Here is a 230,686-nt window from a genome sequence, read left to right on the forward strand (position 1 = left end):
TCCGCTAGTGGTTGTGGCTACGCAAGTAGTAGAGGTTAGCCTTAATCTTGACCTGGATATCCTGTTCTCCGATCCGGCCCCACTGGAAGCCTTGCTTCAGCGTATCGGGCGCATTAATCGCCTTGGGCAACGCGAACCAGCACCAGTAGTGGTGTTCCAAGGACTGGAAGACGTATTTGCCCGGGTTTACTCACCTATAGAGCAGGTTACTCGAACCCTAGAGGTGCTCAAAGGAGTTCTTGCGGCATCTTCGGAAAAGGCAGTTTTGTTAGATGAACGCTTTTTGCCGAATTGGCTGGATGACGTGTATACCGACAGCGTGTTAGAAGCCTGGGAAAAGGCTTTTGAGTCTACCCGTGTGGATTTTGAGCGCGATTTTATTAATACGCTTCAACCTTTCCGTTCCAACCCAGCGTTAACAGCCCAATTTGAACGTCTCTTCAATGGCACTGAGGTCTTGCCGAAAAGCCTTTATGATGAATATTTACAATTACGCGAAAGCGAGCGAGCGCTTGAGGCAGATAGCCTGTTGGTTCCACTCTCATGGGGAGTGCGCGCCATGCTGGCTCAGCGTGGGCAACTCCTGGCGGGTGATCGCGATTTCCCTGAAGTTGTTGATGTCCCTTATGACTCTGAGTGGGGTTTAGATCTAGAGACTCAATCCATCTCTCAAACTACAGAGGATGAGGCATAATGGTAGCATTTCCTTTAACTTTTATGCGTTTGCGCTTTGAATGCCAGGCTGAAACTCCTCTGCGCCTGGGAGGATGGCGGGCCGGCAACAATTTACGCGGCGCTCTGGTGGATGTGATGCGTCGCGCCACTTGCCCCTACAGCGTTCCGGCGCTTGCAGGGATGTCTGTGCCCCCCGATCCCGAGCATGTTGCCACCTGCCCGGTGTGCTGGCTGGTCGCGGCCAACGAAAAACCTGGCATGGAACGCCGTGGTTATGTCCTCACCCCACCCTTGGAGATTCCCGAATTATTAAAACCCGGGGAGCGTTTTGTCTTTCACCTGACTCTATTAGGGGAAGCTCAACGCTTTTTGCCCTACTTTGTACTGGCGGTACCAGAGATGGGACGAGACGGAGTGGGAGTGGGTCGAGGACACTTTACCTTGCGACGCATCACAGCCGATTTATTGAATGGAAAGGAGGAAGAGGTACTCCGTGAAGGCGAAACAATCCTGCGTCCTCCCAAAGTTTCTTTGAGCCATACTGAGATACAGAATTATGCTGAGAGGATGATGCAGGGATGGCAGGCAACCGATATTATGGAGATGCGCATAACTTTCCATACCCCTCTTCGCCTTATATGGAATCAGCGGCTTATCAAAACTCCTGATTTTGCCATTTTCTTTGCCCGGCTACTAGAGCGAGTGGATGATCTGGCCAAGCAATTTTCTGGTGCCAACCAGCGTCCCTATGAGGAGCGCACTTATTTGCGAGACCTTTCTTTGCAAGTGCGCTTGATAGAGAATGATACCCGTTGGATAGAAGTTTCCAGTGGCTCCAGCCGTACGGGCAGGCCGACCTGGATCAGCGGGTTGGTGGGGTTTGCCCGGTACGCCGCCCCCACGAAGATATGGCGTGAACTCTTGCCCTGGCTCATCTGGGGAGAAATCGTTCAGGTAGGTAAGGATACAGTCAAGGGGAATGGCGTGTTTCGCCTCTCTTTACCGGGGGTCAAGAAAGGAGGCGGAGGTGGCTATTATTCAACATCTCATCGTTGATGAATATGGCAGTTTCATTGGCAAGCACAGCGAACGCTTGATTGTCTATAAAGGGGAGGAGAAATTTATTCAGGCCCCCCTACTTCATCTCGAATCGGTGGTAATCGCCAACCAGGGTATCAGCATTAGTGCTGATGCTGTGCAGGTGTGTACGGAGCGCGGCATCCCGATTTTCTTTGTTAACTCAATTGGGGAGCCATATGCCAGTTTGTACAGCGCTGGATTAACAGGCACCATTGCGACTCGCCGCGCTCAGTTAGAAGCCTACCGCAATCGTCGTGGTTTAGAACTGGCGCTGGCTCTTGCTATTGGTAAAATCCAGAACCAGGCCAATCTTCTCAAATACATGAGTAAATACCGAAAGGAGAGCGACCCCACGCTCTATGAGGAGTTACGCCGCCTTGCTGCCGAAGTCCTTGATGAACGAATAAAATTGGAGCACCTCTCTCGCTCGCCGGAGGTTAGGGAGGGCAAATTATCTATTGAGGATCTACGCCAATCTATTATGGGAATCGAGGGCCGGGCTGCCCAACGTTACTGGGATGCCATCCGTCTGACCGTGCCTGAGAAATACGGATTCCCAGGGCGAGTAGGACGTGGAGCGGCAGATCCAATTAATGCTGCTCTTAATTATAGCTATGGTATCCTCTATGGGCAGGTCGAGCGCGCCATTGTCCTTGCGGGCTTGGATCCTTATGCCGGCTTTTTACATATGGACCGTCCTGGCAAACCCAGCCTTACACTCGATTTAATTGAGGAGTTTCGTCCCACTGTCGTGGATCGCACCGTTATTGGGTTGGCCAACAAAGGTGTGGCCTTTGATCAGGATAAGGAGAAGCGGCTCACACCGGAGGTACGGCGCATGATTGCTGAAAAGATTCTGGAGCGCCTGGACACCCCAATTCCCTTTGAGAATAAACGTTATGCGATTCGTGCCATTATTCAAATACAAGCACGTCATATTGCTACTTTCTTGCGAGGTGAACGTGAGGCTTATCAGCCTTCTCAGTTAACGTGGTAAGGGGGTAATGACCATGGGTGTTGAAAAAACGCCTAATTTAATTCTGGTCTACGATATAGTAGATGATCGTAAGCGTGCGAAAATTGCCGATATCTGCCTGGATTATGGATTGGATCGCATTCAATTTAGTGCCTTTGTGGGGTGGCTGATCCCCTCAAAACAAAAAGAATTAATGATTAAGATCAAACGCACCCTGGGTAAGAGTCCAGGGAATGTGCAATTAGTGCCCATTTGCGCTGAAGACTGGCAAAAGCGCAAGATCATTGACCAGCGAGAGCAGAGATAAAGCATGTTTGATCCCTATGAAGAGATTTACACGTATCCTTTCAGGGTCACCGATCTGAAGCAATGGGCTTACTGTCATCGTTTGCTTTACTTTCTGGTGTGTCTGCCGGACATTCGTCCACGTACTTACTTGATGGAAGCGGGGAAAGAGGCTGGCGAGGAAGAAGTCGGGCGTATTATGCGCCGCTCGTTACAGATATTTGGTGCTGTGCAAGGGCGGCGGGAGTTCAATGTTAGAGTCCGTTCGGCCCAATGGAATATGCGGGGCGTTGTAGATATGGTGATATGGGTGGATGAACCCGCACCTGGGGAGGTCATACCAGTGGATTTCAAGTTATCGCAACGCAGCGGCGAGCATGTCAAGCTTCAATTAATGGCCTATGGCCTCTTACTTGAGGAAATGAGTGGAAAGGTGACTTCCCGGGGTTATTTGTATGAAATTCCTCTGCGGCGGGTGGTGGAGGTTCCATTCGCTCCGTCATTACGGCGAAGTGTGCGGGAGGCACTGGAAGACATGAAGGCCATGCTGGAGAAAGAACAAATGCCCCAGCCAACCACCCAGCGTACTCGGTGTGTGGGGTGCGAATTTCGGCGTTTCTGCAATGATGTGTTTTGAGACACGCATCGGCGGCGACCTCTAATACTGGGGAAGGATATAAACTGAGCCTACGGAGTACGAGGAGGAAAGGTCCGACCTGCTTGGAATTTACTTCTTATCGCTGGAGGTGGTAAGGCACGTCAATGATGATCCGTTGAAAGCCCATACGGCGGCGCCGGTAGAGCAAAGCAATAAGGTATACGGGAATGGCCATTGCTGTTCCAGATTCTTTCAGGCCACGTAGGTTGATGATCATGATGATACCCAACGTGAGCAGTGCCAATGTTACCTTAATAGGGTCAAAGCACTGGAAAAGCCGAAGCAATGGCGACTATTCCGGCGGTCAGGCTTACAGCCGCGGTTAGGCTGTAATCTATGATGAGCGCAGTAGCGGCGACCAGACCAGGTAATGTGCCCAGATTCTCCCGCGCGACGACGTAGGATCCCCCTCCTGAGGGATAACCATGGATAGTTGGAAAGTAGGAAAGCGCCACAATGATTAGTAAACCCGTAATGGTCAACCCAATTGGCCAGGAATATTTCAGGCCAAGACTCCCGGCTACGGCCAACCCTAGATAGATCTCCTGATCGGCGTAAGCAATTGAGGAAAATGCGTCCGGGGAAAAGCGGCCAGTGCCCGAATCTTGTTCAGACGCTCGCCGGTTAAGTTCTGAGTGGGAAGAAGGGAACCCACTAACAAATGCCAGAGATGATCTAACGCACCAGATCTCCCGAAAGTGTGGGGTTTTTCTAATTACAAGTATATGCCGCCAGGGTCTTGTCGTTTCCTAATCTTGACCAAATGCGAAAATTTGGGGGGTCCAAAACGATTGGCCTATCGTTTGATTTCGGTTAAAATCGAATTACCCTGAAACCCCGGTTCGTGACCTTTGTTAAGGTCATTTAAGTCATGAATGATTCTTGCAGGCTCTTGATCCTGGAGCCCGACCAGGCACTTCGTCTCTGGTTGGTTGCGTTGATAGCACCGGCCGGGCATACCATCCATGCGGTTCCCTCCCTGGAAGTTATGGGTGCATCGCTGGCAATGGAAGACTTCGGTTTTCTGATTGCTGATTTGCAGGATGATACCGCATGGGTAACTTTGGGCAAGGAGTTGGACCGTCTTGGCTTTCCGCCGAAAACCATCTTCCTTGCCCCTGCCGGTAGCCAGGGACCAACGACGAAATGGCCTTTTCCGTATATGACGCTGCATAAGCCCTTGATGCCACGAGATTTGATGATAGCCATTGCAACACTACATAAAGGAGGTATGCGGCTTCCAGAAGCACCATTGGCTGTTCATGAGGTAGGGGCGCTTTATACGGCGCCCCTGGCACTGCCCTTTGAACGCCTGTGTGTGCACCTGGAGGAAGGGAGGGTCATAGATTGCCAGACACGCACACTCCGCGCTGGCAGCCAGAGGATACGGCTTTCGCTAACCGAATCTCACCTCTTGGAAAGTCTGTTATCCAACCATGGCCTGGTTGTGCCTTATGAAGACCTGGTAGGATTGATTTATGGTTTTTCAATCAGCCGGTCTGAAGCGGCCCAGTTGCTACGCTCGGTCGTGACTCGTTTGCGGCATAAACTGGCTCAAGTGGGTGGCGCGACATGGATTTATAATCAGCGCCATTTGGGGTATCGTCTTCAAATAGCCCCGACTCCTGGGCCGTTGATCGAGTAATCTGCTAAGCGCTCATCGCTGCCAGGGAAGATCAATCTCTGGAAGATGGGGTGGATTAAGCCAGCGTAGCCACCCGCTACTGGTTCGCTGTTCGGGGGATGATTGATCTAGTGCCATCAGGAGCATACTTCCCCCGATCAGGAATGCTCCTGCCCATTGGGCTGGGCTAAGGCGCTCGCCCAGCCACACCTGTGCCAGAAATACAGTGACCAGCAACTCGCTCAAACCCAGGAGGGCCGTTTGCAGTCCTCCCAGGTTTTTGACGCCGAGGAAAAGAGTCAGACGTGAGAGGAACGTGACTCCTGCCATCCCTAGCACAGGCCACCATGAAAGCGAAAAGGCCGGAAGCACCGGGTGGGCAATGGCAAATGCTGCGCCCACGGTTAATGCCATAGCCAGCAAAGTGTAAAGCGTAACTGTAGGAGCAGGGGCTTCGTATAAAATGCGTTGATTGATAATGAGATGAAGGGCATAAAAAAGGGCTGCGAGCAACATCATGAATGCCCCGCTCAGATTGACGGGATCGTGCCCGGTGCGAATCAGCAGATAAATGCCAGGCAGGGCAAGGGTCAGGCGTAGCAGCGTGATGCGGCTGATTTGTTGACGGTCCAGCCAGAGCCAGAGGGCAACAAATAGGGGATAGAACGAGTAGATCAGGTGGCCCACACTGGCATCTAGGTGGCTTAGAGCAGTGTAATAAAAAATGGAGCCAATTCCATTGAGCACCCCTGCGATAAGGCATCCAAGTAAACCCACAGGATAAATATAGAAGAACTGACGTTGAAAGTTCATCACCCCCAGCATTAGAAGGGCTGCAATGGCACTCCGTAGGGCTACGACGGCCAGGGGCGAGAACCCCAGCGCGAAGGCTTGTTTGCCAAAAACGGGCATGGTGCCCATGAAGAGCGCCGAAGCAAGCGCCGCGACGACCCCCTGAGACCGCCGATTCACGTGCATGTTCCCCTTACCCCGGTTGAGGGCTCATTTCAGTAGCGCGCGGACCTCATCCAGCAAATCATCGCTCATGAAATCTCCTTTCTGCATCAGGGATTGGATGTGGCCGCGCAAACGCTCCTTCTCGGCTGGGGTTAATTCCTTGGCCGTGACCACGATGATGGGAATCTCGGCGGTTTCGGGCTGAGCCTGAAGGGCTTCGATGACTCCAAAGCCGTCAACCTCGGGCATCATCAAATCCAGGATGATAAGGTCGGGGTGTTCACGTTGAGCCAATTCAATGGCTTCGCGGCCGCTGGCTGCTTCAAAGAGGGTGTAGTCTCCCTGAGATTGCAGAATGCGGCGAATCAGACGGCGAGCCTCGGGATGATCATCTACAATGGCAATGCGTGGGAAACGGTCAATGGTGATCTTACTGAGCGCGGCTAGCAGGCCTTCCTCGGCACCGGCTTGCATGGCCTCTGACACCACCACGCTGCGTGACCACCCCTCTCCCAAGATTGTGCGTTCAACTGGCAGGGTGTGCCCGGAGATGTTCATGACCACGACTTCATGAGGCTTGATCTGACCACTGCGCACCAATTTGATCAATCCGGCGCAGGCTACGGCAGCAGCCGGCTCGACCGACATGCCTTCCATTTTGGCGAGGAAGTGAATGGCGCGAAAGGCCTCTTCATCGCTGACACTTTCGAAGGCTCCTCCAGATCCTTCTAGCATCCAGTTGCGCAGGAGGGTATAGGTTCGTCCAGGATCGCCAGTGGCCAGGGTGGCAATATGGGTATGCGGTGATTGAATTGGGATGGCAATCTCGCGACCCTGTTTCCAGGCATTGACCATGGGAGCGCAACCCTCAACCTGGATCACCCCGATCTTGGGTATCCGGTCAATCCATCCCATCTGGTACATCTCGCGGAAGCCCTTGAGCACTCCCAATGGCCCCATGCCACCACTTACCGCCTGAATGTACCAGTCCGGGGCTCGCCAGCGGGGTCGGGCGGCTCCCAAACCATTGGCCGGGGGCTCTAATAAAACCTCGCCCAGTTGTTCAGCGATCTCATAGGCGATGGTCTTCATGGATTCAATATTGGTAATGCTTCTGGCTCCAGCATCGAGGAAGATGCCTCGCTGACGCGCAAATTCCGCGGCGACCTGCTTGGCCTGGTCATAAGAGCCGGTGACTTTGATGACTTGGGTGCCGTAAAGCGCAACCTCTCGCATCTTAGCTGCCGGCACCAGGCTGGTCAGGAAGGCCCAGAGTTTTATCCCGGCGCGGGCTGCATAGGCAGAATAAGCAATGGCCACATTCCCTGTTGAAGCCAGCACCACTTCACGCACCCCGGCGGCCTTCAGAGCAGAGATACTCAGAGCGGCCTGACGGTCCTTGAATGATGACGTGGGTCCCTGGCGTTCATCCTTCATGAAAAGGTTGGAACATCCCAGCATCATGCCCAGGTTTAGGGCACGGATTAACGGCGTTCCTCCCTCTGACAGGCGCAACTCCGGTGCGGGTTGGGTGACCGGCAGCAGTTCGCGATAGCGCCAGAGGTCGAAGGGTCGTTCTTTTAGTTGAGGCGGGAGAGCAGAGGCAAGATGTGCGTAATCATAAATGGCTTGTCGCCACGCGCCTCCACATACCGGGCATACGGTTTCCAGGGGTTGATAGGGTGCCCGAAAACCACAATCTAGGCACTCAATTTGACAGCGGTCATTGAGCATTCATTCACCTCAATGCAATGATGGATAGCCTTTATGCCACTTTTGAAGGGCCGACTCCAGCAGAGCAAAGAGCTCTTTTTCCTGTAACTGGCTCTTGTTGAGCATGCGCTTGCTGAATTCGGCCAGTTGTTCGCGTTGCTCGGGGGTCAAATCTCCTCCGGTGATAATGATGACCGGGATGCGATTCCAGGTAGGGTGGGTGCGCAGGGCTTCAAGAACCTGGAAGCCATCCATGCCGGGCATAAACAGGTCCAGCAAAATAACATCCGGAGTGTGTTGTGCTAGGTGCTTCAGAGCCGCCTGTCCGTTCTGAGCCACCTGAGTGTGGAAGCGTCCATCTGCCTCGAGGATTTTCTGAAGCAGACGCACGTCCTCTTCCGAATCATCTACGATCAAGATTTTTGGGTCGTTGCCGCCATTCTTGAGGCGATAAAGTGCGTGGATCAGGTCCTCAGGCAGGAATGGCTTAACCAGGTAATCTGCGGCTCCCAGGCTGAAGCCCTTTTCTTCTTCTTCCAGGATACTGCAAATGATCACCGGAATATCTCGTGTCTCGGGATCGTTCTTCAGATCGAGGAGCACCTGCCAACCATCTTTGTCGGGCATCATCAGATCCAGGGTAATGGCAAAGGGTTTGAGGCGTTTTGCGGCAGGAACGGCCTGATGAGGATCGTGGAGGGGTACAATGCGGTAACCGTTGGTTTCCAGGTAACGCTGGTAAAGTTGGGTCACTTGATGGTCATCATCAATGGCCAGGATCACCGGGGTGCCTTCCGGCAGAGGTACGGGCTGGGAAGCGCTCTCCTCGGCTGAGGGTTTTGGGACCGGCAGGGTGAAGAAGAAAGTGCTCCCCTTGCCCACCTCACTCCATAACAAACCGATGCGCCCTCCATGCATTTCCACAAAAGAGCGGCAGATGGAGAGCCCCAACCCCGTCCCCCCTGTGCGACGGGTAGGGGAATCATCCACTTGTGAGAAAGGCTGGAAGAGTTTGGCGCGATCTTCTTCTGCTATTCCAATGCCCGTGTCGGTAACGGTGACCATGATCTCAGGAGTGCCCTTGGGCCCCTCGATCACTTTGGCTTCTACCGTGATGGATCCTTCCTCGGTGAATTTGGCGGCATTGGAAAGGAAATTGAGCAGCACCTGGCGGATGCGAGTCGCATCTGCAATCACGGTTGGCAGGTCGGCAGGAACGTGATGATGGAGGGTGATGGGTTTATCCTTAACTAACCCTATGGCAGTGGACATCACACTATTGATCAGATCCCCCAGGTTTACCTCGCTAAATTGGAGTTCCATCTTCCCGGCCTCAATCTTTGAAAGATCGAGGATGTCATTGATCAACCCCAGCAGATGTTGGCCAGAGTTGTAGATGGAGGTCAGGTCTTGGCGTTGCAATTCGGTGATAGGCCCGTCAATGCCTTTGAGGATCACCTTGGAGAAACCAATGATTGAATTCAAGGGTGTGCGCAACTCGTGGCTCATATTGGCCAGGAACTGGCTCTTGAGGCGGTCGGCGCGACGCATTTCCTCAACGGCTTGTTGGGACAATTCATAGGCGCGGGCGTTTTCAATGGCCACGGCGATCTGGTCAGCCAAAATCTGGAGGACGTGGAGATCCTCAGAGGTGAAGGCATTTTCGCTGCGGGCATGGATATCCAGAACCCCCATGACATTGTCGCCTGTCTTGAGCGGAAGCACCACTTCGGATCGCGTGTAGGGAAGGTTTGGATTGGGTTGATAGAGGGGATCTTCCAGGACACGGTTCAGCACCAGGGGCTCTCCTGTGGTTGCAACTCGCCCGATGGGGGTACGCGAACCTCTCGCATAACGAACCGGATTGTTCAGCAGGTCCTCACGCCCTGCACCAGCCGCCTCGCGTAAAATCAAATAGGCCCCTTCTTCGTTAAACAGGTAAATGCCTGCATGGTAGTAGTTGAAGCGCTGGGTTACCAGGTGTACCATGCGTCCGAGCAGGGTGTTGAGGTCCAGTGTGCTCAGTGTGTCGCGAGCAATCTGAGCCGCCGTTTCGAGTTGGAGGGCACGGCGCTGGGCTTCACGCAGGAGGTTGAAACGTTCAACGGCAACGGTGATTCCGTTGCCAGCGGCTTGTAGAATCTGGAGGTCATCCGCAGAGAGTGTCATCGGATGAGAAGAGGAGACGGTCAGCAAACCCAGGAGACGTTCGCCACTGCGCAGGGGAATGAAGCATCCGGAATGAATCCCCAGCGTTTGCAGGGTATTGCGTGAGGTCGAGTCCAGAGCGCTTTGCTCAAGGTTGGCGAGCACCAGAATATCCTGGCTCAGTTGGCTAAGGAGCGGGAAAGCCTGAGCCGGAAGTATCATCCCCTGGCGCTGCAGGGAGGGATTTGTGGAGCAAAAGCCTGCGATCTCGAGTGAGGTGACCTCACCTTCGGGGGTTTGATTGACCAGAATAATGGCCAGGTTTTCGGCGCTCGCGGGCATAGCGTGCCGGAAAAGCAAATCGGCCAACTCCTGAACCTCGCGGGCCTGGGCAATGCCATTACTGATAGTGTAGAGCAATTCGGTGCGGGCCAGAGCCTTTTGGGTCTGCTCGAAGAGGCGCAGGTTTTCGACTTCGGTGGCCATCTGCCCGGCCAGTGGGGGATAGGTGCGCAACTCCCGTCCACTGAAGTGATGCGGCTCATCGCATAGCAGCAATAGGGCTCCTAATTGTTCGCGTGATGCCCACAAAGGCAATGCTGCAAGGGCCCGAACGGAGAGATCCAGCAAACGCTGGCGCATGTCTGGGTCGGTGATCTGCTCTAAAACATCCTCATAAAACTGTGGGGTGCGGGTGCGCGTCAGACGGAAATAGGGGTGATCGGGGCCGTATAGGGTGTCCACTGGGGGCGGTGGCGTGCCACGACCACTATGCCAGTTAGCAGCGACGCGCAGGTAATCCTTCCCTAGTGTGGAGTCGCTCTCGCTGAGAAGCAAAACTGCCCGATTGATAGCCGGGATGCGCATCCCTTGGGGGATGACGGCTACCATCTCTTGCAGAGTGGCGGCGGTGGACATGCGCGTGCTGAGATGGTACAGGTTTTCAGTTTCGTCCAGCGAGGCTTGTAATTGCTCTAGCAGATCCTGACGCACCAGAGTGTTGGCGACGGCATCTGCGGCTAAGCGCAAGATATTGATCTCATCGGTTTGCCAGAGACGTGGAGTGGTTTGTTCAAACGCCAGGAAACCGGGCACAGAGGCTTTGCCAGGAACAGCCAGGAGCAGAATTGAAGCAGTGTTCAGATTGCGTAGAAAGTTCTGTTCAAAGGCTTCCAAATCATCCAGGGTAGCAGCAACCCATCCCTGATCGCGTAGTGGCCGGCTCCACGATGGGAAGAGTGCTATCGGCATGTGTTGGAGTTTGTTGCGCTCGAGTTGAAATTCGCTCTCCTGTTTAGACCAATCGGCGATGGCTGACCAGTAAAGCCCCTGCTCGTCCTCTTTGACAGTAGCGTAGAAAACATGATCGCATTGAGCGGCTTCACCCAGCAGACTTAGCACCTCACGCAATGCCTTAAGCCCCGATTCGCTCAATAACGTCACTGCCCGCGCGACGCCTGCCTGGTACCGCTCGCGGGTTTCAATTGCACGCAAACCGGCAACGACTTCCTGGAACAGGTTAGCGTTCTGGAGTGAGATGCTCAACTGGGTAACCAGGGTGGAGAGTAGCTCGTACTGAACCCGTGAGTAAGCATCGGGCGAAGTGAAAGATTGAACCAACAAAGCCCCGATGATGCGTTCGCCGGTGCTCATTGGGAACGCCATCAAAGCCCGGGGGGTAGGTTTGGGAAGGCGAATGCCCCGGCGTTGAAGTTCTTCTTCCAGGTTTTGGCCCAACCAGAGCGACTTGCGTTCCTGAATGACATAACCGAGAAGATCATCTTTGAAAAGAGGGGAAGCGGGCCAATCCCGCAACTCGCCATTCTGAATCACCAACGGGAAGCGGAGCAAGCGGGGCTTTTCGTCGTAAAGCGCCAGTACCAGATTGGTATTATCGGCGATTTGCCCCACAGCCTGAGGCACCAGATCCAGAATTTCCTCTGCCTCTGTCAGCCGCGAGATTTGTTGACCGATCTCGTTGAGGAGCGCCAGTTGTTGATTGCGGCGGAGCAGTTCTTGCTCGGCACGTGTGCGTTCGGCCAGTTCTTGCTGTACGGCGGCGTAAAGTTGAGCATTCTCAATGGCCAGACTGAGTTGCCGCAGTACTTCCTCTACCAGCAAAATCTCATCTTCTGTCCAGATTCGATCCGGGGTCTCATCCAATACTTCCAGCAATCCCTCGCCGAAACCGGGTAAGGTCAGGGGTGCGGTAAGGCGAGCCGGTTGAGCCAGCGAACGCTGATGCACGGCGGCTTTTGATCCGGAATCTCCGCGAGTGTTTATAGAAGAAGTGGAATGAGTCGGTCGAGAGGTAACCTTAACTGTGGGTGTGACCGGGCGGGTTTTTACATCGGCATTGGCAGGTCGGCGCGAAGGTGGAGCTGGAGGGGGAGATGGGGGGGCATCTATAGCCGATGTGGGAGCGGGTTGAGGTGTAGGGGTCTCTAATACCTGGATATAGCCGCGCCAGTGGCGATTGGGCTCAGAAGCGCTTCCCAGCGGGTACGCTGTTAGGCGTAGGGCGAGCGTTTGGCCGTATGAATTCTGCCAAGTGAATTCTTCCTCAAAGGGGGTTTCGGGGGCTTCTAGCCAGCGCTGGAGATGGGAAACTATATTGGCCGGCAGGAAGATCTCAAATAAGTTGCTCCCAATCCATTGTTCGGGAGAAAGATCCAACCAGCGGGAAACTTCCGGGCTACAGGCCACGCAAATACCATTGACCAGGCAGGTGAACCCCCATCCCTGCGGAGTGGGTTCCGCTGAGGCCTGATGGCGAGAGGGTGTTTTTCCCTCTTGGAAGGAATTGAGTTGTTCGAAGAGAGCATCAAGCCGGCTGTGCAAGGGTTTCTTCGACATGGTGGATTATCTCCTGGGCCAATACACGGTATTGCAGCGCAGCCCGACTCTTGGGGGCATGCTGGATAATGGGGGTGCCAGCGATGGCGCTTTCGCGTAGCCGTGTGTCAATGGGGATCACGGTTTCCGTGAGCCCCTCGGCGAAGTGGTCGTGCAAGTATTGGTAAAGTGTGCGGTGGATACGATTGCGCTGGTCGAACATGGTAAGGAGCAAGCGGTAGGAGAGGGTAGGATTATACTGCTCGCGAATACGACGAATTAGTGCCAGTACATTTCTTAAGGCATAAATTGAGAAAAACTCAGCCTGGGTAGGAATCAGGGCTGTGTCAGCAGCAGCCAGTGCGTTGCTCATTAGAGCACCTAGAAACGGGGGACTATCGAGAATCACATAGTCAAACCTGGCACCTATAAAGGGAAGTTTCTTTTGGAGCAGGGTTTCATAACCTGGTTGGTGAGGGAGCAGGCGCTCGGCTAAATTTAGCGATGGGTTGCCGCCCAAGAGGTGAAGCCGTTCGATTTTGGTGGGTTTCCAGAGTGCTTCTGCCGAGGGGTAATTTTCCAAAAGGATGTCCAGGATGGTAACCCTAATCTCCTGAGGATCTGCACCAACGGCCAGTGTGAGGTTGGCCTGGGCGTCCATATCCACGAGCAGAACGGAATACCCCATCTCAGCCAATGCAGCCCCAAGATTGACCGTGGTTGTTGTTTTAGCCACACCGCCTTTCTCATTCGTTACCGCTATACATTTCATCATGCCCTCCTGCGCGGTTGACACTCACGGTTGACTATTGGTTTTTGCCGTTGCCGGGCACCTCATCATTCGATGAGGGAGCAGGTGGACGGTTGAAGACGATTTGAACGTGCGAAGCACCCAGCGCGCGTTGGAGTTCTTCCATGGTGATATCCAGCATGGTCTGCGGATCTGTGGCAGCGCGGATCCGCCCGGTGATTTCCAGGGCCTTACGTTCGCGTTCAGCGCGGCGTAGGGTGGTTTCGAGCAAACGGGCGTTCTCCAGGGCTAGGGCCACCTGTGCCGCTATGGCTTTCAGGGCTTCGATCTCTTCCTCGGTCCAGTCTCGTTCGGGTGCCCCCACATCCTGGACCCGAATGACACCCAGAATTTCATCACGTAACTGAATGGGTACCGCCAAGACGGCTGCCTGCCCCTCCTCGGCTGGGGCAACTGTCACCTCACCCCGGCGGATAGCGGCTTCAATTTCCGGCTGCGAAAGCGGGGGTTGAGTGAACAACCCCTGTGCGGTGTAGATATAGGCGCGGTGACGGCGAGAACGGACTTCTTTTTCCCATTCCTGCTGGAGGTAGCGCCGGTTCACGCGACGTGCCTCGTCCAGAGCACGCATGGTTTCTTCAAGCAACTGGTTGTTGACGATAGCAATAGCAATCTGATCAGCCAGCGTACTGAAGAGTTCAATATCTTCTGGGGTGAAGGCGTTGGGTTGAGTGCTCTGAACATCCAGAGCGCCAATGACACGATTATTGGCGATAAGAGGAAGCGCCATTTCAGAGCGCGTTTCGGGCAGGTCGGGGTTCTTAAAGTGCACTGCGTCTTCGCCCACGTCCGTGGCAATACGGGGTTGTCCGGTGGCTGTCACATAGCCTACAATACCCACCTTACCAACTGGCAGTTTATGCTGGCGCGCCAGCATGCGCTTGCCCCCTTCGCTATTAGCGGCACGCAACACCGCGTATTCGCCTTTCTCATCAAGGAGAAAAACGCCAACATGGTAGAAACCAAAGCGCTCGCTAATCAGGGTGGTCACTTGATTGAGCAGACTTTCAAGTGCCTGGGCAGACACAATGCTCCGCGCGACATCGGCTACCGTCTGGAGCTGACGTGTGCGGTAGCGCAGGGCTTCATTTTGCTGAGCCAGTTCGCGGGTGCGTTCACGAACGCGGTCTTCCAGTTCGTTAATAAGGCTGCGCAGTTGCGCTGTCATCGTATTGAAGGCATTACCCAGTGTCCCAATCTCATCCCGGCTTTCTACGCTGGCCTCGGCTTCCAGATCCCCAGCCGTGATTCGCTCGGCAGTCTTTGTTAACTGAATCACCGGCGCGCTCAAGGCCCCTGAGACCCAGGAGGCTGCCAGACCCACAGCCGCAGCAAACAATGCGGCAATGATGACGGCTAGACGACCCTGGGCTTGAAGCAAAGCCAGGAGGGTACTCTGTTCGCGTACGAAGAGGACGTACCAGGGTTTGGTCTGTAAACGCACAGCCACACCACTTTCCAGGTGGCCGGGTCTATCCGGATGCACTTCCAAAGTAAAGTAGGTTACACTGGAACCGCGTTTTAGAACATTGGCCAGGTCTGTCTGGTTGGTATAGTTTACGTAGGGATGGTAAGGTAGACGATTGAGTTGTGCTAATTCCAGAGTTTGTGAGTAAGTGGGGGGAGTGAGAAATTTATAGAGGTGGGTTGGCGTCATGACATCGGCGATGCGCATAAAGTTTTCATCCAGCAAAATGGGGTAGGAATGTAAGCCCAGGAGATTGAGTTTGGGCTCCAGCAGACGCTGGAATATCTGGGCGTCGTATTCAAGGCGCAAAACCCCAATAATCTGCTGGCGCTCGTCACGGATAGGCACGGCGAAGTAGATATAAGCAACTTTGTTCTCCGGGTTAAATTCAATAGGGGAGATATACACCTGCCCGGTACGTGTCACCTGCATGAAATAGTCGCGTTTGCTCTCATTCTGACCAATTGCGGCTGGGTTACTATCGTAGATGTTCTGCCCACGTAAATTGAGTAGCCCGTAGGAAACCAGGTGGGTTTCGTGCTTTAATAACAGAGAGTTCAGGGTCACCCGCAGTTGTTCTTCTTGAGGGCTACCCTGCCGTTTGGTGGGATCCATAACCAGATAATCGTAGAAAACTCTTAGATTGGCCTCGGTGATGAGGGAGTCACGGTTGGAGGCGAGAAAGGTGTCAATTTCTTGAGCCACCTGCTGGGCAGCCAGGCGTAAAGCCTGATTACTCTGATTTTGCAGGCTGGTGAAGATGAAGCGCGTATCAACCAGCGAGAGCAGAATCAGAGGAGCGATGGCCATCCCCAATGCGCTGGTGACCAGTCGGACACGCAGGGTGACGGTCACGTAGTCCAGACTGAGCAGCACCAGGTAAACCATCGCCAACGTGCCTAAGAGGATGGGCAACGAATCAGCAATGACAGGAATTGAGACCTGGAGCTGGGGAAATAGTGATCCTACTAGGGCGGTGGTTACGGCTATGAAGAAGGCGCGGGTGATTGCCGGTTCACGACTTTGCTCTTCCAAAACCCCGGTGGCAACCAGAATGCCGTAAAGGAAGGATAGAAGCGCGAGATAAACGGCGGTGGATTGGCTCAACGCTGCCAGGATCAAAAGAGAGAATTGGAAGGCAGGCGCGAGCCGGGGCATTGCCTGGCGGTAGTCGGCTTGCTCGGGTGAGTTGGCAATGATGGAGAGGACAATCAATGAGGTCAGCCCGAACGTGATTGCCAGGACGTAAAGCTGCCAGAACTGCGGCTGGTAAAACATTCCGATCAGGAAGAGAGCGGCCAAAAGCCCCAGGATCAATGCCGTACTGAAGGTTATGGCGGTTGCCAATTGGCGCTGTTTGGTTTCAATCGGGATCTGTGTGGGATCAAACACAGGTAATGCCGCGGATGAAATCATGCCTCACCTCCCGGCTGGTCCTCGCTACCTTCCTGGTGCTCGTCGCGCAATTGTACCAGCACCTCAGAAACTCCCAGAGCACGACCGATTTCAAGCGCCGCGGCCCGCAGGATCCCATCCACATCCGTAGCGGCTTGCACACGGCTGCCCAACGCACTCACCAGATGCTCCCGCTCGGCGCGTGTGCGCATCATCTCCAGCAGGCGCGCATTTTCAAGTGCAAGGCCAACACGTTCGGCGGCGCTGTTAAGCAAACGCAGGGTGTCTTCGGAAACGCCTCCTCCCCTGAACTTAACCGAGATGACCCCCACAGCCTCACCGCGTGCCCGGATGGGAAGATAAAGCACGTGCTGTGTTCCTTGTTCATCTCCAGAGGTTTTTAGGAGCGGCTGCGATTGGTGGATGATCTGTCCAATTTCTGAAGGGGGTGCAGTTACCGGTTCAAGCCGGTTAGCGCGCCAGCGGTAGCCGCGTGGCTTGCGAGAAGCGCGTAAATATTCCCGCCACTGCTGGCGAACAACCTGACGGTAGCGCGTTTCCAATTCAGTAGCATACTCCTGCAGCCGATTGATCAATTGGCGGCGTTCCAGAGCTACGCCTAGCTGATCAGCAATGGTCTGGAGCACCTGAATATCTTCTTCGCTGAAAGCGCTCACTTCTGTGCTTTGAATGTCCAGAGCCCCAATGACTTCCTGCCCTACTCGAATGGGTAAGGCAATCTCGGAGCGTGTTTCTGGTAGGTAGGGGTTTTTGAAATGCACGGCGTCTTTCCCCACATCCAGGGCGATACGGGCTTCACCCTTTTCTACGACGTAACCCACAATGCCCTCGGCTCCTTTCTTAAGGCGGTGGCCTGCCTCAATCATGCGCTGGCCGGCTTCGCTACTGGCTGCCCGCAGGATTGCATATTCTTTGGCTTCGTCCAGGGTGAAGATACCGGCATGATAGAAACCCAGGTAGCGCTGAATTAACGCCAGTGCAGAGCGGAAGAGCGTCTCTTCGTCTGCCTCGAGCGAGATCTCACGGGCGATCAGGCTGGCAACTTCAAGATAGGTACGATGCCGCCGCAACTCGCGGGTACGCTGTTCAATGCGCACTTCCAGGGCAGCCCGTTCGGCTTCAAGGGTATATGTCAGCGCTTTTTCTTCCTGCAAGGCACGGTAGAGTTCCTTTTGGGCAACGCCGTATGAGGCCATAAGGAGGCCAACAACCAGGAGCCAGGCCACGGTAGCCGTGATCCAGGTGAGCAATGGGGCGTCCACTGGAGGAATGCCTAGTCGTGCAACCCATCCGGTTAGATGGATGGCAGCCAGGCTGCTTATTCCTAACAGCACGAGACTGAAAAGGACATAAGCACTTCGTTGCCCCAGGAAAGCATATGCCATCAGAATAAGTGCCAATAGCCATACCCAGGCAGTGCCTAGTGGTCCCCGGTAGAGGAGTTCAAGACCCCCCAGGACTCCCAGCGTTATCAGCAGGGCCGCAATGCGTAGTGCCTGGGGCTGGCGTTGAATCAAGACACTTGCGCTGAGCCAGAGTAGCACCAGGGTCAGGACAAGAATGGGCAAGTACTGGCGCGCCTGAAAGAGGCTCAACGCCACCCATGCGTAGCCCAATGCCGCGCTAACCCATGCAATATAGAGTGCTCGTTGCAGAATGGTTTCACGGAGAGCAGTTATGTCTCCGGGAGCCGTAGAAGAGGTGAGAGACGAAGGGGGTAATTGGCTCATCGCCCGTTATCCTTTGTGGCGGGGGTTTCGGGGGGTATGAGGTGAATACTGGCCTCGGCAATGTTGGGGAGTTGAGCCAGGGCTTGTACGGCTGTTCGCAAAATCTCATCCACACTTTCCACCCGCGAGAGCGTTGTACTGATTTCATTCAGGCGCTGTTCCAAAAAAGCCTGGCGTTGAGTTTCCTGAAAGAGGCGGGCATTCTCAAGGGCTGTGGCCGTTTGCATGGCCACTGCATCCAACCATGCGATCTCTTCATTGGTGAGGTTGGGTTGTTCCATCTCCAGGGTAATGGTGCCAATTATTTGATCGCGCAGTACCAAGGGGAAATGAGCCACATGGGCTGATGAATTGTTCTCCTGAGGTGCGGATGGGCTTTGGTAGGTCACTTCAATGGCACCGTGTTCTTTCAAAAAATCTCCCCATTCTTCGGCAACGTGCGTTCTGGACAAAACTCGCACCTCTTCACGTAATTGCTGGATGCGCTGGTAGAATTCGAGATTTTCCAAAGCCAAACCCAGGCTGTCAGCAATACCTTGAAGAACCAGGATATCGTCTTCCTCAAAGGCGCGCACCTGGGTGGATTGAACGCTTATGGCACCCAGGCACTGGCCCCGGCGTAGAATAGGGAGGGCCAGTTCAGAGCGCGTCAGCGGCAAATGTGGGTTGCTAAAGCGCACTAGTTCGACGCTGACATCCTGAGAAATGCGGGGTTCTTTACGCGCTGTGGCCCAGCCGATCATGGAGTTTCCACCTACGGCCAGCCGGTGCCCCTCCGCAAGCATGCGCCGCCCGGCTTCGCCCGTTCCGGCACGCAGCACAGCAAGTTTGCCGCTCTCATCAATGAGAAAGATACCCACATAGTAAAGATCAAATTCCTGTTGAATCAGGTCAGCAACCTGTTGCAGCATTGTGGGTTGATCGGTGGCCGTATTAACCGTGCGCGCAATGGTTGAGGCCGTGTAGAGCTCGTGGATACGTCGTTGTAGGGCGTTGGTACGTTCTGCGAGTTCACGTTCAAATTCGATTCGAGTTGACCGCAGTTGACGCTCTAATGTGTTTTTATCAATGGAGATCTGATTGAGGCGCTCTTGCATGAAAGGCAGGGAGAGCACTCCCAAAACTGCTGTGTAGGCCAACAAAATCAAGGCACTTAACCAGTTAGCGAATGTGTTGAAAGCGAGGATGGTTTCGGGGAGAGGAGTGGGTAAGATGCTAAGGCGCATGGCCCCGAGGATCCCCAGGGGGGTCAGAAAGGTTACCCCAACCCAGGGAAGCATCGCGGGCGGATCAAGTAGCAGGACCCCAATCAAGATGGTAGCGGCAAATGCGAGCATGCCGATGGGTTGTGGGCCATAAGTCAGGGTAATTTGAGTTCCCACGAGATACGGGAATGCCCCGAGAAAGGCCGCTCGAAGCCCAAAGGGCCAGTGGCGCAGGAAAGGCAGAAGGAGCCCCAGTGCAAATAAAATTGCCCAGATCCCTACGCCGGGCTCATTGGCTCCCTGAAGGGCTCCAATCAGATGAGGCAGGGCAAACCACCCGATCATGGGGACTTGGATCAGGAGGGATTGTTGGAGCAGATACTCTCGGAGCGTAGGAAGTTCGCCTCGCTCCAGCACCTCAGGGGGAATATTACGGGGTAAAACACGTTGCCACAGGCTCATAAGCTAGAGTTCCTCCCTGCGCTCATGGCCGTCATTGTCTGTTGGGGATTCGTTGAGGAGGGAACGACTTCTAAAAGGGTCAGAGGGCGGCGAAGGGGGCGTAATTCGGATGTTGACCCGCTGGGCTCCCAGCGCCCGCCCAATTTCAATGGCCGAGGTCTGGAGGATGTTTCCCACGTCAGTCAATGTGCGGATCTTGCTGGTGATCTCGTATAGGTGGCGCTGGCGTTCTGCCTGAACCTGGATTTGGCGAACCAGGCGCGCGTTGGTCAGGACAGCAGCCAGGTTGGTAGCAAAAGTGGCGAACATTTCCTGATCCCTTTCGTCGAAAGCCGCAGGCCGCTCCGATTCGATGCAGAGCACCCCCAGAATCTCGTTTTGATAGCCAATGGGCAGTGCTAGCGCTGAACGTGCACCTGATGCCAGAGGCTGGAATTTCCCTTCGGGGGTGAACTCGCTAATTCGCAAAGGCTGCCGGTTTGCGGCTACCCAACCGGGGATCTCTTCGCCTAATTGCCAGAACACTCGGGAGAGCACATCGGTCTCATAACCGGCATGGGCTTTCAGTTCCAGTACTTGTTCGCGATTGAGCAGGAAGATCGCAAGGCGTTCCGCGGGCAAGGCCTCATGCAGGCCACGGAGAGATTTTTCGATAATCTCTTCAACCACCAGACTGCCAGACGCCTCAGAAATGATCTGGTAGAAAAGGCGCTGCTGGTTAAGGTTCTGCTGAGTACGGGTGTAGAGTAGGGCATTATCCAGCGCGATTGCTAGCAGGCTGGCGAGGGTTTCCAGGATTTGTACATCTTCAGGCTGGAAAGCATCATAGGAGCGACTTTGCACATCCAACGCTCCCAGCAGGCGGTCTCCTACTCGGAGGGGTACCACAATTTCGGAGCGGGTTTCAGGTAACAATGGGTTGGGATAATAATCCGGGTTTCCCTGAACGTTGTTGGCAACAATGGTGCGTCCCAATGCAGTGGCCTGACCCACCAGTGAGCGCGAACCAACGGCCAACTGATGCCCAGATTGTTTCATGATTTGCCCAATTTCGCCCGAGGCCTCTTGCAAAATGGCATATCGCCCAAGTGAGTCCAAAAGGAAAATCGAGGCGTGGTAATATCCCAGGCGTTCACGTATCTGGTTAGTGGCATTTCGGAGCATGAGGTCTATGTCGCGGGCGCTGATGGCTTCACGCGCGATCTCAGCCGAGGCCAGGAGCTGTTCGGCGCGGCGCTGGGCCAGTTGCTCGGTGCGGATGTATTCGCTGATGTCCTGGGCAATGCGAATCAGACGGGCGCTTTTCCCATCAGGCGTGGGAATGGGAATGCGTGACACCAGTTCCCACACATTCTCGCCTTGTAGGCTGAAGTAGTAGTTAGGGGTGTTAACTCGAGCCTCACCTGATTGAATCACTTCAAGGTCCTGGGCCAAATCCAGGCTGCCCATCTCTCCCCCCAGGTCTATATCCGTTTTGCCCGTAATTTGGGCGAGCGAATCCACCCCGTAGTGGCGTAGAAGAGCCTGGTTGGCGTATAAAAAGCGCCCTTCTGCATCTTTAATGGCAATACGCTCTGGCAGGCTTTCTAACAGCGTAGTTAGGAGAATGTGTTCCTGTTCGGCGTGACGTTGACCTTCCTCAACCTCCAATTGCAGGCGGTGGGTTTGAATCGCCCAGGCCACCAGAGGGGCTACGCCCTCTAGTGTGTGCTTGGTGTTTTCATCGAATCGGGCTTCGTGGTGCAGGTCCTGGAGGATGAGTGCACCGAGCGCTTCGTCTCCCCAGAGCACCGGAACACCTAGCCAGGACTTGGCCGGAGTGCCGATCAGGCGAACCCCCAGCGTGCGAGCAGTTTCTTCCACGTCATGCGTGATCAACAAGGGGTGTTTGTGGGTGATAATGTAAGAAGTAAGCCCCTCGCCGAGGGGGAGCGGATCCACCCTTAAGGGTTGGCCGTTTTCAAAGAGAGCAGGGAAGGTAATAACCTGCTGGTCGGAGTCCAGGAGCGCAAGAGCGAACGACAGGTCCGAACCGAAATGGTCATGGATAAAATTGGTGAGAGCAGCATAGAAATTGGAGGGGGATGTTAGCGTTGGAAAGCAAGTTTTAAGGAAGGCTTCCGCCAAGGTGTAGAGCGACTCGGTGACCTCAATTTTTTGCGGCTTGGGGGTGCGAGGTTGTCTGGGTTGTTCAGGGGGATGGATCAAAAAACTTAAGGCCAGTTGGTCGGCCAGAGTGCAGAGCACATTATAAAGGGCAGGAGGAAAGGCGTTTTTCTGCCCCGATTGTACATCCAGCACGCCATAAACCTGTGCGCCCGCTATCAAGGGGATGACCAGGATGGATTGGGCATCGTTCCAGATATGATCCATTTGACGGTGCGGATTGTCGGCTTCCAAATGGGGGATGTAATAAGGGCGCTGGTTGGCGATAGCCCATCCGAACAAAGTGTCGGAATGGATAGGGACGTGCACCTGGTGAAGGGGAAATGTGTTCGGTGCAGGGGTTTGAATTGCTCTTAAGGCAACCGAGGTTTCGTTTGTTTCCAAGACGTATACAGCCACATGGGGGATATTTAACCCCTGGGCAATTTTGTGTACGGCGCTGGACAGGAGTTCTTCACAATGGTTGACCACCGCAATGATGCGGGCAACTTCTGAGATCACCTGGGTGTAGGGTAGAGGGGTATGGAGGGTTTCTTCTAGCGTTGATTCTCCGCTCATAGACGGCCGCTTTCTAAGAAATTCAACTTAATTCCCAGACAGATTCGCCGTTAAGGATGCGCTTAATCTGGTCGGGGAAGCGATCAGGATCCAGGGGCTTGCCCAAGAAGCCGTCAAAGCCGGCCTGGCGGGCTTTGTTCATTTGCTCCAGGCTGGCTTCTGCGGTAACGGCTACTACGGGAACGTTACGAAACCGGGGTGATTGACGAATCTTGCGCAGGGCGCCGTACCCATCCTCGTAGGGCAGGCGAATATCCATCAAAATAAGGTCCACCTTGGGCAATGAATCGGCGAACTCAGCCACCTCATAGCCTGAGGTTTTCCATTCACAATGAACCCCTAAATATCCCAGGAGACGTGCAATCAAAACAAAGTTGGAAACATTGTCCTCAACAACCAGCACCACCGTATCTTTGGTCAAAGGGCGGGTGCCGTGAGTTTGGCGAATGGAAAGCGGCGTTTGAGCCGGGTTTTCAGGTGAGGCGGTGGATGAAGCATTGGCATTCATGTTGCTACTCCCTGTGGCCGTTTAGAAGAAATTCGGCGATCTGGTCGAGGAAGCGGTCTACATCAATAGGTTTTTCGATATAACCATCACAACCCGCTTGAAGGGTACGCTCTTTATCCCCGCGCATTACATTGGCGGTTAGTGCTACGACCGGCACCCCATGCAAGTGCTCCTGGGATTTGATGGTGCGGGTGAGGGTGTAACCGTCAATATCCGGCATGTTGATGTCCATAAGAATCAGGTCCGGACGGTGGGCTTCAAGGATCCTGAGCGCCTCGGTAGCATTGGCGGCCTCAAGTACGTTATAACCGCTGGCTTGCAGCAGCCGCCGCACAAGGGTGCGATTATCCAGGTTATCTTCGACATAGAGGATGGTTTTCGGTGTTCCCATGACTTGCGCCTGATTTATGGAATAGAAAAGGGGAATGCCTTAAAAGCCACGGATGCCCTTAAAGGGGATGGTTTTCATAAAATTATAGTGAGTTTTGCCTGGAGAAGTACCACTCCTTGCGAAACTGTAATGTAGTCGCAAGGTGTTTCTAACCGCTCACGGAAATTGCAAGGATTGTGCCGAAAGATTAGTGACCAAGGGAGAAAGTTGAACACAGGTTAGAGCATGCTGTGGTTGAGCCTAATGGCTTGGGTAGACTAAAAAACGTGCAGTTTGAGGTTGCGATTCGCGTGAGCGTATGCAAAGACATGAATACCGCCATCTGCGTGGCGGTATTTGAAATTATTAGAGTGGGCGACGGGATTCGAACCCGCGAATCTCAGCGGTAGGTTGATATTCATGGCTTCGGCTAATTTAACCTTCTAAGGTTGATGGTACGAATATTTCTTTTGCACTCTCTATTTATCCTCTGCAAACGTATAAATGGGTTGTTGACAACATGAGCTTCTGCTATTTTCGCATTTTCCACCTCAGTTAACTGTAAATAGAAATTATGTTCTATTATCTATTAACACGCTTTGAGCCGGTTTCTCTTTCCGGCTCGGCGATTTGGTCTTGAAGGAGGACTTTTGACGCTCCACTTCGAAACGCAACAATTCAAGATACCGCCTTTGTTCGTCGGGTGGCAACTGCGAGAGCAGGTACAAGACTTCCCTCTTGATACTCAGTATCGGGGGGACGGGTGGCAGCAGCCCGGCGGCGCTGGAGTGGGCGCGTCAGAACGCAGGGAAGCTGGTTGCAGGGATCCTGCCCGATATACAAACCGGTATCTCACAGATCATCACTGCTGGATTGAGCGAGGGCAAAACGATCTACCAAATCCGTGATGAGATTGCTCATCTGCACGAAGAGCCGGATCAAACTATTTTCCCGGAATGGCGGGCAACCCGAATCGCGCGCACAGAGGTGATCCGTGCACATGCGCAGGGTGCAAAGTTAGGTTACCAGGAAAGCGGGGTGGTGCGAGGAATGCGCTGGCTGGATGGGCAAACCGGTGCCTGTCCGAAATGCCGTGAGTTGCACAATAAAGTTGTGCGTTTGGGTGAAACGTTTTATGTGGATCCCAAATTCGGTGACGGGTTACCGCCGCGTCATCCGCATTGTCGTTGTGCAGTTGCGCCGGTGACGTTGGATGATGTGAAGTATCTGCCGGCGGATCATCCGTTGCGAGATAACCGGAGGAACAGCATTCAGGAACTGACTGATTGGCAAACTGTGACACAAATCAACGGTTTTATGATATCCGGTGAACGGCGCTGGCATTATATTCGACGGCACTTTACGGGTTATGAAGGGAAGCCACCGCAGATAAAAGATCTGAAGCGGGCAGAAACCATGCTTGAGCAAATCCTTCAAGGCAATTATGAGGGGATGAAATTGAGACGGGGCGCGATCGTTTATTATCGGGAATGGTCTCCGAAGTCATATCTTGTTGTCCCGGTGGTTGACGGGAAGGTTCGATCACTTTATGTTAGAGAAAAAAGACAGGTTGATAAATGGTAATAAAAAACCCCTTTCGGGGTTGGCGCCTGGGGGCCGGAAACTCCCCAGTCTTCCGCTTTCGCGGTATGCTCGTCCGGACTACATCCTCGCCATATCTATAATAACAATTTTTAGGTGGATTGTCAATGAAAGTTTTACGCATTGAAGGATTGGATGAGATTTTGAAATTCGTTGGGAAGACATCTAATCTCAATGACCAAATCTACGTTCCAATTTGGAACGCGATGGGACAAGCGGGCAAATTGCTGGAAGGCCAGATCAAGCAAAACCTGACCGACAACGACAGCGTAGCCACCGGCGATTTGCGTGCCAGCGTGTCCTCGAGTGAAGTGCAAGTTACAAAAGATGCCATCTTTGTCGAAGTCGGCGCCGGGCGCGGTTTGCCGTACGCCAGAGCCGTTGAATACGGCTCGAAACCGCACACGCCGCCCTTGTCGATCACCGAACCCGGACAGCCTCTTTATGAGTGGGTGAGAATCAAACAGTTAGCCGCCACATACTCAGTACGAACGGGGAAACGATTGGGGAGCAAGGCCAAACAGATTGACGAGAATCGCCAAGCGGCGCGGGCCGTATGGGCAAAGATTCGCAGATCGGGAACGAAACCCCATCCGTATTTCGAGCCGGCGCTGGATCGGACACGGGACAGGATTGCTAAGTTGTTCGAGGAAGCAGTGGATAAAATCATCGATCAAATTAAAAAGGCTTGACTTTCGTAGTGAATCTGTTCTATAATACAAACAACAAACGAGCGCGGAAGCGCAGGCTGTGAGCCGATTCTGTGGTAGAGCCCGGATAGGCAAGCAGTAACACTCTCAACGAGTCCGGTAGAGCCGGCGAGAGTAAGTGATACCCAAGTCATGGGATTACTTAGTCTCGCCGGTTTTTGTTTTGGAGGTTTGAGTATGCCATATCCAAACGAACATGCTGCTAGGCTGGTTGATCCAAGCCGCTTTGAAGAGGATTCATTCCGGCGGGTCAACGATAAATTTGGAGAAGGTATTCATGCTATTTTCGGTAGGTTAAAGGGCGAGGACTCATTAACTTTGCAGGCGATCCGCTTTGATGCGGATAAGTTTAGCGCCGAAGAGGCACGGCAGTGGTTGAGGGATCATGACTACCAACCGCTTGAGTTCGAGGAAGCCACGAACGAAAACGAAGCGGAAAAAAGCCTATCCTATTTCATCCCGCTGCAAAAGGTCATCGAGGCGCGCCGTGAAGTCTGGGGAGTGGCTGCAATCGAACAGCCTGATATGAGCGGGGAGATCATGGACTACGCCAAATCGAAGCCACACTTTTGGGCGTGGTCGAAACGGGTGCAGAAAGCCAGCCGCGGCAGGTCCTACGGCAACGTCCGCGACAGCCATACCACCAGGGCGGTTGGCAAAGTCATCAAGATGATTTTCGATGATGCGGCGAAGGCCATCCGGGTCGGGGTAAAAGTCGTGGACAGCGAAGCCTGGCAAAAGGTAGTAGAGGGCGTATTTACCGGTTTTTCCATCGGCGGCCGATATGGCGAACGTTGGGAAGACCCGATAAACAAAGGTTATGTGCGCTATGAAGCCATCCCGAATGAGATATCACTGGTAGATCTGCCCTGCATACCCGGGGCAACTTTCGAAGTCATCAAAGCGGATGGCAGTCGAATTGTTACACCAATACTCAGTATGAAGGGAGTTGCGATGAAAGAACGGATTTTGAAACTACTCAAACAAGATGAGGGCAAGGAACTGGATGAAGAAAAAATCCAGGAAATTGCCGAAGAGATTGTCGCGATGCTGGAAGAACGATCCACGGCGAGTGAGGACGACAGCGGGAACGCAGAGGATGCAGTCGAAAGCGAAGAAACCCCGGAGGACGGGGAAGAGCAGGTGGCTGAAGAGCAGCCCAAAACGCTGACGGCTGATGATGTGCGTGAGATCGTCTTATCCATCCTCGCCGAATTCGGATTGATCGAGCGGGTTGGATCCGATATGCAGCTGAGCGCTCGCATTCGCGGGATGGCGAAGTCCAAGAGTCAAATCGAGCAGCTTGTGCGAGATGTGGCGAAACTGGCTCTTGAAGTGGAAGCCCTCAGCAAACGCGGCGCAAGCGGGCCGGTTTTGCGTGAAATCGGATCATTGACGCCGCAGGCCAGCGCGGCACTGCAGAAAGCCGAGGTTTTGAAAGCGGCTTTGCAATCGGTAACCGATCCGCTGGCACAGCAGGCGTTGCGTAATGAAATTGCGCGCCTGGAAATTCAAGCCATTCAAACCAAGTCGTAAGGAGTTTGTTATGATCGAAAATCTGTCTCAATTGACCCAACAAGCAATTGCCGAATTCAAGAAGGCACTTGCTCAACCAATGGACCCAAACGCGCTGAAAAAGGCGGGGGTCACCCAAGCAACCGGGCTGGTTGCCTATGACCTGCAAGCGCCGGCCAAGAATCTGTTCCCGGTTCTGACTCCCATTCGCAACCGCACCCCGCGGGTTTCCGGCGGTGGCGGTACGTCAACCAACTGGAAAGCGGTTATTGGGATCAATACGGCCGGCTTGCGAGGGTTTGTGCCGGAAGGCGAGCGGAACGGCGTGATTACCACGCAAGTGGTGGATAAAAGCGCTCCTTATCGTACCCTCGGCCTTGAGGATAGCATTACTTTCGAAGCCGAACGTGCAGCGGTGGGGTTTGAAGACATTCGCGCTACTCAGGCACAGCGGTTGCTTTGGGCAACGATGATCGAAGAGGAACTTGCCGATTTGGGAGGCAACTATTCGGTTGCTTTGGGAACGCCGGACGCCCCCACGGTAACCACCGATAGCACGGGAGGCTCTATTCCTGCCGGTACGTACAATGTGATCGTGGTGGCTTTGACTCTGTACGGTTACCTGGCGTCCTCCGTAACCGGTGGTGTAGTCGGACAAGTCAGCGTTACCCCGGCCGGTGGCGGTTCGGCGTTTACCTACGGCGGTGGTTCATCCAATAAATCCAGCCCAACCAGCACCGGCGTGCTGACCGGTTCAACCAATGTCATCAAAGCCAGCGTCCCGGTTGTGCCCGGCGCGGTGGCATACGCCTGGTATGTCGGGACCAGTGGCAACGAGCTTTTACAGGCGATTACCACGATTAACAGTGTGGTCCTGACCAGTTTGCAGACCTCTGGCCGTCAGAATGCCAGCGAGATTACTGCCGACAACTCCAGGAATTTGCTCAGTTACGATGGCATTTTGTATCAGGCCTGGGCAAGCGGTTCGGGCGCCTACATCAAAAATATGCCCACCGGCACGCCCGGCAGCGGTACGCCCCTCACAGCGTCCGGCGATGGCGGTATCGAGGAGATCAACGAAATGTTCCGCTGGATGTGGGACAATTACCGGATATCTCCGACGCGCATTTACGTCAACGCTCAGGAAGCGGATAACATCACCAAGAAAGTTCTGACTGCGTCTGCTGCGCAGATTCCCTATGTAACCGGTTCGGAGTTCACTGCCGGCATGCGGGTGAAGAGCTTACTCAACCGCTTTGCAATGGGTGTTGCGCCGGAAGTGCCGCTGGAGATCCACCCGAATATGCCGCCCGGCACGCTACTGGCGGTAACGGAGCAGCTGCCGTATCCTTTGAACGGTGTACCCAATGTGATGGAGATGCGTTTGCGTCAGGATTACTATCAGATCGAATGGCCGCAGCGCACGCGGAAGTACGAATCGGGCGTCTACTTCGACGGCGTGTTTGCCCACTACTTCCCACCCTCCATCGGGATCATCACCAATATCGGCAACGGCTAATTTGGTAATGGGGAGGGGCTCGGAAGGGTCTCTCCCCCTGGTTGAGGTTTTATGAAGTACCGGGTATTGGGGAACCTGTACAGCGTCGGCCGAGGCGATTTCGTTGCCTATGTCGAAAACGGGCAGATTGAATTGCCCGAAGATCTTGCAGAAAGCATGATCGACACCGGGGTAATCGCACCCCTCGATACTGAGTATGTTGTGGTGGAGCAGGTAACGAATGGATTACACAACGATCGCGGCAGTCAAGCGCGCACTCGGCAGCGGCGAAAACGCGGATGATGTCCTGCTTACCGAGTTGATCACCCAGGCAAGTCGGGCTATTGACCGGTATTGCGGAGGGGGTGATAACTATTTTGTGCGGGAGACGCTTTCCGATGTACTCCTACAAGGATTGATCTCCTCTGATGGGGTTTTGTGGTGCTGGCCGCCCAAACCGGTTATCGAGAACGTCTCTTATCTGGCTTATCGGATTTCGGCCCGAGAGGACTGGCGCGAGCTCAATCCTGCTCATGCTGAAGTATTCAAGAATTCGGTACTGTACCACGGTGTAGATGGAAAAGGAAAGGTGTGGGTAAAGATTGCCTTCACCGGGGGTTTCTCGCCTCTTCCGGATGACCTGGTGAATGCTGCCACATTGCTGAGTGTGCGCTTTTACAAAGAGATCAAATCCGGTTTGACGGACAGCATTGGGGTAGCCGAACTGGGCATGTTGCAGTACACCAAGGCCTTGCCGGAGCGTGTGCAGCTAATGTTGAAACCATACAAACGGGTTGTGTTATGAGTGATATCCAACAGCGGCTAGTAGATATCCAAAAGACAATAAGCGGCATCAAACGGGCTTATCTATGGGCGCCTCAATCGCTGGCCGATTCGGATTTGCCGATCTTTTGCACGTTTGCCGGTTCGGCAACGGTTGCCCCGATCGGTGAGATCTTGGCCGAAGAGACCCGTACCTGGCTCATGCGGTTGTACGTCAAACCGATCTTTCAGGGTATTGATGGCGAAGCGGAAAAGTCGGCCGAGCCGTTTTTGACAAGTGTACGCGATGTATTTTTGTCGCATCCCTTGCTCGGGCGGGGGACGAAGGATTCTACCTTGCCCTGGGTAAAGAAGGTTGTCTGGTTGGGCGATAATGGCATCCAGGTCTTGAACTATGCAGGTCAAAGCTATGTAGGGATCGAATTCAGGATTGCCATTACGACAATCGTCCCGATCTCGATTGCATTTTACGAATGAAGTGAGGTGAAGTATGGAGATCATCAGCGAAGCAATGATAAACGGAATACCATTGGTGTTAGTGGTTCTGGGCCTTGTGGAGTGGTCCAAGCGTTTAGGTTTGTCCGGCAAGGCGCTCCAGCTACTCAGTATGCTGGTGGGGATTGTACTGGGTGTGTTGTATCAGTACAGCGTTTTCCCGCTTGTTACATTTGCTGAATGGTTCGGAGCCGTGGTATACGGCCTGGCACTTGGCCTGATTGCCAGTGGTGTATATGATGCCGTCCGCAGTGCCGTTACTCGAGGGTAGCATGACCGCTGAAGAACGGGTTAGCAACATCAGTCTCCAGCGTCAGATATCTGCTTTATCTGCACGTCTTGACCAAGTTGCAGCCGACGTTGTGGAGATCAAAACAATGCTCAAAGACATTGAAGCCCGTGTGCGCAGGTTAGAGAACCATGAAGCCGGCAGCCATCCGTTGCTTGAAAACCGTCTGGATGCTGCCTGGCGCAAACTCGAGGAGCATGACAGGCGCATTGACGACCTTACACGCATCGTGACCAGGCTCGACCAGGCAAACCGGTTGATGGCGTGGCTGGGTGGTATTCTGGGATCAACCGTTTTGATTTGGTTGATCACTCAGATCTTGCAGGTTGTGAGATGAACGCTTTAGGCTGTGATGTGAGCCACTGGCAAGGCGAGATCGATTTTGCCCGGATGAAAGAGGCCGGTGCTAACTTCGTGTTTCTCAAAGCCAGCCAGGCGGAGTGGACGGATAGGCGCTTTGTCGTCAACTATCAGGCTGCTAAACAAGCCGGCTTGCTGGTGGGTATGTATCACTATTTGGATTGGACGACGCCGGCAGACAAACAGGCTCGCTACTTCGCCAAGCTTATTCAGGATTACCCACCGGATATCGAACCGGTGCTGGACTACGAGGAGCGAAGAAAAGCACCGCTACAGCGAATAGCGATTGTGGCCGCAAGGGAATTCGTCGATATCGTCGAGGAAAATACCGGCAGGGTTTGCATGGTTTACACTTCACCGGGCTATTGGCACGAATACGGCAGCGATGCCGCGTCCTGGGCAGAGTGTCCACTGTGGATTGCGCATTATCGGGTATCGAAGCCCATCGTTCCGGCCCCGTGGAAAGATTGGCTGTTCTGGCAATATACGGACCGCGGTGATGGGAAACAATACGGCGTATCGAGCGCGCAAATTGATTTGAATTGGTACAACGGAACGGTGGATGAATTGTTGGCCCGCTACGGAAGGCCCTCCCCGGAGGAGCAAAACGGCGAACCTGCCCGGCGCGCACCGGTAATGTTGCGTGCTGTATCCCGGGTTAATATCAGAAGCGGACCGTCTACAAGCCATGCGCCCCTCGGCATACTGAGTAGTGGAGAACGCATTGAGGTAATCGGCATCAAAGTCGAGAGTGCCCAGCGAGTCTGGATACGCCACGAGCGTGGTTGGAGTGCAATGGTCTATGATGGATTAATTTTGATGCAGGAAGTCTCATGAAACCGAAATTCAACGAATCTAGATCCTGTCCGTTGTGTGGTAAGCCACTGGACCCTCACTACGAAGAAAAAGGGGTAATTCGGTACTTTTGTGACTGTGCGGGTTTCTCCCGCCCGGTAATCGAAATTCTACAAGAAGGAGTGAAGGAAGATGACAGCGCCGATTGAGAGAACTCTGAATTACGGATTGCGTTATGCATGCGTCTACGAGCTGGATAGCAACGGGTACCCCAAAGCCAGCGGTACTACTGCTTATGAGGGGATACAGTTCAAGGGAGCAACGGCATTCGACCTGACGATTCCGGATGCGCGTAAGCTGACCGGTCTTGGAGAGGACGGCATCACCCAGGTTGTTTATCTCCCACCGCAGGAAGGTGTAGACGCCAGGTTAAACGTCGAGGCGGCCGACCCGGTACTGGCGGCGTTGCTGGACGGAACGAAAGTAGCCACCGTTGGAGAGGCCACTGTGGTGGGTGTTGCGACCGATAAACAAGGGTTCGAACCCCGCGTAGCACTGCTGCTCTATCAAGCCGCGAAGGGCCTGGATACCGGCAAGACCTACTGGCATAGTTTCATCATCCCCTCAGCACAAGTGGTTCGCAAGACTCCGGGTATGGGCGCAGACAAAGCGGTTACTCAGTATCAGGTGGCACCCAATCGGGTACGCAGACACCTATGGGGTGTGGAGTTCTCGAACAGTACCGAAGGCTTTTTGGAGGCCCAAATCTTGGAAGTTTGGAGCAATTACCCCTTGCGAATTGCTTCGTATCTGGGAGACGGTACTACGACATCCTTCAACTTCCCGGCGAACTTCCCGGCAGTGTCGACCGATGGGATCAAGGTCTGGAAGAACGGTGTAGAAGTTACTGCGGGTCTGACCAAGACGGTTACCGGGATCACCTTCACGACTGCACCGGCCAACAACGATGTGATTGTTGTTCTACGCGAGGTTGCCGGATGATCGTACAAATGACGGTTGACCGGGTAACAGTAGATTTGATCGTACGCCACGCAACGGTAGCCGATGCGATGGATCAAGCGCTGTTGGCCAATAAGGCTGCAGAGCATACCTATCGGAGCGATGCAGAACGAGCCGTAGCCGTGATGATCTATCCACGTTGCGTGGCGTGCACCCAGGGTACGGTGGAGATCGACGGCCAAACAAAATCCGTGAAGGAACTTACCCCCCAAGAATTTTGCAGCTTGCCGTATGAAATCGGCGAAGCTTGGTTGCAAGCGGTTATCGAGGAAAATCCCGGCTGGGCATTACAGGTTGAGGAACAGACCTCGGAAAAAAAATTCTAGAAGTCGTCAGGCAATTAGAGCGATTTTATTGTTCTACATCTGCGGGGGATTTTCCGGATGAATGGTTTGGCTTAAAGGAAATCCCCGATTGTGTTCTCGGTCAGGCGCTGGATATTTTGCTGGTACTAGAGGCTATTGAATGGAAATGGGACATCCAAACCATCCTCAATCAACCGGATGATTTGTTAAGGGCTGTGTTACGGCTAAAGGCAATTGGTGAGAAATTGCGCCGGCAGCAGTTACAAGAGATGGAGTAACTTAAGTGCCCAGAGGGTGTGAATGATGGCAGACGGAGGTAAGCAGCATAAAGCAATGAGAATACCCGGATTTGGGAAATATACGGCAAGTCCCACAAGAAGGAACGACGTAATCAACAAGGAACCAAACCAAATCGTTCCGGCGTTTGTACTGTGGACTCCAACTTGATCATCATCCTGTGGTTCGTTCTTAAACCAACTGCTGTACATACTTCTAGTATAGGTGAAATATGGATGAAAAGCAATTAAGACTCTTGTTGATCTTCGGTTCTGATGCTGCGAAGGTCAATGATGATATGAAAAAAGTGCAGAGCCGCGTTGAAGAGCTACAACGGCGGGTTAAGGCACTTCAAGAGACGATGAAACTTAACAAAGCGGTTGGGAAAGATATTAACGAACTGGAAAGGGAATTGGAAGATGTAACACGGGAATTGGTAGAACTTGATCAACAGGCAAGAAAAGCTGAAGTAGCCATGCGCGGTATGGCGAACAGCTCACGTGATATTCGGGACAACCTATTTAACCTACGGGACATTGGCGAAAAATTAAACCAAGTTGGCGGGGCATTTCAACGGTTTGGCAGATCAATATTATCGCCGATATTTGGTTCTGCTCAAGCGTATATTTCCACCAGTCCATTCAGTACTGCTGCCATGGCGTGGCAAAAGGCGCAAAATGATATACAGCAGTCGTTTTTGCGAATTGGCGCAGTAGCTACTGAGCAATTATTGCCGGCATTGCGTATAGCAGCGGAATTGGTAAATAAGATTGCTGATGTGATCGAACGAAATCCCGAGCTGGTCAAGGCAGCCGTTTTGATCGGAGGTGGTTTTGCAGCGATCGGCGGATTAACCCAGATCGTCGGGCAGATCACGATGTTAGTGGGGGTTGTCAAGGCATTAAATCTGCCGGCGATTTTGGGAGGGGTTGGAGGAGCTGTTAGTCGTCTTGGTCTACTTAATCCATATGTGGCAGTTACTGCAGCAGTTGGGGCAACTGCGGCTGCGGGTTACAGTGCGTTAGCGCGGACAGAGTTTGGCGCGCAGCGCAATCTGCAAGCGGCACCGGCACAATTGGCTACGATTCTCGGCTATTATGCGGGACGATTATTTAGTGAGGATCGCGCCAGGGAGTGGGCATTGGCCGTTGGGAGGCTGACCGGCGCGATCAATGATCACATTACGGCTGTTCAGCGTGATACCGTGGTTACGCAACAACAACTCGAGGCGTACGAGGCTTATGAACAAGCTCAACGCCAGCGGGTCATGGTTGAACAACAATATCAAGTTGAACGCAGTAGGATCATTGCAGAATTTGCCAACCAGCGGCTTGAAGTTGAACGCCGTTATGAAGCTTCGCGAAATGCATTGATTGCTCAGTATGCGGAACAGCGGCGGAAGATCATGCAAGCATACGCACAAGCCGAAAGACAGGCTGAGCAAGATTATTATCAAAATCGCTTGAAGGTTGCTCGGTCCTATCAGGTCGAAGTACAACGGGCGGAAGAAGATCATCAGCGCCGCTTGCGGCAGCTACAGACCGAACATGAAGACCGGTTGCAAGAGTTGATCGATGCGCGAGACGCTCTTGGGATCATCCGTGAACAACGGTCCTATGAACGCCGCCGACAGGAAGAGGAAGAACAATATCGTATTCAGGCCGCCAGGCGTTCCGAGGATTTTGCCAGGCAGATTAGTGAAATGGAGGCCCAATTTGCTGTACAGCGTCAGCGGCGCCGGGAAGAATTCCAAATCCAAATGCAAGAACTGAGTAAACAACATCAGTTGAGAATGGCGCAACTTGCCGCAGAGCGTGCGGAAGAATTAAAGCGCTTAAACGAGAGTCAAAAAGCACGACTGAGACAACTCGATCAACAATATCAAAACGAACTGCAACAACTTCGCGCTGCTGAGCAAAACCGACTCAATATCCTAAGAGCATTGGCGCTGAACGATCAAGCGGCCCTTCAGCAAGCGGGCATGCAGTTGACTCTTCGTTATAAGGAATGGTTGAACCAACAGGTGCAATCTTTTTTGGGAACAAAATCTCCCCCTCGAGGAAGAGCTCTGGGAGGGCCTGTTATGGCAGGTATCCCGTACGTTGTTGGAGAACAGGGGCCAGAGCTGTTTATTCCGGAATCAAATGGATCGATCGTTCCTAATTCCTTAACGAAGAATTTGCTCACCTCTTCTTTCACTTCTACGGGAAAAGTTATCCAGATGCACATCGAGACCTCAACCCTGACGCTGAAGCAAGTCATGCATGAAGTAGAAAAATTGCTCAGTCGTCGGGATCGAGCATTGATTGATGCCTTTGGAGGTTAAGGTGGCGGATTTCAAAATCGGTACCACTCTAAATGACATGGTCAACATTGAGTCCTTGAGTACGCCACTACCCGTACCGCGAGCTATCTTTATCGATTACCCTGAACTCATCGTTGCGGCGAGTGGTCGATCGTACGGTCGAGGTTATCCCAGTTGTAAATGGATATTTTCATTGTTGACTTCTGAACAACGACAACAGCTGAAATCATTCTGCCCAGGGTCGTCATCGGTAGTCTATATTCGTACACTGACCAATGACGATACCTATGCTAACTATCAAGCCATTATACATTGGCCAGAAAATGAAGAGCGCGATCCGTCCAAAAGACGGGATCGATTAGAACTCACCGTCACGTTTACCCACTTGGTGAAACAAACATGACAAGGTCGGCAACCCCACAAGAAATTGCAATCTTGCGCTCAGACGGCTTGGCAACGCGACTATACGCGATCATCGATCAACCGGTTGTGGTGTATCAGTGCCGGGTGAATCAGAGTTTTAGCACTCATGATAAGGTTGTGCAGGTAACTTACAATAATGCTTCTGGAAATTTGGCGAATGTGCTACCCGGAATGACCGTTCTGGTTGGGACAACCCCCGGTGGAAGAGATCGTGGACGGGTACGTGTTCGTAAGACATGGACCTCCTCGATAGCATATATCGGCGAAACTTCCGAAATTGCGTGGGAGAACGGCTTATATCTAACAGTGATCGATGAATTTTCCTTCTGGGCTCGCCACCCGCGAGTGGTAGGAACAACCACTTACATGGACTATGATATCGCTTACTCAGACCAACATAGTGCTTTCACACCGGTAGTCTGTTTGGGTCCGGATCGCGTCCTCAAACTCACCGGAAGCAGTGTGTCAACCCAACTGGACGCATCCGCATCATGGGTAATCGGTTCAACGATTAGCAGTTACTCATGGAGTGTCATCCGTGGTCCTGCGACACTCAGTAACGCTAATACGGCTACACCGACTTTGACGGCCACTGCACCGGGTCGAATACTGATTGGATGCACCGTTACTGCCAGCAATGGCAAGAGTTCAACCGGATATCGAAATGTCTATGTGTACAGTGATACTTCTCCGGCGGTTGAGGTTGTGCTTGAATCTTTTCATGGCAGTTTCGATCGGGGAGGGTTTGAATTCAGCATTCGTTTACCATCTGCAGTAGATTTGTACGAAAATAACAAGGTCATTTTGTTTTCGGAGGATCAACCTCAATCCATCGGTCCAATTGTAGGAGCAGAAAATATCGTAGCCGTTGGATGGGTAGATCTGTCCGAATGTGAGGTGGATGATAAAACCGGTACAGCAATACTCAGTGTCAAGGGGACACACCACTGGCTTTCAAACCTTATGGGATTCCCGGTCGGCCTTGAGAACGTCAGCAATACACCAACGCGATGGACGGAAATGCAATCATTGACTGTGGATAAAGCACTATGGCATTTATTTGTCTGGCGGTCAACGGTTACAAATTGTGTGGATGTTTTCTTGAGTGGAGATACTCGTCAAGCGTCTGTGCTACAAGATGCCAGTGGGGATTTATGGAAGCAAATCAAAACGATGGCAGAGGAAAGTATTCTAGCTTCTCCCATGTGTGATCCATACGGGAGAGTTTTTGTTCAGATTGATACGAATTACATTTTGGAATCGAATAGGGGCTCAATCCCGATCGTCATGACACTGAGTAAAGACGACTGTACCCATGTACAGGTTGACTTTTATGAGACTCCAAAGGTGAGTAGGGTTGATTTGTCCGGTGTAGCGGGGTCAAAACCGATCGTTTCATCTGCGCCGGGCTCGGTGTTCGGAAGGACGGGGAAAGTACTTACAAAGGAGCGTTTGCTTTTCAGCGATCAGGAACAGGCAAACCATCTTGCTTCACTGATTTACAACCGCGAAAACCGAAAGTACGACTTTACTATTGAATTGGTAAGTGCTAATCGCTTGATCACACTGGTTCCCAATCAGTATCTGTCGGTTTCAATTGCGGATGAAACACCGCGGAAGATAACTTACTCGGGGAAGATCGTCCCGCGTGGGTTGTCCATAGAACACGATCCTAATAAGGGCGTGTTGCGCATGAGTGTTGTGGGAGAGCCTGAGGTATTTAAAAACCTCAGTCAGACCATTCAGACTCCGCTTGAGCCCCCAAAATCGAACATTCCTCTCCAACCCGACCTATTCCCGGTCTTTCCGCTCTTGCCGGTATTACCGGGTGGTGGGAGTTATTTCCCTTTTCCCATTCCATCTACAATTCCTTCTGAGCCTCCGATGACGGCCGTACCCGGCACGCCTTGCCGTGATGGCACAGATGCGTCCGCTAATGGGCCGTATCAGGCACTAAGTAAGGTGGTTTTGCAAATTCCGGGATGGGATCGAGTCCGGTCGTATTATAAGTTTTTTGCTCGACCGAGTAACGCTGATAATCCTACAATGTATATGATTAACGGCCGGTGGTTAACGCGTTCGTCACCCGCAGCAGCTTGGGTGGAAACTCAAGACGACGATTTTTATACCGTATATTTACTCAACGCTACAGGGCAACGTATCGCAACCGGGATAAAAAATCCGGTAACAAATCCTTACCAGCGAACCGGATACTTCAACAACTCCAGCGGAGTAGATTGTTGGGGAATTGAAATCGAACTGAACGACCCGGTGCTCTCTTTTGACGCTATATATTTTGAATATCTCGGGCACCCGTGGTCTAATTACAACCCGGCAACTTTCAATTATGGGTCGTCACCTAATTATGGGTATTATTGGGCTTCTGTTGAAGGCACTTGGAACACGGGGTTTTATTCCTGGCATGGGTTCAGGGTTAATATGTACAAAGGGGGTGCCAATTTTTACAATTGGCCGGTCAACGTGAGAGTTGTTGTCGAAACACAACTCAATGGGCAGTTAGAACCTAATCCCGTCAGCCCGCGCGGGATTCAGGCTCTAGTTGGGAATACTATAATAGCGCACAAAGATGGGAACACAACCGGTGATAAGCTCTCGGCAACAGCTTCAGTAGCATATCCTAACATAAGCAATACAATGCAGTTTACCGGGCAAACCTGGATTGGTTATTTTGGGCTGGAGCCCGTTACAAATTTCAGAATCAAGACAACTTGGCAGGTCTGGTTGGAAGGGACTAAAAGGATCGAGATCGACTCGGTATTTCTTTGGAACATCTGCCAACATATTGATTACATTACTTAGATCAGGAGCGACGATGGATCTTAAGCGTGCAATTCGGAAGATGTTTAATAAAAAACAAGATATACCGTTTGCCGTGCCTGCGATTTTGGGAGATAAATCCGGGGTTGTCGACGCCGGTAATGGGTACGCATATGTACAAGTCGATAATACGGTGCTGAAAGTACTCAATAACCGTGTGGCTGCGCAGCCGTTTCTGCCGGTATGGGTAGGATACGATCCGGCTCAACCCGGGCTGCTGCAGGTCTTATCACCGCGAACCGTGGCCGGCGAGAATCCGAGATATAACGTCCCATCTCACGCCAAAAACCACGAATACCCGTTCGGAACCGATATTTTGTACATGCAGCTCAGACAGTTTTTGCCTCTAAGAATCACTCCATTAGGTGGGTTAAGAATCACAATTTATCCGGGGTTAGTCTGGGCGGATGGATATAAGCCGGTCTCGGGGACATTTGACTTAACTGAGTATTGCCCGCTCGAGGTGGGAAAATCATGCTACGTGCTAATCACAGTTGACAATAGCGGCGATGTAGTTATAACCAAAGGAAGTGAAGTAAATCTCGATACATTAAGTTTGACTCACCTTCCATCGATCCCTACCGGGACTGCATATGTATTGGGAGCCGTGCGCTTGTATGCCGGGCAATTCAGCATCCAGGAAAGCGGAACGGATACGGATATTGTTGATTTACGCTTCCCGATCCCTCACACTCATAGAGGGGAGGAGATTACCGACGGTGTCCTTAGCCCCGAACGGCTTCCGGTATTCGGCCCTAGCCAAAATGGGGTTGTGCCTGCTCCGGGCTCAATATCGGGTAAAGTGCTGCGGGATGACGGAACATGGGTCAGTCCCAGCACCGGCGACATGCAGAAGTCGGTTTACGACACCAACAACAACGGAGTTGTCGATTCTGCGGAAAGTGTCCCGTGGGGCGGAGTGACCGGAAAGCCATCCCAGTTTCCACCGTCTGCGCATACCCACAGCGCGTCGGATGTAACGAGTGGGGTGTTCGACACTGCACGTATTCCAGATTTAGACGCAAGCAAAATCACAACGGGGACGATCAGCACGGATCGGTTCTCTGCTTACAGCGATTTGCAGGCGGAGAGTAAGATAGGGCAGATAACCGGGCGCATTCCGACCGCGGACGACATGCGCTTTTCGGGCTATTACCGCCCGGCCAACATCGAGGACTTCACCACTACCATCCCATCGGGATGGTCCTGGGCGGGGAGTCCGTTTGTGACGCCGCCGAGCGTTCTTGTTAGTTATGGCACATACTTGAACATTAGCGGATTTACAAGTGCTTCTAGGGTTTTCTTCTGCCGTAGCGCGCCATCCACATTTTTCGCCATCGTCTCGATATGCGGAATGGAGACAGGCGTCAACGGGAACGAAGTCGGATTGCGCGTTGACGATGGCACAGACAACAATTACGCTGAACTTGTTTGGCAGTACAATGATGGCATTCGGCTTTTGGCGCGTTCGCGGGTAGGTGGGGGCACACCAACCGAAACCGCATCCGCCACTTTGTTCTTCCTTCCGCCGGCACCAATTGTGTTGTATCCGTCCGGTTCTCTATGGTCTGATTGGCAGGCTGTGTACACGACCAATTGGGCGGGGCGCGTATGTTTACCAAACTCGCCTTCTTTTACCTGGACACCTTCACGCATCGGCATAACAGCGCGTGCAACCGGAACATCCTGGATGCGCTACTACTGGGATTTGTTCGGGTGGTCTTAGAACTTATCCACCGGGCTTGCCCGGCGATGGGCTTCTTTGAGATCAACCTGCGAAAGTTGCAAATATCGCTCTACCATTGCCAACGATGAGTGACCGAGTATGCGCTGGAGCGTGAAAACATCCCCACCGTTGCGCAAGTACTCGATTGCAAATGTATGACGGAAGCGATGGGGGTGAGTATGGGGGACTTCGGCGCTTTTCCCGATACTGAGTATGATCTGGCGGATGTACTGGGGCCTTAGCCCGAATAGCGGTAAAGCCGGATCGTCGTCTTCGAGAGAGTTTATATAGTGCCACAAGGCTCTGCGGGTTTTCTTGCCGATCGGGATCGTGCGTGCTTTGGTCTTGCGCCCGGTGCCGTAAGGAGCAACGCGGATTTCGCCGGTTTCCAGGTTGACATCTCCGATCCGCAGCCGGGCAAGCTCGCCCAGGCGAATGCCGGTATCCAGGAGGAGCAGCACAATGGCCAGGTCGCGCTTGGCCTTGCCGCGCTTTTTGGCAACGATTCGATCTCCGCGTCTGGTCTTCGCATACTGAGCATGATAGATCAAGCGAGAGATTTCCTCTTTGCTGAAGGGTTGAATTTCCGGCCTGGCAAAGTGCGGACGGGGCAATTCCAAAGCGGGATTGTGCTTGATCAGTTTCGTTGCAGCACACCAGCGAAAGAACGAACGCAGCGCTTTCCAGTGATTATCCACCGAGTATCCGCTTAGGCGCTCACCCTGACGGGTACTGGTCGGGATACGCTGAGGTACATATTCCGTCTGAATATAGGCTAGAAACTTTTTGAGCATCTCCGGCGTGACGGCAGCGATATCAATGTCCCCCACGTAGCGGATGAAATGTCGCAAAATGGGATGGTAGGTTCTGTAGGCCGTGTTGGGAGAGTGTTGCAGGGAAAAGTCCAACAAAAAAACCTTCGACGGCTTTACTGATCAGCATAACAGGATGATATTCACTCCTTTCGCGCGGTATTCGGCGAAACCATGAATATCATCCTATTGATTTTGGCGAGGTTGATATTCGCGAGTTAGAGCGGGCGACGGGATTCGAACCCGCGAATCTCAGCTTGGAAGGCTGATGCCTTACCCCTTGGCCACGCCCGCTTGTGTTTTATATTCTACTCGGCCCAAGCGTTGTGGTCAAGGATGGTAAAATTTGCTGCTTTGTTGGGGTGGCTTTCTGATCGTCGCTACACCTACCTCTACCTTTTATAGGGTATAATTTGCGCGGAAGGATATAGAATTCCAATTGACACTCATGTGAGTAAGGAGTAGCAAGGTTGGCAATTAACCCCTTAAACTGGCTTTTGGGCTTGTTTTCCCTGGATATTGGGATTGACTTGGGAACAGCCAATACGCTCGTCAATGTTCGCGGCAAGGGGATTATTATCAACGAACCTTCATGGGTAGCGATTGATAAGCGCACCAAAAGGCCACTGGCTATAGGTTTGCAAGCCAAGGAAATGGTGGGGCGAACTCCCACAAATGTCATTGCCGTCCGCCCGTTGCGCGATGGGGTGATTGCGGAATTTGAAATTACCCAGGCGATGTTGGGGTATTTTATTGGCAAGGCTCACCAGCAAACTATTGTGCCCATGCCGCGTCCGCGGGTGGTGGTTGGGATTCCTTCAGGGGCAACGGAGGTTGAAAAGCGTGCGGTCTACGATGCGGCCATGGCGGCTGGAGCGCGTGAGGCCTATCTGATTGAGGAACCCAAAGCCGCTGCTCTCGGAGCCGGTCTCCCGGTGGCCGATGTGCGTGGAAGTATGATCGTGGATATTGGTGGTGGGACAACCGAAGTGGCGGTGCTTTCTATGGGGGGAGTGGTGGTCTCGCGCTCGTTACGAGTGGCAGGGGATGAGATGGATCAGGATATTATCCAGTACATTCGCAACAAGTACAACTTGTTGATCGGGGAGCGCATGGCTGAGCAGGTGAAGATTAATATCGGCTCGGCCTATCCCTTACCTACCGAGAAGACCATGGTGGTGCGCGGTCGTAACCTGATTAATGGCTTGCCAGAGTCGGTGGAGATTTCCTCGGTGGAAGTTCGCGAGGCGATTGCGGGCTCGGTTCAGGTCATTGTGGATACGATCAAGGATGCTTTGGATGAAGCCCCACCCGAAATTGTGTCCGATTTGATGGAGACCGGTGTGTGCTTGGCCGGAGGTGGAGCGCAACTTCAAGGGCTTGCCGAGCGCTTGAGCGATGAACTCAACCTGCGGGTTTGGGTGGCCGAAGACCCTATGACGTGTGTGGTACGGGGCACGGGAATCATCCTCGAAGATCTGGATCGCTTTGCCGAATTCCTGGTGGATTTAGATCGCAATAGCCGGGGCTGAGTCAGTATTCGGAACATTGGAATTGGCAGAAAGGCGATTTGACGTTATCCTAATCCTATGAAAACGCTGGTTTCGCGGTTTTGGCAAACCGCTCTGGTGCTCATCATTGCCAGTGGGCTCATTCTGCTGGCATTGAGCGGCTACTTGCAACCCCTGTTGCATGGGGTGATGTCCCCGTTGGTGGGAATTCAGCAGTGGGTTTCAAGCCGCTATATTGCGGCCTATCAGTTTCTCACTGCCCCGCGGGATATGGCCACACTTCAACAGCGTAATTTTGAATTAGAACGGCAGGTGGCCGAGTTGCAGGCGCAAGTAATCGAACTCCAACAGCAACTTCGGGAAGCCCAGGTCATTTATGCTCTCCTCGACTTTGCCCGTGCTCACCCACAGAATCAGTATGTGGCTGCTAATGTCATCGGCCGTGATCCAAGCCCTTTTCTTCATTACGTGATCATTGACCGAGGCTCCGATGATGGGATTCGTCATGGGATGCCGGTAGTCACCAATCAAGGACTGGTGGGGCGTGTAGATGCGGTAACGGCGGGTGCGGCCCGGGTGCAATTGATCACAGATGCCAGCGCTATTGTCAACGTGCGCCTTCAAAACAGCAAAGTGGAAGGTCAGACCCATGGCTCGATAACCGGGGAAATCAGCCTGGAGATGATCCCGCAAGATACGGTTATCCAGTTGGGAGATCTGGTGTTGACCTCAGGCTTGGGTGGTACCTACCCCCCAGACATTTTGGTGGGGCAGGTCAGCGATATTCGCAAGCAGCCCAATCAATTGTTCCAGACGGCTGTGGTGCAGCCGGTGGTGGATTTCAGCACCCTTCAGGCAGTGCTGGTGATCACAAACTTCCGTCCGATTCAACTTGCGCCCCTGATCCCAACCCCCATCCCGTGAGGTGAGTATGCTGGCGGATTGGCTGGCTTTTCCGGTGCTTGGGGGGTTGCTGATGATCCAAACTGCCATTATCAGCCGCCTGACCTTGCTGAACGGGAGTGGTGATCTCATTTTGCTGGCGTTGGTTGCCTGGGCACTGCATGAACGCGTTCGATCTGCTCTGGTGTGGGTGCTGGTGGGGGGGCTCTTGGTGGGGTGGATTTCCGGGGTGCCTCTGTTGGTGCCTATAATTGGATATGGGCTTGCCGTAGCTCTGGCCAGGATAATCCGTCGCCAGGTTTGGCAGATCCCTCTGCTGGCAATGCTATTTGTGACTTTTTGGGGTACTTTGATGTATCACGCTTTAACAATTGTGACATTGCAGTTTAGTGGCACTCCCCTATCTTGGGAAAACGCATTAACCCATGTGACTTTGCCTAGCCTAGTTCTTAATGTGGTGCTGGCTTTTCCGGTGTATGCCTTATTAAACGATCTGGCGAACTGGTTGTATCCCGAGGTGGTGGTGAAAAATGCATGAACCGATGGAACACCCGCATCCATTTGAACACTGGCGATTGACCGTATTTTATGCGGCAATCGCGTTTGTGATCGGCTTTTACCTCCTGCGCCTTTTTAACCTCCAGATTCTTCAGGGGGCGAATTACCGGATTCGTGCCGAAGACAATCGTACCATGGAGGTCAGCATACCGACTCAGCGTGGTCTGATTTATGACCGCAATGGCTATATTCTGGCCAAAAATGTGCCCTCTTATAACGTGGTCATCACCCCGGCTGAGTTACCTGCCGATGAGGGAGGCATTCAGGAGGTCTACCGTCAACTCTCCCAGTTGATCGGCGTACCGGTCAATAATGGGGAGATCAACGAGGAGACCGTGCGAAACTTCACCCCCTGCGCCACCGATCTGGGCATTGCGCAAATTGTGTACATTGGCGACACCAACGCCCCTTATAGTCCTATTCGGATTAAGTGCAACATTGATCAACAAACAGCGATGATCATTCGTGAGCGGGCTGCCGATCTACCGGGCGTGGGAATTGAAGTTGAGTCGGTGCGGGAATATCCCACAGGTTCGCTGACCTCCGCCGTGGTGGGGTTCTTGGGGCCCATTCCGGCCAGTGAAGAGGCGGATTACCGGGCGCGCGGTTTCCTTCCCAACCGCGACAAGGTAGGATTTGCGGGGGTGGAGTATTCGCTCAATGATTTGCTAATTGGACAGAATGGCAAGCGGGTTGTCGAAGTTGATGCGGCTGGCCAGATTCTGCGGGATTTGGAACCCCCTGAGCAGCCCATGCCAGGCTATTCGATCAAACTTACTATTGACACGCGATTGCAGGCCGCCGCTGAGGCAGCATTGATAAATTGGATGGATCGTTGGAATCGGTACTTTGGCGAGCAGCGTTACACCAGTGGTGTGGTGATCGCCATGAATCCCAAAACCGGTGAAATCCTGGCCATGGTGTCTTACCCCAGTTATGAAAATAACCGCATGGCACGGTTTATCCCCGCCTATTACTATGAGCAACTTCAACGGGATCCTTATCGCCCCTTGCTTAATCACGCTATTTCCGCCGAACATCCACCCGGGTCAGTATTTAAACTGGCGGCGGCTCTGGGTATTTTGAATGAAGGAGTAGTCACGCCGGAACAGAAGATCAACGATCCGGGCAAGATTACGGTTGAGGAACGCTATTTTGAGAATGATCCCAATCCGCGCACGCGCGATTATGTCTGTTATATCTATAAGACCACTGGGGGTGGGCATGGTGATTTGGATTTTATCCACGGCCTGGCCCAATCCTGTGATGTGTATTTCTATAAAGTAGGGGGTGGGTATAAAAATGAGGTGCCCAAGGGCTTGAATATCTGGCGCCTGGGGGAATACGCCAAAGCCATCGGCTATGGCCGCGTACTGGGGATTGAGTTGCCGGGTGAGCAAGATGGTTTGATTCCAGATCCCGATTGGAAACGCATCAACGTTGGGGAAAACTGGTCCACCGGAGACACCTACATTGCCACCATTGGGCAAGGATATGTTCTTTCTACGCCCTTGCAGGTGCTGGTGTCCATGGCAACAATTGCCAATGATGGCAAGTTGATGAAGCCCACCATTGTGCGCGAGGTCCTGGATAGCGAGGGAAATGTGGTGCAGCCCTTTGAGCCCAAGATGCTGTGGGATATTACCCAGGATCCGGTGATTCATGTGTATGATGAGAACTACCTGCAGACGGGTGAGATGAAAACGGTGGCTCCCTGGGTGGTCAAAAAAGTGCAGGAGGGCCTGCGTGAGGTGGTTGTCAGCGGTACGGCCTCAACCATTTTTGAGGACTTCCCAATCCCTTCAGCCGGTAAGACGGGGACGGCAGAATACTGCGATAATGTGGCTCAGGCCAAAAACCTGTGCCAGCCGGGTAACTGGCCAGCGCATGCCTGGTATGTTGGATATGCCCCTTTTGATAATCCTGAGATTGCTGTGGTAGCCTTTGTGTATAACGGGGATGAAGGAGCGCGCCTGGCCGCGCCCGTGGTACGCCGCGTCATGGAAGCCTACTTCAATCTGAAAGAGGTGGATGCGGAAAGCGTTGGAGGTAGCGTCCCTTGAGCCAATGCCTAAGAAGATTAAATCACTTTGGTCACATCTGCTATAATGAAAGGCGATATGATGCCAGATGATATGAGGGTCTCCTCTATGCCGACCACAGCAGACAGGCGCGTTCAGATCAAAGGCATTCGGGAAGGCTTGCTGGTAACTTTCGGCGAAGGTGAGTGGTCGGAACTCCGGACGGCTCTGCTCACTTACATACAAGAGCAGGCTGCTTTCTTCAAAGGGGCGCGCCTGGCCATTGATGTGGGCAACCACGTCGTCCATGCAGCGGAAATGGGCAGCCTGCGAGATCGGCTTAGTGACCTGGGTGTCTCGTTGTGGGCTGTGCTGAGCAATTCACCGGTAACCGAGCGGACGGCTCAAGTGCTGGGGCTGGCAACCCGCCTGCCCTCACCGCGTCCCGAGCGGCCTGTGCGGCGGGGTGATACCGAACTCGAGGGGGAAAACGCAGTTCTGGTGCAACGGACGTTGCGCTCCGGTTACCGTTTAAGCACCCGAGGGCATGTGGTGGTGATCGGTGAGGTGAACCCCGGTGCAGAGATCTACGCTGGTGGGAGCGTGGTGGTATGGGGGCGTTTGCGCGGCACAGTGCATGCGGGCATTGAGGGCAATACAGCGGCGGTCATTTGTGCGTTGGAGATGGCGCCGGTACAATTGAGGATTGCCGACCAGGTGGCTGTGATTCAAACCGGGAGGCGGCGTAAAACCGAACCCATGATGGCACGTCTGGAGAATGGTCAAATCGTTCTGGAACCCTGGAAGGGAAAATAATGTGGAGAGGAAAATGGGATGGTGGCAAAGGTTGTGACTGTAACCTCAGGTAAGGGCGGAGTAGGTAAAACCACCACAACTGCCAATCTGGCAGTAGCCCTCGCCACGCTGGGACAAAAAGTGGTTTGCATTGATGCGGATATTGGGTTGCGCAACCTGGACGTGGTGTTGGGACTGGAAAACCGCATTGTCTATGATTTAGTGGATGTGGTGGAAGGTCGTTGCCGGTTGCGTCAGGCCATGATTCGCGATAAGCGTTTGCCCGAACTTTATCTCATCCCGGCCGCCCAGACTCGCGATAAGAACGCAGTTTCTCCCAGTGACATGAGCCGCCTGTGTGAAGAGTTACGTCCAGAGGTGGATTGGATTTTCATTGATTCCCCAGCCGGGATTGAGCGTGGCTTTCGAAATGCTCTGGCCCCAGCGGATATGGTTTTGGTGGTGACCAATCCGGAAGTTTCGGCTGTGCGTGATGCGGATCGCATTATCGGGATCGTGGAAGCCGAAGAAAAAGGGCCGGTCCGGCTTATCCTCAATCGGGTCAACCCGAACCTGACCCGTCGGGGGGATATGCTCAATGCAGAGGACGTGCTGGAATTATTGGCTGTGGAGTTGATTGGGATCGTCCCAGAAGACGAAAACGTAATCATCAGTACGAACAAAGGACAGCCCGTGGCTTTGGATGGAAAATCACGGGCAGGGTTGGCTTTTCAGAATATTGCCAGACGGCTGATGGGAGAAAATGTCCCCTTCTTGAATTTGGATAGTGGCGATGGTTTTCTTAAGCGCCTGACACGGCTATTCCGCTCCGGAGGGACAATGGGATGAGCAACTGGTTAGAACAGTTGTTGGGAAAGAAGACCAAAAGCGCCGATCAGGCGAAGGAACGGTTGAAACTTGTCTTGATTCATGATCGTACGGATCTCTCGCCAGCCTTGCTTGACAACTTGAAGAATGAATTGCTGGCAGTTATCTCTAAGCATGTGGAGATTGATCCCGGAGCGGTGGTCATTAATTTGACTCAGGATGGACGTGAGCAGCGCCTGGTGGCGGACATTCCTTTGAAATCGGCGCGTCGCTCGCGGAGTGGATGAGGTAGGACGCGACGATGTTACTGCGACGTGAGACCTGGCGCCGTTTTGATTTCTGGCTCTTCGGCGCAGTTCTAATCCTGTGCATTTTTGGGATTGTGATGATCCGATCGGCTATTGCCGGGAACGCCCAGCTGGCCGAGTCGGTTACTCGTCAGATTATTTATGTGTCATTCGGGCTGGTGGTCCTGCTGGGTACCGCTCTGATTGATTATCGTATCTGGGCCTCACTGACGCGCTTGCTGTACGGGATTGCGTTGCTCTCGTTGATCGGGATCTACATTCTGGGGCAGGCGCTTTTTGGCTCAGCCCGCTGGTTTGATACTGGCATTATCCTGATCCAGCCATCCGAACTGGTCAAAATTATCATGATTCTCGTGCTGGCGGATTATTTCACCCGCACAGCAGAGTCTCCCAAGAACCTGGCCTGGATTTTGCGCAGTTTCATTTTAACCGCCGGGGTAGTGGTATGGATTCTACTGCAACCCAACCTGAGCACCTCTATTGTCATTATGGTCATCTGGTTTTCCTTGTTGTGGATCAGTGGCTTACCAGTGCATTATCTGGCAATTTTTGTATTTCTGGCGGCGATTGGAAGTGTTTTGGCTTTCCCTTACCTGGCTGATTATCAAAAGGAGCGCATTATCAGTTTTCTGTTCCCGGATCCCAATGCCCGGCACGGGAATGTGTATAACGTTGAACAGGCGCTGATTGCCATCGGCTCAGGCGGTTTGTTTGGAATGGGGTATGGTAACGGCACCCAAGTGCAGTTGCGTTTTCTCAAGGTGCGCCATACCGACTTTATTTTCTCTGCAATGGCTGAGGAATTCGGTTTTGTGGGGGTGGTGCTGGTAATTGCATTGCTCGTCTTCGTGATCTTGCGCTGTCTGTACATAGCCCGCCATGCCGGTGATCGTTTCGGATCGTTAATCGCCTATGGCGTTGCTACCCTGCTCTTTTTCCAAACCGCTGTCAATATTGGGGTTAATTTGAATGTCATTCCAGTAACGGGATTGACCCTTCCCTTTGTCAGTTATGGTGGGAGTTCTTTGCTTTCGTTAGTGCTGGCGATTGGATTGGTGGAAAGCGTTGCTGTCCATCGTACTACACTTGACTTTTAATGGAGGCGTATGAACGATTATTCCAAACCGGCTCGTACTCGTTTTGCCCCTTCTCCAACGGGGCATTTGCATTTAGGGGGAGCCCGCACTGCACTTTACGCTTATCTTCTGGCCCGTAAAACCGGGGGGCAATTTCTTTTGCGCATTGAGGATACCGACCGCAAGCGGCTGGTGCCTGGCGCTGAGGAAGAAATTATGGAAGGCTTGCGCTGGCTGGGGATTCAATGGGACGAGGGTCCGGATATTGGCGGCCCGTATGGTCCCTACCGGCAATCGGAGCGTAAAGAGATTTACCAGCAATATGCCCGTCAGTTGGTGGAGCAGGGGCACGCATATTATTGTTTTTGTTCACCGCAGCGACTGGAAGCCATGCGTCAGGAGCAGCAACGGCGCAAAGAGCCGCCGCACTACGATGGGACCTGTCGGCGGCTGGACCCGGCGGAAGCGGAGCGGCGTGTAGCGGCGGGAGAGCCCCATGTGATTCGCTTCAAAACCCCGAAGGAGGGTACCACCACCGTTCGTGATTTTCTGCGAGGGGAGATTACCGTAGAAAATCGCACCATTGATGATTATATTCTGGTCAAATCGGATGGCTATGCTGTTTATCATCTGGCTGTGGTGGTGGATGATCACTTGATGAAAATCACGCATGTGATCCGCGGTTCGGAATGGCTACCCACTTTTCCTTTGCATGGGTTGATCTACCGTGCATTGGGTTGGGAAGAGCCGACCTGGGTGCACCTCTCGGTGTTTCTCAAGCCCAGCGGTAAAGGCAAAATGAGCAAGCGCGAAGCTGCGGATCTGATGAAAGATGGATATTCCATTTTCATCAAAGACCTGAAAGGTCTGGGGTATTTGCCTGAGGCAGTAGTCAATTGGATTGCCCTGATGGGGTGGTCTTATGACGATCACACCGAATTCTTCACCATGCAGGACTTGATCGAAAAGTTCACGCTGGAGCGTCTCAATCCGGCTCCGGCGGCGATCAACTTCTCCAAGTTTGATCATTTCAATGGGCTTCACATTCGAGCGCTGCCACCTGAAGAACTGGCTCGTCGAGTTAAGCCCTTCTTTCTCGAGCGGGGTTACCAGGTGGATGATGAGCGTTTGCTCCGCATTATCCCCTTGATTCAGGAACGCATTGCCGGGCTGGACGAAGCTCCGGATATGGCCGGGTTCTTTTTCAAAGAAAACGTTGTTCCTGTTCCCGCAGACCTGGTGGTTAAAGGGTTAAGTGTGGCCGAGTCTCTCGATCTGGCGCGGCGGGTCCTAAAGGCACTGGAGGCCCTTCCCGATATTCGGGCCGAAATTGCCGAACCGTACATGCGTGAATTTGTGGCTCAAAGCGGGTTGACCGCCGGCCAGGTGTTTGGATTGATGCGGGTAGCGATTACGGGGCAAAAGGTCAGTCCTCCTTTATTTGAAAGCATGGAAGTGATCGGGCGCGAGAAAGTTTTGCAACGCATGGAGCAAGCCATTTATTTGCTGGAAGAACTGTTGCAAAAGGAAGGACTGTCAGAAAAATCTCTGGACACACCCCTGGAGTCGTGATAAAATAAGAATCACCTAACGCTGGGGGCTCGTCTAATGGCAGGACAGCAGACTCTGGATCTGCGTGTGGTGGTTCGAATCCATCGCCCCCAGCCTGAGATGATAAAAAGGGCTTCATTGAGAAGCCCTTTTTATTTCATAAGCGGTGAGAGAGCGGTCATTCTCCAAAGGTTTCGTAGTAAACCTTGTTCGCTTCATACCGCGTACGTGGGGGCTTATGCTCTGCCGGGTGCCCGATGGCCAGTAAACAGAGCACGCGCCAGAGCGGAGGAATGTTAAGCAGAGCGCGTACTTTCTTTTCATATTCGGTTCGGGGGTAAATCGCAACCCAAACTCCTCCTAATCCCAGTCCCGCGGCTGCCAGCAGCAGGTTTTCGGCAGCGGCGCTGCAATCTTCAATCCAATGATCCGAGAGGTTAGGATTGCCCAATACGGCGAAGACCACCGGAGCCTCCGCGCACATGAAGGCCCATTGCTTGATGGCAGCCAGGGCACGTCGGCGTTCGGCCTCGCGCACCACAACAAATGCCCACGGGCGTACATCGTTGGCGGAGGGCGCCGCCATGGCGGCTTTGAGCAGAAGATCAATGCTCTCATCACTGACTGGCTCGCCAGTGTATTTACGGATACTGCGGCGGCGGAATATAAAGGAAATAATGGGGGGGCTGGGTTTGAGGCCTCAGCCAGATTGTGCGACCGGTAAAATCCACCCCGTCGAGTTGGGCTGCCAGGAGACGAGTCTCACCATTTTGCAGAAATGCCATCAAGCCGGTAGGGCTGGGTTCCAACCGCACCACCGGCTCGGTGATCTCCTGCTGCTCATCTGTATCTCGGATAAGAATGCGCCAGTTCTCTGCCATATGGCCCCCTTGGAGTTAAGGGTTTCGGGTGGCCTGGAGGGCTTGCCATAGACGCTCTGGGGTTACCGGGAAAGCATGCATCCACACCCCGGTAGCATCATGAATGGCGGCCAGGACAGCAGGTGTGAGCGGCAGGTAGGGTAATTCTCCCACGCCCCGCGCCCCCCACGGCCCGCGAGGATCCGGCACTTGCACGATGACCGTCTCGACTTTTTCGGGAGCATCCAGGACGGTGGGGATGAGGTAAGTGCTCAACTGATCGGTCAGCACGTAACCATCTTTCATGATGAAGTTTTCCAATAGTGCATAACCTTCTGCCTGTACGATGGCTCCTTCGACCTGTCCTTCAACCAGTTTGGGGTTGATGGCCTGTCCAACATCATCGGCGGCCACGACCCGCACGATGCGCACCTGACCGGTTTCTGTGTCCACTTCCACCTCAACCGCCTGAGCCGCATAGGCATAGGCAAAATTGGGCATGGAATAGCCGGTTTCTGGCGTGAAGGGGGTTGTTTTGGGGGCCAGATAGGTGTACTCACCAATGGCCGGGCGCTCTTCGTCCTTCCACTTGCGGAGAGCCATTTCAGCCGCTCCCCGAATGGCATTGCCAGCCATAAAGGTCATCCGTGAGGCCGAAACGCTGCCGGCATTGCCCATGTTGTGAGTGTCATGGGTGATCAGAGTCACTTTCTCAACCGGTACGCCTAGGGCTTCAGCCGCCATTTGAACCATGACGGTGTGAGTACCCTGCCCGACTTCAGCACCGGCGTGATGAAGCACGACACGCTCTATTTCTTCTGCACCATGGAGTTCAATCCGCGCCCAACAGTTTTCCTGGTAGCCAAAACTAAACCCCACGTTCTTAAAGCCACAGGCAAAGCCGATGCCCCGTCGGAGGGTTGCGTTGGGAGGCTGCTGGGATAGTTCGCGCTTGCGTTGCTCCCAGCCGAAACGTTCAGCAGCTGCCTGGATGACCTTAGAGATGCTGATGGGATCTGGTGGCGTGGTACCGACGGCCAGGGTATCCCCTTCGCGCAAGGCGTTTTTCAGGCGCAGTTCCACCGGGTCCATGCCTAATTTCTCGGCCAGTTTGCTCATCTGCATCTCGGCAATAAAAAGGGCCTGTGGGGCACCAAAGCCGCGGAAGGCGCAGGTGGGCAGGTTGTTCGTGTAAACCCCATACACATCGGCCTTCACATGAGGAATAAAGTACGGGCCAGTGTGGACCACAGTAGCGTTCCCCAGCACTTTGTTGGTGGTGTAGAGATAGGCGCCTGCATCAGCAATGACCTCGGTTTCGGCGGCGACGAGTTTGCCTTCACGCGTGGCCCCCCAACGAGCGCGCACGTACATGGGGTGACGCTTGCCATGACCAATGATGGATTCGCGGCGTGACCAGACAATCTTCACCGGGCGGTTGAGTTTCCAGGCTGCCAGGGCCAGGACAATTTGAACCGACATGTCCTCACGCCCCCCAAATGCACCACCGATGGCCGGATAGATGACGCGCACTTTTTCCAATGGGAGGCCCAGGGCGTGTGCGATTTGCTTCTGATCCGTATGTGTCCACTGACCGGCCACCTGAACCACAATCCGCCCTTCCTCATCTACATAAGCCAGGCCTGCCTCGGGCTGCAGGTAAGCGTGTTCCTGGAAGGGTAACTGGTATTCTCCTTCCACAAGGATATCTGCCTGGGCAAATCCCTCACTGATATCCCCTTTGCGGATTTTGTAATGAACGCAAACATTAGTGTCTCCGCGTTCTGGGTGGATGAGGGGCGCGCCGGGCTTCATGGCCTCGCGCGGGTCGGTCACAACCGGTAAATCTTCATACTCGATATCTATCAGCTTGCAGGCTGCAGCCGCCGCTTCTTCAGTCTCTGCGACTACCAGCGCCACCTGATCCCCGACAAAACGCACTACATCTGCGCCGGGCTTATCAGAACCCGGACCGCAGAGTACGGGCTGGTCAGGTTGCTGGAGGCCATACTCGTTGACCGGAACATCTTTTGCGGTAAAGACTGCTACCACACCCGGGTAGGCCTCGGCCCTGGAGGTGTCAATTTTGAGGATGCGTGCATGAGGACGTTCGGCAAAGCGAATTTTCATGTGCAGCATTCCCGGCATTGAGAGATCGCCAGGGTACCTGGCTGTGCCGGTGACTTTGGCAATGGCGTCTACCCGTGGAATAGACTTGCCAATGACCTTGTAAGCCGGGTTTTCCATGGTACAACCCTCCCGTGATGCAGGTTTCTGACTCCCTGGTTTGTTTAAAGATTTTAGCGCTTTCGTGGGGATTGAGGAAAGTTATGTTTGTCTTAAAATACCTGTGATTGCCCTGGTGAGTTCGACTTGAATATGGGATAATAAACCAAACCTTGGTAAGGAGCATGCATTATGAACGGGCGAAGCGAACCGAAAACCGAGACGATTGCGGAAACCGAAAATTACATGGCCTGGCGGGCGGAAGAACCCGATGGCGAGATGACCTATCACCTGGAATTGGGCAACTTTACCGTGCATTTCTTCCAGGAAGAATGGGACGAATTTCTACAACTGATGCGGGCGGTAATAGAGAGCGAAGAAAAGGGATAATCCCTTTCGAGCCTTCTTTCAAGATCGTTCTATGGAGGCCCTGCGCATCGTTTTCATGGGCTCACCCGAATTTGCGCTGCCAACCTTGCGGGAACTGGCAGCGCATTACTCCGTAGTCGGGGTGGTCACTCAGCCTGATCGCCCGGCCGGACGAGGGCAGAAGCTCACCCCTCCCCCGGTTAAGGTGCTGGCCCAATCTCTAGGACTGCCAGTCATTCAACCAGAAAGGCTACGCCAGCCAGAGGCTTTGGCGCAACTGCAGGCCTGGCAGCCGGATCTCATTGTGGTGGCGGCTTTTGGACAGATTCTACGCCAGAACGTTTTGGAGTTACCCCCCTATGGGTGTGTGAATGTTCATGCCTCGCTGCTGCCGCGCTGGCGAGGGGCTGCTCCTATTCAGGCGGCGTTGCTCCATGGGGATGCTGAGACGGGGGTTACCATCATGAAAATGGATGCAGGGGTGGATACCGGCCCCATTCTGAGCCAGCGCCGGGAGCCCATCCGCGAGGATGACAATGCTGAAACCCTGAGTCAACGCCTGGCAGAACTGGGGGCTCAGCTGCTGATCGAAACTTTACCCGATTACCTTGCGGGACGGCTTGTCCCTCAGCCCCAGGACGAGCGCATGGCGACTTACGCCCCCATGCTTAAGAAAGAGGATGGACGCTTGGACTGGCAGCAACCCGCCGAGGTGCTGGTGCGCAAGGTGCGGGCTTTCACGCCCTGGCCCGGGGCTTTCCTGGAATTTCGCGGTGCACCTCTAAAAGTACTGCGAGCGCACAAGGTAGATACCCTTGCGCTTCAACCCGGTCAGCGGGGGGTTTTGGAAGGTCGGCCGGCCATAGGAACGGTGGCGGGGAGTCTGGTTTTGGATGAGGTGCAACCAGCCGGGAAACGTTCCATGGCAGGGGCGGATTTTCTGCGCGGTGCACGAGATTGGACGAACGGAGAGACATAATTTGCGCTCTGCATCTCTGAAATCCCCTTCTATTCCACGCTGGTCGTTTCTTTGCATAGGGGCGGGTGCGCTGGGGACCTACATTGGGGTAAGCCTGATGCTGGCCGGTCAGCGGGTTGTTTTCCTGGTGCGACCAACCACTGCTGAGGCACTACGGACCCGTGGCCTGCGCCTGGTGCTGGGGAAAACTGCTCATACGATTTCTGAGCCGCTCCTGGCCACGTCACTAGATGAAGCGCTTACCCTTGGGCCGTACGATATGGGGCTGGTAACAGTAAAGGCCTATGATGTCGAAGCCCTGGCTCAGGACTTGCTCCCCTACCATGCAGCGTTGCCCCCGCTGGTGTGTTTGCAGAACGGGGTAGAAAGTGAGGTCATTTTCGCCCGAGTGGTGGGTGAAGCGAATGTCATCCCAGCCACGTTGACCAGTGCCATCTCCCGTCCTGCGCCGGGTGAAGCGGTCCTGGAACGCTTAAGGGGGATGGGTGTGGCGGGGGATCACAAGTTGCTTCCTCCGCTATTGGCTATTTTGAATGCAGCCGGGCTACGCGCTCGGGAATACCCCAATGCCATGGCGATGAAGTGGTCGAAACTGCTGACCAATTTATTGGCCAATGCCTCTGCCGCAATCCTGGATATGACGCCAGCTGAGATCTTTGCTCATCCGGGGCTCTATGCCCTGGAAGTGGGACAAATCCGTGAGGCTTTGGCCGTTATGCGGGCACTTGGGCTGCAGGTGGTCAATCTGCCTGGTGCGCCTCTTCGCCCGTTAATCGCTATGATGAACGTCTTGCCCCTCTCTTTTAGCCGGCTCGTTTTAGGTCCATTTCTGAGCCGTGGTCGTGGTTCGAAAATGCCCTCTTTACACATTGATCTACGTGGGGGGCGTGGTCAAACCGAGGTGGACTTTCTCAATGGTGCTGTGGTGCGTTTTGGTCAGCGCCTGCAAATTCCGACGCCCATCAATCGTGTTCTCAACGAAACCCTGCTGGCGCTGAGCCGGGGGGATCTTTCTCTGAGAGATTTTCAAAAACATCCTGAAGCCCTGCTCGATCTTGTTCAACATGCCAGGAGGGCATTATATCTATGAAAGTACCCGAATGGGTTTTTGATGCTGTGTTTTACCAAATCTTTCCGGATCGGTTTGCTAATGGCGACCCAGGTAATGATCCGCCGAATGTGCACCCATGGGGGGCACCGCCTGACCTGTATCATTTTCAAGGGGGAGATTTACGAGGCATTCTTCAAAAGTTAGATTATTTGCTTGATCTGGGGATCACTGCCATCTATCTCAACCCAATTTTTCTTTCTCCCTCCACACACCGTTACAACACCACGGATTATTTTCGAATTGACGAACGCCTGGGGAGCATGCAGGATTTTGAGAACCTTTTGGCGCATGCTCATCGGCATGGGGTGCGTATTCTCCTGGACGGGGTTTTTAATCACTGCGGGAGGGGGTTCTTTGCTTTTGTGGATGTGCTTGAGAATCAGCAGCACTCGGCATATCGGGATTGGTTTCACATTTATAAGTTCCCGGTTAATGCTTACTCGCGGGGCCCAGCCCGGTACGAAGCCTGGTGGGGGATCAAAAGCCTGCCTAAATTTAACACCGATAACCCGCGAGTGCGGGCTTATCTGATGAACGTGGCGCGCTTTTGGACCGAAAAGGGCATTGATGGTTGGCGTCTGGATGTGCCCAATGAGATTGACGACGATGCCTTCTGGGCGGAGTTTCGGGAAACGGTGAAGCAAATCAATCCGGACGCTTATTTAGTGGGCGAGATTTGGGAGGTTAACCCACGTTGGGTAAGCGAAGGGCACTTTGACGGTCTGATGAATTACCCCTTGCGTGAGGCCATTCTACGCTTTCTCAATCGGGAGATGACGGCTACTCAGTTTGCGGGTGATGTTGAGCGCGTGCTCCATGCGTATGCACCTGAAAATCGTCTGGCCATGTACGTACCCCTGGGGTCACATGACACCCCGCGGGTTATGACCGTCCTGGGAGGGCACCGTGAAGCGGTCAAAATGGCTTTTGCACTTCAATTTGCCTTGCCAGGCGCACCTGCTATTTACTATGGGGATGAAATTGGGCTGCCGGGTGAGAAAGATCCGGATTGCCGCCGTGCCTTCCCGTGGGATGAATCGTTCTGGGATCTCGACCTGAGGGCTTGGGTCAAGCGTTTAATTCAGTTGCGCAAAGCCGAGGTGGCGTTACGACGCGGCGATTTTCGGTTTGTCAGCGTGGAAGACTCCAGCCGCTGCTGTGCGTTCGTGCGTCAGCATGCTCGTGAACGGGTGTTGGTGGTAGCCAATGCAGGTGCACAAGATCGCACGGTGGGAATTCGCTTAGAAGCCCTGGGGCAGGTTGATAGATCTGCCATCCGGCCTCTGTTGGGGGAGGCATTCAACTGGTGGGTAGACGAGGATTGTCTACGGGTCAGTTTGCCCCCCTATGGGGTGTTTTGGGCGGCTTGCCCGGCGTAATTAGCCGCCCGGAGACATCTGGGCATAAATTTGGTTGGTTTTAGCCGCCATGATAAAGTCGTTGCGATGCAGGCCGCCAATGGCATGCGTCCACCATGCAACAGTGACTTTGCCCCATTCGGTGATCATCATGGGGTGGTGCCCCTCGGCTTCAGCGATCTGACCAATGCGATTGGTGAATTCCAGGGCGGTTGCAAAATCGCGAAATTTGAAAGTGCGCTGCAAGCGCTTTTGATTCTCTACTTCCATGACCTCCCAACCCGGCACTTCGGAAAGCATTTGGGCAATCTCGCCCTCGCTCATGGGAGGAACACCCCCATGGCACAGGACGCACTTTTCTTCGGCCAACCTGTTCATACGTTGATCTCCTTCCGTATCTCATTGATCCAGACAAGTTTATTATAGACCCTATTAGTCTGAATAGCAAAGGTCAGCCGAAGGTGTAGAAGATTGTCACTGGCTGAGATGATGGAGCATGGCCTCAAGTTTGAAACCGCTTTTCTCGGCGGCTTCTAGCAGTGTTTGGCTGAGATGGTGCACTGAAAGCACACGTTCATAGAAGAGGGTGCTCTTCCAGGTTGGTAAACTGGCCAGGGGCAGGAGCGCGGCGGCTTCCATTAAGGCAACGAGGGTTTCGAAGCCCTCTTTATGGAACCAGAGAACGCCCTCATGGGTGTGCAGGCCGATCAGGGTTTGAATATCCGGGCTAGCCAGCCAATACCCTACCATTTCGGCCGGAGTTCGGTGAGCCTCCCGCTCGAACCACTTCTGTTGGGCGATTAACGCCCGGACGGCTGTGGGGAGCGTTTGGGATTGTGCGGGAGTGAGTCCAAGCGCTAAGGCACTTTCAGAGAGCAACTGGGAGACCTGCCAGGTTTCGAACCAATCCAGGCTAGTCGCTTCCACTCCCGTTTCTCCTTTGACGCGACCGATTTCCATAAAAAACGTGGCACAGAGCAAAGCGAGCCAGCGTTCGGGGGAGGCAAGAAGCCGTTCCTGCAATTCCTTCAATGCCTGATTGAGGCGTTGGGTGGTGGGTAGCTCTAGTTTGGAGGCGAGGACTGGCCAATGCAGCACCAGTTTGAGATGCGCCTGGAGATTCCCCAGAATCTCAGCCCAGGCGTTCTGGTAGCCAGTGAGAGTCTTGATGCCGTTCAGCAGCCCTTCCATCTTGTGTTGGGCTTCGGAAAGCACATGCCAAGGCAGGCTCTGCTGCGGCTGGGTCAGGCGTTGATGGAGCAGGTAGCCCAGGTAACCGGGGGTGTAAATTTCACGCAGAGGTTGCCAGATGGGTTGCCAGCGGATTTGCTGAAGTGCATTCCACACACTGGGCACTCCCCGTCCCTGGAGATGTTCCCACAGGTGGCGGTAAGTACCGTTAACGTCATCTGTGACCTCTCGGAAATCCAGGAAAACGTGAGCCTGGTAGGCTTTCAACTCGAAGTACAACCCTTTTGCGTGAATCTCAGAGGTAGATTGAATGTATTCCAGACCATCCACCAGATCGCGATAAATGACAAAAGTGTCAGGGGCTTGGCTCAGCCCCAGGCCCTCACCCAGGGTATGCTGGGTCAGTCGTCGTTCTCCCCCTTTCTTTTCTAAAAAGCTCACCGAGGTTTTGATCCAGCCTCGTGTTTCAGCAAAGCGGTTGTGATAAATCACCAGCGCTCTTTCTTCTCCCAAGCGGTTGGAGAAGGCAAGTACATCTTCATTTACCACCCCCTCAGGGGTGTAGAAATCGTAGAGCAGGAAGTTCTCCACCCCGGCGAACAGGGCACGGCGATGGAGTAGGGGGAAGATTTGCCGTTCATGCCGGGCGATGAGATCAGCGTCAGGAGTCTCATCCCAGTAGGCCCGGCGGAATTCCATGCCATACTTCTCGGCAAATCCCTCGATTTGCCCGTGGCCGAACATGGGCAAGCCCGGAAGTGTGCACATCAAGGTGCAGACACCGAAGTACTTATCTCCCTTGCCAAATTGCTCCACCGCAGTGCGCTCATCGGGATTGTTCATGAAATTGACATAACGCTTGAGGATCTCGGGTTCAAATTCCAGAGTGTTCTTGATCAAAGCCCGGTAATTGGCGTTCTCTTCATTGCGGAGCATATTCATGAAGGCACTGTTGTAGACACGGTGCATGCCCAGAGTACGCACAAAATAGCCTTCCATGAGCCAGAAGGCTTCGGCCAGGAGCAAAGTATCGGGTGCTTCTTGCGCCACGCGATCCACTACCTCACGCCAGAATTCGTTGGGCATCAGGCGGTCAAATTCCTGGCGAGTAAGCCCGTATTCGGCTCGTGAGGGAATGGCCCCCCCAGTACCCGGCTCTGGGAACCACAGACGCTGATAGTGACGTTTGGTAAGGGTCATTGCCGCATCGAAACGAATGATCGGGAATTTGCGCGCCACCTCCAAAATGGTTTGCATCACTGCCTCACGCACCTCGGGCTTGAGGTAGTTCAACTGGGCGGTATCGTTCCAAGGCATGCTGGTGCCATCATTACCGTGGTAAATGTAGTGCGTGGCCCCGGTAGCGTAATCCACCCGTTTGAAAACCACGGCTGCATCGGTGCGGTCGTAGTAGTGATCTTCCAGAAATATGCCCACCCGCGGATCGCTGGACAGGTCGGGCCCGTTGAAGGTATAGGAGGGGAAGGGGCTGTGGTCCAGGCTGATGAACCAATCGGGATGTTCAATTACCCAGTGCGAGTCAATACCCATGTGATTGGGCACCATATCACTGGCCAGACGAATGCCGCGCCGCCAAGCACGCTCGCGCAGATTCTGGTAAGCGGCTTCACCGCCCAGATCGTCAGCGATGCGGTATTCCGCCAGCGAGTAGGCCGAGGCCAGCGCTTCGGGGTTACCACAGAGTTGTTTGATGCGTGCAGAGGCGCGGCTGCGTTCCCACAAGCCGATCAACCATAATCCGCTAATGCCCCAGTGAGCCAGGGTATCCAGTTCTTCATCTGGGATCTGATCCAGATGGCGAATTGGCCGCCCATATTTCTTACTGAGCTGGTCCAGCCAGACATACGTGTTCTTGGCAATGAGCACAAGGCGGGGCATCCATTCACGATCGGGACTGAAGGCTTCGGGCTCGCCTTCCAGATGTGCGTAGGTGGGAATCTCTGTCGGACCCGGTCCTAAAAAAGGCGATTTTTGCTCCTCCTTCAGCAGGTCCAGGCTCTTGAGCAAACGGGTCAGATGCTCCCCCAGGAGGTATCCCCAGCGTTGGCGGATGTATTCGAGTTGTTCATACAGAGAGTGGGGATGCGCGATCGCTGGGGCGCGCATCATGTCCATGAGGTGCTGATTATCCGGGCCAAAGGTGGGCTGAGTAGCCAAAAATTGATAAAGTTCACGAATCAGGGCGGCGTAGGCGGTTTCCTGGCGCAGTTGCCCCTCGTCAAAAAGCTCCAGGTAGGGGTCCAGGGCTGGGTTGCGGTTGTTGACCCAGAGCAGAAGCAGTTCTTCCAGCGCTTCTTCGCGATGGGTTAACTCACCACTCTGCCCTGCGAGGTACTCTTCGGGGCTGATTTGCTGATGGAAAACCGGCAGTGGTGGAAACTCGCGCACAAACTCCAACAGCGTACGATCCAGGCTCGCCTTGCCCAGACGTTCCTCCAACCACGCCAGAGCCTGTCGCAAAAGCCGGGGGTTCTTTTGCCGCCGATAAAGGGCGGCCACGAGATGCAGTATTTCATCTATCAACCCCATCGCGTTGATTTCACCAGCGCGGACCACCTTTTCAGGGTGGCGGGCAAGGTCGCGTTGGAGGTTCATTTTTTGGGCGAAACGGCGAGCGGCCTGGAAGTCTGCCAGAATGACATTTCCGTTGAAGGCAAACAGCGATTCATCAAACTGGTAGCGCTCACGCGCACGCCGGGAGATATGGAATTCCATCAAAATAGGCCTCCGTCATTCGGGGTATGGAAAAGGGCTTCGGGAACGCGATGCCAGTCCGATTTCATTATAGCCTTTATTTTCAATGCGCAGTCCGAAAATCCAGCCCTCGATTGCGCTTGGGGTTTCGGCAGGTGGATTGGCGGGTAATTCGCCGCGCAGGACCATGAGCATCCCAAGCAACCCAACTAGAGCATCAAAAGCATCCTCCGCGACGGGGGAGGTACCAAACCCTGCCTGGATCGCCTCCTCGAGTTCGGGGGTGGGGTTTCCGCCTAACTCTCGCATCGCTCTTAGAAGGCGAGGTGCGTTTGCCTGGCGTGTGTGCAGAGAACGCTTTCCTTTTCGTGAGCCCGAAGGGGCGAGATGAAGATTTAATCCCAGGGGTACATAATACTCGGCCGGGTAGGTCTCTGCAATCACCGCGGTTGAAGGGCGGAGCAAATCTTGCAGGAGGCCCTGGAAGGGCCAAACCTTGACTTGTGGGAAGGTAAGATGACGAGCCGGGATTAGCAATTCACGCCATCCCGAAAGAGCGGCTTTACCAACCTGTTGCGCGCCCAGCGTCCAGAAGAGCGGCGCGGCGGCGCGTCGGTACGGGGTGGCACGATCGCATAAGCGCCACAGTGCTTGCGCACGGGAAAACCCAAGCCCTTGAACCAGATGCTTCAAGCGTTTGCCCCCACTACGAGCGGGGTAGAAGGGTCGTTCTAGGGCTATATCTTCCGGTTGGTCAGCGACCCTGAAGAAATCCGGCCATACTCCATCCTCGAGTTGGGCTAGAAAGTCCAAAAAGTTCTCGCAGTTAATTTTTTGCGCATACTCAAGAGGTAGACCAATGGGAAAATCGCAGCCTATCAGTGCACTCTCCTCCTGGGTGAGTAACGCACGGATGAAATCCCAAACCTCTGCACCGGATGAGACGAGGATGGGAGCATGAATTTGATAGGCTTCCGGGGAGATACGAAGCGCCCATGCCATCCAGCGCTTGGCAGGTTGGCTGCTCCAGTCCATGTGGAACACAAGGATGGGAAGGTCTGTCATGAAGCAAACAATTCGGGGCAGGCGATCCACTCCTCATTGGAGCGATCGTGCCTTATCCCCCGCAGAAGGTGACCTTCGCGCTCAAGGTGGCGAAGTGCGCGTTGCATCTCACTCTCACGCCACCCGAAGAGGCTTATCGGGTGGGAAAGGTTGATGGCGCCTACGCTGAGGAGATAACGTCGGAGAAGGTAAGCCCGGGCTTCGTCTTCCTGGATAGTGGCCGCCTGGGAGATCAGTTCGGGGAAATGACGGTGAGTGACGTCGTAAACAAAAGCGTAACGCCAGGCTCCAACTTCTGCTGTGCCAACCGGCAGCACACGGAATTGGGTTTGCAAAGTGCTTAGGGCACGTTCGAAGCGCGAAGTGCTTTCGGGGCTGCTGAGACGAGCCGCGCGTCGCAGTGCCAGCGTATCCAGGGGGCCCTCGTTCAAGAGGGCCTCGTAGACCTGTTTGGCTTCAAGGGTTAGCAAACCATCACGGTACTGCTCAAGATAATCATGTTCGGGGTCGCCGTAATTGGGCGAGAGGGCATAGAAGTAGGGAAGGGTGTCTAACGCGATAAGGGTGTTTTTCCCCCGCAACACTCGTGCGTAATACCAGACGCGCTTGCCCAAAAGGCTATCTTTCCAATCCCAGCATATGTGACCGGGGTCGTCGTGTGCATCGGCCACCGGGCGCTCCCCTGCCGTCGCCACCCAAAGGCTGGGCATGGTAATGCCTTGTGCGGGCCAGAAGAGCACGAAGCCGCGCTGATTGACGAAGCGAATGGCCTCATCACGCGAACGCAGCCGCAAGGCGGGATGAGAGCAATAGGTTTGCGCGCGGTAGGTGGCTAGCCGTTCAGCAGAGATGGTGAGCGTCTTGGGTTGCGAGGTCATCGGACTCTTTCCAGATCCAACTTTTGGGGTAAGTTTATTACTATAATAAATTTTAAGACCCGGGAGGCGAGGCGACAATGCAAGTCACTGTATTGGCCATGGGTGGAAGAATTACCCCGACCGATGAATGCCTCAAGGTTTTCCTCCATCTGGCAGGTGGGGATGCGGCCCGGATTCTCATTCTTCCGACCGCGTGCCACGATGTGTTGGCAGTTCAGGAGTACGCCAGGGGGCTTGAGATGCTGGGGGTTCGCTACCCTCCAACGATACTGCCCGTGTGGGAGCGTGAGCAGGCTGAAGATCGGTCGTTGGTACGTGTACTGGCGTGTGCCAGTGCTGTGTTGATCCTTGGTGGGGATTTGAACCGTTTGCTCGCGGTGGTGCGGGGGACGCGATTACATCACGCGTTGTGGCAGGCGGGTGCCGCAGGGGTGGTCATCGGTGGAATTTCAGCCGGGGCGGCGGCGTTGGGCACATGGGTCGGTGGGTTAGAAGGGGCTTTGCGTCCATCTCGTTGGCAACCTGCCCTGGGGGTGTTGCCCCACACGGTGATTGTTCCGCACTTTCACCGGCAGGGTCGTTTAGAGGCTCTGCTACGGATTACGTCCCGCTATCCCGGCTGGCTGGGTTTGGGTGTGGATGAGGCTACGGGCGTGATTGTATGTCCCTCTGGGTTGCAAGGGGTTGGTGCTGGTCAAGTTACCCTGATAACGGTTGTAGAGCGAGATAGTGCATCCGAAGGTGACCCCTGGATCGTGCGCTTGTGCGCGGGGCAATCTCTGGCATGGAGTGCGCTTCCCTGGCTGAGGCAGAGCCAGATACGCGGTTGGGAAATGATTCGAGACGAATTTTCCGGGAGGCCGTTACCGCCCGTAGCCGGTTCCACTGATGTAATGTTCCATCTCTTCCAGAAGTAGCGCCTGGTCTGATATGACCGCCTTGACCACATCACCGATGGTCACAATGCCGATGACCTGCCCTTGCTCGACCACCGGCAGATGGCGGATGCGCTTAGCGGTCATCAGAGCCATACATTCCTGGACACTCTGATGAGGGCCCACGCAGTAAACCTCAGAGGTCATTAGTGCTTTTACTGGGGTGCTTTCTGCTGAATGTCCCAGCAACGGGACTTTGCGGGCGTAATCACGCTCGGAAAAGATGCCCACCAGGCGCTCGCCTTCCATTACCAGCACAGCCCCAATGTCTTTCTCGGCCATCAACTTGAGGGCTTCCAGAACGGTGGTTTCCGGGCTAACCGACCACACTTCGGGTGGTTTGTTTTGGAGAATCTGGCGCACCGTGCTAATCATGGCACCCTCCTCAGAGACAGAAATCTCACCTATTGGGTTCAAAGGCTCTAATTTGAGTATACATCAGAAAGGCCGCCCGGTATGCAAGCCGGAAGGCTCAGGTTTGCTAAAACAAGGGATGCCGCTGAGCAGGTTGAAAGGCGTTGCGCACCATCTCAGGGTCAAAGAATGGCCCTGGCTCGTGTGTGACCGCATATTGGTAGACTGCGGCCGTGTAAATACCGCTCAGGGTGGATTGGAGGAGGCTCAAAAAAACCAGGAGCAGGATGTAAGCCAGAATCAACGGCACAATGAACCAACCGGGTTGGGGCAACTGAAGCCCGAGGAGAATGAGCGGGATCATTGCCAGGGTGACCAGAATCCCGGCCAGGCCGAATATTGCGCCTAACCCCACATTCCCTGCAATTTGCTCGCCCCAGGTCTTCTTGAGTAAAGTTGCACTCCGTTTGATGGCTTCGATGGGGCCTACACCCTCGGCTGCAAGAACCGGCACCACTAGAAACGTTGCCAGATTCCAGGCCATGCCAAGCAGTGAAGTGATCCAGCGACCCAGACCGCGCTGGCGCTGGGAGGCTAGTTTGAGCAACATCCCTACTGTGGCCGCAATGATGGCATAGCCCACGATGGCTCCAAAGCGTGAAAAGGCGATTCTTAAACCATCCTGGAAAGTGGGATCACCTCCACGTAAGCGGATCAGGGCAGCGCCTACCAGCGCCGTGTTCATGAAGAAAATGGCGATATATTGAACGAGGTAGAAGGCGAAGAGCACAATGAACCCCGTGACTTGGGCATTCCCAAAGATAAGGTTATCCGCAAATCCCGATATGATCAATGGTAAGAAGAAGGTCAGGCTAACCAGCAGGGTTAACAGGGCGGAGATGATGGGAAAGATAAGCAGTTCTTTATCCGCATCCAGGACGCGAGCGCTGGCTTTTACCAGTTCCCATGAATTGCGCAGTTTTTCTAACATGAGTGCCTCCCCAGATCAGGCCTATTCTTTCATTTCGCCGTTCTCGGGGGGCTGGCTATTCTTGCCTCGCCCGAGTTGTTGAGAGCGCTCGAAGGCGGCCCAAACTGCGCGGCTGATTGCCGTACGGAATCCTGCCTTCTCTAAATAGTATAGCGCAGCCGCCGACGTGCCACCGGGTGAGGTCACTTCATTTCGTAGCGAGGCGGGGTGAGCGCGACGGAGCGCGTAGTATTCCACCGAACCGCGCAGGGTTTGAACGACCAGTTGTTCGGCAATGCGGCGAGGAAAGCCTAAATGAACGCCGGCATCAATCAGGGCTTCCATGAAGAGAAATACATAGGCCGGCCCAGTGCCGGAGAGGGCGGTGGCCATGTCCAGATAATTTTCTTCTTCTACAAATACCTCCTGTCCGAGAGCACCCAGGATCTGTCGGGCCAGTTCATGTTGAGAATCACTCACCGCTGGCGATGCGGTCCATACTGTGATACCCTGCCCAATTTGGGCGGGGGTGTTGGGCATGGCTCGGACAATAATGGGATGGTTAAGGGCACGAGAAATTTTTTGGATGGGAGCGCCGGCAACAATCGAGAGGACAAGCGCTTCGGGTCGAATTTGATCGCGCAATCCCACTAGCACGGCTTCGAGGCGTTGGGGTTTGACAGCAAGAATGACGACATCGGCATTGCGAGCAGCCTCGGCGTTGTCCGTTGTAAAGCGGATGTGATACCGTTCGATTAATTCGTTCCCGCGTTCTGGTCGTGGGCCGGCGGCAATAATCTGGGCTGGTGTGACCACATTCTGGCGAATTAGGCCTCCAATGATGGCCTCAGCCATTACTCCCGGTCCGATGATGGCGATGTGTTGCTCGTTCATGGAATTAAATAAACCTCCTTTGGTAAGAGTTCAGGTGGACCAGCGGGCGAAGATGGCCGTAGGTAGAAGGCGGCCCGCACTGGTCTCAATCAAGGTAACTTCACCGGCTTCGGTGTGGCCTTTCCAGGTACTCATCATTTCTGAAATGGCGTAGTAAAGCGTGATAGCCGAGGCCTTGACGGCGTAGGCGGTAAGAATGACAAAAACCGGCTCGGGTGCCAGAACCTCACGGCAGGCCTGCAGAAGGACCGGGAGAAGTTTGTAAAACTCCCAGACCTCACCTTTGGGTCCCCGCCCAAACTTGGGGGGGTCGAGGATCAGCCCTTCGTAATGATGCCCACGGCGCGCTTCACGCTGCACGAATTTTAAGGCATCGTCCACGATCCAGCGAATGGGTGCCTCTTGTAAACCGCTAAGGCTTTGATTCTCCCTGGCCCAGGTAATGGCTTTGCGTGAAGCATCTACATGGGTGACGCGAGCGCCGGCTTGGGCTGCTGCCAAAGTCGCTAAACCGGTATAGCCAAACAGGTTGAGAACATGAATGGGGCGTCCTGCTGCGCGGATGCATTCCTGAATCCAATCCCACTGGCTGGCCTGCTCGGGAAAGAGACCCACGTGGCGTGAGGTGCTTCGTTGGATCCAGCAACGCAGGTTTTTGTAGCGAACCATCCAGCGCTCGGGTATGGGTTTCGAGAGTTCCCAGGTGCCACCGCTTTCTTCGCTGAGGGGCTGGAAGCGAGCATGCGCACGGACCCAGGTTTCGGTAGGAAGAGCGGGCTTCCAGATGGCCTCGGCTTCGGGGCGAACCAGGAGATAATCTCCAAACCGTTCCAGTTTTAAGCCCTGCCCGCTGTCCAGCAGGGCGTAGTCCTCCCACTCGGGTGGGGTAATTATGTGCAGTTGCGGTGGACTCACCCAAGCCGGGGGGCGTTCTTGTGCTGGGGTAGAAGAAGGACGGGATTTCGTAGGCATTCGATAATTAGAATTTAGTATACCACTACCCTGAAAGTTGAATTTGAGTGGGAGCAAGCCTGATGCGAGTATAATGCGGGTATTCCACATTTCATCGGGAATGGAAGCCATGCAAAAGCCCTTTAACTTTGAATCTTTTCCGGATCGTCGTGTCACTGAAAGCCTGAAATGGCGGGTGTATGCTGAAGAGGTCCTGCCAATGTGGGTGGCCGATATGGATTTTCTTTCACCCCCAGAGGTGATTGAGGCCTTACGGGCGCGCGTTGAGCATGGGATCTATGGGTATGGCATTGAGCCACCCTCGTTGAAACAGGCTATTACCGCATGGTTGGAGAGGCGTTATCAGTGGCGGGTCAGCGAAGAGGAGATCCTATTTGTGCCCAGTGTGGTCAGCGGCTTTAACTTGGTTGCGTTGGCGCTGAGGGCCCCGGGATCCGGACTTCTGATTCAAACTCCAGTTTATCCCCCGTTTCTCAATGTGGCGCGTCAGGCAGGAATGAAAGATCAGCGTCTGCCTCTCTCGCGTGATGCTATGGGACGCTATTATGTGGATGGGGATTGCTTTCGGGCTGCGTTAACGCCGGAGACGCGGATGTTCTTACTTTGCAATCCTCATAACCCGGTAGGGCGGGTTTTCACCCGCGAGGAACTGTGGACGATGGCAGAAGCCTGCCTGGAACGGGATGTGGTAATTTGCTCAGATGAAATCCACTGTGATCTGACTTATTCTGGTCACGTTCACATTCCGATTGCCACATTGGATGAAGCGATTTCCCGTAAGACGGTAACGCTAATGTCACCTAGCAAGACATTTAATGTGGCCGGGTTGAAGTTTGCTTTTGCGATTGTGCCGGATCCCACCCTGCGAAAGACGCTTAAGCAACTGGTGCACGACCTGGGAGGCGGGATGAACATCATGGGGATAGTCGCCGCCGAGGCTGCTTATACCCGAGGGGCGGGGTGGTTGCAGCATCTTTTGAAGGTGCTGGAATCCAATCGTAATTTTGTGTACGATTTTGTTCGAAATGAATTGCCCGGTGTGGAGATGCAGTTGCCCGAAGCCACGTACCTGGCCTGGCTGGACTGCCGCCGCCTGGATCTGCAGCCAAGTCCCTATGAATTTTTCCTCACCGAGGCGCGAGTTGCATTGAATAATGGCCGTGATTTTGGCACCGAAGGGCGGGGTTTTGTGCGTTTGAATTTCGGTTGCCCACGCTCAACGCTTGAGCAAGGCCTGATGCGAATGAAGCGGGCGTTGGAAGAATCAAGGGTCATCTCGTGAGGAGTTCTTCTTCTCCTGTCCAAGGCTCTCCTTCTCGCTCCCGATCGTGCTTTACAACGGCAGTGGGGCTTGTGCTTGGGCTGATGACTGCCCTGGTGGTGGGTTATGGTTTGCTGTGGGGGATAGGGGCCATCCTAATCACCTCCGACCCACTGCGTCCGGTGGAGGCTTTAGTCCTTTTGAGCGGTGGGGATAAGATGCGGGTTGAAGAGGTGGTGCGCACCTACCGGGCAGTTGGGGCTGAGGTCGTGTTGCTAACCAAGGCGGAGGGTTCGCGTGCGGAAAACTGGAACGCGGATGAACTGGTTTCGAAGGGGATTCCAGGAGAGGCAATCCACTTTACGCGCGGCCGTGCCAGCAGTACCTATGAAGAGGCTCATTACACCTGTGAGGTATTGGAACAGTTGGGGGTGAAGTCGGTGCTGGTTATCACCGATCCGTATCACACCCTGCGCACCCGCTGGATTTTCCGTTCTGTGTATCGGGGGAGTGGAATTGAGGTGCGTGTGCGGGCAGTACAGGGCCACTGGTATCGCTCGTCAACCTGGATGTTCAGCTGGCGGGGATGGGAAACAACGTTAAGTGAAGTGATCAAACTGATGGGTTACTGGCTGGGCGTGCGGGGGGATTAAAAACCGCAGGGCTGCGATGGGGCAGCCCTGCGTGCAGTTGGCCAGCGGTGGTTTACTGCGAGAGTGGAACGACCCGTGCTGCCTGCAGGCCTTTAGGTCCTTCTTCAATAGAGAATTCCACTTTCTGGCCCTCTTTGAGCTGGCGATAACCCGCCATTTGGATGGCGGTGTAGTGGACAAAGACGTCCTCGCCATTCTCGCGGCCGATGAAGCCGTACCCCTTGGTGGGGTTGAACCACTTGACAGTTCCTACATAACGTTCAGACATGCCTTAAACTCCGTTTGGTACTTTGAGATTGCTTAGGCCTGCGGCGCGCTACCACGGGCCACGTTGAGGCAAGATTATCACGCAACATACCAAATGTCAAGCCAGTTTCGCGGTGATTTTTCCAGCCAGGTAGAAAGGAGGCAGGCAATCATGTTATAATTTGAGTGCCGAACGGGCCCGTAGCTCAGCGGCAGAGCGGGCGGCTCATAACCGCTTGGTCGCAGGTTCGAATCCTGCCGGGCCCACTAGTTTATTCAAATACGAACAAATAAAGGCAGGGAATTTCGTAAAACATTGATCCTCAGCTCCCATATATAATTACCTAGTATAAGGTTCCATTTCCCTATCCCAAAAATTTTCTTGGGTGTGCCGAAGGAGTATTAGTAAGCACATCACCGTCTTAATCCCAAGCTTTGCTTGAACTGGTGTGACATGATAATTTTCTCCAGCGCCTGTGGGTCTTTCATAACCTGTAACCTGCGTCTATCGTTTTGGGTTAGAAATGGCCTTTCGTGGAATCAGACAGAAACGAAGGAGATTATACGATGAATCCTTCCCGGTCAGGACCTGAAAGTCGCTTGGATAGACTCACTCGTCGTTGGTGGTTTTACCTGATCATTGTCTTCATCACTTTCCTGCCCCTTTATTCACAGAAACCCTACGATCCCCGCCAGACGTCACAGGTCATCAATGAAGTATTGATGCGACCACTAATTTATTCCATCCCGAGAATTTTTCCGCTTTTTAAGGTCATTCCAATCATCCTGATTGCATGGTTATTCGTTCAACCCCGCAAAGCCTACCGCTGGTTTGCGCTTTATGCCGGTATCAACCTGATCGGAATTGCTCTTTTACAGAACACGGCTTTCACCCCTCAGTATGGATTGGTAATCATCATTGGAAATGTGGTCCTGTTTGGTGCAATTGGGTTAGGGTGGTTTTTAGAAGCCTGGCATCCCACTGCCGACTTTTCAGCCCGTCCTTTGCCGGCGCGCGCCTTTCTTCTCTTTCCCTTGATGCTGGCAGCTTTCTGGATGCCAGTTCAAAGCGATGGAATGCGGCTAGATTTCAATCCGTGGTTGTTCTTTACTAACGAAGCCGGCCTGACTGGTTGTATGATGCTAACGGTCTATACTGGAATCCAGGCAATTTTTTACCCTGATGTCAATCTTGGGTTGATGCGTTTGAGCGGTTTTATTGGTCTCTTGATCGCGATACTAAATCTTTTGACTCATTTCATTCTGATCCCCACAAACTTCTGGATAGGCGTGCTGCACTTGCCCCTGTTTTTGGTCTCGCTGAGTGCATTTCTTTTGTCGTTGCGTCGCCCGAGAGGTTAGGTATTAGATATTGAGATGTATCCCATACCCCTTTCCGCAGGCGGAAACCGTGATAACAGGGCTTTAGAGAGGGGAAGGGAAAGAGGGGCTGTGCGCTTCGCGGTGCGGTTTCTGGATGTTATGGGCGTTGGTCTCGGACAGAATGGAAAAGGGTGTTGAATTGGTAAGAGCCTAAGATTATTATGAGGTAAGGTATATTCGCACCAGATTCTGTTTTTGGAGCACCCGCTCGCCCGGTTGGACGTAAATTTCAACCACGCGACCGGCATGTGGGGCACGCAGTTCGTTTTGCATCTTCATTGACTCCAGCACTACCAGCACTTCATTGGCCTCCACTTCCTGACCCGTTGCAACTGGAACGGCCACTACTAACCCCGGCATGGGGGCTTGAAGGAGATATTCTGTGGATTGGGTAGGATTAGCCGGAACACTTCGACGCAAAGTGTGAGAGGTTTCGTCCTCCACTTCGGCCAGGTACGTGCGTCCTTTAAGGTGAACTTCCCAGGTTTCCCCCTGCGGCGTGGCCAGTACCTCATAAGATTTGCCATTCAAGATAAGCGAGAACAGGGGGGAATCAGAAAGGGTAGTGAGATCCACCTCGATAATTTCACCGTTAAGGCGCACGTGGTGGTCATCCAAAACTTCAATGTGGTATTCTCGATCCCCGATGCGCACTATATAACCACTCATGCTCACCTCAATACCATAATGAGGCTAGCGAAGAGCAAATTCCCATCTGCCCACCCACTTCCAGGCGCTGGCCGGGCGAACAGGTTGAGACAGGGCGGTTACCTTCTGAGGGCGCTGGCGATGGGCCGCTAGTGCTGCTGTAATGGCTGCCAGCATGGCCATGGTTTGTTCATCGCCGTTTTGAGTAGCCACCAGATGTTGGTCTACAAATGAGGTGTCGTACTGACCAGCGATGAAGCGGGGGGTATGCATCAGGGATAGATGAAAGGGGATATTGGTTTGGACACCCATAATGCGCAGTTCTTCTAAGGCCCGACGCATGCGCTGAATCGCTTCAACGCGAGTCTCTCCCCAGACAATCAGTTTGGCGATCAGAGGATCATAATAGGGCGTAATTTCATAACCGGCATAAATGCCGCTATCCAGACGCACGCCGGGACCGGCCGGGGTGAATAAATGGCGGATTTGCCCAATGGTGGGAATGAAATTGTGAGCCGGATCCTCGGCATTGATTCGGCATTCAATCGCAGCCCCATGGAGATGCACATCTTCTTGAGTGAAGCGTAGAGGGCGCCCCATGGCGATCAGAATTTGCTCCTTGACCAGATCAATGCCGGTGACCATCTCGGTGACCGGATGTTCTACCTGTAAGCGGGTGTTCATTTCCAGGAAGTAGAAATTGTGTGCTTGATCAACTAAAAATTCAATGGTTCCAGCGTTAACGTATCCAACCGCTCTGGCTGCGCGCACGGCAACTTCGCCCATTCGGGCACGCAGGTCGGGGTTCTCTGCCAGCAAAGGAGAAGGAGATTCTTCAACCAGTTTTTGGTGCCGACGTTGGATAGAGCACTCGCGTTCACCAAGGTGAACAATGTTGCCATAATGGTCGGCGAGGATTTGAAACTCAATATGACGTGCGCCGGGAATCAGTTTCTCCAGGTAGATGTTGCCATCTCCGAAGGCGGCCTCGGCTTCGCGCCGTGCTGCTCGGAGCAGGGCGGACATTTCCTCCAATGAACGTACCTCGCGCATCCCTTTCCCGCCGCCACCGGCTGTGGCCTTAATGAGCAAGGGGAAGCCAATTTGGGGGGCAATGGTCAATAACTGATCGTCGCTAAGATCGCCCTCACCCTCGGTGCCGGGAACGACGGGCACCCCCGCTGCTGCCACTGTGGCCCGGGCTACCGCTTTATCCCCCATGGCCGCAATGGCCGAAGGCTTGGGGCCGATGAACGTGATGCCGGCATCCAGGCACGCCTGGGCAAAGTCGGCGCGTTCCGCCAGGAATCCGTAGCCGGGGTGAATGGCATCTGCGCCACACTTACGGGCAATGGCCAGGATCTTATCAGCACATAAATAGGATTCGCGCGCGGGTGAGGGCCCCAGGTAGTAGGCCTCATCGGCATAGCGCACATGGAGGGCCTGACGATCGGCATCTGAGTAAATGGCCACACTTTGGATGCCCAGTTCCCGGCAGGCGCGGGCAATGCGAACGGCAATTTCACCGCGATTGGCGATCAAAATCTTCTTAAACATTGTGCCTCCTTTGTGTGTCTCCTCTTGCTGTTTACAAAGGGATGTTCCCGTGTTTCTTGGGCGGGTTTATATCGCGTTTGTTTATCAGCATTTGCAAACCCTCAATCAAGCGTGGGCGAGTCTCGCGAGGCTCGATGACATCGTCGATATAGCCGCGAGCGGCTGCAACATATGGATTGGCAAATTTTTCGCGGTATTCTTGTACCAGTTCTGCTTTGCGCCGTGTGGGGTCTGTAGAGGCTTCTAATTCTTTGCGAAAGATGATGCTCATGGCGCCTTCGGGTCCCATCACGGCAATTTCGGCAGTGGGCCAGGCCAGATTAAGGTCCGAGCGCAGGTGCTTGCTGCTCATTACAATGTAAGCACCCCCGTAGGCTTTGCGGGTGATTACCGTCAGTTTGGGCACGGTGGCTTCACAATACGCGTGCAGAAGTTTGGCCCCGGCGCGTATCACTCCTCCATGCTCCTGGGCAGTACCGGGCATGAAACCCGGCACATCCACAAAGGTAATAATGGGGATGTTAAAAGCATCACAAAAACGCACGAAGCGGGCTGCTTTTTCAGCGGCGTGAATATCCAGAACGCCCGCCAGAACCGCAGGCTGGTTGGCGACAATGCCCACGCTGTGGCCCCCCAGACGCGCAAACCCAATAACCACGTTGGGGGCGTAGGACTCCTGGATTTCAAAAAAATGGCCCTCGTCCACAATCCAGGACAGCGCGGTTTTGATATCGTATGCGCGAGACGGGTCGTCGGGTACCAGGTCATCCAGGGCGGCTTCCATCCGTGAGGGATCATCCGAGGTTGCCACGTAGGGTGGATCGCTCATGTTGTTGGAAGGCAGGTAACTCAATAACTGGCGAGTGAGCGCCAATACCTCGGCTTCGTTCTCCGCGACCCGATGGGCGACTCCTGAGAGCTGGGCATGAATGTCAGCACCCCCTAATTGTTCAAAGGTGACTTCTTCATGGGTCACTGCTTTGACCACTTCGGGTCCGGTGACAAACATATGAGACGAGCCACGCACCATGAGGATGAAGTCGGTAAGGGCGGGGGAATACACCGCACCTCCGGCGCAAGGCCCCATGATCAGTGAAATTTGGGGGATGACACCTGAGGCAAGGGTGTTGCGCAGGAAGACCTCGCCGTAGCCAGCCAGGGCATCCACACCCTCTTGAATGCGGGCGCCCCCCGAGTCGTTAATCCCAATAAGGGGAGCCCCGTTTTTCATTGCTAAGTCCATGACTTTGCAAATTTTCTGGGCGTGGATTTCTCCCAGGCTCCCCCCCAGCACGGTGAAATCCTGGGAGAAGAGATAAACCGGGCGTCCCTCGATGGTGCCCCAGCCGGTTACCACACCATCACCCAAAAAGCGCTGTTGATCAAGGCCGAAATCGTGGCAACGATGAAAGGCCAGGGCATCTAACTCACGAAAGGAACCCGGGTCAAGTAGGAGATCTATTCGCTCTCGAGCCGTCAGGCGACCCTTTTTGTGTTGGGCCTCAATGCGCTCAATGCCGCCCCCTAAACGGGCTTGAGCCTTGAGCGTGCGGAGATGGTGTAGTTTTGAATTTTCACTCATGGCTGCTTCTCTGTTCAGGTGCCGGGTCATGGACCAGCAAGTTTCCGACTAAGATTGAGTGGTCAGGTGTCTTCAACCTAAACAAATTAACCCCGTCAATGCGTTTCGTTACGAGGAGGTACTCCGGAGGTCGAATTTGAAAGGTGGATGTTCCTCATTGTTGTCGCCTGGTTAGATGGATTCTGAAAGATGGCTTGAGTTATCCTATTTCTGAACAACCCTCAAAACCTATCAAATTTGAGAGGTTGAGAAAACCGATTTGATATACTTGGGCTGTGAACGCAAGAGGAAGCCTCAAGCAGTGCAGGTAGAAATCCAAATAAGGGCGTCGGAGGTGATTAGATGCGTGAGTTATCCTGGCTCCAAGTAATCGCCTTGTTGGTTAAACCGGTTTTCATCGTAATTCTGGCAATCTTAGGACAGCGGTTAAGTGTGGCGGGATTTCGATCTCTGGAAACCCGATTATTACAACGTTGGGCGGCGGTGCCGGAACGCAAAGGTCGCATTCATACCCTGGTTCAGTTAGGCCAACATACTGTTAATGTGGTCATTGTGACCATTGCCCTGCTGATGGTACTACACACGCTGGGCATTAATATCTTGCCTTTGCTAACTGGCGCCGGCGTGCTGGGGTTAGCCCTTTCACTGGGAACCCAAACGTTAGTGCGCGATCTCATCAACGGGGTATTTATTCTTTTGGAAGGCCAGTTTGAACTAGGGGATACCATTCAAGTAGGAGATCACGTAGGAGTGGTAGAGCAAATGACCTTGCGTGTGACTCATCTGCGTGATGAGAAGGGGAATCTTCACATTCTACCCAATGGCGATATTCGGATGGTGATTAACCTCACCAAGCCTCGACAAACGGGTGTTTCAATCCAGGAACCTGAATAACAGCGAGTGAAGTCGCCAAAGTGTGTTAAAATCTGAATCCTGACAGAGGAGGTCAAGATATGTCGGTGGTATTAATCTTGCGTAAGCAGGAATTTAAGATCGAAGGGACTATTACAGTTAAGGAAGCCTTGAAGCGTTTGAATCTCTCTCCCGAATCACATTTAGTGGTGCGGAATGGCGAATTGCTCAATGAAAACGATGTTTTGCGCGATGGCGATGTGGTCAAAATTGTCCCCTCGATTTCTGGAGGTGGACGGTGACATCTAATGTTTCCATGAAGTGCATGAAGTGCAATGAGCGGGCTGTGATTCGAATGCGCCAGCACCGCCTGGCACTTTGTAAGGATCATTACATTGAATGGTTTGTCCAGCAAACCCAGCGCTTTATTGAAAAGTACCACATGTTTACCCGTGATGAGAAGGTGCTGGTGGCCGTTTCGGGGGGTAAGGATTCACTGGCGCTTTGGGACGTTTTGTGGCAGTTAGGTTATCACGCCGAAGGCTTATATATCAACCTGGGCATTGATGAGGGATTGCACTACTCGAACGAGTCGGAGCGCCTGGCGCGTGAATTTGCAGAGCAACGCGGTCTTGTGTTACATGTAATCAACGTGGAGCAAGCGCATGGGGAAACCGTGCCTGAAATTGCCCGACGTACGCGGCGGGGGCGCGATAAGCCTTGTGCTGTGTGTGGATTGATCAAGCGGCATGATATGAACCAGGCGGCTCTGGAGTTGGGGTTTAATGTGCTGGCCACGGCCCACAATCTGGACGACGAAGTGGCGTTTCTCTTCGGGAACGTGTTTCATTGGAACCTGGAACAGATGCGTCGTCAGGCGCCGATCTTGCCCGAGTCGCCTGGCTTTGCGCGCAAGGTCAAGCCGTTTTGTCGCTTCAGCGAGCGTGAAACGGCAGCCTATTCCCTGGTGCGGGGTATTGCTTATATTGAGGATGAATGTCCTTTTGCGGAGGGAAGCAAACAACTCCTCTATAAGGATTTGCTCAATCGCCTGGAAGAGGTTGAGCCAGGGGCTAAACTGCGTTTCTATCTGGGCTTTATTGAGGCTCGTGACTCAGGGCAATTGGTCCTGCCGCGTGAAGAAGAAGTCCCCCTTGAATTACATCCCTGCCCCAGGTGCGGGCAACCAACAACCTCGCCCGGGTTATGTGCCTACTGCCGTTTGTTTGAGCGCGAGTCGTTAGAGGCTTCGGAAACCCAGAGGCCATCCGGATAAAAGTCTATTTGACAGGCACAAAGCGCCTGGGTATACTTGGGCGCAGGGCGAGTTTGCCCCAATGGTTATTTTCTGGGGAGGTACGACTCTTGAAAAAAGCATTGATTACAGGCATTACCGGCCAGGACGGTTCTTATCTGGCGGAATTTTTGCTTGCTAAGGGTTATGAAGTTCACGGTCTGATTCGCCGCGCCAGCACCTTCAACACCCGGCGCATTGATCATATCTACCGAGATCCGCATCCAAATGGGGGGGAATTGCCTTTTTACCTCCACTATGGGGATATCTCGGTCCCCGAAAGCCTGATGGATTTGATCTACAATATTCAACCGGACGAGATTTATCATCTGGCAGCGCAGTCACATGTGCGGGTGAGTTTTGACATGCCCGAATATACTGGCAACATCACCGGTCTGGGCACGATTCGGGTGTTAGAGGCGATTCGCAAAAGCGGGTGCAAGGCTCGTTTTTATCAGGCTTCCTCGAGCGAGATGTTTGGCGGGGCAAAACCCCCTCAGAACGAACAAACGCCTTTTGAACCGCGCAGCCCTTATGCGGCGGCAAAAGTGTATGCTTACTGGGTGACGCGCAACTACCGCGAAGGATATGGCTTGTTCGCCTGCAACGGTATTTTGTTCAATCATGAATCGCCGCGTCGAGGTGAAACATTTGTGACCCGTAAGATCACCCGTGCCGTGGCAGCAATCATGGCGGGAAAGCAGCGCTACCTTTATCTGGGTAACCTGGATGCTAAACGGGACTGGGGGTATGCTCCCGAATACGTTGAGGCTATGTGGTTAATGCTTCAGCAAGACCAGCCCGGGGATTATGTCATCGGTACTGGTGAGGCCCATTCCGTGCGTGAGTTCTTAGATGAAGCATTTGGTTATGTAGGGCTGGATTGGCACGATTATGTACGAATTGACCCTCGTTATTTCCGCCCCACAGAAGTGGACTACTTACTGGCGGATGCCAGTAAGGCGCGGCGTGAATTGGGATGGGAACCTAAGGTTCGCTTTCGCGAGTTGGTGCGCATCATGGTGGATGCCGACCTGGAATTGATGGGGCTTCCTTCACCAGGTGAGGGCAAACGCATCCTGTCGGAGCGCTTTTCCTCTGGCTGGCATCGGTGGGAACACCAGGTCGTCAGTATGGAGCGTTTACCCTGAGAGGTCAGGAAAGGGGGACCATGCCCGTCGTGCTCTTTGTTTGTACCGCCAATCGGGTGCGTTCGCCCATGGCAGCTGAGATGTTCCGCGCTTTGCTCAAACAGAAACGCAACGATTGGCGTCATTGGCAGGTGGAATCAGCAGGTACCTGGGCGATGCCGGGGCAGCCGGTGGTTGGTGAGGTGCAAAGTGTCCTTGCTCGCTATGGCCTGGATGTTTCAAGCCACCGTTCACGCGAGGTGAATGGCGACATTCTGGCACGGGCCGACTTAATCCTGGTCATGGAAAAAAATCAGCGTGAGGCTTTGTGCGTAGAGTACCCTGAACATTGTTCTCGAATCTACTTGTTGACCGAAATGACAGGACAAGCGCACAATGTGCCGGACCCGATTGGGGGAAGCCTGGCGGATTATGAGCAGGCGGCTGTGCTGATCCAATCTCTACTGGAAGAGGGGTTTGAGCGTATCGTCGCCCTCACGTTGCAGCATGCCCGTGAGCGAAACATCGCCTCGGGTAAAGAATAGATAATGAGGGTGATTCCTGCGAATTGGGGATTGAAATAATTAGAACTAATGTGCTATAATGTCAGCACCTAAGAAACCGAGGTGCTGAAGATGAACCGCGTAACCCTTGCCATTTTACCCGGGTTGATCGTTGGGTGCTTGTTCCTGGTTGTGTTCACCCGTTGGATTGCTAGCCCTAATTTAACCGTTCAGGCGGCAGGTGAAGAGGTGGCGATAGTAACCCCAACCCCCGCCCCCGACCTCGAGGCCGAAACGGCAAGCGAGTCTGGTGATGGGGAGTGTTCAATCAGTTCGCGTTTTCCTGAAAAGGTCCGCCGTTGGTGTGATTTGATTGAGCGCTATGCGACGGAGTACGGATTGGACCCGAATTTGATTGCGGCAGTAATCTTACAGGAAAGTGGTGGTAACCCTGAGGCCTATTCAAAGAGTGGGGCAGTTGGGTTGATGCAGGTGATGCCACGGGATGGCATTGCGGCCAACTTCATGTGCAAAAATGGGCCGTGTTTTGCTTCGCGTCCCAGCATGGAGGAGTTATTTGACCCAGAATTCAACATTGCTTATGGGACGCGTATGCTCGCAGGTTTAATTCAACGCACCGGAGATATCAGGGAGGCTCTGCGCGCTTATGGCCCGATCAACGTTGGATATTACTACGCAGATATTGTCCTGCGGATATATGAAGCATACCGGTGATCTCATTCCCTTTTTACCTGAGGTGAGGCTGTTGTAGGAGGTGATATTTGGAGTGCCAAAAGCGTTGACATTCCGAACACCTCTGGCTATAATCTTGAGTGCAATGCGGGTGTGGCCAAGTGGTAAGGCAGTAGCTTCCCAAGCTACGATTCGCGGGTTCGAATCCCGTCACCCGCTCTGCAAAATGGATAACAGGATTAGCACCGCCACACTACCTTAAAGATGTGGCGGTATTTTATGTGCTCACAACCCCTTGGGAGGGAAAACCTCAAAATTCTGTTTTGTCCTTGATGGTTCAATATCTCCCGACATGGCGGGTGTTTTATCATCAAATGGGGGCATTTTGAGTTGATTTTTCCAGACGTATAATAGGGACATGACCGAAGACCAGGTTGATCTCAGTGAGCGAGAACGCGAGATTTTGCGTTTGGTGGCGACAGGGGCTTCGAATAAAGAAATTGCCCAGAAGTTGTTTATCAGCCCCAATACCGTCAAGGTGCATTTGCGCAACATTTTTAGCAAAATTGGCGTTGTCTCGCGCACTGAGGCCACCCTCTATGCCCTGCGGCACGGCATCATTGAGGCACCTTTCCCGGAACGTAAGGCGGGGGGAGGAGACGAATCCGCGACACAGAGCGGTATGGAACATTTGGAAGGCCGTTCTGATACACGGTCCCGTCTTTCCATTCGATGGGAAGTGGCTGCGCTGGTCATGGTAGTGGTGGCTATGCTGTTGGGGGTGATCATCCGCACTCTGGCTTCCTCGCGTTCGACGCCTTCAAGCAGTGAGAAACTCACCAACGTGCAGCGTTTCTATGCCTTAGCAGCCCTGCCAGGCGGGCGAAGTGGGATGGCAGGAGGGCGTTATGAGAACTGGTTGTTGGTAGTCGGGGGTCGCACCGCTCAGGGTGTGGATGGCGAGGTAATGGCTTATGACCTGGAGCGAAACACCTGGGAGTCGCGTCGCTCTAAACCAACACCAGTAGAAGGAGCGCAGGGAGCCGTGCTGGGTGAACGTTTATATGTCCCCGGTGGATGTGGGATAACTGGACAACCCAACGATGGTCTCGAGATTTACGACCCACGCCAGGATGTCTGGGAATCTGGACCAACTCTACCTCACCCTGTGTGCCAATATGCTCTGACGGCTCTTGAAGGGCGCCTTTTTCTACTGGGCGGCTGGGACGGTCATGATTTCGGACGCCAGGTTTGGTCTTATGATCCTGCTCTTCGACAATGGAAGATCTTGGGCGAACTACCGTTCCCGTTTGAACATCTCTTTGCTGTGGCTCTAAATGGCAAGATTCTTTTGGTAGGCTATCAGAACGATGATACCCCTCAACTTTGGGCTTATTACCCCAATCGGGGGCCCGGTCAAGACGAAGCCTGGGAGTCTCGGGGCGAATTGCCTGATTCGTTTATCCCGCTGGCAGTGACCTCCCTGGTAGGAAACCTTTATGTGATAGGAAATTCACCTGCTGTGAAGGGGGAGGCCTCACATGTTTTATGGGCTTACGTTGAAAGCAATGACGAATGGCAGCCGGTGACCACTGTTCCAAATCCATTGGGGGAGGGCGGTTTGTTCCTTTCCACAGATACCCGCTTGCATTTTCTGGGAGGGCGCCTTGGGGATACCGAGCAGACGCTCCATCTGGCATACCAGGCAATTTACACTGTCAATCTGCCAGTGATTAATCGTTGAACCTGAAAATCAACATCTCGGGCTTTTTTACCCGAGATGTTGATTTTTTCTGTGGAGTGTTGGGTGGGTTTTAATTCTGCCCCATGATCCAGGCATCGGTGGCACGATCCCAAGGGTAAAGTTCCTCGGGTTTGAACCACAATGCTATTTCCTGGGCGGCCGTTTCAGGGGAGTCGGAGGCGTGAGTCAGGTTACGTCCCACTTCCAGGGCAAAATCATGGCGAATGGTTCCCGGTGCTGCCTCGGTAGGGCGGGTAGCCCCCATCGTTTGGCGCACTGCGGCGATGGCATTGGGGCCCTCCCAGACCATAGCCATCACAGGTGAGGAGGTGATGTAGCGCACCAGTCCCTCGTAAAAGGGTTTTCCTTTGTGCACGGCGTAGTGGGTTTCGGCCAGTTCCTGGTTAACCTGTAAAAATTTTGCCGCAATGAGTTTCAAGCCGCGACGTTCTAGCCGGAGAATGATCTCGCCAATCAAGCCACGTTGCACCGCATCCGGTTTGATTAAGACCAAGGTACGTTCCACGATGAGCCTCCGTGAAGGGAATGGTTTTATCGAAGCAACTCCTCGGCTTTTGTGTAGGCTTCGAGGGCGTCTTGCAGGCGGTTGCTACGCACATAAGCATCACCAAGAGCCTGCCAAAGGCCCACATCAATTGGAAAGCGGTAGAGTGCTTCGTGTAAATCGTGAATAACATCTTCGAGATGATAAGCACCCTGAATGAGACGCTGATAGAACTGGAGGGCGCGTTCCAGGTTGCCGGCCTGTAAAGCGCTTTGCGCCTCATGGAGCCACAAGAGAGTGTCCTCCAAACCTGATTCAGGACCTGGGGGGGTAAGTGGCTGAGGGGATGTGGCCTCCGGGGTGGCAATCTCCTCTGGTACCCAGATGCTCTCACGTTCCTCTTCCTCGATAGCGGGCGAGGGTTCTACCAGTTCTGCCAGCCATTCAGGCACAGGGGCCTCACTTTCTGCTGGGGGTGCGGTGATGGTCGGCTCGGGGGTTGCCAGACGAACCGGCTGCGTATCTTCAATGGTTTCAAAGGGCTCAGGTGCCGCCGTGGAAACGGTGGTTTCCATCTCTTCGGGGGGTACAACAGGAGGTTCCAGCACCTCTTGAAGCCATTCGGGTATGGTTTCGGTAGCCGCTTGGGGGGGCTCAGTGGGGGTAGATACCTCTGGTAATGGTTCTTCAATGGGGGGTTCAGAAGTTGTCGGTGTTTCCTCCGTGATCGCGCTGCTTGCGATCGGGCTTTCTTCAACCTGGGCACTCACCCAAGCCGGGGGAATTTCAGCGCGCTGCTCGGGGGGCGTTATCAACGTTTCTTCATCGGCGCCTTGGCGGGCCGCCAGGCTCTCCAACCAGGCAAAGGCTGCTTCTTCATCTAGCGGAACTTCCTCGCCCGAAGCCATAGAAATCTCCGGGGACGGTACCTCTTCAGCGGCAGGTTCTTCGGGGACGCCCATTTCAGGAGCAAGTGGGCTTTCAAAGGCGGGCAGTGTATCCTCGGGCTGGGTGGCGGGGGCAGTTTCAAGCACGCCTGCCTGAGCCTCGCGTACCCACGCGGGCGGTTCCTCGGGACGTTCAGAGGGGGAGGTGATAAGGGTGCCTTCTTCCGCACCCTGACGGGCTGCTAGGCTTTCCAGCCAGGCCAATGCGGCTTCAATATCCTCACCTTCTGGTGGAGTGATTTCGGAAATTGTTCCGCTTGGGGGAACTTCTGGGGAAGGCGCGATCATTTCAACTTCGGGGAAGATTGCTTCGGCTGTGGGAGCTTCGTATTCTTCTGGGGAGATCTTCTCGGGGGTTTGAGTCACCGCCTCGGTGGGCGAATAAACTTCCGGCTGAGAAGGAACTTCTTCCGGGGTTTCGCTCAGCCACTCGGGTACCCCCCACCCCTCTGCCAGCCCCATTTCCTCGTGCTGAGAGGGGGTTTCTGAGGATGCCAAGTCGGCCAACCATGAGGGGGGTGGCTCTTCTTCCGCAGGGGGTGTTGTGAGAGCGTCTTCGGGCCCCATGAGTGGTTCAATTGTGGATTCCTCTTCGATGGAGGTTGGCTGGGAGGCACCGCTTTGGAGTAGATTCTCAAACCACGCTTCTGCCTGAGTGGGGAGTTCTTCTTCTGCTGCTCCTAAGTCGGGGGGAGCGATTTCTTGCAGCCATTCGGGCACCTCGCCGGGTTCTAGGAAAGGCTCTGAAATTTCTTCAGAGGGCAAGGGGGTTTCCTGGGCCTCTGCACCGCCAGCGCGGATTTCCCACCCGGCTTCACGCATCCAGTCGGGGATCAGGTCTTCTGCTTCGGAAGAAGAGGTCTCAACCTGTTCAGTGAGGAGCGGTTCACTCTCCTCGAGCGGGAGGGTGGCTTCTGGAGAAGAGGGCGGCATTTCAGGTGTAGGTTGTTCGTGGAGGGCAGAGTACCAGTCGGGCAGGGCCTCTTCGTCCTCTACCAGCCAGCTCACTCCCACAGTGCGCGTCCACTCGGGCTGTGCCGGTGCTTCCAGTTCTGGGCTCCACTCTAGGTGATCAAGGGTTACGGCATTGTCGGGCACCTCGAGAGGCGAAAGCATCCCTGGGGTCAAATGCGCCAGGTAAGGATCCATGGCGATCACACGCTGGCGGTAAATGGCGGCATCTTGCGCCCGAGAGGTGGTGGGAAGAATTTCAGCCAGGATTCGATTGGCCTCAAAACAGTAGGGTAATTTGCTAACCAGTTGGGTGCAGACCTCAGTGGCAGCGACCTTCTGCCCGGAGAGGTAGTACATTCGGGCCAGGATGACTACCAGGTCAATGCGGTTGGGGTCCTCAGCGAGAGCAGCGCGCGCCTCCGCGATGGCCTGGGGATAGAGTTCACCGCGAGCATACATGCGGATTAGGGCTCCGCGCGAGAGACGAATGCGGGGTGGTTCAACGCCGTCGCGGCGACCGTATAAGCGCCGCAGTTCATCCTGAATGGCTGTATTAGAGGGTTGAGTCTCGAAGGCGCGTTCCATGTGCCAGATGGCAGCATCAAGATTGCCCTCATCTTCGCGGATAATGCTCATTCCAATTTGGGAAATAAAATCATCTGGCACGGAAGAAAGGACACGGTGAAAGATGTCCGCGGCCTCGGCGTAGCGCTGAGCCTCCAAGAAGGCCTTACCCAATAACCGGTAAGTATCAATGTGTTTGGGATAAAACTTCAGAATGTGCCGGCAGTGGGCAATTGCCTCATCGGTTTGACCTTTTTCAATAAGGTTTTCAATTTCGCGGTTATAGGCGCGCAGCGAAATTTTGGGCATAAGCCACCTCCCTTTTCTAGTATGCCCCAACTTTGCTGATCCAGCAAGAGCGGGCATTTCTAAAAAAGACATCCGTGCAAGACCATGGAGGGTTTGGCTTGCACGGATGGGGTGTGAACAGGAAACGAGGGTTATTCACCAAGGTAATCCCTGAGTTTGCGGCGAATGCTGGGATGACGCAGGCGACTGAGAGCCTGGGCTTCAATCTGCCGCACTCGCTCGCGGGTGACCCCCATCTTACGCCCAACCTCTTCCAGGGTGTAGGCCTGACCGTCAAGCAGGCCGTAGCGCAACTGCAAGATGCGTACCTCACGTGGTGGTAGTGTGTTGAGCACTTCTTCGAGGTGTTCGCGCAGCAAGTTGTAGGTGGCGGTGTCGTCGGGAGGGGGTGCCTCCTCATCCTCGATGAAGTCGCCCAGCACCGAGTCCTCCTCGTCATCGGTGGGGGTTTCTAGCGAAAGTGGCCGACGAGCGACCTGGATCATGTTCTCCACCTTCTTAGGAGGCACATCCAGTTCCTCGGCCAGTTCTTCCACGGTTGGCTCACGCCCCAGGCGCTGGGTCAACTGATGTTGGACGCGCAGTAATTTGTTGATCTGATCGCCCATATGAACGGGGACGCGGATGGTGCGTCCCTGATCCGCAATTGCCCGCGTCACTGCCTGGCGGATCCACCACGTAGCGTAGGTGCTGAACTTGTGCCCGCGGCGGTAATCAAACTTCTTGGTAGCGCGGATTAGGCCAATGTTCCCTTCCTGAATAAGATCGAGGAAAGGAACACCGCGCCCCATGTACTTCTTAGCCACGCTGATGACCAGACGCGAATTTGCGGTGATCAAGTGCTCACGCGCTGCCCACCCATCTTCGATGAGTTTGCGCAGTTCCAGGCGGCGCTTGGGGCTTACATTGCCGCGCGCCAATTCTTCGCGGGCCATACGGCCACGCTCAATACGCTGAGCCAGCTCGACTTCTTCCTCAGCGGTGAGCAGGGGGACGCGACTTACCTCTTTGAGGTACAGGCCAATGGTGTCATCGGTGTCAATATCTCGCAGGTCGTCAAGGTTGAGGTCGTGTTCAATCGCCTCGAGTTCAGGCTCTTCTTCCAGTAACTCCTCTTCCTCTTCCTCCTCCCCCAGTTCGCCACTGAGGGGTTCATCTTCGAGGTAAGGAATACCTGCGCTCATCAGGGCCGAAAAGGCTTCTTCCAATTGATCTACATCTTGCTCCGCTTCTGGGAAGAAGTGCAGGATGTCGTCAATGGTGACATAGCCCTTCTGGCGCCCCAGTTCAATCAGGCGGGCGATTGCAGGATATTCTTCGTCCTCATCTACAACGTTAAGCAGCGGATTTTCCATAGGCCTTCCAATCATCCTCGATAATCGAGAGTAGGGTTTCAAAAATATAAGGTTCGCTTATCAGCATACACTTTTTTTCATTAAAATTCAATACGTGTACACATTTATTTTTTACTTACAATAACCCGATCTTAAGATCGGGTGCTCACGGCGAGACACGAAAATAGACAGCGGTTTGGCTTCTTTCTGCCCGCTGCCTTCATGGGGTGATAAAAATATACATCAATTTGAACAAGAATTCAATAGGTTGGCAAAATTCTAATCAAATTCTAATCTTGCTATGGGCGAAATGACTTTTCGGACCTTGATTGACAAAAGAGGTTTACCTCACTATAATGGATTTATAACCGAACGGAACTTTTGTAACATTGTAAGTAAATAGTAATGTGTGGCGGCGAGGATCCGAATGTCTGAGATGGTCGCTTGCCTGAGTTATGTCAGGCGGACATTCGGGGAGCCAAGTAGCGAAACCGGCCTTAGGCCGGTTTTGTATATTCCTGATCAGGAGGTGTAATCATGGTTCTAAGCCAACCGTTAGGAGCCGACCTGGATGAATTCTACGCCGGTCAGCGCTCACGCATCATGATTGTAGAAGACGATCCCGAAACCACCATGCTCTTGAAGCAGATATTGCGTACGGCAGGTTTTGATGTCCTTAGCGCTGTGAATGGGGTGGAGGCAATTAAGAAATATCATACCGTGACCCCAGATTTGGTGCTTTTGGACTTGATGATGCCCGAAATGGATGGTTGGGAGACATTGCGTCAGTTGCGCCAGGTTAGTTCGACCCCTGTAATGGTGCTCACCGCGGTCGATAGTAAAGATTCCCTGATGGATTGTTTCCAGTCAGGCGCAGATGACTATCTGGTCAAGCCTTTTCATCGGGGAGAGATTTTGGCGCGAATTAATGCTGTTTTACGGCGTTCGCGACATGCTCAACCCTCGCACCGCTATGTGTTCCCCAAAGTGGGGCTGATCATTGAAAGTCAGTCGCGTGAAGTCCGCTACAAAAATGAACGCATCCCGCTCACGGTAAAGGAGTTTGAGGTGCTCTCCACTCTGGCAAAATACGCCCCTGAGGTGGTGGATTACTTGACTCTCTCCGAGGCAGTATGGGGCCGTGATCTTCCCCAGGCGCGGCAGCGCATCAAATTCCTGGTCTACCTCCTGCGACGAAAACTGGGCAAAGTGGATGAAGCGGGCGCCGATCTAATCGTTAATGTGGATCGGTTAGGCTACAAATTGGAAACGGGCGAATAATCTCTAGCAACAGAACACTCAGAGCCGAAAACAATGACAATGCACTCTTTATGGGATTGGCGTCGCCTGGGCGGTATTTTGTTGCTGCTCGGAGGTTTGCTCGGTCTGGGGTTTAGCATATATCAATGGTGGACAGCGCAAGCCTCTGAGCTGGAGGTGGTCATTGATGAGCCTCTTTCAGATAGCGGGTTTGTGCCCCTAACGTTATCTGAAGCCCAGGAAGGTCCTCCCACGCTAGCAGCCCCGCAACCCCAGGGGGTAACAGCCCTGCCAGGAACACCTGCGGTGCCATTAAATGCTGTATCCCCAAGGGTGAGGCCGACCCCTTCGCCCATACCCGCCATTCCTGAGCGCTTGCTTATCTCCAAAATTGATCTGGATGCTCCGGTCGTCCCTGTTAAGGCGCGTAAAGTCAAGCTTGGGGATGGGGTATTTGAACAGTGGCTTGCTCCAGATGAGTTTGCTGCGGGTTGGCCCACTGGAACGGCCATGTTGGGTCAGGTGGGAAACACGGTACTCATAGGGCACCACAATGTGCATGGCAAAGTGTTCGAGCGGTTGCATGAATTGGAACCAGGCGACTTGATCGTTGTTGAAGGGGGTGGTCGTCGGTTCAGTTACGTGGTGGTCAATGTGATGATCTTGCCTGAACGGGATGCCGATTTCAAGACCCGGCTGGAGAACGCACGCTGGATTCAGCGCTCACAAGATGAACGTCTCACACTGGTCACGTGTTGGCCAGCCTATTCGAACACACATCGGTTGATCGTAGTGGCTCAACCACTAGGTCAAACTCCGTTATTGGAGGCTGAGCCCGAGTAAAGGCTGTTTATTGCAGAGGGATGGGAGGAACAGTCGCCTCTTCAGGCAAAGCAATGATGAAAAGGCGCCCCCATGAATTTTCTCCGTTTCTGGCGATACAGGTTTGCAGGATCAGCGCCCCGGGGCGATCGTAGATGTGCAAAAATAATTCGGAAGCGCTCAGGGTGGCCCGTGTCGGATCATCAAGATCTACGAAGGAGGAATAGGGAGAAGTGGGTTGAAGGGCCTGATAGCGTTCTATCGCTATAATGCGGTAGCGCCTCAGGTTGCCCTCTCCGAAGATAACCCACAGATCTTGACCAGGTTGGAGGGCAAAGAAGGACTGACCAGCCCGATCGTTGTGTGCCAGTAAACCCAGGCTTCCGTAGCGCCTAGCCAGGGCAAATTCGGTGAGAGTATCGGGTTGTGGGGAGACATAGGCTGGGTTTGAGCGGGGTTGCTGGATAATCGGATAGGCCATGATCCCCTCCACATAAAGGCCCATGGGTTGTTCGGGATCGCTAGTGAGTTCAAGGCGATTTCGGAATTCCTGAAGAGCCTTCAGGTCAAGGGGGGCTAATGCCGCCATCGCATAATTGCGTCCAGCGGCGAGACCTGGATCACGTGTTGGGTTGGGAATGGAAATATGCGCGGTGGTGGCGAACCACACCCCTACCAAAAGGGCAATTTTGGCAACGGCGTACCACAGGCAAATTCGGGGTTTTGGGGTCATGGCGCGCCCATTATCCGTGAACCCTGCAGTCAAAGCAAGTGCTTTCAGGCGTTTGTAAGGTGGGCTTACAGAAATGTAAGGTCGCGTTGTGGTATAATCAGAGCGAGTGGGTGTGGGAGCGCAATGAATTTCATGCGATTAAGGAGTCGGTAGTATGTCTGGACATTCAAAATGGGCAACGATTAAGCGCAAAAAAGGCGCTATGGATGCCAAGCGGGGGCAGCTCTTCACCCGCCTGGCGCGTGAGATTGTGCTTGCTGCCCGTGAGGGAGGCGGAGATCCAGAAGCCAATGTGCGCTTGCGGCTGGCTATTGAAAAGGCGCGTGCTAACAACATGCCTAAAGAAAATATTGAACGTGCCATTAAGCGCGGTACCGGTGAAAGTAAGGAAGGGGGCGTCCTGGAGCAGATTTTCTACGAAGGGTATGCTCCAAATGGGGTGGCTTTGATGATCGAATGTGTCACCGAAAACCGCAATCGTACGGTAGCGGAGATCCGCCATGTGTTAACGCGAGCGGGTGGTAGCCTGGGTGAAGCCGGCTCGGTAGCCTGGCAGTTCAAGCGTGCAGCCTACTTTGCCCTCCAGGGCTCCGAAAAAGATTTTGAGAAGATTTTTGAGGTGGCGGTAGAAGCCGGTGCTGATGATGTCACAATAGATGGGAACATTATTGAGGTCATCGGGCCGGTCGAGGCGTTCAAGAACCTGCTGGATAGCCTGCGTGCGGCGGGTTATCAACCAGAAGAAGCCGGCTTGCGCATGATCCCAACCCAAGAGATCGAACTTGGCACTGAGGAATCGCTCCAAGTGCTGCGTGCCATTGAAGCCCTGGAAGACCTGGATGATGTGCAGAACGTTTACCACAACCTGCGCATCACCGATGAAGCCCTGATGGCCATTGGCGAAGGTTAAACCGCATGAGGGTCGTGGGCATTGATCCCGGCACCGCCACGACCGGTTACGGAGTTGTACAAGATAGAGGGCATGGCCTGGAGGCTGTAGCATATGGCGTGGTGACTACCGCGCCTTTTTTGCCGCTTGAGCAGCGCCTGGCCCAACTTTTTGATGAATTAAGCGCGCTGATCCAGCGTTTTAGGCCGGAAAGCGCGGCGGTTGAGCAATTGTTCTTTCAGCGCAACGTGCGCACGGCTATGGCAGTGGGGCAAGCGCGTGGCGTGACTCTGCTGGCGCTGGCTAAGGCGGGATTGAGCGTTGGCGAATATTCGCCGCTGGAGGTCAAGCAGGCAGTCACTGGTTATGGGGGCGCAGATAAGAACCAGGTCCAGCAGATGGTGCGCTTGCTTCTTAATCTATCTGAGATACCCCGGCCGGATGATGCCGCGGATGCACTGGCTGTTGCGATTTGTCATCTTCATCATCTGCGTACTGCCCAGCAATGGACCCCCTGATCACCAGTCCTGCCAACCCATCACTTAAGCTGGCCCGACGACTGCGCGAACGTAAGGTGCGTGAACAGAGCGGGCTATTTTACGTGGAGGGTATTCGTCTGGTGGCGGAGGCATTGGCGCAAGGCTGGTCAATTGAGATGCTCATCATTGCCCCTGATCGTCTTAGTAGCGAGTTCGCTTATCAAAAGGTGGAAGCAGCACGGGCCAGAGGTATTCGGGTGGTGGAGGTCAGCCCGCGTGCTTTTGAGAGTCTGTCTCTCAAGGAAAACCCTCAGGGCATTGCAGCGGTAATTCATCAGCGCTGGGGATCATTATCGGCGGTGAGGCCCGACAAGGGCGAACTGTGGATTGGCCTTGAGGCGATTCAAGACCCTGGCAATTTGGGCACTATTCTGCGCACCGCGGAAGCAGTCGGGGCACAGGGAGTTGTGCTCCTAGAGCACACCACGGATCCTTATGACCCAGCGGCGGTGCGGGCCAGTATGGGAGCGATTTTCACGCAGCAGTTAGTGCGTACCTCGCGAGAGGTTTTCCTGCGCTGGGTGGCCGAGCACCATCCTCCCCTGATCGGTACCTCAGATAAGGCTGCCCAGGATTATCATGATTTTATCTATCCCGAAGGGTTGATGCTTCTGATGGGAAGCGAGCGGGAGGGGCTTTCACCAGTTTATGCTTCATTGTGCCAGGCAATGGTGGCCATCCCCATGGTTGGGCGGGTGGATTCGCTCAATGTGGCTGTAGCAACGGCCATTGTCCTCTATGAGATTTTCAACCAGCGCCGCCGTAAAGGCAAATTAACTTCCGCATGCAAGGGTGAGGAGCGAATACCATGATTGCATTTATTGAGGGCGAGGTCGTGCAGGCGGGCGAGGACTACGTGATTCTGCGGCTGGGTGGAATGGGCATATTGATCTATGTACCGGTGACATTGGCCCGTCAAGCCCATATTGGCGCTCCTTTGTTTCTTTACACGCATTTGGTGGTTCGCGAGGATGGTTGGGCGCTTTATGGCTTTGAGAGTGAAGTGGAGCGCCGTTACTTCACTTTTCTGCTAGGGGTGAATGGAGTGGGGCCGCGCCTAGCGCTGGCTATTTTAGGAGTTTTGTCGGTTGGCATGATCCAACAAGCCGTACGTGAGGAACAACCAGAAATCTTCACTCGGGTGCCTGGTGTGGGGCGCAAGACAGCCCAAAAAATTGTCCTCTACCTGCAGGATAAAATTGGACGCGAGGAGCCCATGGCCGGCCTGGCTGCTTTTAGCGAGATAGATCATCAGGTATTAGAGGCCTTGACCAGCCTGGGATACAGTGTCATTGAGGCTCAGGCTGCCCTTCAATCCATTCCCAGAGATGCGCCTGCGGATGCTGAAGAGCGCCTTAGGTTGGCGTTACGTTATTTTGCCTCTTGAGATTACTGAGGGGGGTTTTGCTGGACAAAGGTTTGTGTTTCAGGTATGATTGTTTCGTGTTTTTACCAGGAAGAACAAGCCTGAAGATTGGAGCAAGAAAGATTTTGCAAGGGTAAGCAATTACTGCATCTGCTGAGGAGGGCTGATGACCGATCTTATCAAGCAACTGACCACCGAACTGCAGCAACGGATTGAGGCTTACCAGCCGCGTTTAGAAGTGCGCGATGTTGGAACCGTGATTGAAGCGGGCGATGGTATTGCTCAGGTGGAAGGACTAACCACGGTTAGATCCCAGGAACTGGTGGAATTTGAGAATGGGATCATGGGAATTGCCTTCAACCTGGAGAAGGATAAGGTCGGTATCATCATCCTGGGCGATTTTTCCACCGTGACCGAGGGGATGCAGGTGCGCACCACGGGGCGCATTGCCTCGGTTCCGGTGGGAGATGGCTTGCTTGGGCGGGTGGTCAATGCCCTGGGTGAGCCCATAGACGGCAAGGGGCCCATCTCCTTTACCCGTTATCGCCCTATTGAACGAATTGCGCCGGGGGTGGTCGAGCGACAGGATGTGGACACTCCCGTTCAGACCGGCATTAAGGCAATTGATGCCATGATCCCAATCGGACGCGGACAGCGTGAACTGATCATTGGGGATCGCCAAACCGGTAAAACTGCCATTGCGATTGACACCATCATCAATCAAAAAGGGAAGGATCTGATCTGTATCTACGTTGCTATTGGGCAGAAGAAAGCCGCCATTGCGCGTACTATTGCGCTTTTGGAGCAGTACGGCGCCATGAACCACACGGTGGTGGTTGTGGCTTCGGCCGATGATCCGGCGGCCATGCAGTATATTGCGCCTTATGCTGGTTGTGCCATCGGCGAAGAATTTATGGAAAGCGGACGCGATGCCCTGGTGGTCTATGATGATCTGTCCAAGCACGCCTGGGCCTACCGCCAGATTTCGTTGCTGTTGCGCCGTCCGCCGGGGCGCGAAGCCTACCCCGGGGATGTATTCTATTTGCACTCACGTCTGCTTGAGCGGGCAGCTCGTCTGGCAACCCATTATGTGATTGTGCCCAAAGATTACCCGCATCTAAAAGCCAGGGCTGAGGATGGGGTGGATGGTCGGGTTTATAAGGGCCCGCGTTCGCGGTTTGAGGCTGAGGAAGCGCTCAAAGCCATGCCCGATTCGGATCGGTATAAGATTTTACCGGTTGAGGGAACTGGAGGATCGCTGACTGCATTACCGATCATTGAAACGCTGCTGGGTGATGTTTCGGCTTATATTCCAACGAACGTGATTTCAATCACCGATGGGCAGATCTACCTTGAAACCAGCCTTTTCAATGCAGGTATACGTCCCGCTATTAACGTGGGTATTTCCGTCTCACGCGTTGGCGGTGCAGCGCAGACCAAAGCCATGAAGCAGGTGGCGGGCCGCTTGCGCCTGGATATGGCGGCCTTCCGCGAACTGGCTGCTTTTGCCCAGTTCGGCTCGGATCTGGACAAGGCCACTCAGGCCCAACTTAATCGAGGATTGCGCTTGCAGGAGATCCTCAAACAGCCTCAATATGAGCCGATGCCGCTGGAAAACCAGGTGATTGTGCTGTTTGCCGGGGTAAACGGTTTTGCCGATCAGGTACCGGTTGAACGGATCAAAGCCTGGGAGACGGCGCTCTTGCGTTACATGGAGTCCTCGCACCCTGAAATTGGGCGAGATATTGCGGAGAAGAAGATGATCACTCCCGAGACGGAAACTCGCCTGCGCGAAGCCCTGCAGGCATTCAGTAATACCTGGATGTAAAAGCCAGCCGCGAGGAACAGAGATGGCCTCCATTCGTGAGATGCGCAACCGCATTCGCTCGATTAAAAACCTGGCGCAGGTAACCAAGGCATTAGAGACGGTGAGCGCCAGTAAGGTGCGACGGGCGATTGCGACGTACTCCCAAACCCGTCCTTATGCAGAAAAGGCTTGGAAACTTCTCCTTCACCTGGCGCGCCAGCCGGGAGCCGAAAGCCTACACCCCTTGCTGACCCATCGTGAGGGAAATGGTCCTGTGCTTGTGATTCTGGTGAGCTCAGATCGTGGCCTGGCCGGAGCCTATAATGTCAACATTGTGCGTCACACGCTACAGGCATTCCGCGATTTTGAGTCTCAGGTGAGTTATGTGACCGTGGGGAAAAAGGGGGAGGCAATGCTATTGCGCCGCCGCCGTACGGTCATGGCGGGGTTTGCGGATCTTCCGCCCATACCGCGCTTTGTGGATTGCGCTCCAATTGGTCAGTTAGTAATTAGCGAATTCCTTTCCGGTCATTTTGACCGGGTGTTTATTGCTTATACCGAGTTTATCAGCATGCTGCGCCAGGAGCCCCGGGTACGTAAATTGTTGCCGCTTGAGCCGGAGATTGTGCCTATGGGTGTCCATTCGCCGGAGGCCACTCATCCGACTCACGCGGTCTTTACCTACGAGCCTGGGCACACGGAACTGTTAAATGAGATCCTACCGCGTTTTACCTCGCTCCAAATCTATCGTTCGATCTTGTCGGCCATCGCCAGTGAACACGCCGCGCGCATGGTAGCCATGCGCAATGCTACCGATAATGCGCGCGAGTTGATCTTGGCGCTCCAACTCGACTATAACAAGGCACGTCAGCAATCCATTACCAGTGACATGCTGGATATTTCTGCAGGGGCCGAAGCGCTTGCGAAAAGCATGGCTGAGGCGGCACGGTAACGTCAACTTTTGGAGGCATGGATGAATCAGGCTAGTGGTCGCATTGTTCAAATCCTAGGTGGAGTGGTGGATGTTGTCTTTCCGGCCGGGGATTTGCCCGAGCTCTTTGAGGCACTGGAAGTGATTCGTCCGGAGGGAACGCCGTTGGTGCTGGAAGTTCAGCGGCAATTACCCGATAACTGGGTGCGCTGCATCGCTATGGACACCACCGACGGGCTGATGCGCGGCTTGCCAGTGCGGCGGACGTATGCACCGATCACGGTTCCGGTCGGACCGGCGACGTTGGGGCGTGTTTTTAATGTGCTGGGACAACCCGTAGATGGTAAGGGACCTGTTGTTTCTGATGTGTATTACCCGATCCGGCGCCCGGCGCCAAAATTTGCTGAGCAGTCCACCCGGGTAGAGGTCTTTGAGACTGGCCTGAAGGTGATAGATCTGATTGCTCCCTTTACCAAGGGAGGAAAGACCGGGATTTTTGGCGGCGCCGGTGTGGGCAAGACCGTTATTATCATGGAGCTGATTCGTTCCATTGCCACTGTCCATCAGGGTAATTCAGTGTTTGCAGGCGTTGGGGAGCGCACACGCGAGGGAACTCAGTTGTACCGCGAGATGCTTGAATCGGGCGTTATGAAGGATACCGTCATGGTGTTTGGCCAAATGAATGAGCCGGCCGGTGTGCGCCTTCGCGTTGCTCTAACGGCGCTCTCCATGGCGGAGTACTTCCGCGATCAGGGTAAGGATGTGCTGCTCTTTATTGATAACATTTTCCGCTTCACCATGTCGGGTTCGGAAGTTTCAGCCCTCTTGGGGCGCATGCCCTCCGCGGTTGGCTACCAGCCCACCCTGGCAACGGAGATGGGAGAATTGCAGGAGCGCATTACCTCGACCCGCCAGGGGTCTATTACTTCAATGCAAGCGGTTTACGTGCCGGCGGACGATTATTCTGACCCGGCGCCAGTGACTACGTTTGCACACCTGGATGCTACCATTGCTCTGGAACGGTCCATTGCCGAGAAAGGTATCTACCCGGCGGTGGATCCACTGGCCTCGACCTCGCGTATTCTGGATCCGCGCATTGTCGGTGAGGAGCATTACACCACTGCACGTGAGGTGCAGCGGGTCCTACAACGCTATAAAGATTTGCAGGATATCATTGCCATTCTGGGAATTGATGAGTTGAGCGAGGAGGATAAACTTCTGGTTTCGCGCGCCCGTAAGATCGAGCGCTTTTTCTCCCAGCCGATGTTTGTGGCTGAGCAATTCACTGGCTTGGCAGGTCGTTATGTGCCCTTGCGCGAGACCGTGCGTGGTTTCCGCGAGATCCTGGATGGCAAATGCGATGATATGCCCGAGCAAGCCTTCTACATGGTGGGCACCATTGATGAGGCGCGGGAGAAAGCGCGCCAATTACTCGAAACGACTTGAGTTTAAGGTAGGTACGCATGCCCATTCGGTGTGAGATTGTCTCCCAGGATCGCGTTGTGTTTTCGGGGGATGCCGACATTGTCATCCTGCCGGGGGTTGAAGGCGAGATGGGCATTTTGCCCAATCATGCCCCCCTTCTCACTGCACTTCGTTACGGAATTATTGTGGTGCGTAAGCAAGGTGAAGAGCAGTTTTTTACCGTTGCCGGGGGGATCGCTGAAGTGCAGCCCGACCAGGTCACTGTGCTCGCGGATGCCGCCGAAAATGTCTTGGAGATTAATGTTCAACGCGCCGAGGCCGCCAAGCGTCGTGCCGAGGAGATGCTTCAAAGGGGGATCCCTAAGGAATCAGATGAATATTTTGAACTTCAGGCGGCACTGCGACGCTCGAACTTGCGCCTGGAAGCCGTTCAGCGCTATCGGCAGCGAGTACAGCGTGAACGCCGCGAGTGAGCGCTGGTGCTAATGCTTTGGAATGAAAGGATTGGACGGTTATGCCCCTTCTGACGCGTGAATTAGGCATTGACCTGGGGACATTCTACACCGTTATCGCTGAGGGCAATCAGGTTCTGTTACAGGAACCCACGGTTGCCGCTATTGTGGTTGAAGAGCAGAAACTGGTTGAGTGGGGGCAAGCGGCCAAAGACATGATTGGCCGTGTTCCGGAGCGTATTCAGGTCGTGCGTCCATTGCAACATGGGGTCATCGCCGAGTACGAAGTCACCGAAATTTTGCTTCAATACCTGATCAAAAAAATCTGTGGCCCCATGCTTTTCTTCCGCCCACGCCTGATGATCACCATCCCTTATGGGATTACCAGCGTGGAAACTCGAGCCGTACACGAGGCCGGCTTGGAAGCCGGAAGCCGTGAGGTTTATCTGATCCAGCAGCCGTTAGCAGCCGCGCTGGGTTTGGATTTGCCGGTCAATACGCCCACCGGCAACATGGTCATCTCATTGGGCGGGGGAACAAACCAGGTTGCGGTGCTGGCGCTCAATGACATTGTGGCTGCTGAAACCGCACGCACGGGTGGCTTGGCGATGGACGAGGCCATCATCACCTATGTGCGCAAGAAATATGGGGTGATCATTGGCCAGCCCACTGCAGAGCAACTTAAGATCCGAATTGGGGCAGCGACGCCACAGGAAGAACAGCAGAGCCTCGAAGTTCAGGGGCAGGATCAAGTGACCGGATTGCCTCGCCCGGTCACCTTAACCACGGCAGATGTTGTGGATGCACTGGAAGAGCCTCTGGAAGCCATTGTGACGCTGGTGCGGCGCGTGCTAGAAAAGACTCCCCCTGAGTTGATTGCCGATATTATTGACCGTGGAGCGGCGCTTTGTGGTGGTGGAGCACTCCTGCGGGGAATTGACACTTACCTGACGAAGTCACTAGGCATTCCGGTTTACCTGGTAGATAACCCAACTACCTGCACGGCGCTAGGAGCGGCCAAGGCGCTTGCCATGCGGGATCTTTTGCGCCGTAGCCTGGTTTATGTATAACAACTGTTCCCGCCTGGATTAATCCAGGTAGTAGGTCATGTGTTGCAGTTTAAGGATGGGGTCAATCGTTTCAACAATGATTCCAGGCGGTACCACAAGGTGGATCGGTGCGTAATTGAGAATGGCCCGAATTCCGGCCTCGACCAGACAATCGGTCACCTGTTGTGCCACCGAGGCGGGTACGGTTAGCATGGCAATTTTCACCCCGGTCTGACGGATACGCTCTGGCATGGTGGCACTATCTTCAACCACCAGACTCCCAATGCGTTTGCCAATTTTCTTGGGGTCATTGTCGAACGCCAGGACAATGCGGAACCCGCGGTTGGTAAAGCCCTGGTAGCGAGCCAGCGCACTTCCCAGGTCACCCACACCAACCAGCGCCAGATCCCACAACCGGTTGAGGTGGAGGATGGCACGTAACTGTTCGATCAGGAACTCCACGGAGTAGCCAGTGCCCTGTTTGCCAAATTCCCCAAAATGAGATAAGTCCTTGCGGATTTGAGCTGCCGAGATACCCAAACGTTGCCCCAATTCCAGGGATGAAGTGGTTTGGAGCCCTTCAAGCCGCATTCGCTCCAGGGCTTGCAGATACCGCGGCAACCTACCAATGACAATGTCGGGTACAACCTGTTCGGCCATTCTGCCCTCTGTTGTGAAAGATTCTACAGATATTATACCGGTTTTAGTACAAGGCCATCAGTTCAAAGTGATTTCCAATAGTAGAGATGTTGGGTCTGGAAAGGTGAGTAAGGTCATAGGAAAGGGTATGTAATGCCCTGCAGGATAGTCGCGATTGGGATCCTCGGGCTGTCCTAGGAGGGGAAGGGATTCGGTAAATGAGGTGATCTCAAACTCCTGATTGGCGCGGATATCCACAAAGCCTCGACCGAAGACAGCCCAAACGGCATGCGTTTTTGAAATGGGGCTGAGGAAATAACGCTGAGCCCAGCCAGGCCTGAAACACTCTGGTGTTACCAGCACAAGGGGGAGCAAGAGGGGTGGCGTGGGTGAGTTTCCTCGCACAGCAACGGTGAGGCCGTTGGGGTGCAGGCAATAGCGCTTTTCCAGTCCGGTCGTGGGGCTGTGGAGCGTGATACAGGTGCTCTCCAGGCTCATCACCTGATAAACGGCAGTATCCTGGGGGTGCACCACCCCTCCTGGAACCACGGTGGGGTCAGCCCAGATCCCGTTCTCTTGTTTCCATGTGGCAGGGTCGCTCAATCCAATTGTCAGCTGAGCACTGGGGGCGATGATTTGCAGGGGGCCTTCGGGCTGCATCAGGCTGAGGTGCACCAAGCGACCGCCCTGAAGATTCAGGATGGCCAGGGCCGTGGTACTGATCAGGATGCACTCAGGCATACCGTCTTCATCTAAGTCTACTTCGCAGGTGTGTGTGGAGACGGGGTGAGATGCCCATTTCAAGGCCTGCTGAAGGTAGCCCAATTCACCACGATACTCTGCGCGTAGTTTCTGAAGGGCCAGGTCTGGGGTAGGATGGCTGAGCATTGCCGCTGTTTGTGTAAGTTGGATGCGGAACGCAGATGTCTGAAGGGTTGTGGGGATTTCACGAAGGGTGGTTGTGGTGGTGTTGAATAAAGATATCCCGAGCGCCTCGGTAGGCATCAGAGAAACCCAATCGGCCTGAGTGCACCATACATCTTTGCAGGTATGCAAGGCTTTTGAATCAAGAGGACGTGCGGGGTGCATCCAAAGATCGGCCTCGTCCAGCACATGGATCCAGGGGTGGTTGGCCAGGTATTTCATGACTGCAAAGGCAAAACGGCGATCCGCCCAGGGGCTAGTGGGTAGGCTCTCTCCCAAAACCACCAGGTCGGTTGGGTCCGGGGAGAGGGCAGTACGGATCAAAGTGCGTTTGACAGGTAGAGAAAGCCTCCCGGAGGATTCGATTTGGGGAAGGAAGGAGTCGCCTTGCAGAAAACCGTTGGGGAGGGGCAGGAGACGCGCCCCGTTGAATTGAAGAATGTGGGACGAGTCGGCAAGGCGAGAAAAGTAGGCGCGGCCGGGGCTGAGCGCTTCCGTTGGGAAGGCCCCAAAGCGTACCGAGGAATCAAAGAAACCGAAATTGGCACGCGTGGTTTGGGAGAAGGCCTGGGACCAGGCGGTGATATCGGGCATTCCCATGGCGGGGGTAGGTAGAATGAGCCATCCCTGCCGCTGGGCCTGTTGCACGATTTTCAAGCCCCCAACTGCGTCCAGTCCGGCGAGGGAAGACGGGGCCATCAGATCGGCCAGAACAATTGGAACGCGGTATTGGCTTGCAGCCTCGATAAGGTGGCGCAAGCCATGCCGCTGACCATATGGGCCAGTGTGAGCCCCATCCCAACGCCTTAGCACCTGAGCGGGGGAGGCTGCGGGTAGTGTGTCCCAGAATACCAGCAGGAGGGATGCGGGCGGCGGAGGAACTGCAGAGAACTCAAACGGACCGATTGTATCCGCAATGTCCTTATGATCGGGCAGCGTACTCCAGGCCTGGAACGTGACCTGATGGCGGGGGCCGGGGAGCAAGTAGCGATTGAGACGGATGATCCAGGTATCTTGTTGGGGGTCACGAAAGATCTGAGGGATGAGGGGGGCAGTGGCTCCCGATGCCTCTTGCACGAGAGGCGTTTGATGAGCGCGAGCAATAAGCAGGTAATCCCATGCCAATGGGCTTACAGCACGCACGGGCAAAGTGCGGTTACCTCCGTTTTGCAGATCAAAGGCCAGATAAAGGTCACAATCGGCCGGGCCCTGGCTGGTCAGGGTGTCCAGACGGATTTCCAGGTCAGCCCGCTCGGTGCGTACATAAGCCGCGATGAAATCGCATTGGGGCGGAGCACCTTCGTCAGCGCTATCCAATTGTCGCAGGTCATCGTAGCGCCAGGTGAAAGGCTGTGCTGACACGGGTTTACCAGCAAGGTAATCCACTCCCACTGCCAGGGGAAACCAGATAAGCGCGAGAAGCGCGCTTAGAATACGACGTACAGTGATTGACCGTGTGACTTTCATCCCGCACAAATTATACAGGACGAAAAACGGAGCCCCTTGGGGCTCCGCGTGATCCACTATTCAGGCCGGTTCATTAATCCCGGCGACGTCCCATCAGCAGGAAAACATAGTACAGCACTGTCGTGATGGCCTGGATCGCAGCAGCCACGTAGGTGAGAGCAGCGGCATCAAGAACGCTGCGCACTCCTTCCATTTCCTGATTGTAGACCACTCCTGAAGTCGCCAGCCACTGCTTGGCTCGATTGGAGGCATCAATCTCTACTGGAAGGGTGATCAGAGCAAAGAGGGCAGTCAGCCCAAATAACCCAACGCCCAGCCAGGCTATGGGATCGGCCTGGAAGAAGAAACCAAGGATGAAGATGATCGGGCCCAGCCATGAGCCAATCTGAACCGTGGGCACGATGGCAGTGCGTAACTGCAGCATGGCATAGGCTTGGCTATCCTGAATGGCGTGCCCTGCTTCATGAGCGGCCACACCTGCAGCAGCAATGCTCGGGCTGGAGTAGATTTCCGGACTCAGACGCAGTACTTTGGCGCGCGGGTCGTAGTGATCGCTGAGAAAACCGTTTACTCGTTCAATGCGCACATCATGCAAGCCGTTCATATCCAGCATACGTCGTGCAATCTGAGCACCGGTCAAACCGCTCAAGGTGCGAATCCGCGAGTATTTACTGAAAGCGGTTTGTACCTTGAGCTGTGCCCACAGCCCCAAGATGAGGGCGGGCAAACTGAAGAGCAGATACAAGCCGTAACCACCCAATAAAAAGGGGTAATACATGGTCATCCTCCTTGCCAGTCACACTTTACTTACTTTGCATTGTAATTGAGTTGTTTGAATTTATACCAGGAAAATATAAGCAACGCATTAACAACCTATGCAAAGGAAGTTAAGAAATGGCTTAAAAATAAAAACTCAAGTGCGCCCGCCGAGACTCGAACTCGGGATTTTACCTCCGGAGGGTAACGTGATATCCACTTCACCACGGGCGCCCTTGATTTTACAAAATTTTACCACAAATTCCAAGCCTTCTTGGAGATCCAGGAGGCCTTTATTCAAGGGCTTGTTGCTCGTAAAAGCGTGCAATCTCATCTCGTGCGAAGTGGGGCAAAATGTTCTCGCGGCCTTGGCTGAGAAGGACAACTTCGGGCATCCCGGCTTCAACTGTTCCGATCACAGCAGCCGGAATCCGGGCCTCAGTAAGCGCGGCCAAAATGCGAGGGGCTTCCTGACTTGGTGTGGTTAGCAGCAGTGCGCCAGAAGCCAGAGTGCCCAGAGGGTCCAGGCCGAAATGAGCGCAAATTTTCCGGGCTAAGGGGGGAATTGGGATGCGGTCGCCTTCCACGCGCAAGCGAACACTGGCGGCCTCTGCCAATTCCCAAAGGGCTGTTGCCAACCCACCTTCTGTGGGATCGTGCATGGCCGTAACGCGCCCGGCCCCAACAGCAACTTGGGCATCGCGAAGGACACTAATGCCCGGCTCGTAGATGAGGCGCTGGGCAGATTTGATCTCCTCGGGTGTGAGCACGCCTTCTAACCGATGGGCGAATTCGCGGGCCAGGATGGCACTGCCTTCAATGGGAATTCCTTTGGTGAGGATGAGCACATCACCGGGTTGGGCCCCGCGGGGAGTGATGACCCGTGATTTTTCAATTTCGCCAATCAATGTGGTCACGACTATTGGACGATGGAGATCATATGTGATTTCAGTATGTCCCCCCAGGAGGATGATGTTCATCTGGCGACAGGTCTGAAAAATTTGCTCCCCAATTTCTGCGGCAAATTCCGGGGTGGTCTTGCCTTCGGGTAAAAGCAGGGTAACCAGCATCCAGCGCGGCACGGCACCGGTGGTGGCAATGTCATTGCTGGCAATTTGTACAGCATACCAGCCAATATCCTGGGTAGCAAACGTGATAGGTTCACTTTTGAGCACCAGCGCGGTTTCGCCCATATCCAGGATGGCGCAATCCAGACCTATACCCGGTCCCAGGAGCACACGCTCGTGTTGGCTGGGGGCATGTTTCAGCAAGTCGGCTAGAAGATGATGGGGGAGCTTTCCTACAGGGAGAACGGCGGTCATGGGGCTTTTCCGTTGCAGAAGTTGAGGATTTTTTCGATAAAGGGCAGCATGCGTTCGTAGTGAGAACCCTTCCAGTAAATCTGTCCGCATTGGGTACAGCGGTCGAATTCATCATAGTATAACCGGGTTAAGGGTTCCAGGCGGTCGAGAATCTCGGTCTTGTTGACCGATTCCAGCAGGCCGTTGCAGCGCGGGCACCGCTGAAAGGGTTTGACCAGGGTTTTGAGGTTGAAGCGGTTGATCACTTCGAGGACCTGCTCGCGGGGTTGGTGCGTGCGTATGCAATAGCCCCGACGCACCAGGTTGCGCTTCAGGAGGCCGCGGTCGCGGGTGAGTAAGATGCGGTCTTCACGATTCGCAATCAGGGCTAGATCGCGGTCCTGCCAGAAGGGGTCGTAAAGCGCATCAAACCCCAACAAGCGCAGGTAGTGAGTTAACTTCCCCAGATGATTGTCTAGGACAAAGCGTGGGTCAATAGCAGAGGCTTCCAGGTGCTCCAGGTCGAACGGGTATACGTGGATGTCGTCGCCGTTCTGAACATGGTAGGTAAACGGCACCGGCTGTCCATCCACCTCAACCCTGCCCACCTCTGGGTGGGGCACCCCGAGTGTCTCGATGATATGCTTGATGGCAGTCTTCTCCCTGACGGTGTACAAAATCGAGCGCTCACGCTGAGCGGCCGGCAGAAAGTCGTTCAGGCAGCCGTGAAAGCGGATGTAAACCGATCCCATAGTTCCCGCTCTCAATATACAAATTCGCGGATGTCATAGCGGCTAATGTGAGGGGTGCCCCGCTCGTCACTGAAAATTAGCCTGGCTTCAATTTCCTGCCCCTGTTGGAGGCGCTCCTCTGGCGAGAGAGGGCGTAAGCCCGCTTCAAAGGCCTGCTGCACGTAGGGGAGCCCTTCGCTTTCGATCAATTCGGAGAAGTAGATCAAATCCTCCAGGTCAAGTGGCATGCTATTCAGGGCTGCAACGGTATCATCCACGTGCCGGCGTGCAAAAGCGTGCCCTCCAGCGCCCAGCAAAATGATAATACCCACGGCCACGCTGGCCTGTTTGAGCGCCTCAACCGTCCGGATGACGTCTGTGGGATCACCAGGCTTCCTCAGGAAGCGCAAGAGATCTGCATTTCCCGACTCCATGCCGATATAAACTCGCTTCAAGCCTAGCGCGGCCAGTTCTTCATAATCAGCAGGGTGCTTCTTTTCGCCGCTGAATCCATCCAGAAACGCATAAATGCCGCCTAACGCCTCGACGTCGAAATGTTTGTGAACGCCCTGAAACAAGGGGAGCAGACGTGGCATGGGGACCACCAAGGCGTTGGCATCTCCCAGGAAGATGGTGCGGCGCAGGCTCAGTCCCTCGCCCAGGAAGGCTTTGACCGCCTGTGCGTGCTGGTCAAATGCTTCGGGAGTTTTGATACGAAACGGGTGATCCCGATAGAAATTGCAGAACGTACAGGTATTGAATGAGCAGCCCTCCGTTGCCTGGAGCACAACAGCCATGTACTGATCCGGGGGAAGAATACCAATGGGTTTGTACACACGGGCAAATTGAGCTGCGTCTGCGGCAGCGCGTTGAGCATCAAAGGCTGCGGCTACGCTCAATAAATGGATCCCTTCTGCGGGGAGGGGTTGTTCAAATAAGACCTTTTGGTGCTCTATTGAAACAAGGAGCGCTTTCATTCGGCGATGAGCGTGGTTCACCCAAGCATTTGCCTCCGTAGGGGAGAGCCAGCGACGGGAAGGCAAATTCCCATCTGAGCGCCACTTAGCAATGACCTTGCCATCCAAACCACGGCGATAAGAGACGTTGTTTTCCATGGCTGTCCAAAGTCGTCCAGCACGATCATAGCCGTATACGGTGGTTTGTCCGGTATGCTCAAAACTTACCGTCAATCCACTGGTTTTGAGGCTAATGGTCAATCGGTTGCCGTTCCAGGAACCTAGGATCACCATTGTACTTGAGTCCCAATTCGACTGGTTTGAACCTGTGGCTTTACTATTCAAGTATATCAAACACCGGAGCGGGACAATAATGGCCTTTTGTGAACCGGGCAAAATAAAGGTGGTTGTATGATCGGAAAATATGTTCTATAATCGAAGTGTGATGGATTGGCTGGAGAAACTCACCCTTCTCTCTCAAGATCACGACCTGGAAGTGGATGAAGAGCCAAATGTCGGGCGTGAGACATTACCGGCTTGCCATACCTCACGTGCTTCTGGTGCTGCTTCGCGCCTATTAGACCACATCAGCCATGTAATACTTAGTGGGGGGCAAAAGGTTCCGGTACTCAAGGTGCTGTTGACCTCCGTATGTGAGTACAACTGTGCCTATTGTCCATTCCGTGCTGGGCGTGATTTTCGGCGTGCCACGTTTGCACCTGAAGAACTGGCACAAGCCTTTCTCCAAATTTATCGGGCTGGTCTGGTCAAGGGGTTGTTCCTGTCCTCTGGGGTTGTAGGAGGTGGGGTACGCACCCAGGATCGCCTGATCGCCACGGCAGAAATTCTACGCAACAGGTTAGGGTTTGATGGTTACTTGCATCTCAAACTCATGCCCGGCGCCGAGGCCGCACAGGTGGAGCATGCCGTGGCTTTGGCGTCGCGCGTTTCGATCAACCTGGAAATGCCGGGAGCCACCTACTTAAAGCAACTGGCTCCTCGTAAAGCACCGGGTAGCGCGTTGCTGGAACCCTTGCAGCAGGCCCACCGGGCGGCCCAAAACTTGCAGTTCGGCCCAAAGCGCCGGAGGGTTTCATTGAGCACCCAGTTTGTGGTGGGGATCGGCGAAACGGATGCGGAACTCTTGAGGACAACCGCCTATCTTTATCGGCAACTGGGGCTGAGTCGGGTTTACTACTCGGCCTTTCATCCCATTGCCCAAACCCCGCTGGAAGATCATCCCCCGGAGAATCCGGTGCGTGCTCTGCGCCTTTACCAGGCTTCATTCCTGCTGCGCGATTACGGCTTTTCCTTTGAGGAACTACCTTTGACCGCAGGGGGAAGGTTGGACCTGAACGTTGACCCCAAAACGGCCTGGGCACGCCAATATCTCACCCACCCCCTGGAGGTTAACCGCGCCTCGCGTGAGGAATTGTTACGCGTTCCTGGAATTGGGCCGAAATCGGCACAAGCAATCGTTCGTGCTCGTCGTTTCACCCGCTTGCGCGACTTGCAACAATTGCGTCAATTAGGGGTGAACGTCAATCGGGCTGTCCCCTATCTTCTATTGGATGGACACCACCCCGAACAACAACTAACCTTAGGCTTTTAGTTGCGGAATGAGGGAATCGTGCCAACTGCAGCCGAAGTCTTTCTGGCAGAACGTGGCATCCCATACCGTCGGTTTGTTCACCAACGGCCACCAGAGAATCTGGAACAAGCGGCTGCTGAGCGCGGTCAGCGTCTGGATCAGGTGGTGCGCACACTGCTCTTTCGCACGGCTGAAGGAGAGTTTGTGATGGCCCTCATTCCTGGTGGATTTCATGTTCATTGGCCTGCCCTGCGGCAGTACTTGAGGCAGCGCCGTTTGACGCTTGCCTCTGATGAGGAGGTGGTCAGGGTCACCGGTTATGTGCCGGGTAGCGTTTCACCTTTTGGCCTGCCGACCCCGCTTCGTATTCTGGTTGACCCAAGTGTCTTTGCGTTCGAAGAGATCTCATTGGGGTCGGGGCAACCGGGGGTGGCCATTATATTACGGCGAGAAGATCTGATCAACGCATTGGAAAGATTTGAACTGGTCAACCTGAAGGGGGAGAAGCAAACCCAGGAGGGTGACTGAGCAAAACAATATAATATGGTGTAATTTGTTATAATTAGAGTTGTGAAAACATCATCTACTCGTTCTCCCATTAAAGCGAATAAAACAAAAGATCGCCCTTCACGTCGTATAGCCCCATGGATTTTTATCCTAGTGGGCCTGGTGTTGATGGCTTATGGTGCATGGGGCTTTTGGACCCAGAACCAGTCATCTGGGGTAGGTGGAACACTACCCGCGACCCAGGTGGCGAATATCCCCTACCCAGAAGTTAAGCGCATTCCTCTAGAGGAAGCCAAACGCGCTTATGATGAGGGCAGTGCCGTGTTTCTGGATGTGCGACCGGCCAGTGCCTACTCAGCCGCTCACATCCCAGGTGCGCTCAATATCCCATTGAATGAGTTGCCGCAAAGGATTCGCGAGTTAGATCCGCAACGACCCATTATTACCTACTGTACTTGACCTGCCGAAGAGTCGAGCGCCCGTGCGGCGCAATACCTCTTAGAACGGGGCTTTACCGATGTAAAGCCAATTTTGGGCGGATTCGCAGCCTGGAGCGATGCTGGATATCCGATTGAGCCCTAGTCCAGCGGGTTGGGTGGCAAAAGCCCCTGATCTTCTGCTCTAGCATTGCGTTATAATCGAATCAGCCCACCGGATTGGGTGGGTAAAGTACGATATTGGGTCTGTGAAATCAAAGATGGGTGGCAGATTAGCGGTTGATTTTGGTACCTCGAATACGGTTCTGGCCCTTTGGGATGCCGAGGCCCAGGAGCCGAGACTTTTGCATTTACCGGAATACAGTCGTCTGCAAGAGGGGGAGGGAGAAGCTGTTTCCTGTATTCCCTCGATCATCCATTATGTGGATGAGCAGCACTTCTGGATCGGGCAGCAGGTTTTTGCACGCGGGTTATATGATTCTCCTCGCACGCTACGCTGGATGAAGCGCTACATCAGTCACCGCTCTCCCCTGCGCCTGCGCATTGGGCAGCGCGAGATCAGTCCGGCTGATGCAGGGTGCGATTTTCTACGCACGGTGCTGTTTTTTGCCCTCGAGGATTTACATCCAGATGAAGAGGTGGCTTTTAGCGTGCCTGTGGAGGCGTTTGAACATTACCAAAACTGGTTGCTGGCTTTGGCCGAGACGCTGGGGATCCAGCGGTTCCGGATCATTGATGAACCATCGGCAGCAGCTCTGGGATATGGATTGCACTTGCATCCCGGTCAGGTGTACCTGATCTTTGATTTTGGCGGGGGCAGCCTGGATGTTTCGGTGGTCCAACTGGATAGGGATTCTGATATCCCTGGGCGTCACTGCCGGGTATTGGGAAAGGCAGGTCGTGATCTAGGTGGGGCACGTATTGACCAGTGGTTATATCAAGAGATTCTACGCCGTCACAATCGTTCCGAGGACGAGAAGGCGGTACGGGAACAGAGCACGCAATTGTTGGTGTGCAGCGAACGTTTGAAAGAGCGTCTTTCTTTTGAGGAAACGGTAGCCCTGGAGGCAGTGCCCCTTTCTGATGGGAGCGCGCTTTCGGTTCAATTCTCGCGAGAAGAATTTGAGCAACTGCTGGAAGCCCACGGGTTGTTTACTGAAATCCATCGCACCATTCGCCTGGCCCTGAATCAGGCGCACGAGCGCGGTTACGACGAAGATCAGATTCAGGCTGTACTCTTGATCGGAGGGAGCAGCCGCATTCCGGCCGTCCAGCGGCTTCTGCGGCAGATGTTTGGCCGGGAGCGCGTAATGTTGCATCGGCCTTTGGAGGCCGTGGCGCTGGGAACCGCTGCCTTTGTAGCCGGGGTGGAAATTTTTGATTACATTCAACACGATTATGCCATTCGTTATGTAGATCCACACAAGGGCAGTTATGATTATCGCATTATCGTTCCCAAAGGCACTCCGTATCCAACCCCGGCGCCGGTGGCACGGCTGACCATCAAAGCGGCATACGACGGTCAGCAGCGCCTGGGTTTGGCCATTTTTGAGATCGGGGACTCTCATCCTCAAACTGCGCCAGGGGTGGAACTGGTCTTTGACCCAGCGGGATCGGTACGGTTGCTTCCGCTCAGCGTGCAGGAGCAGGAAGCGCGCACCCGATTTTGGATGAACGAAACCAATCCCACTTTTCTGGTGGCTGATCCCCCTGCGACCCAGGGGGAGCCCCGTTTTGAGGTGGAGTTCTTTGTGGATGCTAATAAACGTCTGGTTATCAATGCGCGCGACCTGTACCGCCAGCATTGGGTTTTACGTGCTGCGCCAGTGGTGCGGCTTTCGTGAGGTAGGCTTGAGGGTAAGCAAATGTCACACATTTCACGGCTCAAGACCAGGTTTGTAGAGAAGCGTTACCTGCTCGAAGCCCTGCGGGATTTGGGCTATGAGCCAGAGGAGGGGGATCTGGAAATCCACAGCGTGCGTGGAAAGCGCACGGCAGTGGAGATTCGCATTCAGCCACCCCTAAGCTATCCAATTGGCTTTCGCAAAGTCAAAGGGGCTTATGAAATTGTGGCAGATTGGTTTGGCGTGATGGGGGTTCGTCCTCGGGAGTTTAAGCAGCAACTGGCTCAGCGCTATGCCTACCATGCAGCACGTGACCAACTTGAAGCTCAGGGTTTTACGCTGGTGGAGGAAACCAATGAGGCCGGCCAAATCCATTTGCTGTTGCGCCGGATTGGGTAAGGCAGGTAGGCAGGTGGACGATGAGGATTGAGGAGATAGAAGTCACAATAGATCGGCAGGGGCGAGTGATCGTTGCCGTGCGCGGGGTCAAGGGCACGGTGTGTTTGACTTTAACCGAGGCCTTGGAGCGGGCATTGGGCGGTGAAATTCTCCAACGTGATATGACGGCCGAGGCATATGAACCCTCTTCAACCGAGGTTCAGGACATCAATCACCTGGAAGTTAGAAAACCGGATTTATGAGTGTTTCAGAAGGCGTTTTGCGTGTTCATCACATTGAACCCCTGAGCCGGGCCAATGGGCCCGGGAGGCGCACGGTCATTTGGTTCCAGGGATGTAGCCTGGGATGTCCAGGTTGCTTCAATCCACAAACCCATCCCTTTGAGGGTGGGAAGGAATGGACGACAGAGGGGCTTTTTCGGAAGGTAAGGCGCTATGTACCTTTGAGCGAGGGACTGACCTTAAGCGGCGGTGAACCACTGCAGCAGGGAGAGGCGTTGGTATCCTTTTTAGCCAGGGTGCGGCATCAAACCGCATGGTCGGTCATTCTATTGACAGGATACACGTGGGAAGAAATCCAGGCTTTACCTTGGGGAAATGCGGTATTGGACCATGTGGACGTGGTCATTGCGGGGCGCTATCAGCCTGAGCAACGGCTGGCGCGTGGCTTCATTGGTTCGGCCAACAAAACCGTGCATTTCTTGACCTCACGTTACACACTGTCTGATTTCTCTCAGGTGCCTGTAGCCGAGGTGATCATTGCACCAGATGGTGGGGTACGCGTCACGGGGATAGATCCGGTGCATAGGGTGGGATGGCAACGATGACCTCCTTGCGTGAGCAGTTGCAAAGCCTCTTCAGCGAGCCTTCCACTTGGGCTAGTCTCCCGCCGGAGTGGGTTGAGCGCCTGCTTTTACAAGGTGCCGTTGCCTTTTTGGAAGCAGAGGATGGACCTGAAGCCGATGAAATGTTGAAATTGGCAGTACGTACCTGTCCGATTGAGGATGTGCGAACTCTGGCGTTAAAAGCGTTGATTGCGCGGGCTACACAGCAGGGGCGTGAATCCAGTCGAGCGGTTTTATTTGAACTGGCGGTAGAGGAAGATAATTCGGGCGCGGTAACATTGATTCGGGAACATGCTCTGCGCTGCTCACAACCCCGTTTGCAGGCTCTATTTAGTTTTCTGTATGAGGATGCGGAGGCATATTACCAGCATGATCCCTCCGGTGTACACGTAACCGCGACCTATCTTGAGAGCAAGGATGCATTGCTACGAGCGCGCTTGCTGAATGCAGCGCAGCGGCAGGGGTGGGGAGAATGGATTGAGATTGTTCGGATTCTGGAAGCCCCCACCGAAGAGGGGATGGAGGCCCTGGTTGAGCGCTATGCCCGGTTTACGCGCATTCGCGAACGGCAGTTAATCTTGCATTTCCTGGATCAACTGGCGCTACAAGGCAATGAAATCGCTCAAGAGGCATTGTGCGCTCTCTACCTGAAATACGAGGATGGGCAAGTCCTGCAAATCCTGCGTCAACGGGGCTATCTCCCCCGCAAAGCGGCCCAGCGGGCGCTGTTTTTCTTCCTGACACAGCAATGGGAGCGTTACGAAGCACTGGACCTGGACCAGCACTTACTGGCAATGGCTTACGAACAAGCGGCACCCCTGGTGCGCCGGCGTTTGCTCAATCTCAGCCGCTATACCGGACGAGTGGGTTGGTTGAGTGTGGTCCAGCGTGGTCATACCGTGCGCGGAATCCGCGATCTGAGTGATGCCGATTGGCAAAGTCTGGTGGCTCACTTGGCACAGGCAGAACGTTGGTCTGATCTGTGGAAAATCGCTCAGGTGGCGCCACCTTACTGGGGTGTCCAAATCTTGCATGTGCTAAAAGAAAAGGATTGGCGGCCCGCCGTATCTGAGGAGCAAGGTGCGTTTAATGCCTTGCTTGAACTGGCTGAAGCCTGCCGCTTGAATCCCCCGCAAATGCAACGGGTGGCAGTTTATCGCCCGCCGGTGGCCTCCGAACTGATGAGTTTTGCCGTCAATCGGGAAGGCACCTGGATGGCGGGCGGGACGCTTGATGCCACCCTTTGGATCTGGGACCTGGTGGAATCCTCCTGGCCAGCGCGGCGTGTGGGAGGAGCATTGGGGCAGCCTCGCGTGCTAACCTTTAGTCCAGAGAGTGATTATCTTGTGGGGGGGTTCAATGATCACGTCATTCGAGTTTTTCGCCTTAGCGATGGTGCTCTGGTGAAAACTCTGACCGGACACACCGGGCTGATTCGGGCTTTGGTGATGCACCCCGCAGGACGTGTTTTATTTAGTGCCGGGTTTGACGGGACAATCCGGGTGTGGCGGTTTCCCTTTGGCCCTCAATTGCGTCTGATCACCACGCCAGATGGTGAAGAGCTGTTTGGGTTGGGGATCAGCGAAGATGGAGAGCGACTGGTGAGCGCGGGCTCAGCCGGGGTGATTCGGGTGTGGCGCTGGACGGATGGTGCCTTGATCACCGAACTGCCCGATCAGGGTGAAACTCTGCTGGCGTTGGCCGTTAGCTCGGGTCAGCTGGGGGCTTCGTACAGTCGGGATGGTTGGCTGAGGGCTTGGAATATCGTCAATGGGCGACGCTTCTGGGAAGTGGCATGCGAGGGAACGCGCCTGAGTCATCTGTGCTTTCATCCTGAAGAACAGTTGCTTTTCAGCACGGATCTTGAGGGTGCCATTGCGGCCTGGAACATTTTCAGCGGGAAGGTGGTCTCTCGCCTGACAGAACCGGCCTCTCCTGGAGTGGGGCTGTGGATTCACCCGCAGGGACACCGCCTTTTCAGTGCTCATGCCTCTGGCGAGATCAACGTGTGGGATTTAGAGATGCTCTTACTGGCACGTTCAGTGCCGCGTTTTCCGGCGGCTCTGCAGATTCCTTACCTGGAGCAAAAGTGGATGAAATCCACGACAGAGTCTCAGGGTTTAAAGGTTTGGCTGCGTTACCTTTTGGAGCTTTATCGCTGGTTGGCCCGATTTGACGTAGAGGTTGCCGAGCCAGTTGTGCTTGAAGTGGGGGAGTTCGATATTCAACTTTAATTTGGGAATTCATCGTGGCTCTCAAACGTTTTTTTGCGGGTCCGCCGGACCTCAATCCGATCCAACAACGTAACTTCCGCAATGTTGAACTCGATGCCATTGCCGTGGGCCTGGCCAATGCGGCAGCCCCTTTCCTGCCCGTCTTTCTAACTCGTTTGGGAGCCTCAAGTTTTCAGGTTGGGCTGCTCTCTTCATTGCCGGCGTTGACCGGTCTCATCCTGGCCTTGCCCATGGGGCAGTTTCTGCAACGTCAGCGCAATATAGTGCGCTGGTTCAGCCTCTCGCGCATGGGGTACATTCTGGGCTACGGATTGATTGGGGTGCTGAGTTTGCTAATGCCCCCACACTTCCGCGTGGTCGGGATTCTGCTCCTGTGGGCGCTGGCAACCATTCCACAAACCATGCTCTCTATTACCTTTTCGGTGGTCATGAACGCCGTGGCCGGGCCGCATTATCGCTTTGATCTAATGACACGGCGCTGGTCTATCCTTGGGATCACCACCTCGGTAGCCGTCCTTCTCATTGGGCAATTGCTGGATCGCATCACTTTCCCCCTGAATTACCAGGTGGTGTTTACAGGCCTGGGTTTGGCTGGCGTTCTCAGTTATTACTTTTCCAGTCAAATTGTGCTGCCGGATTTGCCGGTCCCGGATGAGGCAGAGGCGCAGAGTCTCAAAGTACGCCTGGCTGGTTATCTTCGCATTCTTCGTAATGAGCGAGCATTTCTTTCCTTTGTCGCTCGGCGTTTCATCTTTTTGACCGGTTCCGCGCTGGTAGCCCCGATTTTCCCACTCTATTTTGTGCGGGTTGTCCATGCTTCAGATGGGTGGATCGCTACCATCAATACTGCCCAGACCGCTATTCTAATGGTAGGGTATTTCTTCTGGTCGTCGCAATCGCGGCGGCGTGGGACGCGGTGGATTTTGCTCTGGACAACCTTTGGAGTGGAGATGTACCCGGTGCTGGTCGCACTTACTGCCCGGGTGGAACTCATTACGCTCTTCGCCGGGATCGCGGGCATTTTCCAAGCGGGCTTAAACCTGGTTTTCTTTGATGAATTGATGAAACGCGTTCCTTTGGAGTATAGTGCGTCGTTTGTGGCACTGGCCCAGGAATTGCAGTACGTTTCCTCAATGGTAGCACCGATTCTGGGCACGTCATTGGCCGATTGGTTAGGATTGCACGCAGCCCTGTGGATAGGCGGAGCGGTTCAGTTAGTGGGGTTTGCGCTATTTGCTACCATGGATCGGGCCAAAGCGGCAAGGATCTCTGGTGAGGGCGAACCCGCGGATTCATAATAGGCTGTCCGGCAGAAAATCAACTCGGTTGGTGTAGACGATCCAGATGCCGTCTGGGGAGATATCCAGACGGGTTATGGCGCAATTACTCAGCGACAACCAGGCATTTCCCGGGGCGGCCACGCCCAACAGGGTGGTGAGAAAGGTGTGATAAAAACCGGCGTGACTGAAAAAGGCCACCCGGTCTTCGGTATGCCCATGACGCTCAAGCAACCATTGCCATACGCGCTGGGCCCTGGCACTGCGCTCTTCCTCGGTTTCGAAGGGGCGGTTCCACCATCCGGTTTCTGTGGCTGAAGGAGGCAGGATTAAATTCGGGTATAGGGTTAGTAATTCGGTACGTGAAAGGCCGGCCTGGCCCACTGGCTCACCACGCTCGGGGTCATCCAGGTACACGCCACCATTTTCATGGAGGTCGGGGTGGCCGTAGAGGGGCATGTTCAAAGCCTGGGCTACGATAGAGGCGGTTCTCACCGCTCGTTTCATCAGGCTGCAATAGAGGTGGGTCAACCCAAATCCGTAACGGTTATGCCAGTCTGCCGCGCGGTTGGCTTCGTCGGGTGTGCTTCGGGGGGTCTTAAGAAAAGAGGCCAGATAGAGGGCCTGGCGCACCCCTTTGTCGGTCAGGTCAGGGTCAGGGTGACGTCCATTACTGCTGCCGGTGCTTTCCCACAGGGCGTTGTTCATGGATTGGGCATGGCGAATGAAATATAATTCCATAAGTTGCGTTGCTTCCACCTGGGCATGAGAATGGAGTTTGTATGGCACGTAAAGTATACCTGATGGAGCGGGTTTTCTGGCTGCTTTACCATCCCTTTGCTTGGGCATACGACTTCGTCTCGTGGGTGGTTTCGGTGGGGCGCTGGCAAAAATGGGTGCATTCGATAGTTCCTCTTCTCGAGGGCCCCTGTATCCTGGAAATTGGGTTTGGACCTGGTCATTTGCAAACGCGGTTGTTCAAGTGTGGTTATCGGGTTTTTGGGGTGGACGAAAGCCCCAACATGGTGAATTTGGCCCGGCGTCGCTTGCAACGCGGCGGAGTGCTTGGGCAGTTGGTGCGGGCTCGGGCAGAGGCTCTGCCTTTTCGCCGAGATAGTTTCGACACTGTGGTGGCAACGTTTCCGGGTAATTACATCTGGGCCATGGACACTCTAGAGGGTATCTGGTCCGTTTTACGCCCTGGTGGGCGCCTGGTGGTTCTGCTGGGAGCGGTACCGGGTGGAGAGGGTCTGTTTGTGCGTGCTTTGCGCTGGTTATTTCGCATGACTGCCCAAGGGCCTGTGTCGCCCGAGTTCCAGCACCGACTAACGGAACATTTCCTGGCTAGAAATTATTTGAATGTCGCCTGGAAAATTAGCGATTATAATGGAGACCAGATGTTAATTTTGATGGCCCAAAAGCCCTTGGCTCCCACTGCGGAGAAGTTGTGAGTCTGGTATCTTAAAATCCTTGAGAATGAGTTGAGTCGAACAGGTAGCGATGGAAATACAAATTGCAGTGGCCAAAACAACTAAGTACGGGTCGCAAGAGAGTGGGGATACTCTGGAAGTTGTGGAGCGCCCTAATGGGGGGCTATCGGTGGTCTTGTGCGATGGGCAAGCATCCGGCCGTCAGGCAAAAGTGGTTTCCAGCCTGGTAGTGCACAAGGTAATCAGTTTGCTGGCCGAAGGGGTTCGGGATGGCGCGGCGGCGCGGGCGGCTTCTGACTTTCTCTATACAGAGCGCAATGGTCAGGCCTCTGTGTATCTCAGTATCCTCAGTGCCGATTTACAGACCCATACGTTGGTCATCACGCATAATAACCCCACTCCTATCTATGTGGCGCATCATGATCAGGTGGAATGCATTAGCGGGATAGATCAACCCATTGGTGTGGCGCGGAATATCCGCCCGGCCATTACTGAGATCCCCTTGGAAGTTAGCACCACAGTTGTCATGCACACCGATGGCCTGAGCAAGGCTGGTAGCCAGTATGGACGTGGTCTGGACATTTGTACCATGTTGGAGGCCTTGCTGGAGGAGCAAGATCCTGAGGCTCAATCGCTAGCGGATACCCTGCTTTCTCAAGCCATCCGATTGGATCATGGTCGTCCAAACGATGATATGAGCGTGGTGGTTTTGCGGGTTTTGGCGCGTGAAAGTGACCAGGTGCGGCGTCTGGTGGTGCGCTTGCCGTTGCCGTCTTCGCCTGGCTTCTCATCTTCGGCAGAAGAAATGCCTTTTTCGGGGAATGAGGGCGAAGACGATTTTGAGGCCTGAAAAGTGTATAAGATGCAATTTTGTCTGCGCCTGTGGGCTTGCATATAGAGTCTCCATGTTAGGTGCGAAATAATTCCAATGAGGCTGCTGTGGCCTGTCGTCTTCACTCGGTCGTTTTGAGTGAGTATGAAACTGACTCAACAGCAGGGGCAAGATGATTTTTCTGTTGTATCGTTTTAGTGATTGTTTGGCAATCCACAGGGAACATTTTGCATCTAAATACAGCTCTTTGTTTAGTCAAGTTGTATGACAATTATGGAGGGAAGTAACAAAATTTGCGATGTTTATCACTTTGAAATTGTCTGATATTTCGTTATAATATGTAGAACAGCGGGTTTCTGTGTTCGAGAGAAGCCCATATTATATGCACGATCATCTTATCGTTTTCCCCTAACGCACGTTTCGAAAAAACAGGCTGAAAGGAAGACAGTTAATGCCCCAACGGTCTGAGATTAAACGTATGCTCAATCAGGTCTTTGAGGCCATTCTGCCGATTCTGGCCGTACCGGTGGCGCTGATCATTGGGGCGCTCATCCTCTTGTTGCTGCGGGCCAATCCAGGGGTGGCTTTTACGGCGCTGGTACAAGGGGCAGTGGGCAGTACATTTAGTGTCACCCAGACTCTGGTAAAAGCCACGCCCTTGCTGCTGGTGGGGTTGGGGATCACCATTGCCTTCCGTGGTGGAGTGATCAACATTGGCGGTGAGGGTCAGATCATTGTTGGGGCGCTTTCAGCAACGGCTCTCGCTCTGTCGTTCAGTCAGTGGCCGGGGGCAATTCTGTTGCCTCTCTGTTTGCTGGTGGGCACACTGAGCGGGGCGCTCTGGGGCGCAGTACCGGGGGTGCTGAAAGCCCGTTTAGGGGTCAACGAGATTCTTAGCACGATTATGATGAACGCAATTGCCCTCCAGCTCTCGAACTACCTCTTGCGTGGCCCCATGATTGATCCGGCTGAGATCGAGGCGGGAACCCGTATTGCCCAGTCGGCCTTGCTTCCTCGCCAGGCATGGTTGCCCCGGCTGGTTCCGCAAACCTTATTGCATGCGGGGAGCATCCTGGCTCTGGTGATGGCCGTTCTGGTTTATATTTTCCTTTGGCGCACCACCATTGGCTATCGGATTCGGGCGGTTGGCCTTAATGCCCAGGCAGCGCGTTACGCGGGCATTCCGGTGCCCGTCTACCAGGCATTGGCCATTACTCTGGGTGGGGCATTTGCAGGCCTTGCTGGGGCTGTAGAGGTGATGGGGGTGCAACGGCGCATGCTTGAGGGGCTCTCGGGTGGGTATGGTTTCTCAGGTATTGTGGCGGCACTCTTCGGAAACCTTCATCCTCTGGGCACCATTCCGGCCTCGGTGCTGTTCGGCGGGCTACTCGTGGGTGCGGATAAAATGCAGCGTGCCGTACAGGTGCCCTCGGCCTTTGTGGATACTCTCATGGGATTAATTGTTCTCTTTGTGGTGAGCAGTCGAATCTGGGCGGTGCGCCGTGCCCGCAGGAGAGAAACCTATGAGTAATGTTTTCACAATCCCCGTTGTTCTGGGCATCATTTATTCTGGATTGCGCCTGGCGACGCCGTACCTTTATGCGGCAATTGGGGAAGCATTTGCACAAAATTCGGGGGTTTATAACTTGGGGGTGGATGGTATCATGCTCATGGGGGCATTTAGCGGGTTCTACGTGGGGATGAAAACCGGCAACCTGTGGTGGGGATTATTAGCGGCGATGGGAGTGGGTCTGCTAATGGGTCTGCTTATGGCGGTGGTCAGCGTGACCCTCAAGGCCGAGCAGGGGATTAGCGGGATCGGGTTGTATATGTTCGGATTGGGGTTATCCAGCCTGCTGTTTAAAAAGACCATGAGCGGGGTAGAATCCATTAGCGGTTTTCAACCCGTGCGCATCCCTCTCCTGGGCAACATTCCTTATCTTGGAGATGTTTTATTCAATCACAACCTCCTGGTTTACGGGGCATTTCTCCTGGTGCCGCTAGCCAGTTTTATCTTGTACAAGACACCGTTTGGGCTGATGATTCGGGCAGTGGGGCAAAACCCCCAGGCAGCGGATACGCTGGGGATCAATGTGGACCGGATTCGTTACATTACCGTTTCCCTGGGGGGAATGCTGGCAGGCATTGCCGGGGCCTCCCTTTCGATTTCACTGATTAACCTCTTTCAGGAGAACATGACCAGTGGCATGGGCTTTATTGCAATTGCCCTGGTGTATTTCGGAAGTTGGCGCCCTCTGGGAATCTTGGGGGGTGCTCTCTTGTTTAGTTTTGTCAATGCGCTACAATTGTGGTTGCAGGTTCTGGGTGTAAATTTCCCCTATGACTTTGCGGTCATGTTACCCTATGCTATGACCATCCTGGCGTTGGCGATCTCGGTACGCCGTGCGGCGATGCCGGATGCATTAGGCAAACCCTTTGAGCGTGGCGAGTTCTAGCGAAAGGAGGTGGTCTTTCGGCCTTTTGGAGGAGAAGTTGAGTCGTAAAGCCTGAAATCGAATGGCGCTTTCTTAACCCTTTCCCGAACCACTCAGGAGGTGAAACCATGAAGTCTGTGCTTTCTCGCTTGCTCATGCTGGTTGTGCTGGTTGCTCTGCTCCTCAGCGCCTGTGGGCCAGCCGCGACTCCTGCGCCAACCCAGGCTCCTGAAAAGCCGCTCCGCGTGGCTATTGTCATGCCCTCTTCAATCACGGACATGGCATTCAGCCAGGGTATGTATGAAGCGTTGGTGAAGGTGCAACAAGAGATGGGTGGGCCCTCCAAAATGGAGATCGCTTACTCTGAGAATATGTTCAAGGTGCCAGATGCAGCCGCCGCGATCCGCGATTATGCCTCTCAGGGTTATGACATTGTGATCGCGCATGGTTCACAGTATGGCACCTCGTTAGCGCAAATTGCCCCCGAATTCCCCAACACCACCTTCGCCTGGGGCACTGCGACCGATACGTTTGCTGACCAGGGCATCAAGAACGTTTTTGCCTACAACCCATCAGCAGAACAAGGCGGTTACGTGTTGGGTACCATTGCTGCCCTGATGTCAAAGACGGGCGTGCTGGGGGTGTGCGGTCCCGTGGAGGCCGGTGATGCCAAGACCTATGTGGATGGCTTCAAATATGGTGCGGAGCAGGCTCGCCCGGGTGTCAAAGTTCAGGTAACCTACACCGGTTCTTTCTCGGATGTTTCGTTGATGGCAGCCGCTGCTGAGACCCACATTGCCGCTGGCGCGGATATGCTGACCGGCTCGTCACAGTCGGTGGTGGGCGCCATCGGTGTTGCCAAGGAGAAAGGAGCCAAGTGGTTCGGCCAGCAGTGGGATCAGACCAGCCTGGCGCCGGATATTGTGGTAGCCAGTCAGGTTTATGATTACACCTCAATCATCAAAGACATGATTGCGAAGCGCAAAGCCGGCACGCTGGGTGGTGTGGCCTACACGTTAACGCTGGCCAATGGCGGCTTGACTATCAAGTACAACGATCGCGTCCCCGTTCCGCCCGAAATTAAGGCGAAGGCTGATGAAGTCATTAAGGGAATCATTGACGGTAAGATTAACCCTCTGCCCTGAGGAATTAGGATGAGAAGTAATGCGGGTGCAGCCAAATGGTGCTGCACCCGCCCCCTGGATTGAGAGATCGGATTTAGCAAGGTGATGATGAGCACACAGGTATTGGGTCTTGACGGTCGTTTGCCTACGGGGCAGATGCGCATCGAGGAGATGCGCATGGTCGGAATTGTTAAGCGTTTCCCGGGCGTTTTGGCCAATGATCACGTGGATTTTGACGTACGCGCCGGGGAAATTCATGCTTTGTTGGGCGAAAACGGTGCAGGGAAGACCACCCTCATGCGTCAACTCTATGGCCTGTATCGCCCCGATGCAGGCAAGATCCTCATCAACGGTGTTGAACAACACTTCAACTCGCCGCAAGACGCCATTCGCGCCGGGATTGGCATGATCCACCAGCACTTTATGCTGGTCCCGTCGTTGACGGTGGTTGAGAATGTAGCTTTGGGGTTGAAATCCTCGCGCGGGATTCTGCTTGATCTGGACCGTGTGGAGAAACGCGTGCGCGAGCTCAGTGAGCAGTATGGCCTAAAGGTGGACCCCAAAGCCTATGTGTGGCAATTGGCGGTGGGCGAGCAGCAACGCGTGGAAATTCTCAAGGCCTTATATCGTGGTGCTGCCCTGCTGATCCTAGATGAGCCGACGGCCGTTCTCACCCCACAAGAAGTGGAAGATCTCTTCCGCACGCTGCGCCAGATGGCACGCGATGGCCATGCGCTCATTTTCATCTCCCATAAACTGCATGAGGTACTGGCCATTAGTGACCGGGTAACGGTGTTACGCGATGGGCGCGTTGTGGGTACACGACCTACCCATGAGACAAATAAATCAGAACTGGCTCAGATGATGGTGGGCCGTCCCGTGATACTACAATATGAACGCCCTCCGGCCCAGTTGGGTGAGGTGCGTCTGGCCATTGAAAACCTGGTGGTGGGAGGCGATCGTGGGCATGACGCGGTGCGCAATGTCTCCCTGGAGGTTCATGCGGGAGAAATCGTGGGGCTGGCAGGGGTTTCTGGCAATGGGCAGCGTGAGTTGGCAGAGGCTCTCGCCGGTTTACGTCCAGTCAAATCGGGGCGCATTCTGCTCTGCGGAAAGGATATAACGCATGAGCCGCCCGGGGCGCGGATTGCATTGGGGCAATCCTACATCCCAGAAGAACGTTTGCGGGATGGCACCATTAAGCAATTTAGCGTCGCAGATAATTTGATCCTGGAAGATCATCATAAACCACCATTTTCACGGAAGATTTTCCTGGATTTCAACGCTATTCGTGAAATTTCCGAGCGCCTGGTGAGGGAGTATAACGTCAAGACCCCTTCGGTAGACACTCCCGTGAAAAACCTTTCGGGTGGCAATATCCAGAAACTCATATTGGCCCGTGAACTTTCGCGACGCCCCAAGGTGCTGATTGCTTCCCAGCCAACGCGCGGGGTGGATATTGGGGCAACCGAATATATCCATCAACGCTTGTTGGAACAGCGGCAGGCAGGCACTGCCATTCTGTTGATTTCAGAAGATCTGGATGAGATACGTGCTCTTTCTGATCGCATTGCTGTCATCTATGAAGGCGAGATTGTCGGGATTGTAGATGGACCGAGTGCAACTGCTGAACAATTGGGCCTGATGATGGCTGGCGTGCGTGAAGGAGGGCAGCATCATTTAGAGAAAATTCGTCTATAATTAAGTTATCCCAAATTCCAAGGAATCGGTGGTCGGCAGTCTCTCGGGTCGGCTGTCGGCGTCGGGCCTGTGAGCCCGTCGAAAAGTGCCGCCGTCAAACGAAAGGAGTCCACCGATCCTATGCGCTTTTGGAATGCTTATGTTCTGGCACGTTCGATTGAAGAAGCGTTAGACATTTTGAGCCATACGCCCGGCCCGGCTCTCCCTGTGGCAGGAGGGACCGATTTGTTGTTGGAGATTCAGCAGGGTGAGCATGAGCCCGTCCACACGCTGGTTGACATCACCCACATCCCCGAACTAAAACGCCTTGAGCAAACTGAAGATCACCTTTTCATCGGCGCTGCCGTACCGGTTAGCCGGATTGCGGAATCGCCTCTGGTGCGCTTTCACGCTTTGGCTGTCGCTGAGGCTTGCGGCCAGATTGGCGGGCCACAGGTGCGCAATTCGGCGACCTTAGGCGGAAACGTGGCACATGCCCTGCCGGCGGCTGATGGCATGATTGCCTTGCTGGCGCTGGATGCTCGGGCGGAGGTGGCCAGTCTGGAGGGGCGCCGGCTGGAACCCATGGAAAACCTTTTCAAGGGTCCGGGACAAACTGCATTGGATTTGAGGCGGGAGATTCTGGTAGGTTTTCATGTCCCTTTGCGCCGATCCCATCAGGCTTCTGCTTTTGGGCGGGTGATGCGTCCTCAGGGAGTTGCCCTGCCCATTCTTAACACGGCAGTGTGGCTCGAACGTCACGGCGAGGTAATTGGCGATGTTCGGGTGGCAATTGGCCCCTCGGGGCCCGTGCCACGTCGTGCAAACGCAGTGGAGGCCGTGTTTAGAGGGCGACCTTGTAACGAAGAGACTTTTGCTGCAGCCCGGCAGGCCATTCGAGACTCTATTCGTTTCAGGAGCAGCCCGTTGCGGGCCAGTGCAGAGTACCGATACCATTTGAGCGGAATTTTACTGGAAGAAGTGGTCATAAAAGCCTGGCAACGCACCCTGGAACCTTCAGTAGTGGAGGCGGTATGAGCGAGCGGTTACATTTATGGGTGAATGGGCAAGAGGTGGATCTGCCCGTCGTGCCGGGAGAAATGCTCTCGGATCTGCTGCGCTATCGTTTGGGGCTGACCGGAACCAAAATTGGCTGTAATGAAATGGAATGTGGGGCTTGCACCGTTTTGGTGGATGGTGAGCCGATTCTTTCCTGTTCCTATCCGGCTGTGCGGGCGCAAGGTAAGCATGTTTTAACCATTGAGGGGCTTTCCAAGGCGGTTGAAGAAACAGCAAAGGCCTCAACCGAAGAATCACTGCACCCGCTTCAAGAGGCTTTTATCAAGTACGGTGCGTTGCAGTGTGGCTTTTGCACCCCGGGGCAAATTATGACCTCCTATGCCCTGCTCTTGCGTAATCCAGAGCCAAGCGATGAAGACATCAAAACGGCACTCAAAGATACCCTATGCCGCTGCGGGGCTTATCCGGCCATTTTGCAGGCTATAAAGGCAGCGGCAAAGGCCATGCGTACCGGAAGTCCGGTGGAACCCCCCGCAATTCCTCCAGCCTCAAAGCCGGGGAAGTATGTGGGCAAGGTTCATCCCCGCCCGGATGCGGTAGCCAAAGTCACCGGGCGAGCCAAATACACGGATGATCTCCAATTTGAGGGAATGCTGCATGCTCGTGTCAAACGAGCCATGGTGCCCTCTGCCATCGTCACACGCATTGATGTGAGTAAGGCCAGGGCGCTCCCCGGTGTGGTAGCCGTGCTGACGGCTGAAGATATCCCCGGTGAGCACAATCACGGGCTGGTCATTTACGATTGGCCCATCCTGGTGGGGGTGGGGGAGCGTGTGCGGTATGTGGGTGATGCTCTGGCACTTGTTGCTGCTGAAACGCGGGAAATTGCCACGCAAGCACTTGACCTCATTGAGGTAGAGTTTGAACCATTGCCGGTGGTGAGCGATCCGGTACAGGCGGCACAACCCGATGCGCCCAAGATCCATCCAAACGGCAATCTCCTTAAGCATATCAAAGTGCGCAAAGGGGATGTGGCGCAGGGGTTTGCCGAGGCAGATGTGATCCTTGAGCACACCTTTTATACCCCCATGCATGACCATGCCTTTTTGGAGCCAGAGTGTAGCATTGCACGCCCCACGCCGGATGGGCGCATGGAAGTCTATGTGGGCTCGCAAATCCCCTATGCGGACCGCCAGCAGATTGCGCGCGCGCTGGGCTGGCCTGAAACCCGCGTTCACGTCATTGGGCAGTTGATGGGTGGCGGATTTGGGGGTAAGGAGGACATTGCCGGTCAAATTCACGCCGCTCTGTTAGCCCACGCGACGGGTCGCCCGGTGAAGTTGTTGTATGATCGTCATGAGTCATTGATTGCACACCCCAAACGCCACGCCACCCAGATTCGGGTCAAGGTGGGTGCCAAGTCAGATGGGCGTCTCACTGCAGTGGAAACAGAACTCTATGGAGATACGGGGGCTTACGCTTCGCTGGGTGAGAAGGTGATGACACGGGCCACCACCCACTCCTCTGGGCCGTATGAAGTTCCTCATGTCAAGGCCGATTGTTATGCCATGTACACGAACAACCCACCAGCAGGAGCGTTCCGCGGCTTTGGAGTGATGCAATCGGCTTTCGCCATCGAGAGCATTATGGATATGCTGGCGGAACGGCTGGGGATGGATCCGGTGGAGTTACGGCGCAAGAATGCTCTGCGCGTGGGCAGTGTGACCAATACCGGGCAGGTGTTGCGCCAAAGCGTGGGCTTGTTGGAATGCATTGAAAAAGTAGAGGCAGAAATGCGCCGCCTGGGAGGTCCTAATCCATTTGAACCCAAGGCGGTGCCGGGTGCTCCGCATTTGCGCCGTGCCTGGGGTTTTGCCGTGGGATATAAAAATACTGGTCTGGGCGGTGGTGCGCCGGACAAGGCAGGGGCTGAGGTGGAATTGCGCCGCGATGGTACTTTCCAGGTACGCACCTCATCTGCAGAACTGGGACAGGGTTTGCCCACGGTACTTCAGTTGATCGCTGCTGAAGAACTTAATCAGTCCCCTCGGCGAATTGAGGTGTTGCTCATGGATACGGATCTAACACCGGATGGCGGGCCCACCACTGCTTCGCGTCAGACCTTCGTGACCGGAAATGCCGTGCGCTATGCTGCACGGGCGCTCAAGGAACTGCTGACCAGTGAACTTTCGGAGCGTTATGATGTGCCGCCGGAGCAGGTCCGTTTTGTAGAGGGCTTGGCTCAGATTAATGGACGGACGTTGACGCTGCAGCAGGTGGCCGAAGAGATGATGGCGAGTGGTCGTCCCCCGGTAACCTCTTACACGTATTGGGCGCCTGCGACCCGTCCGTTAGGGGAGGGCGGGGATATGCACTTCGCTTTTTCATTTGCTGCTCAGGCCGCAGAGGTTGAGGTCAATACCCTGACGGGCGAGGTTAAGGTGTTGCGCATGATCATTGCCAATGACGTGGGTTACGCCATCAACCCCCTGGGGTTGCGGGGGCAGATTGAGGGGGGTGCCATTATGGGGATCGGACATACCCTGACCGAAAATTTCATCCTCAAAGACGGTCATGTGGTGACCGATCGTCTGGCACGCTATCGCACCCCCTCCATTGTTCACACGCCTGAGATCATCTCGTTTGTTGTCGAACATCCGGTGGCCGAGGGACCCTATGGGGCTAAAGGGGTGGGAGAAATTGTGTTGATCCCTACGCCCCCGGCGATCACCAACGCGATTTATAACGCGGTGGGGGTGCGTGTGGATCGCCTGCCGGTGGATCAGGAGATGATCTGTAAGGCACTCAACAACTGCTAGGCGCTGGTCAAGTTAGCCGGATGCGGGCGGGTCGGGTGGCTCCCGACCCGCTTTTATATTGCGCGAGGGGATTGTATAGGGTTAAGCAACCCTGGCATTGCGACCTTCAAGGTAAAATCTAGACAACTATCTGCATGGGCTGGGTTCTATGAAAGAATTCGATTTTGTCATTTTGGGTGCGGGTGCTGCTGGCCTTTCGCTGGCCTATCACCTGCTGCAAAGTCCCCTCAAGGATCGGCGCATCCTGCTTGTTGAGCGAGAGCAAAAGGTTCACAATGATCGCACCTGGTGCTTTTGGAGTAATCGTCCAACCCTGTTTGAACCCGTTTATTTTCATACCTGGCCACATCTGATGGTGACGCACTGGAACGAAACCCTGGACCTTGATTTGCAGGACTATGGCTATCATATGATCCGGGGAGCGGATTACTATCGTTTTGTCCTTTCTGCCTTAAGTGAGGTCCCTAATGTGACTCTGGTTCAGGGAGAAGTCAAGGCAGTGTCTCAGGATGCAGGGGGTATCTCTGTCTTAGTGGATGGGCATGAGTACCGTGGCCGCTGGGGGTTTGACAGCACTTTTTCGGCTCAGGCATGGGTGCGTCAGCCGGGGCATTATCATTACCTGTGGCAACATTTCAAGGGCTGGGTCATTGAAAGTGATCAGCCAGTGTTTGATCCTGCGCAGGCAACGTTGTTTGACTTTCGTACACCCCAAGATGGAGCCATGCGCTTCATGTACGTTCTCCCCTGGAGCCCCACGGATGCGCTGGTGGAATATACCCTGTTTTCCCCTACGATTCTTGATGAACGGAGTTATGATGAGGCCCTGCGTGCTTATGTGGAGGGGGTGCTCAATCTTCGTCACTATCGCATCGTAGAGCAAGAGCGGGGTGCCATTCCCATGACCGATCAGCCGTTTGAGCGGCGGGTTGGCCCACGGCTCTTAAATATTGGCACCAAAGGTGGGCGGGTTAAGCCTTCCAGCGGATATGCTTTCCTGCGGATTCAGGCAGATAGTGCGGCTATTGTGCGTTCGCTGATGCAGTATGGCCATCCGTTTGCCCTCCCCCGTGCTCCCCGTCGGTTTTGGTTGCTGGATCGGATCATGTTACAGGTGATGTGGCGCGAGGGCGGGCGCATGGCCGATATTTTCATGCAACTGTTTCGTAATAACCCTGCCCGGCGCATCTTTCGCTTTTTGGATGAAGAAGCCGGGGTGGTAGAGTGTTTGCAGGTATTATCCTCATTACCTCCCCTGCCCTTTTTACGGGCCACGTGGAGGGTATATGCATTACGGCGCCTTTGATAAACCTCACAACCAGCCTTGTAGGTGGTAAATCAGGATACCCAAATATTCTTTGAGGCTGCTGGTGGTAAGTCCCAGGTTATCGGCGGTTGGTAGCAGGTTGATGATCTGGCTGGCCAGGTTTGGCTGCCAGAGATCCTGCCAGTTGCTCTCGGTGACGGTGTAATCGGTGGGAGCAGGGATGACTTCAAACCCCTGGTGTTCAAAGAGAGCCACCGAGCGTGGCATATGTTGTGCGGATGTCACCAGGATGATTTTTCGAATGCCTTTTGCGCGTAAAATTTCTGCTGAGTAGAGCGCGTCCTCGTAGGTGTTTTGTGAACGAGGCTGCAGCCACAGCGCTTCATTGGGGATGCCGATCAGTTGCATCAGGTCAGCCATTTCTTCCGCTGGCGTGCTGCCTCGTTGGCTAAGCCAAGAGATGTAGCCCCCGCTGAGCAGGAGATGTGGGGCCTTCCCTTGTTTGTAGAGGCGGGCAGCGAAGAGAACGCGATCGCCCGCGCCGTTGATCTCTACGAAACGACGGGGATAAGAAGGGGCTTCGGTACCACCCCCCAGGACCACGATCACTTCGGCGCTGGGAATTTCGGCAGGAGGAAGGTAGCGCCATTCTAACGAACGGGCCAGGCTGTAAGCCACCCATCGGTTACCCCCTAACCATAACACGAGAAGAGCGCTTGCCGTGAGAATCTGCTTACTACGTGTGGATTTACGCAGCAGGGCAACAATCAGGAATACACACGCCAGACCTAACGGGTAAACAAAGAGAGGTAAAAATTTGGATAGGAAGACAAACATGGGCTATCCCTGCTTTGAGTGGGGATATGAGCCCTATGATTGTAACAGAAAGATCGGGGGATAGCCTGGCTCAATGCTCAAAGACTGCCAAAGATGGATAATTCGAGGTAAAATCTAGTCGTGTGATCGTCTTTCTGAAGTATAATTTTTGTGTAAAATTTCACGAGATGTTTATGGGGTGCTTTTAACCCAACTTTACTCTGGAAAGGAGAGAAACCTATGGAGAACCTCGTACTTGTCCGCCATGGTCAGAGCGTGTGGAACATGGAGAATCGTTTTACCGGTTGGACGGATGTAGATTTGACCGAACAAGGGAAGGAAGAGGCACGTTGGGCAGGTCGGCAATTGTTAGCCGAGAAGTTTGAGTTTGATATTGCTTTCACTTCGGTGCTCAAGCGTGCCATCCGCACTTTGTGGATCATTCTGGATGAAATGGACTTGATGTACCTGCCTTATGAAATTGCCTGGCAACTGAATGAGCGGCATTACGGAGCCTTGCAGGGGCTGAACAAGGCTGAGATGACCCTCAAGTACGGGAAGGAACAGGTTCACCTCTGGCGGCGAAGCTACGATGTACCACCACCACCCCTGGATTGGGATGACCCTCGCCATCCGCGCTTTGATCCGCGTTACAAGCATGTGGATCCTAAACTATTGCCCGCTTGTGAATCCTTGAAGATGACTTTGGAGCGTGTGCTGCCTTACTGGCATGAGAAGATTGCGCCGCGCTTGCAAGCGGGTGAGCGGGTATTGATTGTGGCCCATGGGAACAGCCTGCGTGCGCTGGTGAAATATCTCGATAACATATCAGATGCGGATATTCCCGAGCTTAACATCCCTACCGGTATTCCGCTGGCCTATGCGCTGGATAAGGACCTCAAGGTAATATCGCGGCGATACCTGGCAGATGAAGAAACCGTGCGTGCGGCTGCTGAAGCCGTGGCCAAGCAAGCCGAAGCCAAGCAATCCTAGGCTATATTCGGTATTGGGCTCAACCAGAAAGGGCGAGATTCAGTCTTGCCCTTTTCTTTTACCCTGCGTACCCCAAACATAATCCCATAGCGGGGATGAAACGCCAAAGCGTTGATCAGGTGTCTTATAGTGATGCTGCATGTGATGGCGCTTAAGGGTTTTCCAGATACCGCGGCGCATTGGAAGGTGATGCGTGGCGTAGTGGATCAAATCGTAGCCCAAATAGCCTGCAATGAAACCTGCAAAGGTGGGACCTAACCAGTGCGGAGCCGCGAGAAGGCGGTTGAAAATCAGCCAAAACAGCCCGTAGAAAATGAGAGACAAAGGAATGCTAACGATGGGGGGCATCACCAGGCGTGTTTTGCATTGAGGCTGAACATGATGAATGCCGTGAAAAAGGAAGATCAGACGCTCCTGGAAGGGGGTTCGAGGGCGGAAATGAAAGACAAAGCGGTGAAGGGTGTACTCAGTGAAACTCCATAGAAAAAGTCCCAGACCGAAGCCAAGTGGGATCTGCACCCAGAGAGCACGAGCGAGCGCCTCAAGGATACCGTACCCTAGAAAGAACAATGCAACCGGAAGCCAGATGATCACCACTACGATGGGGTGAATATGGGTAAAAAACTCCAGGAAGTCAGATTTGAAAAGACGAATGGGCTGCGGATCGTGTGATATTGGGTGATTCACTTGCTTACCTCGTTGGGGTGGAGGGAGGGAGTGGGATTACCTGCTCGACGCCTTCCTGTAGTATCTGTACCGCTATTTGACCACGTGCACCTTCCTCCAAGGCCGAAAGGAAATTTGTGACCTGAGATTGGACCACCGAAACCGTAAGATGCACCTCAGAGGTAAACTGTCGGTCCAGGAGGTAGGCGTTTAGACGGGATAATTTCTTTTCAACATAATTATACAAAGCATACGGGATTTGTAAACTCAATATGGTCACCCTGGTTTTTTGGCCAAACCGGGCGATATCCAGCACTTGCAAGGCGGCTTCGCGGTAAGCACGGGCTAACCCTGCTGTACCCAGTTTGATGCCCCCAAAGTAGCGAGTCACGATGAGTAAGGCGTCTTCTATCTGGCGTGACTTAAGGGCAAGCAGGATGGGTTTTCCCGCGGTGCTGCCGGGTTCTCCATCATCCGAAGAGTGTTCCAGGTTACTCACAATATAAGCATAGGGATGATGAGACGCATCGGGAAACTCGCTCCGGACTTTCGCCAGGATTGTACGCACTTCATTTTCACTGTGGGCGGGATAGAGGGAGGCAATGAAACGCGACTTGGAGACGACCCATTGGGAACGTGCGGGTTCCAGGGGAACAAACATAGAGGTTATTCCAAGTGTTCCAGGATAAAGTTAGCAATTTGGGCAGCCCCGTTGGGGGCAGACTCAACGGGGGGGCGGCGGGGTAAGGCCAGCAATTCATCCAGGTGCCTTGTCCAGGCTCCGTTCATAAATTCGGGAGTGGGGATGTGCAAGGAAGGCATGTGATGGCGGATAAATTCGGCCAGTGGAGCGGATTCGCGGAATCGTTCCCGAGTGGCATATCCAAAGGGGATGCCGGCATGATAGGCTTCAGCAATCGTGCTATATCCAACTTTACCGATGACGGCATCGCTGGCATATAACAGGTCGGGGTGGTAAAAACCACTACGGTGTGGAAGAAGAATTAAATTGCCGTCCCGAGCGGGTTGGGAGGTGCTGCCGGGGATGATAAAGGTCACCTCAGGATGCTGTTTTAGGGCAGCAAATGCCGCGTAGCGGTGCTCGATTCCTCCCATTGTGATCAACACGGCAGGTGTGGTTTCGGGGATTTTTAAGCGGGCGCGGGTTTCGGAACGGCTGTGTTTGGGTGCACGGCTGACAGGGCCAACGCGCAAATCGCATGAGCAACGCTCACAATTGGGCTCGGTCTGAATGTGATAACTGGCACGAGCGAACCAATCCCGGTAGTAGGTGATTATGGAGATCAGTCGAGGTTCCTCGGACAGGTAACCCTCAAAGATCCAATCCCAGGTGAAATTCTCAATCAGGAAAGAAGGCAAGCCAGCCTGCTCGGCCACAGCAATTCCTAGAGGGGCAATGTCACATACAACGGCCTGGCAGCCTAAATGACGTATTTGCTCGCCCAGCATGTTTATCTCCTCGGCGGGGAAGGGGAGTCGTTGTGCATGGGCCATAAATGTTGCAGGTAGATCCTCGTCCCATGGGGTGCGCTGGACAATGCCTACATCAGCGAGATAATCGTGATAGGCGAATCCATCTCCGAGCGTGTCTTCGAAAAACCAGGCCGGGACCTGGGTGAATATTTCGAACGCAATCCCGGGGTGTAGTTGCTTAAGGTTTTCCATTACAGCTGCCGCACGGGCTGCATGACCAAATCCATGCGAGGAGATAAAGAATGCCAGTTTGAGAGATACCATCGTAAAGCCCGTTTTTGCGGTTGAGTTGGCTCAATTTTACCCCATGTAAAGCCTCAAACCCCAAGCAGTGGGGTTTGAGGCGGTGAGGAGGAAGGAAGATTGGATCAGGAACCCAGACGTTCCAGAACGCTTGCAAGGGAGAGTCCGCTGAGGGAATTGAGGATGAGGTCGGCCTTACCCACTCGTTCCTGTGGTCCCAGGCCAATAACCCGCATACCAGCGGCGTGTGCGGCTTCTACCCCGGCTTGGGCGTCTTCAACTACCACACAAGCTGTGGGTGGTTCCTGGAGCAATTCTGCGGCCTTGAGAAACAGATCGGGAGCGGGCTTGCTCCGCTCAACCATGGTGCCGTCCACTAATACGTCTATCCATGGAAACAAGCCAAGCCGCTCCACCACGGTGCGGGCATTTTTACTGGAGGAAGCAATGGCGGTCTTCAAGCCGGCGGTGCGGATGGCTTGAAGGAACTCAAGGGCACCGGGGAGAAGATTTTGAGGGGTAATCTGATTGATGAATTCAAGGTAATAGCGATTTTTCCTTTCCGCCCATTCCTCAAATTGATCTGGAGGTAGCCTGCGTCCTTTGAGCAGCAGGCGCAGTGAATCATGTCGCGAGACCCCCCGCAAGGCTTCGTTGTCTTCCCGGGTAAAGGGAATGCCCTCTTCATCTGCCAGGCGCTTCCAGGCCTGGTAGTGGAATTCAGAAGTATCGGTAAGCACTCCGTCCAGATCGAAAATGAACGCGCGGATCACGAAGCCTCCCGATGGGATATATGTTGAGGAGTCTCGGAATGCACTTCCACTGCGATGGGTTGGCCGCGCCACATAAACTTAAAGGCCACGCGCTTCCAGTGAGGGGGGAGGGCGGGTTTGAGCGTCCATCCGTGTTCTGAGACGCGTAACCCGGCGAAGCCGAACACTACGGCCTGCCAGACCCCTCCTGCCGAGGCGCCGTGAATTCCATCCTCGGCGTTGCCGCGCACATTCTCCAAATCGGCTCGCGCCGCACGCATAAAGTGCTCATAGGCTTCTAAGGGGCGTCCCACTCGACAGGCCATGATGGCCTGGATGGAAGGTCCCAACGAGGAGCCAAAGGTGTGATCGGTGCGCGGGGTGTAATAATCGTAGTTTGCCTTAACCACGTCATCATTGAATTGGTCCGGCAGAAGGTAGAGCAGCATCAATACATCGGGTTGCTTAATGGCCTGGGTTTGGTTAACGCCTTCAATACCAAAAAGCACTTGCACGGAGACGTTTCGAGGCTCAAGATCGGCCATGAGCACATCTTTGCGCTGGAAATAGCCCTCAAATTGCTCAATCAGCCCTCTCTGGGCATCCAGCGGACAGTACAGGTGTTCAATAACCTTCTGCCAGTGGCTCAGTTCTTCGGGGGTTAATTCCAGGCGCCGGACAAGATCGCCATGTACGTCTGGATGGTGCGTTTTCAGCCATTCTAAAATCTTAAGCGCGGTTTGCAGGTGCCAGCGTGCCAGGTAATTGGTGTAGGCATTATTGTCCACGTGGTCGTGGTATTCATCCGGACCAATGACATCAGTGTATTCATAGCGTTCCAGGGAGGGATTCCACTCGGCGCGGCTGGCCCAAAAACGTGCGGTATCCAGGATTATCTCGGCGCCGCGTTCGCGCATTAAGGTATCATCCCCAGTGGCTTGCCAGTACTGGTGAATGGCATAGGCAACATCGGCGGAGATATGGATTTCAATGTCGCCGGTCCAGATACGTATGAGTTGGGTGGGATCGTTGAAATGGGGTACCCAGGTTGGCGTCACCTCATCCCCGGTGGCAGCGCTTTCCCAGGGGTATTGCGCACCTTTATAGCCGTTGCGCCGGGCTTTACGGCGTGCTCCCTCCAGGTTGTGCCAGCGGTAGGAAAGCAGGTTGCGCGCAATCTCGGGGCGGGTATAGGTAAATAGAGGGAGCATAAAAATCTCGGTATCCCAGAAAACATGCCCTCGATAGCCGTAACCGGAGAGGGTTTTGGCACCGATGCTTACCCGCTCGTCCTGCCGGGGGGCTGCAATCAGGAGTTGGAAAACGCTAAAACGTACCGCTCGCTGGGCTTCTTCATCTCCCTCGATGATAACATCGCAGGCCTCCCACTCCTGCTGCCAGGCGGCGGCATGAGCCGCCCAGGCTTGATCCCACAAGGGAGGAGGGGTCTGAGCCAGGCGTGCCTGAACTGCCTGAGTGGGGTCCGTAGTTTCCCGACTGCTATAAAGGTAAACGATCTTCTCACCTCTGACCGGTTTTTCGGGTGAGGATTGTGTGCGAGCCACCAGAACGGGGTGATTGCGTACATCCCACCCTTCGCGCTCAATGGCGGCATGGCTTTCTACATAAAGACGAGCCCCCATGGCCACGGTCAGGCGGGTCTTTCGGGTTGCGCAAGTCAGCCAGGCCTCTTGGGGGGAAGTTGCCTGATCTTGCCATTCCCAGTGCTTAAACTGGAGGTTATCTGTTTCGCCGTTCAGACCCGCCCGGATTTCGATTGGGCCTTGGTAATCCAGCGGGTGGATTGAAAAGCGAATAAGTAGTAGATGAGGATCAGCCAGGCTGATAAAGCGTTGGAAATGAAGCAGGGTTGTGCGTCCTTGAGGACTGCGCCAGCGGACCTGGCGTTCGAGCAAGCCGGCGCGAAGATCGAGATGCCGTTGGAATTCCAGCAGGGTACCTTGTTCCAGCGAAAAGCGTTCTCCTGCCAGGAAAATTTCCAGTTCCAGAGCGTCGGGCAGATTGACTAATTCAGTGAAGTGCAAGGGGACATCATCGAACAAGCCGTGCATAAACGTGGCGCGTTCTTCCCCGTGATACCCTTCTTCGAAAACACCGCGCGTGCAGAAGACACCGTTGCCGATGGTAAAAACGGTTTCCCAGTGCCGTTGGCTTTGGGGATCAAAACGAGTCTGTTCGATGTGCCAGAGAGAACGTGATGTAGAAGTTTCCATGGTTTGTTTATCCCTCTTTTAGTCCAGTACCTGCAATACTTTGAACAAAATAGCGTTGGAATAAGAAGAACAGGATCAGGATCGGGAGCGTGTTGAAGAGCGATCCCGCCAGGACCTTAGAGATCAGTGTGTAATATTCGCCACGGAACCAATTTAACCCCAGGGGGAGGGTGAAGTTCTCAGGAGTGCGCAGAATGACCAGTGGCCACATAAAGGCGTTCCATTCACCCTGGAAGGTCAGTAGCGCCAGGGTGAGCAACTGGGTCTGGCTGAGCGGAAGGACGATGCGGAAGAAAATGCCCCAACGCCCCAGCCCGTCCATCATGGCAGCCTCTTCCAATTCGCGGGGCAGGCTCTTATAGAACTGGGTCATCATAAAAATGCCAAATGCTGTTGCAATTCCCGGCAGGATGACGCCCCCTAAATTGTCAATGAGGCCAAAACCAGTGGGTAGAGTAATATCGCCGATTTTGAGACCGCCACGAATGATACCCGGACCGACAACCAAAAAGGCGGGAATGAGGGTGACCTGCCCCGGGATCATCATTGAGACCAGCATGGCATTAAACAGGAATCCTTTGAGAGGGAAGTCCATACGTGCAAAAGCATAACCTCCCATGGCGCAGAAGAGGACGCGCAGGATGGTCACGGCCAGCGAGACAATCAGGCTATTTAGTAGCCAGCGCGGGAAGAGAGGGAGGGCACCGATCACATCGCGAAAGTTATCCAGAGTGAAGGGAATGGGCCAGAAAAGCGGTGGATCATAGGCGTTGGCCACGGGCTTGAGGCTGAAAACCAGGGTGAAATAAAGGGGAGCCAGACAGATAATTGACCAGAGGATCAGGATCAGGTAAAACAACGGGGTTTTGAGGCGATCGTACCACAGAATCAGACGGTCGCTTATGGAGAGAGGCCGGGGTTGGGCTTGTGTAAGAGTGGTCATCCTTCCCTTCCTTAAACGCTCACTGACTGACAGTACCGCTGCCTTCGATGATTCGCCGTTGGAGTAATGTGACAATGAAGATGATGAGAGCCAGGATAAAGGCTGCTGCAGAAGCCTGCCCCATTTTCACAGTTGTGTCACGAAAGGCCCACTTGTAAATCAGATAGGCAATAGTGGTGGTGGAATCCAGCGGCCCGCCGGCGGTCATCACGTAGATTTGGTCAAAGACCTGAAAACAGCCGATGATTCCAACTGTGACTACAAAAAAGATCACCGGCCGTAGCATGGGGATGGTGATATAGCGGAAAATTTGGAACTTGTTCGCCCCATCAATGGCGGCGGCTTCGTAGAGGGCGGTGGGAATATCTTGTAACCCCGCCAGGAAGATGAGCATGAGCGTTCCGCTGGTGGTGAAGATGTTGACCATCATGATGGTGTAGAAAGCGTAGCGCGGATCGTTGAGCCAGTTGATATTTAGGCGGAAGATCTGGTTAATGACGCCTATCGGACTGAAGAGCCAGACGAAGATGAGCGAGATGACTACCGAGGAAGTGACCGAGGGCAAGTAAAAGATTGTGCGAAAGAGACGGCGGAAGCGAATCTTTTGGTCCATGGCAAAGGCGAGGACCAAACTAATGATCGTTTGCACAGGGACTACGATGGCAGTGTATTTGAACGTATTGGGCAAGGCCTTGCGAATGAACAGATCATCACATGTGGGACGCGGTGCGCCCTCGGGCCGAGGGAACCAGGACTCTACGCATAACACACGTCGGTAGCCTTCTAATCCCCACCATTGAGGGGGACTGAGCAAATTGTATCGGGTGAAGGAAAGGTAAAAGGCGTAACCAATCGAGAAGACGGTGAAGACCAGGAAGATGAACAGATAAGGCAGAAGAAACGTATAGGCGGTGAGGGTTTCGCGTCGGCGGCGTGCTTTTTGACGCAGGGTGAGTGCAGGTGCGAGCGGGGCAGAGGAAGCGGTCATTCTAATTTTCCTCCAGGTACCGAAAAAGGGGGAGGGGAATCAGGCCCCTCCCCCTGTGATGCACCTACTTTAACTCGGCCAGTTTCTGGCGAATGGCCTCAGCGGCTTGTTTGAAAGACTCTTCCACGGATTGGTTCTCAAGATAAACGCGTTCTAGGGCTTTGGTCATCTGATCATTCACGTCTGAGCCGACCAAACCCCACATGAAAGGACGCGCACCCTGGAGTGCTCCGCGGAAGATCGCCGCAGAGGCTGGGTTCGTCTTCAGGTAGTCGCTCTCCTGTAGTGAGAGGCGGGTGGGCAGGGCAAAGCCGCTTTCCATTACTTTCCTCTGCGCGGCCTCGCTGGTCAGGTAATTGATGACGCGCCAGGCGGCTTCGGGATTCTTGCTGTTCTTGGAGATCACATAAGCCACGGTGAAGATTAGATTGCCCTCACCCTTGGGCCCGGCGGGGGGCACGACGACCCCGTAGTTGATATTGGGGAACTGCTGCTTGAGGTAGGGGATCAGCCAGCCGCCTTCATAGACCATGGCGAATTGACCTTTGCCAAAAACGGTTCCTTGCCAGCCCTCACCTACATCTGCTGGAATGGCCCCGATTTTCTCGGCGCGGAAGGAGGTGTAAAACTTTCCGGCTTCAATGGCTTCGGGCGAATCCAGCAGGGTATCCTGGAAATCGGGGGTCATGATCGAACCACCGTTTTGGAAGACGAAGATGGGGAAGCGCCCTGCGTCAGCCGGTACTCCCAGACCGTAGATGTTGTTGGCGGGGTTAGAGAGTTTTTCAGCCGCGGTTTTTAGATCGTCCCAGGTCCAGTCGTCCGTGGGTTCAGCCAGGCCGGCTTGGGCAAAGAGGTCTTTGTTGTAGAAAAGCCCGAGGGTGTTGAAATCTTTGGGGATACCGTAGACCTTACCATTAGCAGAGAATGCGTCAATGAGCGAGGGAATAAACTCCTCCTTCTTGGTGCCGGTCGTGGCCATCAGATCATCCAGCGGCAGCATGACGTCATCCTGCACGAAGGCCGGGAACTGGAAGATATCCATGTAGTAGATATCCGGTTCTGTGCCAGCGGCAATGGAGGTTTTCAGAGTTGCCCAGAAATCTCCGGTAATGGGTTCGTATTTCACTACAATATCGGGATTCTCGGCAGTGAAGTCCAGTAACAACGACTGGAGCAGTGCTGTTTCTTCGGGACTGGCGGCCCAACCAGAAAGACGAACCACCGCGCGCTGTGCGGGTACTTCTTTGACTACTTCCTGGGTTACAACAACCTGCTTTTCAACTTCGACGGTCTCTTTGACAACCTGGGGAGTGGCAGGGGCGCAGGCCGCAAGGATTAACGCCACGATTGCCATCAGGACCATTGTCATACGTAAGGTTTTCATGGGTTCTCCTCCTTAGATTTGCGCATCGAGAGAGTGAAAAGGGTGTGTTATACTATCGGGTTACAAGCAGGCGCAAGCCTTGCTTGGTGGGGCCACCCTGGCATGCCCTGGCGGGGAGAAGGGTGGCTCCTTTATTGAACAGTGGGGGGAGAGTCGGCAAAACTTGAAAACTTTACCGGTTGACCACCTCCTTTGCTGAGGGTGAATTTGAGAGCGCACTCGCCTTGGCGTTTGGAGCTGTTGAGGCGCGTACGATCAGAGTGGGGGGAACCAGCAAGCACCGGGGTTCGGGGGGAACACCGGTTTCGATAATGTCAATCAGGTGTTGGATGACCTGCTGACCAATTTCCCAGATGGGTTGTCGTATAGATGTCAAAGGCGGAGTAAGATAGCGAGCCAGGGGAATGTCGTCAAAGCCCGAAATGGCTAGGTCTTCCCCCACACGCAAACCACGCTCTTGCGCAGCCTGCATGGCCCCAATGGCCATGTAGTCGTTGAGGGCGACTACAGCCGTTGGGCGTTGTGGAAGGGGCAGGCTGAGGAGGTGGTGGGTGGCGTGGTAGCCAAAATCCAGGCGTCCTTCGCCGCGCAGAATTAATGCGTGGTCAACCGGAATACCCACCTCGCTCAGAGCGGTCAGATAGCCCTCCAGGCGGTTATTACCTACCCGGGATTCCTCCGGCCACGCCAGGACCGCGATGCGCCGATGACCCAGCGTGATCAGATGCTGGGTGACATCGTAAAGCCCGCGTCCACCGTCCACATCAATGCACGGGAAGCGCCAATCGGGATTTGAGCGTCCGAAGGCTACAAATGGAAATTTCCGATCCTGGAGGTAGCGGATGCGAGGATCATTGTATTCCACACTTGAAAGGATGAATCCATCAACCCGTCCCGCGTCTATTAGTTCGGCGTAAGCGGCTAATTGTTTGTCAACCTGATAATGATAGGGAAACATGAGCAGGAAATAGCCACGGGCCTCTGCGGCGACGAACATGCTCTGAAGAAACTGGTCCAGGATTGGGTTGGTTTCGTCTGGTGGGGAAGGGGGCCAGGAGTAGCCGATGGTAAAACTGCGCTGCGCACGCAGGCTGCGGGCGTTGTAGTGTGGGGTATACCCCAGTTCTTCGATTGCTTTCCAGATGCGGCGTTCCGTCTCTTCGGAAAGGCGGATCTGGCGGTTAAGAAGCTTTGAGACCGTCTGGTAAGAGACCCCAGCGCGGCGGGCAACATCCTTAAGGGTGGCGCGGTTTCTGACCATGGGTGGGATTGAGGTAAATAAATCTCTGAATGCGAACGTTCGTGCGAACGTTCGCATTCATTGTAGCAAGTTTTGAGAGCAGAGTCAAGAGGTGGAGTGATTCCTTCACAAACTCTTTGGGTTCTTTTTCGGCGTAACCCTCGCGAAAATCCCACGTGCAATCTCCTTGACAAAAATATGTACCGGTTATATATTTTCGGGAAAATATGTAACGGGTGAGTGTTTTGCTATGTCTGTTCGCAATGCTATCCTGGGACTGCTAAGCCAGCGTAATCGCTACGGCTATGAATTATTGCAGGCCTTTCAGGCAATGGCAGGGGGGCGTGAGACTTGGGATCTCAAACCAGCCCAAATCTACACGACTCTATTGCGATTGAAGGAAAGCGGGTTGATTGCGGAAGATGAGACCTGTTCATCGGAACTTCCCGAAAAGCGTCGTTATGCCATTACCGCCGCCGGGCGTGAGGAGTTAAAGCGTTGGTTTGAAACTCCGGTGCGGGTTGAGCCTCAGCGGGATGAGTTCTTTCTAAAACTCATGTTAGCCCTGGCCACGGGCCAGGCTGATCCGCGCCGCCTGATTTATATTCAGCGTGCCAGTTTATTCCAGGAACTGCACCGCCTTTCCACTCTACGCATGGAATTGGACCCTTCCACTTCACTAGCACATATCCTTTTACTAGATCAGGCGGTAATGCACCTGGAAGCCGATTTGCGCTGGTTGGACATGATTGAAGCCCGGTTGGAAGAGGTACGTAAGCAACCCATCCCTGAGCCGGAGCATCGCCCACGCGGCAGGCCTCAAAAGATCGCAAAATGAAAAAGAAGGAGGAATCTCAACATGCAACCCATTGTCTCCACCCAAGACCTTACAAAAGTTTATGGGCATGGTGCCACTGCCGTCCATGCTCTGCGAGGCATTAATCTGGCCATTCAGCCCGGTGAATTTGTGGCCGTAATGGGACCCAGTGGGTGTGGGAAGTCCACCCTGCTACATCTCATCGGCGGTTTGGATCGCCCAACCTCCGGCAAGGTGATGATTGAGGGGGAGGATCTCACTCGATTGAACGATGATCAGGTGACCGCACTGCGGCGGCGTAAAATGGGCTTCGTCTTTCAGTTTTTTAACCTGATCCCGGTTCTCAATGCTTTGGAGAATGCAGCCTTACCGATGATTCTGGATGGAATGCGACCGAATGAGGCCTACCAGCGGGCACGTGAATGGTTGGAACGTGTTGGGTTGGGCCCCAGGCTGACCCACCGCCCTTCGGAACTCTCGGGGGGTGAGCAGCAGCGTGTGGCCATCGCGCGTGCTCTGGCCAGCGAGCCGTCTATTATCCTGGCCGACGAACCTACGGGCAACCTGGATTCTCGGGCCTCGGAAGAAATTGCCATGTTGCTGCGCCAGATTTCTTCCGAGTGGGGGCGCACAATTCTTCTGGTCACCCATGATCCTCGCATTGCGGCCTACGCAGATCGAATTGTGTTTTTGAAGGATGGTCAGATTGTGGATGAGACGATCATGGAAAGCCGTAATGGAGACGAGGTTAGTGCGGTCGTGGGAAAAATGAAGGAAATTGGTGACTGATTGCGGCGAAAAGGAGTGCGGCATGAACCTGTACATAAAGTTAGCACTTCGCTATCTCAGCGGACGAAAATTGCGCACTGCGTTGACAACCCTGGCCATTCTGTTTGGCGTGCTGGTCATTTTTGGCATGAATACGTTCATGCCAACATTTGTCCAGGCGTTTCAGACCCAGATGATGGCAGTTGCCGGGCAAATTGACGTTACCATTACCCATAAAACAGGCGAAGCATTTGATCCCGGCGTGCTGGAGAAAGTGCGCCAGGTGGAAGGGGTTAAAGTTGCGACCGGATCACTGGAACGGCTGATCAATCTTCCGGCGGATTATTTCGATCATGCCCCCAATCTCCCCGACCGTGTTAATGCGGTATTGCTTAAAGGGATTGATCCAGACCTTGCTCGGCAGATGATTGTTTTCAATGTGGTCGAGGGACGCTTTCTACAACCCGATGACCCGAGCGCGGCGGTGATTACCCGTTCTCTTGCCCGTGAGGTAGGGGTTGGGGTGGGAGATACCCTATCGTTGCCCACGGCCATAGGGATCGCAGATCTAAAAATCGTGGGGCTTTTGCCCGAACGGGCGTTGCCCGGAAATGAAGAAGTGCTGGTAACCCTTGCCGAGGCCCAGCGCTTGCTCAACATGCCGGGGAAGATCAACCTCATTGACATCAACCTGGATACGTTAGAGGAGGCGCGACGAGCGGAGATTCAGCAACGTATCCTCACAGCAGTGGGAGATGCCTATAAGATAGGTGCGCTGGAGAGCGGTTCGGAGATTTTGACCAATATCCGCAACGCTCAGATGATTTTCAATTTGATGGGGTTTCTGGCGCTTTTGATGGGGGGGTTCATCATTTTCAATACCTTTCGCACCATTGTGGCGGAACGCCGCCGCGATATTGGGATGCTGCGGGCACTTGGTGCCAACCGTGCCACCATCCGGGGACTGATCCTGACCGAGGGATTGATTCAAGGGGTCGTAGGGACTGTGGCGGGCCTGGTATTTGGCTATCTGTTTGGCTGGTTACTGCTTCAGCTGATTGTGCCCGTTGGCCAGCAGTACCTCAATATCAAAGTCGGGCTGCCAGCTGTCTCGCCGTCTCTGGTATTGGTGTCGTCCATCATGGGAATTGGTGTGACGGTGCTGGCGGGCTTGCTGCCAGCGCAGTCTGCCGCGCGGGTGACCCCCCTGGAGGCTTTACGCCCTTCGGTAGGGCAGGTAAGTCTTAAGCGCCTGACTGGCTTTTCCTTCTGGAGTGGTGTGGTGCTGATGGTTTTAGGGGTGGCCATTCTTATCAGTGGTCAGGCAGCCTGGCTGGGGATCGGAGCCATCTTTTTCGTGGGCGCATTGATTTTGATGGCGCCGGCATTGATCAATCCGATTGCGGTATTATTTGGTAATCTCCTGGCTCTTCTTTTTGCCCGTCAAGGCACGGCGCAACTAGCGGAAGGTAATCTCAGCCGCCAGCCCGGTCGTGCCACCGTGACCGCCTCTACCACCATGATCGCGATGGCCGTGGTAATTATGATGGCCAGTGTGCTCTCCTCGGTCACGCTGACTTTCATCCATGTGCTGGAAAAGAGCCTGGGGAGTGACTTTTTGATTATGCCGCCGACTGTGGCTGTTTGGGGTTCGAACACGGGTGCGGCGCCCGAATTGGCGCAAAAATTGCGTGAAATCCCGGGTGTGGAACTGGTAAGCACTCTGCGCTTTGCAGGGAGTCAGATGAACGGCGTTGCGGTTGGTTTGCTGGGGGTGGACCCACGGGCCTACCGGCAGTTGGATGCCCTTTCCTTCAGCGCAGGGGATCCAGAGAGCGCCTACCGGGCCCTGGAGAACGAACGCGCTATTATCATCAATGGGGTCTTAGCGGCGGCGGCTGGTATTCACCTGGGGGATGAAATCACGCTGTTGACCCCTACGGGTCAGCAGGTCTATCGCGTGGTCGGCATTGCCACGGATTATTTGAACGCCAAGACGACCACTGGTTACATCTCCCAGCAGAATCTGGCCGTAGATTTTGGTCGTAATGAGGATGTCTTTTATCAGGTCAATCTCAAATCAGGGGCCGATCAAGCCGCGGTGGAAGCCGCCATTACGCAGTTGCTTAAATCCTATCCCCAGTTTAAGTTATTTAGTGGCAAGCGATATGTGGAAGAGAACAAGCGCTTGCTTGATGTCGTGCTTCTCAGCATGTATGCCATGGCCGCCTTCCTGGCCATTCCTTCATTGATTGCAATGGTGAATACATTGGCCATTGGGGTAATCGAGCGCACCCGCGAGATCGGCATGTTACGTGCGGTAGGAGCAACTCGACGGCAAATCCGCACTGTCATCCTCTCGGAGGCCCTGATTCTTTCTGCCATTGGCACGTCATTTGGTATCCTGGCGGGTCTGTATATGGGGTATATGGCAGTAAAAGCCTTTGAGGGGATGGGTTTCCCCATGATGTACCTGTTCCCCGCTTCGGGCATCCTGGCGGCTATTGCTATTGGGATCCTGTTTGGTGCGCTGGCAGCGACAGTACCGGCACGTCAGGCAGCACGGCTCAACGTGGTGGAAGCTCTGCGATACGAATAGAAGAGGAAGTCAGAAGAGCATGTTCCGGCCGGTTGGGGTTAAGAAACCCTAACCGGCTTAATTTTGGGCGAGGGGCTAAACGTTGCCCAAATCAGCAGATTCGCGGAAGCATTTCCCCGCTCAGGATCTCGAGAATGCGGTGAGTGCCCAACATCGTGCGCAAGATCACGCGCCCGGCGGGTTGGCTCTCTACGTACCCAATGCGCACGGCTTCAGCACCGTAAGGAGCACGGTGCATGGCCGCCAGCGCGGCGTCGGCTTCTTCAGGGGGGACGATGGCGATAACTTTCCCTTCATTAGCAATGTAGAGAGGATCCAGGCCTAGCATCTCGCAGGCTGCACGAACTGCTGGCCGGATTGGGATGGCCGTTTCCTCGATTCGAATGGCTACCTGGCTTTGCTGGGCGATTTCATTCAGCGTTGTGGCCAATCCTCCTCGGGTGGGATCGCGGAGCACGTGGGTATGAGGAGCGCTCTGTAGCAAGGCCTGGATAAGGTGATTAAGCGGGGCAACGTCGGATTGAATCTCCGTCTCAAAGCCCAATTCGCCGCGCGCACTGAGCACGGCGATCCCATGATCGCCAATGGGTCCGGAAAGCAACACGACATCGCCGGGTTGAGCGCATGCACCTCCGAGGGGGGGCCTATCGGGTGGGATCCAACCGATGCCGGTTGTGGTGATGAACATGCCGTCCCCCTTTCCCTTTTCAACCACTTTGGTATCCCCGGCCACCAGAACCACCCCGGCCTCCTCAGCCGCGATTCGCATGGAGCGCACAATACGTTCCAGGCTTTCCAGACTTAGACCTTCCTCCAGGATGAATCCGGCAGTGAGGTAGAGCGGGATGGCGCCGCTCATACTGACATCGTTGACGGTGCCGCATACTGCCAGGCGCCCGATATCCCCACCCGGAAAGAAAAGGGGAGAAATGACGTGTGAGTCTGTAGAAACGGCTAAATGGCCAATATCGGGTTTTCCCAGTGATAAGGGCAGATGCGCAAAGTCATTGCCAGCATTCAGATAAGGGTTGCCCAGGTGGGCCTGGAAGATGGTGCGGATCAGATCGTGCGTCATGCGTCCTCCGCTTCCATGACCCAGCACGATGCGTTCGGCATGGGTAAGGGGAAGCGGGCACTGGGGGCCTTCAAAGGCGGGCAGGTTAGTTAAGTTGGTCATGCATATCCTCTCTGAATCAGGCACCTGCTTTTACGGATGGCTGCGTCCGTAGCGGTAGTAGGCCGCACAGGCACCCTCGGCTGAAACCATGGGGGCGCCCAGCGGGGCCTGGGGGGTACACTGGGTGCCGAAAGCCGGACATTCATGGGGCTTTTTAATGCCCTGCAAAATCTGACCGGCAATGCATAAGGGCGATTCCTGGGCATGAATGGTGCCCACGTCGAAGCGTTTTTCCGCATCGAAATCAGCCCATTCCGGGCGCAATCCCCATCCGCTCATGGGAATAAGGCCGATACCGCGCCAGTTTCGATCACAAGGTTCGAAGACCTGATCAATGATTTTTTGGGCGGCACGATTGCCCTCGCGGGTTACGGCACGGGAGTAAGCATTTTCAACCCCCACGTGTCCTTCTTCCAACTGACGCAATGTCATCAGAATTCCCTGCATTAGATCCACAGGTTCAAAGCCAGTGACCGTCATGGGCACTTGGTACTTTGCAGCGATGGGCTCATACTCCCAATAGCCCATAACTGTGCAAACATGGCCTGCCAACAAGAAGCCTTGTACCCGGTTGGTGGGGGTACTTAGTATGGCGTGCATGGCTGGCGGCACGCGCACCTGAGAAACCAAAAGAGAATAGTTCTTTAACCCGAGCGCCTGGGCTTGAAGCAGGCTCATGGCATTTGGGGGGGCAGTGGTTTCAAAGCCAATAGCAAAGAAAACCACCTCCTTGTCTGGATTTTCCCGGGCAATCCGAACAGCGTCCAGAGGGGAATACACTACTTGAACCCGTCCACCCGTGGCTCGAACTGCGAAGAGGTCACGTTGAGAACCGGGTACGCGCAGCATATCTCCATAGGAGCACAGGATGGTATTGGGACGGGAAGCAATGGCGATTGCCTTATCAATCAATTCCAGAGGGGTGACACACACTGGACAACCTGGCCCATGCACAAGTTCGATCTCAGGGGGCAGCAACTGATCCAGGCCATATTGCAAAATGGCGTGCGTTTGTCCACCGCAAATCTCCATCAGCACCCATGGCCGGGTGACGCGGTGCCGAATTTCTTCTGCAAGCCGATGTACCAATTCAGCGTTGCGGAATTCTTGCCACAATTGCATGGCAGGCTCCTGAGCAAATCACACTGCGCTATTCTCGTCCAGAGCACCCATCTCACGCAGTAATTGCAGGGTCTCCAGAGCCTCGGCCTCACTCAGCCGGTTCAAAGCAAAGCCGGCATGGACGATGATGTAATCACCTTCTTCGACCTCTGGTAGTGTTTCAATGCAGGCTTCACGGTAAACCCCGCCAAAGTCCACCTTTGCCATTCGCAAGCCGGCTTGCTGATAAATGGTCACGATCTTGCCGGGAACACCCAAGCACATAATTATCCTCCATCAATAAATAGAGCTAAAACCCAGTTGAGTGTGGATTAACTTTGATCCACGAGGCTCCAATCATTGCCTGACCCAGCGCCAGCCCGCCATCATTGGGGGGGACCTGGAGGTGAATGAAAACCTGAAATCCTTTTTGTTCCAGAGCGCGCATGGTGTGTCGCAGTAAGACTTGATTCTGCCACACTCCGCCGCTGAGCACAACCCGGTTAAGCCCTTTGGCCTGACGGATCTGTTCGGCTACATCCACACACAGATTGACAATACTATTATGAAAACGAGCAGCTATGCGAGGAGACGGAGTGCCCCGCCGTAAATCATCCAGAATGGCTTCCCAAAAGGGGCGGAGCAGGATGGTGGGTGGTTCAACAGGCAAGGGGTAGACCCCTTTTTCATCTTCATCAACCAGGCTTTCTAGTTCCATGGCGGCTTGCGCCTCATAATTGGCTTCGGCACGGATGCCAATGAGGGCGGCGACGGCATCGAACAGACGCCCCATGCTTGAGGTTAGGGGAGAATTGATTTTCCTTTCCAACATGCTGCGGAGCAGAGTGCGCTCCTCAGGGCAAAGAGCTTTCACTGGGGGCAGATCCTCATCCCAGGGCAGTTTGCATGCCCAGAGGTGTGCGAGGGCCATGCGCGCCACCTGATGCACAGCCCGATCGCCCCCAGGCAGGGGCACAGGCGTGAGATGGGCATAGCGATGATACCCTCCGTAGGTGCCAATCAGAACCTCGCCTCCCCAGATGCTGCCGTCGGTTCCGTAACCAGTGCCATCAAAAATCAGCCCGATTACTGGTTCGGGATCTTTGATGCCGTTATCTGCCAGGCAGGCGGCCAGGTGAGCGTGGTGGTGCTGCACCAGGAGAAGGGGGATGTTCTCCGCGCGAGCCCGTTCCTGAGCATAGTGGGTGGCGAGGTAGTCGGGATGCAAATCCGCCACTATCCATTCTGGTCGGGTGCGGAAAAGCCTCTCGTAATGCTGGATGCCCTCCTCAAAGGCTTGAAAGGTTTCGTAGTTTTGCAAATCGCCAATGTGGTGGCTTAGAAAGGCATAGGTTCCGCGTGTCAGGCAGAAGGTGTTTTTCAGTTCGCCGCCAGTGGCCAGGATGGGAGGCACTTCCTGAGGCAACCGGATGGGGTCCGGGGCATAACCCCGCGCGCGGCGCAGCGGATAAGGGCGGTGGTTGAAGGACCGTATTACTGAGTCGTCCACCCGGGTGTGGATGGGACGATTATGGATCAGAAAGCCATCTGCCAGGCGTGAAAGGCGCTCTAAAGCCTCTTTATCCCGATAGGCAATTGGCTCTTCGCTCAAATTTCCACTGGTCATTACCAAGGCTTCGGGGAAGCCAGGTGCGGGTTCCAAGAGCAGAAGGTGTAGGGGTGTGTAGGGAAGCATGAAGCCCAGGGTGCGTTGTCCCGGTGCCACTTCACTGGCTATGAGGGAGGTCGGTATGCGTTCCAGCAGTACGATGGGGTGCTGGGGGGCGGTCAGCAGGTTTTGTTCGGATTCGCTTACCCTGGCATGGCGGGCGATGATTGAAAGGTCAAAGGCCATTAAGGCAAAGGGCTTGTCACTCCTTTGTTTCCGGCGACGCAATTCGCGCACACTCTCCGGACGAGTGGCGTCGCAAGCCAGGTGGTACCCCCCCAGCCCCTTGATAGCTAGAATGCGCCCTTCAGCCAGCCAGGTTCGTGCCAGTTGAAGGGCTGCTTCTCGCTCTGCAACTACCTTGCCCTCAGGGGTGAGGAATTGGAGGTGCGGGCCGCATTCCGGACAGGCAATGGGTTGGGCGTGGAAGCGCCGGTTGGTGGGGTCGTGGTATTCGGCAGAACAGGCCGGGCAGAGGGGAAATTCGGCCATGGTGGTGTTGGGCCGGTCATAGGGAATGGTGCGGATGATTGTGAAGCGAGGGCCACAGTTCGTACAGTTGATAAAAGGGTACCGGTAGCGCCGATTTTTAGGATCGAATAACTCTTGTCGGCATTCTGGGCAGATGGCCACATCCGGGGAGACGGGGAGGAATTCTTCCGCGTTTGCCTGGCTTTCAATGATTTGGAAACTCGTCCAGTGATTAGTAGAACTGGGAAATACCTCAAACGAATCGATCCGGGCCAGGGGAGGTGCTTGGGTTTGCAAATCAGCAACGAAAGATTGCAGAGCCCGCGGATCACCGCAAACTTCGATTTCTACGCCGGCCGCGGTATTGCGTACCCACCCGTTAAGATGATGGCGGGTGGCCAGAGTGTAAACGAATGGGCGAAACCCTACCCCTTGAACAATGCCGCGGATGCGTATATACAGTCCTTGGGACGAAGGTTTCATTGCCGTCTAGTGTTGATCTCAGCGCGCAACCATTCTAGCCAGGGTTCTAAGCCTTCCCCTGTTTTGCAGGAGAGGGGAAAGGTCAGCAAACCGGGATTGAGCAGTTCTACGCCTTGGCGGAAATACGCCATGTTGAAATCAATATAGGGCAATAGATCAATCTTGTTAATGATTAACACATCCACTCCCCGGTACATGTTGGGGTACTTATACGGCTTATCATCTCCTTCTGGGATGCTGGCGATCAGGATATTCCGATGTGTACCTAATTTGAAGGTGGCTGGACAGATTAAGTTGCCAACATTTTCGACGATGATGAGATCCAGGTCTTTTAAGGTCAGTTGAGCCAATCCGCTGCGGAGCATGACTGCATCCAGGTGGCAATCACCGCCCGTGTTAATCTGCACAGCCGGGATACCTAATGCGCTGACTTTATCTGCGTCAATAGTGACTGGCGCTGTGTCGCCCTCGATCACAGCCATTCGTACCTCAGAAGCCAGGGCTTGCAGAGTGCGCAAAATCAGGCTGGTTTTTCCGGCGCCTGGCGAGGCCATGACATTAAGCGCAAGCACTCTGGCTTCATCAAGCAGGCGACGGTTAAATTCAGCCACCTGGTCATTAGCATCCAGGATTTTTTCGACCACCGGAATTTTAGTTGTGTTGGTCATGGTCATCTCCTTAAACTGAAAAAGGCTGAACTAACGCTCTATCTCGATGCTTTCCAGGTAGAACTCGTCTCCTGAGAGCAAGGTGAGATTCAGGCTGTTGCACTGCGGGCAAGGCTGGATTTCGCCGGTCACCTCGAATTCATGCTGACAGTCCTGGCAGCGCATGCGTGGCGTCAGGCGCTGAAAGTGTAGACGCGCCCCCTCACAAATGGTGCCACCGCTGATCAGGTCCCAGTAGAACTGGACCGAGTCATCAACAATGCTGGAAAATTTGCCCAGAACAATGTGAATGTCGGTGACACGGCGGGCACCCGCTGCCTGGGCATGTTTGAGGGCAATGGAAAGAATGTTCTCGGTGATGGGTAACTCATGCATGAGAATTCAAATTATACCGATAACTGCCTCTTTATCCTTTATCCTACCGTCTCGCGGGAGGAATTGATCAAAATCTCCATCAGGTGCAGGCGAATCACCAATAACTGGCTGGCAACAACATTTGCCAATCGGCGAGTAATGACATAACCAAGATGCGGATCTGATTCGCATTGTTGCTGCAAGGCCCTTCCCTCAAAGGCGAGCAAGCGCATAGGGGTTAGTGCGCGCACGGTCGTGGTGCGCTGGCGCACCACGGGGGTGAGCACTGACCAGCCAAGGATGTCAAGAGGCTCTGCCTGAAAGATGCGAATTGATCCATGACCGGGCATGCTGATCTCTACGCTGGCGCGACCATCCAGAACAAGGTAGAGAAAATCAGGCAGGTCACCTTCCTGGAAAAGAGTTTCACCGGGGGCTAAATAGCGCTCACGCGCCAACCCTGCCAGGGTCTCTAACTGGCGCTGGCTGAGTTCTACAAACCAGGGGATGCTTTTAAGTAAGGCGACCAGGTCAACTTCCATATGTCCATACCACCGCTAACGGCTCAGGCACTTCATTTGTATAGTTTTTATCATCTTGAGGGTTTGGATTATAGTGACCTCTGTAATCATTGAGGACGCAAATTGTCACCAAATCCTAGTCATTTGGAAGGAGGGAAGTTAACCACCGCACCAGGACATCCAGGGCTGCATTCAGTAAAGCATGGGTGCGGGCTGACAATTTGCGTGCAAAGCCGAATTCATAACCCCTCACAGAAAGCAAGACGGCCTGGGGAGCGTGCCCATAGAGTGTCTCGGCCAGTGCAAGGCAGGATTCTGGGGTCAGATGATGGCTGAGTGGGGAAGGCTGAAAGCCGGGGTGTATGGGTAGCCAGGTGATCTCTGCCGGTAGGCTGCCCGTGTGGGCATCCACAAAACAAACATGCGTATAGGTAGCGATCTCCTCAGCCATCTCCGGCGTGAGTTGCAAGTCGGTGCGCAAGGTGAGCCGATCCTCAAGGATCGTTTGTTCGCCAATCTCCAAAGCCCCGGGGTATCCCAATTGTCCTGCCAGGTGGTTGATCAAATGCCAGGCGATTCCATCATCCTGGCGGTCAGGGTTACCAATGCCCAGGATGAGGATGCGAGGTGCTGGGGAAACTTCCTTCCCCCTCCCCCAGGGGGAAGGAAGTTGAGAATGCGAAAGGAATGTCGTGTTACTCATGCAAACGCGTGAGGGTTTGTGCTAGCCTACCCTGAGCGTCTATGATCTCGATGACCATCGGCATTTGCCCTACGGCATGGGTTGAGCAAGAGAGGCATGGGTCATATGCTCGCACAGCGGCCTCCACTCGATTGAGCAGACCCTCGCGAATATCCGGCCCTGTGATGTAGGTCTTGGCCACGCTTTCGACGGCTTGGCTCATTGCCCAATTGTTGTGGCCCGTAGCAACGATCAGATTGACCCGCTCGATCTGGCCGTTGGACTTGGCCCAGTAATGGTGGAACAGGGTGCCGCGTGGGGCTTCAATCACCCCAATGCCTTCTCCACGGAACTCCTGGCGCGTGTTCAGGATCTCCGTACTCAAAATGTCGGGATCATCGAGTAGCGTGCGCACATTTTCGGCCGCATATAGCGCTTCGATCAGGCGCGCGTAGTGGTAGTAAAGGGTCTGTTCAACAGGTTTGCCGGCGTTGAGGGCTTTAAATGCCTTTAATGCTTCATCGGCTAATGGTGTGGCAATGCGTTCGGATACATTGAGACGCCCAAGCGGACCCACGCGGTAAACCCCGGCAGGCCACCCCATTTTCTTGTAGTAAGGGAATTTGAGGTACGACCAGGATTCTACGTGTTCAGCAATGTAGTTCAGGTAATCACGGCCGGCAAAATGCTCCAATTCGCGACCGTCAGAATCAATCAGCCGCAGGTCTCCATCATAGAGCTCGAGTGTATTGCCGGCTTCGACCATTCCCAAGTAGCCGGTGGAGAAGATCGCAAAGCGGTTGATGTCCTCCTGGTTGCTCTCTGCCCAATCCTGGAAAATCTTCAAGCCGATTTGGATGGTCGCAATGGCCTCGTCCAGGCCAGCCAGGATTTGATCGCGCTCACTGGCTGTGAGGGCTTTGTTGACCCCACCTGGAACGGCAAAAACAGGGTGAATGCGGCGACCGCCGAGAATGTTGATGATCTCCTGCCCGTATTTTCGGAGTTGCACAGCGCGCAGGGCTAACTCGGGGTTGGCGCGGATTAATCCCACCACATTGCGAATGGCAGGATCGGCGTCAAACCCCAGCAGCAGGTCAGGGCCTGCCAATTCAAAGAAGTGCATCCCATGGCTTTGGATGACCTGCCCCATATGCATTAACTCACGTAGCAACTGGGCCGGTCGTGGTGGGGGAGAGCCATAAAGGTCATCACAGGCCTTAGCGGCTGCCAGGTGGTGTGAAACCGGGCAGATTCCACAGATGCGCGGGGTAATGACCGGCATTTCAAAGGCCATGCGCCCTTCACAGAATTTTTCGAAGCCACGGAATTCGTTGATGTGTAAATAAGCGCGCTCGACTTTACCATCTCCATTCAAGTGGATGGTGACCTTAGCGTGGCCTTCAATCCGGGTTACCGGCTCAATGGTGATTTTTTGCGTGGTTACTGTTGCCATACGTGTTTCCTCCTCTAGTCTACCCTTAATGCCACTGGAGGCGCTCGTCCTTGAGCACGGGGATACGCCCTTGAGCCAGTTCACTCAGCACGTAGTAGATAATCTCCGCGCTGGGCGGACAACCCGGAACATATACATCTACGGGCACTACTTCGCTCACGGCGCGCACCCGGGTGGGTTTAGCCAGTTCGGGGTCGTCAGGGATCTTACCCTCCGCGTCGGTGCTTTCTGTCTCTACATAAGCCCGACGTAAGGCATCCTCAATCTTGAAGAAGTTGCGCATGGCTGGAACACCACCGAAGACCGCGCAATCTCCCAGCGCTACCAGAATTTTGCAACGCTTGCGCATTTTGTGTGCAACTTCTTCATTGGCGGTATTGTTGATCCCCCCTTCCAAAATGCCTACGTCCACCCCGCTTGCGTCGGGTTCTTTTAGATCAGTGATGGGGGAGGAGCGCAGGTCAACCAGGTCAACGAGGTTAACAATCCGTTCGTCAATATCTAAAAAGGACATATGACAGCCGGCGCAACCGGCTAACCAATCGGTGGCTACCTTTGGTTTATTCATGGCTACTCCTTCTCGCTCGATCCAGTTCTCCTTATACCGCAATGGCGACAGGTGCAACCCGCTGCGTGAGAGCGATGCGCCAATCCCCTTCAGCGCTCACGCCCAGGACCTCTGCCAGTTCACGCAACACCGTTTCATTAGATTTTGCTTGCTCCGGTGCGCTCAGACACGGGTGCGTTTCCTGGAGACGCCCTTCGAGGTTGAGATAATGGCCACTTTCCTCAGCCCAGGTGTAGACCGGGAGGACCACGTCAGCGCGGGCAGTGAGTTTTGACTCGCGGCTAGCCTGAATAATCAGGAAAGGCACATCTTCCATGGCTGCCACCAGGGCTTCGCAGGGAACTTCATCACCCAAGGCCACATAAGCCACCTCGTAAGCGGTGGTGCGGAGGGGTTCAGCCAGGCCCAGCTGGACGGCGGCCAGAGCGTTGGCGTCGCCCTTGAGGCTGATTAGCGTGGCACCGATCATCCTGGCTAAGCGTACCAGGGCTTTGATGGCACCGGCGTCTTGCATGGTGGCGGGATCGTAGACGATCACAGGTTTGTCCCCGCGGGTAATCTGGTAGGCGGCTTTGAGAAACTCATCTGTTGCCAGTCCAGTGACCTTTGCCGCATTAGCCAGGTTGGCAACGGCATCTTCCGAATAATCGGTGCGGCTCAACCCTAAGCGCGCTACTGCTGCTATAAGTCCCTCAATTACCGCCGACTGATGACCCTCTTTGAAGGTTAATGTGGCCTCGGCCAGGGCGGCAAAGGCGTTCTCACGCGTGTCAGCGACCGTTAGATGGACACCACGGTTAAGCGAGCGCCGGACGAAGAACCCCAGAACCTCATGTTCGTGAGCTAAATCGGCTCGCATCATCAGAATTGAGGTGGCGTTGTCTAAGTCAGCAACGCTTCCTTCGAAGGGCTCATCCAGGTCACCAAGGGCGTCCACGAGTGAACGCAAGGCATGTGCGCTGAGTGAAGTGACCAGCGGGCTTTGCAACCCTTCGGCAAAGACTTTGCGGAAGGTGTAGAGGGATTCAACGTTCAAGCGTGCCGAGATCAATGCGGCGCTTTGCTTGGTGTGGTTTCTCAGTGCACTGGCAGCCTTTTTCAGGGCCTCTTCCCAGGTGGCAGGCTTGAGCTCCCCATTTTTACGGACTAATGGGGTGGTAAGGCGGGGCCGATCATCATCTAGAGGATAGTAGCGGCCGACCTTGCATAGTACACCCCGATTAACGGGGGCATCCCAATTGCCGTAGATGCTCAGGATGCGGTTATCGGTGATCAAAACATCTAATCCACATCCCAGACTGCAGCCTGTGCAGATGGTTTCCACGTGCCGGGCTTCGGATTTTTTTCCTTGGTAGGCGCTCTTGCGGTCAATCATGGCGCCCGTTGGGCAGACCTGGACACACATGCCACAAGAGACACAGGTGCTCTCGCCAAGGGGTACCTCAAAATCGGCGATAATGAACGTGCGTGCTCCGCGGTTGGCAACCCCCAGGGTATTGACGCCTACCAGTTCGCTACAGGCACGGATACAACGGCGGCAAAGGATGCAGCGGTTGTGTTCCAGGATGATGTAGGGGTGGGAGGCATCCACCGGGAAGGGCTGCCAGTTGGGCTGCAAGGGCCAGTGCGTCATCCCGATGCGGTAGGCTGCATTTTGCAGTTCGCAGTCTCCTCCGCTGACCTGACAATAGGGGCAGAAGTGATTGCGTTCGCTAAAGATCAGAGAGAGGGCAAATTCGCGCGCCTTTTTGACCTTCTCGCTCTCGGTGTGGATGACCATGTTATTTGCCACCGGAATCGTGCAGGCGGCCTGTAAGGTGCGAAAGCCCTCAATCTCAACCATGCACAGGCGGCAACCACCGTAAGGTGTTAGATGAGGGTGGTCGCACAAAGTAGGAATGAAGATCCCTAGTTGGCGGGCCGCCTGTAAGACGGTGATCCCATCTGGTACTTCATAGGTTTGTTGGTTAATTGTGATGGTAGCCATCCCTTCTCCCTTCCAGTGAATGCTTTTTCATGAGCGGATTGTATCCACTCGGTATCACGCTCCAGGATCGTTCATTCCGAATAGGCCTCAACCCTGACCGCGGCAACCTTGAATTCGGGAATTTTGGAAATTGGATCCAATGCCGCGAGGGTCAATTCATTGACTGAGGCTTCGGGGAAGTGGAAGTTTCCGTAAATGAGGCCTGGAGGTACCCGTTCGGTGATCCAGGCTTCTGCGATGATGCTCCCCCGGCGCGATGAGACCCTTACCATACGCTTGCCGTTTAGACCAATGCGTTGAGCATCTTCGGGATTGATTTCGATCAACGGTCGGTCATAGACTTTCATCAAACCTTTAGAGCGGCGCGTCATTTCCCCACCATGCCAGTGGTAGAGGACACGTCCGGTGGTCAACACCATGGGGTAAGTTCTATCGGGTTGTTCGGCTGGCGGGACGTGCACGGTGGGGTGGAATTTACCCTTCCCACGGGTAAACCGTCCTACATGCAGAATGGGGGTGCCGGGATGATCCTTGCTTCGCACTGGCCACTGCAGGCTTTCACCCACTTCCAATCGGGCGTGAGAGATCCCTGCATAAATCGGCGTCAGCGCTGCAATTTCATCCATGATTTGGGCTGTGTTGGTGTAGTTCCATTTGCCATAGGGGGCCTCGGGGTTGACCTGGCGGTTCCCCTGACCAAGGATGCGTTGTGCCAGATCCTGGATGATCATCCAATCGGGGCGAGCCTCCCCTAAGGGTTGGATGGCCTGGCGAACGCGTTGGACACGTCGCTCGGTGTTGGTGAAGGTCCCATCTTTCTCAGCGAATGAGACCCCCGGCAGCAAAACATCGGCATAAGCCGAGGTCTCAGAGGGGAAAATTTCCTGCAGAGCGAGGAAGTCCAGCGTTTGCAGGCAATGCCTCACATGATTGGAGTCCGGATCGCTCATGACCGGGTTTTCACCCAAAATGTACATCGCCTTGATTTTGCCTTCACCCGCCGCCGGGATCATCTCGGTCACGGTCAACCCCACTTTATCCGGGAGAGCAACACCCCAAGCCTGTTCGAATTTCAGGCGGGCCTCTTCGGTTGTGACGCGCTGGTAGCCCGGATACACATCCGGCAAGCCGCCCATGTCGCAAGCACCTTGTACGTTATTCTGTCCGCGCAAGGGGTTAACTCCACCGCCGGGAACGCCCATGTTCCCCAACAGCATTTGCAGGTTGGCCAGCGTGAGCACGTTCTGCACGCCGACAATGTGCTGGGTGATACCCATGGCCCAAATGACGGCCATTGGGCGATTCTTCCCCATAATCTCAGCAGCCTGATAAAGTCGCTCGACCGGCACCCCTGTGATGGCAGACACCTTTTCAGGGGTATAGTCCTGCAAATTTTCAAGGAAGGCTTCGTAATTTTCTGTTCGCTCGGCTATGAATGCCTCGTCTTGCCACCCGTTTTGAACAATAATGTGCATCAGCCCATTGAGCAGGGCGATATCCGTTCCTGGCCGTTGTTGCAGATGGAGGGTTGCAAATTCGGTGATGTCAATCTTGCGGGGGTCGGCTACGATCAGTTTGGCTCCGCGCTTCAGCACTGCCTGGCGAATCATGGCCCCGAATACGGGGTGCTGTTCAGTCGTATTGGAGCCAATTATGAAGATAACCGCGGCTTTCTCAGCCACATCTTTCATGGAGTTGCTCATCGCACCTGAACCGTATGCCAGTGCCAGACCCGCCACTGTGCTGGAGTGGCATAAGCGCGCACAATGATCAATGTTGTTGGTGCCGATCACCTGCCGTGCCAGTTTATTCATCAGGTAATTTTCTTCGTTAGTGCATTTTGCCGAGGTCAGGATGCCGACGCTATCTGGCCCATAGGTATCACGTGCTTCAACCAGTTTTCTGGCTACAATCTCCAGCGCAGTGTCCCAGTCCACCTCTACCCAGGGGCCACGCTCTCCGTTAGCCGGGCGTTTCTCGCCTTTGAGTAAGTACTCGCGCACCCGAGGTTTGAGCAGTCGGTCTGGATGATGTATATAGTCGTATCCGTAGCGTCCTTTGACGCACAAATGCATGCCGTTAACGGGGGCCTGAGGATTAGAGGTGACACGCAGGATACGATTCGTTTTGGTGTTGACCTGAAAGTCAAACTGGCAACCCACTCCACAATAGGAGCAAGTGGTTGTCACCACTTTATCGGGAGCGCCTGCGCCAACCGAGGGCTTGTTATCCAGCGCACCGGTGGGGCAGTAGGCGACACATGCCCCACAGGACTCGCAGCGGGCTTCAAGCATGGTTTCGTCCATGCCAGCCACGATACGGGTATCGTAGCCTCGCTCGGCCAGCCCCCATACAAAACGTCCCTGCACCTCGGCACAGGCGCGAATACAGCGCCCGCACAGGATGCACTTGTTCAAATCTACCCAGACAAAGGGATTGGGGTCACTGTTGATGGAATAACGGGGGGCTTTGGCCATGGCCTCGTAAGGATCCAACCCATAAACACGCGCCCACTGCTCTAATTCATTGGGCCGTCCATCATTGGCCGCATAACCAGCGTCGTGGTAAGTAGAGAGCAGGAGTTGCAAAATGGTGCGTCGCGATTCACGCAGTGTGGGGGATTCCGTGGTTACCTCCATCCCCTCGCTGACCGGTAATGTGCACGATGCCAACGGGGTGCGAGCCCCCTTAACCTCAACAACGCACAAACGGCACCCACCGTGTGGGCTAAGGTCTTTGTGATAGCACAGGGTGGGGATGGTGATACCGGCTTGAGCGGCGGCTTCCAATACCGTCATGCCTTCAGGTACCTCTATTTTCTTCCCATCAATCGTAACAGTAACCATAGGCGTTTCTCCATAAACATCTATCTCATGGCTTCATGCTAAGAGCGGTGGTGACGTAAGTAAATGAACCAGTACACTAGACCAACCATAAAGGCGCCACCGATGATGTTGCCAATGGTTACTGGGAGCAAATTGGCAAGGAAAAAATTCACCCAGGTCAGATTGGCATAACTCTCAACCGTCTTGCCTGAATCTACCAGGGCCTGCAATTTCCAGAAGGAGGCAGGGGCCCACTGTTTGATGAAAAGGCCGATGGGAATGAAATACATGTTCGCAATGCTGTGTTCAAAGCCCGCCGCGACGAAAGCCGAGATGGGCGGGATGATGCTAAGGATTTTATCCGTCGTGGTGCGGGCGCTGTAGCACAGCCAGACCGCCAGACAGACTAACGCGTTGCACAAGATTCCCAGGGCAATGGCCTGAACAAATTCCAGGCTTACCTTCGCGTTGGCAATGTTAAGGGCGTTCAACCCAATGGCGCCGTTGCCGAATTTGTATTGCCCGCTGAGGAAGACCAGTAGCGCGGTGGCAATGGAGCCAATGAAGTTGCCCACGTAGACGATCACCCAGTTGCGCATAAGTGCACCCAGAGTGACTTTGCCGCTGGTGAATGCCATAATAATCAGATTGTTACCGGTAAAGAGCTCAGCGCCACCTACGATGACCAGAATCAGGCCCAGGGTAAACACCAGACCAGTCAATAGACGGGTGACCCCATAGGGTAGTGTGGAGCCAGCGCTTACTGTGGTGGCGAAAATGGCCCCCAGGGCAATAAAGGCACCTGCCAGAATTGAAAGGGCCAGCATAGACCAAAAATCCAGGTTGGCCTTTTTGACGCCGATGGCCTCGGCCTTTTGGGCCATTTCAGGGGGCATGAGAGCGTCAATGGTGAAACCATTATTGGTCGTCATATGGCTAATACTCCTTTGAAAACTGGGGTGTATTCAGAAAAAAGATTATGCAAATGCTTTGATCTTGCAGACACCTGTAGGACACACATGCAGGGCAATGTGGGCTTCTACCTCGGCCCGGAAGTGTTTGAGCATATCTTTGATCGGGGTGCCAGCCGTCTGGCCCAACCCGCAGTTGGAAAGCAGATACATGTTTTCGCTCAGCCAGAGCAGTTGGTCCAGGTCTTCCATTTTGCCGCGACCTTCGGCGATGGCGCACATAATTTCGTAGGCTCGTTGCGTCCCGATGCGGCAGGGATTGCACTTACCACAGGATTCTTTGCGGAAGAAATTCATCAGCACTTTAACCAGATCCACCACACAGGTGTTTTCATCGCAAATCAGCAACGCCCCAGAGCCCAGCGCAACCCCGGCTTTAGCGTATGAATCGAAGTCCATTGGGGTATCCTGGAGGGAAGCGGGAATCAGCGAACCGCTTGAACCACCCGTCTGTGCTAGTTTAAAGGCTGCCCCACCCTTCATTCCTTTGGCATAGATGTTGATGACCTCACGCAAGGTGATCCCCATAGGTACTTCAATGACCCCGGTTACATTGACATTGCCGAGGATGGTATATACCTTGGTCCCAGGGCTGCTGGGGGTGCCAAAACGGCGGTACCAGTCAGCGCCATTGAGGACGATGGGGGGAACATTGGCCAGAGTTTCTACATTATTCACGACGGTCGGCTTGCCCCACAGGCCGTAAGTGGTTGGGAATGGAGGGCGGGAGCGGGGTTGACCGCGTTTGCCCTCAATGGACTCAATCAGAGCGGTTTCCTCTCCGCAGATGTAGGCACCTGCACCGGTGTGAATATGGATGTCAAAACTGAAGTCGGTGCCAAAGATGTTCTTGCCCAAGAATCCCATTTCACGGGCCTGTTCGATGGCTCGACGCAGGCGTTCTTGGGCCAGCAGGTATTCGCCACGCACGTAAATATAGCCCTCATCTGCACCGACCGCGTAACCGGCGATGGCCATTGCCTCAATAATGCTATGAGGGTCACCCTCCAGGATGATGCGGTCCTTGAAGGTTCCGGGTTCGCTCTCATCGGCATTGCAGATAATGTATTTCTTTGCGGATTTCTCGCGGGCAACAAACGACCATTTAGCGCCGGTAGGAAAACCGGCCCCCCCGCGCCCGCGTAGCCCGGATTTTTTAATCTCCTCGATGACCTCGTTGGGGGTCATCTCGGTAAGTACTTTACCGAGAGCCGTGTAGCCATCGTGGAGAATGTACTCTTCGATGTCATCTGGATTAATCAAGCCCACCCGGCGCAAGACGATGCGTTGTTCGGCAGGAAGGGTGCCTTTACGGGCTGCCACCCAGGCAATGCGCCCCGAAAGTTCGCGTACCGGAGCCAGCAGATCGTTGGCAATGCGCCCCTTATAAAGATGTTCTTCGACCAGGTAGTGCACATCTTCTGGCCTAACCGGGCCGTACACGGCTGCCTCGGGATAGACGATAACCATGGGCAGGGCATCATGACGGCCGACGTCGCCGATCATCATTACCGAGACCTCATCGCTAAGCCCAAATGCCTGGATCTCATTTTGCAGCGCTTGGAGGACCTGTTCGGCACCGCGTTCCAGACTGAGGGAATCCCCGGATACCAGCACCATCGAGCGAATCATTTTCATGGCATTCCTCCTTAGCGGCCTAGCGATAACGAGCCAGAATCTCGGGCACCCGCTCGGGGGTGACGTTGCCGTATACATCTTCGTCAACCACGATCACCGGACCAACGCTGCATAGTCCCAGGCAGGAAACGGTAACCAGGGTCCATTGGCCATCTGGGCTGGTTTCGCCAGCCTCAAGGTGTAGATGTTCTTGCAGGGCTTCCCACACTTCTCGCCCGCCCACGACATGGCAAGGGGCGCTCTCGCAAAACTGCACAACGTGCTTGCCGCGCGGTTTGGTGGAGAGCATCTGATAAAAACTGGCTACCGACATCACCTGGCTATGCGGTTCTTTCAGGCGCCTGGAAACCTCGTTCAAGGCTTCGGGGGGAAGGTAACCCAGTGCACGATTAATGTCGCTGAGGATGGGAATGAGTTCTTCCCGCCGTGCCCCGTAGCGTTCGAGCGCTGCCTCCACGGCCGCCAGGATCCTCTCCTTTTTATGGTTGCCATTTTCGGGTTGCATGCCTCTCCTCCTGCCGGCTGATAAGAAAAGGAATGACCTACTCAATCACCACGGCATTGAAGTTGCAAACCTGCATACAAATACCGCAGCGAATACACACATCCGGATCAATCACATGGGGTTGACGACGCTCTCCGCTGATAGCACCTACCGGGCAGTTGCGGGCGCAAACGGTGCATCCGGTGCAGGCCTCTGGGAGAATCTCGTAACGGATCAAGGCGCGGCAAACTTTTGCCGGGCAACGCTTTTCATAAATGTGGGCTTCGTACTCGTCGCGGAAGTGCTTGAGGGTGCTGGCCACGGGATTGGGGGCACCCTGCCCCAAACCGCACAGGCTGTTAGTACGGATTTGTTCGCATAAGTATTCCAGTGTCTCGATATCGCCATCCTGGCCCTTGCCCTCGCAAATGCGGGTGAGAATTTCCAGAATGCGGCGTGTGCCGATGCGGCAGGGGGTGCACTTTCCACAGGATTCGTCCTGGGTGAATTCCATGAAGAAGCGGGCAATATCCACCATGCAGGTGTCTTCGTCCATGACGATCATCCCACCCGAACCCATGATCGAGCCCGCGGCGGTCAGCGATTCATAATCCACTGGCAGATCAAGGTAACTGGCGGGCAGACATCCTCCCATCGGACCACCGGTTTGAATGGCTTTGAAGGCTTTGCCATCTCGAATGCCGCCCCCGACATCATAAACGATCTCGCGCAATGTGATGCCGAAGGGCACTTCAATTAAGCCAGTGTGATTGAGATCACCTGCCAGCGCGAAGGTTTTGGTCCCCTTGCTTTTTTCTGTGCCCATGCTGGCAAACCACTCGGCCCCTTTGAGGATGATTTGCGGAACATTGGCATAGGTTTCTACATTGTTGATGTTGGTGGGTTTGCCCCACAGGCCGCTCTGAGCGGGGAAGGGCGGACGAGGACGCGGCTCACCGCGCCGACCTTCGATTGAGGCAATCAGGGCGGTTTCCTCACCGCAGACAAAGGCGCCGGCTCCCTGGCGCACTTCGAGGTCAAATGAGAAGTCGGTTCCCAGGATGTTCTTGCCCAGTAGGCCAAAGTTACGTGCCTGCTGAATGGCGATGTTGAGTGTTGAGACTGCCAGGGGGTATTCGGCACGGCAGTAGATGTAGCCCTGCGATGCCCCAATGGCGTAAGCGGCGATGATCATCCCCTCAATCACAGAGTGTGGATCGCCCTCCAGCACCCGGCGGTTCATAAAAGCACCGGGGTCGCCCTCGTCGGCATTGCAGATGATGTACTTGGGCTCGCCCTTCGCGGCACGGGTGAGTTCCCACTTGCGCCCGGTTGGAAAACCGGCCCCCCCGCGCCCACGCAATCCGGAGCGCTTGATCTCATCAATCACCTGCTCGGGCGTCATCTCGGTGAGCACTTTAGCCAGCGCCTGGTATCCATCTTCGGCAATGTAATCTTCAATGTTTTGCGGATCAATCTTGCCGCAATTGCGCAAAACAACCCGCACCTCTTTGGGGGTAGGCGCGCTTAGTTCTTCATCCACAAATTTGGGCCTGGTGTAGAGGAATTTTTGGACAACTCGCCCTTTGAGGAAGTGCTCTTCGACCAGGTAGGGGATGTCATCTACTGAAAGGCCGACGTAATGAACGCCTTCAGGGTAGACCATCAATTCAGGACCGTCGCTGCAAGCGCCGATGCGTGAGGTCTCGAGCACTTGGACTTCGTCAATCAACCCCTGAGCTACCAGTTCATCTTGAAGCGCATCCTCAATCTCGTGGGCGCCGCGGTTTAGACACTCAGGATCTACGCATACCAGAACATGAGACCGATAGTATTTCATATCGCAACCTGTAGCCTTATAAGGATCGTATCCAGGTAAAAATGCTTTAGAGCGGAACTACATGATCCTGGACGACCTGCCCTTTAAGCACGTGCTCTTCCAGGATACGGCGTGCAACCTCGGGTGTTACTTTGCCGTAGGTCACTTTTGGCTGATCGCCAACCGTGATCTGGACAATGGGCTCGCGTTCGCACAGGCCAATGCAGCCGGTTTGGGTAACGATGATCCCCTCCAGATTCTTCTCAGCAATCGTTTCAAGGATAGCCTTCATTGTGTCGCGCGCACCGGCAGCAATACCGCAAGTACCCATTGCCACCGTAATTTGTACCTGCCCTGAGGTGGTTTTGGCCTTCCGCTTAGCCAGGGCTTCTTCGCGAATGCGTTTCAAATCATCCAGACTTTTGATTGTGGGCATATCACACTCCTTAAGTTGCTTTTTGCAAGAGGGTGGATTTTTGAACCTGAGAGATACCGTTTTCCAGTTCCTGGCGCAGGTAAGCCAGAACACGCGGTTCGGTCAGCGGAACATCTTGCAGAATTTCCAGGATGGGTTGGCTTTCGAAGGTATAAGTTTCGCCATCTACCTGGTAGATAAAAGTCCAATTCACATGGGGGTTGCCTACCAGCAAGGTCAGTAAGGTGCCAGCCAAATCTCCCAACGGCATGCGATCAATGTGACTGCGTTGGAACGAGACCCGCACACAGGTGCCTTTGCCTACTTCGGATTCAATCTCCAGGCAACCGTTGCAGGCCTCGGCGGCCGCCTTCAGCAACGGAATGCCCAGGCCAACTTTGCGGGTTGTACGTGTGGTGACAAAGGGGTCCACCACGCGAGCCACCATTTCAGGGTCCATGCCCTTTCCATCGTCACACACCTCCATGATCAAGCGGTCGTTGTGGGTGTCTTCTACCACTTTAATGGTGACGTGGTGAGCCCCAGCCGCTAGACTGTTCTCAGCGATATCAAGGAGGTGGAGAGCCAGTTCCTTCATGAGGGTCTATGCTTGAGGTTGCAATGGCCGCAGGATTTGCGGGAATTTGTTGGGGCGAACACGCCCGACGATTTGGTCATCTACAACCACCACCGGTGCCTGGCTGCAAGCCCCAACGCACCGGCACAATTCCAACGTAATATTGCCATCGGGGGTGGTCTGGCCTGGTTCAATTCCCAACAACGACTTGGCTTTTTCGATTAACTGAGGCGTGCCCCCGACGTAACAGGCGGTGCCCATGCAAAACTTAATGGTGTGTTTGCCGCGCGGGGTTGTGGTGAAGAACGAGTAGAAAGTTACTACGCCATGGACTTTGCTGACCGGAATGTGAAGTGCATCGGCTACATACTGTTGCATTGGGTTGGAGATATAACCAATCCGAGATTGCAACTCGTTCAATATCACCATTAGCGCCCCGGGAAGGTCTTTGTTCTTCTCGAGAATCTCGTCAATAATTTGCTTCTTTTCCGGGTCGGCTAAAGGATCATTGGCTGGGATTCGGGTTTTTGCGATCGTTGCCAGGCTCATAAGAATCTCCAATAGACTAATCGGATGTAAATAGCCTTAAAAACTTCTTCTGCTGTGATGAGTTTACCGAGTTTCTCCAGTTACCAGAATTACCAAATGTCATTATCTTATCATGAAAGTTGTAATAATGTGAAAAAATTAACAATCTGCGCCTGTAGGGATGGTAGTGGCCGAGAGAATGCGGCAGGAGCGCCCTTTTTCACCCCGCAGTGCCATGCGGATCTCTGCCAGCGTTGGGGCTTCCATTTCAAAAAGTGTGCTTCCCAGAAATTCGCTTAAGCGATGTACATCGCCGCTTTGGATGAGCGGATAGCCAACAATCTGGGGAAAGCGGGCAGGAACATCACGTGGTTTGAGATGGCGTGAGATCTCCAGTGCTTCTACTGGTAAGGTGGGGGGGACAAATCCCAGGGTTTCAATTAGCCCGAATGTCTTGCGATCCACATGAGCGGGGATGAAGAGCCCACCCAATTCTGTGACCTTTTGCCAGGCTTCCTCAAGCGAAAATGAGGTCGCTACCAGGAGCAACCGTTCTTCGTGGGCCACGAAATCCCCCTCTTTATCTACGATGAGTTGGTCGCCAAAGTAGTCGGGACGATTCTTGAGGGGGGGCAGGGCCTGATCCACCATGGCTTGCCAGGCATGGGCTTGCTCGAGGGTGTCAAAGAGGCAAAGGACGTGAACATCTTCGCGAGTTTGCAGTTCCATGCCTGGCAGCACACTCAGGGGGTGGCCTGCAGCAGCCGCTTGCACAGCGGCAATGTTGGCGGTGGCATTGTGATCGGTAATGGCGATAAGGGTGATTCCGCGCTCCACTGCTTCACTCACGATGAGGGGAGGGAGCATTTCGATCTCAGCGCAGGGTGAGAGGACGGTGTGCACGTGCAGGTCAGCGCGGAAGATGGTCACCTTGCACTCCTTCTGCTCTGATCAAGCGGTCGTTTCGGGATTGCGAACCCCCAATTCCCAGAGCCGTCCGATGACCGTGTAGGTAGGGAGGGGGGTGGAGAGCAGAATAACGCCTTCTTGAGTGGCCTTTTCGAGGGTGGCGGCATCGGGTTGAGCCCCTTCGGTGATAATGACGGCGGCGAGATCCAGCAGGGCTGCCACTGCTACAATGTTTAAGTGCGATTGAAGCGTAATCCATAAATTGCCGCGTTGGGCGCCGCTCATTACACACGAGAGCAAATCCGAAGCGTAGCCACCGGTTGGCTCTATTTCATTCAAATTAACTGAGCAGGTAAGAACATTGAGTTGTAAGGCATCCACAATTTGATCCAATCGCATGCTGGGCTCTCCTTGGTGTTGGGAGTGATTATGTTACGGCCAGGGCTTCTCCTTTAGAGTGGGTATGGGGAGGCGGCAAGTAGATCTTCATCCGCAGGCGAGTCCCTTTGCCCCACTCGGATTCCAATTTCATCCAATCCACACAACGCTTGATGTTAACAAGTCCCATTCCGGCCCCGAAGCCCATTTCGCGCACTTTTTCGCTGGCGGTAGAGTAACCGGGCTGCATGGCTAATTCCACATCGCGAATTCCAGGGCCGTAATCGTAGACATCAATGGAGATTTGATGGGGTTCAATTTCCGCGCGAATGACCCCGCCTTCCGTGGTATGGATGATCAGATTCATCTCGGCTTCATAAACGGCGATGCCACAACGTCGCGCAATTTGTGGAGGGGCTCCCAGGCGCAACAAAGCGCGTTTGATCTTGGCCGAGGCTTCTCCTCCGTGCTCAAAATCTCCTTGTTTGATGTTGTAGCGTAAGATCAGGCTGGTGCGTTCTGACTCAATATCCTCAAACAGGTGACTGGCGCGGTAGCGTCTCACTTCCTCGGATTGATAATCGCGCTCCAACGCGCGTAGCAAACCACGTGTGATATCCCCTTTGGTAATGATGCCAATGAGATGCCCGGTACCATCCACGACGGGAAGCCGTCCGTATTTCTTGCTGACGAACACCTTTAGGGCTTCAATGACCGAGTCATCTCCCTTAACCACCACCGGATTGGGAGTCATGTACTGGTGAACGGGGGCAGCCAGGTCTTGGTTTAGCAAGCAGCGGATAAGATCTTCAATGCTGACGAGGCCGATCAGGTTTCCCTCCTCCAACACGGGGGCCCCTGAGATACGGGCTTGCCGAAATGTTTCAAGCACCGTTTGCATGGTATCGTTGGGGTGCATGGTGATCACCTGGCTGGTCATCACCTCGCGCACGCGAATTTCGTAGGCTAATTCTTCGACACGGCTGATGTTTTCAGCCACCTTATCGGTGATCACGCGGGAGGCAGATAGCAGATTGTCGCTCATGGGAGGGACCTAGATGCAAACCTTGGGGCTACTCGCTTGATACCGGGCGTTCCAGACAAGGCAACCCGGCTTGATAAAGCCGGCCGCAGGCTTCAAACATTCCATAATGGGTGGAGATTAACGGAATGCCCTCATTTTCGGCTAATTGGAGCGTCTCGCTGGGGGGAAGTTTGCCACGCACCAGGACGATGGCGGTGATATCTGCCATGAGCGCTGTTCTAACCACTTGCGGGTTGCACAGGCCGGTTAATAACAGGGCTTCTTCCGGCTGGGTGGAGGAGAGCACATCGCTCATTAAATCGGCACCGACACCGCCTTTGACCTGGCGATTAAGATTGACCGAAGTGGTCAGTACCTTTCCGTCAAGAATTTCGATCACCTGTTTGAGTTCCATTGCCTGTGCCTCTTACTGTTGCTTTGGGATTTATTTCACAAATGCTTCGGCGAATTTTGAGATGTGAGGGATGATTTTATATGAATTGTATCATTGAGCGCATAAAAAACTTTTTCGAGTTGGGTTTAAAAAAATGGGTAAATACAAGAAACACGTGCTGGGGTATGCTAAAATTTGAAGCACACGAATTTGTTGGAGAAGGACAAAATCATGGGAACGGTGATTGCTGCGGTTAAAGGCACGCGCGATTTTTACCCCGAAGCGATGGCGGTGCGCGCCTGGCTGTATCGGGTGATCGGTGAGGTTTCGGCATCGTTTGGGTATCAGGAATATGATGGCCCATTCTTGGAGCGACTTGATCTCTACGCGGCTAAATCGGGCGAGGAATTGGTTAAGGAACAGGCGTTTGTCTTTCCGGATCGGGGCGGTGAGTTAATCACCCTGCGGCCCGAATTAACCCCCACGCTGGCGCGCATGGTCGCTCAGCGCCAAAAGCAACTTGTTTATCCCCTGCGCTGGTGGTCATTTGGCCCATTCTGGCGCTATGAGCGTCCCCAAAAAGGTCGGACGCGTGAGTTCTTTCAGTGGAACGCTGATTTGATCGGGGCTAATTCACCAGAAAGCGATGCGGAACTGATAGCATTGTGCGTGGCCTTTTTCCGCCGGGTGGGTTTAACTCCGGAACAGGTAGGCATTTTCGTCAATGATCGCCATCTTATAGAGACCCTTCTGTCTGATCTGGGGATTGCTCCTGAGCGTCATCGCGAGGTGTTTCGCTTGATTGATCGGCGGGAGAAAATGAACCCAGAGGCATGGGAAGAGTATGCCTTTTCCTTAGACTTGCAACCTACTCAGTTGGATGGTTTGAAACGCGTTTTGGATGATAAGAGCCTTTGGCAACAGTCACCCTCTCTGCAACGTGTGTTCGCCGCACTGAAAGCCTACGGAGCCGCGGATTACGTCCATTTTGATGCTCAGATCATCAGGGGTTTGGAGTACTATACGGGCACGGTCTTTGAGGGTCGGGATATGGGAAAAGAAGGTCGTGCCATTCTGGGAGGGGGGCATTATGATAATCTGGTGGCAGATGTGGGGGGTGAACCCTTGCCGGGGGTGGGGTTTGCAATGGGGGATGTGATGATTACACTCGTTCTGGAAAAATACGGGCTGCTGCCCACCTGGAATCCAGCTCCCGCAGACGTGTTGGTGACGGTATTTGATGCAGAGCACCTGCTAAAATCTCTGGAAATCAGTCAGACCTTGCGTGAGGCTGGGTTGCGCGTCATTGGTTACACCGAAGCGGTCAAGCTGGACAAGCAGTTGCGGTATGCGCATCGTGCCGGGATTCGCTATGTGGTAATTGCTGGCCCGGATGAACTGGCACGGAATCAGGTGACTCTCAAGGATCTGCAAACGGGGAGCCAGACCCTGGTGGCTAGGGATGAGGTGGCCTCTGTAGTGAAAGCGCACATGGGTATGAGTTAGAATGGTGCGTCCTCAAGCCAATTGGGTTTTCCCTTGACCAATTGGTCTATCCCATATAAAATCATCCTCGCCTACGCCCCGGAAAAGGGGCGATAGATTGTTGTGCATGGTAGGAAGCAAGGTCTAATTCATGTTTGAAGCGCTCACCCAAAAACTTGAGGGCATCTTTAAGGAGTTGCGCCGCCGCGGGAAACTTACGCCAGCGGATGTGGACGCAGTGATGCGCGAAGTGCGCCTGGCGCTTTTAGAGGCCGATGTCCATTATAGTGTTGTGAAGGATTTCATTGCGCGTGTGCGCGAGCGCGCCATTGGCCATGAGGTTTCCCGCGCCCTCAACCCGGCCCAGCAGGTGATCAAGATTGTGCACGAAGAGTTGATCGCCACACTGGGTGAGCCAGAGCGCTTAAATCTCAGCGGCCTCAAGCCCCGAGTTATCATGCTGGTGGGGTTGCAGGGTTCGGGAAAAACCACCGCCGCGGCCAAACTGGCGGCTCAGTTGCGTTCACAGGGTGAGCGGGTCATGCTGGTAGCAGCGGATCCCTATCGCCCGGCGGCGATCAAGCAGTTGCAAACCCTGGGTGAGCGGGTAGGGGTGCCGGTTTTCTACGAGGCGGGGGTTAAACCACCTCAGTTGGTGGCGCGGGCTTATGAACAGGCCCAGAAGGGTGGCATCACCGTCCTGATCATTGATACGGCCGGGCGCTCGCAATTGGATGAGGCGCTCATGGATGAGTTGCGCGCCATTATTCAGAAGGTCACCCCCAACGAGACGTTGCTGGTGGTGGATGCGATGATCGGGCAAGAGGCGCTCAACATCGCCAGCGGCTTTCAACAGGCCATTCCCCTGACGGGCCTAATGTTTACCAAAATGGATGGGGATGCCCGGGGAGGTGCGGCGATTTCCATTCGCGCTGTCACCGGTGTGCCGATCAAGTACCTGGGGACGGGGGAGTCGCTTGAGGCGCTAGAAGCCTTTGATCCGCGCCGATTGGCTTCGCGTATCCTGGGTATGGGAGATGTGATTGGACTGATCGAGCGGGCAGAGGCGGCTTACAGCGAGCAAGAAGCCCAAAAACAGGCGGAGCGGATGCTGGCAGGGCAGTTTACCCTGGAGGACTTTGCTCAGCAATTACGCCAGATCCGTAAGATGGGGCCGCTTCATCAAATCCTGGAGATGCTGCCTGGTGGGATGGGACAAATGGCGCGTGCCATTTCGCCTGAAGAGGCGGAGCGCAATCTGAAGATCACCGAAGCCATCATTAATTCCATGACAAAGGAGGAGCGTTTACATCCCGAAATCCTGAATGCAAGCCGTCGGCGTAGAATTGCCCGCGGCTCAGGCACGGATGTTCAAGATGTGAACCGGGTGCTTAAGCAATTCCGGGATGCCCAACGCCTTTTCAAGACGTTGCAAAAAACAGGTGGGAGAGGGCTCTCACGCCTGTTGGGGTAGAGGCTGTTCTGAAAAGACTCGCGCGTCCTTCCGCGTCCCTCGCTTTTCGGCGGCCTCTGGTTCTGGTGATAGAATAAAAACAACGGTTAACTCAAAGAATAAAGAGGAGAGATATCTCAGATGGTCAGAATTCGTTTGCGTCGTGTAGGTGCTCGGGGTCAACCCAGTTATCGTATCGTGGCAGCGGATAAAGAGATGCCACGGGATGGTCGTTTCTTGGAGATTCTGGGTTTTTATAACCCGCGTACGGAACCCTTCACCATCCAGGTTAAGGAAGATCGTGTTTTCGATTGGATGAGCAAAGGGGCCCAACTCAGCGAGGCGGTAGAGAAGCTGTTCCGCAGCGTAGGTCTGTTGGATCGCTATACCCGTTACAAGGCGGGTGAATCCCTCGAGACGCTACTGGCTGAGGCAGAGGCTTATTACGCCAGCCGGAAGGTGAACCCCAAGACGAAACCCGTTATAACTTCGCGCGCCTGAAAATTGCGCAGATAGGGGCTTGATGTGAGAGACCTGGTCGAATATATTGCCCGTGCGCTGGTGGATGACCCCTCCCAGGTAGAGGTCAGGCAAGAACGATTGGGGGGTAACCGGGTGCGGGTCGAACTGCATGTCTCCAAACAGGATATGGGTCGCGTTATTGGCAAAAACGGACGTGTTGCCAACGCCATGCGCGTTTTGTTGCGTGTGGCGGCGGCCCGCGAGGGCAAGCAGGCCACTCTGGACGTGGTAGATCCGCGGTGAAAAACCCTTCTCGTCATCGAAAGCGCAATTTGCAGAGGGACAACACGGGCTCGCTCCCTTCGGGCGAGCCTGTGTTCTTGGCCGTGGGGCTGATTCGTCGTCCACACGGGGTGAGGGGAGAGATGGTGATGGACCTCCTCACCCATTTTCCAGAACGCCTGATCCCAGGGCGGCAACTTTACATCGGAGAGAGCCATCAGCCGGTGCGCATCCGCTCGGTGCGGCCAGCCCTGCAGGCGGTACTGATTGCGTTTGAGGGCTACGAAGATCGAGATCAGGTGGCGGCCTTTCGAAACCAGTATCTCTACGTCCGTGCCGATGAACTTCCACCGCTACCTGAAGGGGAGTACTATCACCACCAGTTGTTAGGCCTGAGGGTCTTTGATCTTCAGGGCAACCTCCTGGGAGTGCTGAGTGAGATCCTGGAAACCGGGGCTAATGATGTCTATGTTGTGCGGGATGAAGGTGGTAGTGAGATCCTCTTGCCGGTCATTGAAGGCGTGATCCTCGAGGTGGACCTGGGGGCTCGCCGTCTGATAGTCAATCCTCCAGAGTGGCTTTAGCCAACCATGGATGCGCGGCTGTACTGGGTGGCTTTTAATCATGTCAAAGGCATTGGAGCAGTGCGCATGCGGGCACTGCTGGATCATTTTGGCAACCTGGAGCGTGCCTGGTATGCCCCTCCGGAGGCTTTACGTACCGCGGGTCTATCTCCTCGGCTGGTTGAGGCAGTTCTCGACGCACGCAAGCGCCTGCATCTTGATGAGATTGAGGACATGCTCGCCCAACAGCACATTCGGGTTATTACCTGGGAGGATGAGGATTATCCATTCCTGCTGAAGAACATTGATCAACCCCCGCCAGTGCTTTATCTGCGGGGAACGATGCTTCCCTCGGACCAGATGGCTGTGGCAGTGGTGGGAACGCGTCAGGTGAGCGCTTACGGTCGTCGAGTAACAGAACACCTGGCTTCAGTGCTTGCACAGCGCGGGGTGACGGTGGTCAGTGGTTTGGCTCGGGGGGTGGATGCGCTGGCTCATGAAGCGGCACTCAATGCCGGTGGACGTACCTTGGCGGTGCTGGGTAATGGCGTGGATGTCATCTATCCACCTGAACACCAGCATCTGGCTACCCGGATCGAAGGGCAGGGGGCTTTGCTCAGCGATTATCCACCCGGCACGCCACCTGAAGCGACCAATTTCCCGCCCCGGAATCGCATCATCTCGGGTCTGGCCATTGCAACAGTTGTAGTGGAGGCAGGGGAAAAAAGCGGGGCGCTGATCACGGCTACTTTTGCGGCGGAGCAGGGCCGCGAGGTCTTTGCGGTACCGGGGAATATTACCTCGCCTGCTTCCAGGGGTACGAATCGGCTGATTGCCAATGGAGCACGCCCTTTGTTGCACCCGGAAGATGTACTGGAGGTACTGGACCTTGCTGAGGTGCAACACCAACAAGCCGTGCGGGCTCTGTTGCCAGGTAACGAGGTGGAAGCGACCCTGCTTAAAATCATGGGGGATCAGGTACTAACGGTAGATGAAATGTGCTTTCTCTCAGGGCTGAGTGCCGAAAAGGTACTGGCCAGTCTGGCGATGATGGAGTTGAAAGGATTGGTACGCAATTTAGGAGGGGCCAGTTTTACCACTTTGCGAGAAGATACGGCTTTTTATGTAGGAGGGTAAGGAATCCATGCAAGATTATTATGCGGTCATCATGGCGGGAGGGGGCGGGACGCGTTTGTGGCCACTCTCGCGACAATCGCGGCCGAAACAGATGTTGCGGCTTGGTCATAGGCGCTCCCTCTTTCAGCAAGCCGTGGAGCGATTAGAGGGGTTGTTCCCGCCTGAGCGTATTCTGGTCGTTACGGCCCGCGAACAGGCCCCCCAGTTGCAAGCGCAAGCCCCACATCTTCTGCCGCAGAATTTCTTGCTTGAGCCAATGCCAAAAGGAACGGCCTCGGTCGTGGGGCTGGCGGCTACGGTTCTGGCGCGGCAGAATCCCCGCAGTGCCATGGCAGTTTTAACCGCTGATCATCTGATCCAGAATACGGTTCACTTTCACCGTCTATTGCGCGCGGCCTACAATGTGGCTCAGGAGGGCTATCTGGTTACTCTGGGTGTGCTTCCCACCTACCCGGCAACGGGGTATGGTTACATTCAGCGGGGGGAGCAATTGGGTGAGCAGGATGGCCTGCCTTTTTATCGGGTGATTAGGTTTAAGGAAAAACCCGATGAGGTCACTGCCCGCGCTATGATAGAAGCGGGTGGTTTTGATTGGAATTCGGGCATGTTTATCTGGCGCGTGGACCGCATCCTGGAGGAATTTCAACGCTGGATGCCCGATTTGGCCGCAATTTTGTCTCGTATTGGGGAGGCCTGGGGAACTCCAGAAGGCCAGGCCACTTTGGAGCATTTGTGGCCACGAATACACCCGGAGACAATTGACTACGGCATTATGGAACGTGCCGACCGGGTGGCTGTACTCCCGGCGGAGGGATTGGGGTGGAATGATGTGGGAAGCTGGGATTCGCTTTTTGAGGTATTACCCCAAGATGAACATGGCAATCTGGTTTTGGCAGAGGAGACATCCTTGCTGGAGACCCGGGGGACGCTATTGCTCTCGGAGCAACAAGGTCGCTTAATTGCTGCGATTGGCCTGGAGGATGTAGTGGTGGTGGATACCCCGGATGTTTTACTAATTTGTAAGCGATCCCAGGCCCAAAAAGTGCGCGAAATGGTTAAAATTCTCTCTCAAAGTGGGAAAACCCATTACCTGTAAGGAGTGAACCTTGGAAGCCTATTGTGTTCGCTGTAAGACAAAACGTGAAATGAAAGATCCCCAGCCCGGCTATAACAAAGCGGGACGACCTGTAACCACGGGGACTTGTACGGTATGCGGGACGAAGATGACCCGAATAGGGGCTACTGAAGCCCATACTGGTCTCGATCCCGTTCCACAACCCGAAGTGCGCCGAAACGGCAAATTGGTGATTGTGGAATCGCCAGCTAAAGCCAAAACCGTGGGTCGCTTTTTAGGCAAGGGTTATACGGTGAAGGCTTCAGTGGGGCACGTGCGCGATCTTCTGCGCTCGGAACTCTCGGTGGATATCGAGAATAACTTCCAACCCAAATATCGCGTGCCCAATGAAAAGCGGGCAGTGGTCAAAGAGATTAAGGCCCTGGCCAAGACGGCGGAAGAAGTCTACCTGGCGACCGATCCTGATCGCGAAGGGGAAGCCATTGCCTGGCATTTGCTTGAAGCAGCCGAAATTGACCCTAAGATCGCCAAACGGGTGGTCTTTCATGAAATTACTCAGCCTGCCATTGAGGAAGCGTTTTCCCATCCGCGGGGAATTGATATGAATCTGGTCAATGCGCAGCAGGGGCGGCGCATTTTGGATCGCCTGGTGGGGTATAGTCTGAGCCCGCTATTGTGGGAGAAGGTGCGCAGCCGTCTTTCGGCTGGGCGCGTGCAGTCGGTGGCATTGCGTTTGGTCGTGGAGCGCGAACGCGAAATCGAATCCTTTGTTCCGCAGGAGTACTGGACGATACAAGCCGAATTCCTGCCCGAGGGGCTGCAACAGTCTTTTATTGCCCGTCTGGTACGGATTAATGAGCAAGAGGTTCAACTTAGCAACGAAGCAGAAACTCAGGCAGTGGTGGCCAGGCTTGAGCAGGCGCGTTACAGCATTGCGCGCATCAAGCGAGGGGAACGCCGACGACGCCCTGCGGCTCCGTTCATTACCAGTACTTTGCAGCAGGAGGCGTCGCGGCGTTTAGGTTTCACCCCCCGACGGACCATGATGATCGCTCAACAACTCTATGAGGGTCTGGATGTTGGTGAAGGGGGAGCAACGGGTTTAATTACTTACATGCGCACGGATTCGACCAATGTATCTGAGTTAGCGCAGCGCGAAGCCCGGGATTATATTCGCCAGGCTTTCGGGGAGGCATTCTTGCCCCCTTCTCCTCCCCATTACCGCACCCGAGCCGTAGCCGCCCAGGAAGCCCATGAGGCGATCCGACCTACCTCGGTTTTCCGTGTGCCCGAAAAGGTTAAACCCTACCTGACAACCGATCAGTTCAGGCTTTATCAGTTGATCTGGCAGCGCTTCGTGGCTTCGCAAATGGAAGCCGCCGTGCTTGATACGCTTGCTGTTGAGGTGGAAGGCAAGCATGAAGATCAGGTTTATCTTTTCCGCGCCTCGGGTTCCAGTGTGCGATTCCCTGGTTTCTTGGTGCTTTATGAAGAAGCAAGAGATGAGGATCAACGCGGGGGCGAGGAAGAAGAGAATGTACGTATCCCCGCAGGCATTCAGGAAGGACAGCCCCAGCGGTTGGTCCGGGTCCTTCCCGAACAGCACTTCACGCAACCGCCTCCCCGCTATACGGAGGCTTCATTGGTGCAGGCTTTGGAAGAATATGGGATTGGGCGCCCTTCGACCTATGCGCCTATCCTCTCGACCATTCAGGAACGCGGGTATGTGGTGCGCGAAAATAAGCGCCTGATCCCCACGGAGACGGGGCGACTGGTCAATGATCTGCTGGTGCAGCACTTCCCCGACATTGTGGATATTGGTTTTACCGCCCGCATGGAAGAGGATTTGGACGAAATCGCTTCCGGACAGCGGGCATGGACGGATGTCATTCGAACGTTCTACGACTCATTTGCCCCGCAGGTTAAAAAGGCACAGGCGGAGATTCCGGTCAGTAAGATAGATCTCGAGCCGATCGGTCGGGATTGCCCGCAGTGTGGTCACCCCCTGGTCATTCGCTACGGGCGGTTTGGTAAATTCATCAGTTGCAGTAATTTCCCGGCCTGTCGCTATACTGAACCCTGGCTGGAAAAATTAGGGGTGGCTTGCCCCGAAGATGGGGGTGACTTGGTGATCCGGAAGACGCGGCGAGGGCGGGTGTTCTACGGCTGTGCGAATTATCCGCAGTGTCAGTTCATCTCCTGGAAACGTCCGCTGCCCACGCCGTGTCCGGCCTGTGGCGGGCTACTGGTTGAAGCCAATAAACGCGAAGCCCAGTGCCTCCGCTGTAATGAAACTTTTTTGTTGGAGAAAGTTGGGGAGAAGGCAGCCGAATCGGCATGAATCTTGCATCGAAGGGCTTCAAGATCATAATTCAGACCCGGCGTCGGTTGCGTGATTTGGGGTCTTGACCTACAATAATCACGTGCCGGCCACCGGACTGAAATAGCCCGCTAGTTAGGAGAGAAAATCATGATGGAGATGCTGCGTGAGCGTTTGAAAAATCCGATCGTTGCTGCGGTGAGCGGCTTTATCCTTGGGTTGATCATCGGATTGCCGATTCTGGGGTGGTGGCTCTGGCCAGTACGTTGGGTCAATGCAGAACCGCGCCACCTGCGCGCTGACCTGAAGACGGATTACCTGTGCATGGTCATTGATTCTTACATCAAGAACCAGAATCAGGTCAATGCCAGGGCACGCTTTGAACTCTTGGGAGAGGACGGCCAGGCTTTATTGGAAGGTCTGAAACCTGGTCAATGCAACTTAAGTGAAAGCGACATCAACCAATTCCGTGCCGCCTTGCAGGGTCCGGTACTGCCTCTACCTGCGGTTACGCCTGGCGCTGAGCAGCCCACAACGGCACCCAAGACCTCCGGGGTAACAATCGTGATTGTACTGTGTCTGGTGACCCTGGCGGTGGGAGGGTTGTTGGTTTACCTGCTCGTTTTCCGTCGCCAGCGGGGTGGAGCAACCCCGTCAGTGGTTAGCCAGGCGCGGGAATACACCCGCCAGGCGGAGCCAACCGATTACGCGGCTCAGGGTCAACAGCCCCCTATCTCCCAGTTTATGACCACCTATGTGCTTGGGGACGACCTTTATGACGACTCTTTCAGCATTGATTCGCCCGCTGGCGAGTTTCTTGGCGAGTGCGGCGTTGGCATCTCGGATACCATCGGGGTGGGTGAACCTAAGCGCGTCACCGCACTGGAGGTCTGGCTCTTCGATAAAAATGATTATCAGACGGTTACTAAGGTGCTGATGACCCCCCATGCTTATAACGATCCGGCCATTCGCCAGCGGCTGGAATCCAAGGGTGAACTCATTCAGGTGGAACCCGGTCAGCGCATCACGCTGGAGGCGAATACGCTGATCATGGAAGCGCATGTAGCAGATTTGGTCTTGGGGGGAGGAGCGTTACCTCCGGAGAGTTACTTTGAACGCATCACAATCGAGCTCTCGGTGTGGCAGAAGCAAGCCTGAACTGCTCCTTGTCCTCTTTTTGATTGATCGAGATAAGATAAACGCCCCCTCATGTTAGAGGGGGCGTGCTCTTTTTTCAACCCCGCAGGCTACTCGATTTTGAGAATCTTTAAGCGGATGACACCTCCGGGGGTTTCCGCGGTGACCTCATCGCCGACTTTCTTGCCCAGGAGGGCTTTTCCAATCGGGGATTCATGCGAAATGCGCCCATTGAGAGGATCGGCTTCTTTTGGCCCGACCAGGTGATAAGTCTCCGGCGGAAAATTGCCTTCCTGGACGGTAACCACATGCCCAATACTTACCTCATTGGCCTTTTTCTCAGTATAGTCAATGATGACGGCATTGCGCAGCACTTGTTCTAATTCCTGAATGCGCCCTTCGATGAACCCCTGTTCTTCCTTAGCGGCAATGTAGTCGGCGTTTTCAGAGAGGTCCCCTTGCTGAATGGCAGCGCGCAAGCGCTGGGCCAGTTGCTGGCGAGCAGTGGTCTTCAAGTATTCCAATTCTTGCTGCAGGCGCTGGTAGCCTTCGGCGGTCAAATAATGGACGTCGGACATGGTTAAACACCTCTCCGCTAAGACAAATTATGAGTAATATTGTGTCTGCTTACCTGCCTGATGACCGATTAGACGCCCAAGCCCCTATGGGAGGGTGAGAGGGGCAAATAACTTTTGATGCTCCTCAATGGCAAAACGGTCGGTCATACCGGCAATATAATCGCACACAGTCCTTTCTAACCCACGTTGTTCGATCAGGCGTTGAATGTGGCCGGGTAAAATCGTGGGCTCCGAGCAATAAGCGTTAAATAGATCACTGATGAGCCGTTCAGCCTTCACTGCCATGCGAACAACGCGATAATGACGATAGAGGTTAAGGAACAAAAAATCTTTCAGTTGACGATTACGACGATTGAATTCCTCGCTGAAAGCGACTACATTATACGGCAAACGTTGTAGATCGTCTACGGATTGCACGCCGCTCTCGCGTAAACGCTGGTGGGTGGCATGTACCAGATCGGTAACTTCTAGCCCAATCAAACGGCGAATCAGGCGATGTCGCGTCATTTCATCTAGCACCTTGCCATCCCAACCGATGCTGTGTTTTAGGAGTTCCCATAATTCAATGCCATCCAGCATGTTCAGGCTGAGGAGCCCTGAGCGCAAGCCATCATCCAGATCGTGGGCGGTGTAGGCTAACTCATCGGCTACGTTGGCGATTTGGGCTTCCAGGTGACCTCGCAGTTCAGGGTTGAAGTCGCGGGCTTCGGCTTTGTCATACTCGGTCTCATGTTTGACAATGCCCTCCAGGACCTCCCACGAAAGGTTGAGACCCGGGAAATCCGGATATCGGCGTTCCAGCTCGGTAACAATGCGGAATGATTGGCGATTGTGATCAAACCCACCATGATCTTTCATCAGGCGAGCCAGGGCCGTTTCACCGGAGTGACCGAATGGGGGATGCCCGAGGTCGTGTGCCAGGCAGATGGCTTCGGTCAGATCTTCGTTGCCTCCCAGAGCCCGGGCAATTGTGCGCGCAATTTGTGCTACCTCAAGTGTGTGGGTCAGACGCGTGCGGTAATAGTCTCCCTCATAGGTGATGAAAACCTGGGTTTTGTATTCCAGGCGGCGAAAAGCGGTTGTGTGCAGAATGCGGTCACGATCGCGTTGGAATACCGTGCGGTACTCGGGTTCGTCCTCCGGGTAGCGACGTCCACGTGAGTATTTACTACGAAACCCATACGGTGCCAGATTACGATCTTCAATTGCTTCCAGCATCTCACGGGTTAGAAGCATGGCAACCTCCTATTGGGTGATGCGGGTGCCGATAGGGTACCCTTGCAGGACAAGGCTCAGGTTTTGAGGGTGTTCTCCTGAGAAGATGACGACTTCCAAGTTGGGATACCGGTTTACCAGATCAAGCATGGCGCGGACTTTTTCGAGCATGCCCCCCGTTACATCTGGGGCTTCGGAGCCCCCTAAAGCCGGCCAGGCTGTTTCCAGGTTGGCAGGGGTGAGGTGATGGATTAAACGTTGACGTTGAGGAAAATCAGCCCACACCCCTTCTTCCTGCCCACAAAGGAGAAGACGGGCGGGCTTCAAGAGCGGCACGAGCTCAGCAAATAAACGTTCGGTGGAGAGAATGGTGCCCCCAATGCCTTTATCCAGTACCACATCGCCGTAAATAATAGGGATAAGACCAACTTCTAGCGCTTGCAGGAGTGGCGTCAGATCCCAGGTGATTACCTGCCCGTTTTGGCAGACAATGGTAGAAGAAGGAGGAAAGGCCATCACTGGAAGGCCGACCTGGAGGCAAATCTCTGTGACCAGGGTATTCAAAGCACGTGCCTGCCACCAGACTTCCAGAAAGCCTTGCCACTGCGCGGGTGTTGAAACGCCCAGGTGGGTGTTGTACTTTCTGGCGGCCATGTGCCCGAATGAACCCGAGCCGTGTCCTAACACGAGTTGAAGGTTGGGTTGCTCGGCGCGTGCGCGTTGAATTTCTTCTGCCAGGCGCCGAATTACCTCCGGTCGCGGAGTGGAAGGACGATGCTTTTCGGTGATCAGAGAACCGCCTAGCTTGAGGAAGTAAAGGGGGCTCATGAGAGGGTTACTCTACTGGGGGGTAAAGCGGGCACTTCGGTTGAAAGTACATTGACGGCTCCTGCCTCTCGCAGAGCCTGTCCAACTTGATGCACATTTTGGGGATGAACCAGCGCAATCATAATCCCACCCTGGCCCCCACCTGAGAGTTTTGCCCCTAAAGCCCCCGCTCCCAATGCGGCTTCTACCAGCCGGTTCAGCTCAGGTGAAGACACCCCCATCTCGACCAGTAAGCGGTGGTTTTCGGTCATCAAGGTTCCAACTACTTCCATTTCTCCCTGCATAAGGGCTTCCTTTGCTCGGCGAGTGAGATCGGCAATGGCCTGGAAGAGATTTCCGTAACCGATGGGATCTTGTTCCCATCGCTGACGCACCCCGGCCACGGCTTCTCGCGTCAGACCCTTGATGCCGGTATCGCCGATAAGAAGGTGAATTGGTTTGGCGAAGGTGAGGAATTCCACTGGCTGATGACGCACGAAAAAGATGGGGCGTGCAAAGGTGATTACCGTGTTGTCAATCCCGGAGGGTGTGCCATGATGGCGCTGCTCGAGGCGGTAAGCCAGTGCGCACACTTCTGAATCGCTCAAGGGATGCCCCATGAAAGCCGAAAGTGCTCGCACCAGAGCCACTGCTGTGGCAGCACTGGAACCCATGCCCGAGGCTACGGGGATGCTGGAGGTGAGACGCAGGTGGAACGCTGGCCAGTGGTCCAGTCCCAGTGCCTCAGCGACCAGTTGGAAAGCACAGGCAATGGGGTGATCAGCCTGGAGGCGATCCAAGGTGGTTTTTAGGCCAATTTGAGGGGCTTCGATCTCAGGGGGACCAGAACGTGTGGGCTGGGCAGTGATTGTTACACGTGCTTCTACCTCGTGGACTGGAGCAGCAATTGCGGGGTGGCCGTAGACGACGGTGTGCTCGCCGAAGAGGATGATTTTTGCAGGAGCGGAGGCTGAAATAGCAGGCATGGGCTTTTACTTCATTGGAATGCTGTAAAAGATGACAAGCACGGCAATTCCCCACAGCAAGATGGTAATCTGCAGGGGACGATCGGTGAGCAGGAGATCTTCGGGTGAACCGCCCGATCCTTCTACTTGAACCAGGTACAGGTAACGTAGAATACCGTAGAGGACAAAGGGAATCGTGAGCATCATAAGGTGATTCGAGGGCAAGTTGGGTGCCGAAAAAGTATATAGACTATAAGCGATGATGGTGCTGCTAGAGACGATTGTGATGGATTGATCGAGGAATGGGAGGGTGTATCCATCCAGGACACGGCGATGTGCATTGGCTTGCTCGGCTAGTTCGGAGAGTTCGGCCCGCCGTTTGCCGAACCCTATGTACAGCGCCAGCAGTGTGGTAACTACATAGAGCCAGGGTGAGAATCGTTCCACCTGGATCAGTGAAACGCCACCCGCCACACGCAGCACGAAGCCGGCTGCAATGATCAGAAGGTCCAGGATAGGGATGTGTTTCAGCCAGCGGGAATAAGCCAGGTTGAGGAGGAAATAAGCGCTTAGAATCAGCCCAAAGCCGGTAGAAAGATAGAACGCAAGCGGGAAGATGATAAGGACCAGGGCAATGGCCGTGCCCCGAGCGGTGGGAATGGGCAATGCCCCCGATGCAATGGGGCGCAGGCGTTTTTGAGGGTGGTGCCGGTCTGCCTCGGCATCCATAATATCGTTGAAGATGTAAACCGCCCCCGAAATCAGACAAAACAAAATAAACCCTAGCAGGGTTCGGAATGCGGCAGGCAGGTGAGTAAGTTGGCGATCAAAGACCAGCGCTGCCAGTACAAAGGCGTTTTTCGTCCACTGACGGGGGCGCATCGTTTTGATCAGAGCCCTAATCATGCTCATAATCATATCATAACTCGCCAAAGCGGGTAAAATACCCCTCGTGAAAGAGCGTTTGGATGTTCTATTAGTTGAAAAGGGGTTGGTCGAGAGTCGAGCCAAAGCACAGCGCTTGATCATGGCCGGACAGGTACGGGTAGATGATGAGGTGATTCTCAAGCCCGGCACAATGGTTCCCAAAACTGCTCGTCTTGAAATTGTAGCAGGGATGCGGTATGTTTCGCGTGGGGGTGAGAAATTAGAAGCCGCGTTGATGGCCTTTGGATTAACCCACCTGGAGGGTTGGATTTGTGCAGATGTGGGGGCTTCTACGGGCGGCTTTACCGATTGCTTGCTTTCTTTTGGGGCGGCGCGGGTGTACGCTGTAGATGTTGGATACGGACAGTTACACTGGAAATTGCGCCAGGATCCGCGTGTGGTTATTCTGGAGCGCACAAACGTGCGTTACCTCTCTGCTTTGCCGGAAAAGGTTCGTCTTGTTACGGTGGATGTCTCATTTATTTCCTTGAAATTGGTTCTGCCTGTGGTTAAAGGGTGGTTGCAGTCGGATGGGAAGATCATTGCATTAATCAAACCCCAATTTGAAGCCGGGCCACGCGAGTCGGCGCGCGGTAAAGGGGTCATTCGTGATCCAAGGGTGCACCGGCAGGTGCTTGAAGATGTGCTTGGTTTTGCATTGGAAATTGAACTGGTGCCGCTGGGCTTGATCCGTTCCCCTTTGCTAGGGCCAAAAGGGAATGTGGAATTCCTGACCCTGTTAGCATCAGGGCCTGAAAGTACTCCCTCTACGAATATGGCCTCAATGATTGAGATTGCCCTGAATCAGGCCTATTGAAAGATGCGCTCGACGTAATCAGAGCCCTTGCGGCATTCAGGGGTCGTCAAACCTGCTTTCAGGCTCTCCCATGAGAGGAAAAGCCCTTGCTGATTCACGTATTGAACGGCTTTGGCGGTACAGCCAGGTCCGGTGTGATAATTAACAAGGGTCAACTTCCAAAGATCCACATAATTGCTGATCTGGCCAGGCGAGCGTCGGTATACGTTGTAGATGATCTGGGAGATTTGTGCGCAATTAGCACGAAGCACCTCGGCAAAGGTCGAAACGCTTTCTTTGGCTCGAGCCATATCAATGCCCCCTGGACAGTCGGAGCAGGTTGCATTCACTTGCTGTACCAGATAACCGCGTAGCATCAAGCGTTCCTCGCTGGTGAGATTTGCATATCCCATCTCGCAGCGGTTGGGATGAAGGATGGAATTGCACACGCGCTGGAAGAAAGGCGGATTGTATAACAGTAGCGTATCCGCCCCGCTCTGATTGAGTTGTCCCAGCCCAATTTCATAACCGTTACCGTATACTCCCGGCCAGAACTGGCTTTCAACCGCAAACAACTGTTTAAGCAAACGTGGGGGCACACCAGTGTTTTGTGCTGCCTGGACGATTTCGGGGTCGTAACGATTCTGCCATTCAGCAAGCACGGGGCGAGCGCGTTCCACCCCGCAGGTATTCGCCACAAAAGGAGTTTGCAGTCCCCCACCCGGGCAATCCTGAGCATCCACTATCCGGTTGCGAATTAACATGGCAACGAGATAATAGTAAGGCTGGTTGGTATTCAATTCGGCAACCGAAACCGCTGGCTCCAATATTGGGGGTACGAAAGGGGGGCGCTGATGAATGCCCCAAATTTCGCTGCAGGTCAGTGCCGTGCTATAAAGTACGTAGACAGGTTGTACTCCCTCCTTGCTAGGAGGTGCGGAGGCGCGGGAAGAAGGCAACTCAGAGGGGGCCTGTCTGAACAGTCCCGTGGGAGGGACTTCGCTTGTCCCACGCACCGATGGCTCGTATCTCTCAGTTGGAGGTGGGGCAAAGGCGGCTAGAATCCAGGCTAAACAGACTAAAATTCCCACGGCTAAGCGAGGTGGTATTCTTGCTTCCCCCATTTGCTCTCTCATTCAGGTGGCATTTCCTTCGTCTTCTTCGTAAACATATGCCCAACCAGTGCCTTTGCAGACCGGGCATACATTATAGACATAGCCATCGCGGCAGAGTCCACCGCCGTTCCCGGCGCAGAAGGCACATTTCTTGGGGGCCTGGGCTACCAGTATGGTACCAACTCCCTTACAAACGGGGCAGACGTCGTAGGTATTACCATCGCGGCAGCGTCCTGCGCCATTACCGCTGCAAAATGCACAGGTTTCAGGAGCATAATGGATAAAAGGCTGGGCTTTTATGCGCATAGGGGCTCTCCCGGGGTAAACATCTGGGGCGGTAACCTTTCAGGATTTAGGAAGATTGGCTTTGAGAATCTCTCACTGCTTCGATAAAGGCCTCGGCCACCTCAGGGTTGAATTGGGTACCTGCAGCCTCACGGATTTTGTTGAGCGCTTCCTCGCTGGTAAATCCACTTCGGTAGGGCAGGTCGGTTGTCATCATTGTGTAGGCTTCGGCAACAGCGATGATTGCGGAGGCTGGTGGAATTTCTTGCTTGCTCAGTTGATCGGGATAGCCGGTACCATCCCAGTGCTCTTGATGATGATAGATCCAGGGAACGATGCGTGAGAAGGCGTTCATTTGCCTCACAATTTGTGCTCCATAATACGGATGCATCTGGATCATTTTCCATTCCTGGGAGGTAAGGGGTTTCACTTTAGTAAGCACCGCTTCGGGGATCGAGATCTTTCCGATGTCGTGCAGGAGTGCGGCGATCTCAATGAATTCAAGATCTGAGCCCGACCAATTCATGCGCTTTGCGGTTTCAATTGCATAACGAGCCACTCGCTCGGAGTGCCCAACCATAAAGCGGTCGCGTTGATCAATGGCAGCAACTAATACGCGTGCCAGGTTGATCAACGGTGAAAGGCCGGCAGCACCCGGGAAAATTGTGGGAGAAAGCGATTGGGTGAATCCCGGTCGGCGGCGTTCCCCAATGGCAATTTCTAGTTCAACGGTATTCTCGTAGAAATTCAGAAAGTTCTCCACTCTTTCCAGCATCACCTTGAGTTGCTGGTACTGGCCAGTAGCCCAAAGCGCTGGGATTTGCTCGTACATGATGGCCGAGGCGCGCGCAATTTCGGCCTGGGGGATGATGCGTTTCCCGTAGGAGGAAAGCAAGTCGTGGTAAGCGATGAGGCGCGAAAACCGCTCGCCAATCCGTTGTATTTGCTTGGAAAGAGTGGGATAGTCTCGCACGCTTTCTTCCAGCATGCGCAGGCGAGTCAGCAATTCTTCTACTTCTGTAGTTTCCTCGCTGCGTTGCTGTAAGATTTCGTTGAGGATTTGCTCCCACAGCGAACGGGCATCTTGAAACGTGAGTACTTCATTGCCGAACAGAACCGGTTCGTCGTTTTTGCACTGACTTTCTACATAACTGATAACTTTCTTGACCGATTCGGTGGCGGCTTCTAAGCGAGCAGCGTTCTCACGGCGCCGGAGTTCTTCAAGACGTTTCTTTTCGCGCATGAGCTGCATTCGATTGTAGAAGTCCAGCCGCTTGGGGGCGGCGGCCAGTTTCTCCAGCAGCAGGTCTTGTCTGGCGCTCAGGTCGTCCCAGGCGTTTTTGATGGACCTTAGCTTGGGGTTTGTGTAGATAAACAATGGGATTCTGCGGTTTTTCTGCTCAAGGCTTGGAATTGTCTCACAGATCTCATGATAAAGTTTCTGAAGTTCGTCTTCAATTTTGGGCGCTTTGTAGGTGAGGCTGGCGTAGGTAACCCGGTAGGCTAAAAATGCCGCTTCAATGTCCTGCAGGCGCTGGTGGGCCCGTTTGGGATAAGTGCGAATCTGCCTCTGTAAATCCAACCACTGACGTAATGAGTCGCGAATGCTTTGGAGGAAAGACCCAGAGGTTGTGAGAGCCTCAGCTTGGGGTTCTGTTGTGCTTTCCGGAGAGGCGGATTCGTGAACCTGATTTTCCTGAGATACTTCTGATGCCTCGGCGTTTGTCAGGCCTGATGTGGCCTCTTCAACTGTAGGATTCCCCGCTACGGATTCACCGAGCCATTCTTTCTCCATAGCCATTTCCTTATTTTTTAGTAAAAACCCCATTCTTGCGAAGAGAGAACAAACAGGTGGAAAGTCACTTTCTCCCCTTGTTGATTGTATTATACTAATAGTATCTCCACAATGTTCACCTGTCAATTAAAACCCGATTAGGAATTTTCAGATGGCACCTAACCATTTGGATTGTTAGAGTATAAAGCCCCAACTCAGGAGGGAGAGACAGCAATGAGCGACGCACACAATTTAATCACCGTGGTTTTGGTTGAAAACAACCCCCAATTGAGCAAACATTTGCAAAAGACCCTTGGGTTGATCGAGGAAATTGAAGTGGTTAATATATCCATGTCAGCCCAAGAAGCCGTTGAAGCCATTCGGGATCTTAAGCCCGATATCGCTTTGATTGAGTATGATCTGCCGGATATGAACGGCATCACTTTGACCGAGATGTTACGGCGGGATTATCCGGGTACACAAGTGGTGTTGATCTCGCAGGATAATTACACGGACCTGGTGTTGAAGGCAGTTCGAGCAGGGGCTTGTGATTTTATCACCCATGACGTTTCTATAAAGGAACTCACCGATGTCTTGCGCCGGGCTTCACAACTCTCGCTTGTCGAGCGCCAGCGACAGACGCCTTCGGTGGGTTTGCCCTCCGGCCCGACCCCCATTTTCGTGCCAGGGCGGGGAGTCAATGGCCGTATCGTTACGGTTTACAGTCCCAAAGGAGGGACGGGGGCTACCACCATTGCGGCCAATCTAGCACTTGCACTGATGAATAACGAGGTCCGAGTTACTCTGGTGGATGGATGCTTGCAATATGGAGATGCCCACATGTTTTTCAACGAACTGGGGCAATTCTCGGTATTAGACCTTGTACCACGCATCTATGATTTAGACATTCCCCTGGTGGAAAGTGTGATGCTTTTGAATCGGGCGACCGGGTTGTATATCCTGCCGGCACCGCCGCGCCCGGAATTTGCCGAGAAAATTACCGGCGAGAATTTCTCGCGTATTTTGGAGTTTATGCGCCGCTTTAGCGATTATATCGTCGTAAATACCCACTCCTTCATCTCTGACCCAGTATTGGCAGCGCTGGATGCGGGGGATGTGGTGGTTTTGGTCGTGGAACAGCAAATTAATGCAATTCGTAATGTGCGCTTGTTCCTCGATCTGTGGGATGCGTTGGGTATGTCCCGGGAACGCATTGCGTTGGTGATGAATCGCTACCGCAAGGATCACCCAATTACCGTGGAGAAGGTAAGCGAGCGGCTTAAACACACAGTTGCGATAACGATCCCTGAGGATGTTGAGGCGGCTCAAAAGGCAGACGCACTGGGCATTCCAATCTTACGTAGCAGCAAGGATTCTGAAATAGCACAAAGTTTTATAGCCCTGGCTGAACATGTACGCAAGCGTATTACTAACCTGGAGCGAGCCGAAGCGCCGCGGATGCGCCTCTTTGCGGTGGCCTGAAGACCCCTAAAGTATTGTCAAGGGGGAGAAGCCCTGACCAATCTGGCAGGGCTCTTTTGATCCTATTTTGGGGTATACTATTCCCCGACTATGGAAAAAGAGTTTATTCGCAATTTCTGCATCATTGCCCACATTGATCATGGAAAATCCACCTTGGCGGATCGTCTTTTGCAAATAACCGGTACCATCTCCGACCGCCAGATGGTGGAGCAGGTGTTGGACTCGATGGAATTGGAACGAGAAAAGGGGGTAACCATCAAAGCCTCGGCGGTACGGATGCTTTACCGGCATTCCAGTGGGAAAGAGTACGAACTGAATTTGATTGACACACCTGGTCATGTAGATTTCAGTTACGAGGTCAGTCGGGCGCTGATGGCCTGCGAAGGAGCGCTGCTGGTTGTAGATGCTACGCAAGGGATTGAGGCGCAGACTCTGGCGAACCTTTACCTGGCTCTGGATGCCGATTTGACCATTATTCCGGTGATTAATAAGATTGACCTGCCCTCGGCACGTGTTGCCGAGGTTGCTCAGGAGATCCAGAACCTCCTGGGAACACCCCCGGAAGAGATTCTGGCCGTCTCGGCTAAGGAAGGTACCAATGTGGAGAAGGTTCTGGAAGCGGTGGTAGAACGGGTGCCTTCCCCTCGTGGTGATACTTCCCTGCCGTTGAGGGCGCTGGTGTTTGATTCCCATTACGACTCTTACAAAGGCGTGGTTGCCTATGTGCGGGTGTTCGATGGAATGATTCGCCCCGAGGACACCCTGCGGGTGATGTCAAGCGGGATTGACTTTAGACCGGTTGAAGTCGGTATATTCTCACCGGATATGCGCCCGGTAAGTGTCCTCAGTGCTGGGGAGGTGGGGTATGTGGCTACCGGCTTGAAAACAGTTTCGGAATGCCGCGTGGGTGATACGATTACCTCGTCCACCTCTCCTGCGGCTGAACCCTTGCCGGGATTTCGTCATCCGAAGCCCATGGTCTTTGCTGGGATTTATCCGGTTGAAAACGAAGACTACGAACGGCTGAAGGAGGCTCTGGAGAAACTCCAACTTAATGATGCCTCCCTCGTATTTCAACCTGAGAAATCCCAAGCCCTTAATTTCGGTTTCCGCTGTGGTTTTTTGGGGCTTTTCCACATGGAAATTATCCAGGAACGTCTGGAACGCGAATATGACCTGGATATTGTGGTCACAGCCCCTTCGGTCGAGTATGAGGTGGTCCTGCGAACTGGGGAGGTTGTTCGAATTGATTCCCCGGCGTTGCTCCCGGATGAAGGGCTGATTGAAGAGATACGCGAACCCTGGATGGTGGTTCAAATTTTCACCCCGATGGAGTATTACGGCACGGTGATGGATTTGGTACGTCGCCGCCGCGGCATTTTCCGCGAGCAGGAATACCCGGCGCCGAACCGGGTGCAATTGACTTTTGAGATTCCGCTCTCTGAGTTGATTGTGGACTTCTTCGATGAACTTAAGTCTCGCACCCGCGGCTATGGTTCAATGGACTATCACTTTGCTGAGTATCGTCCGGGTGACCTGGTCAAATTGGAAGTTCTGGTGGCGGGTGAGCCAGTAGATGCCCTGGCGACCATTGTGCATCGCGATCAGGCCTATCACAAAGGCCAGGCGTTGGTCAGTAAACTCAAGGAGGTCATTCCCCGCCAATTGTTCGACGTGGCAATCCAGGCTGCGGCTGGAGGGCGCATCATCTCTCGGGCTAATGTCAAGGCGTTGCGCAAGGATGTGTTGGCTAAGTGTTACGGCGGCGATGTAACGCGCAAGAAAAAGTTGCTGGAAAAGCAGAAACGGGGGAAGAAGCGCATGAAAATGATCGGTAACGTGGAAATTCCGCAGGAGGCATTCCTGGCGGTTTTGGGCTTGGAGGAAGATTGAGAGAAAAGGGCGCTTGTCGGGCCACATGGGTAAAGTGGTTGCCAGGGTTTCTCATTAGTGTGCTGGCGTTAGGTATTTTATTCCGGGTTGCCAATTGGCAAGGGATTGGGGAGGCCTTAGTTGCCTATCGTTGGCCCTTTATCGTGGGCTCACTGCTGTTGACCCTCGCTTTCCTTTGGGTACGCGCCATGGCTTGGGCCGCCTTGCTGGAGGGGCGCGCTCATCCTGTTCAGACGTTCTGGGCTATCAATCAGGGTTATTTGATTAACAATTTATTACCGCTACGGGCCGGTGAATTAGGGCGCGCTGTGTTGCTGGGGCAGCAAATCAATCTCAGCCCGGTTCACATCCTTTCCACCGTGGTCATCGAGCGTATTCTAGACCTGGCCTTTGCGGCGCTCTTGCTGTTGAGTACATTGCCCCTGGTGGTGGGGATGGCCTGGGCGCGTACTGTGTCCTGGTTGACGTTGGGGGTGATTTTGCTGGTCCTGCTCATCTTGACCCAAATTGCCCAGCATCAGGAAGCCGCTTTGCGCTTTTTTGAGAAGGTGACTCAACGCTGGCGCTGGCGGATCCTTCAAGAGGTGGTACTACCTCAAGTGCGCACGCTCATTGAAGGGCTGGGGGCATTGCGTAGTCCTGCTTCCTTGTGGAAGGTCATGTTCTGGATTGCGGTTTCGTGGGGACTAGCGGTGTGCAATTATTACCTGATGCTATTGCCTATTGCGCCACACGCTCGCTTCTGGTGGGGGGCGTTTGCGGATGGGGTTTTGGCTATGGGGATCGCTCTGCCTTCTGCACCAGCCGCGCTGGGAACGTTTGAGGCGGCATTGGTGGGTGCGCTAGCCCTTCTGGGAGTGGAATCAACCCCTGCCCTGGCCTACGCGATTACCTTGCATTTTTTGCAGTTCATAATGACGGGGGTTTTAGGCGTGCTGGGGTTGTTACGCCAGCGCCGTTCGCTGCAGGGATGGACCCAATGGCTGCAACTGCGGGAGCACAGGGACCCAATTTCGTAAAATCCGTGTGGAGGTACAATGCCGCGACGTTATCTCATCACTGGAGGAGCAGGTTTCATCGGCTCTAATTATGCCGCCCGGTTAATCAACCAGGGACATGAAGTAATCATTTATGATAATCTCTCACGCGCAGGGGCAGTGCGCAATTTGGAGTGGTTGCGCACCACCTTTGGTGAGGATGCTTATCGCTTGATTGTGGCTGATGTCCGGGATACCCAGCGGTTGATCGAGGCGGTACGGGGTGTGGATGTGGTGGTGCATCTGGCTGCTCAAGTTGCTGTCACCACCTCGGTAACCGATCCACGCAGTGATTTTGAAATCAATGCGCTGGGTACCTTCAACGTTTTAGAGGCGGCTCGCCTTTCGGGAAAGGATCCTGTCGTCATCTATGCTTCAACCAATAAAGTCTATGGGGGCATGGAGAATGTGGCTGTGGTGGAGGGGGATACCCGCTGGTATTATCAGGACCTTCCTGAAGGTTGCCCGGAGACTCAACCCCTGGACTTTCATTCTCCCTATGGATGCTCAAAAGGGTGTGGTGATCAGTACGTGCGTGATTATGCGCGTATTTACGGCTTGCCCACGGTGGTAATGCGCCAATCTTGCATTTATGGACCGCGCCAATTTGGGGTAGAGGATCAAGGATGGGTGGCCTGGTTTGTGATTGCTGCTCTGTTGAAGCGCCGATTGACCATCTATGGAGACGGTAAGCAGGTGCGCGATCTGCTCTTTATTGATGACCTTCTGGATGCTTATAATGCGGCCATTGAGCGCATTGATGCAGTAGCGGGCCAGATCTTCAATATTGGCGGAGGTCCGCAAAACAGCATCTCGATTTGGCGTGAGTTTGGACCGCTTTTAGAGCGTTTAGTGGGGTTTTCAATCCCGGTTGACTTTGGAGAGTGGCGCCCAGGTGATCAACGTGTTTATATTTCGGATATTCGCAAAGCGCGTCAGTGGTTGGATTGGCAGCCTAAAGTCAGCGTGGAAGAAGGGGTGGAACGCTTAGTAACCTGGGTCAGGGACAATCTAAATCTCTTTTGAACCTGGCGAGCAACGATGCGCATCTTGACCGTACTCACTTATTACCGCCCTCACACTTCGGGTTTGACCATTTATGCCGAGCGGTTAGCGAAAGCCCTGGCGCGGCGCGGGCATCAGGTGACCGTGCTCACATCACAGTATGAGCGTTCCCTGCCACGCGAAGAACAGGTGGATGGTGTGCGGATTGTTCGCGCTCCAGTGATGTGGCGCGTGAGCAAAGGGGTCATCATGCCCACCTTCGGCTTCCTGGCCACGCGTCTGGTGCTCTCTCATGATGTGGTGCATCTGCATTTACCCCAGTTTGATGCCGCCGGCATTGCGTTGCGAGGACGGCTTTTGCGAAAGCCCACCGTCATCACTTATCACTGTGATTTGCGCATGCCCCCTGGGTTGGTGGCCTGGCTGGCCAATCAGGCTGTGCTGGTGATGAATGAACTGGCAGCGTTATTTACCCATCGGATTGTCACTTACACCCAGGATTATGCAGACCATTCGGCGTATCTGAGGCGGTACATGCACAAGTTGCACGTCATTCCACCGCCAGTAGAGTTACCGGTGGTTACTTTACAAAGCATTCAGGAGTTTGGAAAGCGCTTTAACCCTGAAGGGCGTCGCCCGGTTATCGGCATGGCAGCGCGCTTTGCCACTGAAAAGGGGGTTGAAGTGCTCCTGGACGCCTTACCCCGCATTTTGGAGGTCTATCCTCAGGCACAGGTCCACTTTGCAGGGCCTTACCAAAATATTGTGGGGGAAGAGCAGTATTTCCGCCGACTTGCTCCTCGCATTGAGGCTTTGCAAGCACAGGGACACTGGCGTTTTTTAGGAGTGCTGAATCCAGAAGATATGGCGCGTTTCTACCCCAACATTGATGTGTTGGTACTGCCATCGCTTAATTCCACCGAGGCCTTTGGCCTGGTCCAAATTGAGGCCATGATGAATGATGTGCCTTGTGTGGCGTCAGATCTACCGGGAGTGCGCCAACCAGTGCTGAGGCATCACATGGGGCACATTGCCCCGGTCGGAGATTCCCATGCGCTGGCAGAGGCGATCCTGGAAGTTCTGGCGAACCGGGAGCAGTTCAAAGTGGATCGCGAAACCATTCGCCAGCAATATCACCCGGATGCCATTGCTGCGCACTTTGAAACCCTATTTCAAACCATGTGGGACGAGTTGCATTGAGCCCGACTCAGATTCCTTCCGCATCACCTCTATTGGGCAAGCGAGATTTCCTCTGGTTGCACTTACGCGAATTGCCCTATTTCCGGGCTTTGTTGCGAGCCGTTGAGGCGCGATTCTATCAGGATCTGCATTTACCCCGTCCGGTGCTGGATATTGGGTGCGGGGATGGGCATTTCGCCAGCGTGACCTTTGCCGAACCCCTGGATGTGGGGTTAGATCCGGACCCAGGAGTTTTGCCCTTGGCAAGAAATTATGGGGGCTACCGCTGGGTGCTCCGTGGGTATGGGAACGCACTGCCGTTCGGCTCAGCGAGTTTTGCCAGTGCAGTGAGCAATTCGGTGTTGGAACATATTCCGGATGTGGATGGGGTTTTGCAGGAAGTGGCCCGCGTCCTTCGTCCAGGAGCGCCCTTTATCTTTTGCGTACCCAATCACCGTTTTACCCGTTCGCTTTCGGTGGCTCGCTTCCTCGACCGGCTGGGGTGGCATGGGCTGGCCGAAGCGTATCGCCGTTTCTTCAACCGTATTTCGCGCCATTATCATTGTGATGACGTGCCTCGCTGGGACGAACGATTGAGAGCAGCGGGTTTCGCCCTGGAGCGTTACTGGCACTATTTTTCACCTGAAGCGCTGGCCTGCCTGGAATGGGGGCACTATTTTGGCCTTCCCGCATGGGTGGCGCGGAAACTGACCGGCAGGTGGATTCTTGCACCAACAACCTGGAATCTCAGTTTGACTCGGCGAGTGGTACAGCCTTACTATGACCAGAGGGCTATTTGCGATGATGGGGTGTACACGTTTTATGTGGCCCGGCGCGTTTAATCGGTATTTTTCGGTCTGAAATACGCGCTGCTGAGCCGTAGGCGCAGGTTGTTGAGGGGATAGAGATTCCCAGTTTCGTCGCGGTAGTACCAGAGATCCCAACCATTGCAAGGTGCATTATTCAGCAGAGCACGCGCTACGGTGTGGATAGATCCGGTAAGCTCACCGCAGCGCAGGTGACCGTTGGCAAGAATGATGGCTTCCGGGGATCCTCCCCGGAAGTAGAGAGGCTGACCGGGTTGAAGCAAGCCGGCTTCTAAGAGAGCCCCAAAAGGGATGCGGGGACGCCGGCGCGTTTCCACCCATTCCACGGCTGGAAGGGGAGCCGGGGTAATGGCTTGAATGCGTGCTCGTGCAATTTGAACGTAGCGGGGGTCCCGTTCAATGCCCAGATAATGACGATGTAATTTTTTGGCAACGGCCCCTGTGGTACCGCTTCCAAAGAAGGGGTCCAAAATGATGTCACCAGGCTGTGTTGAAGCCAGAACGACGCGGTAAAGCAGGGCTTCGGGCTTTTGGGTGGAATGGGCTTTCTCGCCGTTGATGCGGATGCGCTCGTTGCCGATGCATGTCGGCAGGTACCAATCCGAACGCATTTGAAGGTCTTCGTTGAGGGCTTTCATTGCCTGGTAGTTAAAGGTGTATTTAGCCCCTTTGGTTTTTTGTGCCCAGATGAGGGTTTCATGAGCGTTCGTGAAGCGGGTACCATGAAAGTTGGGAGTGGGGTTGGTTTTGATCCAGACTAGATCATTAAGGATCCAGAACCCCAATTCTTGGAGCAGCGCGCCGACACGATAAATATTGTGGTAAGTGCCAATTACCCAGAGGGTCCCGGTGTCTTTGAGCACGCGGCGGCACTCTGAAAGCCAGGCGCGCGTGAAAGTATCATAAGCAGTCAATGATTCAAAGCGATCCCAATGGTCATCTACCGCGTCTACGCGTGTAAAATTGGGGCGGTAGAGAGCATGCTGCAATTGGAGGTTGTAGGGGGGATCGGCGAACACCATGTCCACGGCATTCGAAGGAAGTTGAGGCAAGATTTCCAGGCAATCGCCTTCCAGGATGGTATCCAGGGGCAAACCATCCACTGATTCCATGGTTTCCTCTGCTCTCAAAGGGCCTCCAAGATAAGTTTAGCATAATCGCCCTTCATGCGGGCCGTGCTAGCGTCCCCGCCAAGGATGTGGGCGGTGCTTGCCAGTCCCTGGGTCTTGAATTATGATATACACTCAATTGGGGTGATCCGCCAGCCAAGAGAACCTGGACTTACGAGATGCACTGACCATGAAGGAACCCACCATTCTGGATTTCGTAAAAGCCTTGCTGACTCCCTGGCGGGGCAGGCCACCGGCCATACCCCCGTTAGAAGAACCCTCGATAACGTCCCCTTTGCCCCCTTCGGACGAAGAAGTTGTTGTAGTTTCCACGGAAGTTCCTTCTGCACCTGAACCTGGCCCCGCTAAGAAACCGGCTCCACAGCATGAAGCGAGTGAACCTTTTCGGGTGCCCTGGTTGAGTTTGTCTGCAGTGGGGCTGGCACTTTTAGCGCAAGCCCTGCTGGAACCCCCACGGGAAGGATCCCCTCTGGTGGCAGTGGGGATTTATGGACTGGCGCTGGTGGCTTTGCTAGCGGCAATCTGGAAGCGCGAATGGCAGATACCGGTCCTTGAGAATGAGACACCGCCCACGGTCTTGCCACTCAAAGTGCGAACCCGGGCTGCGTTGCTGGCTGCGGGGTTAATGCCGTTCGCTTTCCTGGCATTAGGAGGCAATCGTTTTACCCCCCTCAACCTGATTTTATGGTTGGGGTGCCTGGCGGCAACCCTGGTTGCCTTTTTACTCCCTGTGTCGTCGGGAAGAGGGTTGCGGGACTGGCTCAACAAACTGCGCCAATCGCGCTGGACTATCTCGATTTCGCGCTGGGCTTTGGTATTGGCTCTGGCCACACTGGTGGTGGCCTTTTACCGGTTTTATCGTCTGGATAGTGTGCTGGGGGAGATGTTTAGCGATCACGCTGAAAAATTGCTCGATGTGGCAGATGTATTACAAGGTCAGACCTCAATTTTCTTCCCACGCAATACCGGACGGGAAGCATTTCAAATGTATCTGACTGCCTTGATCGCCGTAGTGGCCGGTACGGGGCTCTCCTTCATAAGCCTGAAGATAGGTACAGCCCTGGCGGGTATGGCTGCACTCCCCTTCATTTACTTACTGGGCAAAGAACTCGGAGGAAAATGGGTGGGGTTGGTAGCGTTCCTTCTGGCCGGGGTGGCTTACTGGCCGAATGTCATCTCCCGGGTGGGATTGCGCTTTCCGCTCTATCCAATGGCTGTTGCGCCAGCACTGTATTTCCTCATTCGGGGACTGCGACATGGCCAGCGCAATGATTTTATCTGGGCCGGATTGGCCTTGGGAATTGGGCTGCACGGGTACAGCCCAACTCGTCTTCTACCTTTTGTCATGGGACTGGCAGTAGGGTTGTATTTGCTCCACCGGCATTCCCGAGGGCGCCGCTGGGCTACGGTGTGGGCTTTTGGGGCGCTGGCTTTTACTGCATTGGTGGTTTTTCTGCCGCTTCTGCGTTACATGGTGGAGCAACCCGATATGTTCGCCTTTCGGGCGATGACACGGCTTAGTGCGGTCGAGCGCCCTTACCCTGCGCCGGTTTGGCAAATCTTCCTGAGCAATCTATGGAAGGCCCTCATCATGTTTTTCTACGATAATGGGAGTATTTGGGTGCATTCCATTCCCGGTCGTCCGGCGCTGGATCTGTTCACCGCAGCGTTTTATTTCCTTGGTCTTGTCATCATTGTGCTTCGTTATGTGCGTGAACGCCATTGGGTTGATATTTTTCTTTTGCTCTCCGTACCCATGCTGATGATGCCCTCGATTCTCTCGCTGGCCTTTCCTGAGGAAAACCCCTCGCTCAACCGAACTGGTGGAGCAATTGTTCCGGTGTTCATCATTGCAGCCATTGGGTTGGTTACCTTTTTGCAGACGTTGAAGAACCATGTTCACCCTCGCTGGGGACAGGTGTTCAGTGGGCTGGTGGGAGTGGGGCTCCTGGCCGCGGTTGGTTATCAGAATTTCGACCTGGTATTTCGACAATTTGACCGCCAGTTCATGGCGGGTGCCTGGAATACTTCGCAGATTGGGCATGTCATCCGTGCTTTCGCCGATTCCATTGGCAATCCTGATACGGCCTACGTTGTGCCTTACCCTTATTGGGTGGACACTCGATTGGTGGGGATCAATGCGGGTTACCCGCTTAAAGATTATGCGTTGTGGCCTGAGGATTTCGAGAAAACGCTTGAGCAGCCAGGGCCCAAGCTCTTCATTCTCAAACCCGAAGACCAGGCAGCGCTGGAAAAATTACGTGCGCTTTATCCGGCAGGTTCCCTCTATTACTATGATAGTCACCGCGAAGGGAAGGATTTTTTGATTTTCTTTGTTCCTCCCCAGACTCCCTGAGAGACAAGAACGAGCCGACTATGACCACAACACCTGACGACGAAAAAGGCCATTCACACCCGACGCATCGTAGATTGTTCTGGGATGCGCTGTTAATCCTTATTCTGCTGGTAGGGGCTTATTTCCGCCTGGTGGGATTGGATTGGGATGAGGAGCAACATCTTCATCCCGATGAGCGTTTTATGACCATGGTTGCCAGTTCGGTGCGGTCCCCCGGCAGTCTGGCAGAGTATTTCAACACGGCTACCTCTCCCCTTAATCCCCATGTTGTTGGATATGGTTTTTATGTGTATGGTACGCTTCCTTTATTCCTGGTGCGGTGGGTGGGTGAAGCGCTTGGAAAAACCGGCTACGGGGAAATCTACCTGGTGGGACGAGTGCTTTCGGCTCTGGCGGATCTTTTTACCGTATTTCTTGTTTATCACATTGCGCGGCACCTTTATCGCCGAACCGGTTTGGGGGTATTGGCGGCAGCGTTCGCTGCCCTGGCTGTGCTGCAAATTCAACTGTCCCACTACTTTACCGTGGATACGTTCGCCAACGCCTTCCTTTACTTGGCTTTCTATGCAGCCGTGCGGGTGATGACTGCTCCGTTACCCGAGGATTCTCAGGGCACTCCCATGGCTTCGGGGATGCGAGAGCCGGTAGGCTTTTATTTGCTGTTTGGGGTGGGACTGGGGCTGGCATTGGCGTCCAAGGTAAGCACATTACCGGTTGCCGTTTTGCTCCCGCTGGCAGTTTTGATTCGCTTCTCACGGCTTCCTGCGGATTCGCGTTACGCAATTGGGACAGGAATGGTGCGTAACCTTCTGCTGGCAGTGGGGGTGGCCTTCCTGTGCTTTCGTGTTTTTCAGCCCTATGCTTTTAGCGGGCCCGGATTCTGGGGGCTTGCCATTAACCCGCGCTGGGTAGATAACCTGCGCGAATTGAGCAACCTTAGCAATGGAGATGTGGATTTCCCACCCGCGTTGCAGTGGGCCCGGCGTCCGGTTACCTTTGCCTGGGAAAACATGGTCAAATGGGGGCTGGGACTCCCCCTGGGGATTTTGGCCTGGGCAGGTTTTTTGTGGATGGGTAACCGCATTATCAAAGGAGAATGGCGTGAGCACCTTTTGTTGTGGGGATGGACGGGGCTGTATTTCACCTGGCAGAGTTTGAACTTCACGCGTGCGATGCGTTATCAACTCCCGGTTTACCCGGCGTTGGCGGTCATCGCCGCCTGGGCCGTGACCATGTGGTGGGAGAAAGGTCAATCCTCTATGATCGCTGTTCGTTCACACCCAAAAAGGCATCAAGTGCTTGCGCTTGGGCTGGGAGGGTTGGTGCTGGTTGGGACGTTCTTATGGGCTTTTGCGTTTACCCGTATCTACACGCGCCCGGTAACTCGTGTAGCCGCCAGCCGTTGGATTTACCAAAACGTGCCCGGGCCAATTAGCCTGCAAATTCAATCTGAGACTGGGGTGCTTAATCAACCGTTGCCGGTACGGGCCGGGGCCTCCCTTACCGCCGCGCAGCCTCTACGCTGGGCATTCACTCCCACAGAATCATGGATGGTCTCGCAGATATGGTTCGCGGCCATTTACGATCCTTCTCTTGGAACGGATCCGAAGACCGTGCAGATTCTCCTCGGTACAGATGAAGGGGAGGGGGCTGTTCTGGCAGTACGCCAGGTGACCGACACGTTTGCCGTTTCCGAAGATCAGAGTGCACGCGTTGTTGCTCTGGAGACTCCGGTTCGACTCGATGCGGGTCGGTCCTACTGGCTGGAGGTGCGCCTGGAGAGCCAGGGATATTTACTGCGCTTGAACGGGGCCATTCAATTAGGAAGTGAACAGGTTCCCCAACGGCTTACCGTCATTCCGGATCTGGTAGAGCCATTGCGCCCGGGTCAGGGTTGGGTGATTCCCTTTGTTTCTACCCAAACGGGAACGCTAACAAGTATATGGCTGAACCGGATTGTAGATTGGAGGGGATTGGATGAAACCCAAACCTTGCGCCTTCAGGTAATGGATTCGGCTACTGGGAGTACCCTGGCCACGGAAGAGATCCAAGGCACGTTTAAGGCCCAAGGGGATCCACGGGGTGAACCCTATCTACTTACACTGAAAACACCCATTCGGATGGAAAAAGATAAGGGGTACCTTCTAACCCTGGATGTTATAGCCGGTGAGGGTGAGATTGCCATCTATGGTAGCGCGCCGGCTCACGAATCTACCTGGGATGATGGTCTCCCGTTGCGCATGGATGGCTATGATCCTTACGGGGGAATTTACCGCGGTGGCTTGAATTTTGAAATGTATTGGGATGATAATGAAGAGAAACTGGCACGCTTTCTCTCCATTCTTGACCAGGCGGATTATATCTTCATCACCTCGAATCGCCAGTGGGGCACTACGACCCGCGTGCCAGAGCGTTATCCGTTGACGACGGTTTATTACCGAAATCTGCTGGGATGCCCGGAAGATAAGTCCATCCTTTGGTGTTACAGCGTAGCCCAGCCAGGCATGTTTGAAGGAAACCTGGGTTTTGAGTTGATCCGGGTGTTCCAGAGCGATCCTAACCTGGGGCCGCTCAAATTTAACACCCAATTTGCCGAAGAAGCCTTTACGGTTTATGATCATCCCAAAGTCTTGATCTTCAAAAAGCGGGCTGATTACAACCCGGCCCAGGTGCACGCAGTGTTGGGAAGTGCGGACCTGAGCAAGGTCATTCGCCTGACACCGCGCAAGTTTAAGTCCTACCCGGCGACCCTAATGCTCCCGCTGGAACGCTGGATTCAACAGGTCAGAGGAGGAACCTGGTCCGCCTTTTTTGACACTTCGGCCTGGTACAATCGTTACCCCGGCTTGGGGTTGGTGTTCTGGTATCTCGTACTCTCGGTATTGGGATGGGTGGTTTACCCGCTGGGGCGTCTGGTTTTTGGCTACCTGCCGGATCGAGGATATCCCCTGTTGCGAATTTTGGCATTGCTGTGTCTGGGGTGGGGAGTATGGGTGTTGGGTTCATTTGGGGTGCCATTTACCCCTCTCACAGTATCGTTTACGGCTGTTGGGCTTTTGGGACTTAACCTGGGGCTAGGCTTTTTACAGCGCAAAGCAATTTTTCAGGAACTGCGCCAGGGATGGCGGTACATTCTACGGGTTGAAGCCATGGCCCTGGCGTTCTTTCTCTTCTTCCTGTTGGTCCGCCTGGGCAACCCGGACTTGTGGCACCCCTACAAGGGGGGCGAGAAGCCAATGGATTTCTCCTACTTCAACGCGGTGATCAAAAGCACCACGTTCCCACCCTATGACCCCTGGTTCGCGGGTGGATACATCAATTATTACTACTTTGGGTTCGTCCTGGCGGCTGTGCCGACGAAGTGGTTGGGGATTGTCCCGTCCATAGCCTACAATTTGATCTTGCCCTCATTTTTTGCCTTTGTGGCGCTGGGGGCTTTTAGTGCGGGTTTCAACCTGGTTTACTGGGCAAATGCACGCCGGTCTCATGATGCTCCTGGGGATTCCTATTGGGCGGAAGCCAGGCCGTGGTTGGGGGGATTGGCAGCGGCAGTGGGGGTGTTGATTCTGGGCAACCTGGGCACGGTGCGCATGATCTGGCAGGGGTTGCAGCGGTTAGTGGCTCCCAATGGGCAAATTGAAGGGGCAAATTTTATTCAGCAGGCGATTTGGGCAATGCAGGGGTTGGGACGCTTGATTGCAGGTGCTCATTTGCCTTATGCCCCGGGGGATTGGTACTGGATTCCGAGCCGTGTTTACCCGGGGGAGCCGATTACGGAGTTTCCGTTTTTCACCTTTCTGTACGCTGATCCTCACGCGCACTTGTTCGCTCTGCCTCTGACCCTCCTGGCTCTGGGGTGGGGGTTGGCAGTGCTCTTTGCCGGTTGGCGTTGGATACGCTCTGAGGAGGGTGTGCAATGGCCGTTGCGGGTGCTGGGGCTCTTTTTCTTGGGGGGATTGATTATCGGGGCTCTGCGGCCGACCAACACCTGGGATTTGCCCACCTACTTGGGGTTGGCTCTGCTTGCCGTGATTTTCAGCGGCTGGCAAAATGGCGACCTTCCTGAGGGTTGGTGTCCCTATTTCTCGCCACAGATCAGACGCTGGATTGCAGTGGGGGTGGCTTCACTAGCGCTTACGGGGTTGGCGTTGTGGCTTTATGCGCCATTCAGTCACTGGTATGGGCAAGCATATGCCGCCATTGATTTATGGCGCGGGGCCCGCTCACCTTTCTGGTCCTATCTAACTCATTGGGGCGTATTCCTGTTTGTTCTGGTGTTCTGGTACGGTTGGGAAACCTACGTGTGGATGGCAACGACACCTCTTTCGGCAATACGTCGCATCTACCCGTACCGTTATGCGCTTATGATTGGAGGGATAATCTATGTGGGGGCAATGGTTTATTTGACCCGGGGACTGGGGATTGAAATTGCTTGGTTGGTCATGGCCCTGGTGCTATGGGCTGGGTTGTTGCTCCTGCGTTCGCATCAAGATCACGCCAGGCGAGCAGTCCTGGTGATGAGCGCGGCGGCGTTGACACTCACGCTGGCGGTCGAACTGGTGGTTTTGCGGGGGGATATCGGCCGCATGAACACGGTGTTCAAATTCTATCTCCAGGCGTGGGTGTTGTTGGGCGTTAGCGCGGCAGCGGCTCTGACCTGGTTATGGTCGGTGGTGCCACGCTTCTGGAAGCCGGCCTGGCAGAATGTATGGAAAGTGGGGTTGGGGCTTCTCGTCGGTGGGGCACTCCTCTTTCCGCTTTTGGGTGGAGCGGATAAAATTCGGGATCGCATGAGTCCAAATGCCCCCCACTCCCTTGATGGTATGGCTTACATGCCGTTTTCAACCTATTGGGAGGGTGAGCACACTCTGGATCTGAGTCAGGATTATCGTGCCATCCGCTGGATGCAGGAGACGGTCCAGGGATCTCCTGTGATTGTAGAGGCGAATGTTCCTGAATACCGTTGGGGAAACCGCTTTACGATTTACACTGGTTTGCCGGGGGTGGTGGGTTGGAACTGGCACCAACGTCAACAACGAGCCCTTCTGCCTGACACCTGGGTCACCGAGCGTGTGGCGGCCATTGCGGCCTTCTACAATACAATGGATCTGGAAGAGGCCCGGCGCTTCCTGGATCGGTATCAGGTTATTTATATTATTGTGGGACAATTGGAGAAAGCGGTTTATCAGGCCGAGGGGTTGGCAAAGTTTGAGACCCAGGAGGGCAGATTATGGCGACGGGTGTATCAGGATGCCGACACCGCTATTTACCAGGTGATCCGTCTGGGTAAGTGAGGGTAAGCATGAGCATATCGCATGAGAAGCAGGAGCCACAATCCTCAGCCAGGTTAGGGGCGGGCATTTTTATCGGCGTATTTCTGTTGGGGCTGGTGTTGCGGTTGATTGCCCTGGACCAGCATCCTTTGAGTGAAACCGAAGCACACCTGGCTTTACAGGCCTATGCATTGGCGCAGGGGCAGTCAGTCCCTGATCTGGCAGGCCAGCCTGGTTATCTCCTCCCTACGGCACTGGCATTTTTCCTCCTTGGGGCGCGGGAAGCCACCGCGCGGTTCTGGCCAGCGTTATGGGGAATCTTGGTAGTGGGCCTGCCCTGGTTACTAAGGCGCCAATTGGGCCAGCCCTTGGCAATCCTTTTGGCGCTGGGTCTGGCGCTGGATGCGGGTCTGGTGGCGACTTCGCGCCTGGCCACGGCTGATAGTCTCGCCCTGTGGAGTTTGCTGGGACTGATCACGTTTGCCTGGCGCAGGGAGTGGCGCCTGGCTGGGATTGCACTGGCATTGGGAGTTCTTTCTGGAGCCTCTTTTTGGCTGGGAGCCCTGATCTTGGGAGCGACCTGGGGGTTCTGGCGCTGGATTGAGGGGTCTTTGGAGGTTGACGTGCCAGAAACCCCGTATTCGCTTTATGGGGTCAGCCTCAATGGATCTATTCCCTGGCCGCGTCTTGCCATCTCGGCTCTGGTGGCGTTTTTCCTATTAGGAAGCGGTCTGGGGATTGTAGGGCGTGGATTGGGTGCGGCGGCTACGGGTTTGGTTGAGTTTCTACGTGGGTGGGCAGCTCAAGGCACCACATCGCCGGGGTTGCTGGGAATGGCGTTGCTCGTTTATCAACCCTTGGGTTGGGTGTTGGCACTGGGTCAGTGGATGAGGGGGTGGCGCCGTATGTCCCCCCTGGCCCGTTTATCCACCCTCTGGCTGGGGGTTGGGGTGATCCTGCTGGCAGTTTATCCGGGGCGGCAGGTGAGTCATCTGATCTGGGTGTTGGTGCCGCTGTGGATTTTAGCCGCCTCTACGCTGACTCAGTGGCTTGGCGGCTTGCGTGAGATCGAACGAACTTCCCTGTTGGTGGTTGCTACCGCGTATTTCGTCCTTTTGGGCTATTTGTGGCTCAATCTTGAGGGGCTGGTGCCCGGCAACGTTGATCCCCAGTGGATTTGGGTGCGGGGTTTGGCATTCCTGGGAGCCGTGTTGTTAGGGGTTGCCCTCTGGTTGGTCGTGGGGTGGTCGTGGGGGATGCAGGTTTCTCGCCAGGGCTTATTCTGGGGAGGCACTGTCTTCCTGGGCCTGCTGGCTTTTTCGGCCACCTGGCAAGCAGCCGGATTGGGACGGGCGCCCTCGGCCCAGATTTGGGGATCTCAGCCCTACGTAGCCGAGGAGGATTTGCTCCTGAAGACTTTGGAGGACGTCTCGGAGTGGGTTACTGGACGGCGGGACGCAGTGGATATTCGCGTGGTAGGGATCGAATCGGAGGCGCTTAGATGGGCCCTGCGGCGATTTTATCACGCAGAGTTTGTCCAAACACTTCCGCCTTTGGAGACTCCTTCGGTGGTAATTACCTCTGAGGTGGCGATGCCGGGAGTCAGTGCCCTTTACCGCGGGCAGGACTTTGTGTGGCGGGAGACGTCTGACTGGTCGCTCTTCTTGCCAGGAGAGTGGTTATCCTGGATAATATATCGTAAGGCGCCCTTGCAACGCCAGGCAATTGTTGTGTGGGTACGCGCGGATCGTTTTCCTCAGGTTGTTAACCTTACAAATCCTTAGTCTTGGGAATTCTCATGGAAGCACCTCCGTTGACCATAGCCATTGATGGGCCGGCAGCCTCGGGCAAATCCACAGTCGGAGAACGCTTGGCCAGGGCCCTCGGATATCTCTTCTTTGACACGGGAGTCATGTATCGTGCGGTTACCTGGGCGGCGCTGCAACGCCTGGGGTCGGTTGAGGATGAGGCGGCGGTGACCCGCCTGGCCGAGACCGTGCAGATTGATGTGCGTCCACCCAGCCACGAGGATGGACGGCAGGCTGACGTGTGGTTGGATGGCGAAGATGTAACGTGGGCGATTCGGCGCCCAGAAGTGGATCGGTGGGTTTCGCAAGTGGCGGCTTATCCGGGAGTTCGTCAGGCGATGACTCAGCAACAGCGTCGCATCGGCCTGCGCGGACGAGTGGTGATGATCGGACGGGATATCACCACGGTTGTATTGCCGGAGGCTGAAGCCAAAATCTATTTGGATGCCTCGGTGGAGGAGCGTGCTCGTCGGCGCTATTTGGAACGCAAGGCACGCGGGGAAGCGGTCAGTTATGAAGAAATTCTAGAGGGGTTGCGGCAGCGCGATCATCTGGATTCAACCCGTGAAGTCGCTCCCTTGCGCGTTGCCGCAGATGCCATTGTGATCAACACAGATGGGCTGAACGTGGACGAAGTGGTACAGAAAATTTTGGCACGAATCAATTAGGGGACAGATCATGTGTGATACCCTGGTGGCTCTCGGGCATGTTACTGCTGACGGGGCTGTGGTATTCGCTAAAAATTCGGATCGTGAGCCGGACGAAGCCCAGGTGCTTGAGGTAATTCCCGGGGCTACTCATGCGCCGGGTTCAAGTGTCAAATGCACTTATATTGAAATTCCTCAGGTTGAACGCACTTATACTGTGCTTCTTTCGCGTCCGTTCTGGATGTGGGGGGCGGAGATGGGGGCAAATGAACACGGGGTGGTGATTGGAAATGAAGCCGTCTTCACGCGCATTCCGTACGAAAAACAACCCGGCCTTACGGGCATGGACTTATTGCGGCTGGCTCTGGAGCGTGCGCAGACGGCTGAGGAAGCGTTGTGGGTTATTGTGCGGTTGCTGGAGACCTACGGCCAAGGCGGAAATTGTGGATTCCGTCACCCCTTTTATTACCACAATAGCTTCTTGATTGCCGATCCCAAAGAAGCCTGGGTGCTTGAGACGGCGGGGCGGCATTGGGTGGCGGAGCGTGTGCGTGATGTGCGGACCATCTCGAACGCGCTCAGCATCCATAAGGCCTGGGATCTTGCCTCTGAAGATGTGGTGCGTTTTGCGCTGGATCGGGGATGGTGCAAACGGCGCGAGGATTTTGATTTTGCGGCTTGCTACTCGGATTGGCTGTTCACCCGTTTTGGCGATGGACGTGGTCGGCAGACCTGCACGTTGGATGCACTTCACCAGGCCCGTGGAAAGATAGGGGTATCCACCTTGATGACAGCGCTGCGTAAGCACAATGTTTCCCGCGGCAATCCCTGGCGTCCGGATCGAGGATTAATGGGGGCGGATGTTTGCATGCATGCCGCTTTTGGTCCGATACGGCGAAGTCAGTCGGTAGCCTCGTTGATTGCCCATCTGAAGCCTGGGCGCTTCACCTTTTGGGCAACCGCAACCTCGGCTCCCTGTACCAGCATTTTTAAGCCATTCTGGCTGGATAGTGGGCTACCCGAAATGGGGCCGCTTCCGCGAGGGGAGTATGACCCCGAGTCCATATTCTGGCGCCATGAACTTCTGCATCGAGAAATCCTGCGCGATTATCCCACCCGAATCAAGGTTATTGAAGGGGAGAGAGAAGCCCTGGAAACCCACTTCCTGGCAGAAGTAGAGCGTTTAGCGGAGGCTTCACCGGATGAGCGCTACCATTTCAGTCAGCATTGCCTGGAGCAAAGCAATGAAACCGAACAACACTGGCTGGAGGCAGTGCGGCGCTTGCCCATTCAGGATCCTCCGGCCTGGCATTATGCGATTTACTGGCGAGGCCTCAATCGTATGGATCGTATGCCAATTGAGATGAAATGACAATGCAGGGGTGGAAGTGGAGTAGAATGAGCGGATGACGATGGAGTGGGTGTGGCCTTTTACGCGTGAGCCCTCCTTGGTCCTGCCCTCTCAATGGATGGGATGGTTAGGCTGGGGGCTTCTATGGGTTATCTGGGGGTGGGGGCTAAGGCAAGTAGCCTCCGGGGCCTTACAGGTTGCCCGTCAGCGATGGTATCTGCTTTTAGGGCTGGCCCTACTTGCTCCTCTCACGACCTTGCTGATCGGTATTCAAATAGGGGGTGAGGAGTTGTTGCCCTTGCCCTATTTGCCGGGCGAGTCGCCTCTCCCGTTGTTGTTACCGCTGGCAGCCATCCCCTGGGTATTGGCGTCAGGCTGGCTGGGGCCCTTTTGGGCGGCCTGGATAGCACTGGAAAGTGGTCTGTTGGTTGGCATATGGATCACGCATGATGTGTTCACCCCTCTTTTGATCAGTGGATTAGGACTGCTGTATGGGTTTGCCGTAACCCAGGCGTATCAGGGGCGCTTTTGGGCCTGGTTGCGTTTCCCCCTGGTTGCAGGGCTGGTTGTGGGGGTGGTGTACACGCCGATTCTGATCCTGGGGGCATTCTTCGCCGCTCCCGGTGGGCTTGCCACGCGCCTCGATTTTGCTTTCTCTCAGTCCTGGTTGATCAGCCTAGTGCGTTATGGGGAGTTGGTTCTGGCAGGCGGAATGGCGACAATTTTGGCGGTGGTTCCGGGGACGGGCTGGCGACGCCCTTCTATTCTGATGCCGGCACCCTGGGAAACTAGCCTGGCAAACCGTTTGCTTTTTGTGACTCTGCCCCTGGTCGTTCTTCTCTTTTTGGTCATGACCGTAAGCCACTGGATGGTGGCCGGAAACGCGGCGCGAGAGATGCTTCAGGAGCGTTTGAGCGGGGCCGCCCAGGTAGCAGCAGAGGGATTGCCCTATTTTCTAGAAAGCGGGCAGAGCCTGGTTACTCGCCTGGCAGACCCTGCTCTGTTGGAGCAACCCCCAGAGACAATCCGGGAGCGCCTGGCTCAACAATTACGAGCGGTGCCTTATTTCCACCAACTAATGCTTTTCGATACTGCGGGACGTTTGGTGGCTGCCCACCCCGATCTCGATTTGAGTATCTCACCCCTTTCGGCTCAAGAAACCCAGGGCATCAGTTTAGCCCTTAAGGGCGTTCCCATTCAGGTATATACGATTCTGCCGGCAGGGGAAAAACGGTCCATGCAAGTCTCGTTTCTGGCGGGGGTTCGTGACGCTGGTGGTGTAAAGGGAGTGCTGGTAGGGCGTACAGACTTTGATACCAATCCATTTACTCAACCTGCTCTGGCGGCATTACATAGCATCGTGAGTGAAGGTGGGGATGGCTTTATTCTGGATGAAAATGGGGTGGTCCTTTACCAGGCCAATCCCACGACCGGAGCGCTGTTGGGCGAATCCTTTGGCAGCGTTATTTTGGGGGGTGAACCCCGATTCTATGAGGGTCTCTCGCCTTTGGGAACGCGCCAATTCATGTATTACCAGCCGGTAGTGGGCAAGCCGTGGAGCGTTGTTCTGGTTATGCCTGCGCAACGTGCTCAGGATATGGCGCTTCAAATCGCCGCTCCCACCTTGATCTCGCTGGTTCTCTTTGCCGGGCTGTTGATCATTCTTTCCCGAGTGGGGTCACGCACATTGGTAACCTCACTGTCCCTTTTGGCCTCCCAGGCCGCTCGAATTGCTCATGGGCAACTCGATACCCCCGTTCAGGTGGAGGGAGTGGATGAGGTTGGACGACTGGGTCGAGCCTTTGAGCAAATGCGTCTGAGTCTGAAGGCGCGGTTGGAAGAGTTGAATAAACTCTTACGCGTCAGCCAGGCGGTGGCTGCCAATCTGGACGTTGAAGCCGCCATTGCGCCAGCGCTGGAAGTCACGTTAGGGGAACACGTGGTAGCAGCGCGGGTGGCTTTGATCCCGGAAGTGAAATTAGATTTTACCAGTGGGCAAGGAGTGGCTTTAGGACAGGGTAGTCTTGCCGAGCCTTTTGCTTATCTGGATGAGGTTCTCTTTGAGGGGGTGCGCCAGCAAAACCTTCTCACCATTGCCAATGTGGGTCGTGCGCGGCGCCTTCAGGAGGTGATCCAGGGACGGCCCTACCCATCAGCCCTTGTGGCGCTGCCGTTGCGCTACGAGAACACTTATTATGGGGTGTTCTGGGTGGGTTACGATCAGCCGCGCGTTTTTGCTGATGAGGAACTGCGCTTTTTAGAGACGCTGGCAGGAAACATTGCGATGGCAGCCGCCAACGCGCGGCTGTATGCCACGGCTGAGGTAGGGCGCAAGCGCCTGGAAGCAGTGCTGGCATCGGTGCCTGATCCGGTGCTGGTTTTTGACAATCAAAATGCCTTGTTATTACTCAACCCGGCTGCCCTTCAAGTACGGGGGTTGTTTGGGCAGGTGACGCCGGGAAGCGCTTTAGAGGAAGTGATAACAGCTCCAGGACTCCTGGAACTCCTTTCCCTTCCGCCTGGAACGCGCTTCCAATCGCGGGAGATTGCCCTTGCTGAAGGGCGCATCTATCACGCCAGCGTGGCAACGGTTTGGGGCGAGGAATACCCGATTGGCAAAGTGTGCGTGCTCCAGGATATTACTCATTACAAGCAGTTGGATGCTCTGAAGTCTGAGTTTGTAGCAACGGTGAGCCATGATTTACGCTCGCCGTTGACGCTGATTCGGGGTTATGCCACCATGTTACAGATGATTGGCGACCTCAACGAGCAGCAGCAAGGTTACCTGCAAAAGATGGTCAGTGGTATCGAGAATATGACGCGGCTGGTCAACAACTTGCTTGATTTGGGGCGCATTGAGGCCGGGATTGAATTAAAACTCGAAAATCTAGATCCCGCGGAAGTGGTGAGCCAGGTAATTGCCCAGTTGCAGCCTCAGGCGGCTCAGAAGAGCATTGAAATACAAAGTGAGTTTCATCTTCCGGAGGGCCTGGTTCTGCGCGCTGACCCCGATCTTTTGAAACAGGCCCTGCTCAATTTGGTGGACAACGCGATTAAGTACACTCGCCTTCATGGTGGGGTTTGGGTGAGTGCTACTTGCGAAAACGAACGAGTGGTCTTTGCGGTTCGGGATAACGGTATTGGCATCGCTCCTTTGGACCTGCCGCGTCTGTTTGAGAAGTTTTACCGCAGTGGACGACGAGAGGCCCATGAACAGCGCGGAACAGGTCTGGGGTTGGCGATTGTCAAATCCATTGTGGAACGTCATCATGGGCGAGTGTGGGTGGAAAGTCAACTGGGTAAAGGAAGTGTGTTTTATATTGAATTACCCCTTGACCCTGAAAAAGCCGAATCTCTGGTATAATTGCGAATGCGTTGGACAGGTGGTTATTCACAAAAAGAATCTTAAAATTTCTCTAGCGGGGTTACAAAGGCAGATTTTCGTGTTATAATTTTGTTTTGCATGCATGCTATAGTTGACACCCAAACGAACTCAAACGCGTGAGGTCGTACCTCAGGCGTATGTCTTGTTTAAAGTCAAAAAGGTAATTTGCTAGAGGAGGCGTGTTTGTGGAAACGAAAAGCCTGATAGCCCTTCGAATCAGCCTGGCCTCTCCGGAGACGATTCGCTCTTGGTCATACGGCGAAGTCCTCAAGCCAGAAACCATTAACTATCGTCGGTTGCGCCCCGAAAAGGACGGGCTCTTTTGTGAAGCCATTTTTGGGCCCACTAAAGACTATCAATGTTACTGCGGTAAGTACAAAAATCCACGCTATAAGGGAATTGTATGCGATAAATGTGGGGTAGAGGTTACGCGTTCTTCCGTGCGCCGTGAGCGCATGGGGCACATTGAACTGGCCTCGCCCGTGGCGCATATCTGGTATACTCGCCGAGTCCCTTCCTACCTTGGATTGCTTCTGGATATTTCGCGCCGTAATCTGGATCGCGTTTTGTACTTTGCTCAGTACATTGTGACGTATGTGGACGAGGATGCGCGCCAGAAGGTGCTCAAGCGCATGGAGGACGAACTCACCGTTTCCGAGCGCCAGAAGGCAGCCGAACTCAATAAGCGCATTCTGGAAGTTAAGCAGGCGCGCGATCGCCGCATTGCTGAACTGAATCAGCAACGGGCTGAGATGGAAGCCCGACGCGATGAACAAATTGCTGCGCGTTTGGAGCCGGTCATCCAGGAAGGGCAATCCCTGGAGCGGACCTTGCAGGAGAAGGTGGGCACGGTCGTGCGTACGCCGGTCGTGTTCGCCTCAGCCAATGTGGAAATTGCTGCGGCGGGTGAGACCATCACGCCCCAACACATTGGACGGGTGCAACGTGTGGTTAAGGAGCACCTCGAAGAACTGGAAAACGAGTTTCGCGAGCAGTTCCAACGTGAATTAGAACAAATCAAAATGCAGATTGAGGAGATTCGTGCGCAGGCAGAGATGGAGATGGAAGCCCTGCGCAACGAACTTGAGGATCAGTCGGTAGCCGCCCAGAGCAGTAGCGCTCGCCAACGGGATGAATTGCAGGAATTGCGTCCTTTCACCTTCCTGACCGAAAGCCGTTACCGCGAACTAAAATCGCGTTGGGGGCAGGTTTTCCGCGCCGATATGGGGGCGGAAGCCTTCTACGATATTCTGCGCCGCTTGGATCTGGATAAACTGGCCGAAGACCTCTGGCACGAGGTGCGCACGTCCAAGAGTAAGCAGAAGCGCAAAAAGGCCACCACACGGCTCAAAGTGGTTGAAGCCTTCCGGCGCTCAGGCAACCGCCCCGAGTGGATGATCTTGCAGGTCTTGCCGGTGATCCCACCTGACCTGCGTCCAATGGTGCAACTGGATGGTGGGCGCTTTGCGACCTCCGATCTCAATGATCTCTACCGGCGGGTGATCAACCGCAATAACCGCCTGAAACGCTTGCTGGAATTGGGCGCTCCAGATGTGATCGTGCGCAATGAGAAGCGTATGCTTCAAGAGGCGGTGGATTCACTGATTGACAATTCCCAGCGCGGTAAAGCGCTCTCGCGGCGAGGACGTCGCGAACTCAAGTCTCTCAGCGATATGCTTAAAGGCAAGAAGGGGCGCTTCCGCCGCAACCTGCTGGGTAAGCGCGTAGACTACTCGGGCCGTTCGGTGATCGTGGTCGGGCCAACCCTGAAACTCTACCAGTGCGGGTTGCCAAAGACCATGGCATTGGAACTTTTCCGCCCCTTTGTGATTGCGCGCTTGGTGGCACACAATTATGCAGCGAATGTCAAAGGTGCGCGTCGTTTGATTGAACGTAACCGTCCCGAGGTGTGGGAGGTGCTAGAAGAGGTTATTAAGGAGCGCCCGGTGCTCCTCAACCGCGCGCCGACCTTGCACCGCTTGGGCATCCAGGCTTTCGAGCCAGTGCTGATTGAAGGAAGTGCCATTCAACTTCATCCGTTGGTGACAACGGCCTTCAACGCCGACTTCGACGGTGACCAGATGGCGGTTCATGTGCCACTTTCTGAGAAAGCGGTGTGGGAAGCCCGCAATCTGATGCTCTCCTCCAAGAACTTGCTCAAACCGGCAGATGGTGAGCCGATCATCAGTCCCTCGAAAGATATGGTGTTGGGGGTTTATTACCTCACCATGCAGGATAATAAAACCCATCGGGGTGATGGGCGTGTGTTTGCTGACATTGATGAAGTTGAGTTGGCCTATCACCTTGATCAGGTTGAGGTTCACACCAACATTCGTTTGCGGGTCAAGACCTGGTACGATGACCAGGGTAATCGGTTGTCGTCGCCGCGTCAGGCGCTGATTGAGACCACCGTAGGACGGGCGCTCTTTAATCGCATCTTGCCCGAAGAGGTTCAGTTCGTCAACGAGGCACTGGATAAAGGTGGGGTGAAGGATCTCATTGCCCAGGTGTATGAACTCTGTGGTGAGGAGGTCACTACCGAAGTCGCCGACCGCATTAAGGATATTGGTTTTGAATATGCCATGCGCTCAGGGGCAACATTGGCAGTAGAAGACATCACCATGCCACCTGAGAAGCAGGAAATTCTGGCCAAGGCGCACCAGCGGGTAGATGAAGTGCAGCGCGCTTTCCGCCGCGGTCTGCTGACCGAGCAGGAGCGCAATGAGCGCGAAATCGAAATCTGGCAGCAGACCACCAAAGAGGTGGCCGAAGCGGTGCGCCGCGTGATGGATCCCAACGGCAACCTGGCTGTGATGGCCAACAGTGGGGCTACTAAAGGTGGCTTTGGCCCCATTTCCCAGTTGGCTGGGATGCGCGGCTTGATGGCGGATCCAGCCGGGCGCATCATCCGCTTGCCCATTCAGTCTAATTTCCGTGAGGGGTTGACTGCGTTGGAGTACTTCATCTCCACGCATGGCGCTCGTAAAGGTCTCGCGGATACAGCCTTGCGCACGGCGGATGCGGGTTATCTAACCCGCCGTCTGGTGGATGTGGCACAGGACATTATTATCAATGAAGTGGACTGTGGCACACAAGAGGGCATTTGGATCCGCAAGTCGGATGATGTGGCGGGTCAGCCCATGTCCACCCGTCTGTACGGTCGGTTGACTGCTGCCCGCGTGGTGCACCCATTGACGGGTGAGGTGCTGGCAGAGCGCAATCAGATGCTCGATCATGACTTGATTCGCAAGATCCTGGCCGCTGGCATTGATGAGGTGAAAGTCCGCTCGCCGCTAACCTGTGAACTGGTTCATGGTGTCTGTGCGCATTGTTACGGTATGGATTTGGGCCGGGGTAAGATGGTTGAATTGGGAGCAGCGGTTGGAATTGTGGCGGCCCAGTCCATCGGCGAGCCGGGCACGCAGCTGACTTTGCGCACGTTCCATACCGGCGGTGTGGCGGCTGGTGGAGATATCACGACCGGTTTGCCGCGCGTGGAAGAGCTCTTTGAGGCCCGTCGTCAGCCCAAGGGTGAGGCGGTCATGGCACGCATCTCGGGTACGGCCAAGATCATCCAGTCAGATCGCTACTCCGATCAGCGCGTGGTGCGGGTTGAGCATTCTGAGATGGTCAGTGACGAGTACGAAGTGCCCGAAGGATGGGAAATTACTGTCGCCGATGAGGGCGAGGTGAAGATCGGGGATCCCATTGCAACCCAGGGTGAGGCCGTGATCACGGCGCAACACAGTGGACGTGTACGTCTGGAAGGGCGTAAAGTTATTGTATCTTACGAGCAGAAAGAAGCCGAAGAGTATGAAATACCCAGCACGGCCCGCTTGATGATCCGCGATGGGGATCACGTGGAAGCCGGACAGCCCCTGACCGAAGGGTCGCTGAATCCGCACATGATCCTGCGGGTGAAAGGGCGCGAGGCCTGCCAGATGTACCTGCTCTCCGAGATTCAAAAGGTCTATCGCGCGCAGGGTCAGAATATCAACGATAAACACTTCGAGGTTATCATCCGCAAGATGATGGGGCGTGTTCAGGTCATTCGTCCGGGTGATTCCCCCTATCTGCCAATGGATCTGGTTGACCGGTTGGAGATTCGTCGGGTCAACGAGCAGTTGATAGCCGAAGGGAAGCAACCGGCCCGCTATGTGGAAGTTTTGTTGGGAATTACGAAGGCCTCGCTGAGCACCGATTCGTTCCTTTCGGCAGCCTCCTTCCAGCACACGATCAAAGTGCTGGCTGGAGCCGCCATTGCGGGTGCGGTAGATCCCCTCTACGGCCTGAAGGAAAACGTGATCATCGGCAAGCTCATCCCCGCTGGTACGGGATTCCATCCGGATCGCTTCAAGGCGGATGGGATTTTCTCCAAGAGCGTTTCCATGGCAAATATTACCGGGGACTGAGCCAGAGACCGGGTTTTGAACAAAAAAGCAGGCGGTTTTCAAAGGCCGCCTGCTTTTTTGTTGGCTTTATGGGGCTCAGGTAATGCTAAAAGAAGTGTAATGATAGGCTATTTTGCCATCAAAGATGCCCAGAGTATCGCTGCCATTCCTCACATTGCCTTGGCTGGATTGCGCTGTCCAGGTGAAGTGACGTGAATTTCCACTCCCGCTGAGGCTGGTAAGGGTAAAGGTGGCCTGGGGGAGTAACTGGCGCAGCAAGTTGGTGTACCAGGCGCGGATGGCTTGGCTGCCTTGAATGGTGCGCGCCGCAGTCACATGAACCGCATCTGGATGGTACAGCGCCACCACAGTGTCGGGGTTGCCGCTATTTAGTGCGGTGATAAACTGCTGAGCAATATCGGGGGGAGGAGGTTGAATATTCCAGGTATAAGCGGCAATGGTGTTCCAGATGGTAGGCAGGTCGCGCCGGCATTCATCCCAGGAGAAGAAATTCGCCGCGCTTAGATTGAGGGCGCGTGCGGTGTCCAGGAAAGTGACAATATCAGCAGGAGTGGGGGCCCATCCGTTAACCTTGTAGGCTGGTCCGGTAGGAATGATCGGGCGAACCGGGCTCAGCGCCTGAAACTCACTCACACAGCGGCGCAACTGGGCATCCGGGTTGTGGGCTTGTTCCCAGTAAACCTGGGGCATGTTGTAGTCGCAATATTCCAGAAAAGTCTGCCAGGGAAATGAACGGTGGTAAGAGGGAAAGCGGTAGGAACTTAAAGCTATTGGTAAAGTGGGAAAGGCGTTGCGCAGACGGCTCATCAGCGTTCGAGCGGCGGTTTCTCGTCCGGGTTGTTTGAATTCTGCCTCGGCGTCAATGACATAGCCTTCCAGGCCGAGATTTTGGATGCGCTGAATGGCAATATTGGCTTCACCGACCGGGTTGCTGCCGTAGACGTAGTGCCAACCCCAAACCTTGATTCCGCGGGAGCGCAGGGCTTGCAACGCGGGGGGTACCAGATCGGCCCCAGTGGTGGTGTTGATGTTGTAGACGTAAGGCCCGTCGGCCACCTTGATCAATATATGCGTGTAGCCGGAGGATTGGGCCAGGCTGGCGATGGCTTGGGGATTACCGCTCTCACAATCGCGTATTTTCCAGATAAAAAATCCCTTGCCTTGGAGACTCATGTCCTTCCCTCTTTGCCGAATTAGGATCACTCGGAAGAGGGTTGCAAGTTTCCTGCCAACCCGATTTGTGGGGCAATGCGGCGCATGGCAGTAATAACGTTTTCAACATGTTCCCATAATTCAACCCCAAACTCTTCTGCGGCTCGTGCAATTTCCTCGCGATTGGCCCCCGCCGCGAAGGAACGCTCTTTCCACTTTTTCTTGACCGAGGCTGCAGTGAGATCATAAAGGGAGCGTGAAGGCCGCACAAGGGCAACCGCTGTGATCAGGCCGGTAATTTCATCGCAGGCGTAAAGGGCTTTTTCCATCATGCTCACCCGAGGGACCCCGGTATGATCCGCATGACTCAGGATAGCGCGCACAATCTCTTCCGGGACGCCGCGAGCGCGCAGTATCGGTGCCCCGGCCTGAGGATGTTCCTCCAGAGTGGGGTGAATTTCCCAATCAAAATCATGCAGAAGGCCGGTAATGCCCCACAGTTCCACATCTTGTCCCAGTTTCTCGGCATAGAAGCGCATGGCGGCTTCGACGGCGAGCATGTGATGAATCAGGTTCTCGTTCTTCACAAATTCCTTAACAATATTCAGGGCTTCCTCGCGATTCATAACTCATTACTCCTGAGCAATGGATTTATTGAGTTGCTCCACGTTGGTCGGGAAAGATGGGCTCGGGTTCACCCAGAACAGGCAATGGGTGTCGGATCCAGACATCCACAAAAGCCATTAAGGTGGCGGGAATCTCGCGCAACCGCCAATAGCGGTAGGAGATTGGATGGTAGGTACGTCGGTCTGCTCTGACCCCCCAGGCTTCGATGCCGAGCATATTGCAGGTGATTAGTGCGCGTGGGAGGTGAAAGGCCTGAGTGACAAGCAAAGCCCGCCGCACACCAAAGATATAACGAGCGCGGTAACAGGTATCGTATGTGCGACGACCTGCGTAATCCAGCACAATATCTGCCTCCGGGACACCCAGTTGCAGGGCGTAGTCGCGCATGGCCCCGGGTTCGTTGTAGTTGATAAAGCGGTTGTCACCGCTCATTAGCAGTTTGCTTACCTTACCCTCGAAATATAATTGCGCTGCCGTTGCCACTCGATCACGCAAGACGGGAGAAGGGCTTCCATCACGGGAAAGGCCGGCGCCAAAGACAATCGCCACTGGTGCGGAGGGGCTCTCTTGAAGGTCAAAGGTGCGTGGCACACTGTAAAGGGACGCTACCAGATTGGGCAGCCCCAAAACGAGAACCACTCCACTCCCCAGTACTATGGAGAGATTCAGCAGTTTTTTCAGGTTTTTCATGGGGCAAATTCTACCATGTCAGAGACGCTGAGAGACAAGCAGGCCTTAACGGCCCAGCAGGTTTGTCAAATCCAGGGATAGCACGGCAAGGGCCTCGCGGAGGGGATCGTAAACCGAATCATCCACACGCTTGAAGGCCTGAATGGTGTAACCATTATTGAGTGAAACAAGGATGGCATTAAGTTCGGCGTCACCTGCAATTTCGATCAGGCTTTCAGCCACTGCATTGCGCAGCACGGTGGGGACCTGAGGATGGAAAGAAACGTTCAGGTTGGGGATGATCGGCTCTGTTTGCCAGAGGATGACAACACGCTGTTCGGCATCGGGAAGGTCACTCAGCACGCTAGACGCCGTGCGTGGGTCGCCGGAGATAGCAAATGTGGCTCCAAAATCGCAGATGCCTTTGATGTAGAGAGCGCGTACCACCGCGCTGGGGGTTTGAGCTACAACGCCGGGGAGGGTCTCAATTTTGAGGTGCTTTAGCAATGCTGCCGGAAGCAAGTACCCCGCAATGGAAGTTAGTTCGACCCAACAAGGCCGCAAGCCGGCAAGTTGTTGGAGCGCTGTTTCTGGCGGGGCAGTGCTGCGGTGGGTGGCAGGGTCGAAATAGCGAGTCAGGTTGCTCTCGGCATTAGCCAGAAACATGCTTCCGTAAAAATAAACCCCAAAGTGGTTGGTCAGTAATTCAACCTGTGCCAGGTCTTTTTGGTGGGCCTGGATATAGGTGAGAGGGGGTAAAAAAGCAGCATGCACGGAGCCGTCTTCGAGCCCTTCCAGGAGTGATTGATAGGACTCAAAAGGGCGCGTTTGAATGCTGAGCATAGCCCGCTCGCTCAGTGCGCCCGCCAGGGTTTGAGCCTCGACCTGGTGGGCGGTGGGGTCATCGGAGACGAAACCAATGACCAGGGGGTGATCAGGATGGCCTAAGGGCTGGGGGGTTGATGTGATGGTAGGGGCGGGGAGGTGAGGCTCTGGAGTGAGGGTGTTTGACGGGGAACAGGCTGATATCCCAACCAGGAACAGGATGCCCAAAAGGACGGAGAAGACGTTTCGGATCAACGGTGTTGTGTCCATGTGGGGTTAGCGTATTTCTCGCGCATCAGTTCCTCGGCGCGGCGCACTTCCAGAGGCGAAGGGGCGGATTCCTGAAAGCGGATGTCAAAGGTATCGGCAAAGGCGCGCACGAAGGCTTCGGCAGCAATATCCCAGGAAAGGGGATAACCCAGCACAATTTCGGCGGTCGTGGCGTGTGCCAGGAGGCGCTGAGCATCTTCTTCGCGCTGACGGGGATCGTCATAGTGTAAGACTTGCAGAATACGGGTCAAATCTCCATAGAGGGGAAACGAGCCGTGTTGGAGCACTCCTTGAAGCCGCCGTGCCTGGGCGCTACCAATGATTTTCTTGCCCTCCACAGTAATTTCATAGTTTGAAGGAACTTCAAAGCACACGGCACCGTTGGCGTTTGTTTGCCCGTATTCGCGGTCGGCGCGAGCCTGTAGCCCCAGACTGTGCAGGGCTTTAACAAGAGCGGTTGCAATGCGGCGATAGGATTCGAGAACGCTGCCACTCACAATCGGATGGTCCTGAGGAGCGATTACCGCATAAGTGAGTTCATCGGTGTGAAGAATGGCTCTGCCCCCCGTCGGGCGACGTACCACATGCCAGCCACGTAAATTCAGGGCTTCCCAATCCACGTCGCTGAAATTTTGCGCGTATCCCAGCGAGAGGCAGGGAGGCTCCCAGGCATATAGCCGTAGAGTCGGAGGAGATTGCCACTGGACCACGGCTTCGAGAATGGCCTCGTCCAGGGCCATATTCCAGGCGCCAGGAGCAGGGGAGGAGCGGATTAATCGCCAGGTTTCCCGCATTGTGATGCAAATTATAACAAAACCAGCAAGGTAAGGGGTGAAGAAGATTAGACGTTCTTGAAAGAGTGCTTCTCCGATATGCTATAATAAGGTTGTGTTTTTGAATAATGCAGGTTGTTGCGCCAAGGTTATAGATGGGGGATTTAATGAAAAACTTGTCAATGTTTTTGGACCTGTGGTATAAATTGGGCTTGCGCCCTACTTGGGCCTATGCCCACCAAAAAGACAGGAAGGAGGTGGTGCTAACTTAGAGCAGATAAAGTCGTTAAACCTCGCTCTGATCGTGTGCCAAAAAGTCTCAAGAAAAGGCACCCAAATCCCCCCAAAAATCCTTTAAGGAGGAAAGAATGAAAGCGAAGTTACTGCCCTTAATCAGCCTGCTGCTTGTGGTAGCCTTTGTGCTTGCCGCCTGCCAGCCAGCCGCAACGCCCACCGCGGCGCCTACTCAACCTGCTCAGGAGCAACCCACCCAACCTGCTCAGGAACAACCGACCCAGCCAGTAGCGGCTGAGGAGGTTACCCTCTCCTTCTGGGAGCAGGAAGGCGATGAAGTAGACGTGTTCATTGACCAGTTGCTGGCAGAATTCATGGCTGCCAACCCCAACATCAAAGTGGAGCGCACGCACTATGAAAATGAGGCGCTCCGTGATCAGTTCCAGACGGCAGCCCTGGCCAATGCCGCCCCTGAAGTCGTACGCGTTCCCAACGATTTTGCGGGCCCCTTCAGCAAACTGGATATTGTAGCCCCTGTGGATCAACTCTTTGATCAAGCGTTCCTGGATCAGTTCTTCCCGGGCGCTCTTGAGCCGGCCATGGTTGGAGGCACTTTGTGGGGGGTACCGGATAACTACGGTAACCACCTGATGCTTCTCTACAACAAGGATCTCATTGCCGAGCCTCCGGCTACGTTTGAAGAGTTGATTGAAAAAGCCAAGGAATTGACTAAGGGCGATATTCAGGGCTTTGCTTACAACCTCAATGAACCTTTCTGGGGAGCCGGCTTCTACGGGGCGTTTGGTGGCTGGCCTCTGGATGAGAACGATAAACCCCAATTCAACAACGAAGCCTTCATCAACTACCTGAAGTTCGTCAAGAGCCTCAAAGACCAGGGCGTTGTGCCTCAGGAGTGTGATTACAACTGCGCCGATACGCTCTTCAAAGAGGGCAAGGCGGCCATGATCATCAACGGCGACTGGTCGTTGGGCGATTACGTCAAGGCGCTGGGTGACAAACTGGGTGTAGCGCCGGTGCCACCCATCAATGGCAAGCCCTACACCGAAATGACCAGCGGTAAGTACTTCATGGTCTTCAAGGGTGTTCTGGATGACCCGGCCAAGAAGGATGCGGTGGTGAAGTTCATTACCTTCATGACCTCGGCGGATGTGCAGAAGCGCTGGCTTGAGGAGTTCAAGCGTCTGCCTTCGAACAAAGAGGTTGCAAAAGATCCGTTGATCACCAACGATCCTATCCTGGCTGGCTCCATGGCAGCCCTTTCCAATGGTCGTGGTATGCCAGCGGCGCCCGAGATGCGCTGCGCCTGGGATGCCTGGCGCCCGGCGTTGGAAGGCGTAATGGCGGGCACCACGACACCTGAGGATGCAGCCGCCGCGGCCCAGAAGTCAGCCGATGAGTGCGTGGCCACCCTACAATAACTAAAGTAATGGTTAAGGGGAGCATGAATCCCTCATGCTCCCCTTTTTTATACAGAAGGGGACAGGTGCTATGGAGGAGAAAAACGGATTGCGCCGCTTTCTACCGACATTTCTCTGGCTTGCCGCAGGGACGGCAGTTATCTGGGGGCTAATACGTCTGATCGCTCCTTACTCCGCTGGAATCACACTAACTCAAAAGATCATTGTAGCGCGCATCACAGAAGTCGGTGGCTTCCTCATCGCCTTGTTAGTTGGGCTGGCGGCGATTGAGGTCTACGTCTACCAGATTTTCTTTCGTGGTCCCCGTGACTTAACCACCGGGATTATCGTCCGGGCACTGCAAGGGCTTTTCGGCTTAACCTTGCTCATGAGTGTGGTTGCCTTCTTTGATCTAACCGATTTGATTCGCCTGGGAGATGGCCCTCTGGCAGCCGTCATTCGTTTCCCGATCAATTTACCAGCCACTTTACAGCGGGCTCTCATCAACGCTTCCTTTGCTTCCAAGTCCTCGGCGGGGCTTTGGAGTGGGCTTCTGTTGGTGGTCATTGTAGGAATTCTCCTGGCGGTGGTTCAAGCATTAACCCGTCCACGCTCTACCAAACTGGGCCTTGCTTACCTTCTGGTTACCCCGGCTTTCATCGGGATTTTCTTCCTTATCCTTTATCCCTTTGCTTTTGAGGTTAAACTAGCCTTCTCGAACGCGTCGCTAGGCACTCAGGCGACCAAAAACGCCTCTTATGGTTTGATCTATGGTTGGCAGAACCTGGTAACTTTGTTTACAGGTAACGTTGCTAAAGAGGCTAAATTCTTCGAGGTGCTGGGTCGTACCGTCCTTTGGACGGTGATCAATGTCACCTTCCATGTCACGGGTGGGATGATCCTGGCACTGATGCTCAACCGACCGATGAAGTTGCGTGGGCTTTACCGTACCTTGTTGGTATTTCCGTGGGCGATTCCCACCACAATTGCCGCAATGGCTTTTCGTAACGAGTTCGACTCGCGGTATGGCTTTTTCAATATCATCTTGCGCAACTTGCAGAGTTGGTTTGCGGATGTAGCCAGTCACACCGGATCGTGGCTGGTTATTGGAGATGCATTTAACTGGTTGGCTCAGAACATTGGACCGGTTTCCTGGAAGCAAGATCCCTTCTGGGCGTTTGTCTCTGTGCTCATCGTCAATATCTGGTTGGGCATACCTTTCATGATGGTGATCATTCTCGGCGGTTTGCAGAGCATCTCTCATGAATATTACGAGGCCGCTGAGATTGATGGTGCCAGTCCCTGGCAATCGTTTTGGAATATCACGATCCCGCTTCTCCGCCCGGTGCTCACGCCGGCCATCATCCTGGGGGTGGTGTGGACGTTCAACAAGTTCGATGTGATTTATCTGGTAACGCAAGGAGGCCCACAAGAAAAGACGGACATTCTGGTTTCTTCAATGTATAAAGCGGCGTTCCAGTTCTATCGGTATGGCTTTACGGCCATGTTTGCGTTGGTCATATTCCTGATTCTGTTCATTTTCACCCTTGTGTTCTTGCGGGTTAGTGGTGGGCTGAAGTCGGCAACCGAGTAAATAAGGAGAGATGACCATGAACAGCGTATTGACGGTCTTGAAACGGTTTTACCGCTGGTTTTTCTTTCGCGCTCGTGGTGACAGCCCATTCAAGCGCCTGTTGATCCATCTGGGATTGATTGCGGCCTGCATCATTGCGGTTTACCCGGTTTTGCGGGTAGTGACGATTTCCTTACGCCCCAATGATACGTTGCTGACGACCAGCCTGCGCATCATTCCCGAAAACGCTACCCTTGATAACTATAAAGAAGTCCTCTTTGGGGCGCCGGAGAAAAATCGTAAATCAGACTTTTTCCTCTGGCTTTGGAATTCCCTCTCGATCGTAATGGTGACCTCGATTGCCAGCGTTACCCTGGCGGCGACCAGCGCTTACGCTTTTTCGCGGTTTCGCTTCCCGGGGCGTAATGCGGGGCTGATCTTTCTGTTTACTACCCAGATGATCCCAGCCGGGATGTTGCTTTTACCGCTCTTTATCATGCTGGCAAAACTTCAGATGATTAACACTTCGCTGGGGTTGATCATTGCCTATTCGGTCAGCTCGGTGCCGCTGACCATCTGGACCCTGAAGGGTTACTACGACACCATCCCGGTGGACCTGGAGGAGGCGGCACTGATTGACGGCGCTTCGCGGCTGCGTACTTTTACGCAAATCATCTTGCCTCTTTCCAGCCCGGCCCTGGCAATCGCTTTTCTGTTCAGTTTCATGGGGGGATGGAGCGAATATCTGGTGGCTCGGGTGGTCTTGCAGAAGAATGAGATGTACACCTGGCCGTTAGGTATTTTCACCTATGCGCAGCAGTTTACGGTTGCCTGGGGCAAATTTGCGGCCGCCTCTGTGCTGATCGCCATCCCAGTTATGGCACTGTTCCTGTATTCGTCCAAATGGTTAATCTCTGGCCTCACCCTTGGGAGTGTCAAAGGATAAGCCTATGCGTCGCATTTCATGGTCTTTCTTGCTGTTCAATATCTTGCTGATACTGGTCCTGATTCTCACCGCGTGCACAACGGTTACCCCCACGCCGACATTGCCTCTTCCGACAGCCAGCCCAGTTGTCACTGCGACCCCACCGCCAGCAGAGCAGGAGGTTCTATACCTTAACTTGATCTGGCATCAGCATCAGCCCCTTTATTACAAGGATGCTGAGGGGGTTTACACGCGTCCCTGGGTAAGGGTACACGCCACCAAAGACTACTATGATATGGCCGCTACGGTAGCCCAATATCCCCAGGTGCATGTAACCTTCAACTTGACACCGGTGTTGTTGCGCCAATTGGATGATTTTGTCCAGAACGGCGCCAAAGACAAGTATTGGGTATTGGCCGAAAAGCCCGCTAGTGACTTAACTGCGGACGAAAAAGAGTTCATCCTGCGGCGATTTTTTGATGTCAATTGGGATAACATTATCAGCCGCTATCCGGGTTATAAAGCCTTGCTGGATAAGCGTGGGGGCACGGATGATCAAGCCATCGCCCGTGCGCTTGAAACCTTTACCGAACAAGACTTTCGCGATCTCCAAATCTGGTTTAACCTGGCCTGGATTGATCCGGATGAACTGGCCAAAGAACCGCTGAAATCCCTGGTGGCAAAAGATCACGGTTTTGCCGAAGCCGACAAGGCGGTTCTATTCGATGAGATTCGCCGCATTATGGCGCAAGTTGTGCCGATTCACAAAGAACTTCAAGAAAAAGGCCAAATCGAGGTTATCACCACTCCTTATGCCCATCCCATCTTGCCTTTAATTTACGACACCAATCTGGCGGCTGTGGGCAATCCGGGGGCTGAACTGCCAACCCGCTTTTCCTACCCCAATGATGCAATTGCGCATCTACAACGCAGTGTGCAGATTTACCAGGAGCATTTTGGAGTTGCGCCCAAGGGATTGTGGCCGGGTGAAGGTGCGGTGGCGCAGGAGATTGTACCGCTGGTGGCAAAAGCCGGGTATCAATGGATGGCCACTGGCGAGCCTGTTCTCGCGCAGTCGCTGGGAATTGGCTCTTTTACGCGTGATTCCAAGGAAACGGTTCAAGAAGCCGATCTCTTGTATCGGCCCTACTATGTTCAGGACAAAGACGGTAATCGAGTGGCGGTTTTCTTCCGTGATTGGACGCTTTCGGATAAGATCGGCTTCACCTATTCCGGAATGCCGGGGGAAGCGGCCGCCAAAGACCTGATGCAGCGCTTGGAGAATATTCGTCAACGCCTGAAAGAGGAAGGGGCAAAAGGTCCTCACATTGTTAGCATCATTTTGGATGGGGAAAACGCTTGGGAGTACTACAAGAACGATGGAAAAGAATTTCTGAATACGTTTTACCGCTTACTCTCTGAAAGCCAGACCATTAAGACCATCACGCCCAGTGAGTACCTCAAGCGTTTCCCAGAGCAGCGGACGCTGGAGAGACTTTTCCCGGGCGCCTGGTTTAGCCCGAACTACGATACCTGGATTGGTGAACCCGAAGAAACTCAGGCTTGGGAGTACTTGCGCCAGACCCGCGAATTGCTTGCCAAATACGATATGACGCGCACCCGAAAAGCCTCTGCCGAGGCCGTTGCCAAAGCCCAGGATTATATGTATCTGGCCGAGGGGTCAGACTGGTTCTGGTGGTACGGTAGTGATCAGGATTCGGGACAGGACGAATACTTCGATGAAGGGTTCCGTGCGCTTCTGCGCGGGGTCTACGAATCTTTGGGAGAGCCGGTGCCGGCTTTCGTCAATGTGCCCATTATCCAGGCGAAACCGGTAGCGGCAACGCGTTCCCTGGCCGGTTTAGTCACACCCGTTATTGATGGTGTGGCTGGTGCTGATGAATGGGCTAATGCGGCCTATTACGCGGTTGAGAATGGAACCCCCTTGAGCGGCTTTGAGGTTGGACTGGATGGTAAAAACCTCTATCTTAAGGCTACCGCAGCGACGGGAAGCGCTTTGCCACCAAGGCTGGGGATCTACCTCACGGTTCCGCGCGTAACCAACCCTTATCCTTTTGCTCAGGCTCCAGAGGATGAGACGCCTGTTCTGCTCCGCATTGCGGCCACCCACGCCTTTGTATGGCAAGGCGGGCAGGATGTGGCCTTTTATACGGCTTCGGCAAAAGGTTGGCAACCCGCCGGACGGGGAGGGCAGGCGGCGGCTCGAGGCGAGGTGGTTGAGCTGGCCATTCCTTTGACGGCATTGGGGGCTGTGGAAGCCGGTGATGATCTGCGATTGGTCGTCGTTGCTCAGCCAGATGGGCAGGTTTTGCCGGTGGGCGGGCCGGCACAGGTTGTACTGCCAGATTTGGGGCTTTCGACGGTGATTCTTGAGGTTGAGGATCCCGAAGGTGATGACCACGGGCCGGGGAGTTACACGTATCCGACCGACAGTGTATTCCAGGAAAAGGCCTTTGATCTGAAAGCCTTCCGTGTCTCCTACGACGAAAATAATCTGATTTTCCGCTTCACGTTTTACGGCCCGATACCGAATCCATGGGGCTCGCCGAATAATCTGGCGATCCAGACTCTGGATGTCTATGTGGACAAGGACCTCGGCGCCGGCACGGGGGCACGCTTGCTTCTGCCGGGACGCAACGCCGCACTTAAGAGCGGCAATGGCTGGGAAATTGCTGTTTGGGCAGAGGGCTGGACCCCCCAGATCCTGGCACCAGATCCAAACACTTTAGCACCCAAGCAGGTAACCGGTGTGGACTTTAAGATTCTGGTAGATCCGGCTGCACGTACGGTTACGTTGCGAGTGCCGCGTCAGGTCTTCGGTGAGGGTGATCCCCGGACCTGGGGGTATGTAGCGGTTGTTTTGGGACAGGAGGGTTTCCCGGCAACCGGGGTCTGGCGAGTACGGGATGTGGAACCTCAGGCAGCCCAATGGCGCTTTGGGGGTGGGCCCGCCGATACAAATCATACGCGCATCATTGACATGATCTGGCCGGCAGATCGCACTCCCACCCAAGAAGAGATGCTGAGTACTTACCCATCTACGACCCGACCGATAGATCAACTAACCCCGGATGATTTTGCGCAGTTAGAACTTCTGCGCGTGCCATAAATAAACCCTTGTCCCCAATTCAGGCCTGCCCGAACTTTACGAAAGTGCAAAGGGCAGGCCTGATTCTATGGGCCGGGGCGGTGATATACTAGATTTACCTGCTTCGTAATAGATTTAGGGAGCCAAGACCGAGGCATTCTATGGCGGAACTCTCTTCTATCCAGCAAGTTTTGCAGCCCCGCGAAACGGTGGAGATTCATTTGCCCGATGGGCGAGTTTATGTGGGGCCCCGACACACCCCGGTGGGTGAATTTCTCAAAGTCCTCCCTGAGTGGGATAACCCGCCAATCATGGGGGCGGTCATTAATGGTGAGTTGCGCGAACTGACCTATCCGATCAGCATGGATGCCCGTGTGCGACCCGTCACCATGGCTGATGCGGACGGAGCGCGCATTTACCGTCGTTCGATCACCTTTTTGCTCGAAGCCGCGTTCGAGGACCTTTTTCCTCAGGCAGTGCTGACCGTAGATCACTCTGTGGCCTTTGGGGGGTATTATTGTCAAGTAGGTGGTAGGCCGCCATTGAGCGAGGCTGAAATTCAGATGCTGGAAGCCCATATGCGACACTTGGTTGAGCAAGACCTGCCTTTTGAACGTCAGGTGGTGCCTTTGAGTGAGGCCATTGCCTATTTTGAGCAGAGGGGTTATCCGGACAAATTACGGTTGCTGAAATACCGACAGAAGGACACACTGGTGTTATATCGTCTGGGGGAGCATCGGGATTATCATCACGGCTACATGGTGCCCTCAACAGGTTATTTGCGCTGGTTTGCTTTAACCCCACAGGAAGATGGGTTTGTGTTGCGTTTCCCGCGGCGACATGCACCGACGACCCTTTTGCCAATGCCGGCCTATCCAAAACTGCTGCGAGCCTTTCGCCAATATGGGGATTGGCTGGCACGTTTGGGAATAGAGAGTGTGGGGGCGCTCAACGACGCCATTCACGCTGGGCGTATTCGTGAGGTAATTTTGGTTTCCGAAGCCCTTCATGAGCAGCGCATTGCTGAGATTGCGCGTCAGATTGCTCAACGTGCTGAGTATGCGCGGATTATTCTGATCGCTGGGCCTTCATCCTCGGGGAAGACGACATTTGCCAAGCGCTTGGCTGTGCAATTGCTGGCGCATGGCCTCTCACCTTTTCCGCTGGAATTGGATAACTTTTTTGTAGAACGTGAACGCTCCCCGCGGGATGAACAGGGAAACTACGACTTTGAAGCGCTCGAGGCGCTGGATATTGCTCGTCTTGAGGAATGCCTGGAAGGATTGATTGCTGGTAAAGTGGTTCAGTTGCCTCGTTTTAATTTCAAAACCGGGCGACCGGAGCCTGGTGAAGTAGTGCAGTTGCGCCCCGATCAACTGATTATTTTAGAGGGCATTCACGGCCTGAATCCGCGCCTTCTGCCCGATTTTCCGCAGGAACGATCCTACCGCATTTATGTTTCTTGCTTAACCCAACTCAATCTGGATCGGTATAACCGGATCTCGACCACCGATACCCGTCTGATTCGCCGCATTGTGCGAGATGCGCGTGAGCGGGGATACACGGCGACTGAGACGATTGGCCGCTGGGAATCGGTGCGGCGCGGTGAGAAGCGCTATATTTTCCCCTACCAGGAGAATGCAGATGAGATGTTCAATTCTGCTCTGGTCTATGAACTCTCCGCGCTCAAACCCCTGGTGGAGCCCTTATTGCGCCAAGTGCCTTATGGAAGTGCAGAGTATATTGAGGCCAAGCGATTGCTGAGCTTCATGGAGTGGTTCCTGTCCATTGAAAGCGATTTGATCCCGGATAATTCCATTCTTCGTGAATTCATCGGCGGTTCCATCCTCAATGATTTCAAGTTGTGGGATCACGGGCCGGAAGGCCCCCTGAATGGCTTGTCTCCTCATTTTGCCATGCGATAAAAAAACACCCGCCATTTTTTGGGCGGGTGTTTTTTTATCTGTGTATGACCTACTTCAAGTGGGCTTTGACGACCTGACTGAGCCGTCGGATGCCTTCGTAGATTACCTCGGGTCTGCAGTAGGAAAAATTGAGGCGCATGGTATTTTCTCCCCCGCCACAGGGATGAAAGGGCTCGCCTGGTACGTAGGCCACTTTATTCTCTACGGCCTCGGTGAATAATTCTGTTGTGTTCATGCCCTCTGGTAGGGTTACCCACAGGAAGAGCCCACCTTGTGGCCGGGTCCAGCGGACGCCTTCGGGCATGTACTTCTCCAATGCCTCGAGCATGGCATCACGGCGCTCGCGGTAGACCTCGCGGATCTTAAGTACGTGCCGATCTAAAAAGCCGCCGTGCCCAACCTCGTAAGCCACCACCTGATTGAAGGTGGCGGTGTGTAGGTCGGCGCCTTGCTTGGCGAGCACGAGTTTTCGAATTACCTCGGTGGGACCGATCACCCAGCCCAATCGCAATCCAGGTGACAGGATTTTGGAAAAGGTGCTCAAGTAGATCACATTTCCGCTGTAATTGCCATTGCGGTCGTTTTGAGCGTGAATTTTGGCGTCCATGACCACCACGGAAGGCAGATGCTCGCCCTCGTAACGTAGTTGCCCGTAGGGATCGTCTTCAATGATCGGAACCCCGTAGCGAGATGCCAGTTCAACCAATTGACGGCGGCGCTCGGTTGACATGGTCACCCCCATCGGATTCTGGAAGTTGGGTAGTACGTAGATGAATTTGGGGCCGGCGCGCAAAGCATCTTCTAATTCATCGGTAACCATCCCTTCGTCATCGGTACGCACGGTGATGTATTCGGCGCCGTAGGCATTCCAGGCTTGCAGGGCACCCAGGTAGGTGGGGGATTCCACCAGAACACGGTCGCCTCGATTAATAAACACCTTGCCGATTAAATCTAAAGCCTGCTGCGAGCCAGCCGTAATGAGAATGTTGTCGGCGGAGACGCGGATTCCGTAGCGCGAGGTATGGCGTGCAATCATCTCGCGCAGGGGCAGATAACCCTCGGTTGAACCGTACTGAAGAGCCATTCCGCCATTTTCGCGCAAAACGCGCACACAGGCCTCGGTGATTTCTTCAACCGGGAAGACCTCCGGTGCTGGCAGACCTCCAGCAAACGAGATCACATCGGGTTGCTCGGTCAGTTTGAGCAATTCACGGATCGCCGAGCCTTTCATGCGTTGAGTACGCTGAGCATAACGGTGATCCCAAAGCGTTTGCATGCTGGTTCTCCTTGGGCTAGTCTCCAAAGGAAATTCGGGAATGTTTGCGGCGGAGGTGAACTCTTCGGGCTTGACCATGATCGGGTCGAACGGCATAGGATTACCTCCTGGTCACAGGAACTGGATGGGTTAGGAGTTTGAGAGATACGGCAAATTAACATATACAGGCTACGTCCTAAAAAACACCAGGTGTGCGTTAGAGTTATGCCCGCACACCTGGTGTTTTGCCTACCTCGGGAAGCGGCTAAGGACCACCGCCGGCGTGGGTAGTATCAACCGGTCGCCAGTCTTAAGCTCAGCCGGGGCCTTACCCAGGCTTTGCGGCTTGCCCTGGAAGATGTAAATTGGCGTACCTTCCTCGGCATATTTAAGTTCAACCCAGGCTTGCCCGGTTAGAAAACCTTCTGAGTCAATGGCACAACTGGTCACAAAGCCAATGGTGCGCCCTTTCCGATCCAGGACCGGATCGCCCAGGTGAGCCATGCGCACGCCTTTCTCAGTGAAGCGGAAGCGTATGACCACCGTCTGGCGCTGCTTCTCACGGGCAATAAAGGCCTCCCGCCCGATAAACCAGGGCTTGTAAGTTTTGACGAATGAGGCGAAGCCCGCTTCTCCAACCCCCAGATTGAAGGGGCCAGCCAATTCGTGGCCGTAGAGCGGCAAGCCCGCCTCAGTACGCAGGGAGTCTCGGGCTCCCAACCCGCAGGGTTTCAGCCCCATTGGCTCGCCAACTTTGAGCAGGGCGTTCCACAAATTCACCGCTTTATCTGGGTGGACAAAGAGTTCGAAGGCCATTTTCTCACCAGTGTAACCGGTGCGGGAGACGACCAGGTCAAAACCGCCGACTACGGCTTCGCAGAGTTCGGTGCGCTTGAGGGCAACAATACGTTTGCGGGTTTCTGTATCACACCCCAAAGCCAGTAGGATATCGCGCGACTTGGGGCCTTGAAGGGCGATGTCCACGCGCATGTCGGAGCCTTCTTTGGGATCGCGCAGATTACGCAGTACCACCTGGCTGCCGAACGCGCGTGCCCAGGGACGCTGGTTATCCACTCGTACCTTCCCCTCGCGTACAGCATTGAGCCAGGCCCAATCTTTGTCATCGTTGGCGGCGTTGACCACAATCAGGTACTTGTCTTGAGCGCGCCGGTACACGATGGTGTCGTCAATCACGTTGGCATCGGGGTCGAGAAAGTGCGTATAGCACGACTCACCAACAGCAAGAGCGCTGATGTCATTGCCACAGACGCTATCGAGGAACACACCAGCATCCGGACCCTCGGCCTGGTAGACGCCCATGTGAGCCACATCGAATAACCCAGCTGCCTGGCGGGTGGCTAGATGCTCTTCGGTAACCGATGTGTACCATACCGGCATTTCCCACCCGGCAAAGGGGATCATCTTGGCGCCCAATTGACGATGTATCTCAAAGAGCGGGGTCCGGCGAAGTTGAGTGGGTTCGCATTCTTCCCAGGTGAAAGCAGGCAGCGCTTCAAGGCCAGATTCCCCTTCTGCGCCAATGTAGTACGGTTTGCTGTGGCTGACGGCCGGGCCTTTGGCCTGGGAGATGGGTTGGGTCTCGCTTTCGCTCACAATAATCGGTCCGGGCAAACGCCGCAGAGGATCGGGGTCGAAGGCAACATAACCATCAGAGAGATCGCGCAACCAGGTAGCAGCCAGTGCGGCTTTGTCTGCTGGAACGGAGAGCCGGAAGTGCCATGGAGTCACGCAGGTAATGACTGCCTCAACATTGCCTTGGGGAGTGCGCAGTTGGGTGGCCTGACTCTCGCCGGGTTTCAAGGCTTCTACATCGCTGGTAAAGACAAAATTGACAAATGTGCGCACGCGCTCCCCCTGGAGGTCATAGGCTACCCAACCATTTTGGGCTTTAGGTTTGTCATCCAGGAAGTAGAAGTGGGGGTAGCCATGTCGGGTGGGTTCATAGTCAATCCCGGCTTTCTCAGCCAGAGCCCGGGCGCGTAGCTTGGCATCCTCCAAGACTTCAAACTTGACTTTGGCACGTTGAGCAGGTCCTTTACGGGTCTCAACGCTGTAAGGCGTGATGGCGAAGAGTACATCGGCAATGATGTCGGCGATCTGCTGCATTTCGGCTTCTTTAAGCCCGCGCTGGGTTACCCAGGGGGTGCCGTAGCGGATCCCGGAGGCGTTGAGGGCGGCTTTATCGCCGGGGATGGTGTTGCGGTTAAGGACGATCCCGGCAATATCCAGGATGCGGGCGGCCATATCTCCGGAGAGGGGAGTGCCGTCTGGCCCGACGATGGTCTTGCAATCCACATTTCCTAGGTGAGTATTGCTTCCACCGTAAGCGATGCGCAGGCCGCGCTTGGCAAGGTGCTCAGTCAGGGCTGCGCAGTTTTTGACAATTTGAGCCTGGAGTTTTCGGAAGGCTTCGGTGCGCGCTAATTTAAAGGCGACTGCCATGCCGGCGATTGCGTGCAGGTGAGGCCCGCCCTGTTCGCCAGGGAAGACGGCACGGTCCAGTTTCTTTGCCAGATTGGCGTCAGTGGTCAAGATGCATGCCCCTCGTGGGCCCATCAGACTCTTGTGGGTGGTAAAGGTGATTACATGGGCATATCCGAGCGGTGAGGGTAGCACCCCTGCAGCGATCATACCCGCAATGTGGGCGATGTCGGCCAATAATACGGCGCCTACCCGGTCGGCGATGGAGCGGAAGCGTGCCCAATCAGGTACCCATGGATAAGAGGAGTAGCCGGCAATAATGATTTTGGGTTTATGCTCCAACGCCAGGGCTTCAACTTCATCGTAGTCAATCTGCTCGGTTTGAGGATTAACCCCATAAGTGATGACATTGAACCATTTTCCTGAGCGGTTGACCGGTGATCCGTGGGAAAGGTGCCCCCCGTGGAGCAGATTCATGGCCAGGATGGTATCCCCGGGATTGAGCAATGCAGTGTAAACGGCATTATTGGCCGGGGCTCCTGAAAGCGGCTGTACATTAGCAAAAATCTGGTCGGGGGAGATGCCGTTGGTGGCAAAGAGTTCGATCAGTCGGCGGCGCGCCAGCGCCTCCAGGATATCTGCATACTCCACACCTTTGTAGTAGCGTGGATCAGAATAGCGCCGGTAATACGTCAGGCGGGCAGCGTAGTCAAGGATTTCTGCCTCGCTCATCCAGCGGGTTTCTTCATCTGGGTAGCCTTCAGCATAGAGATTTTGAAAGATGGAGCCCAGGGCTTCACGAACGGCAAAAGGGGCTGTGCTTTCACTTGGAATCAGAATCAACTTGCGGTATTGACGCTCTGCTTCCAGTTGAATCAGTTCATGGAGGTCCGGATCTACCTCTGCCAGCGAACCCCGAATCAGAAAATCGCTCATGGTTGGCTCCTTGGGATGAAAATGGAGAAAGTTTGGCCGTTATGGAATTGACCCAACCCAATTGTAGCCCTCCCAGAAGAGAGGGTCAAGTGTCATCTTTCCTTAGCCAAGTTATGTCAGTTGTAATGATTAAGAAAGGGCATGCGGTTGGGCTTTGACCAGTGCATTTGCCCAGTCTAGCATGTAGGCAATGACCTCCTCTTTTTCGGGTTCGTTGTGTAATTCGTGATAGAACCCATCCCAAGTCCTGTAAACCACAGGACCGCGCAGGCGGCTGGCAAACTGAGAAGTGGCTGCAGGATCTACCAAACGATCCGCTGTGCCTTGCATGAGAAGTAAGGGGTATGGGAACTCTCCTTCCCATTCCAATAGCCGCTCTCCAGCCTGGAGCAAGCCCAACCCCAGGCTTAGGGAGATATGAGGATGAACCAGCGGGTCGTTAACATAGGCCTGGATGATCTGCGGGTCGCGAGATAAGCTGTTGAGATCCAGGCCGTTGTTGATGAGAAGAGCGGGAAACAGTCCTTGCAGCAGTTTTCCCAGCCAGAGAGGAATGGGGGAGGGCCTGGCAGAACGTAAGGCGGGACTGCAGGCAATAACTCCCCGAACGGGGGGCCTGCGCCTCATGGCGTAGTAAAGCACCAGATTCCCGCCCATGCTGTGTCCAAATAAAATTTGGGGAACATCTGGATGGCGCTGTTGAAGACCCTGACGGAGCCAATCGAAGAGATCTAAAAACTCATCATAGGTGCGAATATGTCCTCGTTTTCCTTCGGAGCGCCCGTGCCCAGGCAAATCGGGAGCGAAAACGATCCAGCCATGCTGGTTAAAGGCTTTTGCCACGTGATGGTAACGCCCGCTGTGCTCGCCCAGGCCGTGGATGAGAAATACCAGGGCGTGAGGCGAGGATTCGGGTGCCCATTCACGAGCAAAGAGGCGATAACCTTGGGGCGCAGTGAGAGTAAATTCCTGAGTGGACATGGTTTTTTACCTCGTTTGGTTTTGAGTTTCTACTTTTTTGTAGCCCAATCTGAACGGGAGGGCAAGTTTAATAGAACACAAACTTGAATGATTAGACCTTCTATTCCTTGAAAACACAACTGCTAAGATCAAGAGGCAAGGGAGGCAATGGTAAAATAGTTTTCAGGATGACCACGCAACCCAATAGTTCGGTTGGGGTTATGTTTTATGAATTACCCTCCTCGGAGAGGGGGAGGCGGCATTGAGCGGGCTCTACGACGCCGACGAGAAAGATGTGATCCTGCGCGCCGCTCAAGGGGATTCGGAGGCTTTTAGTGTGCTTTATGAGCGGTATGTGCGCCGAATATACAGTTATATATATTACCGTACCGGCAATGTTCATGACGCAGAGGACTTGACCGAGCGGGTGTTTCATCGGGCTTTGCATCACATTCGCAATTTTCGTTACCAGGGATTGCCATTTTCGGCCTGGTTGTATCGGATTGCCCATAACCTGGTGGCCAACTGGCACCGTGATAATCAGCGGCGAAAGGAAGTCCCCATTGAAGGGCACCTGCATCTGGTGATGCGCGCCGAACACCCGGAGATGCACCTGGAGCGG

General features: G+C 54.3%; 194 protein-coding genes, 5 tRNA genes and 2 pseudogenes (2 of these 201 cut by a window edge). 109 read left to right on the forward strand and 92 right to left on the reverse strand.

Going from position 1 to position 230,686, the window contains the following annotated elements; genetic code table 11:
* The 5 genes in view from SE15_RS11030 to cas4 are tightly spaced (at most 13 nt apart) and all read left to right on the forward strand, a layout consistent with a single transcriptional unit that may run on beyond the window.
* Positions 1 to 694, forward strand: partial view of a CRISPR-associated helicase/endonuclease Cas3 gene (locus SE15_RS11030; RefSeq protein WP_083461893.1) — the final stretch only. Its footprint begins 1,688 nt before the window's first position; only the last 694 of its 2,382 coding nucleotides appear in the window; its start codon lies off the left edge, out of view; the stop codon is at positions 692 to 694.
* A complete protein-coding gene (gene cas6, locus SE15_RS11035; RefSeq protein WP_054522163.1) occupies positions 694 to 1,731 on the forward strand; it encodes a CRISPR system precrRNA processing endoribonuclease RAMP protein Cas6 in 1,038 nt (345 codons plus the stop codon). Before SE15_RS11030 ends, cas6 begins: the two co-directional genes overlap by 1 nt.
* A complete protein-coding gene (gene cas1 / locus SE15_RS11040) occupies positions 1,703 to 2,752 on the forward strand; it encodes a CRISPR-associated endonuclease Cas1 (protein WP_054522164.1) in 1,050 nt (349 codons plus the stop codon). Before cas6 ends, cas1 begins: the two co-directional genes overlap by 29 nt.
* Positions 2,753 to 2,765: 13 nt before the next feature.
* On the forward strand, positions 2,766 to 3,038 hold the full coding sequence (cas2, locus tag SE15_RS11045; RefSeq protein WP_054522165.1) for a CRISPR-associated endonuclease Cas2: 273 nt from the start codon (positions 2,766 to 2,768) through the stop codon (positions 3,036 to 3,038).
* A 3-nt stretch (positions 3,039 to 3,041) separates the two neighbouring features.
* A complete protein-coding gene (cas4, locus tag SE15_RS11050; RefSeq protein ID WP_054522166.1) occupies positions 3,042 to 3,653 on the forward strand; it encodes a CRISPR-associated protein Cas4 in 612 nt (203 codons plus the stop codon).
* A gap of 97 nt (positions 3,654 to 3,750) precedes the next feature.
* Here cas4 and SE15_RS14510 read toward each other — a convergent pair whose 3' ends face one another.
* A complete protein-coding gene (locus tag SE15_RS14510; RefSeq protein ID WP_160316703.1) occupies positions 3,751 to 3,918 on the reverse strand; it encodes a hypothetical protein in 168 nt (55 codons plus the stop codon).
* Positions 3,919 to 3,934: 16 nt separating this feature from the next.
* Positions 3,935 to 4,204, reverse strand: a complete 270-nt coding sequence (locus tag SE15_RS11055; RefSeq protein ID WP_054522167.1) for a hypothetical protein — start codon at positions 4,202 to 4,204, stop codon at positions 3,935 to 3,937.
* Positions 4,205 to 4,545: 341 nt separating this feature from the next.
* Between SE15_RS11055 and SE15_RS11060 the strand changes: the two genes are divergently transcribed.
* Positions 4,546 to 5,319 carry a winged helix-turn-helix domain-containing protein gene (locus SE15_RS11060; RefSeq protein ID WP_054522168.1) on the forward strand — a complete coding sequence of 258 codons (774 nt, stop codon included), beginning with the start codon at positions 4,546 to 4,548 and terminating at the stop codon, positions 5,317 to 5,319.
* A 12-nt stretch (positions 5,320 to 5,331) separates the two neighbouring features.
* On the opposite strand, the gene SE15_RS11065 is transcribed toward SE15_RS11060, so the two are convergent.
* From SE15_RS11065 to SE15_RS11110, 10 genes are read right to left on the reverse strand one after another with little or no spacing between them, the layout of a single operon-like run.
* On the reverse strand, positions 5,332 to 6,276 hold the full coding sequence (locus tag SE15_RS11065; protein WP_054522169.1) for a DMT family transporter: 945 nt from the start codon (positions 6,274 to 6,276) through the stop codon (positions 5,332 to 5,334).
* Positions 6,277 to 6,300: 24 nt separating this feature from the next.
* The gene (locus tag SE15_RS11070; protein WP_054522170.1) at positions 6,301 to 7,989 is read right to left on the reverse strand and encodes a pyridoxal-phosphate dependent enzyme; all 1,689 of its coding nucleotides are present in this window, start codon (positions 7,987 to 7,989) and stop codon (positions 6,301 to 6,303) included.
* A 9-nt stretch (positions 7,990 to 7,998) separates the two neighbouring features.
* Positions 7,999 to 12,972 carry a GAF domain-containing protein gene (locus tag SE15_RS11075; protein ID WP_054522171.1) on the reverse strand — a complete coding sequence of 1,658 codons (4,974 nt, stop codon included), beginning with the start codon at positions 12,970 to 12,972 and terminating at the stop codon, positions 7,999 to 8,001.
* Entirely contained in the window at positions 12,941 to 13,726 is a 786-nt protein-coding gene (locus SE15_RS11080; RefSeq protein WP_083461895.1) for a ParA family protein, read from the reverse strand. The genes SE15_RS11075 and SE15_RS11080 overlap by 32 nt, the downstream gene beginning before the upstream one ends.
* Positions 13,727 to 13,757: 31 nt before the next feature.
* Entirely contained in the window at positions 13,758 to 16,646 is a 2,889-nt protein-coding gene (locus SE15_RS11085) for a GAF domain-containing protein (protein ID WP_054522173.1), read from the reverse strand.
* Entirely contained in the window at positions 16,643 to 18,376 is a 1,734-nt protein-coding gene (locus SE15_RS11090) for a GAF domain-containing protein (RefSeq protein WP_054522174.1), read from the reverse strand. Before SE15_RS11090 ends, SE15_RS11085 begins: the two co-directional genes overlap by 4 nt.
* Positions 18,373 to 20,043 (reverse strand): GAF domain-containing protein, encoded by a 1,671-nt coding sequence (locus SE15_RS11095; protein ID WP_054522175.1) that lies wholly within the window; start codon positions 20,041 to 20,043, stop codon positions 18,373 to 18,375. Before SE15_RS11095 ends, SE15_RS11090 begins: the two co-directional genes overlap by 4 nt.
* A gap of 3 nt (positions 20,044 to 20,046) precedes the next feature.
* The gene (locus SE15_RS11100; protein WP_054522176.1) at positions 20,047 to 22,767 is read right to left on the reverse strand and encodes a GAF domain-containing protein; all 2,721 of its coding nucleotides are present in this window, start codon (positions 22,765 to 22,767) and stop codon (positions 20,047 to 20,049) included.
* A gap of 22 nt (positions 22,768 to 22,789) precedes the next feature.
* Positions 22,790 to 23,275 (reverse strand): response regulator, encoded by a 486-nt coding sequence (locus SE15_RS11105; protein WP_054522177.1) that lies wholly within the window; start codon positions 23,273 to 23,275, stop codon positions 22,790 to 22,792.
* A gap of 4 nt (positions 23,276 to 23,279) precedes the next feature.
* Positions 23,280 to 23,666, reverse strand: coding sequence for a response regulator (locus SE15_RS11110; RefSeq protein WP_054522178.1), 387 nt, complete (start codon positions 23,664 to 23,666; stop codon positions 23,280 to 23,282).
* 717 nt (positions 23,667 to 24,383) lie between these two features.
* Between SE15_RS11110 and SE15_RS11115 the strand changes: the two genes are divergently transcribed.
* The 14 genes from SE15_RS11115 (at position 24,384) to SE15_RS11180 (ending at position 40,585) form a co-directional block, all read left to right on the forward strand.
* Positions 24,384 to 25,229: a phage head morphogenesis protein gene (locus SE15_RS11115; RefSeq protein WP_054522179.1), complete on the forward strand. Its 846-nt coding sequence runs from the start codon at positions 24,384 to 24,386 to the stop codon at positions 25,227 to 25,229.
* Between the two features lie 125 nt (positions 25,230 to 25,354).
* Positions 25,355 to 25,939 carry an HK97 gp10 family phage protein gene (locus SE15_RS11120; RefSeq protein WP_054522180.1) on the forward strand — a complete coding sequence of 195 codons (585 nt, stop codon included), beginning with the start codon at positions 25,355 to 25,357 and terminating at the stop codon, positions 25,937 to 25,939.
* Positions 25,940 to 26,134: 195 nt separating this feature from the next.
* Positions 26,135 to 27,493: a hypothetical protein gene (locus SE15_RS11125; protein ID WP_054522181.1), complete on the forward strand. Its 1,359-nt coding sequence runs from the start codon at positions 26,135 to 26,137 to the stop codon at positions 27,491 to 27,493.
* 10 nt (positions 27,494 to 27,503) lie between these two features.
* Complete coding sequence (locus tag SE15_RS11130; protein WP_054522182.1) at positions 27,504 to 28,991, forward strand: hypothetical protein; 1,488 nt, start codon at positions 27,504 to 27,506, stop codon at positions 28,989 to 28,991.
* Between the two features lie 220 nt (positions 28,992 to 29,211).
* The gene (locus tag SE15_RS11135; RefSeq protein WP_054522183.1) at positions 29,212 to 29,775 is read left to right on the forward strand and encodes a head-tail connector protein; all 564 of its coding nucleotides are present in this window, start codon (positions 29,212 to 29,214) and stop codon (positions 29,773 to 29,775) included.
* A complete protein-coding gene (locus SE15_RS11140) occupies positions 29,772 to 30,230 on the forward strand; it encodes a hypothetical protein (RefSeq protein WP_054522184.1) in 459 nt (152 codons plus the stop codon). Before SE15_RS11135 ends, SE15_RS11140 begins: the two co-directional genes overlap by 4 nt.
* 34 nt (positions 30,231 to 30,264) lie before the next feature.
* On the forward strand, positions 30,265 to 30,519 hold the full coding sequence (locus tag SE15_RS11145; protein WP_160316706.1) for a hypothetical protein: 255 nt from the start codon (positions 30,265 to 30,267) through the stop codon (positions 30,517 to 30,519).
* A 1-nt stretch (position 30,520) separates the two neighbouring features.
* Complete coding sequence (locus SE15_RS11150) at positions 30,521 to 30,874, forward strand: hypothetical protein (RefSeq protein ID WP_054522186.1); 354 nt, start codon at positions 30,521 to 30,523, stop codon at positions 30,872 to 30,874.
* The gene (locus SE15_RS11155; protein ID WP_054522187.1) at positions 30,871 to 31,734 is read left to right on the forward strand and encodes a GH25 family lysozyme; all 864 of its coding nucleotides are present in this window, start codon (positions 30,871 to 30,873) and stop codon (positions 31,732 to 31,734) included. The genes SE15_RS11150 and SE15_RS11155 overlap by 4 nt, the downstream gene beginning before the upstream one ends.
* A gap of 150 nt (positions 31,735 to 31,884) precedes the next feature.
* Entirely contained in the window at positions 31,885 to 32,694 is an 810-nt protein-coding gene (locus SE15_RS11160) for a hypothetical protein (RefSeq protein ID WP_054522188.1), read from the forward strand.
* The gene (locus tag SE15_RS11165) at positions 32,691 to 33,038 is read left to right on the forward strand and encodes a hypothetical protein (RefSeq protein ID WP_054522189.1); all 348 of its coding nucleotides are present in this window, start codon (positions 32,691 to 32,693) and stop codon (positions 33,036 to 33,038) included. Before SE15_RS11160 ends, SE15_RS11165 begins: the two co-directional genes overlap by 4 nt.
* Positions 33,039 to 33,525: 487 nt before the next feature.
* Positions 33,526 to 35,619 (forward strand): hypothetical protein, encoded by a 2,094-nt coding sequence (locus tag SE15_RS11170; RefSeq protein ID WP_054522190.1) that lies wholly within the window; start codon positions 33,526 to 33,528, stop codon positions 35,617 to 35,619.
* A gap of 768 nt (positions 35,620 to 36,387) precedes the next feature.
* The gene (locus tag SE15_RS11175; protein ID WP_152965605.1) at positions 36,388 to 38,841 is read left to right on the forward strand and encodes a PKD domain-containing protein; all 2,454 of its coding nucleotides are present in this window, start codon (positions 36,388 to 36,390) and stop codon (positions 38,839 to 38,841) included.
* Positions 38,842 to 38,854: 13 nt separating this feature from the next.
* Positions 38,855 to 40,585: a hypothetical protein gene (locus SE15_RS11180; RefSeq protein WP_054522192.1), complete on the forward strand. Its 1,731-nt coding sequence runs from the start codon at positions 38,855 to 38,857 to the stop codon at positions 40,583 to 40,585.
* Here SE15_RS11180 and SE15_RS11185 read toward each other — a convergent pair.
* Both SE15_RS11185 and SE15_RS11190 read right to left on the reverse strand, forming a co-directional pair.
* Positions 40,582 to 41,496 carry a tyrosine-type recombinase/integrase gene (locus tag SE15_RS11185; RefSeq protein WP_054522193.1) on the reverse strand — a complete coding sequence of 305 codons (915 nt, stop codon included), beginning with the start codon at positions 41,494 to 41,496 and terminating at the stop codon, positions 40,582 to 40,584. The genes SE15_RS11180 and SE15_RS11185 overlap by 4 nt on opposite strands.
* Before the next feature lie 123 nt (positions 41,497 to 41,619).
* Positions 41,620 to 41,691 (reverse strand) — tRNA-Gly (locus SE15_RS11190).
* Positions 41,692 to 41,867: 176 nt separating this feature from the next.
* Between SE15_RS11190 and mreB (SE15_RS11195) the strand changes: the two genes are divergently transcribed.
* The 10 genes from mreB (SE15_RS11195) to SE15_RS11240 all read left to right on the forward strand — a co-directional run bounded on the left by mreB (SE15_RS11195) (position 41,868) and on the right by SE15_RS11240 (position 51,062).
* Positions 41,868 to 42,929: a rod shape-determining protein gene (gene mreB, locus SE15_RS11195; protein WP_054522194.1), complete on the forward strand. Its 1,062-nt coding sequence runs from the start codon at positions 41,868 to 41,870 to the stop codon at positions 42,927 to 42,929.
* A gap of 57 nt (positions 42,930 to 42,986) precedes the next feature.
* Positions 42,987 to 43,832, forward strand: coding sequence for a rod shape-determining protein MreC (gene mreC / locus SE15_RS11200; RefSeq protein WP_054522195.1), 846 nt, complete (start codon positions 42,987 to 42,989; stop codon positions 43,830 to 43,832).
* A 7-nt stretch (positions 43,833 to 43,839) separates the two neighbouring features.
* Complete coding sequence (locus SE15_RS11205) at positions 43,840 to 44,349, forward strand: rod shape-determining protein MreD (protein WP_054522196.1); 510 nt, start codon at positions 43,840 to 43,842, stop codon at positions 44,347 to 44,349.
* Positions 44,342 to 46,432, forward strand: coding sequence for a penicillin-binding protein 2 (gene mrdA / locus SE15_RS11210; RefSeq protein WP_054522197.1), 2,091 nt, complete (start codon positions 44,342 to 44,344; stop codon positions 46,430 to 46,432). Before SE15_RS11205 ends, mrdA begins: the two co-directional genes overlap by 8 nt.
* An 87-nt stretch (positions 46,433 to 46,519) precedes the next feature.
* The gene (gene minC, locus SE15_RS11215; RefSeq protein ID WP_054522198.1) at positions 46,520 to 47,206 is read left to right on the forward strand and encodes a septum site-determining protein MinC; all 687 of its coding nucleotides are present in this window, start codon (positions 46,520 to 46,522) and stop codon (positions 47,204 to 47,206) included.
* Between the two features lie 18 nt (positions 47,207 to 47,224).
* On the forward strand, positions 47,225 to 48,034 hold the full coding sequence (gene minD / locus SE15_RS11220; RefSeq protein ID WP_152965607.1) for a septum site-determining protein MinD: 810 nt from the start codon (positions 47,225 to 47,227) through the stop codon (positions 48,032 to 48,034).
* Positions 48,031 to 48,300 (forward strand): cell division topological specificity factor MinE, encoded by a 270-nt coding sequence (minE, locus tag SE15_RS11225; protein ID WP_054522199.1) that lies wholly within the window; start codon positions 48,031 to 48,033, stop codon positions 48,298 to 48,300. The genes minD and minE overlap by 4 nt, the downstream gene beginning before the upstream one ends.
* Positions 48,301 to 48,314: 14 nt before the next feature.
* Positions 48,315 to 49,418 carry an FtsW/RodA/SpoVE family cell cycle protein gene (locus SE15_RS11230; protein ID WP_054522200.1) on the forward strand — a complete coding sequence of 368 codons (1,104 nt, stop codon included), beginning with the start codon at positions 48,315 to 48,317 and terminating at the stop codon, positions 49,416 to 49,418.
* Positions 49,419 to 49,427: 9 nt separating this feature from the next.
* Complete coding sequence (gene gltX, locus SE15_RS11235; RefSeq protein ID WP_054522201.1) at positions 49,428 to 50,969, forward strand: glutamate--tRNA ligase; 1,542 nt, start codon at positions 49,428 to 49,430, stop codon at positions 50,967 to 50,969.
* Positions 50,970 to 50,991: 22 nt separating this feature from the next.
* A tRNA-Gln gene (locus SE15_RS11240) sits at positions 50,992 to 51,062 on the forward strand.
* Between the two features lie 64 nt (positions 51,063 to 51,126).
* On the opposite strand, the gene SE15_RS11245 is transcribed toward SE15_RS11240, so the two are convergent.
* From SE15_RS11245 to SE15_RS11255, 3 genes are read right to left on the reverse strand one after another with little or no spacing between them, the layout of a single operon-like run.
* Positions 51,127 to 51,627, reverse strand: a complete 501-nt coding sequence (locus SE15_RS11245; protein WP_083461897.1) for a nitroreductase family protein — start codon at positions 51,625 to 51,627, stop codon at positions 51,127 to 51,129.
* Complete coding sequence (locus tag SE15_RS11250) at positions 51,590 to 51,829, reverse strand: hypothetical protein (protein ID WP_054522203.1); 240 nt, start codon at positions 51,827 to 51,829, stop codon at positions 51,590 to 51,592. The genes SE15_RS11245 and SE15_RS11250 overlap by 38 nt, the downstream gene beginning before the upstream one ends.
* Before the next feature lie 15 nt (positions 51,830 to 51,844).
* Positions 51,845 to 54,055, reverse strand: a complete 2,211-nt coding sequence (locus SE15_RS11255; protein WP_054522204.1) for a xanthine dehydrogenase family protein molybdopterin-binding subunit — start codon at positions 54,053 to 54,055, stop codon at positions 51,845 to 51,847.
* 171 nt (positions 54,056 to 54,226) lie between these two features.
* On the opposite strand from SE15_RS11255, the gene SE15_RS11260 reads away from it, so the two are divergent.
* From SE15_RS11260 to SE15_RS11275, 4 genes are read left to right on the forward strand one after another with little or no spacing between them, the layout of a single operon-like run.
* Positions 54,227 to 54,424, forward strand: a complete 198-nt coding sequence (locus tag SE15_RS11260; RefSeq protein WP_054522205.1) for a hypothetical protein — start codon at positions 54,227 to 54,229, stop codon at positions 54,422 to 54,424.
* 31 nt (positions 54,425 to 54,455) lie between these two features.
* Complete coding sequence (fmt, locus tag SE15_RS11265) at positions 54,456 to 55,382, forward strand: methionyl-tRNA formyltransferase (RefSeq protein ID WP_054522206.1); 927 nt, start codon at positions 54,456 to 54,458, stop codon at positions 55,380 to 55,382.
* Position 55,383: 1 nt separating this feature from the next.
* Entirely contained in the window at positions 55,384 to 56,472 is a 1,089-nt protein-coding gene (locus tag SE15_RS11270) for a ketopantoate reductase family protein (protein WP_236690026.1), read from the forward strand.
* The gene (locus SE15_RS11275) at positions 56,469 to 57,872 is read left to right on the forward strand and encodes a glycoside hydrolase family 13 protein (protein WP_054522207.1); all 1,404 of its coding nucleotides are present in this window, start codon (positions 56,469 to 56,471) and stop codon (positions 57,870 to 57,872) included. The genes SE15_RS11270 and SE15_RS11275 overlap by 4 nt, the downstream gene beginning before the upstream one ends.
* Here the strand turns inward: SE15_RS11275 and SE15_RS11280 are convergent, their stop codons facing one another.
* From SE15_RS11280 to SE15_RS11295, 4 genes are all read right to left on the reverse strand, one after another.
* Positions 57,873 to 58,229 (reverse strand): 4a-hydroxytetrahydrobiopterin dehydratase, encoded by a 357-nt coding sequence (locus tag SE15_RS11280; protein WP_054522208.1) that lies wholly within the window; start codon positions 58,227 to 58,229, stop codon positions 57,873 to 57,875.
* Positions 58,230 to 58,325: 96 nt separating this feature from the next.
* On the reverse strand, positions 58,326 to 61,778 hold the full coding sequence (locus SE15_RS11285) for an alpha-amylase family glycosyl hydrolase (RefSeq protein WP_083461899.1): 3,453 nt from the start codon (positions 61,776 to 61,778) through the stop codon (positions 58,326 to 58,328).
* Positions 61,779 to 61,793: 15 nt separating this feature from the next.
* Positions 61,794 to 62,822, reverse strand: coding sequence for a hypothetical protein (locus SE15_RS11290; RefSeq protein WP_054522210.1), 1,029 nt, complete (start codon positions 62,820 to 62,822; stop codon positions 61,794 to 61,796).
* Positions 62,819 to 63,700, reverse strand: coding sequence for an AlkZ-related protein (locus tag SE15_RS11295; protein ID WP_054522211.1), 882 nt, complete (start codon positions 63,698 to 63,700; stop codon positions 62,819 to 62,821). The genes SE15_RS11290 and SE15_RS11295 overlap by 4 nt, the downstream gene beginning before the upstream one ends.
* A gap of 77 nt (positions 63,701 to 63,777) precedes the next feature.
* Here SE15_RS11295 and SE15_RS11300 point away from each other — a divergent pair, with 77 nt between their 5' ends.
* Positions 63,778 to 64,617 carry a cyanophycinase gene (locus tag SE15_RS11300; protein WP_054522212.1) on the forward strand — a complete coding sequence of 280 codons (840 nt, stop codon included), beginning with the start codon at positions 63,778 to 63,780 and terminating at the stop codon, positions 64,615 to 64,617.
* Here the strand turns inward: SE15_RS11300 and SE15_RS11305 are convergent.
* The 4 genes from SE15_RS11305 to SE15_RS11320 form a co-directional block, all read right to left on the reverse strand.
* Complete coding sequence (locus tag SE15_RS11305) at positions 64,564 to 65,007, reverse strand: CBS domain-containing protein (RefSeq protein ID WP_054522493.1); 444 nt, start codon at positions 65,005 to 65,007, stop codon at positions 64,564 to 64,566. The genes SE15_RS11300 and SE15_RS11305 overlap by 54 nt on opposite strands.
* Positions 65,008 to 65,116: 109 nt before the next feature.
* Positions 65,117 to 65,980 carry a DUF6159 family protein gene (locus tag SE15_RS11310; protein ID WP_054522213.1) on the reverse strand — a complete coding sequence of 288 codons (864 nt, stop codon included), beginning with the start codon at positions 65,978 to 65,980 and terminating at the stop codon, positions 65,117 to 65,119.
* 21 nt (positions 65,981 to 66,001) lie between these two features.
* Positions 66,002 to 66,853: a pyrroline-5-carboxylate reductase gene (gene proC / locus SE15_RS11315; protein ID WP_054522214.1), complete on the reverse strand. Its 852-nt coding sequence runs from the start codon at positions 66,851 to 66,853 to the stop codon at positions 66,002 to 66,004.
* Positions 66,854 to 66,883: 30 nt separating this feature from the next.
* Positions 66,884 to 67,825 (reverse strand): class I SAM-dependent methyltransferase, encoded by a 942-nt coding sequence (locus SE15_RS11320; protein ID WP_083461900.1) that lies wholly within the window; start codon positions 67,823 to 67,825, stop codon positions 66,884 to 66,886.
* A 109-nt stretch (positions 67,826 to 67,934) separates the two neighbouring features.
* On the opposite strand from SE15_RS11320, the gene SE15_RS11325 reads away from it, so the two are divergent.
* Both SE15_RS11325 and SE15_RS11330 read left to right on the forward strand, forming a co-directional pair.
* Positions 67,935 to 69,107: a MalY/PatB family protein gene (locus SE15_RS11325; RefSeq protein ID WP_054522495.1), complete on the forward strand. Its 1,173-nt coding sequence runs from the start codon at positions 67,935 to 67,937 to the stop codon at positions 69,105 to 69,107.
* Between the two features lie 71 nt (positions 69,108 to 69,178).
* Positions 69,179 to 69,739 (forward strand): YdcF family protein, encoded by a 561-nt coding sequence (locus SE15_RS11330; protein ID WP_054522215.1) that lies wholly within the window; start codon positions 69,179 to 69,181, stop codon positions 69,737 to 69,739.
* 52 nt (positions 69,740 to 69,791) lie between these two features.
* On the opposite strand, the gene SE15_RS11335 is transcribed toward SE15_RS11330, so the two are convergent.
* Entirely contained in the window at positions 69,792 to 70,007 is a 216-nt protein-coding gene (locus tag SE15_RS11335) for a cold-shock protein (RefSeq protein ID WP_054522216.1), read from the reverse strand.
* 173 nt (positions 70,008 to 70,180) lie between these two features.
* Between SE15_RS11335 and SE15_RS11340 the strand changes: the two genes are divergently transcribed.
* Together SE15_RS11340 and SE15_RS11345 are read left to right on the forward strand one after the other, a co-directional pair.
* Positions 70,181 to 70,252 (forward strand) — tRNA-Ile (locus SE15_RS11340).
* Between the two features lie 300 nt (positions 70,253 to 70,552).
* On the forward strand, positions 70,553 to 71,347 hold the full coding sequence (locus SE15_RS11345) for a hypothetical protein (protein ID WP_054522217.1): 795 nt from the start codon (positions 70,553 to 70,555) through the stop codon (positions 71,345 to 71,347).
* Between the two features lie 180 nt (positions 71,348 to 71,527).
* On the opposite strand, the gene SE15_RS11350 is transcribed toward SE15_RS11345, so the two are convergent.
* From SE15_RS11350 to SE15_RS11360, 3 genes are read right to left on the reverse strand one after another with little or no spacing between them, the layout of a single operon-like run.
* Positions 71,528 to 72,037 (reverse strand): biotin/lipoyl-containing protein, encoded by a 510-nt coding sequence (locus SE15_RS11350; RefSeq protein WP_054522218.1) that lies wholly within the window; start codon positions 72,035 to 72,037, stop codon positions 71,528 to 71,530.
* A 24-nt stretch (positions 72,038 to 72,061) separates the two neighbouring features.
* The gene (accC, locus tag SE15_RS11355) at positions 72,062 to 73,573 is read right to left on the reverse strand and encodes an acetyl-CoA carboxylase biotin carboxylase subunit (protein WP_054522219.1); all 1,512 of its coding nucleotides are present in this window, start codon (positions 73,571 to 73,573) and stop codon (positions 72,062 to 72,064) included.
* Between the two features lie 31 nt (positions 73,574 to 73,604).
* Entirely contained in the window at positions 73,605 to 75,155 is a 1,551-nt protein-coding gene (locus SE15_RS11360) for an acyl-CoA carboxylase subunit beta (RefSeq protein ID WP_054522220.1), read from the reverse strand.
* 342 nt (positions 75,156 to 75,497) lie between these two features.
* Between SE15_RS11360 and SE15_RS11365 the strand changes: the two genes are divergently transcribed.
* The 8 genes from SE15_RS11365 (at position 75,498) to SE15_RS11400 (ending at position 81,371) form a co-directional block, all read left to right on the forward strand.
* Positions 75,498 to 76,049: a mechanosensitive ion channel family protein gene (locus SE15_RS11365; RefSeq protein ID WP_054522221.1), complete on the forward strand. Its 552-nt coding sequence runs from the start codon at positions 75,498 to 75,500 to the stop codon at positions 76,047 to 76,049.
* Positions 76,050 to 76,108: 59 nt separating this feature from the next.
* On the forward strand, positions 76,109 to 76,309 hold the full coding sequence (locus SE15_RS11370; protein ID WP_054522222.1) for a MoaD/ThiS family protein: 201 nt from the start codon (positions 76,109 to 76,111) through the stop codon (positions 76,307 to 76,309).
* Positions 76,306 to 77,283, forward strand: coding sequence for an ATP-binding protein (locus tag SE15_RS11375; protein WP_201778098.1), 978 nt, complete (start codon positions 76,306 to 76,308; stop codon positions 77,281 to 77,283). The genes SE15_RS11370 and SE15_RS11375 overlap by 4 nt, the downstream gene beginning before the upstream one ends.
* Positions 77,284 to 77,372: 89 nt before the next feature.
* A complete protein-coding gene (gmd, locus tag SE15_RS11380; protein WP_054522223.1) occupies positions 77,373 to 78,452 on the forward strand; it encodes a GDP-mannose 4,6-dehydratase in 1,080 nt (359 codons plus the stop codon).
* A gap of 20 nt (positions 78,453 to 78,472) precedes the next feature.
* Positions 78,473 to 78,976 carry an arsenate reductase/protein-tyrosine-phosphatase family protein gene (locus SE15_RS11385; protein WP_054522224.1) on the forward strand — a complete coding sequence of 168 codons (504 nt, stop codon included), beginning with the start codon at positions 78,473 to 78,475 and terminating at the stop codon, positions 78,974 to 78,976.
* Positions 78,977 to 79,066: 90 nt separating this feature from the next.
* A complete protein-coding gene (locus tag SE15_RS11390) occupies positions 79,067 to 79,669 on the forward strand; it encodes a lytic transglycosylase domain-containing protein (protein ID WP_054522225.1) in 603 nt (200 codons plus the stop codon).
* A gap of 105 nt (positions 79,670 to 79,774) precedes the next feature.
* Positions 79,775 to 79,846, forward strand: a tRNA-Gly gene (locus tag SE15_RS11395).
* Between the two features lie 199 nt (positions 79,847 to 80,045).
* Positions 80,046 to 81,371, forward strand: a complete 1,326-nt coding sequence (locus SE15_RS11400) for a LuxR C-terminal-related transcriptional regulator (RefSeq protein ID WP_054522226.1) — start codon at positions 80,046 to 80,048, stop codon at positions 81,369 to 81,371.
* Between the two features lie 70 nt (positions 81,372 to 81,441).
* Here SE15_RS11400 and ndk read toward each other — a convergent pair whose 3' ends face one another.
* The 3 genes from ndk to SE15_RS11415 form a co-directional block, all read right to left on the reverse strand.
* Positions 81,442 to 81,897, reverse strand: coding sequence for a nucleoside-diphosphate kinase (gene ndk, locus SE15_RS11405; RefSeq protein WP_054522227.1), 456 nt, complete (start codon positions 81,895 to 81,897; stop codon positions 81,442 to 81,444).
* A gap of 26 nt (positions 81,898 to 81,923) precedes the next feature.
* Entirely contained in the window at positions 81,924 to 84,650 is a 2,727-nt protein-coding gene (locus SE15_RS11410) for a tetratricopeptide repeat protein (RefSeq protein WP_054522228.1), read from the reverse strand.
* 131 nt (positions 84,651 to 84,781) lie between these two features.
* The gene (locus SE15_RS11415; RefSeq protein ID WP_054522229.1) at positions 84,782 to 86,005 is read right to left on the reverse strand and encodes a sigma-70 family RNA polymerase sigma factor; all 1,224 of its coding nucleotides are present in this window, start codon (positions 86,003 to 86,005) and stop codon (positions 84,782 to 84,784) included.
* A 516-nt stretch (positions 86,006 to 86,521) separates the two neighbouring features.
* Here SE15_RS11415 and SE15_RS11420 point away from each other — a divergent pair.
* A complete protein-coding gene (locus tag SE15_RS11420) occupies positions 86,522 to 87,265 on the forward strand; it encodes a response regulator transcription factor (RefSeq protein WP_054522230.1) in 744 nt (247 codons plus the stop codon).
* 33 nt (positions 87,266 to 87,298) lie between these two features.
* On the forward strand, positions 87,299 to 88,087 hold the full coding sequence (locus tag SE15_RS11425; RefSeq protein ID WP_054522231.1) for a sortase: 789 nt from the start codon (positions 87,299 to 87,301) through the stop codon (positions 88,085 to 88,087).
* 7 nt (positions 88,088 to 88,094) lie between these two features.
* Here SE15_RS11425 and SE15_RS11430 read toward each other — a convergent pair whose 3' ends face one another.
* Complete coding sequence (locus SE15_RS11430) at positions 88,095 to 88,799, reverse strand: hypothetical protein (protein WP_054522232.1); 705 nt, start codon at positions 88,797 to 88,799, stop codon at positions 88,095 to 88,097.
* A gap of 154 nt (positions 88,800 to 88,953) precedes the next feature.
* Between SE15_RS11430 and SE15_RS11435 the strand changes: the two genes are divergently transcribed.
* From SE15_RS11435 to mreB (SE15_RS11475), 9 genes are all read left to right on the forward strand, one after another.
* Positions 88,954 to 89,709, forward strand: a complete 756-nt coding sequence (locus tag SE15_RS11435; protein ID WP_054522233.1) for a YebC/PmpR family DNA-binding transcriptional regulator — start codon at positions 88,954 to 88,956, stop codon at positions 89,707 to 89,709.
* 5 nt (positions 89,710 to 89,714) lie between these two features.
* Positions 89,715 to 90,206, forward strand: a complete 492-nt coding sequence (ruvC, locus tag SE15_RS11440; RefSeq protein ID WP_054522234.1) for a crossover junction endodeoxyribonuclease RuvC — start codon at positions 89,715 to 89,717, stop codon at positions 90,204 to 90,206.
* Entirely contained in the window at positions 90,194 to 91,039 is an 846-nt protein-coding gene (locus SE15_RS11445; RefSeq protein ID WP_236690027.1) for a TrmH family RNA methyltransferase, read from the forward strand. Before ruvC ends, SE15_RS11445 begins: the two co-directional genes overlap by 13 nt.
* Positions 91,036 to 91,614 carry a Holliday junction branch migration protein RuvA gene (gene ruvA, locus SE15_RS11450; RefSeq protein WP_054522235.1) on the forward strand — a complete coding sequence of 193 codons (579 nt, stop codon included), beginning with the start codon at positions 91,036 to 91,038 and terminating at the stop codon, positions 91,612 to 91,614. Before SE15_RS11445 ends, ruvA begins: the two co-directional genes overlap by 4 nt.
* A 145-nt stretch (positions 91,615 to 91,759) precedes the next feature.
* Complete coding sequence (gene atpA / locus SE15_RS11455; RefSeq protein WP_054522236.1) at positions 91,760 to 93,421, forward strand: F0F1 ATP synthase subunit alpha; 1,662 nt, start codon at positions 91,760 to 91,762, stop codon at positions 93,419 to 93,421.
* 22 nt (positions 93,422 to 93,443) lie between these two features.
* Positions 93,444 to 94,352, forward strand: a complete 909-nt coding sequence (atpG, locus tag SE15_RS11460) for an ATP synthase F1 subunit gamma (protein ID WP_054522237.1) — start codon at positions 93,444 to 93,446, stop codon at positions 94,350 to 94,352.
* A 21-nt stretch (positions 94,353 to 94,373) separates the two neighbouring features.
* Positions 94,374 to 95,777 (forward strand): F0F1 ATP synthase subunit beta, encoded by a 1,404-nt coding sequence (gene atpD, locus SE15_RS11465; protein WP_054522238.1) that lies wholly within the window; start codon positions 94,374 to 94,376, stop codon positions 95,775 to 95,777.
* Between the two features lie 17 nt (positions 95,778 to 95,794).
* Positions 95,795 to 96,229, forward strand: a complete 435-nt coding sequence (locus SE15_RS11470; RefSeq protein WP_054522239.1) for a F0F1 ATP synthase subunit epsilon — start codon at positions 95,795 to 95,797, stop codon at positions 96,227 to 96,229.
* A 41-nt stretch (positions 96,230 to 96,270) separates the two neighbouring features.
* Complete coding sequence (mreB, locus tag SE15_RS11475) at positions 96,271 to 97,278, forward strand: rod shape-determining protein (RefSeq protein ID WP_054522240.1); 1,008 nt, start codon at positions 96,271 to 96,273, stop codon at positions 97,276 to 97,278.
* Between the two features lie 18 nt (positions 97,279 to 97,296).
* Here mreB (SE15_RS11475) and SE15_RS11480 read toward each other — a convergent pair whose 3' ends face one another.
* From SE15_RS11480 to SE15_RS11510, 7 genes are all read right to left on the reverse strand, one after another.
* The gene (locus tag SE15_RS11480; protein ID WP_054522241.1) at positions 97,297 to 97,917 is read right to left on the reverse strand and encodes a redox-sensing transcriptional repressor Rex; all 621 of its coding nucleotides are present in this window, start codon (positions 97,915 to 97,917) and stop codon (positions 97,297 to 97,299) included.
* Positions 97,918 to 97,974: 57 nt separating this feature from the next.
* Positions 97,975 to 100,287 (reverse strand): hypothetical protein, encoded by a 2,313-nt coding sequence (locus SE15_RS11485; protein WP_054522242.1) that lies wholly within the window; start codon positions 100,285 to 100,287, stop codon positions 97,975 to 97,977.
* 73 nt (positions 100,288 to 100,360) lie between these two features.
* Complete coding sequence (locus tag SE15_RS11490) at positions 100,361 to 101,065, reverse strand: zinc metallopeptidase (protein ID WP_054522243.1); 705 nt, start codon at positions 101,063 to 101,065, stop codon at positions 100,361 to 100,363.
* A gap of 140 nt (positions 101,066 to 101,205) precedes the next feature.
* Positions 101,206 to 101,277: transfer RNA gene (locus SE15_RS11495), tRNA-Arg, on the reverse strand.
* A 59-nt stretch (positions 101,278 to 101,336) separates the two neighbouring features.
* Positions 101,337 to 102,365, reverse strand: a complete 1,029-nt coding sequence (locus tag SE15_RS11500) for an AIR synthase family protein (RefSeq protein WP_054522244.1) — start codon at positions 102,363 to 102,365, stop codon at positions 101,337 to 101,339.
* Positions 102,362 to 103,096: a Mut7-C RNAse domain-containing protein gene (locus tag SE15_RS11505; RefSeq protein WP_054522245.1), complete on the reverse strand. Its 735-nt coding sequence runs from the start codon at positions 103,094 to 103,096 to the stop codon at positions 102,362 to 102,364. The genes SE15_RS11500 and SE15_RS11505 overlap by 4 nt, the downstream gene beginning before the upstream one ends.
* An 11-nt stretch (positions 103,097 to 103,107) precedes the next feature.
* Positions 103,108 to 104,325, reverse strand: coding sequence for a radical SAM protein (locus SE15_RS11510; protein WP_054522246.1), 1,218 nt, complete (start codon positions 104,323 to 104,325; stop codon positions 103,108 to 103,110).
* A 130-nt stretch (positions 104,326 to 104,455) separates the two neighbouring features.
* Between SE15_RS11510 and SE15_RS11515 the strand changes: the two genes are divergently transcribed.
* From SE15_RS11515 to SE15_RS11555, 9 genes are all read left to right on the forward strand, one after another.
* Entirely contained in the window at positions 104,456 to 105,643 is a 1,188-nt protein-coding gene (locus tag SE15_RS11515; RefSeq protein WP_054522247.1) for a helix-hairpin-helix domain-containing protein, read from the forward strand.
* An 18-nt stretch (positions 105,644 to 105,661) separates the two neighbouring features.
* Positions 105,662 to 106,150 carry an aminoacyl-tRNA deacylase gene (locus tag SE15_RS11520; RefSeq protein WP_054522248.1) on the forward strand — a complete coding sequence of 163 codons (489 nt, stop codon included), beginning with the start codon at positions 105,662 to 105,664 and terminating at the stop codon, positions 106,148 to 106,150.
* A gap of 42 nt (positions 106,151 to 106,192) precedes the next feature.
* Positions 106,193 to 106,588 (forward strand): rhodanese-like domain-containing protein, encoded by a 396-nt coding sequence (locus SE15_RS11525; protein WP_201778099.1) that lies wholly within the window; start codon positions 106,193 to 106,195, stop codon positions 106,586 to 106,588.
* A 226-nt stretch (positions 106,589 to 106,814) separates the two neighbouring features.
* Positions 106,815 to 108,410, forward strand: coding sequence for an Hsp70 family protein (locus SE15_RS11530; RefSeq protein ID WP_236690028.1), 1,596 nt, complete (start codon positions 106,815 to 106,817; stop codon positions 108,408 to 108,410).
* A gap of 21 nt (positions 108,411 to 108,431) precedes the next feature.
* A complete protein-coding gene (locus tag SE15_RS11535; RefSeq protein ID WP_054522251.1) occupies positions 108,432 to 108,809 on the forward strand; it encodes a DUF1257 domain-containing protein in 378 nt (125 codons plus the stop codon).
* Positions 108,810 to 108,829: 20 nt separating this feature from the next.
* Complete coding sequence (locus SE15_RS11540) at positions 108,830 to 109,051, forward strand: DUF2997 domain-containing protein (RefSeq protein ID WP_054522252.1); 222 nt, start codon at positions 108,830 to 108,832, stop codon at positions 109,049 to 109,051.
* Entirely contained in the window at positions 109,048 to 109,635 is a 588-nt protein-coding gene (locus SE15_RS11545; RefSeq protein WP_054522253.1) for a 4Fe-4S single cluster domain-containing protein, read from the forward strand. Before SE15_RS11540 ends, SE15_RS11545 begins: the two co-directional genes overlap by 4 nt.
* A complete protein-coding gene (locus SE15_RS11550) occupies positions 109,632 to 111,887 on the forward strand; it encodes a WD40 repeat domain-containing protein (protein WP_054522254.1) in 2,256 nt (751 codons plus the stop codon). The genes SE15_RS11545 and SE15_RS11550 overlap by 4 nt, the downstream gene beginning before the upstream one ends.
* A gap of 14 nt (positions 111,888 to 111,901) precedes the next feature.
* Complete coding sequence (locus SE15_RS11555) at positions 111,902 to 113,185, forward strand: MFS transporter (RefSeq protein WP_054522255.1); 1,284 nt, start codon at positions 111,902 to 111,904, stop codon at positions 113,183 to 113,185.
* Here the strand turns inward: SE15_RS11555 and SE15_RS11560 are convergent.
* Positions 113,180 to 113,905, reverse strand: coding sequence for a histidine phosphatase family protein (locus tag SE15_RS11560; protein ID WP_054522256.1), 726 nt, complete (start codon positions 113,903 to 113,905; stop codon positions 113,180 to 113,182). The two genes, SE15_RS11555 and SE15_RS11560, sit on opposite strands and share 6 nt — an antisense overlap.
* Positions 113,906 to 113,946: 41 nt before the next feature.
* On the opposite strand from SE15_RS11560, the gene SE15_RS11565 reads away from it, so the two are divergent.
* The 9 genes from SE15_RS11565 to SE15_RS11605 all read left to right on the forward strand — a co-directional run bounded on the left by SE15_RS11565 (position 113,947) and on the right by SE15_RS11605 (position 125,810).
* Positions 113,947 to 114,615 (forward strand): class I SAM-dependent methyltransferase, encoded by a 669-nt coding sequence (locus SE15_RS11565; RefSeq protein WP_054522257.1) that lies wholly within the window; start codon positions 113,947 to 113,949, stop codon positions 114,613 to 114,615.
* 49 nt (positions 114,616 to 114,664) lie between these two features.
* A complete protein-coding gene (locus SE15_RS11570; RefSeq protein WP_054522258.1) occupies positions 114,665 to 115,444 on the forward strand; it encodes a SpoIIE family protein phosphatase in 780 nt (259 codons plus the stop codon).
* A 433-nt stretch (positions 115,445 to 115,877) separates the two neighbouring features.
* Positions 115,878 to 116,957 carry an ABC transporter permease gene (locus SE15_RS11575; RefSeq protein ID WP_169786540.1) on the forward strand — a complete coding sequence of 360 codons (1,080 nt, stop codon included), beginning with the start codon at positions 115,878 to 115,880 and terminating at the stop codon, positions 116,955 to 116,957.
* A complete protein-coding gene (locus SE15_RS11580; protein WP_054522259.1) occupies positions 116,950 to 117,882 on the forward strand; it encodes an ABC transporter permease in 933 nt (310 codons plus the stop codon). The genes SE15_RS11575 and SE15_RS11580 overlap by 8 nt, the downstream gene beginning before the upstream one ends.
* A gap of 107 nt (positions 117,883 to 117,989) precedes the next feature.
* Complete coding sequence (locus SE15_RS11585) at positions 117,990 to 119,006, forward strand: BMP family protein (protein WP_054522260.1); 1,017 nt, start codon at positions 117,990 to 117,992, stop codon at positions 119,004 to 119,006.
* An 84-nt stretch (positions 119,007 to 119,090) separates the two neighbouring features.
* Positions 119,091 to 120,686, forward strand: a complete 1,596-nt coding sequence (locus SE15_RS11590; protein ID WP_236690029.1) for an ABC transporter ATP-binding protein — start codon at positions 119,091 to 119,093, stop codon at positions 120,684 to 120,686.
* A 120-nt stretch (positions 120,687 to 120,806) separates the two neighbouring features.
* Positions 120,807 to 121,703, forward strand: a complete 897-nt coding sequence (locus tag SE15_RS11595) for an FAD binding domain-containing protein (protein ID WP_054522261.1) — start codon at positions 120,807 to 120,809, stop codon at positions 121,701 to 121,703.
* Positions 121,700 to 124,504, forward strand: coding sequence for a molybdopterin-dependent oxidoreductase (locus tag SE15_RS11600; protein ID WP_054522262.1), 2,805 nt, complete (start codon positions 121,700 to 121,702; stop codon positions 124,502 to 124,504). Before SE15_RS11595 ends, SE15_RS11600 begins: the two co-directional genes overlap by 4 nt.
* A gap of 148 nt (positions 124,505 to 124,652) precedes the next feature.
* Positions 124,653 to 125,810: a lycopene cyclase family protein gene (locus tag SE15_RS11605; protein WP_054522263.1), complete on the forward strand. Its 1,158-nt coding sequence runs from the start codon at positions 124,653 to 124,655 to the stop codon at positions 125,808 to 125,810.
* 6 nt (positions 125,811 to 125,816) lie between these two features.
* On the opposite strand, the gene SE15_RS11610 is transcribed toward SE15_RS11605, so the two are convergent.
* Positions 125,817 to 126,608, reverse strand: a complete 792-nt coding sequence (locus SE15_RS11610) for a YdcF family protein (RefSeq protein WP_054522264.1) — start codon at positions 126,606 to 126,608, stop codon at positions 125,817 to 125,819.
* Positions 126,609 to 126,827: 219 nt separating this feature from the next.
* Here SE15_RS11610 and gpmA point away from each other — a divergent pair, with 219 nt between their 5' ends.
* On the forward strand, positions 126,828 to 127,580 hold the full coding sequence (gene gpmA / locus SE15_RS11615; RefSeq protein WP_054522265.1) for a 2,3-diphosphoglycerate-dependent phosphoglycerate mutase: 753 nt from the start codon (positions 126,828 to 126,830) through the stop codon (positions 127,578 to 127,580).
* Between the two features lie 39 nt (positions 127,581 to 127,619).
* On the opposite strand, the gene SE15_RS11620 is transcribed toward gpmA, so the two are convergent.
* From SE15_RS11620 to SE15_RS11660, 9 genes are all read right to left on the reverse strand, one after another.
* A complete protein-coding gene (locus tag SE15_RS11620) occupies positions 127,620 to 128,267 on the reverse strand; it encodes a sterol desaturase family protein (RefSeq protein WP_054522266.1) in 648 nt (215 codons plus the stop codon).
* Between the two features lie 4 nt (positions 128,268 to 128,271).
* Entirely contained in the window at positions 128,272 to 128,907 is a 636-nt protein-coding gene (locus SE15_RS11625; protein WP_054522267.1) for an IMPACT family protein, read from the reverse strand.
* A 5-nt stretch (positions 128,908 to 128,912) separates the two neighbouring features.
* Positions 128,913 to 130,004, reverse strand: coding sequence for a hypothetical protein (locus SE15_RS11630; RefSeq protein WP_054522268.1), 1,092 nt, complete (start codon positions 130,002 to 130,004; stop codon positions 128,913 to 128,915).
* Between the two features lie 104 nt (positions 130,005 to 130,108).
* A complete protein-coding gene (gene pgmB, locus SE15_RS11635) occupies positions 130,109 to 130,756 on the reverse strand; it encodes a beta-phosphoglucomutase (protein ID WP_054522269.1) in 648 nt (215 codons plus the stop codon).
* Positions 130,753 to 132,969 carry a glycoside hydrolase family 65 protein gene (locus SE15_RS11640; RefSeq protein ID WP_054522270.1) on the reverse strand — a complete coding sequence of 739 codons (2,217 nt, stop codon included), beginning with the start codon at positions 132,967 to 132,969 and terminating at the stop codon, positions 130,753 to 130,755. Before SE15_RS11640 ends, pgmB begins: the two co-directional genes overlap by 4 nt.
* Before the next feature lie 7 nt (positions 132,970 to 132,976).
* The gene (locus tag SE15_RS11645; RefSeq protein WP_054522271.1) at positions 132,977 to 133,912 is read right to left on the reverse strand and encodes a carbohydrate ABC transporter permease; all 936 of its coding nucleotides are present in this window, start codon (positions 133,910 to 133,912) and stop codon (positions 132,977 to 132,979) included.
* Positions 133,913 to 133,931: 19 nt separating this feature from the next.
* A complete protein-coding gene (locus SE15_RS11650; RefSeq protein ID WP_201778100.1) occupies positions 133,932 to 134,900 on the reverse strand; it encodes a carbohydrate ABC transporter permease in 969 nt (322 codons plus the stop codon).
* 64 nt (positions 134,901 to 134,964) lie between these two features.
* Positions 134,965 to 136,287 (reverse strand): ABC transporter substrate-binding protein, encoded by a 1,323-nt coding sequence (locus SE15_RS11655; protein WP_054522272.1) that lies wholly within the window; start codon positions 136,285 to 136,287, stop codon positions 134,965 to 134,967.
* Between the two features lie 172 nt (positions 136,288 to 136,459).
* The gene (locus tag SE15_RS11660; protein ID WP_083461903.1) at positions 136,460 to 137,548 is read right to left on the reverse strand and encodes a LacI family DNA-binding transcriptional regulator; all 1,089 of its coding nucleotides are present in this window, start codon (positions 137,546 to 137,548) and stop codon (positions 136,460 to 136,462) included.
* A gap of 229 nt (positions 137,549 to 137,777) precedes the next feature.
* Here SE15_RS11660 and SE15_RS11665 point away from each other — a divergent pair, with 229 nt between their 5' ends.
* From SE15_RS11665 to SE15_RS11675, 3 genes are read left to right on the forward strand one after another with little or no spacing between them, the layout of a single operon-like run.
* On the forward strand, positions 137,778 to 138,365 hold the full coding sequence (locus SE15_RS11665; RefSeq protein ID WP_054522273.1) for a PadR family transcriptional regulator: 588 nt from the start codon (positions 137,778 to 137,780) through the stop codon (positions 138,363 to 138,365).
* A gap of 21 nt (positions 138,366 to 138,386) precedes the next feature.
* On the forward strand, positions 138,387 to 139,133 hold the full coding sequence (locus tag SE15_RS11670) for an ABC transporter ATP-binding protein (protein WP_054522274.1): 747 nt from the start codon (positions 138,387 to 138,389) through the stop codon (positions 139,131 to 139,133).
* Positions 139,134 to 139,155: 22 nt separating this feature from the next.
* Positions 139,156 to 141,711, forward strand: coding sequence for an FtsX-like permease family protein (locus tag SE15_RS11675; protein WP_054522275.1), 2,556 nt, complete (start codon positions 139,156 to 139,158; stop codon positions 141,709 to 141,711).
* A gap of 91 nt (positions 141,712 to 141,802) precedes the next feature.
* Here the strand turns inward: SE15_RS11675 and hypE are convergent, their stop codons facing one another.
* The 23 genes from hypE to SE15_RS11790 all read right to left on the reverse strand — a co-directional run bounded on the left by hypE (position 141,803) and on the right by SE15_RS11790 (position 164,831).
* Positions 141,803 to 142,888 carry a hydrogenase expression/formation protein HypE gene (gene hypE / locus SE15_RS11680; protein ID WP_054522276.1) on the reverse strand — a complete coding sequence of 362 codons (1,086 nt, stop codon included), beginning with the start codon at positions 142,886 to 142,888 and terminating at the stop codon, positions 141,803 to 141,805.
* A gap of 30 nt (positions 142,889 to 142,918) precedes the next feature.
* Positions 142,919 to 144,010 (reverse strand): hydrogenase formation protein HypD, encoded by a 1,092-nt coding sequence (hypD, locus tag SE15_RS11685; RefSeq protein ID WP_054522277.1) that lies wholly within the window; start codon positions 144,008 to 144,010, stop codon positions 142,919 to 142,921.
* Between the two features lie 18 nt (positions 144,011 to 144,028).
* The gene (locus SE15_RS11690) at positions 144,029 to 144,274 is read right to left on the reverse strand and encodes a HypC/HybG/HupF family hydrogenase formation chaperone (protein ID WP_054522278.1); all 246 of its coding nucleotides are present in this window, start codon (positions 144,272 to 144,274) and stop codon (positions 144,029 to 144,031) included.
* A 25-nt stretch (positions 144,275 to 144,299) separates the two neighbouring features.
* Complete coding sequence (gene hypF, locus SE15_RS11695) at positions 144,300 to 146,612, reverse strand: carbamoyltransferase HypF (RefSeq protein ID WP_054522279.1); 2,313 nt, start codon at positions 146,610 to 146,612, stop codon at positions 144,300 to 144,302.
* The gene (gene hypB, locus SE15_RS11700) at positions 146,609 to 147,280 is read right to left on the reverse strand and encodes a hydrogenase nickel incorporation protein HypB (RefSeq protein WP_054522280.1); all 672 of its coding nucleotides are present in this window, start codon (positions 147,278 to 147,280) and stop codon (positions 146,609 to 146,611) included. Before hypB ends, hypF begins: the two co-directional genes overlap by 4 nt.
* 30 nt (positions 147,281 to 147,310) lie before the next feature.
* Complete coding sequence (gene hypA, locus SE15_RS11705) at positions 147,311 to 147,655, reverse strand: hydrogenase maturation nickel metallochaperone HypA (RefSeq protein ID WP_054522281.1); 345 nt, start codon at positions 147,653 to 147,655, stop codon at positions 147,311 to 147,313.
* A gap of 38 nt (positions 147,656 to 147,693) precedes the next feature.
* A complete protein-coding gene (locus tag SE15_RS11710; protein ID WP_054522282.1) occupies positions 147,694 to 148,176 on the reverse strand; it encodes a cyclic nucleotide-binding domain-containing protein in 483 nt (160 codons plus the stop codon).
* 115 nt (positions 148,177 to 148,291) lie between these two features.
* Entirely contained in the window at positions 148,292 to 148,858 is a 567-nt protein-coding gene (locus SE15_RS11715) for a hydrogenase maturation protease (RefSeq protein ID WP_054522283.1), read from the reverse strand.
* Positions 148,851 to 150,293 carry a Ni/Fe hydrogenase subunit alpha gene (locus tag SE15_RS11720; protein ID WP_054522284.1) on the reverse strand — a complete coding sequence of 481 codons (1,443 nt, stop codon included), beginning with the start codon at positions 150,291 to 150,293 and terminating at the stop codon, positions 148,851 to 148,853. The genes SE15_RS11715 and SE15_RS11720 overlap by 8 nt, the downstream gene beginning before the upstream one ends.
* 25 nt (positions 150,294 to 150,318) lie before the next feature.
* The gene (locus tag SE15_RS11725) at positions 150,319 to 150,861 is read right to left on the reverse strand and encodes an NADH-quinone oxidoreductase subunit B family protein (protein ID WP_054522285.1); all 543 of its coding nucleotides are present in this window, start codon (positions 150,859 to 150,861) and stop codon (positions 150,319 to 150,321) included.
* Positions 150,862 to 150,892: 31 nt separating this feature from the next.
* Positions 150,893 to 152,848 (reverse strand): molybdopterin-dependent oxidoreductase, encoded by a 1,956-nt coding sequence (locus SE15_RS11730; RefSeq protein WP_054522286.1) that lies wholly within the window; start codon positions 152,846 to 152,848, stop codon positions 150,893 to 150,895.
* 71 nt (positions 152,849 to 152,919) lie between these two features.
* The gene (fdhF, locus tag SE15_RS11735) at positions 152,920 to 155,694 is read right to left on the reverse strand and encodes a formate dehydrogenase subunit alpha (RefSeq protein WP_054522287.1); all 2,775 of its coding nucleotides are present in this window, start codon (positions 155,692 to 155,694) and stop codon (positions 152,920 to 152,922) included.
* A gap of 38 nt (positions 155,695 to 155,732) precedes the next feature.
* Complete coding sequence (focA, locus tag SE15_RS11740; protein ID WP_054522288.1) at positions 155,733 to 156,605, reverse strand: formate transporter FocA; 873 nt, start codon at positions 156,603 to 156,605, stop codon at positions 155,733 to 155,735.
* Between the two features lie 45 nt (positions 156,606 to 156,650).
* Entirely contained in the window at positions 156,651 to 158,282 is a 1,632-nt protein-coding gene (gene nuoF / locus SE15_RS11745; RefSeq protein WP_054522289.1) for an NADH-quinone oxidoreductase subunit NuoF, read from the reverse strand.
* A gap of 19 nt (positions 158,283 to 158,301) precedes the next feature.
* Entirely contained in the window at positions 158,302 to 158,787 is a 486-nt protein-coding gene (gene nuoE, locus SE15_RS11750) for an NADH-quinone oxidoreductase subunit NuoE (protein WP_054522290.1), read from the reverse strand.
* Positions 158,788 to 158,824: 37 nt separating this feature from the next.
* On the reverse strand, positions 158,825 to 160,606 hold the full coding sequence (gene nuoF, locus SE15_RS11755; protein WP_054522291.1) for an NADH-quinone oxidoreductase subunit NuoF: 1,782 nt from the start codon (positions 160,604 to 160,606) through the stop codon (positions 158,825 to 158,827).
* A gap of 46 nt (positions 160,607 to 160,652) precedes the next feature.
* Positions 160,653 to 161,021, reverse strand: coding sequence for a (2Fe-2S) ferredoxin domain-containing protein (locus tag SE15_RS11760; protein WP_054522292.1), 369 nt, complete (start codon positions 161,019 to 161,021; stop codon positions 160,653 to 160,655).
* Positions 161,022 to 161,031: 10 nt separating this feature from the next.
* Positions 161,032 to 161,598, reverse strand: coding sequence for an ATP-binding protein (locus SE15_RS11765; protein WP_054522293.1), 567 nt, complete (start codon positions 161,596 to 161,598; stop codon positions 161,032 to 161,034).
* A 6-nt stretch (positions 161,599 to 161,604) separates the two neighbouring features.
* On the reverse strand, positions 161,605 to 162,126 hold the full coding sequence (locus tag SE15_RS11770) for an NADH-quinone oxidoreductase subunit NuoE family protein (RefSeq protein ID WP_083461904.1): 522 nt from the start codon (positions 162,124 to 162,126) through the stop codon (positions 161,605 to 161,607).
* 138 nt (positions 162,127 to 162,264) lie between these two features.
* On the reverse strand, positions 162,265 to 163,035 hold the full coding sequence (locus SE15_RS11775) for a PHP domain-containing protein (RefSeq protein ID WP_054522294.1): 771 nt from the start codon (positions 163,033 to 163,035) through the stop codon (positions 162,265 to 162,267).
* 21 nt (positions 163,036 to 163,056) lie between these two features.
* Positions 163,057 to 163,413, reverse strand: coding sequence for a DRTGG domain-containing protein (locus SE15_RS11780; protein WP_054522295.1), 357 nt, complete (start codon positions 163,411 to 163,413; stop codon positions 163,057 to 163,059).
* A 28-nt stretch (positions 163,414 to 163,441) separates the two neighbouring features.
* Positions 163,442 to 164,437 carry a CBS domain-containing protein gene (locus SE15_RS11785; RefSeq protein WP_054522296.1) on the reverse strand — a complete coding sequence of 332 codons (996 nt, stop codon included), beginning with the start codon at positions 164,435 to 164,437 and terminating at the stop codon, positions 163,442 to 163,444.
* Positions 164,438 to 164,465: 28 nt separating this feature from the next.
* Positions 164,466 to 164,831 carry a DRTGG domain-containing protein gene (locus SE15_RS11790; RefSeq protein WP_054522297.1) on the reverse strand — a complete coding sequence of 122 codons (366 nt, stop codon included), beginning with the start codon at positions 164,829 to 164,831 and terminating at the stop codon, positions 164,466 to 164,468.
* A gap of 210 nt (positions 164,832 to 165,041) precedes the next feature.
* On the opposite strand from SE15_RS11790, the gene hisS reads away from it, so the two are divergent.
* The 9 genes and pseudogenes from hisS to SE15_RS11835 all read left to right on the forward strand — a co-directional run bounded on the left by hisS (position 165,042) and on the right by SE15_RS11835 (position 174,745).
* Entirely contained in the window at positions 165,042 to 166,316 is a 1,275-nt protein-coding gene (hisS, locus tag SE15_RS11795) for a histidine--tRNA ligase (protein ID WP_054522298.1), read from the forward strand.
* A gap of 130 nt (positions 166,317 to 166,446) precedes the next feature.
* On the forward strand, positions 166,447 to 167,769 hold the full coding sequence (ffh, locus tag SE15_RS11800; RefSeq protein WP_054522299.1) for a signal recognition particle protein: 1,323 nt from the start codon (positions 166,447 to 166,449) through the stop codon (positions 167,767 to 167,769).
* A 120-nt stretch (positions 167,770 to 167,889) separates the two neighbouring features.
* Positions 167,890 to 168,147, forward strand: a pseudogene (gene rpsP, locus SE15_RS14835) (30S ribosomal protein S16); the annotation flags it as partial.
* Positions 168,148 to 168,273: 126 nt separating this feature from the next.
* The gene (locus SE15_RS11810; RefSeq protein WP_054522301.1) at positions 168,274 to 168,513 is read left to right on the forward strand and encodes a KH domain-containing protein; all 240 of its coding nucleotides are present in this window, start codon (positions 168,274 to 168,276) and stop codon (positions 168,511 to 168,513) included.
* Positions 168,514 to 168,596: 83 nt separating this feature from the next.
* A complete protein-coding gene (rimM, locus tag SE15_RS11815) occupies positions 168,597 to 169,076 on the forward strand; it encodes a ribosome maturation factor RimM (protein ID WP_269082281.1) in 480 nt (159 codons plus the stop codon).
* 6 nt (positions 169,077 to 169,082) lie between these two features.
* Positions 169,083 to 170,192 carry a DNA-processing protein DprA gene (gene dprA, locus SE15_RS11820; RefSeq protein WP_054522303.1) on the forward strand — a complete coding sequence of 370 codons (1,110 nt, stop codon included), beginning with the start codon at positions 169,083 to 169,085 and terminating at the stop codon, positions 170,190 to 170,192.
* 7 nt (positions 170,193 to 170,199) lie between these two features.
* Entirely contained in the window at positions 170,200 to 171,288 is a 1,089-nt protein-coding gene (locus tag SE15_RS11825) for a mannose-1-phosphate guanylyltransferase (RefSeq protein ID WP_054522304.1), read from the forward strand.
* Positions 171,289 to 171,298: 10 nt separating this feature from the next.
* Positions 171,299 to 173,608 carry a type I DNA topoisomerase gene (gene topA, locus SE15_RS11830; RefSeq protein ID WP_269082278.1) on the forward strand — a complete coding sequence of 770 codons (2,310 nt, stop codon included), beginning with the start codon at positions 171,299 to 171,301 and terminating at the stop codon, positions 173,606 to 173,608.
* Between the two features lie 129 nt (positions 173,609 to 173,737).
* On the forward strand, positions 173,738 to 174,745 hold the full coding sequence (locus tag SE15_RS11835) for a hypothetical protein (protein ID WP_054522305.1): 1,008 nt from the start codon (positions 173,738 to 173,740) through the stop codon (positions 174,743 to 174,745).
* Between the two features lie 89 nt (positions 174,746 to 174,834).
* Here SE15_RS11835 and greA read toward each other — a convergent pair whose 3' ends face one another.
* The 5 genes from greA to SE15_RS11860 all read right to left on the reverse strand — a co-directional run bounded on the left by greA (position 174,835) and on the right by SE15_RS11860 (position 179,201).
* Positions 174,835 to 175,302, reverse strand: a complete 468-nt coding sequence (gene greA, locus SE15_RS11840) for a transcription elongation factor GreA (RefSeq protein ID WP_054522306.1) — start codon at positions 175,300 to 175,302, stop codon at positions 174,835 to 174,837.
* A gap of 84 nt (positions 175,303 to 175,386) precedes the next feature.
* Positions 175,387 to 176,538: a deoxyguanosinetriphosphate triphosphohydrolase gene (locus tag SE15_RS11845; RefSeq protein WP_054522307.1), complete on the reverse strand. Its 1,152-nt coding sequence runs from the start codon at positions 176,536 to 176,538 to the stop codon at positions 175,387 to 175,389.
* A 9-nt stretch (positions 176,539 to 176,547) separates the two neighbouring features.
* Positions 176,548 to 177,345 carry an isopentenyl phosphate kinase gene (locus tag SE15_RS11850; protein WP_054522308.1) on the reverse strand — a complete coding sequence of 266 codons (798 nt, stop codon included), beginning with the start codon at positions 177,343 to 177,345 and terminating at the stop codon, positions 176,548 to 176,550.
* Positions 177,342 to 178,310 (reverse strand): mevalonate kinase, encoded by a 969-nt coding sequence (gene mvk / locus SE15_RS11855; RefSeq protein WP_201778101.1) that lies wholly within the window; start codon positions 178,308 to 178,310, stop codon positions 177,342 to 177,344. Before mvk ends, SE15_RS11850 begins: the two co-directional genes overlap by 4 nt.
* Before the next feature lie 6 nt (positions 178,311 to 178,316).
* Entirely contained in the window at positions 178,317 to 179,201 is an 885-nt protein-coding gene (locus SE15_RS11860) for a decaprenyl-phosphate phosphoribosyltransferase (protein WP_236690030.1), read from the reverse strand.
* Between the two features lie 40 nt (positions 179,202 to 179,241).
* On the opposite strand from SE15_RS11860, the gene SE15_RS11865 reads away from it, so the two are divergent.
* Positions 179,242 to 180,033: a TlyA family RNA methyltransferase gene (locus tag SE15_RS11865; RefSeq protein ID WP_152965609.1), complete on the forward strand. Its 792-nt coding sequence runs from the start codon at positions 179,242 to 179,244 to the stop codon at positions 180,031 to 180,033.
* On the opposite strand, the gene SE15_RS11870 is transcribed toward SE15_RS11865, so the two are convergent.
* From SE15_RS11870 to SE15_RS11880, 3 genes are read right to left on the reverse strand one after another with little or no spacing between them, the layout of a single operon-like run.
* Positions 180,027 to 181,136 carry a hypothetical protein gene (locus tag SE15_RS11870; protein WP_054522310.1) on the reverse strand — a complete coding sequence of 370 codons (1,110 nt, stop codon included), beginning with the start codon at positions 181,134 to 181,136 and terminating at the stop codon, positions 180,027 to 180,029. The two genes, SE15_RS11865 and SE15_RS11870, sit on opposite strands and share 7 nt — an antisense overlap.
* 12 nt (positions 181,137 to 181,148) lie before the next feature.
* On the reverse strand, positions 181,149 to 181,433 hold the full coding sequence (locus SE15_RS11875; RefSeq protein ID WP_054522311.1) for a hypothetical protein: 285 nt from the start codon (positions 181,431 to 181,433) through the stop codon (positions 181,149 to 181,151).
* 46 nt (positions 181,434 to 181,479) lie between these two features.
* Positions 181,480 to 183,207, reverse strand: coding sequence for an HD-GYP domain-containing protein (locus SE15_RS11880; RefSeq protein ID WP_054522312.1), 1,728 nt, complete (start codon positions 183,205 to 183,207; stop codon positions 181,480 to 181,482).
* 213 nt (positions 183,208 to 183,420) lie between these two features.
* Here SE15_RS11880 and SE15_RS11885 point away from each other — a divergent pair, with 213 nt between their 5' ends.
* The 6 genes from SE15_RS11885 (at position 183,421) to SE15_RS11910 (ending at position 190,624) form a co-directional block, all read left to right on the forward strand.
* Entirely contained in the window at positions 183,421 to 184,668 is a 1,248-nt protein-coding gene (locus SE15_RS11885; protein ID WP_054522313.1) for a response regulator, read from the forward strand.
* Between the two features lie 90 nt (positions 184,669 to 184,758).
* Positions 184,759 to 186,561, forward strand: a complete 1,803-nt coding sequence (gene lepA, locus SE15_RS11890; protein ID WP_054522314.1) for a translation elongation factor 4 — start codon at positions 184,759 to 184,761, stop codon at positions 186,559 to 186,561.
* A complete protein-coding gene (locus tag SE15_RS11895) occupies positions 186,558 to 187,580 on the forward strand; it encodes a lysylphosphatidylglycerol synthase transmembrane domain-containing protein (protein WP_054522315.1) in 1,023 nt (340 codons plus the stop codon). Before lepA ends, SE15_RS11895 begins: the two co-directional genes overlap by 4 nt.
* Before the next feature lie 18 nt (positions 187,581 to 187,598).
* On the forward strand, positions 187,599 to 188,624 hold the full coding sequence (locus tag SE15_RS11900) for a GDP-mannose 4,6-dehydratase (protein WP_054522316.1): 1,026 nt from the start codon (positions 187,599 to 187,601) through the stop codon (positions 188,622 to 188,624).
* A gap of 15 nt (positions 188,625 to 188,639) precedes the next feature.
* Positions 188,640 to 189,803: a glycosyltransferase family 4 protein gene (locus SE15_RS11905; RefSeq protein WP_054522317.1), complete on the forward strand. Its 1,164-nt coding sequence runs from the start codon at positions 188,640 to 188,642 to the stop codon at positions 189,801 to 189,803.
* Entirely contained in the window at positions 189,800 to 190,624 is an 825-nt protein-coding gene (locus SE15_RS11910) for a class I SAM-dependent methyltransferase (RefSeq protein ID WP_054522318.1), read from the forward strand. The genes SE15_RS11905 and SE15_RS11910 overlap by 4 nt, the downstream gene beginning before the upstream one ends.
* Here SE15_RS11910 and SE15_RS11915 read toward each other — a convergent pair.
* Positions 190,621 to 191,721, reverse strand: a complete 1,101-nt coding sequence (locus SE15_RS11915; protein ID WP_054522319.1) for a site-specific DNA-methyltransferase — start codon at positions 191,719 to 191,721, stop codon at positions 190,621 to 190,623. The two genes, SE15_RS11910 and SE15_RS11915, sit on opposite strands and share 4 nt — an antisense overlap.
* A gap of 187 nt (positions 191,722 to 191,908) precedes the next feature.
* On the opposite strand from SE15_RS11915, the gene SE15_RS11920 reads away from it, so the two are divergent.
* From SE15_RS11920 to rpoC, 7 genes are all read left to right on the forward strand, one after another.
* Positions 191,909 to 194,095, forward strand: coding sequence for a glycosyltransferase family 39 protein (locus SE15_RS11920; RefSeq protein WP_054522320.1), 2,187 nt, complete (start codon positions 191,909 to 191,911; stop codon positions 194,093 to 194,095).
* A gap of 20 nt (positions 194,096 to 194,115) precedes the next feature.
* Positions 194,116 to 199,389: a DUF2298 domain-containing protein gene (locus SE15_RS11925; RefSeq protein WP_054522321.1), complete on the forward strand. Its 5,274-nt coding sequence runs from the start codon at positions 194,116 to 194,118 to the stop codon at positions 199,387 to 199,389.
* A gap of 8 nt (positions 199,390 to 199,397) precedes the next feature.
* On the forward strand, positions 199,398 to 201,152 hold the full coding sequence (locus SE15_RS11930) for a hypothetical protein (protein ID WP_054522322.1): 1,755 nt from the start codon (positions 199,398 to 199,400) through the stop codon (positions 201,150 to 201,152).
* Between the two features lie 14 nt (positions 201,153 to 201,166).
* On the forward strand, positions 201,167 to 201,844 hold the full coding sequence (gene cmk, locus SE15_RS11935) for a (d)CMP kinase (RefSeq protein WP_054522323.1): 678 nt from the start codon (positions 201,167 to 201,169) through the stop codon (positions 201,842 to 201,844).
* A 10-nt stretch (positions 201,845 to 201,854) separates the two neighbouring features.
* Positions 201,855 to 203,195, forward strand: coding sequence for a C69 family dipeptidase (locus SE15_RS11940; RefSeq protein WP_054522324.1), 1,341 nt, complete (start codon positions 201,855 to 201,857; stop codon positions 203,193 to 203,195).
* Positions 203,196 to 203,229: 34 nt separating this feature from the next.
* Entirely contained in the window at positions 203,230 to 206,538 is a 3,309-nt protein-coding gene (locus tag SE15_RS11945; protein ID WP_083461910.1) for an ATP-binding protein, read from the forward strand.
* Positions 206,539 to 206,744: 206 nt separating this feature from the next.
* A complete protein-coding gene (rpoC, locus tag SE15_RS11950; protein WP_054522326.1) occupies positions 206,745 to 210,971 on the forward strand; it encodes a DNA-directed RNA polymerase subunit beta' in 4,227 nt (1,408 codons plus the stop codon).
* 75 nt (positions 210,972 to 211,046) lie between these two features.
* On the opposite strand, the gene SE15_RS11955 is transcribed toward rpoC, so the two are convergent.
* Genes SE15_RS11955 through SE15_RS11975 form a run of 5 tightly spaced genes read right to left on the reverse strand, consistent with a single transcriptional unit; the run spans position 211,047 to position 215,308 of the window.
* Complete coding sequence (locus tag SE15_RS11955; RefSeq protein ID WP_054522327.1) at positions 211,047 to 212,144, reverse strand: nuclear transport factor 2 family protein; 1,098 nt, start codon at positions 212,142 to 212,144, stop codon at positions 211,047 to 211,049.
* Positions 212,145 to 212,170: 26 nt separating this feature from the next.
* Positions 212,171 to 212,749 (reverse strand): HDIG domain-containing metalloprotein, encoded by a 579-nt coding sequence (locus SE15_RS11960; protein ID WP_054522328.1) that lies wholly within the window; start codon positions 212,747 to 212,749, stop codon positions 212,171 to 212,173.
* Between the two features lie 25 nt (positions 212,750 to 212,774).
* The gene (locus SE15_RS11965; RefSeq protein WP_054522329.1) at positions 212,775 to 213,440 is read right to left on the reverse strand and encodes a SanA/YdcF family protein; all 666 of its coding nucleotides are present in this window, start codon (positions 213,438 to 213,440) and stop codon (positions 212,775 to 212,777) included.
* A 45-nt stretch (positions 213,441 to 213,485) separates the two neighbouring features.
* A complete protein-coding gene (locus SE15_RS11970) occupies positions 213,486 to 214,514 on the reverse strand; it encodes a phosphate/phosphite/phosphonate ABC transporter substrate-binding protein (protein ID WP_054522330.1) in 1,029 nt (342 codons plus the stop codon).
* Positions 214,496 to 215,308, reverse strand: a complete 813-nt coding sequence (locus SE15_RS11975; protein ID WP_083461911.1) for a lipoate--protein ligase family protein — start codon at positions 215,306 to 215,308, stop codon at positions 214,496 to 214,498. The genes SE15_RS11970 and SE15_RS11975 overlap by 19 nt, the downstream gene beginning before the upstream one ends.
* Before the next feature lie 347 nt (positions 215,309 to 215,655).
* Between SE15_RS11975 and SE15_RS11980 the strand changes: the two genes are divergently transcribed.
* The 5 genes from SE15_RS11980 to SE15_RS12000 all read left to right on the forward strand — a co-directional run bounded on the left by SE15_RS11980 (position 215,656) and on the right by SE15_RS12000 (position 224,471).
* Entirely contained in the window at positions 215,656 to 216,960 is a 1,305-nt protein-coding gene (locus tag SE15_RS11980; protein WP_054522332.1) for a sugar ABC transporter substrate-binding protein, read from the forward strand.
* A gap of 70 nt (positions 216,961 to 217,030) precedes the next feature.
* Positions 217,031 to 218,533: a carbohydrate ABC transporter permease gene (locus SE15_RS11985; protein ID WP_054522333.1), complete on the forward strand. Its 1,503-nt coding sequence runs from the start codon at positions 217,031 to 217,033 to the stop codon at positions 218,531 to 218,533.
* A 16-nt stretch (positions 218,534 to 218,549) separates the two neighbouring features.
* Entirely contained in the window at positions 218,550 to 219,458 is a 909-nt protein-coding gene (locus tag SE15_RS11990; protein ID WP_054522334.1) for a sugar ABC transporter permease, read from the forward strand.
* A gap of 4 nt (positions 219,459 to 219,462) precedes the next feature.
* A complete protein-coding gene (locus tag SE15_RS11995) occupies positions 219,463 to 222,567 on the forward strand; it encodes a glucodextranase DOMON-like domain-containing protein (protein WP_054522335.1) in 3,105 nt (1,034 codons plus the stop codon).
* A gap of 140 nt (positions 222,568 to 222,707) precedes the next feature.
* Entirely contained in the window at positions 222,708 to 224,471 is a 1,764-nt protein-coding gene (locus SE15_RS12000; protein WP_054522336.1) for a nucleoside kinase, read from the forward strand.
* Between the two features lie 49 nt (positions 224,472 to 224,520).
* Here SE15_RS12000 and SE15_RS12005 read toward each other — a convergent pair whose 3' ends face one another.
* From SE15_RS12005 to SE15_RS12015, 4 genes and pseudogenes are all read right to left on the reverse strand, one after another.
* Positions 224,521 to 225,843 (reverse strand): aminotransferase-like domain-containing protein, encoded by a 1,323-nt coding sequence (locus SE15_RS12005; RefSeq protein WP_236690031.1) that lies wholly within the window; start codon positions 225,841 to 225,843, stop codon positions 224,521 to 224,523.
* Positions 225,844 to 225,975: 132 nt separating this feature from the next.
* Positions 225,976 to 227,592 (reverse strand): glycine cleavage system aminomethyltransferase GcvT, encoded by a 1,617-nt coding sequence (gcvT, locus tag SE15_RS14970; RefSeq protein WP_408033398.1) that lies wholly within the window; start codon positions 227,590 to 227,592, stop codon positions 225,976 to 225,978.
* Positions 227,593 to 227,739: 147 nt separating this feature from the next.
* Positions 227,740 to 229,104: pseudogene (locus tag SE15_RS14975) on the reverse strand (serine hydroxymethyltransferase); the annotation flags it as partial.
* Positions 229,105 to 229,233: 129 nt separating this feature from the next.
* The gene (locus SE15_RS12015; protein WP_054522338.1) at positions 229,234 to 230,085 is read right to left on the reverse strand and encodes an alpha/beta hydrolase; all 852 of its coding nucleotides are present in this window, start codon (positions 230,083 to 230,085) and stop codon (positions 229,234 to 229,236) included.
* A 241-nt stretch (positions 230,086 to 230,326) separates the two neighbouring features.
* Between SE15_RS12015 and SE15_RS12020 the strand changes: the two genes are divergently transcribed.
* Positions 230,327 to 230,686: the 5' portion of a sigma-70 family RNA polymerase sigma factor gene (locus tag SE15_RS12020; RefSeq protein ID WP_054522339.1), read on the forward strand. 207 nt of this gene lie beyond the right edge of the window; 360 of the gene's 567 nt are visible here — the first part of the coding sequence; it begins with the start codon at positions 230,327 to 230,329; the stop codon falls past the right edge of the window.

It is taken from the genome of Thermanaerothrix daxensis (genome assembly GCF_001306145.1).
Taxonomy (GTDB): Bacteria; Chloroflexota; Anaerolineae; order Anaerolineales; family Anaerolineaceae; genus Thermanaerothrix; species Thermanaerothrix daxensis.

What these genes read in the sequence shown, in the direction of transcription:
- hypB (WP_054522280.1), bottom strand. Translation starts at nt 147,280, where the DNA reads ATGACCAACACAACTAAAATTCCGGTGGTCGAAAAAATCCTGGATGCT.
- SE15_RS11415 (WP_054522229.1), bottom strand. Translation starts at nt 86,005, where the DNA reads ATGGAAAATCCGCTGCTTAACGTTGTAGATGAGGACGAAGAATATCCT.
- SE15_RS11320 (WP_083461900.1), bottom strand. Translation starts at nt 67,825, where the DNA reads ATGCCTACGAAATCCCGTCCTTCTTCTACCCCAGCACAAGAACGCCCC.
- SE15_RS11945 (WP_083461910.1), top strand. Translation starts at nt 203,230, where the DNA reads ATGACGATGGAGTGGGTGTGGCCTTTTACGCGTGAGCCCTCCTTGGTC.
- SE15_RS11255 (WP_054522204.1), bottom strand. Translation starts at nt 54,055, where the DNA reads ATGGAAAACCCGGCTTACAAGGTCATTGGCAAGTCTATTCCACGGGTA.
- SE15_RS12000 (WP_054522336.1), top strand. Translation starts at nt 222,708, where the DNA reads ATGGCGGAACTCTCTTCTATCCAGCAAGTTTTGCAGCCCCGCGAAACG.
- SE15_RS11390 (WP_054522225.1), top strand. Translation starts at nt 79,067, where the DNA reads ATGAACCGCGTAACCCTTGCCATTTTACCCGGGTTGATCGTTGGGTGC.
- SE15_RS11230 (WP_054522200.1), top strand. Translation starts at nt 48,315, where the DNA reads ATGTTACTGCGACGTGAGACCTGGCGCCGTTTTGATTTCTGGCTCTTC.
- SE15_RS11845 (WP_054522307.1), bottom strand. Translation starts at nt 176,538, where the DNA reads ATGCTTCTAACCCGTGAGATGCTGGAAGCAATTGAAGATCGTAATCTG.
- SE15_RS11350 (WP_054522218.1), bottom strand. Translation starts at nt 72,037, where the DNA reads ATGAGTGGTTATATAGTGCGCATCGGGGATCGAGAATACCACATTGAA.
- SE15_RS11260 (WP_054522205.1), top strand. Translation starts at nt 54,227, where the DNA reads ATGAACGGGCGAAGCGAACCGAAAACCGAGACGATTGCGGAAACCGAA.
- hypD (WP_054522277.1), bottom strand. Translation starts at nt 144,010, where the DNA reads ATGCAATTGTGGCAAGAATTCCGCAACGCTGAATTGGTACATCGGCTT.
- SE15_RS11100 (WP_054522176.1), bottom strand. Translation starts at nt 22,767, where the DNA reads ATGAGCGGAGAATCAACGCTAGAAGAAACCCTCCATACCCCTCTACCC.
- SE15_RS11995 (WP_054522335.1), top strand. Translation starts at nt 219,463, where the DNA reads ATGCGTCGCATTTCATGGTCTTTCTTGCTGTTCAATATCTTGCTGATA.
- minE (WP_054522199.1), top strand. Translation starts at nt 48,031, where the DNA reads ATGAGCAACTGGTTAGAACAGTTGTTGGGAAAGAAGACCAAAAGCGCC.
- cas2 (WP_054522165.1), top strand. Translation starts at nt 2,766, where the DNA reads ATGGGTGTTGAAAAAACGCCTAATTTAATTCTGGTCTACGATATAGTA.
- SE15_RS11765 (WP_054522293.1), bottom strand. Translation starts at nt 161,598, where the DNA reads ATGAAGGAACTGGCTCTCCACCTCCTTGATATCGCTGAGAACAGTCTA.
- SE15_RS11445 (WP_236690027.1), top strand. Translation starts at nt 90,194, where the DNA reads ATGGACCCCCTGATCACCAGTCCTGCCAACCCATCACTTAAGCTGGCC.
- SE15_RS11400 (WP_054522226.1), top strand. Translation starts at nt 80,046, where the DNA reads ATGACCGAAGACCAGGTTGATCTCAGTGAGCGAGAACGCGAGATTTTG.
- SE15_RS11850 (WP_054522308.1), bottom strand. Translation starts at nt 177,345, where the DNA reads ATGAGCCCCCTTTACTTCCTCAAGCTAGGCGGTTCTCTGATCACCGAA.
- SE15_RS11605 (WP_054522263.1), top strand. Translation starts at nt 124,653, where the DNA reads ATGAAAGAATTCGATTTTGTCATTTTGGGTGCGGGTGCTGCTGGCCTT.
- SE15_RS11870 (WP_054522310.1), bottom strand. Translation starts at nt 181,136, where the DNA reads ATGGGGGAAGCAAGAATACCACCTCGCTTAGCCGTGGGAATTTTAGTC.
- SE15_RS11205 (WP_054522196.1), top strand. Translation starts at nt 43,840, where the DNA reads ATGCTGGCGGATTGGCTGGCTTTTCCGGTGCTTGGGGGGTTGCTGATG.
- SE15_RS11070 (WP_054522170.1), bottom strand. Translation starts at nt 7,989, where the DNA reads ATGCTCAATGACCGCTGTCAAATTGAGTGCCTAGATTGTGGTTTTCGG.
- SE15_RS11580 (WP_054522259.1), top strand. Translation starts at nt 116,950, where the DNA reads ATGAGTAATGTTTTCACAATCCCCGTTGTTCTGGGCATCATTTATTCT.
- SE15_RS11990 (WP_054522334.1), top strand. Translation starts at nt 218,550, where the DNA reads ATGAACAGCGTATTGACGGTCTTGAAACGGTTTTACCGCTGGTTTTTC.
- SE15_RS11095 (WP_054522175.1), bottom strand. Translation starts at nt 20,043, where the DNA reads ATGAGCCTGTGGCAACGTGTTTTACCCCGTAATATTCCCCCTGAGGTG.
- hypA (WP_054522281.1), bottom strand. Translation starts at nt 147,655, where the DNA reads ATGCATGAGTTACCCATCACCGAGAACATTCTTTCCATTGCCCTCAAA.
- fdhF (WP_054522287.1), bottom strand. Translation starts at nt 155,694, where the DNA reads ATGGTTACTGTTACGATTGATGGGAAGAAAATAGAGGTACCTGAAGGC.
- hypE (WP_054522276.1), bottom strand. Translation starts at nt 142,888, where the DNA reads ATGACCAACTTAACTAACCTGCCCGCCTTTGAAGGCCCCCAGTGCCCG.
- SE15_RS11655 (WP_054522272.1), bottom strand. Translation starts at nt 136,287, where the DNA reads ATGAAAACCTTACGTATGACAATGGTCCTGATGGCAATCGTGGCGTTA.
- SE15_RS11780 (WP_054522295.1), bottom strand. Translation starts at nt 163,413, where the DNA reads ATGCGATTGGATCAAATTGTGGATGCCTTACAACTCAATGTTCTTACC.
- gltX (WP_054522201.1), top strand. Translation starts at nt 49,428, where the DNA reads ATGAACGATTATTCCAAACCGGCTCGTACTCGTTTTGCCCCTTCTCCA.
- SE15_RS11425 (WP_054522231.1), top strand. Translation starts at nt 87,299, where the DNA reads ATGACAATGCACTCTTTATGGGATTGGCGTCGCCTGGGCGGTATTTTG.
- SE15_RS11345 (WP_054522217.1), top strand. Translation starts at nt 70,553, where the DNA reads ATGAATCCTTCCCGGTCAGGACCTGAAAGTCGCTTGGATAGACTCACT.
- SE15_RS11145 (WP_160316706.1), top strand. Translation starts at nt 30,265, where the DNA reads ATGATAAACGGAATACCATTGGTGTTAGTGGTTCTGGGCCTTGTGGAG.
- SE15_RS11180 (WP_054522192.1), top strand. Translation starts at nt 38,855, where the DNA reads ATGGATCTTAAGCGTGCAATTCGGAAGATGTTTAATAAAAAACAAGAT.
- SE15_RS11360 (WP_054522220.1), bottom strand. Translation starts at nt 75,155, where the DNA reads ATGAGTGAAAATTCAAAACTACACCATCTCCGCACGCTCAAGGCTCAA.
- SE15_RS11960 (WP_054522328.1), bottom strand. Translation starts at nt 212,749, where the DNA reads ATGAATCGCGAGGAAGCCCTGAATATTGTTAAGGAATTTGTGAAGAAC.
- SE15_RS11420 (WP_054522230.1), top strand. Translation starts at nt 86,522, where the DNA reads ATGGTTCTAAGCCAACCGTTAGGAGCCGACCTGGATGAATTCTACGCC.
- SE15_RS11140 (WP_054522184.1), top strand. Translation starts at nt 29,772, where the DNA reads ATGAGTGATATCCAACAGCGGCTAGTAGATATCCAAAAGACAATAAGC.
- SE15_RS11645 (WP_054522271.1), bottom strand. Translation starts at nt 133,912, where the DNA reads ATGACCACTCTTACACAAGCCCAACCCCGGCCTCTCTCCATAAGCGAC.
- SE15_RS11540 (WP_054522252.1), top strand. Translation starts at nt 108,830, where the DNA reads ATGAGGATTGAGGAGATAGAAGTCACAATAGATCGGCAGGGGCGAGTG.
- nuoF (WP_054522291.1), bottom strand. Translation starts at nt 160,606, where the DNA reads ATGAAATACTATCGGTCTCATGTTCTGGTATGCGTAGATCCTGAGTGT.
- SE15_RS11665 (WP_054522273.1), top strand. Translation starts at nt 137,778, where the DNA reads ATGTCTGTTCGCAATGCTATCCTGGGACTGCTAAGCCAGCGTAATCGC.
- SE15_RS11955 (WP_054522327.1), bottom strand. Translation starts at nt 212,144, where the DNA reads ATGAGTCTCCAAGGCAAGGGATTTTTTATCTGGAAAATACGCGATTGT.
- SE15_RS11630 (WP_054522268.1), bottom strand. Translation starts at nt 130,004, where the DNA reads ATGGTATCTCTCAAACTGGCATTCTTTATCTCCTCGCATGGATTTGGT.
- SE15_RS11290 (WP_054522210.1), bottom strand. Translation starts at nt 62,822, where the DNA reads ATGACAGACCTTCCCATCCTTGTGTTCCACATGGACTGGAGCAGCCAA.
- SE15_RS11490 (WP_054522243.1), bottom strand. Translation starts at nt 101,065, where the DNA reads ATGTATTACCCCTTTTTATTGGGTGGTTACGGCTTGTATCTGCTCTTC.
- SE15_RS11925 (WP_054522321.1), top strand. Translation starts at nt 194,116, where the DNA reads ATGACCACAACACCTGACGACGAAAAAGGCCATTCACACCCGACGCAT.
- SE15_RS11365 (WP_054522221.1), top strand. Translation starts at nt 75,498, where the DNA reads ATGCGTGAGTTATCCTGGCTCCAAGTAATCGCCTTGTTGGTTAAACCG.
- greA (WP_054522306.1), bottom strand. Translation starts at nt 175,302, where the DNA reads ATGTCCGACGTCCATTATTTGACCGCCGAAGGCTACCAGCGCCTGCAG.
- cmk (WP_054522323.1), top strand. Translation starts at nt 201,167, where the DNA reads ATGGAAGCACCTCCGTTGACCATAGCCATTGATGGGCCGGCAGCCTCG.
- SE15_RS11325 (WP_054522495.1), top strand. Translation starts at nt 67,935, where the DNA reads ATGCAAAAGCCCTTTAACTTTGAATCTTTTCCGGATCGTCGTGTCACT.
- SE15_RS11860 (WP_236690030.1), bottom strand. Translation starts at nt 179,201, where the DNA reads ATGAGCATGATTAGGGCTCTGATCAAAACGATGCGCCCCCGTCAGTGG.
- SE15_RS11410 (WP_054522228.1), bottom strand. Translation starts at nt 84,650, where the DNA reads ATGCCCAAAATTTCGCTGCGCGCCTATAACCGCGAAATTGAAAACCTT.
- SE15_RS11175 (WP_152965605.1), top strand. Translation starts at nt 36,388, where the DNA reads ATGGACTATGATATCGCTTACTCAGACCAACATAGTGCTTTCACACCG.
- SE15_RS11975 (WP_083461911.1), bottom strand. Translation starts at nt 215,308, where the DNA reads ATGCGGGAAACCTGGCGATTAATCCGCTCCTCCCCTGCTCCTGGCGCC.
- SE15_RS11880 (WP_054522312.1), bottom strand. Translation starts at nt 183,207, where the DNA reads ATGGAGAAAGAATGGCTCGGTGAATCCGTAGCGGGGAATCCTACAGTT.
- SE15_RS11785 (WP_054522296.1), bottom strand. Translation starts at nt 164,437, where the DNA reads ATGAGCGACAATCTGCTATCTGCCTCCCGCGTGATCACCGATAAGGTG.
- SE15_RS11085 (WP_054522173.1), bottom strand. Translation starts at nt 16,646, where the DNA reads ATGATTTCATCCGCGGCATTACCTGTGTTTGATCCCACACAGATCCCG.
- SE15_RS11915 (WP_054522319.1), bottom strand. Translation starts at nt 191,721, where the DNA reads ATGGAATCAGTGGATGGTTTGCCCCTGGATACCATCCTGGAAGGCGAT.
- SE15_RS11835 (WP_054522305.1), top strand. Translation starts at nt 173,738, where the DNA reads ATGATGGAGATGCTGCGTGAGCGTTTGAAAAATCCGATCGTTGCTGCG.
- SE15_RS11485 (WP_054522242.1), bottom strand. Translation starts at nt 100,287, where the DNA reads ATGAAAGTCACACGGTCAATCACTGTACGTCGTATTCTAAGCGCGCTT.
- SE15_RS11060 (WP_054522168.1), top strand. Translation starts at nt 4,546, where the DNA reads ATGAATGATTCTTGCAGGCTCTTGATCCTGGAGCCCGACCAGGCACTT.
- SE15_RS11125 (WP_054522181.1), top strand. Translation starts at nt 26,135, where the DNA reads ATGCCATATCCAAACGAACATGCTGCTAGGCTGGTTGATCCAAGCCGC.
- SE15_RS11920 (WP_054522320.1), top strand. Translation starts at nt 191,909, where the DNA reads ATGAAGGAACCCACCATTCTGGATTTCGTAAAAGCCTTGCTGACTCCC.
- SE15_RS11570 (WP_054522258.1), top strand. Translation starts at nt 114,665, where the DNA reads ATGGAAATACAAATTGCAGTGGCCAAAACAACTAAGTACGGGTCGCAA.
- cas6 (WP_054522163.1), top strand. Translation starts at nt 694, where the DNA reads ATGGTAGCATTTCCTTTAACTTTTATGCGTTTGCGCTTTGAATGCCAG.
- SE15_RS11710 (WP_054522282.1), bottom strand. Translation starts at nt 148,176, where the DNA reads ATGGAAGTTGACCTGGTCGCCTTACTTAAAAGCATCCCCTGGTTTGTA.
- SE15_RS11610 (WP_054522264.1), bottom strand. Translation starts at nt 126,608, where the DNA reads ATGTTTGTCTTCCTATCCAAATTTTTACCTCTCTTTGTTTACCCGTTA.
- SE15_RS11165 (WP_054522189.1), top strand. Translation starts at nt 32,691, where the DNA reads ATGATCGTACAAATGACGGTTGACCGGGTAACAGTAGATTTGATCGTA.
- SE15_RS11480 (WP_054522241.1), bottom strand. Translation starts at nt 97,917, where the DNA reads ATGGCCGAACAGGTTGTACCCGACATTGTCATTGGTAGGTTGCCGCGG.
- SE15_RS11930 (WP_054522322.1), top strand. Translation starts at nt 199,398, where the DNA reads ATGAGCATATCGCATGAGAAGCAGGAGCCACAATCCTCAGCCAGGTTA.
- mreC (WP_054522195.1), top strand. Translation starts at nt 42,987, where the DNA reads ATGAAAACGCTGGTTTCGCGGTTTTGGCAAACCGCTCTGGTGCTCATC.
- SE15_RS11435 (WP_054522233.1), top strand. Translation starts at nt 88,954, where the DNA reads ATGTCTGGACATTCAAAATGGGCAACGATTAAGCGCAAAAAAGGCGCT.
- SE15_RS11825 (WP_054522304.1), top strand. Translation starts at nt 170,200, where the DNA reads ATGCAAGATTATTATGCGGTCATCATGGCGGGAGGGGGCGGGACGCGT.
- SE15_RS11640 (WP_054522270.1), bottom strand. Translation starts at nt 132,969, where the DNA reads ATGGAAACTTCTACATCACGTTCTCTCTGGCACATCGAACAGACTCGT.
- SE15_RS11280 (WP_054522208.1), bottom strand. Translation starts at nt 58,229, where the DNA reads ATGAACAGGTTGGCCGAAGAAAAGTGCGTCCTGTGCCATGGGGGTGTT.
- SE15_RS11690 (WP_054522278.1), bottom strand. Translation starts at nt 144,274, where the DNA reads ATGTGCTTGGGTGTTCCCGGCAAGATCGTGACCATTTATCAGCAAGCC.
- SE15_RS11110 (WP_054522178.1), bottom strand. Translation starts at nt 23,666, where the DNA reads ATGGGAACACCGAAAACCATCCTCTATGTCGAAGATAACCTGGATAAT.
- SE15_RS11600 (WP_054522262.1), top strand. Translation starts at nt 121,700, where the DNA reads ATGAGCGAGCGGTTACATTTATGGGTGAATGGGCAAGAGGTGGATCTG.
- SE15_RS11545 (WP_054522253.1), top strand. Translation starts at nt 109,048, where the DNA reads ATGAGTGTTTCAGAAGGCGTTTTGCGTGTTCATCACATTGAACCCCTG.
- SE15_RS11130 (WP_054522182.1), top strand. Translation starts at nt 27,504, where the DNA reads ATGATCGAAAATCTGTCTCAATTGACCCAACAAGCAATTGCCGAATTC.
- SE15_RS12005 (WP_236690031.1), bottom strand. Translation starts at nt 225,843, where the DNA reads ATGCCGTTCGACCCGATCATGGTCAAGCCCGAAGAGTTCACCTCCGCC.
- nuoF (WP_054522289.1), bottom strand. Translation starts at nt 158,282, where the DNA reads ATGAAAATGATTCGCTCGATGGTGCTGGTATCCGGGGATTCCCTCAGT.
- SE15_RS11295 (WP_054522211.1), bottom strand. Translation starts at nt 63,700, where the DNA reads ATGACCTCGCAACCCAAGACGCTCACCATCTCTGCTGAACGGCTAGCC.
- SE15_RS11970 (WP_054522330.1), bottom strand. Translation starts at nt 214,514, where the DNA reads ATGGACACAACACCGTTGATCCGAAACGTCTTCTCCGTCCTTTTGGGC.
- SE15_RS11560 (WP_054522256.1), bottom strand. Translation starts at nt 113,905, where the DNA reads ATGGAATTATATTTCATTCGCCATGCCCAATCCATGAACAACGCCCTG.
- ffh (WP_054522299.1), top strand. Translation starts at nt 166,447, where the DNA reads ATGTTTGAAGCGCTCACCCAAAAACTTGAGGGCATCTTTAAGGAGTTG.
- SE15_RS11065 (WP_054522169.1), bottom strand. Translation starts at nt 6,276, where the DNA reads ATGCACGTGAATCGGCGGTCTCAGGGGGTCGTCGCGGCGCTTGCTTCG.
- SE15_RS12015 (WP_054522338.1), bottom strand. Translation starts at nt 230,085, where the DNA reads ATGTCCACTCAGGAATTTACTCTCACTGCGCCCCAAGGTTATCGCCTC.
- SE15_RS11550 (WP_054522254.1), top strand. Translation starts at nt 109,632, where the DNA reads ATGACCTCCTTGCGTGAGCAGTTGCAAAGCCTCTTCAGCGAGCCTTCC.
- SE15_RS11720 (WP_054522284.1), bottom strand. Translation starts at nt 150,293, where the DNA reads ATGGCAACAGTAACCACGCAAAAAATCACCATTGAGCCGGTAACCCGG.
- atpD (WP_054522238.1), top strand. Translation starts at nt 94,374, where the DNA reads ATGAATCAGGCTAGTGGTCGCATTGTTCAAATCCTAGGTGGAGTGGTG.
- SE15_RS11310 (WP_054522213.1), bottom strand. Translation starts at nt 65,980, where the DNA reads ATGTTAGAAAAACTGCGCAATTCATGGGAACTGGTAAAAGCCAGCGCT.
- SE15_RS11075 (WP_054522171.1), bottom strand. Translation starts at nt 12,972, where the DNA reads ATGTCGAAGAAACCCTTGCACAGCCGGCTTGATGCTCTCTTCGAACAA.
- SE15_RS11730 (WP_054522286.1), bottom strand. Translation starts at nt 152,848, where the DNA reads ATGGCTACCATCACAATTAACCAACAAACCTATGAAGTACCAGATGGG.
- SE15_RS11625 (WP_054522267.1), bottom strand. Translation starts at nt 128,907, where the DNA reads ATGTTTGTTCCCCTGGAACCCGCACGTTCCCAATGGGTCGTCTCCAAG.
- lepA (WP_054522314.1), top strand. Translation starts at nt 184,759, where the DNA reads ATGGAAAAAGAGTTTATTCGCAATTTCTGCATCATTGCCCACATTGAT.
- SE15_RS11370 (WP_054522222.1), top strand. Translation starts at nt 76,109, where the DNA reads ATGTCGGTGGTATTAATCTTGCGTAAGCAGGAATTTAAGATCGAAGGG.
- SE15_RS11500 (WP_054522244.1), bottom strand. Translation starts at nt 102,365, where the DNA reads ATGACCGCCGTTCTCCCTGTAGGAAAGCTCCCCCATCATCTTCTAGCC.
- mreB (WP_054522240.1), top strand. Translation starts at nt 96,271, where the DNA reads ATGCCCCTTCTGACGCGTGAATTAGGCATTGACCTGGGGACATTCTAC.
- SE15_RS11590 (WP_236690029.1), top strand. Translation starts at nt 119,091, where the DNA reads ATGATGAGCACACAGGTATTGGGTCTTGACGGTCGTTTGCCTACGGGG.
- SE15_RS11660 (WP_083461903.1), bottom strand. Translation starts at nt 137,548, where the DNA reads ATGGTCAGAAACCGCGCCACCCTTAAGGATGTTGCCCGCCGCGCTGGG.
- SE15_RS11985 (WP_054522333.1), top strand. Translation starts at nt 217,031, where the DNA reads ATGGAGGAGAAAAACGGATTGCGCCGCTTTCTACCGACATTTCTCTGG.
- SE15_RS11275 (WP_054522207.1), top strand. Translation starts at nt 56,469, where the DNA reads ATGAAAGTACCCGAATGGGTTTTTGATGCTGTGTTTTACCAAATCTTT.
- cas4 (WP_054522166.1), top strand. Translation starts at nt 3,042, where the DNA reads ATGTTTGATCCCTATGAAGAGATTTACACGTATCCTTTCAGGGTCACC.
- SE15_RS11155 (WP_054522187.1), top strand. Translation starts at nt 30,871, where the DNA reads ATGAACGCTTTAGGCTGTGATGTGAGCCACTGGCAAGGCGAGATCGAT.
- ruvC (WP_054522234.1), top strand. Translation starts at nt 89,715, where the DNA reads ATGAGGGTCGTGGGCATTGATCCCGGCACCGCCACGACCGGTTACGGA.
- atpA (WP_054522236.1), top strand. Translation starts at nt 91,760, where the DNA reads ATGACCGATCTTATCAAGCAACTGACCACCGAACTGCAGCAACGGATT.
- SE15_RS11575 (WP_169786540.1), top strand. Translation starts at nt 115,878, where the DNA reads ATGCCCCAACGGTCTGAGATTAAACGTATGCTCAATCAGGTCTTTGAG.
- SE15_RS11080 (WP_083461895.1), bottom strand. Translation starts at nt 13,726, where the DNA reads ATGATGAAATGTATAGCGGTAACGAATGAGAAAGGCGGTGTGGCTAAA.
- SE15_RS11875 (WP_054522311.1), bottom strand. Translation starts at nt 181,433, where the DNA reads ATGCGCATAAAAGCCCAGCCTTTTATCCATTATGCTCCTGAAACCTGT.
- focA (WP_054522288.1), bottom strand. Translation starts at nt 156,605, where the DNA reads ATGACGACCAATAATGGTTTCACCATTGACGCTCTCATGCCCCCTGAA.
- SE15_RS11940 (WP_054522324.1), top strand. Translation starts at nt 201,855, where the DNA reads ATGTGTGATACCCTGGTGGCTCTCGGGCATGTTACTGCTGACGGGGCT.
- atpG (WP_054522237.1), top strand. Translation starts at nt 93,444, where the DNA reads ATGGCCTCCATTCGTGAGATGCGCAACCGCATTCGCTCGATTAAAAAC.
- SE15_RS11715 (WP_054522283.1), bottom strand. Translation starts at nt 148,858, where the DNA reads ATGAGTAACACGACATTCCTTTCGCATTCTCAACTTCCTTCCCCCTGG.
- SE15_RS11585 (WP_054522260.1), top strand. Translation starts at nt 117,990, where the DNA reads ATGAAGTCTGTGCTTTCTCGCTTGCTCATGCTGGTTGTGCTGGTTGCT.
- SE15_RS11965 (WP_054522329.1), bottom strand. Translation starts at nt 213,440, where the DNA reads ATGAAAAACCTGAAAAAACTGCTGAATCTCTCCATAGTACTGGGGAGT.
- SE15_RS11335 (WP_054522216.1), bottom strand. Translation starts at nt 70,007, where the DNA reads ATGTCTGAACGTTATGTAGGAACTGTCAAGTGGTTCAACCCCACCAAG.
- SE15_RS11385 (WP_054522224.1), top strand. Translation starts at nt 78,473, where the DNA reads ATGCCCGTCGTGCTCTTTGTTTGTACCGCCAATCGGGTGCGTTCGCCC.
- SE15_RS11105 (WP_054522177.1), bottom strand. Translation starts at nt 23,275, where the DNA reads ATGAATGCCAATGCTTCATCCACCGCCTCACCTGAAAACCCGGCTCAA.
- SE15_RS11565 (WP_054522257.1), top strand. Translation starts at nt 113,947, where the DNA reads ATGGCACGTAAAGTATACCTGATGGAGCGGGTTTTCTGGCTGCTTTAC.
- SE15_RS11470 (WP_054522239.1), top strand. Translation starts at nt 95,795, where the DNA reads ATGCCCATTCGGTGTGAGATTGTCTCCCAGGATCGCGTTGTGTTTTCG.
- ruvA (WP_054522235.1), top strand. Translation starts at nt 91,036, where the DNA reads ATGATTGCATTTATTGAGGGCGAGGTCGTGCAGGCGGGCGAGGACTAC.
- SE15_RS11090 (WP_054522174.1), bottom strand. Translation starts at nt 18,376, where the DNA reads ATGAGCCAATTACCCCCTTCGTCTCTCACCTCTTCTACGGCTCCCGGA.
- SE15_RS11535 (WP_054522251.1), top strand. Translation starts at nt 108,432, where the DNA reads ATGTCACACATTTCACGGCTCAAGACCAGGTTTGTAGAGAAGCGTTAC.
- proC (WP_054522214.1), bottom strand. Translation starts at nt 66,853, where the DNA reads ATGAACGAGCAACACATCGCCATCATCGGACCGGGAGTAATGGCTGAG.
- SE15_RS11505 (WP_054522245.1), bottom strand. Translation starts at nt 103,096, where the DNA reads ATGGGATCGGTTTACATCCGCTTTCACGGCTGCCTGAACGACTTTCTG.
- SE15_RS11670 (WP_054522274.1), top strand. Translation starts at nt 138,387, where the DNA reads ATGCAACCCATTGTCTCCACCCAAGACCTTACAAAAGTTTATGGGCAT.
- SE15_RS11725 (WP_054522285.1), bottom strand. Translation starts at nt 150,861, where the DNA reads ATGAATAAACCAAAGGTAGCCACCGATTGGTTAGCCGGTTGCGCCGGC.
- SE15_RS11300 (WP_054522212.1), top strand. Translation starts at nt 63,778, where the DNA reads ATGCAAGTCACTGTATTGGCCATGGGTGGAAGAATTACCCCGACCGAT.
- fmt (WP_054522206.1), top strand. Translation starts at nt 54,456, where the DNA reads ATGGAGGCCCTGCGCATCGTTTTCATGGGCTCACCCGAATTTGCGCTG.
- SE15_RS11905 (WP_054522317.1), top strand. Translation starts at nt 188,640, where the DNA reads ATGCGCATCTTGACCGTACTCACTTATTACCGCCCTCACACTTCGGGT.
- SE15_RS11285 (WP_083461899.1), bottom strand. Translation starts at nt 61,778, where the DNA reads ATGGAATTCCATATCTCCCGGCGTGCGCGTGAGCGCTACCAGTTTGAT.
- accC (WP_054522219.1), bottom strand. Translation starts at nt 73,573, where the DNA reads ATGTTTAAGAAGATTTTGATCGCCAATCGCGGTGAAATTGCCGTTCGC.
- SE15_RS11885 (WP_054522313.1), top strand. Translation starts at nt 183,421, where the DNA reads ATGAGCGACGCACACAATTTAATCACCGTGGTTTTGGTTGAAAACAAC.
- SE15_RS11170 (WP_054522190.1), top strand. Translation starts at nt 33,526, where the DNA reads ATGGATGAAAAGCAATTAAGACTCTTGTTGATCTTCGGTTCTGATGCT.
- SE15_RS11770 (WP_083461904.1), bottom strand. Translation starts at nt 162,126, where the DNA reads ATGAGCCTGGCAACGATCGCAAAAACCCGAATCCCAGCCAATGATCCT.
- SE15_RS11515 (WP_054522247.1), top strand. Translation starts at nt 104,456, where the DNA reads ATGTTCTATAATCGAAGTGTGATGGATTGGCTGGAGAAACTCACCCTT.
- SE15_RS11250 (WP_054522203.1), bottom strand. Translation starts at nt 51,829, where the DNA reads ATGGCAGAGAACTGGCGCATTCTTATCCGAGATACAGATGAGCAGCAG.
- dprA (WP_054522303.1), top strand. Translation starts at nt 169,083, where the DNA reads ATGGATGCGCGGCTGTACTGGGTGGCTTTTAATCATGTCAAAGGCATT.
- mvk (WP_201778101.1), bottom strand. Translation starts at nt 178,310, where the DNA reads ATGCCTGCTATTTCAGCCTCCGCTCCTGCAAAAATCATCCTCTTCGGC.
- SE15_RS11675 (WP_054522275.1), top strand. Translation starts at nt 139,156, where the DNA reads ATGAACCTGTACATAAAGTTAGCACTTCGCTATCTCAGCGGACGAAAA.
- minC (WP_054522198.1), top strand. Translation starts at nt 46,520, where the DNA reads ATGCCGACCACAGCAGACAGGCGCGTTCAGATCAAAGGCATTCGGGAA.
- SE15_RS11510 (WP_054522246.1), bottom strand. Translation starts at nt 104,325, where the DNA reads ATGGTGATCCTAGGTTCCTGGAACGGCAACCGATTGACCATTAGCCTC.
- SE15_RS11135 (WP_054522183.1), top strand. Translation starts at nt 29,212, where the DNA reads ATGGATTACACAACGATCGCGGCAGTCAAGCGCGCACTCGGCAGCGGC.
- SE15_RS11120 (WP_054522180.1), top strand. Translation starts at nt 25,355, where the DNA reads ATGAAAGTTTTACGCATTGAAGGATTGGATGAGATTTTGAAATTCGTT.
- SE15_RS11760 (WP_054522292.1), bottom strand. Translation starts at nt 161,021, where the DNA reads ATGCCCACAATCAAAAGTCTGGATGATTTGAAACGCATTCGCGAAGAA.
- SE15_RS11980 (WP_054522332.1), top strand. Translation starts at nt 215,656, where the DNA reads ATGAAAGCGAAGTTACTGCCCTTAATCAGCCTGCTGCTTGTGGTAGCC.
- minD (WP_152965607.1), top strand. Translation starts at nt 47,225, where the DNA reads ATGGTGGCAAAGGTTGTGACTGTAACCTCAGGTAAGGGCGGAGTAGGT.
- SE15_RS11430 (WP_054522232.1), bottom strand. Translation starts at nt 88,799, where the DNA reads ATGACCCCAAAACCCCGAATTTGCCTGTGGTACGCCGTTGCCAAAATT.
- mrdA (WP_054522197.1), top strand. Translation starts at nt 44,342, where the DNA reads ATGCATGAACCGATGGAACACCCGCATCCATTTGAACACTGGCGATTG.
- nuoE (WP_054522290.1), bottom strand. Translation starts at nt 158,787, where the DNA reads ATGCAACCCGAAAATGGCAACCATAAAAAGGAGAGGATCCTGGCGGCC.
- gpmA (WP_054522265.1), top strand. Translation starts at nt 126,828, where the DNA reads ATGGAGAACCTCGTACTTGTCCGCCATGGTCAGAGCGTGTGGAACATG.
- SE15_RS11160 (WP_054522188.1), top strand. Translation starts at nt 31,885, where the DNA reads ATGACAGCGCCGATTGAGAGAACTCTGAATTACGGATTGCGTTATGCA.
- hisS (WP_054522298.1), top strand. Translation starts at nt 165,042, where the DNA reads ATGGGAACGGTGATTGCTGCGGTTAAAGGCACGCGCGATTTTTACCCC.
- SE15_RS11650 (WP_201778100.1), bottom strand. Translation starts at nt 134,900, where the DNA reads ATGACCGCTTCCTCTGCCCCGCTCGCACCTGCACTCACCCTGCGTCAA.
- SE15_RS11150 (WP_054522186.1), top strand. Translation starts at nt 30,521, where the DNA reads ATGACCGCTGAAGAACGGGTTAGCAACATCAGTCTCCAGCGTCAGATA.
- SE15_RS11900 (WP_054522316.1), top strand. Translation starts at nt 187,599, where the DNA reads ATGCCGCGACGTTATCTCATCACTGGAGGAGCAGGTTTCATCGGCTCT.
- hypF (WP_054522279.1), bottom strand. Translation starts at nt 146,612, where the DNA reads ATGAAACCTTCGTCCCAAGGACTGTATATACGCATCCGCGGCATTGTT.
- SE15_RS11790 (WP_054522297.1), bottom strand. Translation starts at nt 164,831, where the DNA reads ATGGAACTCAAACAGGTGATCGAAATTCTTGACGGAAAGGTACTGACC.
- SE15_RS11595 (WP_054522261.1), top strand. Translation starts at nt 120,807, where the DNA reads ATGCGCTTTTGGAATGCTTATGTTCTGGCACGTTCGATTGAAGAAGCG.